Source organism: Paludisphaera soli, assembly GCF_011064595.1.
Classification (GTDB): domain Bacteria; phylum Planctomycetota; class Planctomycetia; order Isosphaerales; family Isosphaeraceae; genus Paludisphaera; species Paludisphaera soli.
Genome location: NZ_JAALJI010000016.1, coordinates 1 through 171,148, shown reverse-complemented (window position 1 = coordinate 171,148; position 171,148 = coordinate 1). Strand labels below are relative to the sequence as shown.

The following is a 171,148-nucleotide window of genomic DNA, read 5'->3' as shown; positions in this document are numbered from 1 at the left end:
CGACTTCATCATGACCGCCGAGGAGGTGCAGACGGTCTTGAGGGCCCTCCGCAAGTCGGGCATCCATATCGTGGCCTTGCACAACCACATGGTGGGCGAGAAGCCCGCCTTCTACTTCACGCATTTCTGGGGCAAAGGTTCAGCCAAGGAGCTGGCCCAGGGGGTCAAAGCCGCGTTGGACGCCCAGGCACAGGCGTCGAGGGGTGCGGAGGCGAGCCACCGTTAAGTCACGTCCCTTCGGGATTGAGGCGGACTGCCGTGACTCTCGCGGCGGTCCGTTCCTGCCGCTGGTTTTGTGCAGGATAACCCCCTTTCTTATGCACAACCGCTCGTCTCAAAAACGCTCGTTTTTGAGACGACACGACTCATCACCATAGAGACGACACGACTAATCAAGATATGTATACCTCAGTGGCGGGATCCTCTCGGCCGAGCAATCCGTAACTCGGAATGGAGGCGACCGACGTCGACCGCCCTCCGAGTGGAGGACGGGACGCCGGTCAACTTGGGGAGGTCAACAACGAATCACCGCGAGGGCCGTCCATCCCGGCCTCGCGTCACTGCTGCCTCAGCTTCAGCAGGTAGGAGTCGGACCACGAGGCATTGGACAGCTCGTAAGTCCCGACGGCATCCGGGTCGAAATCGACCGTGCTCCTATACGTCCCGACCACATAGACGGTGCCGGCCCCGTCCACGGCAATCCCGTTACTATCGTCGTCGCTCGTCCCGCCGAAAGCCGTCGCCCAAATCACGGAGCCGGTAGTGCTGAGCTTCGTGACGAAGACATCACTTCTGCCGTTGCTGTTCACCGACGGCAGGCCGAATCCCGGGACGAACGTCTGGGAGAACGAGCCGGTGAGGTACACGGACCCCGCCGCGTCGATGGTCAGGTCTCTGATGTACGCGCCCCCCAAAGCCGTGGCCCACTTCAGGGCACCGCCGGAGGACAGCTTGGTGACGAACCCGTCGCTGCCGGATGTCACGTTCGGCAGGCGGTAGTCGACCTTCGAGCTCGGGTTGAAGTCCACCTTGCCGGCGTACAAGCCCGTCACGATGACGTCGCCGGCGGCATCCACCTCGACATCATGACATTGGGCGGACGAATTCGGGTCATCGCCCGTCTTGGCCACGAACGGCACGGCCTAGGCGAACGCCCCGGCCGAGGTCAGCTTCTGGACGAAGCCGTTGGACGCGCCCGACGCGCCGGAGAGATAGGTGGCCCTGCGGGGGTTGGGGTCGAAGTCGACCGTGCCCTGGAAGCTGCCGACCACGTAGACGTTGCCGGCGGCGTCCGTCGTGACGCCGTTAGCACGGGCGGTGTCGTAGCGGACCGCCCGGGAGGCCGCCCCGGTCGCGCCGAACCGGTGCACCTCGGACCCGTTAGGGATGATGGAGCCGCTCCCGCTGGGGGGGACGAGGTTCGTCGCGCCGACCGACACGGCATTCCCGGCCGAGTCGATGGCCAGGTCCCGGGCGCTCTCGCGGGCGGTCCCGCCCCAGCGGTTCGCCCAGAGGAAGTTGCCCGAGGAGTCGAGCTTGGCCACGAAGGCGTCACTGTCGCCGGCGCTGGTCAGGCGGTAGGGCCCGAAGTCCGCCTGGCCGTGGAACCCGCCGGAGACATAGACATTCCCGGCCACGTCGAGCTTGACGCTCCGGCCCCAGTCATAGGAGTAGAGGCTGCTGGTGTCGAGGTCGCCGCCCATCTGTCGGGCCCAGAGGAGGGTGTTGTCGGGGGCGTACTTGGCGAGGAACGCATCCGTATTGCCTCGCGGTGTCAGGATGTCGGAGCCGTCGGGTCGGTCGACGGCCGGGTCGAGGTCCGTCGTGCCGTAGAGTATTCCGGTCACGTACGAGTTGCCGGCGGAGTCGACGGCGTTGTCCCAGGCGCCGAACGAGGCGGTGTCGCTGCCGACGCCGAGGACCGAGTCGAAGGCGACGGAGAGGACGACGCGGCCCTCCAGCGACTCCAGGCGGGGGCGGAGCGGGGTGCGGCGGCGCGGCTTCGGCGTCAATCGTGTCGGGGCCGTCAAGAGATTCCACATGGCGGGGCTCCTCAGGGGCTCGTGTTTCCGATGGTCATGCTCGACGCGCCCGACTCGCGTCGTCGGGGTGCGTGCTCGGAAGGCAATGCGAGAACCGCGGCCCGACCGGCTCACCGGGATCCCGAAATTGTTTCGGTTCGGCCCGTCCGGTGCCTCGCCGCCGACGGAGGAGTGGGCGTGCACGACGCTGAGGGCCGCCGACGAGCACCGTTGGCCCTGGGCTCCCCGGTCGAATCACCTGCGGATCGGTTTCGCTTCGGGAGGCGTCCCGAGCAGGAGGGAGGCGGCTTCGTCGCGGACCCTCCGCATGGCCGCAGGATCGGGGTCGTAGGTCATCGCAGGGCTCGCGGGCCGGGCGACCCGCCCTTCGAAATCCGCCAGCCCCCTGACGGCTCGCTCGTAATAGGTGTGGGCACGGGCCTGGTCGCCGAGGTGGAGGTAGGCCATGGCAAGGAAGAACCAGGCACCACAGTCGTCGCCCTCGTGCAACTCCGTCGCCTTCAATCCGCTCTCGACGCAGGCCGTCCAGTCGCCCGCGCGGTAATGGGCCCAGGCCAGCGACTGCCGGGCCGCCCCCGACTGCGGCAGGAGGTCCACCGACCTGCGGGCGTGCGTCATGGCCTTCGACGGGTCGCGGAGGCGCGGCTCGGGCGGCGAGGCGTAGTAGAATGCCAACCGATGATGCAAGCGGCCCAGGGAGTCGCGGAAGTGGGGGATGGCCGGCTGGTCGGCGACCAGCTTCTCGGACACCTCCGCCCAGCGGTGTGCGACCTCCTCGGCCTCCTCGAATCGCCCCGCTTCGACGAGGTCCTTGAAGAGATACTCCCGGCAGGCGGCGAGCGCCCATCGACGGTCGAGGACGCCGGACTCCTCCACCAGGCCACCGAGCAGCCCTTCGGCCTGCCGGAGGTCCTCGACCGCGCCCTTCGGGGCCCCCTCGATGATGGCGAGGTTGATCAGCGACTTGGCCAGCTGCTCGCGTGCCACCGGGTGGGTCGGGCTCTCGGCCAGGATCGCCCGCGACGGGACGATCGAGCGCCGCAGGGCGGCTTCGGCCTCCGGGAGGCGGCCGATGTGCATCAGCATCAGCCCGAGGGTCATCTCGACCCTGGCGAGTTCCAAGCGGCAGTTCGCCCCGTGCGGCCCCTCCGCGATGTGCCGCTCGAACTGGTCCCGGCTCCTTCGGAGGACGATCTCGGCTTCCGCATAACGTTTCTGTCTCTCGAAGAGGTTCCCCTGCCAGCCGAGGACCCTGGCAAGATTGCAGAGGTACTGCTGGTCCTTCGGGTGCTGTGCCACGACGGCTTCCATCACCGCGACGGATCGCTTCATCGAGGGCTCGGCCTCGGCGGCCTGGCCCCGGTCCGCCCGCAGCGCGGCGACGTCGCCCAGCTTCAGCGCGAGTTCCTGGCGGTAATCGGCCCGATCGGGGAACCGGTTGGCCAGGTCGTCGAGGTCGTCGACGGACCGGCGGATCAGGTCCTCGGACTGGTCGAGCTTGCCGAGCAGGCGCCGCATCACGCCCACCCGGCCGCGGGCCCGGACGGCCTCGAACTGCACGTCCGGGTCGTCGTGCCGCTCCTCGGCGAACGGCTCGTAGAAGGCCAGCGCCTTCTCCAGGAATTCGCGCTGGATCGGGGCGAGACCGCCGTTCTGGCCGAGCCAGCGCTCGGCGACCTGGGTGTACATGTCGTCGACCACGCGCCGGGCCTGTTCGAAGCGTGCCTCGGCCCGGCGCTCGGCCCGGGTCGCCTTGACGGCCTGCCAGGCGCTCACGGCGGAGCCCGTCGCGAGCGCCACGGCGACGACCGCCCCGGTCGCCAGCGCCGTGCGGTTGCGGCGCGCGTACTTCGTGAGGCGATACCGGGCCGACGGCGGGCACGCCTCCACCGGCCGGTCGGTGAGATAGCGCATCACGTCGGCGGCGAAGTCGTTGGCCGTCTCGTACCGCCGCCGGCGGTCCTTCTCCAGCGCCTTCATCGCGATCCAGTCCAGCTCCCCCCGCACCGCTCGGTTCAGACGCCGCGGGTCCGAGCCGCGCCTGGACGAGACGGTAGATAGCCTCTCCCCCAGCGAGCCTAGCCGCGTGCTCGGCGTCGGCGGCTCGTCCTCGCGGATCATCCGCCGCATCTCGTCGAACGCCGTTTTCGCGAAGGTCTCCCGGTCGAACGGCGTGCTCCCGGTCAGCAGCTCGTAGAGCAGGACGCCCAGGGCGTAGATGTCGCTGCGGGTGTCCACGTCGGCCGAGGACAGGTCCGCCTGCTCGGGGCTCATGTACAGCGGCGTGCCGATCAGCTGGTGGAAGCCGGTGAACAGCGACCGGTCGGTCAGGCTGGCGCCGGTGGCCTTGGCCACGCCGAAGTCGATGACCTTCGGCGTCGGCACGCCGTCGACGACGGTGACCAGGACATTCGAGGGCTTCAGGTCGCGGTGGATGACGCCCTTCTGGTGCGCGTGCTGCACCGCCCGGCACACCAGCACGAAGAGCTCCAGCCGCTCCGGGACGGTGAGCCCCTCGCGGTCGCAGTAGTCGGTGATCGGCAGGCCCCGGACCAGCTCCATGACGAAGTAGGGCCGTCCCGATCCGGTGGCGCCGCCGTCGTGGACCTTGGCGATGTTGGGGTGGTCCATCAGGGCCAGCGCCTGCCGCTCGGCCTCGAACCGCGCCACCACCTGCTTGCTGTCCATCCCCGGCTTGATGACCTTCAAGGCCACCCGGCGGCGGACCGGGCGCGTCTGCTCGGCCATGTAGACGACGCCCATGCCCCCCTCGCCGATCTCCTCCAGGAGCCGGTAGGGGCCGATGACGCCGCCCGGCCCGTCGTCAGTCGGACTCGCGTCGCGCGTGATCGTCGGCGTCGCGGCGGGGGATTCGAGGAAGCCGCCGGCCCGGGTGTGGGCATCCAGCAGCGACTCGACCTGGCGGCGCAGGGCCTGATCCCCGCCGCAGGCCCGGTCGAGGAAGGCGGCCCGCTCGGCCGGCCCGGCGATCTCCATCGCCTCGCCGAAGACGGTCTCCACACTCGGCAGCTTCGCCCCCATCGCGCATCCCCCGCGTCAGTGATCCGGTCGGCCCTCAGGGCAATGCGAGAACCGGGCGCCGACCGGCTCACGAGATCCGGGAGATTCCTCAGGGGGACATGGGCGGGTCAGCAGCCTCGACGGCGCGGAACAGCCACGCCCGCGCGTAAGCCCAGTATCGCTTGGCCGTCGCGGCGGAGATGCCGAGGGCCTGGGCGGCTTCCTCGATCGTCAGGCCGGCGAAGTAGCGGAGCTTGACCAGCTCGGCCTTCTGCGGGTCCTCGGCCGCCAGCCGGGCCAGGGCCTCGTCCAGGGCCAGCAGGTCGTCGGTTGGCTCTCCGGCGGCGATCTCCACCTCGTCGAGGTCGCGACGGCGATGGCCCCCGCCGTGCTTGGTGGTGCGCTTGCGGCGGGCGTTGTCGACGAGGATGCGGCGCATCGCCTCGGCCGCGGCGGCGAAGAAGTGGCCGCGGCTATCCCAGCCGGGGTCGTCGGCGCCGACGAGCCGCAGGTAGGCGTCGTGCACGAGGGCCGTGGCCTGGAGGGTCTGGCCCGGCTTCTCGTGGGCCAGCCGCCGGGCCGCCAGCTTGCGGAGCTCGTCATAGACCAGCGGCAGGAGCCTGTCGGCCGCATGCGGGTCGCCGTGCTCGATGGCCGAGAGGATGCGGGTGACGTCGTTCATCGGTTCCGGCGGCACGGCAAAGGACGACGCGGAGGGCAGCCCCGAACCCCCGGGGCTCACCAACCCATATTAGCCCCCATTCATGAGAGGGGATACGCCGTCCGCCTGGGGTCGGGACACCAGTCCGCGGTCGCCCCCGGCCGAGCAATGCGGCCGTCTCAAAAACGCTCGTTTTTGAGACACCCCACCCAACGCGACACGACCTAGCTCGGTAGGAGCAGGATCGTGTCCGATAAGCTCTATTTCATGTCGCTCGTCGCGACCTGGAGGCCGAGTGCGTTATCCGCCCCGTAAGCCGCATCTCGCGAAAGGTCCCGCCGGGACGCCCCATGGGGAGAGGGGCATCGTCCCGACGGGAGTCGCTTCACTTCGGGGCTTTCTCGGAGTCCGCCTCGGCCTCGCGGATCAACGTCTCCAGGGCCGCGTCGAGGGCCTCGGCCCCGGGGGCGCCCAGCCACTTGTGTCGAATCACTCCCCGGGCGTCGAGGACGTAGAGCGTCGGCGTGCTCGTCAGGTTCCAGCGGGCTGCGATGGCCCCCTGACCGGCGTCGCCCATGTCGGCGAACGTCCGCCAGGTCACGTCCTCCTTCGTCATCACGTCCTTGAGGTTCTTCGCGTTGCCCCCGACGTTCACGCCGATGAGGGCGAAAGGCCTGTCCTTCAGCGTCTGCACGAGCGACCGCTCGTGGGGCCATTGGGCCCGTCAGGTGAGTCAGACCTCGCTCCAGAAGTCGATCAGCACGACCTTGCCGCGATAGTCGCTGAGCTTGAACCTCACGCCGTCCTGGTCCTGCCCCTCGATGTCCGGGGCCGTCTTCCCGACGGCCAGGTGGCGGAGGCCGAAGAGCTCCGGCTCGGCCTTCTCGGCGACGGTCTCGCCGTCGGGCAGCTTCACGTCGCCGCCATAGTCCCGCATGGCGCGGACGAGGAGGGCCTCGGCTTCCTCCGCGGCCTTGACGCGGTCCTGGCGTCGCAGCCGTTCGAGGTACTCCTCGCCGTAGAGGTCCGCGAACTCCCGGGCCTGCTTCGGGTCTCCTAGGACCAGGTCGAGCTTCAGCGACCGGTTGCCGAGGAAATGGGCCAGGGCGAGGCAAGCCTGGGCCCGGACCTCCTTGTGGGGGTTCTTCTCCAGGACGTCTCGCAGGAAGGGCTCGTATTCGGCGCCGAATCCGTAGGAAATCCGCTCGCAGAGGGGGCCGAGCTTCTCGCTGCCGATATGGTCCCGCCTGAGGAGTTCGAACGCCTTTGGGCGCGCCGGGTCCCGCCCGACCATCTCGACCGGGTAGGGGGTGGTGTTCACCTGCCAGACCGCCTCGGTTAAGGCGTCCAGGGCGACCGGGTCCCGCGGATATCGCTCGGCGAGTCCCACGAGCTTCGGGGCCTGCTCGTACTTGGACCGGTAGGCGAGCCCGACCAGCGCCGTCCGCTCGTCGTCGGGCAGGACGCCGCCTTTCGGCACCGACTTGAACGCTTCCTTCTGGGCCGCGTCGTATCGCGACTGGGATTCCTTGACGAGTGCCTTGTACTGCTCGGCCGGCGTCGCCGGCCCGTCCTGTCCCCCGACCTCGGCCGACAGCAGCGACCAGCTGAGCGCCAAGATTACCGGGCCCGCGAAGACGCGTCTCATGCGAGGATTCCTCCTAGACGAGCCGGGAACACCGCGATCTCTCGTCATCGACCTTTCGTGCACGGCGATGCCGGATCGCGGTATAGCGTAAAGGATGGTCGCGAACGGGACCGCGCCATTTTTTGGACGTCGCCCCGTTCGCACGAGCGATCCGCACGGCGACCGATGCAGTCATGACCCGACATCGCCGCCGAATGCGCCTCGGGACACGCGGATGCCGCCGGCCCCCTCGGCCTCGATGCGACCGATCTCGGCGGAGGCGCGAGTCCCCGCCCGTCGGAGGTCACGCACCGCCTCGTCGGCGCGATCGGCGGGAAGGACTCCCAGGAGGCCGCCCGAGGTCTGGGCGTCGCAGAGCAGCAGCTGTTCCGCGTCGTCGACGTCCGGCCCGAAGCGCACGACGCCCGCCAGGGAGCGGCGGTTGGCATGGGTCCCCCCAGGGACGACGCCGACGCGGGCGTATTCCCGCGCCGCGGCCATGACGGGGACCCGATCGCTCCAGATCGTCGCCGAGACGTCGCTGGCGGCGACGATGTTCCGGAGGTGCCCGAGCAGGCCGAAACCCGTGACGTCGGTCAAGGCCCGGGCGCCCGCCCCGGCCAGGATTCGGGAGGCGTCCCGGTTGAGGGCCGACATCACCGTGATCGCCTCGTCGATGGCCCCCAGGTGGTCTTCTCCCCGTTTGGCCGCCGTCGTGATGATGCCCGACCCCAGCGGCTTCGTGAGCACCAGGGCGTCGCCCGGCCGGGCGCCCGCGTTGGTGAGGACCCCGTCGGGGTGCACGCGTCCGACCACCGCCAAGCCGAAGATCGGCTCCTCGGACTTGATCGTGTGCCCTCCGATGATCGAGACCCCCGCCTCGCCGGCCTTCGCGGCGGCGCCCTGCAAGATCTCCGCCAGGACCTCCGGCGTCAGGGTCGCGTCGGGAAAACCGACGATGCTCAGAGCGGCGAACGGCACGCCGTTCATCGCGTAGACGTCGCTGAGCGCGTTGGCGGCGGCGATGACGCCGAAGTCGTACGGCCGGTCGACGATCGGGGTGAAGAAGTCGGTCGTCATGACCAGGGCCAGGTCGTCGGACAGCTTGTAGACCGCCGCGTCGTCGGCCGTCGCGCTCCCGACGAGGACGTTCGGATCGGTGACGGCGGGCAGCCCGCCGAGGAGCGGCAGGAGGAAATCCTGAGGATGCTTGGCCGCGCAGCCCGCCCGCCTGGCGTATCGGGTCAGTCGCACGGGTTCCGGGGTGGACATGGGGGTCGGTCCTCGATCCAGGCGCGAGGTCTGGCAACCGGACGGGCCGGCCGAGAGCCATTGTATCGCGGAGGACCGCTCTCGGGAGGATCGGGCCGCTCCGGGTTGCGGGCTGACTCCCGCGCCGCCCTCTGGTAGTGTCGGCTCCTGGCGGGGTCCGACCCGTCGCTCGGGGGGGCGTGTCCGAGGCTGGTGCCCGGCCTGGTCTTCAAAACCAGAGAGCGGTCGCGAGAGCGATCGCTGGTGGGTTCGATTCCCATACGCTCCCGCCATCCCTCCGGTCGCGCCCCTTCGACTCGACTCCTACGCCGACGCGATCCGCCGCACGACGGCCTCGATCGCGTCGTCCTGCTCCGGGGTCACGGCCCGCAGGTCGAGCAGGACGGCACCGCCCCGCACACGGCCGACGACCGGGGGATCGGCCGCCCTGAGGGCGCGGGCGAAGGCGCCCTCGGACTCGATCCCCTTGGGGAAGGGCGGGCCGATGCGCACGGCCATCGACGCGATCGGCTCGAACGGCGTGCTGCCGCCGCCGAGGTAGGCCTTCTCCTCGACCGGGTCGGCCTCCAATCCGGCGTCGCGACGGAGCGACGAAGCGAGCCGCTCGGCCCGCTCGCGGAGCGCCTCCCGGGGGACGGTCAGGAAGGTCCAGAGCGGGATCCTGCGGGCCGCCCGCGCGGGGGCGAGCGCCAATCGGAGCGTGGCCCCGAGCGCGGCGAGCGTCATCTTGTCCACGCGCAGGGCCCGCATCAGCGGGTCGGAGGTCACGCGGCCGATCGCGGCCCGGCGACCGACCATGATCCCGCATTGCGGGCCGCCCAGGAGCTTGTCGCCCGAGAAGAGCACGACGTCGGCCCCCGCGGCCAAGGCCTCGGCGGCGGTCGGATCGTCGCCGTCGACCGGCGGTCGGCCCGGGCCCAGGGCTCCGGAGCCGATGTCGTCGATCGTCCACAGCCCGCGCGAACGGCCCAGCGCCGCCAGTTCGGCGATGCCGACCGATTCGCTGAACCCGACGATGCGGTAGTTGCTGGTGTGGATGCGCATCAGGGCGGCGGTGTCGGGGCCGATCGCCCGCTCGTAGTCGGACAGCCTGGTTCTGTTTGTCGTGCCGACCTCGCGGAGCCGCGCCCCCGAGGCCTCGGAAACGTCCGGAAGTCGGAAACTCCCGCCGATTTCGACCAGCTGCCCGCGAGAGACCACGACCTCCCGGCCCGCGGCCAACGCCCGCAGCGACAGGATCGTGGCGGCGGCGTTGTTGTTGACCACCGTCGCCGCCTCGGCTCCCGTCAGCCGGCGGAGCAGCCCTTCGACATCGTCGGTCCTCCGCCCCCGCTCGCCGGAATCGAGGTCGATTTCGAGGCTGCAGTATTGCCGCGCCACCGCGGCGACGGCCTCGATCGCCTCGTCCGCCAGCGGCGCCCGTCCCAGCCCGGTATGGATCAGGATCCCCGTCGCATTGATCACCGGACGCAACGTCGACCTGTCGGCCTCGAGCAGCTCCCTCGCCCGCCTGGCCAGGCGTCCGGGGTGCGGATCGACGGGATCGCCCCGCAGCCCCGCCGCGCGGGCCTCCTCGAGGGAGGCCCTGACGGCGGCCAGGACGGTCTCGCGGCCGAGATCGGACACCAATCCCGCCAGCCCCGCGTCGGCCAGGATGGCGTTCACGGGAGGCAGGCTGCGCAGCGGGTTGTCGTGCAAATTCGGAGATTCCCGATCGTGAAACGTCTAGGGACTAGGAATTCGCGTCGGCGCCTCCGCGGTCCCGCCGTCGCCGAAGGCCGAAGCCAGCCGGCGTGCATCGCCCTCGCGCCGCGTCAATCCGATGCGGTCGAGATGCTCGCCGTATGGGACGGCGTGCCTTCGGGTGACGCCGAGAAGGTCGCGGAATTCCGCCATGACGACGGACGATCCATCGGCGAGGCGTTCCGCGGTCCGGCGGCGCAGCTCCGCCTCGGCGTCGCGATCGAGATAGAGCCCGTGGCTCAGCTCGACCAAGCGTCCTTCGTCCACCAGCAAGGCGAGGAGTTCGGGCACGAGCGACGCCCGAGATCCGGCCCGCGAGGTCAGCTCGGCGACATCCGGCGGGGCCAACCATCCGGCCCGATAGGCCGCCGCGATCGTCTCTTTCAACTTGCCCTCGGCGTGGCTGAGGCGGGGCCTGAAGTCGCGTAGGGCGACGGCCAGGCCGTCGCCGACGAGCTCGCCCCGTGAGAGCAGACGGTCGATCACGGCCGCGATCAGGGCCTCGTTGCCGATGTCGGGGAGGGCGGACGCGATGTGGGGCCGGCGGACGGTCGACAGCCGCGGTCGCGCCTCGTGCAGCCGGCCCACGACGCGGAGGATCCGCGACTCCAGGTCGGCGACGCGCTCGACGGGGACCCGGGTCGAACGGCGGGGGCCGAGGGGCAATTCGACCAGGATGCCGCCGGCGGCGAGGCTCTCGATCGCCGCAGGGGCCTCGGACTCGTTCAACCCCGCCTCCCTGACCAGGTCCCTCGTCGTCCAGGGGTCCAGGCCCGTGGCCATCAGGGCGACTGCCGCCCGTCCCATCGGGCCGGGATCCCCCATCCTCCCGATGCGGGCGACCTCGGCCGCGTCGCGCCTGCGGACTCGCCGGGCCGTGGGCTGCAAGACCCGGCCGCCCCCGACCGTCGCCGGCGGGCTCTCCGCGCGGAGCACGAACGGCTCGCCGTAGACCGCCGCGACGGGCTCGGCCAGCGACAACTGCGCGAGGCCGACGCCCCCGGGTTCGATCGCCCCGGAGTCCAGCAGCGCGATCGTCGCCAGGACCTGGGCCGTCCCCAGGTGGAGTCGATGCCGGGATCGGCTCGCGAGCGGCCGGAGGGCGTCGGGCGAGACGCGGACCTCCGCCGACAGCCGCCGCGTCGGCCGGAGGTACCCGGGCGCTCCGAGTTCCTGCCCTCGATGCACCTCGGCGTGGTGGACCCCGACCAGATTGATCGCCGCTCGGGTCCCGCGGCCGAGGCGTTCGACCGACCGACCGTGCTGCTGCAACCCGCGGACGCGGACCGCACGCATCTCGGGTAGCCATTCCAGGTCGTCGCCGACCCGAACGATCCCCGAGGCGACCGTGCCGGTCACGACGGTGCCGTGGCCGGCGACGGTGAAAGCCCTGTCGATCGCCATCCGGAACGGCCCCGGATCGGGCCGTTCCGGGCTCGTCGCGGCCAGCGCGCCGAGCCGGGCCCTCAATTCCTCGATCCCCATGCCGGTCGCGGCCGAGGTGCGGACGATCGGAGATCCTTCGAGGAAGCTCCCGCGGGCGAGGTCGCGGATCTCGTCCTCGACCAGGGCGATCCATTCCGGCGCCGCCAGATCGCACTTGGTCAGGGCGACCAGGCCCCCCGAGAGCCCGAGCAGGCGCAGGATATCCAGGTGCTCGCGCGTCTGGGGCATCACCGAGTCGTCGGCCGCCACCACCAACATGGCCAGATCCAGACCGGTGGCCCCGGCGAGCATGTTCCGCACGAACCGCTCGTGGCCGGGTACGTCGATCAGGGCGAGATGGGTCCCGTCCACGTCCAGGAACGAGAAACCCAGGTCGATGGTGATCCTCCGCCGCTTCTCTTCGGGGAGCCGGTCCGCGTCGATCCCGGTGAGCGCACGCACCAAGGCGGTCTTGCCGTGGTCGATATGCCCGGCCGTCCCGAGCACTCGCTGTCGAGGCCGAGGCGGGGTCATGCGACGCGAGCCGTGGCGGCGTCGATCCCGTTCCGACCCGTCATGGAGAGGTGTGGAGCCATATTCGGACGGGAGACCCTGGACCAGCGATGATGGAGACACCGCAGCTCGACCAGCAGCCGAGCATATTCCACGCGACACCGACGGTCCACCCGGAAGAGGGCCGGTCGCCGAAGTCCTTGTACGACCTATGCGTATGTTTCCCGCCCCGGGCCGTCCGGGGCAGGCCGATTCGTCCCTGCCTCTCTACACCCCAGATAATCGCCTTGTCGTGCGGCCAATTGAGTGTCTCAAAAACGCCCGTTATTGGGACGCGTCCAGCTGATCGTGCCGAGGGTCTCGAACGCATGGCCGTATCCCGTCTCGGAATCAAAATCCCGGAACCGGCCGGCCACGTCGGGTTTCGGGACGCACGATCGCCGGGGCCGAATCGAAGAAGGCCGCCCCGACGCCGCGCCAAGCCGAATCCTGAGACAATCGAGGCCGTCTAAAATGGGAGCGGGTGTTGGGGGATCTGTTGAATCCGACAGATCCCAGCATCTCGGAACCTGACGCTCGACGCGCGGGGCAGGTCGAGTACAGCCGACGTGTAGGTTAAGGATTTTCGGGGCGGGACGATGCACTTCAAACGGATCGCCGGCCGGATGTACCTGTACGAGAGCGTGAGGCGCGGGGGCCGCGTGACCAGCCGCAGCCTGGGCCCGACGTCCGGGCCGCTCGCGGGGCACTTCCTCGCGGTCGCGCGCCTGATCGCCGAGGACCGGAAGGCGCTGGCGAGGGCGAGGGCCGAGGACCGCCGCAAGGCGAGGGAGGCGGCGAAGGCCGAGGAGGCCGCGTGGAGATCCGCCCGCGAGTCGATGCGGAGCCTGGAGGCCTTCGGGCGGGAGCTGGCCGGGTTCGGGGCGGAAGTCGACGCCGCGATCTCCGGGGCGCTCGAAGCGTTGGGGTATCGAAGGCACGACCGGGGCGGGTGGCGAAGGAGGCGGGACATGCCGGAGTTCAAGTCGGTCGAGGTCGTGGGAGCCGCCAGGTCGAAGGTCCGCGAGCTGGTCACGCTGGCCCGCCGGGGCGACGGGATCGCCCGGGAGAGGCTTTCGGCGTCCCTCCAGGAGGCGATCGAGAAGGGCGGGGCCGATCCCGAGGAGGTGGCCGAGAGCAACATCCTCGGGCTGCTGCTGGGCGCGGCCGGGTCGAAGCCGCACCGCGCCGCCGTCGAGGCGAGGATGGAGCAGATGCGGCGGCAGCTCGCCCCGCCCGGCTCCGGACCGGTGCTGGAGCTGCTGGCGTCGAGGGCGGCCCTGGATTGGCTGCACGTCGCCGTCTGGGAGCAGGCCCTGGCGATGACCTGGCAGGGGAGCGTCAGCCCGAAGACCTGGGCGGCCTACCAGCGGAACATGGACAAGGCGACGGCGCGTTACCAGCGGTCTCTCCTCGCGGTCGAGAAGGCCCGCCGGATGTCGCTCCCGGTCGTCGTCGGGTCGATCAACCTCGCCGTCGACAACCGACGCCAGGTGGTCCAGGTCGAGCCCCGCCGCGACGATCCTTCCTGACGCCGCATGGGAGACCCCGCGATGCCCACCTCGAGTCTCGAATCCCTGGAACGGCTCCTCGCGTTCGTCGACTGCCGCATGGGCGACCTCGTGGAGATCGGGCCCGGCGGCTCGGTCCGGGCCGATGCGGACCGCATCCGGGAGGCCGCGCGCCTCGGGTTCCTGAAGCGGGCCCGAGTCGGAAAGACGGACAGGTCCGACTTCGTGGACGTCGAGTCCTTCGACAAAGCCCCCGCGCTCGCCATCCTGCTCCGCTACTGCGTCGCCAGGGACGCCCGCCCGGCATACCTCGCCGATCGAGTCGCGGCCGACGCGCCGCCCCGCATCGAGATCCCTGCATCGCTGCAGAGGCCGGGAGCCCGAACCGGAGGCAGGAGCGGGCGACGAGATGCGGCGTGACCGACCCTGCCTCCGCCTGCGCGACGATCGCGACGCGAGGCTGCGACCCGCACCTCCAGGCCGCCCATGAGCTACCCGCCGCTTGCGACCCAAGCCGCGAACCTCGCCGGGGCCGCCGCCCGGTTCGTCCGGAGCGGCCTGGCCGTGGTGGACCGAGAGGAATACGACCGCCGCCGGGCCGTCTGCCGGGCGTGTCCGACCGGCCATTACGACGCCGATCGAGACCGCTGCCGGGCTTGCGGCTGCAGCCTGGCCGCGAAGCCGTGGGCCAGGGCCGAGGACCGCCCGCAAGGCCATTGGAGCCGACCAGGAAGCAAGTCAACACGTTCTGCGACCGCCGCCTGGACCCGATCCTCGCGGACGGCTCCGCCCTCACCGCCGAGGCCGGGAACCTGCGGAAGCGTCGCGGGCCCATCAGCATCGACTTGTATTCCGGCTGCACGGACGTATTCGTGAACTGGCTGGACGGCAACCCCAACGAGGCCCCGTCCGGCCTGGTGCCGACCGAGGACGCGGGAGCGATCGTCACGAGAACGGCCTAATCGAACCGACTTTGATTACGTGCGTTCCTGACCACACACTTGTATACGCAAAGGATCACATCCTATGATGGCCCTTCCGGCAGCGTGCGATGCCGCCCGGCGGGCCCGCGTCGGGCCGCGGCGAGCGGCGGTCGAGTCGCGCCGACAGGAGTCGTTCCATGCGCATGAAGACGATGCGTCTAGCCCTTGCGGCGGCGGCGATGATGCTCGCGACGGCCGGCCGCGGGGATATGATCCTCAGCACGCTCCCCCAGACGAACGACAGCGTCTCCTCCGCATTACTGGGCCCCCTGCGGATCAAGGCCCTCGCCTTCACCATGCCGGACCAGGATTACACCCTGGATTCGGTCGTCCTGCGCCTGCGGCTCGACACCTTCGGCCGCCCGCTGACGACTCCGATCCTCCAATTGCTCGACGACTCGGGCGGCCCCGACGTCCCGGGCTCCACCGTGCTGGCCACCTTCTCCACCCCGACGCTCGTGGGCGGGATCAACGATTTCACCTTCACGCCGACCAGCCCGTTCACCTTGTCAGCCGGCCGGAGATACTGGCTGGCCTTGAGCTCCGCGGCCGACTTCAACACATCGGGCCTGGACTGGTTGGCATCCAACCCTCCGGTCACCCCGACGGGCGTCGCGACGCTCAGCGGCAACCGCTTCACGCCCGACGGCGGCACGACCTGGAACGCATCGGCCGTCGTGAACTCGTTCACGATCAATGCGACGGCCGTCGCGGCCGTCCCCGAGCCGGCCTCGCTGGCGATGCTGGGCCTCGGGGCCCTCGGCGCGCTGGGCCTCGCCAGGCGGCGCACGGCCTGATCGATCGCGGAAGACGAGGCGGCCGGGCTCCCCGAGCGATCGGCGGTCCCGGCCTTCCTCATGCGCCGAAGCCTCTCGGCCGGACGGCGGCGGGACTAGAATCCTGGGGAATTCCCCCAGGGGCCGGGGGGAAAGTGCGTCCGATAATGGCGGTTATGTTCGATCATGTCGCCGTGTGACGGTTATGATGGAATTGCCGAGGCTCCTCAATCCGTCTTCGGCGGCCGGCGGGACGCCTCCGGTCACAAGTCGAGCCCGTCCTCGCCATGGCGGTGCCAAGGCCCGCGATGAGGGCGAAGACGCCCACGGCGAGGATCGCGGCCCAGGCCAGCCAGCGATAGGCCTCCCGGGCGAGGATGACGACGGCGATCGAGGCGACGACCGAGACGCCGAGGTGGACCAAGGCGATCCGATCCACTACGCGAGCCGCCCACGGACGAGGCTCCGAGAAAGTCGGAGGGCCTGCATGCTCTACAGCGTCCCCACCAAGGCGGTCACGACCGGGCAGGCCGCCAGCCTCAGCGACCAGAGCGCCCACGGGAGCCCTCGCCACGCACCTCCCCTGCGGCTCAACACCGCCGGTCGCATCCCTTGAAGAACGAGGATGCCGATCACGGCGGCCGACAACGCCGACGACAAGAGTAAGGGAAGGGACGCGAATGCGAGGCCGAGGGCCGCGGTCGCGATCATGACCTTGCTCATGGTCCGTGGCGGCGAAGGAGACGGTGACCTTGCGGTGTTCAGCATTCCTGGACTTCCGGGTCGACCCATGAACGATCGGCTTCATTCCCCCGGGCCCAGGGGGACCGCCGTCGTCAGGCCCATTCTCGTCGGGAACTCGCGCGAGATGAGGCGTGGAGAAAAGACTCCCAACTCGCTCGAACGTCGCAGTCGTGCAATCATGTGTCCAGGCCGACGGCGTTCCCGCGTGCTGACTCGCGTCGAAGGTCGAGGGATCCGGAATCACGAGGTCGCCTACATGAGCCAAGCCGACGCCCCGATCGCCGCGTCCTCGAGACACCCTCGTCGACGAGGCCGCAGCCGGATGCACGAGTTCGACCGGGTGTACTTCGACTACCTGGCCTCGGCCTACCGGGGCCTGCCGCCGGAGGTGGGCGAACCCGGGGCCCGGAGAATCGTCGAGGAGCTGCTGCACAACCCGCAGCATCACCGAGCCGACCTGTACCCCCTCGAGCTCGCGATCTCGCGGCTGCAGCCGATCGACCGGCTGCGCCGCGACGTCTGGGCCCATCGCGACCGGCTCCGCGACGTGGCCGGCCACGCGCGCTACGACGCCTACCTGGCGTCGACCCCCCCCGACCCCCAGGCCGCGTCCGAGGCCGAGGTGAGGGCCGACTTGGAGCACTTGATCGGCGAACTCCACTGGTACTACGGCCTGCAGCCGGTCCGCGAACGATTCCGCATCCGCTTCATCCGCTATGTCAGCACCCTGCTGTTCGTGCTCGCGACGGCCTTCATCGGCTACCTCGCGATCGTGCATCGGGAGCACAACCCGTCGCTGGTCCTGGTGCTCTTCACGGGCCTGGTCGGGGCCACGATGAGCGTCCTCCATCGGATGGAGCAGGTCCAGGGCGGCGGCGATCCGATCGCCTCCAGCCTGGCCTGGGAGCAGGCGCAGGGCAGCTTGTTCCTGGCCCCGTTCAGCGGCGCGATCTTCGCGGCGATCCTCTATCTGATCTTCGGTGCGGGCTTGGTCAAGGGGAGCGCGTTCCCGGAGATCGTGACGGCCGGCGCCGAGATGGCCGGCCGGGGGGGCTACCTGCCCTTCCCGGAATTCGTCCGCGCCACCGGCCCGGCCTCGGGGCTCGATTGGTTCAAGCTGCTGATCTGGTCCTTCGCGGCCGGCTTCGCCGAGCGGCTGGTCCCCGACTCGATCGACCGCATCGTCTCGCGCCGACGGCAGGGGGCCGACGCCGACGGGTCGGCCGGCGGCGCTTGAGAAATCAGCCCCCCGGCGGGGGCGACGTGGAACTTCACGAGAGATCGCCAGGGCCGAGAGGCGCGCAATGTGGGAAACCTTCACCAGGGAACTCGGCGGCCGCGGGACCGCCAGCCTCGTCGCCTTCATCCTGGGCTGGGCCACCGGCCGGCTCCTCGGCCGATGGCGGCGGATACGCCAGCGTCGCCTCATCCTCAGGGGCGACGCCCGCGACACGGTCGTCATCGAGCATCACATCGTCGAGGCCGTTTGCTCGCCCGATCCGGAGCGCCCCGGATGCACCAAGCCGATGCCCGGCGTCCTCCGCATCCGGGCGCTGGGCCAGGATGAACTCCGGCGCGTCATCCCCAACGGCCACCTCGCCGAGGAGTTCCTGGCTCGCGCATGGAAGGTCACGCCCGAGCGCACCCTGATCTCCATGGCCGGGGCCGAGGGCTCGTACCTGCTCGAGACGCTGACCGGCTTCGTGGGCGACCGAGCCGGCGGCGGCCTCTGTTTCGACCACGACCTCTACGTGATGGCCCCCTGTTGCGAGCCCAGCGAGCTGGCCCATCACCAGCCCATCACCGTGGTCCTGATCGCCGTGGACGACCTGGCCCTCTTCGACTCCTGGTCTTCCTGCCGGGGCGTGCGCGTCGAACACGGAGGCGACGGGACGCGGGTCCTGACCCTGATGGCGTTGGCCCGTCGCCGCCGCGAGGAACAGGCCCGGATCGACCTCCTGCGTCGCGAGGGCCGGCCGAGTCGTTACGCGGAGACGATGTACGTGCTCGATCTGGCCCTCGACCGCCGCACATGTCCCGTGCCCACGAGGACCGTCCCGTGGGAGCGGCACGCGGACGTCCTCCGGCGGATGGGTCTCGAGTCGATCGCGCAGATGACGTCGGAGTCGTGCGGAGCGATGGAAACGAAGACCGGATCGGCGATCGCCCCCACCGCCCCACCTGGGCCCTGAACCTCGAAGCCCCTTCCCGGACGCAGCCTCGAGAGTCCGACCTCGCGTCCTGCTCGAGGCTGTTCGACCACCCTGAAGACCATGCGGACGTCCTGCGGCAGATGTCGCGCGTCGATCGTCGCCGACGGGACAGTCTTGGAGGTCTCGGCCGGGGGCCTGCGCAGGCGACGCGGGCCGATCGCCCTGGACCTTTGCTCGCGGTCCTGCGACTCGTTGCTCTCGTGTCTCGACGGGGCCGCCCTGAACGCCCTGGTAGGGTTCGAACCGACCGAGGCTCGTGGGGACCCCGCGACCGTCCCCGCCTGAACGATCTTGGCGCCTCAGGGAGGCCCCGCCGTGAGGTTAGCCTATGATCCGCTCCGGGAGCGCGAGGCCCGCGCGTAGCCGAGGGCCAGCGTACCGGCGATGCCGCAGAGGGCCAGCGATGAGGGCTCGGGAACGGCCGCGACGCCGTAGGAATAGGAGAAACCGGCGTCGGTCACGAGCGCGGCGATGTCGTTGCTCGTGGTGACGTTGGTCAGGAGGAGGCTATTGCCGAGGACCATGGCGCCGAGCGAGGTCGCGGAGTTGATCTGCATCTCGAGGTCGAGCAGGATCTGGCTGGCGGTCAGGCCGCTCGTCAGAGTCGTAAAATCGCCGCCTCCGGGGCCGCCGATCGAAAGCGTTGCGGTCCCTCCGAAGCCCGGAGTCTCCACGCCTGCCAACTCGAGATCGTAAATGGGACGCAATCCCGCGGCCAACTGTTGGGGGTTCACCCGCAGGACTTCCCCCGATTTGCCGGGGTTGAAGATGATCCTGTCGAGTTGCCTCCCAGCTATCGCGGTCACGGTCACCACGCCTCCTGCGGCGACGGCGGTCTGATTGACGGACTGGGCGTTGATCTGGGCGGCGATGAAGGCGGCCTTGGCGGCGGCGTTGGCGACGTCCGCGGCCGCCGGCGTGAACTTGACTTGCTCGGTCGACGACCCCATGGGGGGGGCGACGACCGACGACCTGACCCTGATCGACTCTTCGATGCCGGCGACGCCCGTCGCGTCGACGACGATCTTCCCCGTCATGAATCCGGCGCGGGCCGGGGCCGCGAGCTGGGCGGCGACGCCGCAAAAGAAGACGAACCGAAACATTGCTCGTGACATGCGTTTGACCTTTGGCGAACCGAGGTGAAAACGATTCGAAGTCGCCTTCTCACTCTTTCGGTCAAGGTGCCGCGGCTCATGTTAGCTTGGTCGTATAGCCTAGTCAAGAATGTGTCGATCTGAGACACGAATTCGTGTCCATCTCCCGGCCGTGACCCGTGAACCTTGCGTATCTGAGGGCCGAGGTCGCTCGACGCTGGCCGATGACGAGGCTGCTCGGCGTTCTCGAAGAGACCGAGTTGCGTGTCGGAATCACCGAGGAATTTTCAGAGCCTATCGCCGTCCCGTCGGCCCGTCGCATCGAGAGCGAGGTCGCGCTGGTCCGCGGCGTGCTCGCCAGGCGAAACCCCGGCGATCCCGCGACCGACGACGTGGACCTGGACGACGATCACGCAGAAGCCCCTCGGCCGGAGACGACCGACGCGACCGTCTCGGTATGCCCTCGTCTGTCGCCGGAGGCGTTGGTCCGGTCGGTGCGCGTGGACTTGCCGTCCCTGCGCCCTTCGGCTCGCCAAGTGCGATCCGATCGCGAAGCGTCGAGGACGAGGCACGGCCTTGCTGCCGAGGATCTCGCCATGTCTCACGATGGCATCCGAACCCGAGGACGAGCAGGATCCCCCCGTCGAGGCGGGCGGCAAACACAGGATGGGGACGGAAGACTTGCGAGCGACACGCCCCGGGGACGAACGGACGAAGAGCCGGGCGGGTCACGGGCGAAGGACGAGGCGGCGCGGCCGGTCCGCGCCGGTCCTCATCCCGACGTCGTCCGGAATCAGTTCTCGTTGAGGAAATCGGCGTCCGGGGCGTGCGGGGGCAGGGCCGGTCGCTCGCCATCGCGTCCCGAGGGGCTGGGCGGCGGGGGCGGGGCGTTCTCCTTCTGGACCACGTCCGCCGCCTCGAGGACGACGCCCTCGTCGGCGGGCTCGGCCCGCATCCCGCTGGCCCCGGTCATGTGTTCGCGGTCGCTCTTATCGTCAGGGTTTACCATCGTGCTCGCTCCCGGATCAGATCCTCGGTGGAGATACCGGAGATCCAGCCTTGCGAGTCGCATGCCATGGGCATCCGGTCCGTAGACCGATCGCCCACCTCCCTACCTTCGGCGGCTTCATCCACGATCATTTCGCATCGGTCCAGTCGCAGAGACATCCCCACGCCGCATCATGAATTCACATCGATGTTGCGAGGGGAGTCGTCATGCGCGATGGAGCAGTCGGCCACTTTCGAGCGGGCGTGACTTCGGAACGTCAAAGGGGCCTCGCGAGGCGTGAGATGCTTTGGGTCGGTCGCTCCCGCGAGGCCTCTCTGGGTCATTGCCTCGATCGATGACGCCCCGGATCGGGCTCAGTCAACGATCACCGTATACGTATTCGAGAACTCGAAGACGCCTCCTGGGAAGAACTCGGGGAATTCCGCGATCGCCGCACCCGTGAACCGAGCGCGGATGGTCACCGTATGAGTCCCCTTCGAAAACGGGGTCAGTACGGCGGCGGCCACGGTGTAGTGGGTCGCCCCGGACGGTAGGCCCGGGACGTCCGCCCCGACCGAGTACTCGGGTTCGAGCGCCGTGGTGTTTCCGTCGACCTCGATCTCGATGAACTCGGCACCGAGCTGATCGGGGTTGAAGTAGTAGTCCGCGACAGCCTCCGGATCGTTGACGTCAGGGAAGTCCCCGAGGATCGGAGCCGAATCATCGGACCAGACGACGGGCACGTAGAGCATGGTACCCGGCCTCACCTCAAAGGTGCTCGACGGGTTGGCGTCGCTCGTATACAGGATCTGGAACGGCACTTCCGGCTCGTTCGCCTCGCTCCGTGCGGCGGGGCCGCTGGCGTTGAAGATCCCCGTCTCGCCGGCGAGATCGGCCAGCGAATGGCCTTTCGGTTTTGCCGTCGGCGGGAGGACGTTGCCGCCCCCCGCGAAGGCGGGCACCGAGGCGGTGACGGCGCAGGCGACCAAGGCCAACCCCGCGTAACGACCAGTTCGGCGGAACACCTTGAAAACCGGCATCGCATCATTCCTTTCGAGTTGTTGAACCTAATGAACCGACGGTGCATCATGAACGCGATGCACATGCGTTTCCGCCCCACCCGGTGGGCGACATGGGGGGTATTCGTCGCTCGGGCGAGCCAGGCGACGACTGCCGGCGACCTCGTCCCGGAGGCGGCCGGAGCGGAGGGCGCGGGATCGGACGGTCGGCGTCCCATCGTTCCTTCCCACATGTGAGAGACTGGTATACTGTGAAACCTTGCGGTTGCAAGCGTTTCGATTCAGGCGTTTTTCCGGTGGTTATCGGGCCGATAACCGGGGAGGGGTCGTGGAATTGCGACAGTTCCGGCATGTGCTGGCCCTGGCCGACTCCGCCAGCTTCCGGAAAGCTTCCGAGGCGCTGGGCATCTCTCAACCGGCGCTGACCAAGAGCCTCTTCCAGGTCGAACGTGACGTGGGCCATCGACTTTTCGACCGGCACGGCCAAACGATCTCGCCCACCGTGTTCGGCGCGATCGTCATCGACACGGCCCGCAGGCTCCTCGACACGGAGGAGGCGATGTTCCGGGCCGTCGGACAGGCCGCCGCCCTGGACGGGGGGGTGTTGGCCGTCGGCGCGGGCGCCTACGCCGCCGACATCTGGATCGGGCGAGTCTCCGGCCGATTGCTCGAGCGACATCCCCGGCTGCGTATGTCCATCCACGTCGCCCCCTGGGAGGACCTCCCGGACCTGCTGCTCCGAGGCCGCATCGACCTGTTCGTCGCGAGCATCGAGGAGATCCGTCGCCGCAAGGAATTCCGAATCATCGAATTTCCGGAGCAGCATGGCGTCTGGGTATGTCGTGCAGGTCATCCCCTCGCGTCGCAGGCATCGCCGTCACGTGAGGACCTCCGCCGTTACGTGATGATCAGCCCCCAGCTCCCACCCCGGATCCAGCGCTGGCTCGTCGCCGAGGAACGTCGCTCGCAGGTGGTTCGACGTCATGTGAACACGGCTTCGGTCACCATGATCAAGGCGATGGTCAGGCAGAGCGATGCGGTCACCCTCATCCATCCTGATGAGGTGCGGCTGGAACTCGAGCGGGGTGATTTCGTGCCGCTCGAGTTCGGCGCTCCGCCGCTGGCCTATTACACGGGGCTCGTCTGGCTCGCCGACCGCTCGCTCTCCCCGGCAGGCCTTGCTTTCGCCCGCGAATTGTTCGCGGAAGTCGGGGTCGACGCCGAGACTTCGCTCCGCGGAACGTCGATCCAAAACAAGGTGAGACCTTGATCGCGACTGCGATCCCCGAGGACGATCGGCCCGTAGGTCGAAGTGCGGGCGAGTCGGGCTCTCCGTGTCGCCCCCCCCTGGGGGCGGGTAGAATAGGATCCGCTCCTAGGGCGTGTTTGGACGCTGCCGGGACGAGTGCGGACGATCGGGGCGGTTGATGATTCGACTGGGACTCTGCTGCACGTTCCGGGACGAGCCGATCAAGTTCGGCGTCACCACGGCCGCGGTGGTCTCGCGGATGAACCGCGGCGACGCACTGGCGAAGCTGGCGGGCCTCTGCCTGGCGAATGCGGAGGCGCTCATGGCGGCGCTCCGGTTCTGCGACGCGAACGGGATCGGCTGCTTCCGGGTCAACAGCCAGGTGTTGCCCCTGAAGACCCACCCGCAGCAGGGCTACGAGATGGACGACCTTCCCGGGGGCGGGGCGATCGTGGACCGCTTCCGGTCGTGCGGGGACTTCGCGCGGGAGCGAGGCTTGCGGACGTGCTTCCACCCCGACCAGTTCGTGGTGCTCAACTCGCAGCGGGCCGAGGTGGTGGACGCCTCGCTCCGGGAGCTGGAGTACCAGGCCGAGGTGGCCGAGTGGATCGGGGCCGACGTGCTCAACGTTCACGGGGGCGGGGCGTTCGGCGACAAGGCCCGGGCCCTCGACGACTTCGCCCGGTCCCTCGATCGGCTCTCGCCCCGGGCTCGGGGCCGCCTGACGGTGGAGAACGACGACCGGACGTATACGCCGGCCGACCTGCTCCCGCTCTGCCGGGCGACCGGCGTGCCGCTGGTCTACGACTCCCATCACCACCGCTGCAAGCCCGACGGGCTCTCGGTGGAGGAGGCCACGGCGCTCGCCGCGGGGACGTGGGATCGGGAGCCCCTGTTCCACGTCTCCAGCCCGATCGCGGGGTGGGAGGGCACCCGTCCGGAACGCCATCACGACTTCATCGACCCGGCGGACTTCCCGGCCTGCTGGCTCGGCCTGGAGGCGACCGTCGAGGTCGAGGCGAAGGCCAAGGAGGTCGCCGTGATGAAGCTGAGGGACGACCTGGGGCCGGCCGTCAGAACGACAGCTGGAGCCGGGCCCAGTACAGGTCGCTCGTAAGGAAGAACTGCCCCGGGGCGAAGGCGACGGGGGCCCCGAAATCCGAATGCTGCCAGTCGAGGTAGACCTTGAGATACTGGTTGAGATACCAGTTCACGCCCAGGTCCGTGACCCCGACGCGGTTGGTCCAGAGGTTGGGGTCGGCCAGGCCCTGCGTGAAGACGTCGTCGCCGAGCCGGAGGCTGGCGTAGCGGGCCCCCAGCTCGATCGCGCCCAGGCCGAAATCCTTCCCTCGCTTCAGGTTCAGCGGCCGCTTGACCTCGATGGGCCCGCGCCGGGTGACGTGCTCGCCGGTCAGGAAGAAGCCGGCCTGGACGTAGAACGCGTCGACCAGGATCGGGACGCGCGGCTCCTCCGCGGAGGGCAGGTAGTTGATGCGGCTGTAGTCCCATTCGGCCAGGAGGGACAACCGCTTGTAGAAGAGCGCGGCGTGCAGGCTGTACTGGGCGCGCGGGCCGGACTCGCGGACCGTGTTGTTGAAGGCCAGGAAGCTCGGCGAGGCCGTCGAGCTGCCGGACCCCTGGCCCGCGTTGACCGAGGTTCGCAAGGGGAGCGGCGCGAGCCGATCGTCGCTGTTGCCGACGTCGACCGTCCCGCCCAGGTTGAGGAAGTTGAGGAACTCGAACCGGGTCGAGTGCCGGAACGGCCGAGCGTTGACGAAGCCGATGAAGTTGGGCTCGTCGTTGTTGTCCTCGTAAGAATTGCGAGGGCCGTTGAAGGCGCCGGCGGCGTAGTCGAGCCTGTCGTCGTAGAGGACGCCCCAGGCCGTCACGCCGATCTCGCGGTTGTTGCCGAAGTTGATCGCGTAGACCGAACGCTCGGGCGAGATGAGGTCCTGGTTGGAGATCGCGTAGAACTCGTACGTGTACGGGACGCGGTAGCGGCCCGCCTTGATCATGAACTTGTCCTGGTTGTACGGGCGGAAGTTCAGGAAGGCGTCGCGCAGTTCGAACGAGCCCAGGCCCCGCTGGAACGACGCCATGTACTCGACCGACTTCGTCAGCCGTCCGTTGAAAGCCCAGATCTGCCGGGGGATGAAGAACCCGCTCTGGGCGGACCCGGGCCCCGTGTGGTCGAAGAGTCGGTAGTCGACCTGGGTCTCGTTGTGGAACTGGAGCTGGAACTCCTCGTTGTCGCTGGTCAGCTCGAAACCCTGACCGAGCCAGGCGTTGAGCGACGTCCGCTTCCGCGTCCCTCGCGAGTTGGCCGCGGCGGCGGTCGGCCCGACCGGTCGAGCAGGGGCTCCCAGGTCCCGACTAATCGGGTCAGAGTCGGTGGAGGGCGAAGTCGCCCGCTCCTCGGGGGCCGGGACGGTCGGGCGTTCGGGGGCGGCTTCGGGGCCCCGGGTCTCGACGAAGGTCCGCATCTGCTCGCGCAGGGCGCGGTTCTCGTCCTCGAGCGCCTTGAGCCGACTTTCGAACTGTCGGAGGATCTCCGATGCCGGGGGCGCGGGCTCTTGGCCGGCCGCGAGCGACCAGGGGGTCAGCAGGAGGCCGAGGGTCGCCCACAAGATCAGTCGCACCGTGCGGGCTTCACGCATCATGGAATGTCGTCGTCCCAATCCGATCGGTCCTTCGGTCGCACCGAGTTCAAGGCTCGAACCATCGTCCGGCGATCGCCGCCCAGGCCGCCAGGGCGAGCCCCGCCGCGAGGCAGGCCGCCGCCAGGGTCCGCGCCGCGAACCCCGCTGCGCGACGGTGCCGCGGGCAGGCCGCGGCCCGGCGCTCCTTCCAGATCACCCCGAGGGCGACGGCCAGGAACGTCGCCGCGAGCAGGCCGAGGCGGAGCGAGGGCGGCATACTTCTCCTCCGGGGAAGATCAGGCGGCCCGGTCGTCCCGCGTCGCGAGCCGGTCGAGGGCCTCGCGGAGCGCCGCGACGAGCCGGGCGTCGTCCACCCCCTTGCGGTTCTCGACGGTGATCTTGCATCCGGCGGCCTTGAGGGTGCGAGCGGTCGAAACCTTGCCGGGGCGGCCGGCCCCCCTCCCCTTGCCGACGGTCGACGGCGCCTTGCGGGCGGCGGCTCGGACGGCCTCGACGGCCTCGGCCCGGCTCAGGCCTTCGGAGACGACCCGGTCGGCCAGCTCGCCCTGGATGCCGGCGTCCTGGATCTTGCCGATCTCGTAGGCGGTCCCGGGCGACAGGTCCCCCTGCTCCACCCACTCCTGGATCGGCGCGGGGAGGTCCAGCAGGGCCAGCGCCCGGACCACGGTCGGCTGGGCGACGCCGAGCGCCTTGGCGGCCTGGTTGCCCGACCAGCCGTTGCGCTCCATCAGCGCCTTGAAGGCCCGCGCCTGCTCGATGGGCCCCGGGTCTTCGCGCGGGCGTTCCTCGACCCATGGCAGGGCCCTCGACTCGCCCTCGCCGATTTCCAGCATGCGTGCTCTCCCCCCGAATCCAGGTCCTCACGAGCCTGTATCGGACGGGTTATACCCCGGGTATAAGCCTTTCCCGCGGACATCGGAGAGCCGGCGATTTTCGCCCAGATCCGGACTTCCCTCGTCGTCTGTAACTCGCGTAGAGCCCCCCGCTCCGCGCGGCGCGCCAACCCTGGTCGGGCCTCAGGACCGGCCGGCCTTTCGCCGAGTGGTTTCGTTCGCGTCGGCGGCCGCCAGGAGCGCCACGCCGTCGACGGCCGCGATCTGGGGCGAGGTCGGCGCGTCCACGATCGTCGGCGTCCCGTACTGGTGGTACAGGAACAGGACCTCGCCCAGGCCGGCGACCACGCGGACGACGGCGAATCGGGCGTCGCCCAGGTCGTCGATCCGGAGGACTTGCTGGTCGGCGTCGATCTCCAGGGTGTTGGTCCCCGGGCCGCCGTCGAGCCAGACCAGGCTGGCGGGGGCGACGCCGTCGGCCGACACGATGGCCCGGTCGTCGCCGTACTGCTGGAGGACGTTGACCCCCACGCCGGGCGGGAGGGCGTCCAGCCTCGCCACGTCGTTCGAGGCGAACGTCGACGGCGAGTCGTCGACGACGGACAGCCCGAGCAGGCCGGGGACGGCGGCGGGGCTCGCGTAGTCGATCGTGGTCGAGACCGGGGCGATCGACCACCGCCGGAGGACGGCGGCCCTGGCCTTGTCGTTGATCCGGGTCTCCGCCAGGAAGGCGTCGGGATTCCGCTCGGCGATCCGGAGCGAGGCGCGGCCGTCGATCGCCGCGCCGCCGGCGGTCAACGCCAGGTCGGAAGGCACGGCCGACGAGACGATCGAGCCGTCGGGGGCGCGGCGCAATCGGTAGTCGCTCGCCAGGGTCCCGTCCATGATCTCGTAGACGAAGCTGTAGGAGCCGACGGCCAGCGTGTCGTCGAACAGGGGGGCGCCGGAGTCGAGCTGATAGGCCACGCGTCGCGGTTGCGCCGGGCTGGGGGCTTCGGACAGCGCGATCAGGCCGCGGTACAGCGGCACGGCCGTGTGGACCTCGTAGGAGTATGGCGAGGCGTCGTCCCCGACGAAGCTGAGCGCGTAGGGCGAGCCCTGGTTCGTCGCCGACGCGCCGACGTAGGTCAGGCTCTGCAGGGGCAGGTTGGTCGCCCCGGTCGCGGGCGCGCCGTAGGGGACGGGGTTGCCGTTGCGGAAGTCGACCATCATGGACGCGCCTCGGTTCCCCCGGGCGTCGACGTTCAGGCTGTGGAGCGAGCCGGGCCGGAAGTAGATCCCCGAGGCCGCGGGGCCGTTCGCGTCGCGAAGCGCGGCGTAGGCGTTGTCGGGGCCGGTCACCGGGTCGTAGCCCATAAACCAATTCGCGTCGCCCTGGAACCTCGTCGGGTTCCAGAAGTTGCCGATGGAGACGTCGACCCGCCCCGTCTCGCCGGCCAAGACGACGAGATCCGCCCCCAGGCCGTAGCCCTCGCCGCGGACCCCTTCGACCCGGATCCACGCCCCCGGACCCTGGTATCGGTCCAGATACGTGACCTGCGAGGAGTTCGAAGCCAGCGAGATCACCGGCCGGACGTTCGAGCCGATCAGCAGGTCGCTCGACGGGTCGGCCGAGGTCCCCAGGACGGCGACGTGCGGAGCCGTGGACTCCGCGCCCCCGACGAAGCCGTCGGCCGAGATCGAGAGGTCGGCGTCGTCGGGCGTGTCGTAGACCAGGAACAGCGGCGAGGCCGCGGAGGACTGCCGGGTCCCCAGGAGGGTGACGTGCGGGACGCCCGAGTAGGTGATCCCGGCGAACCGAGCCTGGACGTCCGGGTCGTTCGCCCCGATCGCGTCGGCGGTGAGGACGTACTCCGGCGAGTGTACGGCGTCGTACGCGCCGGCGGCGTCGTCGACGATCAGGCGGCTGTCCGATGCGCCCGGGTCGGTCGAGACGGTGATCGGGCCTTCCAGCGCCTGGACCCCCCCGGCCCCTCCCAGCGTCAGGAACTGCTGGTGGGCCTGGAAGGCGACGTCGGCCGCCACGCCCGTGCTCTCGATCTGCACCCTCTGGGCGACGGCGGCCACCTCGATCCGCAGGCTGGCGGGGCCCGTCACCGTCACGGTCGGCGTCCCCGACCCGGTCACTGCCAGGCCCGGCGCGTTGCCTCCGACGTCGATCGCGATGTTCGCGGCGAAGGTGTAGACCTCGCCGACCCGGGAGATCTTCACCTCCGCCAGAGGCGACGGGCCCGACCGGTAGAGGAGCGAGCCGTCCGCCGCGACGTCGATCGAAGCGTTCAGGAGCGTCCGGCCCTCCAACCGCTCCAGGGCCCCCGTCCAGGCCCTGCGAGCCGCGCCCAGTCCCGATCGCCTGCGACCTTCGGAAGACTTCATGATTCGTCGATATCCATCAAGTGAACAGTCATTGTCTGGCGGCCGGCCGTCGTTCATTTCGGCAGCGGCGTCAGCACGATGTCGCGGAACTCGATGGGGGCGCCCTCGGACTGGAGGGCGATCGCGCCTCGGGTCGCGCTGCAGTTCGTCGCCTCGTTCACGAGGTCGCCGTTCACGGTCACGCGGATGACGTCGCCCCGGCAGGTGATCTCCATCTTGTTCCACTCGCCGGCCGGCTTCTCCGATCCGTCGGTCAAATTCTTGTGCCGACGGTCCTGCTTGCGGTTCGCCTCGTCGGGGACGTCGAGGTCGGTGCCGATGACCCAGAAATCGCCCGCGTTGTCCTGGGCGAGCTGGACCTCGATCGACTTCGGCCAGACCCCCAGGGCGCGGGGGGTGGACGCGTGCACGAGCACGCCGTTGTTCCCTCCCTGGCTCCCGGCCGGCCATCGCCATTGCAGGGTCAGAACGTAGTCGCCGAACTCCCGATCCGTCTTCAGGTATCCCACCGGCTTGCCCGTGCACTTCAAGAGGCCGTCGGCCGCGCTCCACGTCGCGGCCGGGTCGGGCCCTTCCTTGTCGAAGACGGCCGACCATCCGGCGAGGTCCTTGCCGTTGAAGAGACGGATCGGCCCTTCCTGGGCGTGCGCCAGGGCGGGGAGGGTGAGGGCCGCGAGCACGGCGGCGGAGGTCAGGGCGCGTCGCATGGCGTTCTCCTTTGGTGACGAGGCGTCGTCCGCGGATTATAGCCGCCCGCCGCGCCGAAAGCGGCCCTCGACCGCGCGGGAGTTCCGTTCACGGCTCGACGGATTTGGCGCGCGCTTTGCCGGATGGATAGGTCGCCGAGGGAGATGCGAATCGGAAGGGAATCCTTCATGGGTCCATGACACCAGGGGGACGAACACCATGGCTATGACGACGCACCGCACGACCATCGTCGGCGTTTTCGAGGATGGGCTTCACGCCGACCAGGCCGTCGCCGAGCTCCGCGGGGCCGGCTTCCGCGACGATCAGATCGGCGTGGCCCTGCGCCGGGCCGAAGGTACGGTTGAGGCCCAGGCGGCCGACGACGGCGGGACCTACGCGGAGGAAGGCGCGACGACCGGCGCGCTCGCCGGCCTGGGCCTGGGGGCCCTCGCCGGGCTGGGCGTCCTCTCCGGGGTGATCCCGGTCATCGGACCGGCCATCGCGGGCGGGACGCTGGGCGTCCTGCTCTCGAACGCGGCGGCCGGCGCCGCGGCGGCCGGCCTCGCCGGGGCCCTGATCGGCTCGGGCATCCCCGAGGAGGAGGCCCAGTACTACCACCGCGAGTTCGAGGCGGGCCGGACCATCATCACGGTCAACACCGCCGATCGCGGCGACGAGGCCGCCGCCATCCTCCGCCGCCACGGCGGCTACGACATGACCTCCCGCACCACCTGACGCGGGTGCGACTCGCCATCCGATCGACGCGCACGCCAGGGCCCCGGGGCGATCCCCCGGGGCCCTGTTCGTCGCCACTCCGACGTCCCTCCCCCGATCAGACCTCGGCGAGCGGCTCGGTCGAGTCGCCGAAGGCGTCGAGGCGCAGGCCCGCCTTGTCGAGCATCGACAGGTACAGGCTGCACATCTTGCGGTTCGGGGCGTTCAGGTAGTCGAGCACGCGACCGCCCTGGAGCTTGCCGCCCCCTCCGCCGACGAGGACGACGGGGAGCTGGGTGGCGTCGTGGGTGCCGCCGGAGAGCATGCTGGAGCAGAGCATGAGCATCGTGTTGTCGAGGGCCGTGCGTTCGCCTTCCTGGATCGCGTCGAGCTTGCGGGCGATGTAGGCGAGCTGGCCGGTGAAGAGCTGGTTGACTTTCAGCCAGTCGGGCGTGTCGGCGTGCGACAGCAGGTGGTGGATCATGTAGTCCACGCCGAGCTGGGGGAACCGCAGCGAGCTGTGGTCGTTGTTCAGCTTGAGCGTGGTGACCCGGGTGGCGTCGGTCTGGAAGCCCAGGACGAGGATGTCGCACATCAGCCGCATGTGCTCGCCGATGTCCTGGGGTACGCCGTCGGCCGGGCGCGGGACGTTCGGCCTGTCGAGGGTCGGCTTCCAGCCCTGCAGCTCGCCGCGCGTCCCGGCGCGCTCGATCCGCTGCTCGACCTCGCGGACCGACTCCAGGTACTCGTCGAGCTTGCGCCGATCGGCCAGGCTGACGTCGCGACGGAAGTCGTCGGCGTCGGCGAGCACGGCGTCGAGGACGCTCTGGTCGCCCCGGCGGGCCTCGTCCTTGAACAGGCGGTCGAACGCCAGCGCGGGGAACAGCTCCAGCGGCGTCGGGCTGGTGGGCGAGCTCCACGAGATGTGGGAGCTGTACAGCATCGAGTAATTCTTGTGCACCGACGGGTTCGCCTGCTCGCAGCCGAGGACCAGGCTGGGGACCTTGGTGGACCCGGCGTGGCTCTGCGCCAGGAGCTGGTCGAAGCTGGTGCCCGAGCGGATCTCGCCGCCCGAGGCCAGCGGCGCGCCCGACAGCAGGTTGCCGGTCTGCGAGCTGTGGATGTTCCCCTTCAGGGCCTCTTCGTTATAGAGGCCCTTGATGAAGACCAGCTTCTCGCGGAAGTCCTGGAGCGGGGCGAGCACCTGGCCAAGCTCCATGGCCTTGCCCCGCCCCTTGGCCCACCACTCCTTGCCGTGGAAGCCGTTGCCGGCGAACAGGACGCCGACCCGGACCGGGGCCTCGCTCGCCGGCCGGGCCGCCGACTCGACGCCCCAGACGTTGCGCGATTCGAGCCACGGCAGCGCCATCGTGACGCCCACGCCTCGCAGGAACAGGCGACGGGAAAGCTCGGGGGTCGGCATCGGTCACCTCGACGTTCGGGAAGGAGGATGAGGGAGGAAGGCCGCGGCGTCGCGGCCCGTCAGGGGGCCTCGGCGACGACCGTCGCGGCCCCGCGGATCTCGCGGAACTGCCGGCTGCGGACGATCGCGTCGACCGCGGCCGAGACCCGGTGGTTCTCCGATTCGAGGCGACGCCGCATCTCGTCGAGCAACGGCTCGTCCGAGAGCTGCACGCCCCTCCCCAGCGCGTAGCCGAGGAGCTTCTTGCAGAATTGACGCTCGATCGCGTCGCGGCGGCTGGAGAGCAGATACTCCCGAAGGCCGTCGCCGCCGGCGAACTCCGAACCGTCCAGGACCTTGGCGCGGACGTCGACCGGCTGGCCCGAGGCGTCGCGTTCGCGGAACCGGCCGATGGCGTCGTAGGCCTCCAGCGAGAACCCGTAGGGGTCCATCCTGGCGTGGCAGCCGGCGCAACGGACGTCGCGGGTGTGCCGCTCGACGAGCTGACGGACCGAGAGCCCGCCCCCCGCCTCCTCGTCGTCCGGCAGCAGCGGCACGTCTTTCGGCGGCTTCGGGGTCCGCTCGCCGAGCAGGACCTCCGTGACCCAGTTCCCGCGCAGGATCGGGCTGGTGCGGGACGCCCCCGACTGCTTCGCCAGGGTCGCCGACAGCCCGAGGATCCCGCCACGGCCGAACTTGCGGACCCCATCGACGCGCCGCCACTCGGGGCCGGTCACGCCCGGGATCTCGTAATGGGCCGCCAGTTGCTCATTCAAGAACGCGTGATCGGCGTCGTAGATCGACAGGACCGAGGCGTCGCTCCGGAACAGGTCGGCGAAGAAGAGGATCGCCTCCTCGTACATCGCCCCCTTGAGGGCGGCGAAGGTCGGGAAGTGGCGCTCGCTCTTCTCGTCCTGAGAGGCGAAATCGTAGATGTGCAGCCACTGGCAGGCGAACTCCTCGGCCAGCCGACGCGCGTCGGGCGACCGCAGCAGCCGTCTCGCCTGGGCCGCAAGGACGTCGGGGTCGCTCAGGCGGCCGGACGCGGCGGCCTCGCGAAGCTCGGCGTCGGGCGCCGACGATCGCAGGAAGTAGCTGAGCCGCGAGGCCAGCTCCCAGTCGGAGACCCGCGCCGAGGCCGTCCCCTCGGGGGCCTTCTCCAGGCGATAGAGGAAGTTCGGAGACACCAGGATACGGGCCAGGGTCAGGCGGAAGGCCTCGTCGTGCGGGATCTCCTCGGCGCGGAGGCGGGCGTAGAGGTCGCGAAGGTCGCGGACCTCCTGCTCGGTCGTCGGCCGGCGGTAGGCCTGCGAGGCGAAGGCGACCAGGGCGTCGAGCTGGCGGGGTTCGGCCTCGATCAACTGCTTGCGGAACGCCTCGGCGTGCTCGTGGATCGGCTTGCGGAAGGGCTCGAACAGCCGGGGGTCGCTGTCCTGGGTGGCGTACTCCATCAGCTGGGCGAACGCATCGACCTGCGTGAGCGCGTCCTGGCTGATGAAGTGCAGCTCCTCCCAGTATCGGTCGAGCCGCGCGGCCTCGGCCTCGTCGAGCATCAGTCGGCGGAGCGGCTCGTCCTCCCGGTGGAAGAGCGTCAGGGTGACGACCTCGTCGACCGGGACGAGCTTCTCGTAGCAGAGGGCGGGCGGGAACCAGCTGCGGAACTCCGCGAACGCGGACTTGAGCCGCGCCGCGGCGGCCTCGTCGGTCACGAGGACGGGGGCGTCGGGCCGCAGTCCGGCGGTCATCGCGGGGGCCTCGGTCGTGACGCGGAGCTGGACGAAATCGTCGCCCCCCTCCAGGGGACGGACGACCGCCGAGCCGACCAGTTCCGCGCCGGCGACCAGCTCGGAAGGGAGCTTCAGGGCGACGACCGAGGGGCTCCGCACCGCGAGGTCCTCGGCGGCGATCCCGCTCACCACGCCCGGCCCGAATCCGGCGGGGTCGAGCCCCCAGGGCGAGTCGTCGGGGACTGGGGCGTTACCCGGCCGAGCGGGGACGATCGGGCCTCCGAGAGAGGTCAGGTGATGATAGAGCACGACGTCGGCCGCCTCGGAGCCGGCGGGGCCCGCGGTCAGGAGCTGCTGGACCTTCTCGGCGATCGCCTTCTTCTCATCGGCCGACGAGGTCGCCAGCCAGCGGAAGAGGAGCGAGCCGGGCGGGAGGACCAGGCCTTGTGCATCATCGTCGGGCTCGCGGAAGGCGTGCCAGGCGCCGGCCGCGCCGAGGCCGTCGGCGTGCGGGTTGGCCGCGAAGGCGTCGCCGGCCAGGTCCTTCGCCAGGTCCCAGGTCCGCCCCCCCGCTCCGGCGTCGGAGACGGTCAGGTCGACGGAGGTCAGGTCGCAGGCGTGGTTGCCGTCGCGAGGGCCGATCACGAGCGCGACCAGGTCGCCGGCGCCCAGCGCCATCGGCCCGAACGGCCCGGCCTTGATCGGCGTCCGACCGGCCGTGACCCCCTCGGCGAGGACCAGCCGCGCGGCCCTTCGACGAAGCTCGACCCGCCAGGTCGTGCCGTTGCCGCACGCCGCGTGGACGTGCTGGACCTCGGCCTGGATGCGGTACTCGCCCCCGGTCGCGCAGAGCCAGGCCACGCCGGCCCGGAGCGTCGGCGAGGGATGCGCGGCCACGCCCCGGCCCTTCAGCTCGCCGGGGACGTTCACGGTCCGGTCCGAGCTGTTGGCGACGATTGACGGCGTCTCCGGCGATCCCCAGCCGCGCACGAACTCGAACCCGCCGACCCCTTCGAGCCGTTGGGTGAAGAGGTCCAGAGGCACCGTGGCGACCGAGCCGATCCCCAGGCAGTCCAGCCAGGCCCCCAGGATCTCGGGGTCGACCTGGTGCTTCCTCGCCAGCGCGTCGCGATCCACGGCCGTCGGGTCGGCCGAGGCTTCCGCCGCGGCCTCCAGGCACTTCGCGGCGGTGGCGACGACCTGTTCGCGACGCGCGGCCATCCCCTCGGCGACCGCGCGGACGTCGCGCAGGGCGACCTCGGGGCGGCCCGGCCGGGCGATCCGCAGGTTCTGCCAGACGACGGCGTTCGGCCGCGTCGGGCCCTCGGCGGCCAGATGGACCGTGACCTCGCGCGAGCCGGGCGCGTCGGGGAACTTGAACCGTACGTCCTGGCGGGAGACGACGGGGTCGATGGCGGCGACCCAGGACTTCATATGGCCGACCGCCTGGAACTTCGCGAGCGCCGGCTGCCAGGCGGCCACCTGGGCCGCGAGCGCGGGGGCTTCGCCGGGCTTCGCGGCCCGCCAACGCTCGCGGATCGGGTCGAGCACGGGCGAGGGCTCGCCCCCTTCCAGAAGCTTGACGAGGCTCGCGAGGTAGCGGGGGTTCAGGCCCCGAGGCTTCGCGACGGCCTCCCAGGTCTCCCGCCCTTCGGCGACGGCCCCGCGCCCGTCGAGGGCGGCGGCCAGGTACTTCTCCAGCGGCAGGCGGCCCTCGGCGTCGGCGTGGCGGGCGTAGAGGCCGCGGATGGAGGCCAGCAGTTCGTCCGTCCAGTCGCGGCGGGTCTCGCCGGGGGCGAACCGCATCCCGTCCGGCAGCAGGACGGCGTGGGCGGCGACCCGCTTGGCGGCGTCGAGGTACTTGCCCAGCATCGCCGGCGACATCACCAGGGCGTTGCCGGCGTTCGTGAACCCCTCACCCGCCGCGCCGTCGGCCGGGAACTCCCGGGCCGGCCGGAAGTCGAAGCCGGTCAGGTCGCGGAGCGTATAAGTATATTGCGCGTTGTTGAGGCGTCGGAGGACCACCGGCCCCGGGTCGCCGGCGTCGGCGTAGGCCTCGGCCTTGAGGTAGCGGCCGACCCAGCCGCGGATCGTCGCCCGCTCCTCGGCGGTCGGCTGGTCGGAATCCTTGGGGGGCATCTCGCCGCCGTCGAGCATCTCGACGACCTTCCCCCAGGCGCCCGGGGCCTTGCGCACGTCGTCAAGCTCGGCGAAGACCTCCAGGTCGAGGTCCCCCTCCTTGTCCTCCGTCGAGTGGCAGTCGAGGCAGAAGCGGCCGAGCAGCGGGCGGACCTCGCCCGCGTAGGCCTTCGCCAGGTCGTCGAACGAGTCCGGCTCGGCGGCCGACGTCGGCGTCGACGTCGCGATCAGCAAGGCGGCCCCGGCCGCGACGCATCGCAGCCGGCCGACGCGGGAGGGGGCTCTCACGGGGTCGTCTCCAGGAAGTTGCGGTGGTTCTCGATGTGGAGCCGCACCTCGCGATCGGCCTCCGCGACGTCGCCGGCCTTGAGGGCGTCGATGATGATCTGGTGGCCCCGGACGGCGGCGTCGACGTCCAGGTGCTCGCCGAATCGGCGGAAGAAGACCGCGAGCAGGTCGCCGAAGGCCATGAACGGGGTCAGCCCGCTGGCCGCGATCAGCTCGTGATGGAAGGTCCGGTCCAGCTCGATCGCCGCCGCGAGCCCCCGGGCGCGGCCGAGCTTGCGGTTGATGCCGTCGAGCGACTCGTACGCCGTCGCGTCGGCGGCCATCCGGCGGGCGACGTGGGGCAGCACGCCGGCCTCGAGCACGACCCGGGTGTCGATCAGCACCGTCGGCGGGACGTCCTGGAGCGCCGGGTGGAACCCGAGGTACTCCGTGACCCGGTCCATGTCGACCTGGCCGACGCTCAGCCCCCGGCCCGGCCGGGCCTCGACGATCCCCAGGAACTCCAGCGACTTGGTCGCCTCGCGCAGGCTCAGCCGACTCACGCCGAACCGCTTCGCCAGGTCGTTCTCCGTCGGCAGCCGGTCCCCCGGCTTGAGGTTCGCGTCGACGATGTACGACTTGAGCCGCCCCGCCACGACGTCCCTGAGCTTGGTCCTTCCCACGGCGTTGATCATGGCGTCTCCCCGGACTCCAGAGGGCGATTGCAGGTTGCGAGTTTATCAGATGATCAGACCCGTTCCAACAAGTTTTCAACCCTCGCTCGGCCGCTTGCGCGGCGCCCTCGGCCGGGCGGGCCTGGGCCGGGGCGGGGCCTCGGCCTCGCGTCCCGGCCGCGCCGGGGCGGGCGTCTCGTCGGCGGTCGGGGCCGGGCTGAGCACCAGCGCGAGCAAGGTCCCCACGTCGCGGTGAGACTCGATGGGGTGGCGGAGCGGCAATTCGGGATGGACCTCGTAGCGGTTGCGGCGGCCGGATCGGGCGCGTTCCAGGTACCGGCCGGCCTCCAGGTCGGCCACGATCCGCTGGACGGCCCGCTCGGTGATGCCCACCTTCTCGGCCACGTCGCGCAGGCGGATCTCCGACTCCCGGGCGATGCAGAGGAGCACATGGGCGTGATTGCTCAGGAACGTCCATTCCGAGGCCCGGCCCGGCGAAGTCTTCTCTTTGCCCATCCGCTTGACTCCCTGGCTTTCGCGCGATGTCGGACCGCGCGACGTAAACTTGGCGTGCCGTTCGTCGCCGGGCGAGGCCCTCGACGGCCTCGCGGGGCCGCCTCGGCCGAAGGGGGCGTCGAGGGGATGGCGCGTTCGGCCCGCCCCGCGGATCGGAACGTTCCGTTGCGGCCCCCGTGACAAGGCCGCAAAGCACCGCCGGGGCCCGCGAGTATAAGCTCTCGGCGGGGATCTTGGCACTGCCCGCGACGTCGCCGCGCAGGCCTGGACGCGGCACCGGCCGCCCGTTCGGGTCGCGTCGCCGCCGGGCCTCTCCGAGTTTCCGTCCTCGTTGCGGCGCCCTGCTTCGATGAGTCGGCGGTTGCGAATCTGGATGAAGTCGCCTCGGTCCCTCCTCGTCTCGGGCTCGCGGCGGCTCCGGTCGGGACGGAGGATCTCGTCACCGTGCAAACCTTCCGCGGATTTCGGGACGTCCGGTCTTGAGGGCCCTCCCATCAAGGCCCTGGATTCGGGCAGTTCCGCGGTAGGATCTTGCACGAGGGAATTGGGAGCACTACAACTGTCTCCGGCCGTTACGAGAGGGATCCCCCCCCGAACTCGGCGCCGGACCTCCCCCGGCGGATCCATTCGGACCTGGACGTTTCGTTCCGCGATCGACCTTTGGACGGAGGCGGCATGATCTGGACGCGACGCCTCATCGCGCTGCTCGTCCTCGCGTGGGCCGCGTCGACCGGGCTGGCCCAGGTGGCGGATGACGCCGAGGGCAAGGATCCGGACAAGGTCTCGAACGACGATCCCGGGCGTCCCCTGCAGATGCCGCCGGCCGCCACCGAGGTCAAGGAGGCGCTGGAGGATTTCGAGCGCTTTCGGAAGCGCGGGGCCTGGGAGCGGGCGTTGAAGGCGCTCTATACGATCGGCGACGACCAGTCCCTCCGGTTCGTCGACGGCGCCGACGGCTTCATCGTCCCGGTCGCCCGCAAGCGGCGCGAGGTCCTGACCGCGCTGCCCCCGGAGGGACAGTCGGCCTACCGCCTCTTCTACGACGCCGAGGCCAGGAAGCTGCTCGACCAGGCCGAGGGGGACGCCGAGCGGGCGAACCTGGAGCGGATCTACTCGTCCTATTTCACGACGACCGTGGGCGCCGCCGCGGCCGACCGGCTGGGCGACCTCGACTTCGAGCAGGGGCGGTTCGACCGCGCGGCCGACTGCTGGCTGACGATCCTCCGCGATCGGCCCGACTCCGACCTCTCGCCCGCGACCATCGCCGTCAAGGCGGCCGTCGCCCTGTCCCGGGCCGGCCGCCGCTCGGAATTCGACCAGATCCGGGCCGAGATCGAGGACCGTTACCGCGACGAGCCGACGACGCTCGGCGGCGAGACCGCGACCGCCCCCGAGTCGCTCCGTCGCCTCGTCGACGCCGCGGCCCCCGTCGCGCCGCCCTCGGACGGCCGGGGGGCCGACGCGTCGATCGGCCTGGCGGAGGCCGTCGCGCCCGACTGGCAGTTCCGCATCGCCGACTCGATCGAGGCCGGTATGGCCCCGGTCGAGCTGAACCAGTGGCGCTCCAACCCGCTCAGCTCGGCGCGTCCGGCCGCGGCGATCGACGGCGAGACGCTCTACGTGAACTACCTGGGCCGGCTGATGGCGCTCGACCTGGCGACGGGCCGGCTCCGGTGGCGGACCGAGTCCTTCCACAACCTGGAGCAGATCGCCACGCAGCCCGCCGCCCAGATGCTCGACCCCTCACGGTTCGCGCTCCTCGCCCGGGGCGAGCGGCTCTGGACGGTCACGCGCGACCTGAAGGACCAGAACTCCATGGGGCCGTTCCAGCTCGAATGCCGACGGGCGGAGGACGGCGAGGTCGTCTGGAAGATGGCGGACCTGCCGGAGTACGCCGGCTACGAGCCCTCGGGCCCGCCGATCCTGGCCGACGGCGTCCTCTACGTCCCGGCCAAGATCCAGCAGAACCAGCCGCTCCCCGAGCAGTGGGTCCTGGCGATGAGGCCGGAAGCCGGCCGCCCGATCTGGAAGACCCAGGTCGCCGTGTCCCGCCAGAGCCAGCAGAGGTATTACTACTCCGGCCGTCGCGAGCAGACGCCGCAGGTCCGGCTGATGTGGAACTCCGGCGCCCTCTACGTCGACACGCACGTCGGCCTGTTGGCCCGGCTCGACGCCGACACCGGGACGCTCGACTGGGGCTACGGCTACGAGACGGCCCCGCTGCAGACCGAGCGTTACTTCTACGGGAACATGCCCCAGGACCCCCAGCCGGCCGGCGAGCCCCCCCGGGAGCGCGGCGACGCGCTCGTGTTCAAGGGGGCGCAGTCGAGCCGGATCTACGCGATCGACCCGAACCGGATGACGGTCGCCTGGCGACGCCCGTTCGGCAAGGCGGCGCGGGTTGTGGGCTGCGACGACCGCTCGATCTATCTCGGCGGCGAGGAGCTGTCCGCGCTCGACGCGAAGACCCGGACCCTCTCGTGGGCCACGCGGCTCCCGGGCGGCAGCCTGGAGGCGACGGTCCTGATCCGGCCCGACGGCATCTGGCAGGCCACGCCTCGGGGCGTCTTCGAACTCGACCCGGCGGACGGCCGGGTGCGTCGGATCTTCCGGGGCGAGGACCTCGGGTCCGAGGCGGCCGACCTCGTCGCGGCCGGCGATCGCCTGCTGACCATCTCCAACCGCGCGATCACCGCCTATCCCGCCCGGTCGGCGCCCCCCCAGGAGGACCCCCCGCGATGAAGCCCCCCCGCTCGCCACGGCCGTGGACGATCGCCGCCCTCCGCCTGGCGGCCTGCCTCGGGATGGCCGCCGCCGTGATCGTCGCCGTCCCCCCGCCCGCCGCGGCCCAGGTCGCCGAGCCCTCGGGCGTCGAGGGGCTCACCGTCCAGGGCAAGGGCTCGGTCTCCGCCAGGCCGAGCCTCGCCGAGATCGACCTGGACGTCTCCGCCGCCGCCGAGCTGACCGGCGACGCGATCGTGAAGTTCCGCGACGCCAAGAAGCGCGTCCACGACGCCTTCGCCGCCCTCAAGCTCCCCGACGTGGCCGTCGAGGAGCGCGGGCTCCTCCTGGACCAGAAGGGGGCGGCGTTCAACCCCTACATGATGGACTACGGCGTCCAGACGAAGACCAAGAGCGAGGTCCAGCTCTCGCGCAAGCTGGTGGTCAAGGCGTCCGGCATCCAGGGCATGGACGAGGAGGCCGTGCTCCAGCTCGTCGGCCGCCTGCTGGACGTCGCCCAGGACGCCGGTGCCCGCGTCGGCCCGCCGGCCAACGCCGCGATGATGGCCTACCGCTACGGCAACATGCAGCCCACCAACCTCGTCCGGTTCGTCGTCGAGGATTACGACAAGCTGAAGGAGGAGGCCTACGCCAAGGCGGCCGCCGACGCCCGCGCCCGCGCCGAACGCCTCGCCCGCCTCAACGGCGTGAAGCTCGGCCCGGTGCTCTCCGTCCGCGAGGTCTCGTCGGACAACGCGACGCGGTACTACTACTCCGGCATGATGCTCAGCGACGCACCGACCCAGGAGGAAGACGACGGGGCCCGCGACCGGCTCACGACCCCGAAGTTCCAGGACGTGCCGATCCGCGTGGAGCTGCAGGTCCGCTACGCCATCACGCCCGCGGAGCCCAAGCGATGAGCGCGACCGTGGGCTTCCAGGACGCGAGCCGCCGGGCTTTCCTGCGTCGCTGCGCCGCGGCCGCCCCGGCGCTGGCGGCGGGCGGCGGCTGGCTCGCCGGGACCGTCGCCGGGCTTTCGGCCGAGGAGGTGCTCCCCAAGCACGTCACGCCCGAGACGATCCGGGCCGTGCTGAAGGGGCTGGACTACCTGGCCTCGCAGCAGGCCGACGACGGGTCGTGGATCACCGGCGGCGGCCAGATGTACCCGGTGGCGATGACCGGCCTGGCGGGCACCGCGCTGCTGGCGCACGGCGACACCCCCACGCGCGGCAAGTACTCGAAGTCGGTCCAGGGGGCCGTCGAGTACCTCGTCCGCTGCGCCACGCCCAGCGGCCTGATCACCGGGCCGGGCGAGGACGGCGGCATCCCGATGCACGGCCACGGCTTCGCCCTGATGTTCCTGGCGAGCGTCTACGGGATGATCACCAAGGAGGCCCTGCGCCAGCAGGTGCAGGCGGCCGTCCGCAAGGCGGTCGCGCTCACCAGCCAGGGCCAGAGCGGCGCCGGCGGCTGGACCTACACCCCCGGCGGCGGCGACGAAGGGTCCGTGACCGTCACCCAGGTCCAGGCCCTCCGCGCCGCGCAGAACGCGGGGTTCCTCGTGCCCGCGGCGGTGATCGAGGAGGCCGTGAGGTACCTGGACAAGTGCCGCACGCCCGAGGGGGGCATCCAGTACTCGCTGGCCAGCGGGGGCGGCCCCCGGCTGCCGATCTCGGCCGCCGCCGTCGCCACCCTGTACAACGCCGGCCGGTTCGACGGCCCCATCGCCACCGACTGCCTCAAGTACGTCTGGGACCAGTTCCGCAACAACGAGGGCTGGAGCAAGGGGGGCGCGCACGACTACTACGCCCACCTCTACGCCTCCCAGGGCTTCTACATGGCCGGCGACTCCTACTGGGACGAGTACTTCCCCAAGGCCCGCGACCAGCTCCTCGCCCAGCAGCAGCCCGACGGCTCCTGGAACGGCGACGGCATCGGCCAGGTCTTCGGGACCTCCGTCGCCGCGATCATCCTCCAGCTCCCGTTCAAATTCCTCCCGGTCTTCCAGCGCTAAGGGGACGCGACCTTGAGCCACGACGACGACGACCTCGACCTGTCCGAGCTGGACGGCCTGAAGACGATCCACGACGAGATCCGCCGCCAGATCGCCCAGCGCATCGTCGGCCAGGACGAGGTCGTCGAGCAGCTGCTCATGGCCGTCTTCGCCCGCGGCCACTGCATCCTGGAAGGGGTGCCCGGCCTCGCCAAGACCCTGATGGTCCACGCCCTGGCCGACTCGCTCTCGCTGGATTTCAACCGGATCCAGTTCACCCCCGACCTGATGCCCAGCGACATCACCGGGACCGAGGTGCTCCACGAGGACCGCCAGAGCGGCGCCCGCGAGCTGCGCTTCGTCCACGGGCCGATCTTCGCCAACCTGATCCTCGCCGACGAGATCAACCGCACCCCCCCCAAGACCCAGGCCGCGTTGCTGGAGGCGATGCAGGAGCGTCAGGTGACCGCCGGCGGCCGCCGCCACGTCCTCCCCGACCCGTTCTTCGTCCTGGCGACCCAGAACCCCATCGAGCAGGAAGGGACGTACCCCCTGCCCGAGGCCCAGCTCGACCGCTTCCTGTTCAAGGTCTTCATCGACTACCCGTCGCCCGACGAGGAGCGGCGGATCTACCGGATGACGACCGGCGTCCAGCACGACGAGATCAAGCCGGTCGTCGACGCGGCGCGGATCCGGGAGCTGCAGCGGCTCGTCCGCCGGGTGCCGATCTCGGACCACGGCATCGACTACGCGATGGACCTCGTCCGGGCCACGCGAGGCGTCAAGTACGGCGGCCCGGCGTTCGTCGACGAATACCTGGCCTGGGGCGCCGGCCCCCGCGCCGGGCAGTCGTTGATCCTCGCGGCCAAGGCCAAGGCCGCGCTGGCGGGCCGGCCGAGCGTGTCCGTCGAGGACCTCCGGTCGGTCGCCCCCCAGGTGCTCCGGCACCGCATCGTGGTCAATTACAACGCCCAGGCCGACGGCCAGACGAGCGACACGATCGTGCGCAAGCTGCTCGACGAGGTCCCCGTCCGGAAGGGAGCGCCCGATGCCGCCGCCTCGGCCATTTTCCGATCCTGACGCCCTCGGCCGGATCGCCGACCTGACGCTTCGGTCGCGGCGGCTGGTGGAAGGCGCGATCAGCGGCCTGCACAAGAGCCCGTTCCACGGCTTCAACGTCGAGTTCGCCGAGTACCGCGAGTACTCCCCCGGCGAGGACCTCCGCCGCCTCGACTGGCGGGTCTTCGCCCGGTCTGACCGGCACTACGTCAAGCAGTACGAGGAGGAGAGCAACGTCCGCGTGACGTTCCTCGTCGACGCCAGCGCCTCGATGAACTACAAGGGGGGGCGCGCGGCGCTGAGCAAGTTCGAGTACGCCTCGACCCTGGTCGTCGCCCTCTCGATGCTCCTCACCCGCCAGCAAGACCCGGTGGGCCTGGTCCTGTTCGACGAGAAGGCGGTGAAGAACATCCCCCCCCGCGCCACCCAGGCGCAGGTGCAGCTCGTCGCCGGGATGCTCCAGAACTGCACGCCGGCCCGGAAGACCGAGCTGGGGGGCCTCCTGCTGGCCCTCGGCGACCAGTTCCGCCGGCGGAACATGCTGGTGATCGTCTCGGACCTGCTCACCGACCTGGACGCGCTCTACGCCGGGCTCGACCGGCTCCGGTTCAGCGGCCACGAGGTCCTGGTCATGCAGGTGCTCGACCACGACGAGCTGGACCTGCCGTTCGACGGCCCGACCGTCTTCCGCGACCTGGAAGGGGACGAGGAGCTGTTCGCCGAGCCCCGGGGGTTCCAGAAGTCGTACCGGGCCGCGATGGACGAGTTCCTCCGGGGGGTTCGGAAGGCCTGCGGGACCCGCGGCTACGACCACGTCCGCTTCCTGACCGACGAGCCCCTGGCCGACGCCCTCAGCCGATTCCTCCACGCCCGCCTGGAAGCCGGCCGGGCCGACCGCCGAGGCCGATGACCCGAACCCAGGCGCGACTCGACCCCGACCCCGCGAGGGCCACCGCCGAGCCATGACGTTCCTGAGCCCGCTCCTGATCTGGGGGACCCTGCTGGGCGCGATCCCCATCGTCATCCACCTGCTGAACCGTCGTCGGTTCCGCCGCGTGGACTGGGCGCCCATGAAGTACCTGAAGCTGACCATCCAGCGCAACCGCCGCCGGATCCAGCTGGAGGAGCTGCTGCTCCTGCTCCTCCGCATCGCGCTCCCGGTCCTCCTCTTCTTCTTCCTGGCCCGGCCCATCCTCAACCCGACCGGGATGGAGAGCTGGATCGGCCGCGGCGGTCGTTCGAGCGAGGTCATGCTCGTCGACGACTCGCTGAGCATGGGCTACGCCGCCGGCGAGGGGACCGCCATCCAGAAGGCGCTCCAGGTCGCGGGCGCCCTGCTGGAGACCACGCCGCCGCAGGACCGCTGCAGCCTGGCCACCACCTCGGCCCCGACCGCGCCGGTGATCCACGACGTGGAGGCGAGCCGCCGCGAGGAGCTGGCCGCCGCCGTCTCGGGGCTCGCCGCCACGGCCACGCACGCCGCCTGGCCGTCGGTCCTCGCCGGGATCGACGACGTCCTCAAGTCCTGCACGTACCCCACGCGACGCCTCACGATCCTGACCGACCTGAGGCGCAGCGGCTGGGACGCGACCGTGGGCGAGATCGCCAAGCGGTGGGAGGAGGACGGCGTGGTCGTCCGCGTCGTCGACGTCGGCTCGGCCGAGACGGCGAACGTGGCGCTGGAGTCGCTCGTCCCCCTGGAGCGGACGATCCTGGCCGGCGCCCCCTCGGCCTGGGAGGCGGTGATCCGCAACGGCTCGCCCCGGGCGCTCGTCGGGGCCAAGGCGGTCCTCCGCGTGGACGACAAGCCGAGCGAGATCCCGCTCCCCGAGATCGCCCCCGGCGAGACGGTGCGCACGCCGCTCTCCGTCGCCTTCCCCGGCGCGGGGCCGCACGAGTTCTCGCTCCAGCTCCCGGACGACGAGCTGCCTGCCGACGGCCGCCGCTGGGCCGCCGCGCCGGTGAAGGATTCGCTCCTCATCCGGCTCGTAGACGGCGAACCCTCGACCGAGCCGTTCGGCTCCGAGGTCGACTACCTCGCCGCGCCTCTGTCCATCGGCGTCGGCTCGGCCGAGGCCTGGCGGATCGAGGTCGTCCCCGAGCAGGACTTCCTCTCCCCCCGGCTGGAGACCCCCGACGTCCTCGTCCTGGCGAACGTCGCCGCGCCGACGCCCGAGCAGGCCGACCGCATCCGCAAGCTCGTCCGCGAGGGGATGGGCCTGATGATCTTCGCCGGTGCCCGGATCGACCTGGGCCTCTACAACGACCTCTTCGACCGACCCGGAGAGCGCATCCTGCCGTTCCCGTTCAAGGCGACCTCCGACCAGCCGTTCCGGGGCCTGGTGATCGAGCTCGTCCGGCCGTCGCCCCTGGAGAAGCTGCTGGAGCTGAAAGCGTCGGCCTTCGAGCGCGTCCCGGTGCGCTGGATCGCGACCGTCGACGAATCGGCCGGCGGCGAAACCGAAGGCGGAGATCGGTACAAGGCCGACGAGAAGGACCGGGGCCAGGCGCGCGTCCTGGCCCGCTGGAACGACCCCGACCGCTCGGCGGCGGTGGCCGAGCGGGTGGTGGGCGAGGGCCGGGTCCTGCTCTGGACGACGACCGCCGACCGCGCCGGCAACGACTGGCCGGTGGAGCCCAGCTTCGTGCTGGCGATCCGCGAGGCGGCGAAGGGGGCGGCCCGCGCCACGACCACGGCCAACACCGTCACGGCCGGCGACCCGATCCGCCGCGTCGTCCATTCCAGCCACGAGGTCTCGAACGCCCGGCTAACGCCCCCCGAAGGGGCCGAGCCGGTCTCGCTCTCGGCCGTGCCCCTGCCGGAAGACCCGGCCGACGACCGCGGCCCGGCCGTGCGGATCGACGTCCCCGACACCCGCCGCGCGGGGGTGTATCGGCTCTCCTGGGAGGAGGGCCCGCTCGGCTCTCGCGAGGACGTCTTCGCGGCCGACCCCGACGTCCGCGAGAGCCGGTTGGAAAGGATCGAGGCCGAGGAGCTGAAGACCCTGATGCGGCCCCTGAACGTGGAGGTCGCCGTCCGCGGGGACGCCTCCTCGTTCGCGGCGACCGGCCGCGAGATCTGGCGCGACCTGGCGACGGCCCTTCTGGTGCTGCTCGTGGCCGAGGCGGCCTTCGCGGCCTGGGTCGGCCGTTCCCGTTGAGACGAAGGCGAGCGCGGCGAGGTGGGGCGTCCCCTGGAACGAGGATGGAACGCGGGATGAATCGACTCTGGCAATACCTCCTGGGGATCGAGGCGACGTCGCCCGGGATGACGCCCCCGGACGACGTGCGGCTCGAATTCGCGTCGCTGCCGCACGGCGCGCCGGCGGTCGGGCTGGCGCTGGGGGCGCTCGCGCTGGCGTTCCTGGTCTGGCGGTTGGCTCGCTGGGGCCGCCCGGACCTGAGCCTGTCGCGTCGCGTCCTCCTGGCGACGCTCCGGCTGACGACGATCGCCGCGCTCGGGGTCATGCTGATCGAACCCGTCCTGGTCTTCGTCCGCCGCGAGCAGGACCCGTCGCGACTGGCCCTGATCCTGGACGACTCGGAGAGCATGCGGTTCTCCGACCCGTACACCGACGACTCGCAGGCCGCCGCGATCGCCGCCAAGCTGGGCGTCGAGTCGAAGGACGGCAAGTCGCCCGTCGATCGGCTGCGGGAGTCGCCCCGGCTCGACCTGGTGCAGAAGGTCCTGGGGGCGAACGTCGAGGCCCTGGCGAAGGGCCGCGACCTGTTCGTCTACGACCTGGAGTCGGCCGCCCGCCCCGGCGGGGGGGACGCCGCGAGGGCGCGGAAGCTCGAAGACGTGCGGCCGAAGCTCTCCGTCTCGCCGCTGGGCGACGCCCTGCGCGGGGTGCTCGCGGCGCATCGCGGCCAGCCGGTCGCCGGCCTGGTGATCGCCACCGACGGCCGGTCCAACGCCGGCGAGGACCCGGCGCGGGTGGTCGAGGCCGCCGCCCGCCAGAAGATCCCCATCTTCGCGATCGCCGCCGGCGCCGACGAGGGGCCCAGGAACATCCGCCTGGCCGAGCTGCAGGTCGACCCCGTCGTCTTCGCCCGCGACCCGACGACGATATCGGTCGTCGTCGAGTCCCGAGGCCTGCGAGACGCCGACGCCTCGGTCGTCCTCGAACGCCGGGTCAACGAGGGGGCGTGGGAGCCCGTCGGCTCCCAGCGTGTCGTGCTGGGCGAGGACGGGGTCCTGAAGCGCGCGACGTTCCGCGTGGTCCCGGCCGTCGTCGGCCAGTACGAATACCGCGCGCGGGTCGAGGACGCCGGCCCCGAGCTGACCGAGGACGACAACGTCGCGACCGCCGCGTCGCGCGTGGTCCGGCGTCAGATCCGCGTGCTGCTGATCGCCGGCGGCCCCTCGCCCGAGGTCCAGTTCCTCCGCAACGCGCTGATGCGCGACCAGCAGGTGGAGTTCGCCGGCTGGCTCCAGCACGCCGACCCCGGCTTCCGCCAGCCCGGCGACCGCCCCATCACCCGGCTGCCGAACAACGACGAGGAGCTGGCCCGCTACGACGCCCTCCTCCTGGTCGACCCCGACATCAAGGCGATGGGCCCGCAGTGGCCCGAGATGATCCAGAAGTTCGTGGGCAAGGACGGCGGCGGCCTGATCTTCATCGCCGGCGAGCAGTTCTCGCAGCAGCTCTTCGAGGCGGTCGACCCCAAGTCGCCGGGGGGCGACTGGACCAGGATCCTCCCCGTGGTCCGCGACCCGGGCCTGTTCCGCAGCGACGCCGAGGTCCGGCTGACGACTCAGAACACGTACACGCTGGACCTCACCCCCGAAGGGCGGGGCGACCCGGTGTTCGAGTTCCACCCCGACCCGATCCGCAACCGCGCCGCGCTGACCAGCCTGCCCGGCATGTACTGGAGCTTCCCCGTCACCCGCGCCCGCCCCGGCGCGGTGGTGCTGGCCCGTCACGGCGACCCCCGGATGGCCAACCAGAACGGCCGCCACGTCCTGCTGGCCTCGCAGCTCTACGGGCCGGGCCGCACCGTGTTCATCGGCTTCGACAGCACCTACCGCTGGCGGTATCTCGGCGAGGACTACTTCGACGGCTTCTGGGCCCGGCTGGTCGACCGCGTGGGCCGCAACAAGGCGCTCGGCGGCCGGTTCCCGTTCCAGGTCCACCTGGACAAGAGCCTCTATCGCGTGGGTGACCGGGTCCACGCCTCGGTCCGCTACTCCGACCCCGCGGCGCTCGCCGAGGCGTCGGAGCTGGTCGCAGAGCTGGAGGCGGCCGGCCAGCCGCCGGAGCCGATCCGGTTCGAGAAGTCGCCCGAGGACCCCGGGCTGGCGACGGCCGAGTTCCCCGCCCAGCAGGCCGGCGCGTACTCGCTCCGCGTGGCCCCGGCGTCCGCGCCCGACCTGGGCGGCGGCGGCGACCTGGCGCGGGTCTCGACGACCGCCTTCCGGGTCGAGCCCCCACGCCGCGAGATCGATGAGCCGGCGCTCAACCGCCCGCTCCTGGCCGACCTGGCGCGGCTCAGCGGCGGTCGGGTGTTCGAGCTGTCCGAAGTCGACCAGCTCGACGCCGCCATCCCCATGCGCGAGGTGACCCGGACCATCGAGAACCGCGACGAGCTGTGGGACGCCCCCCTGCTCTTCGGCATCATCGTCGTCGGCCTCACCGCCGAATGGCTCCTCCGCAAGCGATACCGGCTGGTCTGAGCGGGACGCGGATCAACGAGGATAGGAAACCATCATCGTGCCGACCCTGAACGAAGCGACGACCACGGACGCCACGATCGCCGAGGCCCGAGGCCGGCTGAGGGCCGAACTCTCGCGGCTGCGACGTCGGCTGCGGTCGCAGCTCGCCCTGGAGGTCCTCGCCGAAGCCCTCGCGATCGCGGTCGCCGCCGGCGCGGCCCTCGTCCTGCTCGACTGGTCGCTCCGGCCGGGCCTCGCCGCGCGGCTGGCCCTACTGGCGACGGCCCTCGCGGCGGTCGCGGCCCTCGTCTACGTCCGGGCTTCGCGACGCCTCGCCCCGGCGCGGCTGGACGAGCTGTCGCTGGCCCTGACGCTCGACCGCCATCGGCCGGGCCTGGGACAGCAGGTCGCCGACGTCCTGCAGCTCCCCGGCCTGCTCGACGAGGAAGGGAGCGACGCGTCGCCGGCCATGATCCGCCTGGCCGTCCGTCGCGCGTCCGAAGCCCTGCGATCCTCGGACTGGACGCAGCTCTGGAACCCGGGCCGGACGATCGCCTACGCCGCGCTCGGGACGTTCGCCCTGATCGTCCCCGTCGCCTTCGCGACCATCGACCCCGACGCCGCGCGGCTCAGCTTCGCCCGCTGGCTGCGGGGCTCCGAGGAGCGTTGGCCGCAGGAGACCTACCTGACCGTCATGGGCCTGGACGCCCGCGGCCGGCTCATCGCCCCCCGCGACGAGCGGACGCTCGTGGAAGTGCGCAGCGACCTCCCCCTGATCGAGCCGACGGCCGATCGCTGGTCCGTCGGCGGCCGGGGCGAGCCCCCCCTTCTCCTCCGCTCGAAGCCGAAGACCTCCCGGGCGCCCGGGGCCGTGACCGTCCGCGAGCGCGCCCTGCAGGGCCCTTCAAGGTCGGCGACCATGACCGAGACGGCCCCGTCGCGCTACCAGTACGAGTTCCCGCCGTCCTCGGATTCGTCCACCTTCGAGCTGACCGGCGGCGACGACTGGCTCGGGCCGATCCCCATCGAGCGCGTCGACCGCCCCGCCCTGGCCCGCACCCGGATCCGCGTGAAGGAGCCCGGCACCGCCGACCCCGAGTCCCGCGAGGTGGACGACGCCCCCTCGCGACTCCTCTTCCTCCCCGACAGCGAGGTGGAGCTGACGCTGGAGGGGACCCAGGAACTCTCCGATGCGAAGATCATCGTGAACCCCGGCGCGGCACCCCCGCTCACCCGAACCGACGGCCGGACCTTCACGACCACCTGGACGCTCCGCGAGGCCGTCACGCTGGAAATTGTCCTCACCTCGTCGGAGACCGGGCTGACCTCGAAGCCGTCGTTCCTATCCGTCGGCCTTTTGCGAGACCGCGAGCCCCGCGTCACGCTGCGGGCGATGGGCGTCGGCGGTCGCGTGACGCCGGTCGCCACCATCCCCCTGACCCTCGCCGCGACCGACGACTTCGGCCTGGCCGCCCTCCGCATCCAGGCCGACCGCAGCGTGATCGCCGGCGAGGCCGACGCCGGCAAGCCCGAGGCCCAGACCAAGCGGTCGACGATCGCCATCCCGTTCGAGTCCGACCCCGCGCGGCCCACGCTGGACCATCAGGCGCGCCACGACGTGGCCCTCCAGTCCGACCCGCCGCCGGTGGGCGCCGTCCTGCGGTTCACCGCCGAGGCCGACGACCAGTGCGCCCGAGGAGTGCAGACCGGCCGATCGGGCGTCCTCGCCTTCTCGGTCGTCTCGCCCGACGAGCTGTTCTACGAGATCCTGATCCGCCAGCGCGCCGAGCGGGCCAAGTTCCTGGCGATCCTGGAGGCCACCGAGAAGCAGACCCCCGCGCTGGAAGGGGACCCGAAGGTCGAAGAGATCGTCGCCATGGCCCGCGCCGAGCAGGGCGCGGGCCGGCAGCTCGGCCAGATCGCCGGCCGCGTTGCCGACGCCCTCCAGGAGATGAAGCTCAACCAGGTCGGCTCGCCGAAGTCGCAGCGGCTGCTGCAGCACGGCGTGGTCGACCCGCTGCGGAACCTGGCCTCGGGGCCGATGGCCCAGCTCCAGGCGTCGCTCCAGGCCTTCGCCTCGGCCGCCGACCGCAACGGACCGGCCAAGGATGAAGCTCGACGCCGGCACGCCGAGGTTGTTACAACGATGAAGACCATCCTCGAACAAATGTCGCAGTGGGAGAGCTTCGTCGACGTCGTCAACCAGGTGGCCGAGGTCATCAAGATGGAACAGAAGGTCCTGCGCGAGACCGAGCAGGCCCGCGAGTCCCGCGCCCAGGAGGTCTTCGATGACGACAAGCCGTGATCGCCGCCGCCCCTCGCGGCTCCTCCTCCTCCTGGCGCCCCTGGCCCTCGCCTGGGCCGGGTCCGGGTCCGCCCGCGCCCAGGACGCCGGCGACGTCTTCGACGACGCCCCGGCCGAGAAGCCGGCCGCGAAGAAGGCCGAGCCCAAGCCCGCCGACAAGCCGGCCGCGAAGAAGGCCGAGGAGCCCAGGAAGGACCCGGGGGCCGACCCGAAGGTCTCCGACCGCGACGCGATCGGGTTCACGCAGGAGAACGTCGCGGCCCAGATGAACGAGCTGGAGGAGCGGATGTTCCGGCTCTCCGAGGCCCTGCGCAGCCTGGAGCCCGAGAACGCCTCGCGACTCAAGCTGGCGCTGAAGTTCTCGCGCGAGGAGCTGATCCTCCAGCAGATGAAGGACGCCCGCAAGCTCCTGAGCGACGCCCAGCTCGCCAAGGCCGAGACCGAGGTCCGCGAGATGCTCGCCAAGCTCGAGCACCTCCGCCGCCTGCTGCTGGCCGAGGACCTGGACTTCCAGATGAAGCTGGCCCGGCTCCGCCAGTTGCGCGAGACCCAGGCGCGGCTCGCCCGGATCGTCGCCGAGGAGCGCCGCGAGTTGGCCTGGTCGCGGGAGGCCGTCGAGGCCAAGGAGGCCAAGCCGAGCAAGGAGGAGTTCGCCAAGTTCGAGAAGGACCAAGCCCGCAACCGCGAGGCGGCCGACGCGCTGGGGGCGGCCTCGGCCCGGTTGGGGAACCAGGGCGTCGCGCTCCAGAAGGACCTGATTCGCGCCTCCGCCGCGATGGGCGAGGCCGAGGGCCAGCTCGGGAAGGAGGCCGCCGACCCCGCCGCCGTCAAGCAGGACGAGGCCCTCAAGCACCTCGTCAAGTCGAGCGGCGAGCTGGACAAGGCGACCGAGGCCCTGCTCGTCGAGCTGCGGACCGAGCTGCTCTCGCGGATCCTCGCCGAGCTGGCCGAGATGCACGAGATCCAGGTCTCCATCCGCGAGACCACCGAGAGCCAGGCCCCCCGCGTGGCCCAGAACTCGCGCACCGCCCTCCTCCTCGTCACCGGTCTCGCCCCCAAGGAGGACGAGCTGGCCGGTCGGATCGACCAGCTCCGCGCCCTGACCGAGGAGACCGAATTCGGCATCGCCCTGCCGACCGCCCTCCGCGTCATCAACCGCGAGATGGGGACCGTCCGGATCCTGCTCCAGAAGGGGGACCCGTCCGAGCCCACCGTCCGCATGGAGAGGCGCATCGAGGAGGACCTGCTCGCGCTCGCCGAGGCCCTCCGCCGCCTCCCCCCCTCGACGCCGCCCAAGCCCGGCACCCCGCTGCCGAAGGACCTTCGCCAGCGCGAGCGGGAGCTGAACCGCCTGATCGCCGAGCTGAAGATGATCCGGATGCTCCAGGCCCGACTGAACGACGACACCGTGAAGGTGGACCAGGGCCGCCCCGCCGAGGAAGTCCTTCCCCCCGCCCTCCGTCGCGAGATCGAGGAGCTGGAGTCCGGCCAGGGCGAGATCCTGAACACCCTGGCCCGCATCGCCGAGCGCGTCGAGGGCCCCGCGCCCCAGCCGGGGGCCGACGCCGAGCCCGCGAAGCCCGAATGACCCGACGTGGACCGTACCGACCCGACCCGAAACCGACCCGAAGGGATGACGCCATGAAGACGAGCCTACGCATCCTCGGAGCCGCGCTGACGACCCTCGGCGCGGCCGCCTCGGCGTCCGTCGCCGCCGCTCCGATCCCGGAGAAGAAGGCACCCCCCACGATGACGGCGATCGTCGGCCGGATGGACGTCGTCGTCGACTCGCTGGCCAAGACGGTCACCGGCGACCCGACCCAGAAGGGCCAGAAGGCCGTCCTCCGGGGCCTCGACGAGCTGATCGCCGAGCTGGAGAAGCAGTGCCAGGGCTGCCGCAACGGCATCGCCTCGAACCGCCCAACCCGGCCCGCGGCCGATTCGAACCCCCACGGCGGGACCGGCGGCATCGGCGACCTCGTCGACGCCGGCGCGAGCGACAAGGAGTGGGCCAAGCTCACCCCTCGCGAGCGCGACCGCATCCTCCAGTCCATGTCCGAGGGCTTCCCCCCCGAGTATCGCACGGTCCTGGAGCGGTACTACCGCCGCCTGGCCGAGGAGCAGTCGGCCGCCTCGACCGAGCCTTCGGCCGAAGCCCCGGCCGAGGCACCCAAGACTCCCTGACCCCGGTCCACCAGGCCGCCGCATCCCGACGCCTACTTCGAGGTCCGCAGTCATGCTTGCGACCCCACTGCTCGCGCTCGCCCTCGCGACGACGGCCGCCGCTCCCGGTTCCGTCGAATACGCCCGCGCGCTCGACGCCCGGAAGCTCGACCAGGCCGCGCTCGACGCGGAGGGGTACGGCGACAAGAAGGCCCTCAAGCGGGAAGGCGACGGCCTCCGCGTCGTCGTCGACCCGGGGGCCGCCGAGACCGGCTGGAAGACCCCCCAGGCCCTCCGATTCGGCGGCGACTTCACCATCGCCGCCGAGTTCGTCGCCAGGTCCCTCCCCAAGGCCGGGACCGAGGACGGCGTCGCCGTGGGGCTGGCGATCGCCTTCAGCTCGATCGACCAGCCCGACGCGACGTTCCTTCGCGTCGTCGAGCCCGGCGGGGCGTCGGTCTATCGCACAATCGAGAAGGCCGCCGCCGGCGGGATGGACCCGAATCAGCAGGCGATGATGATGATGCGCAATCGCGTGATCATCCAGAACGGCATGGGCATGGTGGTGATGGGCGGCGGCATGGTCATGGGCCAGCCCGGCGGCAAGCCCGCCGCCCCCCCGCGCCGGACCTTCCCCGCCGAGGGCGAGGCGTTCCGGCTGGAGCTGACCCGCGAGGGCCAGACCCTTCGCTTCCGGGTGGTCGACGCCAAGTCGGCCGAGCCCCGCTATCTCGGCCAGCTCACCGTCCAGCCGCAGGACGTGATGGCCGTGAAGCTGTTCGCGACCAACCGCAACGGCGCCGGGCCGATCGGCGTCGTCTTCAAGAACCTCTCCGTCCGCGCCGATCGGATCACCGGCCTGGGGACTGCCGTCCGCACCGTCTTCGACGAGGTCGTCTACGGCGAGCCCTCCGCCATCGAGGACGGCAAGCTCGTCGTCGGGTCCGCATCCGCCGCGACGCCCGGGGCCGCGTCCGCGACCCCCACCGCCGCCGCGATGCCGGCGGAGGCCCGGGCGCAGATGCTCGCCGCCCGGGCTCGGGCGCGGGCTCAAGCGATGCCCGCAGGCGTCGTCGTGCAGGCGCAGGGGGCGGTGGTCATCAACGCCCCCGCCCCGGTCGTCGGTGCCGTCACGGTCACGGAAACCCGCGTCGCGACCCCCGCCCAGCCCGCGACGTCTCCCGCCGCAGCGACCACATCGACGACCGCCGAGGGCGGGCTGCCGGCCGACGTCTTCGCGCCCGCCGCCCCCCCCGAGCCGAAGGCCCGGATCCCGATGGACGAGGTTGCGGGAATCCGCTTCGATCGCCAGCCGACCTTCGCCGCGCGGTTCCTCGGCCAGCCCAACCTGGACTTCACCCAGGGGGCGCCCTCCCCCGAAGAAGCCGCCGCCGAGGCCGCCAAGAAGCCCGAGGCGGGGAAGAAGCCCGAGCCCGGCGACGACGTGGCGGCCCCCCCGCCCGGGACCACGATCGTCAAGCCTCCCGTCAAGGTCGAGGCCAAGAAGAACGGCGTCCGCGACATCCAGATCGGCCTGTCCGGCCTCCGCGCGGCCAAGATCCAGAACGTCATGGTCAACTGCCAGACCGACAAGGGGGCGACGAGCTGGCAGCTCGAAGCGTCCGGAGGCGCGGGCTGGCCCTTGATCCTCCGCCGCACCGGGACCGACCCCACGGCCGACCTCTTCCTCGAACCGCCCCCCGGCGACTGCTTCCAGAAGAGCTTCTCGATCAACGTGAATTACGAGGACGGCCAGGCCGCCTCGGCGAACTTCCAGGCCGACGGCCACTCCGACCCCAAGCTCGCCGTCGACGAGAAGGCCGAGGTCGTCGAATCGCCCGACGCCTGGGTCCACCTGGAAGGCGACGAGAAGCTGTTCGGCAAGTTCGGCGGCGTGTCCGCCGACGCGCTCCGGCTGACGACGCCCTGGAAGGACGAACTGAAGATCCCGCTCTCGCGGATCGCCGGCGTGCAGCTGAGCCCGGCCGACCGCAAGGAGACCCCCGAATCGTTCGCCCGCCGCCTCAAGGCGAGGGGCTCGGAGGACCTGCTTTTGGCCCAGTCGAAGGCCGGCGAGGTCGTCCCGGTCGCGGGCGTGCTGGAGGCGGTCGAGGACGGCCGCCTCCGCTTCCTCTACCAGGGCAAGTCGCGGTCTCTGGCGGTCAAACAGGTGGAGGGCTTCGTCCTGGCCTCGCGGCCCTCCCCGGCGGTCGACGACCTGCGATCGACGTTCCTCCTCCCCGGCGGCGTGGCCGTCTCCGGGCGCTGGAAGTCGATCGACCCGGCCGTCTGGAAGGTCGAGGCCCCCTGGGGCGAGGAGCTGAAGCTCCCGGCGGCCGACGTCCAGGAGGTCCGGTTCCGGGGCGGCAAGATGACGTACCTGTCCGACCTGAATCCCAGCCGGGTCGAGGAGACGCCGTTCTTCGGCCGCAAATCCCCCTGGCGTCGCGACGTCGGCCTGACCGGCGGCAAGCTCAAGATGAACGGGCGGATCCACGAGCGCGGGGTGGCCGTTCACTCGCGCTGCATTTTGACCTACGACCTCGAAGGCCGGTACGACACCTTCGAGGCCCTGCTCGGCTTCGACGACGAGGCCCGGGGCAAGGGCCGGGTCGCCTGCCGGGTGCTCGCCGACGACCAGGAACTCTACGCCGAGCCCGACCTGCGGGCCGACGCCCCGCCGGTCCCGCTGAAGCTCCGCGTCGCGGGGGCCTCGCAGCTCAAGCTCGTCGTCGACTTCGGCGCCGGCCAGGACGCGGGCGACCGCGTGATCTGGGCCGACGCCCGACTCTTCCGCGCCGCCGGGCCCAGCACGGCCGCCACCGATCCGAGGGCCGACCGATGATGATGCGTTTGCGCCTGACCGTCGCGCTCCTCACGCTCTCGATCGTCTCCCCCGCCGCCGCCGAGGAGCCCGCTCCGAAGCCGCGAGACGACACCGAGGCGCAATCGCCGGTCGAGGTGGTCGACGTCTCGATCTGGGTCGGCAACCCGTCGCAGACCACGCTCAACGCCTCCAAGTTCTACCGCAACGCCCTGCCCGGCGTCGTGGGGACGAGCCGGCCGAAGCTCGACGACAAGGATCTGGAGGGACGCTTCCCCATCGCGCCGGTCGGCTTCGTCCAGTTCTTCGGCGACCCCTGCCGGGACCTGGACGTAGACCTGAAGATCAAGAAGGGGAGCTTCCTCGCCCACTGGCCGGCCGGCAAGGAGCACACCGGGCGGATCCGCTGGTTCGGCTCCGAGCTGACCGCCGAGCCCCCCGCCGGCATCCCCCCCAGCTACCTCCCCGACGACGGCGGCGTCCTGGCCGCGCTTCGGACGACCCCGTCGGCGCTCTACCTCCGGAACGAGTCGCGCTTCGAGCGGTTCCTCGCCTACGACGCCGAGCTGACCCTGCCGATCCCCGTGCGAGTCAAGGGCGGGCCCGATGAATACACGCTGCAAAACATGACCAACCGCCGCCTCGTCGACGTGGCCGTGATCGCGCCGTCCCAGGACGGATTCCGCGTCGGCTGGCTCGACGAACTCCCCAGCGCGGCCGCCGTCGACGCCGACGGCGGTAAGGCCGAGGCCGAGGGGAAGGCCGCCGAGAAGAAGGGCGAGGCCGCTGAGAAGCCCGACCCCGCGAAGCAGGCCGAGGAGCTGTTCAAGGACGCCGACAAGGCCGAGCCGAAGAAGCCCAAGGACGACGCCCCCGCCCCCCTGCCCGCCGAGGGAGACGCCGAGATCCGCGCCCGCGTCGACCAGTTCCTCAACCGGCCGATCAGCCTGGCCGTCGCGTCGGCCCCCCGTCGCGAGCTGCTGGGGATGGTCGCCCAGCAGGCCCGGCTCCGGTTGCAGTTCGACGACGAGACGCTCGCCAAGGAGAAGATCAAGGTCGACGAGCCGACGGAGTTGAAAGCGGCCGACGTCCCCGCGCGCGACGCCCTGGCCGACCTGCTGGGGGGCGTCGGCCTCAGTTACCGCGTCACCGAGGAGGGCCGGCTGTTCGTCACCACCGCCGCCCGCCTCGCCGAGGCGGCCGAGAAGACCGGCGGCCCCGTCGAGGGGCCCCCCGTCAAGCTCGGCATGTCGCAGCCCCTCAAGGGGCCCGACCCCTCGTACCGCGAGTTTACCCGCGACGCCCTGGCCCGCCGGCTGGAGGGCCAGGGTCTCCGCAAGGACCTCGTCGCCATGCTGCTGGAACGCTACGCCAAGGACCTGTTCGAGCCCGGCGAGCTGATCGTCCTGGCCCGGATCTCCCGCGAGGCGATCGACGAGGCCGTGCCCCTCGACGTCTTCCCGACCCCGAAGAAGCTCACGCGCGTCCCGCTGATCGTGATCCACGGCGTCGACCCGCGACTCCAGGACCGCGCCAAGGTGCTCGTCAAGCAGCTCGGCGACCCCGCCTGGAAGTCGCGCGAAGAGGCGGAGGCGCGACTCTTCACCCTCGGCCCCGCCGCCGTCCCCGCGCTGGAGGAGGCCCTCCGCGACAAGGACGTCGAGGTCGTCCATCGCGTCGAGCGGCTCCTGCTGAAGCTCGACCGCAACGTGCCCTGAAACGGCCCGTCGCGCGAGGCCATGCCCTGCGTGCAGAGCCCACCGCAGCCGATGAGCCGCGCCAGGCTCGCACCCCTCGCCGACGGCGCCTGGCAGATCCGGGTCATCGACGCGGCCGATCCCGGCGTTCGGGTCGAGAGCCCGGCCATGGCCACGAGGCGCGGCGTATTACTGGACACGCGTTCCGGAAACGGCCTCGCCCGGGACGGGGGCGACCTCGACGGGGGGGGCGATCGTTTTGGGGGCGAGGCAGGGATCGTCGCGTTTGAGGATGCGCGCCATCTGGACGGCGAGGGCGTGGAACTCCTTGGGGTTCGACGGGGCGGAGGCGAGTCGAACGTTCTCGTCGCAACGCGGGGCGGAGGGGTCGACGGGCATGCAGACCTGATGGTTGCGGATGTTGTGCACGCCGTAGAGGACCTCCACCTCCCACTTGCCGGTCCCCTCCACCTCCTGGCGGAGGCCGAAGGCGGCCTGGGCCGCGTTGATGCAGACGGCCGATTCGATCAGGGCCTCCCGATACCCCGGCGCGTCGGCCGCGTCGTGGCCCCAGACCTCCTTGAGGCCGTTCGCGGCCTCGCGGACGGCGACGAAGAGGCTCTGGGTGAGCGACCGCAGCATCGGCGTGACCGTCTTCGACCAGAACTTCAGCGGCCGGAGATAGGCGTCCACCGCCGCCGTCACCGCGCCGCAGCCGCTGTGGCCGAGGACCACCACCACCCGCACGCTCTCGCTCAGGTTCGCCAGCGCGAAATCGACGCTCGCCTGGCAGACGTCGCCCATCACGTTGCCGGCCACCCGGATCACGAACAGATCGTTGAAGCCCTGGCCGAAGAGCATCTCCGTCGGCACGCGGGCGTCGGAGCAGCCCACCACCACCGCGAACGGCGACTGCCGGGGCATCTCGCCGTAGGTCCGCGGCATGCCGACTTCCAGGCCGTTGCACGAGACGATGTAGCGCGGCTCGCCCCGCGACGGGGTGCGCGTCCGACAGCTCTCCATCCACTGCGAGAACAGCCGGTTGCCGTCCTCCAGGACCCGACGCGCCGCCTCCTCGTCGCGCGGCGGAGGCTTGGCCGAGGGCTTTTCGGGGTCGAAGCGGTAGATGTAGTCGATCGTGTTCATGAGCCGACCTCGCGAGGGAGGCCCCCCGGCGCGTGACGACGTTGGTGACCAACCGGAGGGGCTGCCCTTCCCGATTGACCATGAAGAATCATTCATCATCCTAAAGTCCGCACGGCTGGGGGTCGACCCCATGCAGGTCGGGGTATAGCTCTCGATCCCGGGGTTTCGTCGGCCCTCCGCTCGCACGGGACTTCCGGGGCCTCCCGTGGGGCGGCCGGCCCGGCCGCCCCGCCGTGATCCGGACCCGTGCGACCCTCCGTGGCCCGGGCGGCCCGCCCGGGCGTCGAGGCTCCCACGTCCGGGCGGGCCGCCCGGACCACGAGCGTACGGCGGCCCCCTCTCCGAAACTCCGGGATCGAGAGCTACACCCTGCAGGTCGGGTCCTGACGCGGCAGCAGGACCAGGGTCCGCGGGACGGGTCGCCCCTCCCCCCCTCCCCGAGTTCCGCCCGCGAGGCTCAGGGCCGCGAGGCAGGCAGGGCGAGGATCGAGGATTTTCAGAGCCCGAGGCGGGCCTCGTCCCACCTCGCCAACCAGTCCGCGTCCTCGGGCGTGCAAAACCATTCCTCATCGATCTCGATCCCGCCCCACCGCCCGAGCATGATCTCGATCACCCGCGAGGCCAGCTCCTGGGAGCCCTCGTTATGGCTGACGCCGATCTCCAGGACGCTCACGAGCTCGCTCGTCGCGTGATCCGCGATGATCGCCAGGTGCTCCGGCTCGCAAGGGAATCGGTCGATCGGATAGGGGGGATAAGGCCACACAAGCGCGCCGGCGTCATCGAGGACTCCCTGGCAGCACCCGCCTTCTCCGACGTGCCAACGGCCGCCCAGTTCACTGACGAGGTTCTTCAGCTCCTCGGCCGAGACCATCCGATAAAGCGCGAGTTCGCGGCCGATCATGACCAGACTCCATATGGACATCCGAAATCGGCGTGAGGAGAAGATCGAACCGCACGACCGACGCCGTATGAGGGTTCGCCGCGTGCGACCCACTTCGAACGTCTCGACGGCCCGCGATCAGCGCGGCGGGGAGGCGGCCAGGCCGAGGATGGACAACTCCAGCGGCCGGCCCTTGGCGTCGGGGCCGAGCGAGAGGACGACCTCCTTGATTCGCGCCAGGCCGGGCGTCGCCGGGAGCTGGATGCGGAGTTCGGCCTCGTCGCTGGACGGGGCCAGCTCGACGAACAGCTCGGTGGCGATCAGGCCGGCGGCGGAGTTGGTCTCGGTCTTGACCGGCTTGAGGGCGATCTTCGCGGGGGCGGCCGGGGATTTGAGGCGGTAGCGGAGGGAGAGGACGGTCCCCGAGAGATCCACGCCCGAGTCGGCCGGGGCGACGAAGGCGACGCCCGGCTCGGCGGCCTTCGGGCTGGCGACGTGGAAGCCTTGGTCGTCGCGACGAGAGGTGAGCGGGTTCGCGGGGGCGTCCCAGGCGAAGACCGCCGCCGGCTCGGCGAGCAGGTCGGCGCCCGCGCCGGGGCGGAAGATCCTCTCCAGGTTTTCGTGCAGACCCCTGGATTCGAGGTAGGCCTTCATGTTGTCGGACGCCGTCCCCAGGAGGCCCAGGATCAGCGAGAACGTGTGCGCCGAGGTCTGGAACAGGATCGGCCCGCGCTCGGTCGCGTGGTAGCCCTCCCAGGGGCCGTGGTCGGTCTGGAGGGTTTCGATCAGGGGCCACTGGGCGGCGAGGAACGCCTCGACCCTCGCGGGGGAGACGGCGTAGGCCGGGCCGATGGTGTAGAGCGAGGGGGCGTCGGTGATCCTCGGGTCGGGGGCGACGGTCACCTCGGGGATGCCGATGGAGCCGGTGTACTGCTCGCCCCGGCCGCTGTACGACTCGGAGAGGAAGCCGGGGAGGCCGTGGCGCGTGGAGTAGTCGACCTCGACGTCGACGAAGTCCTCCAGCAGGCGCCGCCAGCTCGGCCGCTCCAGCTCGGTCATCGTCAGCTCGAAGCCGAGCCCCTGGAACGCGGAGCCTTCCCACGGGGCGAGGACGTGGCGGGAGCGGCCGTCGGCGGCGCGGTAGGGCTTCATCTTGAAGCCCAGGTTGGCGATCGCGTCGGCCGGCATCCCGTAGCGCAGGACGATGAACGTGGCGGGGCCGCGGAACTCGTTGACGAGGTAGTCGACGTGGCCCGTCACCCACTTCCCCTCCAGGTCGTTCCAGCCGAAGAGGCGGTCGTGGGTCACGTCGCGGCCGAAGTAGAACTGGCCGGCGGCCGGGTCGTAGAGCCGGGCGTAGCCCTCGGCCTGGCGTTCCAGGAACGTCTCCAGGCTCTTGCGGATGGCGACGGCCTCCGGGTCTTCAGCGACCTCGGGTCGCAGCAGCGCGCCCAGGCAGCGGGCGACGGAGGACGACAGGTTGGCGTTGTCGACGAAGACGGTCATCACGACCCGCTCGTCGAGCACGTCCATGATCTTCTGCTTCGTGGCGTTGTCGGCGAAGGCCTCCAGCGGGCCGTTGAAATGCTCCCAGCCGAAGCCCGGCTTGCGATTCACGGCGGCCTCTCGGCCGTCCTTCCGGGGCGTGATCCAGCCCTTCGCTTCGAGCCCCCGCCAGGCCGCCTCGGCCTTGCCGGCGCCGATCGCCGCCGCGAGCTTGTCCCACGTCACGTCGGTCGTCAGCGGGCCGAGCCGCCGGCCCGTCGCCAGGTCCAAGAAGTTGCCGAGCAGCCCGTCGGCGCTCAAGCGAGGGTCGGACTGATCGACGAGAAGCGTCCGAGCCTGCCGGCCCAGCAGGGCCAGCGCCTCGCGACGCGACACGAAGGGCGCCTCGCAGACGCCGGCGGCCACGTTCGCCAGGATCTCCATGCCCTGCCCGATCGCCGTCAGCTGCGTGAACGAGCGGAGGTAGATCCCCCGCGCCGGGTCCTGGTTCCAGCCCTCGAACGGATAGCCGGACGCGGGGTCGAAGATGCGGTTCTCGGGCCCGATGTACTTCAGCGCGTTCGCCAGCAGCGCCCGGGCGTGCGGGTGCTCCTCGGGGACGGTCGGGAACCGGAAGCCGGGCTCGATCTCCGGTGGCGCGGCCGACGCCGTCGCGGGGACCAGCCCCATGGCCAGGGCCAGCCCGGCCAGCAGACGTCGCTCCGGGCGGCCGAAGAACTCCAACGCGTTCGCAACGATGCTCATGATTCGATCCTCGTCGCGGAACCCCGACCTACGCTTCGCGAAACCCGGACGTCGCCCAGCTCGTCGGCGGAGTCGACGGCCGAGAGGTCGGCCCCCCCCGCCGCGAGCTTCAGGCCCAGGACCGACTCGATCGCCTGGCGGAACATCCAGCCCGCCGCGCCGGTGTAGCCATTCCAGATCATACGGCCGGGGTCGAACGTCGTCACCATGTCGGCCGCCTGCTTGTTGGGCTGGCCGCCGTAGGTCTCGATCGTCTCCGGCGTCGCGTGGTACACGGCCGCGACCTTCTTCCAGAGCCGCAAAGCCGTCTCGACGTAGGCCGAGGCCGCCGCACCGTCCCCGCGCTCGCGCGCCTGATCGGCCAGAATCCGGGCGGCCCCGACGAGCCATTGCACGCCGTGGCAGTACATGCCGTTCTCGCGGACCCCCTCGGGATACCAGCTGCTGCGGCCCAGGTACGGGTGCGTGTCCTCGCGGAGCGGCGGCGTTCCAAGGAGGATCGTGTCGTCGCGCTCCAGTTCGGCGAGCGCCGTCTCGAAGACGATCCGCCCGCGTTCGGGGTCGATCCGCGCCATCACGGCCCAGGCGGCGGTGAGGGCGTCGATCTCCCAGACGCCGCTCCCCTTCACGCCGATCTCGGTGCCGTCGTCGTGGATCGCGCGAAGGTAGCGGTCGCCCCGCCAGGTCCGCTCGATCGCCGCGTTCAGGTCGGTCAGGCGGGAGGTGTAGTGATCGCCGAGCGCCCCGTCGCGGGCCGCGATCCTCGGGATGAACCGCTGGAGGATGTACGAGAGGAAGAAGCCGAGCCAGACGCTCTCGCCCCGCCCCTCGCTGCCGATCTCGTCGAGGCCGTCGTTCCAGTCGCCGGTGCCGATCAGCGGCAGGCCGTGGGCGCCCATGCGCCGATCCAGGACCAGGTCGATCGCCCGCAGGCAGTGCTCGTAGACCGTGTCCGACCGCGTCGAGCGGATCGGGTCGAAGCCCATCCCGTGCTTGCCCTTCGGCAGCGGCTCGAAGGGCTGCTCCGACTCCAGGTAGGGTGTGCGTTCGTCGAGGAGAGAGACGTCGCCGGTCGCGTCGAGGTAATCGACCACGGCCCAGGCCAGCCAGAGCAGGTTGTCCGAGGCGTGCGAGCGGCCGACGAACCCGGTGCGGCCGTCCTGCAGCCTGTGGAACCAGTGGACCACGTCGCCTTCCAAAAACTGCTGCGACGCGTGCAGCAGGATCTGTTTCCGCGTGATCGCCGGGTCGGCCCAGATCAGGTTGACGGAATCCTGGAGCTGGTCGCGGAAGCCGTAGGCGCCGCTCGCCTGGTAGAAACCCCGCCGCGACCAGATCCGCTCGGCGAGCGCCTGGTACTTGAGCCAGTCGAGGTAGGCGTCGAACTCGGGGCTTTCGGTCTCCACCCGGAGCGAGTCGCGGAAATCGTTCCACCAACGGCGGGTCGCTTCCAGCGACTCCTCGGCGTCGGCCACGTCCTGGAACCTGCGGACGACCGCCTCGGCAGCGCGACGGTCGTCGGCCTGGCCCAGCACGACCACCACCGTGTGCTCGCCCATCGCGGGGACGTCGAGCGTCGACAGCAATCCGGCGATCGGGCGATTGTCGATGACAGCGGTCGCGTCCGGCCCGCCGTGCTGCACGAAGTGCGGACGGTCGAGGGCCCGGAGCCGACCGAAGAACCGCCCGCGCGACGTCTCAATCTTCTCGACCTCGCCCGAGATCGCCGCGAACCCCGGGCCGGTGCGGAAGGTGTTTCGAGGGTTCGTGAAGAAGACCGCCCCCAGGGTCTCGTCGACCTTCGAGATGAGCCGACCGGAGTGCTCGGGCTGGCCGGCGAGGACCATCTGGAAGTAGACGCCCAGCCGCAGCCGGCGGGCGGATCGGGAACGGTTACGCACGGTCAGCAGGTAGACGCCGGTCGGCTCGTCGGGGGGGACGAAGGCGGTCAGCTCGGTCGCGATCGTCCCCTTCGTCATGCGGAAAACGGCCGTGCCATCGACTCCGAACTCCGATTCCGTCGCCGCCTCGGGATCATTCAGCGGGTGGTAGGTCGGCGAGAACCATTCGCCCGTCGCCGGGTCGAAGAGGTAGAAGGCCTCCGACGGGACCTCCTTCGTCACGACGTCCGACCAGTCGGGCGTGAGCCGGTTCTGCTGGGCGTTGACGCTCGCCGACGTGTGAAGCCCTCGATTGGTCACGACCAAAACGTGCCCCAGCACGTTCGACATCGTGTGGTCGAACGGCCGGGGCGTGAACGGCGTGCGGACGAGGAGCTTCGAGCCGTCCTCGGAAAACTCGGCGTAGGGCGAAGGCGTACCCGGCGGGACCTCGCCGTGGCCGATCCGGTGCCGCTCCTTGCGCGTCCGAGCGGTCGAGGCGGCGCGGGCCCCGGGCACGTCCAGATACTTCGCGATCAAGGCGATCGCCTGGGCCTTGTCGTCGGCCACACCGATCAAAAATCGGACTTCGGTATCCAAGGCGGGGGCGGTCACGTTCACGAGCAGGCTGGCGATCGGGTCGAGCGTAGGGTGGGACGCCTCGTCCTTCGCCTCCATGAACTCCAGCGTCTCCAGCGCGCGGGGGTTCGCCAGTCCCCGGCCCCGCCCTAAGAAGTCCATCCGCGACGACAGGAACGCCTCTGGCTTCCGATCGACGGCCAGGAATCCGACGGCCTTCGCATGCTTGTCGTAGGCCAGCACCGCGTTGAGCGCGTCCACGTACTCGATCTCGGCGAAGAGCCGGTTGTACTGGGTGTGGTTGCGGTCGGCCTCGGGTTTGTTTAGGACCCATTCGAGATACGGGACGACCTTGAACGAGTAATCGCGGAACTCCGCATTCAGCAGGCGCAACGTCCACTCTTCCACCGGCTCGTCGCCGGGGGGGATGCGGACCGACAGTCGCATCGGGACGTAGACGGGAGGCCGGTCGCCACCCTGAGGATCTTCCCAAACATGGAACGACTCCAGCGCGTCGCCGCCGGCGCCGGCCGGTCCCAAGGGCATTCCACGGGGAACCGACGAGCCCGGCGGATTGCCGGCCAGGAGCCGCGTCGCGCCGTCTTCGCCGATGACGAAGAAGGCCCGGCCGGCCGGGTCGAGCGTGTCGTAGGAACGTCGGCTGACGTCCTGATCTTTGGAGATGACCCGACCTACGATCGCTCCGTCCTCGCGAGCGATCAATTCATAGGCGTCGTTGCGGATCGCGTGCGTCGCGAGCGAACGCTCGCCGAACCGGCGCCGGAACAGCCGAACCGCCGCGACGAGCAGGCTCAGGGCGACGACCAGGAGCGCCAGCAGGCCGAGCCGTTCGCCGAGCGGCCGCGCCAGCAAGTCGGCCCATAAGCCGCCGCCCTGCGCGCTCAGAGTCTCGGCGGCGCTCCAGGCGCGATCCCAGTCGGCCCCGCGGGGGATGTAGAAGGGGAGGAGCAACGGAGCCCAGGTGGCGAACCGCTTGACGGCCTCGGGGATGCAGCGGGCCGTCGAGGACGGGGCCAGGTAGCGGGCCAGCTTGCGCTCGCCGGCGTCGACGCCGAGGAAGCTCAGGTTGACCAGCGTCGCCACTCGCAGCCCCATGTGGTCGATCCAGATGAGGACCCGAACGGCGTCGTAGGCCAGCAGATAGATGAACATCTGCAAGGACCACGCGCGGAAGGCGTCGGGCGAGGTCGTCAGCGACTGGAAGGTCGCCGCGACCGTCCGCAGGGCCCCGTCCTGGTTGTACCAGGTCGGCTCGCCCATCGGCCGCAGGAACGAGTTGATGATCGGCGACATCCAGAGGCCCCAGCGCGCCACCTGGATCGAGTTCTCGGCGAGTTGCCGCAGCCCGGCCGCCGAGAACATCCCCCGGATCGGCGCCGCCTGGCGCTCGAAGCCGGCGGCCATGAACGTCCGGTTGAGCGCGAACAGCCAGGCCGCCGTCGACCAGCTCAGCACCCCCGCGAGCGCCTCGGCGAAGAGGAGGTCGGCCCCCCCCTGCACCGTCCCCAGGTTCATGAAGCCCCACTTGCTCCCCAGCGGATAGATCCCGAACGGCTCGGGCGTCCGCCCCACCGACGTGTACCGCTGGAACTTGGCGACGACGATCGCGAGCTGCGACGCGTCCAGGTAGAAACCGATCGCCGCCCCGATCAGCCCGCCCAGCAACACACGCACGCCGTAGTAGCGCGGGGCCTGCAACGACCCCCGCCCCAGGGCCGACCGCAGCGCGTCGCGGGCCGCGTCCACCCCCGCGTAAGCCGCCGCGCCGACCAGGAAGCCGAACCCGGCGCGGGTCGCCAGGTCGCGCTCCGAGAGGGCGCCCGTCACCCCCATCGCCAGGCCGATCCCGACCATCGCGCCCCGCGTCGCGAGCCAGGGGTCGCGGTAGCTCCGCGTCAGCCGCTCCAGGAACGGCGGGCTGCCGTCGAACGACTCGAAAATGGTCTTCACCAGCGGCCAGGCCATCGCGCCCAGCGCCGCCGCGACGATCATCGGCTGGGCTTCGAGCAGCCCCCGGAACGCCGGCCAGTCCGCGAGCGAGGCGGCGACGTAGAGCCCGGCCAGGAACGTGCCGCTGTAGATCATCCCCTTCTTCACGCCCTGCCAGGGATGCGCGAGGACCGACGCCGCCGTCGGCGCCCGGCCGTTCACGGCGTCGATCGCCAGGCCCGTGCAGAGGTACGCCTCGGCCCAGAGCCCGGCCTGCGCGACCATCCCGCAGAGGACGACGACCGGAGCCCGCCAGGCCGGCGACCACGCCGCCAGCGCCGGGCCCGAGCCGAACGAGGCGATCCAGGGACCCGCCGCGACCGCCGCCGCCGCGGCCAGCATCGCCCCGAACGCCCGGGCCGACCGCAAGGGCCTCCCCCTCACCGCCCCCAGCCCCTCGGCGAGCAGCACGTTGAACAGGAAGACCACGAACGTCCGGCCGAGATAAGCCGGGAACGGCGACTCGCCCCCGAAGGCCCCGAGCGTCGCCCGGCCCCCCAGTGCGTCCATCAGCCCCCCGGCCTCCAGCAGCGTCAGCCCGCCGAGGACGTACGGAGCCCCCGCCAGCAAAGCCGCGCCCGCCGCGCCGATCCCCTTCCCCGCCGTCGCCAAACGCCCGACGTGCGCCAGCAGGTAGACTGCCAACGCCACCGCCGCGCCGGTTCGGCTAAGGAGGATCACCTGCCCCCAGTCGGCCGGCGGCTGCAACAGCGCCAGGCCGCTCGACGACGACGCGAGGATTCCGGCCGCCGCCGCATGTCGAAACGCCTCCCAGGCCGTCGGGCCTCGCCCCGAGAGGATGAGCGTCCACCAACCGCCGACGGCCGCCCCCCCGAGCGCCAGCCAGGCCGCCCCCCAGCCCACCGCCAGGGCGTCGCGCGTCCCGATCGCGTACACCCCCGCGACCAGCAGCGCGGTCGCCGCCCAGCCGGCGCCCAGGGCCAGGTCCCTCGCCACCTCGCGGAGCGGGCCGGGCCTCGGGGCGGTCCAGGCGGCTCGCCCCTCGGCGGGCCCCGACCGCCGGAGGAGGGCGACGCCCGCCGCCAGCAAGGCCGCGAAGACCGCCGCCAGCGCGACCGCCCCCAGCCGACCATAGGGATTGATGCCGAGGCCCCGTTGCAGGCCGACGGGGACGAACCGGACGTCGAAGCAGAGCCTTCCCGACGACTCCCCGGGGCCGCCCCGGCGATGGATCGCCAGCACCACCTCGGTCAGTTCGCCGATCGCTGACCAGTCCAGGAGCCGTTCCGTCGTCGTCCAACCGGGCGCCAGGTCGAGCGGCACGCGCTGGACGCCGGCCGGCCCCTTGATCTCCAGCGCGACTTCAAGGATCGTGAGGTCCGACGAATTTCGGGGATCCAGGCCGATTTCGACGAGCGTGGGGCGGCCCGGCGGGGGCGTTTCGCGAAATTCTTTCGCAAAGACCCCTACAGTCGCGTCGGAACTGATCGTATACTCAAAACACGACACATCGCCGCCGGTGGTCGGCTCGAACGTCCGAGTCACGGTCCCCCGGGCGAGCCCAACGTTGAACGTACCTTGCTGACCAGACTCCACGAGGGAAGTCGTCCGCGTGCCCGGTTCGTCCGCGGCACCGACTCGCACGGCCGCGACGGCGACGAGCGCCGAGGCCAGCGCGAGCGTGGCGACGACCGGTCGACGGCCCCGACGGCCGCCGCCGTCCCCCCCTCGATCGAACATGCTCACCCTCCCCGCCCGACGGCCCCGGCGACGGTCCCGACCCGCGCCCCGAGCCCCGCGATCCCGCATCGAAGCCGGAGCGTACCCCGGCGCGGCGGCCCCTGACAAGCGGCCGCCCCCCGGGCCTCCCAGGTTGCAGAGGGTTAGCTCATCGTATAGGTTGATTCCCTCAAATCGGTCACGACAGAACCCCTAAAGAGGACGAGACGAGCGATGCCCCAGGTCTTCCACCCGAGTGCCAACACGCTCTCGCGCGTGGTCATATTCAGCCTCGCGGCCGGGCCGGGAGCCCTGCTCGGACTGATGTATCTCTTGGTCCGTTCCCCGTACCAGACCCAGGTCGGCGTGATCCGCGAACAGCCCGTGCAGTTCTCGCACGAGCACCACGCCAAGGGGTTGGGGATCGACTGCCGCTTCTGCCACACCTCGGTGGAGACGGCGGCCTCGGCCGGGATGCCCGCGACCCACACGTGCATGACCTGTCATTCCCAGATCTGGACCGGCAGCCCGCTGCTGGAGCCGGTCCGGGCCAGCTTGCGGGAGCAGGATCCCCTGCAATGGACGCGGGTCCACGACCTGCCCGACTTCGTGTACTTCAACCACGGGGTGCACGTCCAGAAGGGCGTGGGCTGCACGGAATGCCACGGCCGCGTCGACCTGATGCCCCTGGCCTGGAAAGAGAAGCCGATGACGATGGAGTGGTGCCTGGACTGCCATCGCAACCCGGAGCCCCGGCTCCGACCCAAGGACCAGATCTTCAACATGGAATGGACCCCGCCCGAGGGGAGCGAGCTCGCCTCGACGGCCCACGCGGCCTCGGCGGCGGAGCCGAGCCCGGGCGCCCATCCGAACACGATGACCCCAGTGGAGGTCGGCCAGTTGACGAACTGCTCGATTTGTCACCGATGATGAAATCCCAGCCCGCCGACCTCGACACCCCGCTGACCCTCGCCGAGTTGATGCGCGACGCCGCGGCCCCCGACGCCGAGGCGACCGGCCCGCGGTACTGGCGCAGCCTCTCCGAGCTGGCCGACGACGGCGCGTTCACCGAGCAGGCCCGCAAGGCCGCCGCCCGCGCCCAGGCCGCGATCCACGGCCTGGACGACGCCAGCCGCCGCAAATTCCTGACCCTCATGGGCGCCTCTTTCGCCCTCGCCGGGGTCTCCGGCTGCGCCGTCCAGCCCGCCGAGAAGATCGTCCCGTACGTCGAGCAGCCCGAGCTGATCGTCCCCGGCAAGCCCCTCTTCTTCGCCACGGCGACCTCGCTCGGCGGCGACGCCCTCGGCCTCCTGGTCGAGAGCCACATGGGCCGGCCGACCAAGATCGAGGGGAACCCCAGCCACCCGGCGAGCCGGGGCGCGACCGACATCTTCTCGCAGGCGGAGGTCCTCAGCCTGTACGACCCCGACCGCTCGCAGGTCGTCGTCCGCAACGGCGGCGTCGAGACCTGGGAGCGCTTCCTCCGCTTCGCCGTCGACCTCCGCGAGCGCAAGCTGGCCGAGAAGGGCCGCGGCCTGCGGATCCTCACCCGATCGGTCTGCTCCCCCACGCTGATCGACCAGATCCGCCGCCTCCGCGAGCAGATGCCCGAGGCCAGGTGGCACAGCTACGAGCCCGTCAACCGCGACGCCGCCCGCAAGGGCGCCGAGCTGGCGCTGGGCTCCCCCTATGAAGCGGCCTACCACCTGGAGAAGGCCGACCTCGTCGTCGCCCTCGACGCCGAGCTGATCGGCGGCGGCCCCGTCGGCCTCCGCCACGCCCGGGCTTTCGCCGACCGCCGCGACCCCGAGGCCGAGTCGCCGCTGAAGCTCGTCGCCTTCGAGCCCACGCCGACCCTCACCGGCGCCGCCGCCGACCGCCGCACGCCGGTCGCCTCGGCCGACGTCCTCCTCGTCGCCGCGGCGCTCGCCAAGGCGCTCAAGGTGGAGGGCGCGCCCGACCTGGACGGCAAGCGGATCGAGCCCCACGCCGCCGCGATCGCCGCCCTGGCCGCCGAGCTGGAGGCGAAGAAGGGGAAGGCCCTCGTCGTCGTCGGCGACGCCCAGCCGGCCGAGGTCCACGCCCTGGGCCTCGCCATCAACGCGGCCCTCGGCGCGATCGGCGAGACCCTGACCCTCGCCCCCCCCGCCGACCGGGGCCCGGTCGACCAGACGGCGTCGCTCGTCGAGCTGGCCCGCGACATCCGGGCCGGCGCCGTCGACACCCTGCTGGTGCTCGGCGCCAACCCGGTCTACGAGGCCCCGTCCGACCTCAAGATGGCCGAGGTCCTCCAGAACGAGAAGCTCACCGCGCTGGTGCACCTGGGGCTCTACAACGACGAGACGGCGGCGATCAGCCACTGGCACGTCCCCGAGGCGCACTTCCTGGAATCCTGGGGCGACGTCCGCTCGTCGGACGGGACCTGCAGCCTCCAGCAGCCGCTCATCGAGCCGCTCTACCAGGGCCGAAGCGCGTCCGACGTGCTCGCCGCCCTGCTCGGCCAGGTCGGCGTCCCCGGCCAGCAAGTCGTCCGCGACTACTGGCGGACGAAGCTCCCGGCCGAGTCGTTCGAGCGGACCTGGCGCAAGGCCCTCCGCGACGGCGTCGTCGAGCTGCCCGCCCCCGCCGAGGGCGAGGCCCCGCCGGCGGCCGGCGCCCCCAAGCTCGACAAGGTCCAGTGGCCGGCCCCCGCCGCCCCCTCGGCCGACGAGCTGGAGATCGTCTTCCGGCCCGACCCGACCATCTGGGACGGCCGCTTCGCCAACAACGGCTGGCTCCAGGAGCTGCCCAAGCCCCTGACCACCCTGACCTGGGACAACGCGGCGCTCGTGAGCCCCAAGCTGGCCGAGCGGCTCGGGCTGGAGGACCAGCAGGTCGTCCTGCTGGAGTTCCGCAGCTCCAGCGTCGAGGCCCCGGTCCTGATCGCCCCCGGCCAGGCCGAGGACACGGTGACCGTGCACCTCGGCTACGGCCGCGGCCGCGCCGGCCGCGTCGGCACCGGGATCGGCTTCGACGCCAACAAGCTGCGGCGGTCCGACGCCCCCTGGTCGAGCCCCGGCCTGAAGGTCCTGCCGACCGACCGCCGGTTGCCTCTGGCCGTCACCCAGCACCACCACCGCACCGAGGGCCGCGAGCCGGTGAAGGTCTCGACCTTCGAGGCCGCCAAGCACCACGGCGAGGGGGACCACGGCCACCACCACCCCGACTTCAGCTTCTACCCGGAGCCGCCGGTCCCGCAGAGCGAGGACTACGCCTGGGCCATGGCGATCGACCTCAACCGCTGCATCGGCTGCGGGGCCTGCACGATCGCCTGCCAGGCCGAGAACAACATCCCGGTCGTCGGCAAGGACCAGGTGCTCAACTCGCGCGAGCTGCACTGGATCCGCGTCGACCGCTACTACGAGGGGACCGAGGCCGAGAAGGAGAACCCGGCCATCCACTTCCAGCCGGTTCCGTGCATGCACTGCGAAAAGGCCCCCTGCGAGGTGGTGTGCCCGGTCGAGGCGACCACGCACAGTCAGGAGGGGCTCAACGAGATGACCTACAACCGCTGCGTGGGGACGCGCTACTGCGGCAACAACTGCCCGTACAAGGTGCGTCGGTTCAACTTCCTGCACTACTCCGATCGATTCACCTCGGCGGCGACGACCCCGTCGCTCCAGCTCCTGAACAACCCGGACGTCACCGTCCGGAGCCGGGGCGTGATGGAGAAGTGCACCTACTGCGTGCAGCGGATCAACGAGGCCCGGCAGAACGCCAAGATCGAGGGCCGGAAGGTCGGCGGGGACGAGGTGGCGACCGCCTGCCAGGCCGCCTGCCCGACCCGCGCCATCGTCTTCGGCAACAAGCTGGACCCGGAGAGCGCGGTGTCCAAGCTCCGGAAGTCCGAACGGTCGTACGCCCTGCTCGAGGAGCTGGGGACGGTGCCGCGGACGACCTACCTGACCAAGCTGACCCACGGGGCCGCAACCCCGTCGCACGAGGAGCCGCGACATGGCTGAGACCCCGCACGACGACGGCCGGCGCGCCCCGCTGCCGCCCGTCCTGGCCCCGGGGCACACCTACGGCTCCGTCACCGCGACGATCAGCGACGTGGTCCTGGCCCGCGCGCTCGACTGGCGCTGGGCGGTGGGCATGGGGATCGCCAGCTCGCTGCTGATGCTCTTCGGCGGCGCGGTGGCCAACCTGCTGTTCCGCGGCACCGGCATCTGGGGCATCAACACCCCGGTCATGTGGGGCTGGGCGATCATCAACTTCGTCTGGTGGGTCGGCATCGGCCACGCCGGGACCCTGATCTCGGCCATCCTGCTGCTCCTGAAGCAGCAGTGGCGGACGTCGATCAACCGGTTCGCCGAGGCGATGACCCTGTTCGCCGTGGCCTGCGCCGGCATGTTCCCGCTGCTGCACATGGGCCGCCCCTGGAAGTTCTGGTGGATGATGCCCTACCCCAACACCATGGCGCTGCTGCCGCAGTGGCGGAGCCCGCTGGTGTGGGACGTGTTCGCGGTCTCGACTTACGCGACGGTCTCGGCGCTCTTCTGGTACGTGGGCCTGATCCCCGACCTGGCGACGCTCCGCGATCGCGCCAAGAACAAGTACATCGCGATGGCCTACGGCTCGCTGGCCCTGGGCTGGCGGGGCTCGGCGCGGCACTGGTCGCGGTACAAGAGCGCGTACATGCTGCTGGCGGCGATGTCGACCCCGCTGGTCGTCTCGGTGCACACGGTGGTGTCGTTCGACTTCGCGGTCTCGGTGATCCCGGGCTGGCACGCGACGATCTTCCCCCCCTACTTCGTGGCCGGGGCCATCTTCTCGGGCTTCGCGATGGTGGTGACCCTGATGGTCCCGCTGCGGTCCTGGTTCGGGCTGAAGGACTTCATCACCGACCGCCACCTGGACAACATGGCCAAGATCATCCTGGCGACGGGCATGATCGTGGGCTACGGCTACGCGATGGAGTTCTTCATCGCCTGGTACAGCGGCAACCCGTACGAGGAGTTCCTGCTCCTGAACGCGCGGCCGTTCGGCACCTACTCGAACGCCTACCGGATGATGGTCTTCTGCAACGTGATCATCCCCCAGCTGCTCTGGATCCCGGCGATTCGCCGGAACCCGATCGTGCTCTGGGTGATCTCGATCTTCGTGAACATCGGGATGTGGCTGGAGCGGTACGTGATCGTGATCACGAGCCTGAGCGAGGACTTCCTGCCCTCGTCGTGGGCGCCCTACAGCCCGACGATCTGGGACGTGGCGACCTTCCTCGGCACGCTCGGCCTGTTCACGTTCCTGCTGTTCGCGTTCATCCGGGTCCTGCCGTCGATCGCCATCGCCGAGATGCGGGAGCTGGTCCACGAGAAGCACCATGAGGCCCACGCGGCCCACGCCGGGCACGGCGTCGACGCGGCCGAGGCCCGGGAGGAGAATCGATGAGCGGCCCGCACGCCCACGGCCAGGAGGCCCCCGAGGTCTACGGCCTGATGGCCGAGTTCGACGACCCCGACCGGCTGGTCGAGGTGACCCGCGGCGCGTACGAGCGCGGGTTCCGGCAGATGGAGGCCTACACGCCGTTCCCGGTGGAGGGGCTGGACCACGCCCTGGGCTACTTCCGCAACAAGGTCCCTCGGACGACGTTCCTCGGGGCCGTGGCGGGGGGCCTGTCGGGGTTCCTGCTGCAGTGCTGGTCGGCGATCTACTACTACCCCCACGACATCGCCGGCAAGCCGCTGTACAGCTGGCCGGCCTTCATCCCCATCACCTTCGAGACGACGGTGCTGGGGGGGGCGTTCGCCGCGGTCTTCGGCATGCTCTACTTCAACGGCCTGCCCAAGCTGTACCACCCGGTCTTCAACGCCCCGTCGTTCGCGCTGGCGTCGGACGACCGCTTCTTCCTCTGCATCCAGTCCCGGGATCCGCTGTTCGACCCCGAGGAGACGTTGGCGTTCCTGGAGACCTGCGGGCCCCGCTCGGTCTCCGTCGTACCCTACTGAACCGAGCCGTCCGTCACATGGGATCAGACCCGCCCACGATGCGCCCTAACACCACCACCGCCCGCGTCCGGCCCGCGCCGGCCCGCCGGCGGCGGCCGGGGCGGCTCGCCGCCGCCGCCGTCGCCGCGCTGCTGGCCGTCGCCCCGGGCTGCACCGACATGTACGACCAGCCCCGGTACGAGGCGTTCGAGGCCAGCCCGCTGTTCGCGGACGGTGCCTCGTCCCGGCCCCTCGTGCTCGGCACGGTCCCGCGCGACGACGTGCGGGGCCTCCCGGCCGTCGAGGACCGCGACCTCCTCCTGACCGGGATGAAGGACGGCGCCCCGGCGACCGAGGCGCCGTTCGCCATCGACCGCGCCGCGCTGGAGCGCGGCCGCCAGCGCTACGACATCTACTGCACCCCGTGCCACGGCCAGCTCGGCGACGCCCGGGGCGTGATCGTCCAGCGGGGCTTCACCCCGCCGCCGAAGTACACCGACCAGCGCCTGGTCGACGCCCCGCTGGGGCACTTCTTCCAGGTCATCACCCACGGCCACGGGGCGATGTACTCGTTCGCCGCCCGCGTCACGCCGCAGGACCGCTGGAAGATCGCCGCCTACATCCGGGCCCTCCAGCTCAGCCAGGGGGCCGCGGCGTCCGAGCTGCCCGCCGAGGACCAGAAACAGCTCGAGGAGGCCGCGAAATGAGCTTCGGAACCGCTGACGCCCTCGCGGGCCCCGACCTGAACGCCCGGTTCGACGCGATCCGCTCCCGCGCGGTGCTGTTCGCGGCCGTCGGCCTGGGGGCCTGCCTGCTCGGGGCCCTGGTCTTCCCGGCCTCGTTCTTCCCGGCCTACCTGACCGCCTTCCTCTTCTGGACGGGGATCTCGGTCGCCTCGATCGGGCTCTGCTTCCTCCACCGGCTGGTGGGCGGCGGCTGGGGGCTGCCGCTCCGCCGGCCGTTCGAGGCCGCCGGGTCGATGATCGTGGTGCTGGCCGTGCTGTTCATCCCGATCCTGCTCGGGCTGCCGTACACCTACCCCTGGGCCGACCGCACCGTGGCCGAGGCCGACCCGCTCGTCGCGCAGAAGGTGAAGATCTTCCTCGAGCCGAGCTTCTTCGCGACCCGGGCCGCGATCTACTTCGTGATCTGGGCCCTGGGCGCCTTCCTGGTGGGCTCGTGGTCGCGCCAGCAGGACCGCCGCGAGGACCAGGCCCCGAGCCGCCGGCTGACGGCCCTCGCCGGCCCGGCGCTCGTGCTCACGTTCCTGTCGACGTCGTTCGCGGCGTTCGACTGGGCGATGTCCCGCGACCCCGACTGGTACTCGACGATCTACGGGGCCATGTTCGTCGTCGGCGCGATCCTGTCGACCCTGGCCTTCCTGACCGTGTTCACGATCCAGAACGCCGCCTACGAGCCGGTGAAGTCGGCCCTGACCGTGGGGCGGCTGAACGACATCGGCAACCTGCTGCTGGCGTTCACCATGCTCTGGGCCTACATGTCGTTCTCGCAGTTCATCATCATATGGATGGGGAACCTGCCGGAAGAGGTGATCTGGTACCTGCGGCGGACGCAGGGGGTGTGGGGCGCGGTCGCCCTCGCCCTGATCGCCTTCGGCTTCTTCGCCCCGTTCCTGGCCCTGCTCCAGCGCGAGCACAAGCGGAACGCGGGCTGGGTGCTGCCGATCGCGTCGTGGATCCTGGTCATGCGGGTCGTCGACCTGTCGTGGCTGATCCTCCCCGGCTACTCCAAGCCCGACGAGGCCGGCTTCCCCTGGGGGAGCCTGCCCTGGCTGCTGGCCGCGCTGGCGGGGATCGGCGGGGTCTGGATGATCGGGTTCGTCGGCCGGCTGCGGTCGGCCCCGCTGATCCCGCTCCGCGACCCGAGGATCCTCGACGCCCTGGCCCACGAGGCCGCCCACCAGCACAACGGAGGCGCCGTCCTGTGAGCGAACACATCGACCCGTCCAAGCTGGAGGGGGACATGATCCCCCAGGGCCGCTACAAGCCCGCCCGCGAGTTGAAGGAGCTGCACGAGAACACCGACCTGGACGTCAGGGGGGTCCTCTTCAACACCTTCGTCCTGGTCGCGCTCTGCCTCGTCACGTTCGTCGCGATCAAGTTCGTGATGGACTACTTCGTCGGGGTCGAGGCGACCATGAACGAGGCGAGGCTCACGCTGCGGTTCCCCGACGCCCCGCCGCCCCCCGCGCCGGTGCTCCAGGCCGATCCGGCCAAGGAGACGAAGGACGTGATCGTCGAGGCCCGCGAGCGACTCGACTCGTACGGCTGGGTCGACCGGGAGAAGAAGACCGCTCACATCCCGATCGAGCGGGCCATCGCCATCCTGGCCGAGAAGGGGCTCCCCAGGGGGGGGAAGATGGACGAGTTCCATCCCCAGCAAGGCTCGTCGAACCCGGTGAAGGTGGGCGAGCCGGCGAAGGCCGTCGAGCCCGCGAAGGAGAAGGGGGCGGAGCCGGAGAAGGCCGCCGAGCCGGCGAAGCCCGCCGCCGAGGGCGAGCCCGCTCCCGGCGCGGGGCCCCAGCCATGAGCCGCCCCTCGCCCCGCATCCGCTCGGCGCTGGCCCTCGCGGCCGCGTTCCTGGCCCTGACGACGTCCCCGGCGTCCGGCGACGAGCCGGTGCCGCTGGGGACGCCGCCGGCGACCGTCTCGGACACCTCGTTCAACGGCACGGCCTCGCGGGTCCGGTTCGAGCAGAAGCTCGGCTCGCAGGCGCCGCTGGCGGCGACGTTCGTGGACGAGCAGGGGAGCGAGAACCCGCTGGCCGCCTGCTTCGGCCGCCGGCCGGTGGTGCTGGCCCTGGTCTTCCACCGCTGCCCCCTGCTCTGCAACCAGGTGCTGGCGGGCCTCACCCGGAGCCTCAAGCCGCTGCCGCTGCAGGCCGGCGTGGACTTCGACGTGGTGGCCGTCAGCATCGACCCCGAGGACACCCCGGACTCGGCCGCCAAGAAGAAGGCCGGCTACCTGGAGCGCTACGACCGGCCCGGCTCGGAGGCGGGCTGGAAGTTCCTGACGGGGAAGAAGGAGGCGATCGACGCCCTCTGCGAGTCGGTCGGCTTCCAGTACGTCCAGAACCCGGCGACCAAGCAGTACGCGCACGCCGCCGGGATCGTGGTCCTGACGCCCGGTGGCCAGGCGGCCCAGTACTTCTTCGGCATCGACTACCCGCCCAAGGAGGTCGACGCCGCGATCCGCCGGGCGGCGGAGGGCCGGACGGGCTCGAAGATCGCCGCGATGCTCCTGCTCTGCTACGACTACGATTCGGCGACCGGCCAGTACACGCTCTCGATCGTCCGGCTGCTCCGCGTGTTCGGCACCCTCACCGCGCTGTCGCTGGGCCTCTATCTCTTCCTGATGTTCCGGCGCGAGCACCGCGGGCGCGTCGGCGACGCGGCGGCGGCGGCCGACGCCCCCGGGGCCTGAAACCAAGGTATCATTCCTATGTGGGACTTCCCCCTGTTCCCGAGCCAGGCGTCGACCAACGCCCCGAGGCTGGACGCGCTGATGCTCTTCGAGGTCGGCGTCCTCATCTTCTTCTCGCTGCTGATCGGCGTCCTGGTCGTGGGCTTCGGCATCCGGTTCCGCCGCGGCAACGCGGTCGACCGGAGCAACCCGCCGACCCACAGCCAATCGATGGAGGTCGTCTGGATCGTGATCCCGATGATCCTCTCGATCCTGATGTACGCCTGGTCGACGCAGCTCTTCTTCGACCTCTACGAGGCCCCGGCGGACGCCGCCCAGGTCGACGTGGTGGGCAAGCAGTGGATGTGGTACCTGCAGCACCCCCAGGGCCGCTCCGAGACCAACGAGCTGCACGTCCCGCTGGGCCGGCCCGTGAAGCTGAACATGACCTCGCAGGACGTGATCCACAGCTTCTTCATCCCGGCCTTCCGGATCAAGCAGGACGTGCTCCCGGGCCGTTACACGTCGCTCTGGTTCCAGCCGTCGAAGGTCGGCGTATACGACCTGTTCTGCACCGAGTACTGCGGCACCAACCATTCGAACATGATCGGCAAGGTCTACGTGATGGAGCCGGCCGACTACGAGGCCTGGCTCTCCGAGAAGGGGGTCGGCCCGTCGCAGGCCGAGGAGGGCGAGCGGCTGTTCGTCCAGCACCACTGCGCCGGCTGCCACCGCGGCAGCCAGACCGTCCACGCCCCCAAGCTCGAAGGGGTCTACGGCAAGCCGGTCCCGATCCAGGACGGCAAGGACGTCCGGTTCGTCACCGCCGACGACCGCTACATCCGCGACTCGATCCTGCTGCCCCAGGGCGAGGTGGTGGCCGGCTACGAGCCGATCATGCCGTCGTTCAAGGACCAGATCAACGAGCCCGACCTGCTGAAGATCATCGCGTACATCAAGTCCATCGCCAATCGGGAGACCAGCCAATGAGCGCCTCGGCGCACGCGCGCCGCGACGACGGGCGTCCGGCAGACTACCTGTCGGACACCTCGGTCGCTTCGTGGCTGCTGACCACCGACCACAAGCGGGTCGGCATCCTCTACATGCTCTCGGTCACCCTCTTCTTCTTCGTGGGAGGGGTGATCGCCGGCCTGATGCGCCTGGAGCTCATGACCCCGAGGGGGGACGTGATGTCCACCCCCGACGCATACAACCGCATGTTCACCATGCACGGCGTCATCATGATCTTCTTCTTCCTGGTGCCGGCGATCCCCGGCGTCCTGGGGAACTTCCTGCTCCCCTTGATGATCGGGGCCCGCGACCTGGCCTTCCCGAAGATCAACCTGCTGAGCTGGTACGTCTACATGATCGGCGGCGTGATGGGGGTCTGGATCCTCGTCTACGGCGGCGTCGACACCGGCTGGACGTTCTACACCCCGTTCAGCACCATGTACTCCAACACCTACGTGGTGACGGCCGCGGTCGCGGTGTTCATCACCGGCTTCTCGTCGATCCTCACCGGGCTCAACTTCATCGTGACCGTGCACACGATGCGGGCCCCGGGGATGACCTGGTTCCGGCTCCCCCTGTTCGTCTGGTCGCACTACGCCACGGCCTTGATCATGGTCCTGGGGACCCCGGTGCTGGCGATCTCGGTCGTGCTGATCGGGCTGGAGCGGCTCTTCCAATTCGGCATCTTCGACCCCAAGTTGGGCGGCGACCCGATCCTGTTCCAGCACCTCTTCTGGTTCTACTCGCACCCGGCCGTGTACATCATGGTGCTCCCCGGGTTCGCGGTGATCTCGGAGATCATCCCCTGCTTCAGCCGTCGGCCGATCTTCGGCTACCGGTTCATCGCCTTCGCCAGCGTCGCCATCGCGATCTTCGGCTTCCTGGTGTGGGGCCACCACATGTTCGTCTCCGGGCAGTCGATGTACGCCGGGGCCGTCTTCTCGATCCTCAGCTTCCTCGTCGCCATCCCGTCGGCCATCAAGGTGTTCAACTGGACCGCCACCCTGTACAAGGGCTCGCTCCGGTTCGACACGCCGATGCTCTACGCGATGGGCTTCATGGGCCTGTTCACCATCGGCGGCCTCACCGGGCTGATGCTGGCCTCGCTGGCGATCGACGTCCACGTCCACGACACCTACTTCGTCGTGGCCCACTTCCACTACATCATGGTGGGGGGGACGACGATGGCCTACCTGGGGGGCGTCCACTTCTGGTGGCCCAAGATCACCGGCCGGACCTACTCCGAGCTGTGGGGCAAGCTCTCCGCCCTGCTGGTCTTCGTCGGCTTCAACCTGACGTTCTTCCCGCAGTTCCTCCTGGGCTACCTGGGCATGCCCCGGCGCTACTTCGAGTACCGGCCGGAGTTCCAGGTCCTCAACGTCATGTCCACGGCCGGGGCCTCGATCCTGGCGGTCGGCTTCGTGCTGCCGCTGTTCTACCTGCTGCTCTCGCTGCGGAAGGCCCCCGACGCCGGGCCGAACCCCTGGGGCGCCACCGGCCTGGAATGGCAGGTCGAATCCCCGCCGACGACCCACAACTTCCACGAGCCGGTCCTCGTGACCTGCGGACCCTACATGTACTCGCCCGAGGAGGCGGAACGGGAATATGCAAGCCAGCACGTCCACACTGCCTGACGCGGGGACGGGGAGGCAGATCCTCCTCTCCCACTTCGACGACCTGGATCAGCAGCACCTGTCCTCGAACCTGGGCATGTGGTTCTTCCTGGTCAGCGAAGTCATGTTCTTCAGCGGCTTGATCGGCGCCTACGCCGTCTATCGGGCCCTCTCCCCCGTGGCGTTTGAGCGGGCCAGCGGGCACATGGACCTGTGGGTCGGCTTCTTCAACACGCTGGTCCTGCTGACCAGCAGCCTGACGATGGCCCTGGCCGTCCGCTGCTCGCAGATCGGCGACAACCGCGGCATCGTCCGCTACCTGATCGCCACCGCCGTCCTCGGCACCGTGTTCCTCGGCGTCAAGGGATTCGAGTGGAAGCAGGAGATCGACCATCACCTGCTTCCCGGCCCCCACTTCGTCGTCCCCGCCGAGGACGCCGAGGCGCTCAGGGCCGTCAGCGTCGGGACCGACGGCCAGTTCGACCCGGTGAAGTACGCCCGCAACCTCGGGCACTTCCAGATGATGTTCGTGCTCTACTTCTTCATGACCGGCGTGCACGCCTTCCACATGATCGTGGGCGTCGCCGCGGTCTTGATCTTCGCCGTGCTGGCCCAGATCCGATGGTTCTCCGGGTACGGCACCACCCAGATCGAGGTCCTCGGCCTCTACTGGCACTTCGTGGACGTCGTCTGGGTGTTCCTCTACCCCTTGCTCTATCTGATCGGCTGAGAGGCGGACCCGAACCATGCAGCATCATCACCAGTCGTCGCAACTGCACCAGTCGGCCGAGGCCCACGAGCAGTCGCACCACGTGATCGCCGTCAAGACGTACCTGATGATCTACCTCGCGCTCATGCTGCTGCTGGCGCTGACGGTGGGCGCGTACTTCCTGGACATGGGGAGCCACCAGATCAACCTGGCGGTCGCCATGACCATCGCCGTGGTCAAGGCGGTGCTGATCGTGCTGTTCTTCATGCACGTCTACTACAGCGCCCCGCTGACCTGGATCACCGCGGTAGGGTCGCTCCTGTGGGTCGGCCTGCTGTTGGCGTTCCTCCTGGCCGACTACTTCTCCCGAGGCTGGCTGGACATCCTCGGCAAGTGACGCCCCAGCCCCCGCAACGAAGAAACGCGGCGGGCGCCTCCCGATCCGGGAAGGCGGCCGCCGCGTTTTCCATTTCATCCAGCTCTCGTCCGGTTCGATCGGTTTCCGACCGGGCCGGACGTCAGACCCGGCCCGCCAGCGGGGGCGCGGGCTGCGTGCCGGGGATGGAGGGCATCTCCAGGTCCGGCGCGACCTGATCCTTGAGGTCCGACAGGGCCCCCTTCGCGACGTCGCCGAGCTGCTCCATCGAGAGCCCGACGGCCTCGCCGCCGAACTTCAGGGCGAGGTAGTCTTCGGCCATGCTGAGGACCGCGTCGTTCACGCCGAGGCCCCGGTTCAGGGCCAGGCGGGCGATGGGTGCGACGCCGGCCACGCCGGCGGCGACGACGGCCCCCATGATCGCCCCGGAGGAGTCCTCCACGCCGTCGCGCTTCAGGCTCTCGCGGGCCGCGTAGGCCCCGGCGATCGCGTGCGGGATCATCAGCATCGGCCGATACCGACGCCGGAACAGGCCGAGCTTGTCGACCGCCATCTCGCCGAGGGCGCCGAGCACCCATCCGCTCCGCCCGCCGCCGACGCGGCGTGAGGAATCCAGGAGCGCCGGGCCCATCGTCGCCCGCAGTCCGCTGACCGCCGCGAGCGTCATCGCGCGCTCGAGCGGCGTTTTCGTGTCCGCCATCTGTCACATCCCCCTTTGGCTTGGCTTGATTCGGTTCGTCGCGATCGCGAGGCCTCCCGGGCGCGGACGCTCGGAGCCCATGTTGTCGTTCATGATTCGCAACAATCGTGCCGACGCCGGGAACGGGCCGGTCCGGGATCAGGAGGAGGCGGAAGCGGCGGCGTGCTCGCGGGCCTCGTGGCGGGCGCAGGCGTCGCAGCAGTAGATGCCCCCCGATTCCTCGACGCCGTGGCCGATCACCCGGCAGCCGCAGTGGGCGCAAGCGGGTGCCAGGGCGTGGATTGCGCACTCGAAGCAGTCGAAGGTGTGGTCCTTGCCGTCCATGGTCACAGTAAAGGCCTTATCATACTCGTTGCCGCAGACTTCGCAGGTGCTCATGGCGAGGCTCCTCTCGGTCGGTCGGCCGGCGGGCCGGGCTCAGGTGAACGAGGTGGTGCCGGTGAAGCTCGGGGGGTCGCTGGCCGGGAACGACTCCTCGGAGCTTTCGTCGACCATGGCATCGGTCGTGTTCGGGAGTTCCTCCTCGGGGATGGGCTTGCGGACGCAAGCCTCCACCGCCTCGGGGCGGGCGAACATCCGGCAGTAGAGCCGCTTGACGGCTTCGATCCATCCGCCCGGGGCGGGGGTCGCGGCGTGGGTGTTCATGTCTGGAATTTCCTCGCGTGCAGAGATCGGGATGAGTCTCTCGACACCCCCTACTTTTGCAAACGCGATGCCGGTCCCCCGGGCTCAGGCGGCGACCTCGGGGGGCCGGTCGGGGATCCAGACCACGAACTCGCTCCCCGGTTCGCCGCCGCCGCTGTGCGCCTCCACCCGGCCGCCGTGGAGATGGACGAGCTGCCTGACCAGCCAGAGGCCGACGCCTAGCCCGCTGGCCACGCCGTCGTCGCCGGGCCGCTTGACCTGGGTGAAGATGTCGAAGACGGCTTCCAGCATGTCCTCGGGCACGCCCGGGCCGTCGTCGCGGACGCGGAACCGGACGCCGTCGCCGTCGCGGTCGACGTCCAGGCTGATCCGGCCCCCGGCCTGGGTGTACTTGGCCGCATTGTGCAGCAGGTTGTAGAGCACCTGGGCCATCCGCTCGGCGTCGACCTGGAGGCTCAGCGGGTCCTCCGGCATCGTGACCTGGAACTCGTGCCGGGACTTGGCCATGAAGGGACGGACGTTCTCCACGGCCGTCGCCACCACGCGGTCGGCCTGGCAGCATTCCATCTTCAACTTGATCATCCCGCGCGAGATCCGGGCGACGACCATCAGGTCGTCGATCAGCCGGACGAGGTGCTTGACCTGGCGCTCGATCATGGCGCGGGAGGACTCGACGACGGCCGGGTCGTTGCCGGCCAGGCGCATGATCTCGAGGGCGTTGCGGACGGGGACCAGGGGGTTGCGCAGCTCGTGGGCGAGGGTGGACAGGTATTCGTCCTTGCGGCGGTCGACCGAGCGGAGGGCCTGCTCGGCGCGGACCCGCTCGGCGACCTCGGCCTGGAGCGCGGCGTTGGCGCGGGCGAGTTCGGCGGTCCGCTCCTGGACGCGCCGCTCCAGCTCCTCGGCGTGCTGCTTCTCCTGGAGGCTGTAACGGATCGAGCGCTCCAGGAGGGTGGGGTTGAGCCGCCACTTCTCCAGGAAGTCGGCGGCGCCGGCGCGCATGGCGTCGAGGTCGATGGCGCGCTCGTCGAGGCCGGTCAGGAGGATCATCGGCGCGGCGGCGCCGCGGGCCACGGCCTCGCGGATGACGGTCAGGCCGTCGAGCCGGCCCAGGCTGTAGTCGATGAGGTAGAGGTCGCACGCGCCTTCGCAGATCACGTCCACGGCGCGGTCGGCGTCGGGGAGCCAGTCCAGCTCGAACTCGATGTCGGCGATCCCTTCGAGGAGGTCGCGCGTCAGGAGGTAGTCCTCCTCGTCGTCGTCCACCAGCATCAGGCGGATCGGCTTCTCAGACATCCCGACCTCCCGGTCGCCCGGCTCGCGGGTCGGCGCCGGCGGGGGCCTCGAGCCGCCGGGCATGCGAGGGGCGGCGGTCGTCGGCCGATTTCGTCGGGGGAGTCGCGTCGGCGTGGGGCATGGGCTCGGTCCCGGAGGTCGCGGGCGGGGTGGGGAGCGTGACCCGGAAGGTGGAGCCCTCGCCGGGCGCGCTCGACGCGGCGATTCTACCCGAATGCGCCTCGACGATCCCGAGGCAGATCGCCAGGCCCAGGCCGCTCCCCTCGAAGGCATCGCGACCGTGAAGGCGTTCAAAGGGGCGGAGGATGCGGCCGAGGTGGGCCTCGTCGAAGCCCACGCCGTCGTCGGCGACTTCCAGCAGGCAGGCCGGCGAGCCGTCCTCGCCGGGGACCGCCCGCGCCGAGACCCGGACCGACGGCGCGACGCCGGGGCGGTGGAACTTCAGGGCGTTGGCGATCAGGTTCTGGAGCAGCTGCCGCATCTGGGTCGGATCGGCCCGGATCGTCGGCAAGGGGCCGACCTCGACCCGGCCGCCGGTCCGGGCGACGAGGTCTTCCAGGTCGGACAGCACCCCCGCGGCGACGGCCGAGAGGTCCACCTCGACCCTGGGCCGGGCCCGACCCGAGGCCCTGGCGATCTCCAGCAGGCCGGCGATCAGCCCGCGCATCCGGTGGGCCGCCGCGATCATCCGGCCCAGGTCCTCGCGGCCCCGGGGGTCGAGCATCGGGCCGCAACGTTCGGCCAGTCGGCCGCCGAAGGCCGCGATCTTCCGCAGGGGTTCCTGGAGGTCGTGCGCCGCGATCGCCGCGAAGGGCTCGAGGACGTCGCGGTCGCGGCGGGGGGCGTCGCACCGGCGGGTCAGGACGACGACCCACTGCCCCACGGCCCCCGAGCCGTCCCGCACGGGGGCGATCCGGGCGCGCATCAGGAAGGTCGGGCCGCCGGCCCCGCGACGGAGTCGAACTTCCGTCGCGAACGGCCGCCCCCTCTCTCGGGCCTCGCGCCAGGCGCGGTCGAACGACTCGCGATCGTCGGGATGGAGGGCGTCCAGCCAGCCCCTTCCCAGGCCGGCGGCGGTCGACATCCCGACGGCGGCCTCCCAGCGGCCGTCGAAGCCGACGGCGGCGCCGGCGGCGTCGGCGGTCCAGATCAGCTCCTCGACGTCCTCGGAGGCCTCGCCGCCCCCGTCGCCGTGGCGCCCGGATCCTGAGTGGTCGTCGATCGTCATGTGCTTCCCGTCCATCTCCCGGCGAGCGGCCGACCCCGGCCCGTCCCACCGACTTCGCCGCGGACCGTTCATCCCGACGGATCAGCAAACCGCATTCCGTAGGACGGCCGCGCCCTGACGCTCCGCGCAGCCATCTGGTAAGATGACCCGGGCGCGACGGTCGATGGAGACGCCCCGCAGGTCCGGCGCGAGCCGCCGGGGCGATCGACGGGCCGGACGCCGACCGATCCGGGAGCGAAGCGGGTGACATCAGCCGTCGAGAGCACGCCGAGAGAACCAGGGCCTCGCGAGGACGCCGCCGCCGAGTCCGCGGCCGCCCCCCTCAGCGTCGAACCGGTCCGACGGATGCTCCTCGTCGAGGACGACGAGGACACCCGCAACTCGTTCCAGCAGCTCATCAACATGGCGCTGGGGATCGAGGTCGACCTGGCCGTCGACGGGTCCCAGGCCCTGGAGTTGCTGGGCCGCAAGCCGTACAGCATCGTCGTCACCGACCTCCGCATGCCCAAGGTCGACGGCCTGAAGCTCATGGCCGAGATCCAGGCCCGCCGCCTCCCGGTGACGGTCATCGTCACCACCGGCCACGGCAGCATCGACGACGCCGTCCACGCCATGCGCATGGGCGCCTACGACTTCCTGACCAAGCCTCCCGACCCCCAGCACCTCTGCCTGCTCATCGAGCGCGCCCTGCGCGAGCGCTCGCTCCAGGACGAGCTGTCCGCCCTCCGCACCCAGATCGGCGAGCGGCACCGCTTCCTCAACGTCCTCAGCAAGAGCCCGAAGATGTACGAGATCTTCGAGCTGATCAACAACATCGCCGACACCGCCACCACCGTCCTCATCGAGGGCGAGACCGGCACCGGCAAGGAGCAGCTCGCCCGCGCCATCCACCAGGCCTCGGGCGAATACCGCAAGGGGCCGTTCGTCCCCGTCCACTGCGCAGCCCTGTCCGAGGCCCTGCTGGAGAGCGAGCTGTTCGGCCACGAGAAGGGGTCGTTCACCGGCGCCGCCGGCCAGCGCAAGGGGCGGTTCGAGATCGCCCACGGCGGCACGCTCTTCCTCGACGAGGTGGCCGACATCCCGATGTCGATGCAGATCAAGCTCCTCCGCGTCCTCCAGGAGCGGAAGTTCGAGCGCGTCGGCGGCAACGCCCCCATCGAGGTCGACGTCCGGGTCATCGGCGCCACCAACCAGGGCCTGGAGACGGCGGTCAAGGAGGGGAGGTTCCGCGAGGACCTCTATTACCGCCTCAACGTGGTCAAGATCGACCTCCCCCCGCTCCGCCAGCGTCCCGAGGACATCCGTCTCCTGGCCACCTACTTCGCCCAGAAATACGCCCGGCCCGGCCAGAACGCCGTCGCCATCTCCAGCGCCGCCATGGACCGGCTCTACTCCTACGCCTGGCCCGGCAACATCCGCCAGCTCGAGAACGCCATGGAGCGGGCCTGCGTCACGGCGCGCGACGGCGAGATCAAGCCCGAGAACCTCCCCCGCGACATCGTCCCCAAGAAGGCCCGCAAGGGCTCGCTCGTCGTCGACCTCGCCCGCCCCCTCACCGACCAGCTCTCGGAGCTGACGTCGGCCTTCGAGGAGCGCTACCTCCGCAAGGCTCTGCGCAAGTGCCGCGGCCACGTCGGCCGCTGCGCCAAGATCAGCGGCCTGTCGCGCCGCAGCATCTCCGCCAAGATCGCCCACTACAAAATCGACACGGCCGCCTACAAGCCGAAGTGACCCCCTACGGCTCGGAGGCCGGTCGAAGCGGCCCCGATCGCCTGGGCAACCCCCTGCGCAGGGCCGGGAACCCCCGCGCCGGGCGCGAATCGAAGCGACCGGCGCGGAGATTGCTGGTGGGGAAGGAGATAAGCCGACGTCCGGCTCCGGGACCGTCCCGGATCGTCTCCCATCGCGCCCAAACCCGAGACTCGACCTCCATGAACCTCGACGTCGCCACGACGCGGCTGCTCCGCATGATCCTGATCGGCGGCACGATCATCATCGCGATGTCGCTCGCGGCCGAGGTCCTCAAGCCGGTGGCCCTGGCGATCCTGGTCACCTTCCTGCTGGCACCGGCCGTCACCCGGCTGGAGCGGCTGGGTCTTCCCCGCATCGCCAGCGTGGCCGCGGTCCTGATTTTCATGATCGTCGCGGTCGGCGGCGTCGGCTACGTGGTCGGCCAACAGTTCGCCGAGCTGTCCAAGGAAATCCCGGTCTACCAGAAGAACATCAAGGAGAAGCTCACCGGGCTGAAGCCCGGCGAGGAATCCTCGCTCGACCGCATGTTCGGGGCCGTGGCCGAGCTGGAGGAGTCTTTCGCCACCGATGAGGAGCGGACCGCCCAGCCGGTCCGGATCGTCGGCGGCAACGACCTCTGGCACGAGATCCACACCTATCTCGGGCCCTTCGAATCGATCATCGCCCTGGTGGGCATCGTGCTGCTCCTGGTCGTCTTCCTGCTGTTCGAGCGTGAGGACGTGGGGAACCGGATCCTCCAGCTCGTCGGCTCCGGACAGATCGGCGTCACCACCAAGACACTAGCCCAGATCGGCCAGGGCCTGAGCAGCTACCTGACCGCCCTGGCCCTGGTGAACGTCGGCTTCGGCACGGCGATCGGCCTGGGGGCCTGGGCCATCGGCCTCCCCTCGCCGGCCCTCTGGGGGTTCCTGTCGGCCCTCTTTCGGTTCGTCCCCTACGTCGGCACGATGATCTCGTTCGTCTTCCCGTTCACGATCGCGATCGCGAACTCGCCCGGCTGGGGCCAGCCGCTCATGGTCCTGGCGCTCTTCGCCGCGTGCGAGGTGGTGGTCAACAGCATCGAGCCCCTGCTCTACGGCAAGAGCACCGGCATCTCGCCGATCGGCCTGCTGGTCGCGGCCATGTTCTGGGCCTGGCTCTGGGGCCCGCTCGGCCTGCTGCTGGCCAACGCCCTGACGGTCTGCCTGGCGGTCGCCGGCAAGTCGATCCCCGGCCTGAGCTTCCTCGGCACCCTGCTCCGCCACGACGTCGAGGTCGCCGACGACATGCGCTGGTATCAGCGCGTCCTCAGCCACGACCTGGACGGCTCGCTGCAGCTGCTGGACGACGCCGTGAAGGACCGCTCGTTCGAGGAGGTCTGCGACCGGATCCTCATCCCGACCCTCTCGCGGGCCGAGCACGACCGCAACCACGACTTCGTCGACAACCGCGACGTGGCGTTCATCTGGAAGGTCGTCCGCGACTGGCTGGACGACGTCGCCGAGCGCGACGACGTGACCATGACCGCCGCGGCCCCGACGGCCACCGTCGCCGGCCCCGTGCCGATCCCGAACCCGGCCCCGTCGTCCACCCCGGAGAAGGCCCCTCGCTCCCCCCGGGCGCTGGCCCGCGAGGCCCGGCGGCGGCTCCTGGCGAAGTTCCGGCCCGTCGGCCAGCCGGCCGTCTCGGCCGCGCCGATCCTCGACGTCGACCCCCTCCCCTCGCTGGGCGCGCTCGACCTGACGGTCCGGCCGATCGTCGGCCTTGCGACCGGCGGCGGGGCGGACTCGCTGGTGCTGCGGATGCTCAACATGCTGCTGCAGCCCTCGGGCGTCCGGGTGCACATCCTGTCGGCCGGCGGCTCGTCGCTCCAGGTCACCGACAAGGTCGCCCAGCTCGACCCGGCCCTGATCCTGATCTCGCACCTCCCCCCCGTCGGCCTGACCCGCGCCCGCTACCTGACCAAGCGGATGCGCGCCCGCCACGCCGACACCCCGGTCGTCTTCGGCTACTGGGACGTGGAGGCCGAGACCCCCAAGGTCGTCGAGAGCCTGAAGCCGGCCTCCGCCAGCCGGGTCGTCCTCTCGCTGGCGTCGGCCCGCGCCCTGATCCTCAACCGGGCCCCGTCCCCGTCCGAGGCGGGCGCCCTGGCCGAGGTCGGCCGGAACTGACCCGCGAAACTCGGCACGGAATCTGCACTATAGTTTGAACCGACGAGCGATCCTCGCCCGCGACGCGGCGCGTGGAGATCGCCGAGTCCGCTTTCCTGGAGCCCGAACATGAGCGCCGGTTCGCCCGATCCGATCCCTGACGTCACCCCCGAGGATCTGACCGCGGCCGACGTGATGACCCCCGTCGTCCGATCGTGCTCCCCGTTCAGCTCGGTCACCGAGGCCGTGATGATCTTTCGGGAGAACGACAGCGACGTGGTCCCGGTGATCGACGCCGGCAAGCCCGTGGGCATCGTCATCGACCGCGACGTGGCCCTGGCCGTCGCCGACTCCCCCGACCTGGCCGACCGCCCCGTCTCCGAGGTCATGGCCACCGACTTCCCCACGGTGTCGGTCGCCGCCCACGTCGACGAGGTCCTCAACACGATGTCGGCCGCCGGCTCCCGACTGGCCCTGGCCGTGGACGAGGAGGGGAACCTGGCGGGCCTGATCTTCTGGGCCGACCTGGCCCGCCGACTGGCCCTCGACGAGGCGTGCGCCCCCGTCTCGCCGCCCTCGGGGCCGGATGATGACGCAACCGTCGAGGTGACCCAGCCGTGAGCGACGTCGACGAGATCCGCCGCCAGATGGCCCTGATCCGCCGCGAAATGCACACCAGCGTCTCCAACGTCGTCAGCGACGTCGAGGACGCGATGGACTGGCGGTCGGTCATCCGCAACCATCCTTACATCGCGCTGGGCGCCGGCCTGGCGGTGGGCTACCTCGTGGTCCCCCGCCGCAAGAAGTCGCGCCCGGTGCTGCAGGTCCCCGCCGGCTTCGCGGCGACGACGGCCGGCGCGTTCCCCGAGCCGCTCGCCTTCCAGGCCCCGGCCCCTCCCGCGAAGCCGGGCAAGTCGCTTGGCCGCCGCCTGCTTGGCTGGGGGGTCGGCATGCTCTGGCCGCTCGTGGGCCAGTCGGTCCAGGCCTACGCCGCGGTCTGGCTGGAAGACCAACTCAAGCAACACCTGAACCTCAAGCCTCCCGGCGATTTCGTGCCTCCCTCCTCCTCCGGGAGGCCGGGAGAGCCCTACGACGGCGAGGCCGCACGTCGCGCCGCCCGGCGCGCCTGAGCCGGCCCGCCCGCACCCTTTTTTGACGCGCAAAGGAGACTCCTCATGGCTTCCCAGATGTTCGGCGGATGGGCCGGCAGCGCCCGGCAACCGGTCGAGAACGCCCGCCAGGCCCTCGGCGAGGCCGGCGAGGCCGCCCGCCGCGGCTACGACGACGCCAGCCGCCAGGCCCGCCAGGCCTACGAGCAGGTGGAAGACGTCATCGAGCCTTATCGCCAGTCGCTCGAGGACGCGATCGTGTCCAATCCCGTCAAGGCCGTCGGCGTTTCCCTGGCCGTGGGAGTCCTCCTGGGATGGCTCATCAAGCGTTCATGAACGATCCGAGGAGGGCCCCGGCCCCCGCCGGCCGGTCGAACGGCACCGGCCTGATCGAGAACGTCAGCTCCTTCGGCAACGACGTGGCCTCGCTGGCCGCCTTGCAGGGCCAGCTCGCCGCGGCCGACGCGAGGGAGAGCTTCCGACGCGCCATCCCCTCGATCGCCGGCCTGGTCGTCGCCATCCTCCTGGCGATCGCCGGCGTCGGCGTCGTGGTCGCGGGCCTGGCCCTCTGGATCGCCGAGGAGGCCCAGATGAAGCCGGCCGTCGCGCTCATGCTCACCGGCCTCGGCGCGCTGGTGCTGGTGGCCCTGCTGGCGGCGATCTCGGTCCGGTTCCTGAAGTCCAGCTTCTCCACCTTCCGGCGATCCTCCGAGGAATTCGAACGCAACCTCGCCTGGGTCAAGACCACCCTCTCCTACAGCGGACGCTGATCACGGCCGCTGATCTTTGATAGATGCACCGCACAGCCACCCCCGACGCCGTCGGCCCGCACCATGGACCGGCGGCGTCGCTTCGCGCGCGGAGGGGGCTCGCCTCTCGGTCCGTCCGCAAGGGCCTCGGCTAGGCGGGCCTCCAGATATCGTGGAGAGCCGCAGGCCAACCCATCCGTCGGCGCCACGCCTTGAAGTACGTGCGGTCGAAGACGCCAGCCAGCTCCCGCGGTTCATCGAGCGATCGGATGACGACGGTCAGGGACTTGCACTCGGAACCGCGGACGAAGAAGAAGAGGCCGGAAATGGCTTCCACCATGATGTGGGCGACCACATCCGGCCGCCGCCACGAGAGGGGCGTCAGACCGATTTTCAACTCGCCTCGCCCGCGATTGCGGGTCCACACGCTGGCGAGTAGCAACTCCAGGTCGTTGCGGACCAGGTAGTACCGAATCCGCTTGTCCAGGGGGCCATTTGGAAGGCGTTCGCGATCCTTGGGCCTATATGGAAACGCGTACACATCCCGCCACGGCAGGTTTGTTCTCGTGTACTGGAACGGCTGTCGCGGGGGGTGCTTGATGAGATCCGATACCCGCCATAGTGCCGGGTCAGCCAGAGGATACTCCGGGCACCGCAGCCCTTTCGGCCGACCGATGACGAGCACGTCGCCGGATTCGTCCAGAATGTCGCCCTGATCCAGGTCGACGAGGAAACGTTCCGAACCGAAGGGCCGAAATCGCATCGACGACATCCCCCGCATCTCACGGCCTATCCCGGCGGACGATGCGCCGGACGACTTCAGGTCATCTCGAAACCACCGGCTCAGGCTCGACGACCTCGTCTCTCTCCTCATCGACAGTCCGACATGGATCATTGGTTCGGATGAGGGAAAATCGACCCCGCGAGAGGCCTGTCGCTCGATCCGGGATACATCGACGTCCCGACCGTCGGCACGATTCACGGCGGTGCCACCGCGCCCCCAAGGATCGGAGAGGTTCGACGAACCCAGCCGGGGAGATCGCACGATCATGAAGAAGGTCGGCAGGAACAACCCGTTCGGGGTCACGGACGGCCGCGCCAAGCCGGCGACCGAGGCGCAGGTCGCAAGACTGGAGAAGCGTTTGGGAGCGAGGCTACCGGAGGACTATCGCCGTTTCCTGATGACGATCAACGGCGGCCGCCGGCCGGGCGGCGGCTGGGAGGTCCCCGAGCATGATGTGTTCATCGATACGTTCTATGGGCTGCGGGGTGATTTCTACGACCTGGCCGACGCCGTCGCCCGCGTCCTTCGGCGAGAGCCGGGCACCACCCACCTGCCACCCAACGCGATCCCGATCGGATCCGAGCTGGGCGGCACCCGGATCCTGATGAAATATCGCGGGGAGGCCGTCGGTTCGATCTGGTGCAAGGCACGAAGAACCTCAGGAAGTCGAAACCGTCCAAGAGGCGTGACCAAGTCATCAAGATGCTGGAGGATCGCCTGGCGTCACCCATGAGCACGCCCGGCTCCGTGCGCAAGCTCAGGATTCGTCGGAAATGACCAGGCGGCCGTCTGGTCAGAGTGCTCCATCCCATCAAATGGTCTTCCCACGGCCTCCGATTCATCCTCGTTCGGGCGCGTCTTCTTGGGGCGGCGTGACGAGCCGCAGTCGATAACCCCGGGTCATCCAGGCACCGACCAGCGCGGGGAGGAGGAGCGGGGGCGTCATCGCGGCATAGACGATGAGGAGCGCCGGCCATCCGGTCCCGACGAGGCCGAAGCGGTGCAGCTCGATCTCGTACTGACGCGGGCCTCGATAGAAGCCCACCGTGAGGTCGAGATACTCATGGAGCATGGAAGGCGCCAGGGACGCGACGCCCAGCAGGAGCAGGATCGCCGCGCCGCCGACCAGGCCGAGCGTGACGAGGGCGAGGGAGACCTCCCCCCGATGCACCAGCCGAGCGATCGCGAGCGCCAGGCAGGCGGCGGCGAGGTTGGCCGTCGGCAGGGCGCCGAAGTAGGCGATCCGCACGCTCAAGCTCGGCTCCGTCCTCAGAGCCGCGAGCACGCCGAAGTCGACGGCGAGGAGCGCGACGATCAACATGAAGCCGGCGACCGTGAAATGGACGTTTCGGATCATGGTGTTTCCCGTCGGCGGCGTGGATCAGTTCAGGAACCCGGCGTTGGGTCGAAATCGCGCGTGCCCCCCAGCAAGCGGGACGGATCGGCATTAGACCCTCGACAACGCGGCGAGTCCAAGGAAAAATTCGGACTCGCGGCGTCGGGCGGGAAGGCCCCGACGCCGGGGAGCCTCCGATCCGGTGGGGATCCGTGGCGCCAGCAGGCTCTTGCGACCGGGTCGGAGGCGGGGACGAATCCAGGAGTCTTTTCGTGATCCCGTCCCCGGTAAAGTGGACGAACTGTTCGGATCGCTTCCCAGGCCAGGCGCGAGGAAGGCTCGATGCGGCGATGGAGATTCAGCACGCTGATCCTGCTGGTGGTCATCTTCGCGCTCGCTTTCGCCCTGGCCGCCCAGCAGCGACGCGAGGCCCGGCTGAGGATGGCCCTCGACGTCTACCGAGACCGCGGCCAGGAGAAGATCCTGGATCAACTCGACAGGCCGCTCGCCCTGGACTATCCCGAGGATACGCCGCTGGAAGTCGTGTTGAAGCAGATCAAGACCAGGACCGCCGGGGCCATCCGGCCCGGCGGTATGCCGATCTACGTCGACCCGATCGGGCTGTCGGAGGCGGACGCGACGATGCGGTCGCCCGTCAAGCGGCCGACGCCCGAGGACGAGCCGACCTTGGGCGAAGACTTGCGGAGGATCCTCGACCCCCTCGGGCTGGCCTGGAAGGCCGAGGGGGGATTTCTCATGATCACTTCCAAGGAATCGCTCGACCAGGAGAAGGCCGCCGACGACCCCTACCTGAAATATCGAGACGCGCTGAAATAAGCCCGTCGGCGTTCGGGCTCCCGCCCCACGTCGAGGCGGACGCGACCGTCGGGAGTCCGGGCCGGTCGACCCCGCGCCGCGTTGACCGCGCCACCGGCGGAAGGGACAATGGGCCGATGCGGCCCGCGCCGCCGGATCCCTATCGAGGAGGAATGATGCCGAAGATCGTGCTGCTGCGTCATGGCGAGAGCATCTGGAACAAAGAGAACCTGTTCACGGGCTGGTACGACGTCGACCTCTCGGACCAGGGGAAGGTCGAGGCCAAGAAGGCGGGCGAGCTGCTGAAGGCGGAGGGGTTCACGTTCGACGTGGCGTTCACCTCGGTCCTCAAGCGGGCCATCCGCACCCTCAACATGGCGCTCGACGAGCTGGACCTGCTCTGGATCCCCGTCGAGAAGTCCTGGAAGCTGAACGAGCGGCATTACGGCGCGCTTCAGGGGCTGAACAAGGCCCAGACCGCCGCCAAGTACGGCGACGAGCAGGTCCTCATCTGGCGTCGCAGCTACGACACGCCCCCGCCCGCCCTGGAGGAGTCCGACCCCCGCTACCCCGGGTCCGACCCCCGCTACGCCGACCTGACCTCGGCCGAGATCCCCAAGACCGAGTGCCTCAAGGACACCGTCGCCCGGGTCCTGCCGTACTGGAACGACACGATCGCCCCGGCCGTGAAGGCGGGCAAGAAGGTCGTCATCGCCGCCCACGGCAACAGCCTCCGGGCGCTGGTGAAGTACCTCGACGGGATCTCCGACGAGGACATCGTCGGCCTCAACATCCCCACCGGCATCCCGCTCGTCTACGAGCTGGACGACGACCTGAAGCCGATCAAGAGCTACTACCTGGGCGACCAGGCCGAGATCGCCGCCAAGGCCGCCGCCGTCGCCGCCCAGGGGAAGGCGAAGTAATCCGGCATGCCCATCAGGGGATGAGGGGAGCCGGCAGGTCGGACGCTCGGACGAAGCGACGGCAGGCCGGCCCGTCCCTCCGCGCGGCGTTCGTGCTCGTCTTCCCCCTCATCCGGCCCTTCGGGCCACCTTCCCCCGCGAGGGGGGAAGGGATTCATGATACGGTCGAGAGACTCCGCGCATGCCCGTCTACATCGCCCTATATCGCGGCCTGAACGTCGGCGGCAAGACGACGGTCAAGATGGAAGCCCTGCGCGCGATGCACGAGGGACTCGGGCATCGGGGCGTGAAGAACTACATCCAGAGCGGCAACATCGTCTTCGCCAGCGACGAGCCCGCCGAGGACCTGGCCAAGGCCTGCGCGGTGGGGTTCGCGCGGGCCTTCAATTTCTCGGCGCGGGTCATGCTCGTCGAGGCCTCGCGCTGGATCGAGATCGTGGACGGCAACCCCTACGCCGAGGCCGCCGAGGAAGACCCGAAGTCGGTCCACGTCGGCGTCTGCCTCGGCCAGCCGGACGCGAAAGGCCTGGCCGCCTTGCTGGCGAAGGCGAAAGGCCCGGAGGCGTTCGAGATCCGAGGGGACGTTGTCTACCTCCACGCCCCCGACGGCCTGGGCCGGTCGAAGTTCGCCGAGGGGATGGAAAAGGCGGGCGGCGTGCCGATGACCATGCGGAACTGGCGGACGATCGAGGCGCTCTGGGCGATGGCCGAGGAGACCGCCTGAGGGCTCGCGGTCACTCCGTGATCTCGCGGATCACCCGGCAAGGGTTGCCGGCGGCGAACACCCCCTCGGGCACGTCGCGGGTGACGACGCTGCCCGCGCCGATGACGGATCGCGAGCCGATCCTGACCCCGGGGCAGATCACCGCCGCGCCGCCGACCCAGACGTCGGCGCCGATCTCGATCGTCTTGGCGTACTCGTGCAGGCGACGCTCGGCGGCGTTCATCGGGTGCATGGCCGTGTAGATCTGCACCGAGGGGCCGAACAGCGTGAAGTCGCCGATCTTGACCTGGGCGACGTCGAGCACCACGCAGTTGAAGTTGAAGAAGACCCGCTCGCCCAGCAGGATGTTGGCCCCGTAGTCGCAGTAGAACGGCGGCTGCATCCAGACCGAATCGCCCCCCGCGCCGAACAGCTCGCGGAGGATCCGCCGGCGCTCGTCGACCTGGGCCTCGCGAGTGGCGTTGAGCGCCTGGCAAAGGTCGCGGGCGCGATCGCGCCCGGCGACCAGGTCGGCGTCGAAGGGGTCGTACATCGCGCCCGCCAGCATCTTCTCGCGTTCGGTCGGCATCTCGCCGTGCCTCCCCAGCCTTCGGTCAATCGCCGTAGCGTGACCCCAGCCCGTACCCTTCCAGAAAAACGCCCAGGGCCGAGCGCTCGGAGTCGTTCAGTTCGGCCGGTCCCCAGAGCAAATCCGGAGCCGTCAGGTACTCCTCGGGGCTCAGCAGAAGCAGGCCGCCGCAGGCCGGGCCGATCTCCAGAACTTGGTCTCTGTAAAGGACCATCTCGAGCTTGTGCTCTCGGTCCCAGGCGGGCTCCCAACCCAGCCCCACCGGGCAGAGCCCGCGCGACTCGACGGCGTGGATGGCGACGCCGTCGAACGAGACCTAGGGGCCCAGTTCCTCGGCCGTGCGGCCCTCGGGGTATTCCTCGCCCTCGAACCATACGGAGACCCTCGCGCGGGCGTGGCGGTAGTACCGCAGGAGGGCGTTGCAGGCGTTCCGGCAGACGACCTCCTCGCGGTCCACGAACCTTCGGTACGTCTCCGACTGAGCGGGGGAGGGTCCGGCCCCCTTCTCGACGTCGACGGCCACCGCGTAGACCCCCAGGGCCTGGAGGGCGCAATGGACGTCGCTATGGCGGCGGACGCGGGCCAGGGACGACCCGCACCGCTCCCAGTCCCGGACCCACCGCCGCTCGGGCTCGTCGAGGAGCGCGACGGCCGCGTCGGGGTCCGGATACCAGAAGGGCCGCAGGAAGGGGAACCGGCGGAACGTCACCAGCCCCGATCCGCCCGCGTCGCGATAGAGCCGCCCGAAGGGCGGGTGGTCGACGGCTTCGGACATCGGCTCCGCTCCGCCAAGGTCCTCAGAACAGCGTGTAGATGAACGGAGCGGCGGCCGTGGTGGAGAGGAAGATCAGGACGCCCAGCAGGAGCATCACGACCACGATCGGCAGCAGCCACCACTTCTTGTTCTGCTTGAGGAACGCCCAGAACTCGGCGACGAGGCTCTCGCCCTCGGGCTCGGCGGCGGCCTTCTCGAACTCGGTGCGGGGGGGGATCTCGCTCATGGCTGCCCTTCGAGTCTTATCAGAACTGCTTGAAGTAACGCCGAGGGTCGGTCGGGGTCGCCTTGGGGGCCCAGTAGGTGGCGGCTTCCGGGCGACGGCTCCGCTCCAGCGCGTCGCGGCCGATCAGCTTGAAGACCAGGGCGATCGGCGTGAACAGCCCGTAGTACATGAGCCCCAGCATCAGGAGCGAGATCGTCCAGCCGATCGGGAACGCCAGCACCATCCAGGCGACGTAGATCGGCTTCAGCGCCTTCGGTGCGGCCAACCCCAGCAAACCTCCGGCCAGGGCGACGCCGCCGAGGATCATCCCGGCGGTCTCGTGGCCGCGGTAGAGGCCCTGGTAGAGCGCGATCGCGCCGAAGAAGACCAGCCAGATCGCGGCGAACTGCCGCAGGGTCTTCGCGGTCGGGTCGAATTGGACGTCGGACCACTGCATGTGCGGGCGTCCTCGGGCGTCAGTCGAGCTGGAACTGGGAGAGGTAGCGTTCGCGGACGCTCGCGCCGGCCTCGCGCGCGGCGTCGTCCTTGAGGATCACGTAGTCCTCGAGGACCAGGGCGTCCATGTCGGTCGCCAGGAAGCAGCGGTAGGCGTCCTCGGGGGTGCAGACGATCGGCTCGCCCCGGACGTTGAAGCTGGTGTTCACCAGGATCGGGCAGCCGGTCTGGCGCTCGAAGGCCTCGATCAGCCGCGCGAACCGGGGGTTGCGCTCCTCGTCGACGGTCTGGAGCCGGGCGCTGTAGTCGACGTGGGTGACGGCCGGGACCTCGGAGCGGACGACGTTGACGCGGCGACGGAGGTCCGGGTCCTCCTGCATGGTCTTCAACAGCTCGGCGTCGACCGGCGTGCGCTTGTCCTCGCGGACGGGCGCGACGAGGAGCATGTACGGGCTCTCGTGCTTCGGGTCGATGTCGAACCAGTCGGACGCGCGGTCGCGGAGGACGGCCGGGGCGAACGGGCGGAAGCTCTCGCGGAACTTGATCTTGAGGTTCATCGTCGCCTGCATGGCCGGCGATCGGGGGTCGCCGATGATGCTCCGCCCCCCCAGCGAGCGGGGGCCGAACTCCATGCGGCCCTGGAACCAGCCGACGATCTTCCCCTCGGCCAGGATCGAGGCGACCTGCTCGTCCAGCTCGGCCTCGGTCTCGCAAGGCGAGGCGTCCACCCCCTTCCCCGCCAGGAACCGGCCGATCTCGTCGTTGGTGAAGCGAGGTCCGAGGAAGCTGCCGCGCTGGGAGTCCCGCCCCCGCGGGTCGCGGGGCTTCTCCAGGAGCTGGTGCCAGACGAAGAGAGCCGCGCCGAGGGCGCCGCCGGCGTCGCCGGCCGCGGGCTGGATCCAGACGTCGTCGAACGGCCCCTCGCGGAGCAGCCGGCCGTTGGCGACGCAGTTGAGCGCCACGCCGCCGGCCATGACGAGGTCCTTCGCGCCGGTCTTCCGCGCCGCCTCGCGGCCGATCCGCAGGACCACCTCCTCGGTCACCCACTGGATGCTCGCGGCCAGGTCCATGTGGCGCTGTTCGAGGTTCGATTCGGGGGGGCGAGGCGGCCCGCCGAACAGCTCGTGGAAGCGGTCGCCGGTCATCGTCAGGCCCTGGCAGTACTGGAAGTAGTCCATGTCCAGCCAGAACGAGCCGTCGGGCTTGAGGTCCATCAGCCGTTCGAGGATCGCATCCTTGTAGATCGGCCGGCCGTAGGGCGCCAGGCCCATCAACTTGTATTCGCCGCTGTTGACCCGGAAGCCGCAGTAATAGGTGAAGGCCGAGTAGAGCAGCCCCAGCGAGTGCGGGAAGGCGATGTGGTCGAGCAGCTCGATCCGCGAGCCCTCGCCCACCCCCAGGGTCGTGGTGCTCCACTCGCCGACGCCGTCGAGCGTGAGGATCGCGGCGCGGTCGAACGGGCTGGGGAAGAAGGCGCTGGCGGCGTGGCTCTCGTGGTGGTCGGTGAAGACCAGGCGGGCGCGGCTGCCGTCGCCCAGCTCCCGGCGGATCATCCGCCGCATGTGGAGCTTGTCCTTCAGCCAGAGCGGGATCGCCAGGCGGAAGCTCTGGAAGCCCGAGGGGGCGTAGGCCAGGTAGGTTTCCAGGAGGCGTTCGAACTTCGTGAGCGGCTTGTCGTAGAAGGCGACGTAGTCGACGTCGGCCGCGGTGAGGCCGGCCTCCTCCAGGCAGTAGGCGACCGCCCGCGAGGGGAACGCCGCGTCGTGCTTGACGCGCGTGAACCGCTCCTCCTGGGCGGCGGCCGCGATCCGGCCGTCCACCACCAGGGCGGCCGCGCTGTCGTGGTAGAACGCCGAGATACCCAGGATGGCCGTCATGCTCGTCCCCGTTGCGATCCCTCTTCGCGGGCCGAGGCGTGCCGAAGCCCCGACGAGCGCCAGGTTAACATGAGGGCCGCCCCGCGACCAGTTCGGCCGCCAGGGGGGATGGCGAGTGGACGCCGCCCCGTCGCGGACCTAGATGTTTTCTATAAACTTTCGCGACATTCCCGTCCATGCGGCCTTGATGGGCCGATTCCGGGCATGGCATAATCGCCAGAGGCGGTCGCGCCGGGCCGAATCGGTCCGCGCCGCGACCGTCGCCGGGCACCGAGGACCGCGTCCATGGAGAACGCCTTGATCGACCAGCCGGCCGCGACGCTCCCGGACGCCGAGACGCGACGCCCCACCCCGCCGACGCCCCGCCCCGCCGCGAAGTTCGACCTCCGCTGGGTCGTGATGATCGGTATCCTCCTGGGAGCCTCCGGCCTGATCCGCTACGGCCGCGACCTCCAGTTCCAGGCGATCGAGGACCAGAGCAAGATCGCGCCGTTCCCGCTCAAGGACCTTCCCACGGTCCTCGGCGGCTGGCGGATGGTCGAAGGGGCGGAGACCGTCCTGGACCCGCAGATCGCCCGGATCGCCGGGTCGAGCGATCACGTCGTGCGGACCTACGAGAATGCGGAGACGGGCGAGAAGGCCTCGGTCCTCGTCCTCTACGGCCTGGCACCGCTGGTCTGGGGCCATACGCCCGAGATCTGCTATCTAGCCACCGGCTACAAGACCGTGGCGGACCCGCGCGACATCTCCATCGCCCTCGCGGAGCCCGCCGCCGCCGTCCCCTTCCGGCAGGCCGTCTACGGCCTCTTCCAGGGCGGCGGCTCATCCTACCACGACGTGTATTACTCGTTCCGGAACGCCGGCGAATGGACCCCGGATATGGGCATGCACTGGAAGCGATTCCGCAGCCATCCGGGGATGTTCAAGATCCAGATCGAACGCCAGGTCAAGGATGCTCGGACGATCGACAAGAGCTGCCACGACCTCCTCGCCGCGCTGGTGACCGAGATCGAGACCCGGCTCAAGGCCGGCCCGTCGGCCGTCGCCCCCGCGGTCGCCTCGGCCGAGTAATCGCGTTCAGGGCGTTTGGAACTCTTCCGGAGAGCCGTTCGGATCCGGCCCCCCCTCCCAGCCGGCCGCGCGAGCGACCACCGTCGACAATCCGTAAGCCGCCGCCCCGACGCCGCCCACGACGAGCATGGCCGCCAGGGCCGGCAGCAGGGCGATCGCCAGGGCGATCTGGACCACACGAGCCGCCAGTTCGAGCCCGCGAGTGGGCTCCTCGACCGGCTCGCGATACGACTCGGGGGCGTTCGCACGCCTCGTCGCCAGAATCTGAGCGATCATGGCGTCGCTCCTTCCCAATTCTTGGGACCCGAGGGCCGCACGCCCCGCCGGGTCGAGTGGATCGCGTCGGACGTGAGCCGTGGCGGGTCGCCCTGTCGGTCGCCCCGCGCGACGAGCCTCCTAGGAGGTCGATCGGCCGGTTCACCGCAAATGTAGCCCGCAAATCCTCAATCGGGGCGAATCACCGCCGCAGAGGCCGAAAGATCGCGCGTTTCGCCCGCCGGTCGGCAGCCGTTCGTCGTTTCCCGGCAACGCCATGACACGCCAGGCCCTCATACCGTAATCATACGGGCCAGGCTTGGAAATTCCATCGCCCTGAGAACTTAGCCAGGTTGGGAAAGCTAGATTTTTGAAGAAATTCGCCAGCACGCATCCAGGCGGAGGCGTGTGCAATCGAACACCTGGATTTCGTTTGACGGCCTCGAACGCATTGGATTACAGTTTCACGATGGACGGTCCCAAGGCGCGGCGGATCGGCCGCAGGATCCGACGGCGGCCCTGAGCCCCTCGGGGACCACGTCGGTCGCCTCGACCGGCCGGGCGGAGCGACCACGTCGAGCGCGGCTTTCCGCGACCTCACCACCCTTGAGAACCACCAGATGGACACTTCCGACAGGCACGATTCGACATTGCCGGCTCGGTCGCCCTGGCCCGGGTTCGCGGCCCCCGCCCGCGTCGCGCCGAGCTTCGGGGGCGGCTCGCGCGAGCTGGCGACGGCGGGCGCGCCGACGATGCAGGTCAACCCGACCAGCATCCTCCGGGGCCTGCTCCGGAACTGGTGGAAGATCCTGGGCCTCTGGCTGCTGGCGTCCGCCCCCCTGGTGTACCTCATCTACACCCTAGTGAAGCCGACCTACGTCGCGTATAGCACGATCCGGGTAGACCCCACACAGCCGGAGCTATTCGGCAACGGGAGCAGCAACGCCTCATCGATCGAGCGGAACATCGAGACCGAAATCGCTTCGGTGAAAAGCGACCAGGTGCTGGACGACGCCCTTGGTGAAGTCTCCGAACTCCCCTTCGTGAAGGAATCGCAGTCGCCCCGCACGGATCTCAAAGAACGGTTGTCGGTGTTCAACCCGAGGAACACGTACTTCATCCAGGTCTCCCTGGAGTTGAACGAGGCCCAGTCCGCCGCCGCGATCGTCAGAGCCGTGGTCGCGGCTTACTTAGAATTTCAGGCCCGTCAGTCTACGTCCGGCGACAAAGACCTGCTCAAGAAGATGGAGGACTACCTGACGTTGCTGGACAACGAGCGGGAGAAGAAGACCGTCGAGCTGGCCAAGCTGATGGACCTGGGAACGGTCTCCGTCAAGGACCTGCAAGCACCGGTCGAGGCCGCGACGAAGGGGGTGGGCGTGACCGAGGAGGCGCTGAGGGACCTGAGCCTGAGCGACGTCTCGATCGAGCAGTACCGGAAATATAAGGACAAGCTGCTGGAAATCCGCGTCCAGCTCTTCGAGGCCAAGACCCTCCTGGAGCAGCGCACGGCCGACTTCCAGGAGGGCGGCGCGACCGAGGTCGCAGCTGGCGTCCCGGCCCTGTCCGAGGCCGAGCTGGCCGAGCGCATCAAGGCCGTGTTCCTCGCCGACCCGGGGGTGGCCGACCTCCGCGACGAGATTCTTTCGGTTCAGGACCGGCTCTCGCACGTCGAGAAGAACGCCCGCAAGGCGAACGATCCCTCGAAGCGGGCCCACGAGGCCCAGCTGAAGAAGCTCCAGGATCAGCACCACGAACTCTGGAAGAACCGGTACGCCTCGATCCGGGACGACATCCTCGCGATGGCCGACGGCCAAGCGCCGACGCCCGTGGGCGTCGAAGGCACTTCGCGGTCGATTCAAGAGCTACGCGCCGAGGTGGAATCGCTGGAAACCAAGCAGAAGAGCCTGGTCGACGTGCTGGCGCAGGCCGAGGGCGAGACCAAGAATTCGAATTCGGACACCTTCAAGGCGCAGCGTCTGCAGGCGCAGATCGACAGCTATACAGCGAACGAGCAGATTGTCCGACGCCGGCTCGAGGATTTGAAGTTCCGGACAGACCGTGGCATGGTCCGGGTGACCCTGGTGGACCCCGCGAAAGTACCCTCGGCGCCGTCGTCCAGCAAGCGGCTCAAGCTCATGGCGGCGGCCCCGATGGGGATCCTGGTGCTGGTGCTGGGGATTTTCTCGCTGCTGGAGGTCCGGGCCGAGCGGGTGGGGGATCCCGACTCGCTCTCGACCCGGGTCCAGTCCGAGGTCTACGCCCTGCCGCCGATCCCCATGAGTCGCTCTCAGCGGCGGCTGGGGGCGCCCGGCGACGACGACCAGATCGACCGCTTCATCCAGCGCCTGGACCACCTGCGGTTCGCCGTCTGCGGCGACCATCCCGAGGTCGGCCTGGGGCGTTGCGTGCTGATCAGCAGCGCCGTCGGCGGCGAGGGGAAGACGACGCTGGCGGCCCAACTCGCGGCCCGCTGCGGCCACTCTGGCCACTCGACCCTGCTGATCGACGCCGACCTCCGCCGCGGCGCCCTCAGCACGCTGCTCGACGTGGCCGACGGGCCCGGCCTGAGCGACTTGATGACCAACGAGGAGCTGAACGTCGAGGACCTGGCCATCCCGGTCCAGGGGGGGACGTTCCACCTTCTGAGCGCCGGGACCCCGACCTCGGACACCAGCCGGGTCTTCCAGGGGCGGGCCTTCGGGATGCTGATCGCCCGGCTCCGGCAGCTCTACGACCTGATCATCATCGACACCCCGCCGATCCTGCCGGTCCCCGACGCCCTGATCATGGGCCGCTGGACCGACGGCGTCGTCCTGGCTTCGCGGTACGACGTCAGCCGGGCGCCCCAGGTGGAGCGGGCCCGCCGCCAGCTCGACCTGGCCGGGATCCCCGTCTTGGGGACGGTGATCAACGGGATGCGGACCTCGGACTCGTACTACGGCCGCTACACCTACAGCCGGCCCGGGGGCGCCACGCCCGACCCGGCCTCCACCGGCTGATCGGACGCGACCTAGGATTTCCCCGAGGGGATCGCGGCCGACGCCCGCCGCCTTCCCGATTCGATTCCACCACCTTGAAGCCGCCCATCGAAGGGGACTCCTTTGTCCGAACTCCCCATGTACAACCCCCCGGCGGACCCCTCCCGCCCCGCCGGGCCGGCGTCGGGCCGGGACCTGCCCTGGCTGCCGGCGGCGCTGCTGGGCGCGGGCCTGCTGGCCTTCGCCTACGCCCCGAACGTGCTCTCGCTGGTCACGATCTGGAACAACGAGCCCAACTACTCGCACGGGTTCCTGGTCCTGCCGATCGCGGGTGTCATCCTCTGGCGGCGGCTCGTGGACCGCCCCTACGCATGGGCCCCCTACCACGCCTCCTGGGGGACCTGGGCGCTGCTGGGCCTCCTCCTCGCGGCCCGGGCGGCCGCGTACGAGCGGGGGATGAACTGGGTCGAGACGGCGACCCTGATCCCCGTCGCGGCCTGCGTGGTCTACGCCCTGGGGGGCCCCGCCCTGTTCTCGCGGGCCTGGCCGGCGATCGCCTTCCTCGTCTTCATGCTGCCGCTGCCGCCGTCGCTCAACATGACGGTCTCGCTGCCGCTGCAGCGGATCGCCACGGCAGGGAGCTGCTTCGTGCTCCAGCTCACCGGGCTCTGGGTGGTGCCCTCGGGCAACGTGATCAACCTGTCGACGCCGAGGGGCCCGCAGCAGCTCGAAGTCGCCATGGCCTGCAACGGCCTCTCCATGCTCATGACGCTGGCCGCCACCGTCACGGCGACGGTCATCCTGATCCCGATGCCCACATGGAAGCGGGTCGTCGTCCTCCTGAGCGCCCTGCCCATCGCGCTGGTCAGCAACATCGCGCGGATCGTCGCCACCGGCTGGTGCTACTACTACATGGAGGGCGAGCTGGCCCGGCAGCGGTCGCACGACTGGTCGGGCTTCTTGATGATGCCCCTGGCCCTCGTGCTCGTGGGCCTGGAGCTGTGGATCCTCTCCTGGCTGGTGGACGACGCCGAGGCCGAGGCCGCCTCGCGACCCATCGACCTGGTCGCCACCCGTCAGAGGCGTTCGTGAACGTGGACGTGGACCTGAAGCCCGAGGCGGGCCCCATCCCGGACGCGGCCGATGCCGTATGGGTCTGGGGCGTCCCCTTCGCCCCGGTGACGCTGGACGAATCGGTCGCGGCGATCGACGCTCTGATCGAGCGCGGCGAGCCCTCGTACTTCATCACTGCGAACCTCCACTACGTGATGCTCACTCACGAGCATCCCGATCTCGCCGCGATCAACCGCGGCGCCGCGTTCATCGTCGCCGACGGGGCGCCGATCGTCCGCGCGACGCGGAAGCGGCCGGCGGCCCTGCCCGAGCGCGTCGCCGGCGCGGACCTGATCTTCCACCTCTGCGAACTCGCGGCGCGGAAGGGGCGGCGGCTGTTCTTCCTGGGCGCCCCTCCGGGCGTCGCCGAGGAGGCCGCCGCCAGCCTGACCGCCCGCTACCCCGGCCTCCAAGTGTCCGGCACCGCCTGCCCCCCGTTCCGCAAGCTCTCGGACGAGGAGCACGAGGCCCTGCTGGCCCAGATCCGCGAGGCCCGGCCCGACATCCTGTTGGTCGCGTTCGGCCAGCCCAAGGGGGAGCGCTGGATCGCCGAGAACCACCGCCGGATCGGCGTGCCGGTGAGCGTCCAGGTGGGCGCCTCGCTGGAGTTCGCGGCCGGCCGGTTCGCCCGCGCGCCGAGATGGATGCAGCGCACGGGCCTGGAGTGGGTCTTCCGGATGCTCCAGGAGCCCCGCCGGCTGACCTCGCGGTACGCCCGGAACGCCGCGTTCCTCGGCCGGATGCGGCTCCGCGAGTCCCTCCGCATCACCGGCCGCCCCCCCGGCGAGGCCCCCGCCCGTGAGCGTTGAGCGACCCTCGCGGGAACTCCGCCCCGCCGTCTTCCTCGACCGGGACGATACGATCATCGTCGACGTCCCCTACCTGGCCGACCCGGCGGAGATCCGCCTGCTGCCCGGCGCGGCCGCGGCGATGGGCGTGCTGCGCCGGGCGGGGTTCGTCCTGGTTTTGGCGACCAACCAGTCGGCCGTCGGAAGGGGGATCATCACCGAGGCCCGCCTGGGCGCGATCCACGACGAGCTGGAGCGACTCCTCGCCGAGCAAGGCGCGGCGCTCGACGCGATCCGCTACAGCACCCACGCCCCCCCCCGAGGCGATCGCCTCTCGGTCGAGGATCCGGACCGCAAGCCGGCGCCCGGCATGCTCCTGGGCGCCGCCCGCGAGATGGGGCTCGATCTCGAGTCCTCCTGGATGGTGGGCGACAAGATCACCGACGTTTTGGCCGGGCTCAACGCCGGCTGCCGGAGCATCCTCGTCGGATCCAACGCGACGCTCGCCGAGCTGCCGACGGCGGCCGACCCCGGCCGGGTCTTCGCCGCCGCCGACCTCGCCGCCGCCGCCTCGCTGATCCTCCTGCATCGCGAAGCCCCCGCCGCCGCCGCCCCCTCGGAGGTCCCCTGAGAACGTGAATGAGCCCCAAGCGATCGAGGCCGACGCGCCCGCCGCCGCCCCCGACGCCGCGCCGCCGCGCGTCGCCTATCTCGTGAACACGTATCCGACCACCAGCGGCAGCTTCATCCGGCGCGAGATCCGCGGGCTCGAGGCCCAGGCCGGGCCCGTCTCGCGCTTCACGCTCCGGCGCTGGAGCACCCCCCTCGTCGACCCCGACGACCGGGACGAGGACCTCAAGACCCGGGCGGTCCTGGAACAAGGCGCCCTCGGCCTGGCGAAGGCGCTCGCCCGGTCGGCGTTCACGCGGCCGGGCCGGTTCGTGCGGGCCCTTCGGCAGGCGGCCGCGCTGGGTAGTCGCGGCCGAAGCTCGGGCCAGGGGACGCTCCGCCATCTCATCTATGTGGCCGAGGCCTGCGTGCTGGTCGACTGGCTGGACGAGGCGAGGGCCGATCACGTCCACGCGCATTTCGGGACCAACTCCACGACCGTCGCCCTGCTCTGCCGGACGTTAGGCGGCCCGCCGTACAGCTTCACGGCGCACGGGCCGGAGGAGTTCGACAAGCCCCACGCGCTGGCGCTCGACCTGAAGGTGAAGGGCTCGGCGTTCGCCGTGGCGGTCAGCGAGTTCGGCCGCAGCCAGCTCAGCCGATGGGTCGACTACGACCAGTGGCCTAAGCTCCAGATCGTCCACTGCGGGCTCGACCCGACGTTCCTGCACGCCGAGCCCACGCCGCCGCCGGCCGCGCGCCGGCTCATCTGCGTGGCTAGGCTCGCCGAGCAGAAGGGGCTGCCGATCCTCATCGAGGCGGCCGGGAGGCTCAAGGCTCAAGGAGTGGACTTCGAGCTGACAATCGTCGGCGACGGCCCCCTCCGGGGCGAGATCGAGGCCCTCATCGCCCGCCTCGGCCTCGGCGATGCGGTCCGCCTCCTCGGTTGGAAGGGGGGCCCCGAGGTGAAGGACCTGATCCAGAACCATCGGGCGATGGTCCTCCCCAGCTTCGCCGAGGGGCTCCCCGTCGTGATCATGGAGGCCCTGGCCCTGGGCCGGCCGGTCATCACGACCTGGGTCGCCGGCATCCCGGAATTGGTCCGCCCCGGCGAGAACGGCTGGCTCGTGCCGCCCTCGTCCGTCGACGCCCTCGCCGAAGCCATGCGCGAGGCGCTCGACGCCCCGGTGGAGACGCTCGGCGCCATGGGCCGTCGCGGCGCCGCCCGCATCCGCGAGCGTCACGACGCCATCACCGAATCCGCCAAGCTCCTGGATCGGATCCGCGCGAGCCTCGCCCGCGAACCTCGCCCCGACGGCGCGTGACTGCAACGCGGAAGCGTCGCAGCCCCCGCCCCGGCGAGGTGTCCCATGGCCAAGATCCGCCCCGACTTCTCGTTCGAGCGCGAAGGCCGGCCCCTGTCGGCCTGGATGCTCGACCTCGTCGCCGACGAGGCTTCGACCCGACTGAAGGCGGGCGAGGTGATCCAGGCCATGTCGCACGGCTTCCCCGACGTGCACGCCGACCTGAGCGATTTGGACTGGGAGGAGCACGGTCGGATCGACGCGCAGGATGAGCGGCTCCGGCAGGCCGTACGCGAGGCGGTCGACACCCCGGATTTCCCGAGAACCGAGTTCGTCCAGCGGGTGATCGCCCACCGGATCGTGGTCACCCACGACTGGCTCGATCGGTGCACCCGGGCGAGTGCGCAGCTCGACAAGGAGCCCGAGGAGCGGCTGAAACGGCTGGTCCTCCGCATGCAGGCCGCCGGCGACGACGAGGAGCGGGCCCAGGCGGGCCGCCGCTTCGCGCGCTGGCTCTGCGCGAGCATCGATCGGGACAGCAAGGCCCAGGAGGACATTTACGCCGGATCCGAGGCGATGAACTCCGCGGGGGTGTCGTCGGCCTTCGTCTTCGGTTCGCTGGGTTCCGCCCTGCTGGCCGACCGGGACGGCCTTCGGGCCATGCTGGAGGACGAGGCGACCGAACGCGAGGCGGTCGACGCCCTGGAGCGGATCGGCCCCGCGGCCGCGTCCTTCGCTTCGGAATTGCTCGCCCGGCTCGACGCGAAGGCCGACCGTCATGGTTTCGACGGCTCGCGGCCGCTGGGCTCGATCGGCCGCGAGGAACCGGGCGTGGTGGACGCCTTGCTGGAGCGGCTCCGGTCGGGCTCCAGGTCGGTCCGCGTTGGCGCGGCCGAGTGCATGGCCTGGGCGGGGCCCCCCCTCGCGGGCCGGCTCGACGCGGCGATCGGCCTACTCAGGGAGGCGACGCAGGAGCCCGACGTGAACCTGGCCGCGATCGAGGCACTCGCGTCGCTCGGCCGCGACCGCGAGGACGTCCTGAACCAGATCCTCGAACTCGCCGCCCCGCGACCGCCGCGATGGATCGACTCGGAGGACGCCTTCGGGGGTCGCTACGACGCCGTCCAGTACGAGCGCGGCGTCGCCCTCGACGCCCTGCGGCATTTCCGCGGCTTCGCAAGTCGCGTCGTCCCGGCGCTGGTCGCCGCGCTCGATTCGTTTGATGAGTACGACCCGGATCGCGGCTATCGCGGCGAGCACAGCCGAATCTGCGAGGCGCTCGCCGCCTTCGGCCCGGAGGCCGCCCCGGCGCTCCCCCGCCTGCTGGGCTTCCTGGAAGCCTGCCTGCGCGCGCCGGTCGAGGACCGCACGCCGCCGAGCGACGTCTTCGAGGTCCTGGCGGCGATCGGCCCCGCCGCCGCCGAGACCCTCCCGATGCTGGAAACGCTCCGCAGAGAAGGCTACGACGACGAGGAGCCAAGACCCTTCGACCGCAACGACCCGCTGGACGCGGCGATCCTCACGCTGCGCGGCGAGTCCGAAACCGAATCGCGATCACCCGGCGAGGCGAACTGATGGCGAAGCTCCGCCCCGACTTCTCGTTCGAACGCGAAGGCCGCCCCCTGTCGGCCTGGCTGATGGACCTCGTCGCCGACGACCCGAGGAGCCGGCTCAGGGCCGGCGACGTCCTCTATGGCATGTGGTTCGGCGTCCCGTACGCCCATACGGATCTCGCCGACCTGGACTGGGATGAGTACGGCCGGAACCCTGGCCAGAACGAGCGATTCGGCCGGGCCGTGCGGGAGGCCGTCGCCGGACGCGACTTTCCCCTGGCGGGCTTCGCACGCAGGCTGATCATCGCCGACCTGGCGAAGCAGCACGAATGGCGTCGCTTCCGGCGCAAGTCGCGCGAGCGGGCCGCCGCGGAGCGCGACGAGGTCGCCGAAGCGATCGTCCGCCGCCTGGCCGACGCCGGCGACGCGCCGGATCGGCGGGCCGAGAACCGCCGCCTCGCCGTCGCGCTCTGCCCAAGCCTGGACGGCCGCGACGACGTCGAGGCGATCCACCAGGCGGACTTCGCCGTGCACCTGGTGGTGGGGGCCGTGGACGCGGCCCTGCTGGTCGATCGGCCGGCCCTCCGCGCTTGGCGGAACCTGGACGTGCTGCGTCGCATCGGCCCCCCGGCGATCGAGTTCGCCCCCTCGCTGATCGACGATCTGGACGCCTGCGGCGAATCCCACGGTTTCAAGGGGGCCGCGGCCCTGGGATCGATCGGCCGGGACGACCCGGCGGTGGTCGCCGCGCTCCTGGGCCGGCTCCGGTCGGGGACCGCCCCCTTGCAATTCCATGTGGCCGCGTGCCTGTACCACGCCGGCCCCGCGCTCGCCGGCCGCCTCGACGAGGCCGTGGAACTCCTCATCGAGCTGACCCGTTCGGACGAGGGACCGAGCTACCACGTCACCGAGGCCCTCGGGTCGGTCGGCCGCGGCCGCGAGGACGCCCTGGGACGCCTCCTCGAAATGGCCTCGTGCAAGCCACCTCGATGGATCGCCGACCCATCCGGCCCGGACGGACGGAGCGATGGGACCATGTACGAGCGTGGGCAGGGCCTCACGGCCCTCCGCTTCTTCCCGCGCTTCGCCTCACACGTCGTCCCGGTCCTGATCGAGGCGATGGACTCGTTCGAGGAATACGACCCCGACTGGACGTACAACGGCGCCTATGGACGGATCTGCCACACGCTCGCCGCGCTCGGGCCCGAGGGGGCGGCGGCCGTCCCTCGCCTGGTCGCCTATCTCGAAGGCTACCTGCGACAGCTTCAGAACGGGAGGGAGGATAACGACGACTGGCCCAAGGCCGTGTTCCGGGCTCTGGCCGGAATCGGGCCCACAGCCGCAGCCGCCCTCCCCGTCCTGGAAGCACTGCGTTGCGATCGCGAGGCCGAGAACGGATCGGGCGAGCCGTCGCCGCTCGATCGGAGCGACGACCTCGACGGGGCGATCCTGGCGATTCGCGGGTGATCGCCCCGCCGAAGTTCGAAGTGTGGGGGGTCAGCTCTGGCGGGCGGCCAGGTAGAACTCGGCCATGGAGTCCCAGGCGGCGGACTCGTCCCAGCCGAGGGCGTCGTGGTCGAGGACGTCGACGTTGATCCGGACGCGGGGCTCGGGGAAGTCGACCTGCTTGAGGAGGTCGACCTCGCAGGGGAGATTCAGGCGCTTGCGCATCTCCTCGGCGAGGCGGAGGGTGAAGGTCCCCTGGCTCTCGGCGTAACCCACCGGGCCGAGCTTCGCGAAGCCCGGGGCCTCGGGCAGGTTGGAGACGAACGAGGCGTACGCCTTGGCCAGCAAGGAGACCGGGATGTTGTCGCGGACGTAGGACGGGCTGGAGCACGCGGCCTTCTTGCCGGCCAGCCAGTTCTTCATGAGGTAGCCGGTGAACCGGGGCTCCTCATAGGCGCCGAACGGGTTGGGGATGACGAACTTCCCCAGCGAGAGGCCGTCGCGGCGGCAGTAGAACTTGAAGGCCTCGGCCGTGAGCCGCTTGGACAGGCCGTAGGGGGAGAAGTCGGGGAGGCCGTCCGAGCCGGCCCCTTCGCCGCCCTCGAAGACGGAGCCGGTGAGGACGACGCGACGCCCGCCCGCCTGCTTGAAGGCCGCGAGCACGGCCGGCAGGTTGTGGGCGTTGTTGGCGGCGGCGCCCACGGCGTCGAAGTCCGGGCTCTTGTAGTTGGTGACGTCGGCCGCGTGGTGGCAGAGGGCGTCGAAGCCCCCCTCGCGCAGGAGGTTGAGGAACGCGTCGTCGCCGAACGACGGCCCGAAGGTCGGCGTGCAGGCGGCGAGCGCCAGGCGGACGCGCTCGCGGCGGGACTCGTCCGGGTAATCCTCGGGCTTCTTGCGGAGGACGGCCGTGACGGCGTGGCCCGCCGCCGCCAGCTCGCGGACGAACCAGTAGCCGGTGAACGAGCTGGCGCCGGTGAACAGGATCTTCATGGGGTGATGACTCGTCGTCGGCTCGGATTAGACCGTGAGGTGCCAGGCGGGGTCGAAGTCGCGCTGGTTGGCGTCCTTGTCGGACAGCACGACCGGGGCGATCGGCCATTCGATGGCGAACTTGGGGTCGTTCCAGCGGACGCCGCGCTCGTGGGCCGGCGAGTAGAACTCGTCGACGAAGTAGAACGCCTCGGTGTCGTCGGCCAGGGTGATGAAGCCGTGGCCGAAGCCCTTGGGGACGTACATCATCCGCCGGTTCTCGGCCGACAGCTCGGCGCCGTAGCTCTTGCCGAAGGTCGGCGAGTCCTGGCGCAGGTCCAGGATCACGTCGAAGAGCGAGCCCCGGATGCAGCGCACGACCTTGGTCTCGGCCGCGGGGGCGAGCTGGTAGTGCATGCCCCGGAGCGTCCCCTTCTGGGCGCTCAGCGAGTTGTTGATCTGGACGAAGCGGTCGACCAGCCCGGCCTTGGCGAACTCCTTCTCGCAGAAGGCCCGGGCGAAGAACCCGCGGTCGTCGCCGCGCTTCTCGAGGTCGATCAGGAACGCGCCCGGGATGGGCGTCTCGGTGAAGATCATGGGGGGCTTTGCTCTCGGGGTGGTCGTGGTCGCGTCGCGGGGTCGGATCGGGGTCAGGCCAGGCGGTCCATGCGGCCCTTCAGGGTGCGGAGGCGGACGAACTGGTCGCCTTCGAAATCGGCCTTGGAGAAGCCGTGCTCGACCATCTTGCGGTGGAGCTCCTCCATGCCGCTGGCGAGGTTGTACTCCAGCTTGAAGTCGGGCAGGAGCGAGTAGAGCAGGTCGAAGTTGACGCGGTAGTTGCGCGGGTCGTGGCCGACCTCGCCGGTGTACGCGACCTTGGCGTCGGGGACGAGCCGCTGCACCTGGTCGCCGACGTCCTTGACCTGGTAGTTCTCGCTGTTGGCGCCGACGTTGATCGCCTTGTTGTGGACGACTTCCTTGGGGGCGTTCGCCAGGGCGACGAAGGCGTGGGCGATGTCGCGGCAGTGGATCAAAGGGCGCCAGGGGGAGCCGTCCGACTGGATCCGGATCTCGCCGTAGGAGAGGGCCGAGCCGAGGAGGTTGTTGACCACCAGGTCGATCCGCAGGACGGGCGAGTGGCCGTAGGCGGTGGAGTTGCGGAGGTAGACCGGGGTGAAGGAGTCGTCGGCGAGCTTGGAGACCTCCTGCTCGGTCTCGATCTTGGACTTGGCGTAGGCGGTCAGGGGGTTGAGCGGGTCCCCCTCGTCGAGGTCGAGCTTCTCGCCCTGGCCGTAGACCGAGCAGCTGCCGGCGAAGAGGTAGCGGGGGACGCCGGCCTCCTTGGCGATCTGGGCGAGGCGGATGGAGGCGTCGCGGTTGACGTCGTAGGTGAGCTGGGCGTTCAGCTCGCCCATGGGGTCGTTGGAGATGGCTGCGAGGTGCATGACCGCGTCGCAACCCTTCAGGTCGGAGTGCTCGACCTTGCGGACGTCCTTGACGAGGTCGACGTCGGCCGGGACGATCGGCTCCCACTCGCAGCCCTCGAACAGGCGGACGTCGCAGCCGACGACGGTGTGGCCCTCCTGCTTGAGCAGGTCGACCAGGTGGGATCCGATGAAGCCGCGATGCCCCGTGACGAAGACTTTCATGATGCTTTGCTGATTCTCGATGGGATGGGGTGGAGTCGGGTCGGTTCGGGGGGATGGGATGCGGCGGGGGCGTCGGGATTCAGACGGCCCAGGGGGCCTCGCCCGAGGCCCAGAGCTTGTTGAGCTGCTCCAGGTCGCGCTGGGTGTCCATGCAGGCCCAGTAGCCGCGGTGCCGGTACATGTCGAGCTTGCCGTCCTGGGCGAGCCTGATGAGGGGCTCGCGCTCCAGGATGCAGGACTCGTCCTCGCTGAGGTAGGGGAGGAACTCGCGCTCGAAGAAGAAGTAGCCGCCGTTGATCCAGCTGTCGACGAACTCGGGCTTCTCGCTGAACTCCTCGACGCGGTCGCCGTCGAGCTTCAGCTCGCCGAACCGCGAGGGGGGATTGACCCCCAGCACGGTGCCGACCTTGCCCCCCTTCAGGTGGAAGGCGAACTCGTCGGCGAGGTTGGCGTCGGTCACGCCGTCGCCGTAGGTGACGGCGAAGCGGGGGGCGTCGCCCAGGTACTTGGCCGCGGCGCGGGCGACCCGGGCGCCGGTCATGGTCAGCTCGCCGGTGAACGCCAGCGTGACCTCCCAGTCCTGGTCGTGGTCGACCGAGTGGACGTGGACGTTGTTGCTCTTCAGCTCCACCGTGAAGTCGCTGTTCATCGACGAATAGTTGAGGAAGTACGACTTCACGACTTCCGACTTGTATCCCAGGCAGAGGATGAACCGCCGGAACCCGTGGTGGGCGTAGGTCCGCATGATGTGCCAGACGATCGGCCGCGAGCCGACCGGGACCATCGGCTTGGGCCGCAGCTCGGTCTCCTCCCGGAGCCGGGTCCCCAGGCCGCCGCAGAGCACGAACACGGGCACGTCCGCCAGTCGATCTTTCACCGATTCCCCCCGCGAGACGGGGCCCGGGGCGCGCCGGCCGATTCCCCGAGGCCGCTCTTGTCATGGCGCGGCGCGGAGGATTCAATGGAATCCCCCCTTCGGCCCACGCCGCCGTCCGGCTTAACCTAACCTACACGGGCCGCCGGGGATCGCTCGACGATCCGGTCGCCGCGGCCGCGTACCACCATACAAGACGAGCGGCCGGTCCGACAATTCCCCTTTAGGCGCGTTCCATGAAACTGCTCGTGGTGATCCTCTGCTACAAGGTCCCCGACCTGACGATCGACTGCCTGCGCTCGCTGGAGCCGGAGATCGCCCGGATCCCCGACTCCCGGGTCGGCGTCTGCGAGAACGGGACCGGGCCCGAGGCCGCCGAGCAGCTCCGCCGCGCGATCGACGAGAACGGCTGGGGCTCCTGGGTCGACCTCACGGTGATCGAGGTCAACAGGGGGTTCTGCGGCGGCAACAACCTGGTGATCCGCGAGGCCCTCGCCTCCGACGACCCGCCTGAGTACGTCCTCCTGCTCAACGCCGACACGATCGTCGAGCCGAACGCGATGGCGTCGCTGGTCGCCTTCCTGGACGCCCATCCCAGGGCCGGCATCGCCGGCAGCCAGCTCCTCTCCCCCGAGGGGGAGATCCAGGCCTCCCCCTTCCTGTTCACCGGGATCGGCTCCGAGCTGGACCGCGGCCTGCGCCTGGGCGCGCTCTCCCGGCTGCTCTGCGGCAGGCTCGAAATCGACCACGCGAAGCCCGGCCGTGCCGAATGGCTCGCCGGCGCCAGCCTGATCCTGCGGTCGTCGATGCTCGCCGAGATCGGGCTCCTGGACGAGGGCCTCTACACCTACTTCGACGACATCGACATCTGCCTGCGCGCCGAGCGGGCCGGCTGGGAGGTCTGGTACGTCCCCGAGAGCAAGGTGGTCCACCTCGAGGGGGCGTCCACCGGCATCAAGGGGGCTTCCACGACCAAGGTCAAGCGACGCCCCGCCTACTGGTTCCAGGCCCGCCGCCGGTTCTTCCTGAAGAACCACGGCAAGCTCTACACGGCCCTGGCGGACGCGGCGTTCCTCGCGGGCTTCGCCGCCTGGCGGCTCCGCCGTCGGCTCCAGGACAAGCCCGACCTCGACCCCGAGCACTTCCTCGCCGATTCGTTCCGCCACAGCGTCTTCCGCACCGGGTTCGCGGTCCGAGAGGTCGAGAACCCCGCCATGGTCGCGCGCGACCTGGCGGCGTCCCGCAACGCCTGAGGTCCCAACCCGTCCCGACCATCGAATCGAGAGGCCCGCGATCCCATGACGGCCCGCCCCGCGCCCGCCGAAGGCCGAGCCCCGGCCTCGGTCGAAGACCTCCCCCCGCTCGAGCGGGGGGATCGCAACCTCAACCCGCCGGGCATCGGGTTCCTGGCCCTGCTGCGCGAGGACCTGCGCACCCACGACGGCTCCCCGTTCGAGCCCGGGTTCTGGGCGGTCGCCGTGCACCGCTTCGGCAACTGGCGGATGGGCGTCCGCCCGAAGATCGTCCGGGCCCCGTTCAGCCTGCTCTACCGCTTCCTCGCGGCCTGGGTCGAACTGATCGGCGGGATCCACCTGCCGTACACCGTGCGGGTCGGCCGACGGCTGCGGATCTGGCACCACGGCGGGATCGTCCTGCACGCGCGGTCGATCGGCGACGACGTGCACATCCGCCACTGCACGACCTTCGGGGTCGCCAGCAGGGACCGGCTCCGCGCCATCCCGATCATCGGCGATCGCGTGGACATCGGCTGCGGCGCGTGCATCCTAGGCGACGTCACGGTGCATCACGACAGCCGGATCGGGGCCAACGCCGTGGTGATCGCCGACGTCCCCCCCTACTCGACCGCCGTGGGGATCCCCGCGCGGGTGGTCAGGAGGGCCGTGCCGGAGGGTGCCGACGGGTCATGAGCCGGCGGCCGCCGGCCCCCGGTAGTCCATGACGCGGCTCCGCCTGCCGGAGAGCCGGCCCAGCCAGTAGCGAAGCACCCCCTGGGCCGCCGGGAACTTGCTCAGGACCACGAAGAAGGCCGCTGCCCGCGCGTGGGACGGCTCCCACCCCCGGCTGCCGCGATAATAGCGATACACCTTGGCCCCGAGCAGGGCGTAGACCGCGGCCAGGGCCGCCAGGCTCAGGCCGCGGGTCGGCCAGGCGAGCGCCAGGGCGACGAGGGGCGCGGCGAGCCCCCAAACGACGCTGCTCCGGGTCTCGCGGACCCAGTGCCGCTCGGGAGGGCGGCCGTGCAGGGCGGCGCCCTCGGCGAAGGCGTGGCCGGCCCGCGCCGAGCGCCTCCACCACTGGCCGAACCGCGTCATCGCCATGTCGTGCAGCGTCATCTCGGCGTCGAGGCGGTGGATCGTCCAGCCCTGGCGGCGGAGCCGGACGCACAGCTCGGGCTCCTCGCCGGCGATCAGCCGGGGGTCGTAGCCGCCGACCTCCCGGAGTGCTGCGACCCGCATCATGGCGTCGCCCCCGCACGCCTTGACCTCGCCGATCGGCGTGTCCCACTCCAGGTCGGCCAGCCGATTGTAGATCGAGTCGTCGGGCCGGCGCTCGCGGCGACGGCCGCAGGCGGCGGCCGCGCGGGGGCGGGCGTCCAGCTCGCCGCGGGCGGTCGCGATCCAGCCCTCGGCCAGCTCGCAGTCGCCGTCGACGAACTGCACGTAACGCGCGCCGGGGGCGAGCTGGAGCAGCCGGTCGAGCCCGGCGTTCCGGGCCCGGGCGGCCGTGAAAGGCTCGGCCAAGTCGAGCGCGACCACCTCCGCCCCCAGCTCGCGGGCCAGCTCGACGCTGCCGTCGGTCGACCCGGAGTCGACGTAGACCAGGACCAGCCCGAGCCCCCCCGCCGAGGCCAGGCAGCGGCGCAGCCGATCCCCCTCGTTGCGACCGATCGCGACCAGGCCGACGTCTTCCATCATGATGCGCGGTCCACCCCCCGGACTGGCGAAACGTCCGCGGGCGGCTCCGAAGCCGGGCCCGGGGCCCCGGTCGTGGCTTTTACTTTAGCAGACCGCGCACGCCCCGATCAACGCCCCGCCGCGACCGGCGACACGTCCCCAGGCCGGGCCCGTACAGAGAGAGCCTCTGGCGGCGAAACCCGCCCCGGAGCCCCGATGATTCGATGCAAAGCCTCTCCAGAAAATACATTCAGACCGTCTTCGCCGTCCGCTTCGGCGGCTTCGAGCGGCCCGCCGCGTGACGATCCGCGAGATTTCTCGACGGCACGTCGCCGGAATTCGACGGCCCGCGGCGCGGGCCGGCCCGAAGGTCAAGTCGTCTTTCTTTTGGGGCGTCCGGCCTGTATTCTGCTGTATCTCGGCCATCATGCCGGGCCCGAACCGCCTCCCTCGAACTCGGACCCCGGCAAAACGATCCGCCTCCTCCGCCGCTCACGCACCCGACGCGAATCGCTCGGAACTCGATCGACTCGCCAGGCGACCCAGGCCAGCCTCAAGACACGCGACGGACGATCAAGACGCCGGGGCCGCCGCCCCACGGCCCCGTCGCCTTCTCACCACCCATGGAACAACCGCCCGTCATGATCGAGACCGAACCGACGTCCCCCCCGCATCGGCCCCGCGAACAGGCCCCGGCCGGCTCCCCCCCGCTCGCCGGCGAGGCCGCGCCCCACGAGATCGTGATCCGCCCCTCCTCGGGCTGGCGGGCCGTCAACTGGGGCGAGATGTACGACTACCGCGAGCTGCTGGCGTTCCTCATCTGGCGCGACGTCTCGGCCCGCTACAAGCAGACGATCCTCGGCGGCGCCTGGGCGATCCTCCAGCCCCTGATCACGATGCTGATCTTCTCGTTCATCTCGCGGATCATGAAGATCCCGATGCCGGCGGGGATCCCGACCCCGGTGTTCGTCTTCGCGGCGTTGATCCCCTGGACGATCTTCTCGCAGGGGATGCCGGCGGCGGCCAACAGCCTGATCGCCTCGCTCAACATGGTGACCAAGGTCTACTTCCCCAGGCTCTTCCTGCCGATCACCGCCGCCTCGGTCTTCGTGGTCGACGGCCTGCTCTCGATCGTGGTCTACGGCCTGATGCTGCTCTTCTACGGGGTGACGCCGGCCTGGACGATCGTCTTCTTCCCCGCCTTCTTCCTGCTGACGCTGGTGGCCAGCCTGAGCATCGGGGTCATGATGGCGGGGCTGACCTTGTTCTACCGCGACTTCAGGTATATCGTGCCGTTCCTCGTGCAGATCCTGCTGTACCTGACGCCGATCTTCTACATGATCGACCCCACGGTGCCCCCCCAGTACCGCCGGCTGCTCTCGCTCAACCCGATGTTCGGGATCGCCGACGCCTTCCGGGCCTCGGTGCTCGGCCTGCCGATCCAGTGGGACTGCTTCCTGATCTCGACCGGCGTGGCAGTCGGCCTGTTCCTGTTCGCGATCCACTACTTCCGGCGGACCGAACGGATGTTCGCGGACTACGTCTGAGGCCGGGCGTCGTCGACCGACCCGGAGACCCACCTCGAACCGACATCCTTCTGGCGAACCCTGAAACATGACCCGACCGATCATCAGCGTCGATAAGATCAGCAAGCGATACGTCCTGCGCCACGGGATCGACGCGGGCGGGACCCGCGGCATGGCCCACTTCTCGATCCGCAACGCCCTGTCCGAGGCGGCCGCCTCGGCGTTCAACTCCCTGAGGCGCAACCCCCAGGCCGTGCGGCGGAAGACCTCCGACTTCTGGGCCCTGCGCGACGCCGAGTTCGAGGTCGAGCGCGGCAAGGTCGTCGGCCTGATCGGCCGCAACGGCGCCGGCAAGTCGACCCTGCTCAAGATCATGAGCCGGATCGTCGACCCGACCTCGGGCTCGATCCACATGCGAGGCCGCCTGGCCTCGCTCCTGGAGGTCGGCACGGGGTTCCACCTGGACCTCTCGGGCCGCGAGAACATCTACCTCAACGGCGCCATCCTGGGGATGAAGCGGGCCGAGATCGCCCGCAAGTTCGACGAGATCGTCGCCTTCTCCGAGGTCGAGAAGTTCCTCGACACGCCGGTGAAGCGCTACTCCTCGGGCATGTTCGTGCGCCTGGCCTTCGCGGTGGCGGCCCACCTGGAGCCCGAGATCCTCATCATCGACGAGGTCCTCGCCGTCGGCGACTACGCGTTCCAGAAGAAGTGCCTCGGCAAGATGCGCGAGGTCGCCACCGGCGAGGGCCGCACGGTCCTCTTCGTCAGCCACAACATGGGCGCGCTGGCGCAGCTCTGCGACGACGGCGTCCTGCTCCAGGACGGCCGGGTCACGGAGATCGGCCCCGTCCAGGACGTCATCAAGTCGTACATGAACGCCTCGTCGGACCACGGGGCGGCCAACGCCGAGTTCGCCGACGACCCCGCGAAGCCCGGCCAGTTCCGCAAGGTGGAGGTCCTCCACGCCGACGGCGGCCGCGCCGCCGACTTCACCTGCGACGAGCCGATCGTCCTCCGCATGACCTACGAGGTCCGTCGGCCGATCGCCCAGACCTACCTCACGTTCTACGTCCAGAACATGGAGGGGACGCGGGTCCTCCACTCCGACATGCGGGACCTCACGCCGGAGCACATCGAGGCCCTGGAGCCCGGCGTCCACGTCTTCGAGGCCGTCATCCCCCCCCGGCTCCTGGGCGCCACCAGCTACCTGGTGACCGTCGGCAGCTCCGGCTCGTTCCACGGCGTCATCGACCACCACTACGACTGCTGCGAGTTCACCCTCCGCGACCTCAACAGCCGCAGCCAGTCCCGCCCCGGCGTCCTGGGGATCCAGATCCCCTGGAGTCGCGACTCCACCCCCGCCGCGGCCGTCGAGGCCGGGGCCGGCCGCTGAGAAACTGGGCTGGCCGGCCCCGCCCGGCCGGGTAGAATCACCGGCCCGGGCGGCCCCGCGGGATCGAAAAGCGGCGGAGGCCGCGCCACGCAAGGCAAGGAGGCCTTCGATGTTCGACAACCGCGTCCTGGTGGTCGGCGACGTCATGCTCGACCGCCACGTCCACGGCCACGTCCGCCGGATCTCCCCCGAGGCCCCGGTCCCGGTCGTGGGCCTCCTCGGCGAGGTCTGCACCCCCGGCGGCGCCGGCAACGTGGCCGCCGGCCTCGCCGGCCTGGGCTGCGACGTCGCCCTCGCCGGGCTCGTCGGCGCCGACGACGAGGGTGCCCGCCTGCGGGAATCCCTCGCCTCCAAGGGGGTCGCCCGCCTCGAGCTGGTGGAGCGCCCCGAGCTGGCCACCGTCAGCAAGACGCGGATCCTCTCCGAGGCCCACCAGCAGCTCCTCCGACTCGACCGCGACGGCGACCGCGACCGCTTCGCCGGCTTCGAGGACCAGCTCCTCGCCCGGGTGCTCCCCCTGATCGCCGACCAGACCGCCGTCGTCCTCGCCGACTACGAGAAGGGGGCGATCACCCCCAAGGTCGCCCGGTCGATCATCGCCGCCTGCCGGAGCCGCGGCGTCCCCTGCGTCGTCGACCCCAAGAAGACCGACTTCGGGCCCTACTCCGGGGCCACCATCGTCACCCCCAACCAGCTGGAGGCCGAGCGCACCGTCGGCCGCCCCCTGGCCGACGACGACGAGGCCGGCCGCGCCGCCGAGCAGCTCCGCCAGGCCCTCCGCACCGACGCCATGCTGATCACCCGGGGCCCCCAGGGGATGACCCTGGCCCTCCCGGGCGCGGTCCACCACATCGCCTCGCGGACCCGCGACGTCTCCGACGTGACCGGCGCCGGCGACACCGTCGTCGCCGTGCTGGCGGCCTGCCTCGGCGACCGCTGGCCGATCGCCGACGCCTGCCGGATCGCCAACACGGCCGCCGGCATCGCCGTCGGCCGGCCGGGGACGTACGTCGTCCAGGCCGGCGAGCTGCAAGCCGCCTGGGGGGGCCTCTCGCCCAAGATCCTCGACCGCGAGGCCGCCGCCCGCGTGCTCGCCGAGGCCCGCCGCCGCGGCCGCCGCCTCGTCTTCACCAACGGCTGCTTCGACATCCTCCACGCCGGCCACCTCGCCTGCCTGGAAGGCGCCAAGCGGCTCGGCGACCTCCTCGTCGTCGGCCTCAACTCCGACTCCTCGGTGCGCGGGCTCAAGGGCCCCAGCCGCCCCGTCATCAACCAGGAGAACCGCGCCGGGCTGCTCGCCGGACTGGGCTGCGTGGACCTCGTCGTGATCTTCGACGAGCCCACCCCCGTCGCCCTCATCGAGCTGTTCGAGCCCGACGTCCTGGTCAAGGGGGGGGACTACACGATCGACCAGATCGCCGGGGCCGACCTGGTGCTCGAACGCGGCGGCCGCGTCGTCGCCCTCCCCATGGTCCCCGGCCTCAGCACCACCGCGATCCTCGACCGCAAGGCCGGCTGACCCCGCGCTCGCCTTCCCCATCGCCATGGCGTCGAGTCACGATCGGCACCGGTCGGCGTAGCTGTTCGACTGGTTGCCCCGCCCCGGGGATCCACCCTCCCGCGGAGGGTTCCCGATGGATCGCAGCCCATCGCATCAGGCTGTCCCGGACGTCAGGCGCAGGATTTGCTGATAAAATGGGCCTCTCCCGCCGCGTCGAACCCTGGAGGACCGGGGCCGGCGTCCGTCACGCAAACCTCGGCCCCCGGTTCGGAACCAAGCAGGGGCCGCACGCCTCCCGTGATGAATCTTTTCAACCCGAACGCACCATTGATTCTCGCGAGCTACGTCCCCCCGCACGATGATTGACGATTCGGAGAGCGGTCGCTAGACTACGACTGTTTCGCCGGATGGTCGATGTGCGGTTTCCCTTGTTAGGTGCATCCGAAAACTTCTGCGCCGTTCTGTCACTTGGTGACGACCGGGTCCTAGGATTGGCAAGTCGGAGCGTCACTAATCTTCGGAGAGCCCGCAACGATGAACGCCATTTCGTCGTCATCGCCGTCGTCTCTTCCCTCGGAGCCCTACGAAACGCCGATGATCCCTCAACAGGATGAGCTTCAACTGACCGCCCCGATCGCCATTCCCGACCCGTGGTCGGCCCTGGCCGAGTCCTTCCGCACGTCCGTGAAGCGGGGGATCGACTTCAGCGGGGCCCTCGTCGGCCTGCTGCTGCTGATGCCCGTGATGCTGGCCGTGGCGGTGTTGATCCGCCTGGACTCCCCCGGCCCGATCTTCTTCCGACAGCTCCGGCGGGGCTATCGGGGTCGGCTGTTCTGGGTCCTCAAGTTTCGCACCATGGTCGTCGACGCCGAGAAGAAGCTCGATGAACTCGAGCAGAAGAACGAGTCGGCCGGCGGCGTCCTGTTCAAGATGCGGAACGACCCCCGGGTGACCCCCCTGGGCCGGTTCCTGAGGAAGTCCAGCCTCGACGAGCTGCCGCAGCTGATCAACATCCTCCGGGGTGAGATGAGCGTCGTCGGCCCCCGGCCGCTCCAGCTCCGCGACAGCGAGATGCTGCAGTCCCTGGACCCCGAAGGCTACCGTCGTCGCCTCCAGGTTATGCCCGGCCTCACCGGCCCGTGGCAGGTCGGCGGTCGCAGCGGCGTCGACTACGCCAAGATGGTCGAGCTGGACGTCCGCTACGCCAACACGTGGACGATCCTCGGCGACCTCATGATCATCGCCCGCACCTTCGTTGCCGTCGTCGTGGGCCGCGGTGCCTGCTGATCAGGCACGACCTCTTTCCGGCATCCACTCCCGGCTGGCAATTTTCGGCTTTCGGGTCCTCGGACTCGGAAGCCGATTCGCTTTCGAAAGCGAGCGAGGCGTCGCCGCCCCACACCTTCTTTTCCCCCCGTCCCGGTCCCTCGACCGGCTCGTCGTCAGGACGAGCCGGGGAGGAGCTTGAGGATCTTCTGCCACCGGGATTCGCGCTCCTCCTGGAGCGTCGCGATCCGCTGGTTGAGCCAGAGCAGGACGTCGGCGTCGGCCCCTTCGGCGGGCTGGGCCGGGCGTTCCCGGCGCGGTCGAGCCTGGGTCCGGGCCGAACCCGTCCCCGGTCCAGGGATTGGTCCCGGGATCGGTCTCGGTTCCGCTTCCGGGGCCGGGGACGGGGGCGAGGGCGGGGCGACGGGGACGGGCGTTTCGGGCGCGGTCGGAGTCGCCGGGGTCGCCGCGGCGGCGGGCTCGGTCGGGGGGACGGGTGCCGACGCGACGGCGTCGGCGGCGGCCTCGCGTTCGCGGGTGTAGGCCGCCAGCTCGGACTTGAGATCCTGGAACTCGCGGGTGACCTCGCGGAGCTGGTCGAGTTCCTGGCGGATCAGGTCCATCTGCTCGCGCTGGAGCGTGCCGAACATGTCGACGAGCATGCCCATAGCGTTCTGGAACTGATCCATCATCTGCTGCTGCATCATGCCGAACTGGTTCATGAGGGGCACCAGGACGGCGGCGGTCTCGCCCAGGTTGCGGGACTCGATCTCGGCGGGCAGGACGGTCACCGGCTGGAGGGAGCGGCCGCGCTCGGCCCCCTGCCCTTCGGCTTGCGGCGGGATCGCCGCCGGCAACGCGACGCTCCGCGAGACCGCGAGCGTCCGGACGGGATGTTCGGCCGAGCTCCCGGGGTCGTCGTCGGCCGTGGTCTCGTCGCCTCGGGAACGGCTGCGGATGCGGATCCGATAGCGGCCGACGGCCAGCTCGTCCCCCTCGACGAGGGGGGCGTGGCGGACGGCCGCGTTGTTGACCTCGACGCCCCCGCCCCCCAGCAGGTCGACGACCCAGAGCCCGGCGTGGGTGCGGACGAGGCTGCAGTGGAAGGGGGAGACGCTGGGGTCGGCCAGGCGGAACTTGCATCCGGCGGCGGAGCCGACCAGCGAGATGACCCGGTTCATGGGCCAGACCGCCGCCCGCGAGGGGCCATTGAGGAACTCGAGGCCGACCTCGGGCCAGGGTTCGCCGCCGTAGCCGCGGGCCATCAGGGGGATCGGCTCGGGGGGGCGTTCGTCGTCGGCGGGGCCGCGGGCGCCGATCGGCCGTCGGAGCTCGTAGGGGCCGATCCGCAGGGACTCCTCGCGGGTCAGCCAGCCGTACTTGCGGGACCGGCCGCCGCCGAGCGTGCCGAGGCGGCTCTCCAGGTCGATCCAGAAGGCGTGGCCCTCGACGACCTGGAGGTAGGCGTGGCGGCGGCTCACCAGGCGGTGTTCGAGCGGGACGTCGGCGCGCTGGTCGCGGCCGATGAGGGCGAACGGCTGGTGCAGGAGGCGGACGCCGACGTCGGGCTCGCCGACGGCTTCGACGACGAGCTGCAGGGGCTCGGCCAGGCGACAGGCGTCCAAGAACGATTTCATAGGTCCGGGTGGTCCTGACGCGACGCGAGGGATGGGCGGGGGCTTCGAGGGGCTTCGTCGGCCCCGGCCGGCGCGATTCGGGCCCGGGATCGCAGCTTCGCGGGGGCCGGGCCCGCGCCGGGGCTCCGCCATGGATGGCGTCCGATCGTCCGTCCGTCCAGTGTACCGCCGGGGGGCCGGCGCGACAAACGGGCCGGCGGGCCGGGCCGGCGGGCCGACGGTCGGCCTTTGAGTTCCGGGGGCCGAGTGGTTAGTCTACCGGGGGATCGTCGCCCGGGCCCGTCCGCCCGACGCGGCGACGTCGCCGCCGCCGGGACGTGGCGCCGGGGCTCACCGCCGAAGCAGCAAAGGATCTCCAGGATATGAGTCGCAAGGGAATCATCCTCGCGGGGGGGGCCGGGACGCGCCTCTATCCGATCACGCGGGCCGTCAGCAAGCAGCTCCTGCCGATCTACGACAAGCCGATGATCTACTATCCGCTGTCGACCCTGATGATGGCGGGGATCCGCGAGATCCTGCTCATCTCCACGCCCGACGACATCGGCGGCTTCCAGCGGGTTCTGGGCGACGGCTCGCAGGTCGGCCTGTCGATCGAGTACGCCGTCCAGCCCCACCCCGGCGGGCTGGCCCAGGCGTTCCTGATCGGCCGCGAGTTCATCGGCGACGGCGACGCGGCGCTCATCCTGGGGGACAACATCTTCCACGGCCAGGGCTTCCAGGGCATGCTCAAGCGCGCGGGGGCCGCCCAGGGGGGTGCGACGGTCTTCGCCTACCCGGTGAAGGACCCCGAGCGGTACGGCGTCGTCGAGTTCGACGCTCATGGCAGGGCCCTCTCGATCGAGGAGAAGCCGGCGCGGCCGAAGTCGCACTTCGCGGTCACCGGCCTGTACTTCTACGATAATCGCGTGCTCGACATCGCGGCGGAGCTGGAGCCGTCGCCCCGGGGCGAGCTGGAGATCACCGACGTGAACCGGATCTACCTGGAGCGGGGCGAGCTGCGGGTCGAGCTGTTCAGCCGGGGTTTCGCCTGGCTGGACACCGGCACGATCGAGTCGCTGATCCAGGCGGCGAACTACGTCGAGACGATCGAGGCCCGGCAGGGGTTCAAGATCGCCTGCATCGAGGAGGTGGCGTTCCGCCAGGGCTTCATCGACGCCGCCCAGGTCGAGCGGATCGCCGCGAAGCTCCCCAACGACTACGGCCAGTACCTCCGCGAGTTGCTCGCCGACGCCCCGGGGTCGCCGGGGCGGGGCTGACGCCGGTCGGGGCCGGGGCCGCAGGGGGCCGGCCCCGGCCCGTCCGCCGGGTCATTTCAGGGCCTTCTCGACCTGGGACAGGGCGGAGCGTTCGAGCGGGTGGATGTCGTCGTCGCCGAGGCCCCGGTCGCGGGCCTTGGCGAGGCTGCGCTTGGCGGCCTCGACGTCGCCGGCCTCCAGGTAGGCCCGCGCCAGGTGGAAATAGCGGCCGGCGGAGGGGTCGATGGCGACGGCGTTCTCCAGGTCCTCGATGGCGCGTCGGCTCTCGCCCTTGTTCAGGTAGACGACGCCTCGGGTGTCGAGGAACTCGGGGATCGGACCCCGCAGGGCGATCGCCTTGTTGATCATCTCCAGCGGGGCCGCCCCCTTCTCGCCCTGGAGGCTGAGCAGCCAGGCCAGGTTGTTCAGCGGGATGACCTCGCCGCCCCGCAGCTCCACGGCCTTGCGGTAGAGGGCGACGGCCTCGTCGTAGCGCTGCTGGCGGTCGCGGAGGGTGGCCAGGGCGATCGTCAGCAGGGGCGACTTGGGGTTCTGCTGCAGGCCGCGCTCGATCCAGCCGGAGACCCGGCCGATCTGCTCGGCGTCGTTGTAGGTGCGCGAGGAGAGCAGGACGGCGATGACGGTGGGGGCGATCGGCTCGGGGTTGGGGGTGGCCTTCCAGAGCGGCTCGCAGACGTCGAGCGCCTCCTTGACCCGGCCGCGGCGGCCGAGATAGGCGGCGTAGTCGAGCTGGTCCTCCAGGCGGGCCGTCGCGGTGGCGTTCCGCTTGAACAGGCCCTCGGCCAGGTCGTGCAGGCCCAGGCTCTCGGCCAGGTCGGCGGCGACGCGGGCGAGCCTCGGGTCCAGTTCGGGGCGGTCGGCGATCTCCTGGATGCGGGCCTTGGCCGCGTCGGCCTTGCCGGTGGCCGCGTCGAGCCGGCACTGGAGGGCCAGGACGTTGAAGCCGTCGGGCTGGATCTTCCGCACGCGGTCGATCAGCTGCTGGGCCTCCTTGGCGTCGGCCGAGTCGGGACCGCCCCCCCCCGACTTGACGCGGGCGATCAGCTGCATGGCGAAGTGGACGATGCGGACCACCTGCTGGTTGAGGGCCTGGGACGACCTCGGATCGGCGGCGTCGCGCACCAGCTGCTGATAGGTGCGATGCGCCTCGTCCCAGCGGCCGTCGGCCGCGTACAGCCGGCCCAGGAGGAAGCGGTCGTCGTCGCTGGCCTGGTTCTCGGCCTTGAGCTTCTCCAGGATGGCGATGGCCTTCATCCGGTAGGGGATGATCTTCTGGGCCTCGAACACCCGCGCCAGGACCCGGAGGTCCTGCGGCTCCTTGGCGGCCGCCTCGGCCTCGGGCTTGTCCGGCGGCGCGTAGAGGTAGAGGGCCTTGAGGGCCTGCTGGTAGTCCCCGCCCAGCTCGGAGCGGGCGACGTGCGTCAGGGCCAGGGTGCGCTTGGCCCAGGCCAGGTCCTCGGCCGAGACGGCGGGGGCGGCCTTGGCGTCGGCCGGGGGCTTGACGATGGCCGTCAGCTCCTTCTCGACGTCGTCGACGAGCTGGCTGCGGAGCAGGAACTCGACGTAGCCCCGGCGGAGGCTGAAGTCGTCGGGCTTGGCGGCCAGCGCCCGGCCGTAGGCGGCCTTGGCCGTCGCCAGCCACTTGGCCCGGGGGGCGTCCTGGGCGGCCGCCTGGTAGCCCTGGGCGATCAGGTCGGCGCAGGCGGCCAGCGTCAGCGGGGCCCTCGTCCGCTCCACGTTCTTCTCGACCTGGCCGGCGACCTCCTGGGCCTTGTCGACGCCGCCGGTCACGACCAGGAACTGGACGAGGTAGATGTAGCGGTTGGGGTCGGTCGGCTCGTCGGCCAGGGCCTTGCGCAGCTCGGCCTCGGCCTCGTCGGGGCGCTTCTGCAGCAGCAGGAGCTGCGCCAGCTGGATGCGCTCCGAGTAGTCCTGGGGACGGGCGGCGATCCGCTGCCGGACCACCTCCTCGGCCTTGTCGTACTCCTTGTCGCCGATCGACTTCTCCAGCAGCGAACGCTCCAGGACGCTGGACGACGCCGATCCCTCGCTGAGCATCGGGACCTTGCTCCAGAGCGGGCCGACCTCGGAGGTCCGGCCTGCGGCCATAAGCAGCTCGGTCGCGCGCTTGACGGTCCCGAGGTTGCGCTGGCCCATCTCGACCGCCTGGCGGTAGAGGTCGGCCGCGCGGCCGATGCGACGCTCCTTGTCCTGCTCGTCCTTGGCCATGTCGAGGTCCTGCTCCTCGATCTTGGCGGCGATCAGCGGGACGACCGACCAGTCGGGGCGTCGCGAGCGCAGCTCGGCAAGTAGGCCGCGGGCCTCGCTGCGAAGCCGGGCCTTCTCGGTCGCGTCGGTGGCGCGGGCGGCCTGCCAGAGCAGGTATTCGAGCTCGCCGTAGCGGCCCATGTAGCCCTCGCTCCCCTCGACGCGGCGCACTTCCGCCAGGGCGTCCTCGATGGCTTTCCGGCCCTTGGCGACCTCCTCGGGGGTGGGGTCGGCCTTGATCGGGAGGGCCAGGGACAGCAACTGGAGCCGGGGCCTCAGGTCTTTGGGGGCCAGCTCGGCCCGGCGGGTCCAGACGGCGACGGCCTCGTCGCGGGCGTCGAGCCGCGTCAGCTCCTCGCCGATCGTCTCCAGCAGGAGGCCGCGGGATTCCGCCGGCACCGAGCCGACGTCGTCGGCCAGGGCGACCAGCTCGGCGGCGGTCCCGGGCCCTCCCCGAGCGGCCACGACCCGGACGCGGGCCAGGCGGAACTCCGGCGCGTCTCCCAGGGCGGCGCGGCCCTCGTCGAGGGTCCGCAGCGCGGCGGGGTAGTCCTTCTTCTGCAACTGGATTTCGGCCAGGGCGACCCAGAGGAGCTTGGCGTCGGGGTCGCGCGGATTCTTGGAGCGGGCGGCCTCCAGCAACGCCACCGCCTCGTCGCGGCGGCCCTGGCCGAGCAGCACCTGGGCCTGCATGGCCGTCGGCCGCGACGACGTCGGCTCGTCCTTCGCGAGCTGCGCCACCAGCCGTTCGACCTCGGCCCAGTCGCGCTGGGCGGCGGGGATGCGGCGGTTCTGGGCGATCAGGAGCTGGATCAGGGGCAGGCGGGCCGTCGGGGCGGACTCGGCCAGCGAGCGGTACTCGTCGATCGCCTGATTCACCTGGCCCTGGGCCGCCAGGTCGGCCGCCCAGGTCAGCTTGGCCTGGACGTTCTTGGGGTCGTCGCGGATGGCGCTGGCCAGGGCCGTGCGCTGCCGCTCGACGTCCCCCAGCCCGGCGTAGCAGCGGGCCAGCAGGTTGTTGACCTTGGCGCGGACGTCGGGGCTCCCCGAGAGGTCCAGCGACGCCACCTCGTCGAGCAGCAGCTTCCGGGCCGCGGCCCAGTCCCGCGCGTTCACCAGCGAATACGCCGTGAAGTAGTCGGCGTAGAATTTCAGGCCGATCCGCCTCAGCTCCTGGACCTGGTCGCGGAGCTCGATCGTCGCGCCGCGCTGGGCGAGCAGGTCCGCCAGCGTGAGCCTGAGCTCGATGTCGTCGGGGAGGGCCTCAAGGCCCTTCTGAAGGGTCCGGATGCAGGCCGACGAGTCGCCCGAGCGCAGGGACAGCAGGGCCGAGGCCAGGTAGAGCCGGCCCGCCTTGGGGTCGGCCTCCAGGCCTTGCTGGAGCACCCGCGCCGCCTCGGCCGCGTCGGGCGGGACCTGCCGCAGGGCGGCCTGGGAAAGCTCCAGGTACACCTCCGCCTGCTTGGGCGCCAGCTTCAGGGCCTCGCGGAAGTCGGCCAGGGCGGGGCCCGCGTCCTCGCCGGCCTTGAGGTTCCGGCTGCGATAGCGGCCCCGTTCCAGGTAGACGCGGTAGTCGCCGGGGTCGGCCTGGACCATCTCGTCGATGAGCTTGTCGGCGTCCGTCGGGTTGTTCTGGCGGTCGCGGAGGATCGACGCCGCCCGCTGGCGGGCGTCGAACCGGTCCTTGGCCTTGCGCTCGTAAGCCAGCCGGAACGACTCCACCGCCTCGGCGTCGTCGCCGGCGGCTTGCTCGCAGCGGCCCCTCATGTAGATCAGGTCGCCGTCATCGGGCGACTTCCTCAGCAGGACGCCGATCTGGCTCCGCGCGTCCCGGAGGTTCTCCGGCCCCCCCACCTCCATCAGCAGCTCGGCCATCGACCGGCGGACGTCGTCCCGGCCCGGGTCGCGGCCCAGGACGTCCCGATAGATCTGGATCGCCTGGCCCATCCGCGCCGGGGTCTTCGACCGCGCCAGCAGGACTCCGGCGTACCTGACCTGGGCGTCCTGGTCCTGGGGGAAGACCATGACGTGCTGAAGGTAGGCCTCCTCGGCCTTCGCCAGGTCGCCGGCCTTCTCGGCCGCCTCGGCCGCGGCGAGGTTGCTCCGCCCCAGCCGGGACACCTGATATCGCTGGAGCAGGACGACGGAAACGACGCCCAAGACGAGGACGACGGCCGCGATGGCCGTGCGCCTCAAGGTCTTCGGTCCCATGGAGCGGCCTCTTCAAGTGGTGCGGTGCGCGGGGGCACGATTCCCGAGTTCGGATGAGCGGGGCTTCGCGGCGGCCTCGCCGCCGCCGTCCGAATCGGCCTCTCCAGTCTAACGAGTCGCCCCGTCAAACACCAACGACGCCGAGCAAGCCCCAAGTCCACCCTAGTCCATACGACGGCCTCGGCGAAAAGAGACGGCCCATTTTCGCAATCTTCCATGCAAGCGAGGCGACTCCCGCCGTCGCCTCGTCTCATCGCGATGCACCCACGATTAACCGGACATGCTTTGCACCGCCGTCGAGCCGACTCGACCTACCCCAGGTCCCCCGGATCCGCCCGACCCGTCGGGCGAGGCACGATTAACCGGACATACTTCCGCCGGGCCGACGTCCTTCGCAGTCGGTCCAGTCCAGGCGTTCACACCGATTAACCGAGCATACTCGTCGGCCCTCGCGATTCCGGCTCCCTGGAGCCTCCCAGGCCCCGATCCGGGATCATCGAGCCTGACGGCCGCCCCCTTCCCCGCGCCGCCTCGCGAGGGTCGTCGAGGTCTCCTTCTCGGGACGATTCGTCGTGTCCAGGAGAACACGCCGATTCATGGCGCATACTTCGGGGAAGCCCCCGATCTGGCGCATCCGAACACTAACGATGTTCGAACCGCAGTGGACATCGGGCCACACCGATAAACCGAGCATGGATCGAGGCCGTTTTAGCGATTACCGGGACATACTTCCCACGATAGCCCGGACATACTTGGGGCCTGCACTCACGATCAACCGGACATACCACTACCGATTAACCGGACATAGTTAGCCCTTGTAAGTTCTTGATTGACAAGGCCTTGCGATGCAGAGAATTTGTTTCTAGACTCTTGTAGAGACTAAAAGACAAACAGCGGGGGGCCGCCCCCTGATGTTGTCATTCTCGATTTCTCGACCGGGAAGAGCAGGACGACGGGGAACGGGACGGATCTCGATGCCACAGCCTCCGAGCCGAACGACGGGAGCATCGGGATGGACGATCGGGAACTCATGTTCGAGGACGCGACGCTGGCCGAGCCGCCGGCCGAGGAGACGTCGACGTCGAGCGACGCCGGCTGGAAGGACGAGCTGAACCTCGCCGAGTTCCCGATCGCCGCCCTGACGGATCGGGTGCCGGACGGCCAGACGACCCTGGTCTTCGAGGATCGCCTGGAGTTGCGCGACAGCCCGCCGATCATCCGCCGGCTGACGATCATGGGGACCCACAAGCACGGCCTGCCGACGTCGCTCGACGACGAGGTCCTGGTCGGCCTGATCCAGCTCACCAAGCGCCGGAGCAACTTCACCGACGCCCGGGTCCCGTTCTCGCGGTACGAGCTGATCGAGCTCCTCGGCTGGCCCCAGAGCGGCCAGAGCTACCGCCGCATCGAGGAGGCGCTGCACCGCTGGGTGGGCGTGGTCCTGATGTACGAGAACGCCTGGTGGGACAACACGGCCAAGAGCTGGGTCGACGAGCAGTTCCACGTCCTGGACAACGTGACGCTCTACGACCGCGAACGCTGGCGGAAGTCCTCGGCGCGGTCGAAGGCCGGCAAGGGGACGGCGGCGAAGGCGGACAAGCCCCCCCTGCCCCTCTCCAGCTTCAAGTGGAACGACGTGATGTTCCAGAGCTTCCAGAGCGGCAACCTCAAGCAGCTCGACCTGGAGCTGTACCTGAAGCTCCGGCTGCCGACGACCAAGCGGATGTACCGGTTCCTGGACAAGCGGTTCTACCGCCGGATGCGGCTCGACTTCGACCTGCGGACGCTGGCGTGCGAGCACATCGGCCTGAGCCGGTCCTACGCGCCGACCGAGCTGAAGCGTCGGCTCAAGCCGGCCCTGGAGGAGCTGGAGCAGCTCGGCTTCCTGGAGGTCCTCTCGCCCGACGAGCGGTACTCGTACGTCAAGCGCGGGACCTGGCGGATCATCCTGATCCGGGGCCGTCGCGGCGGCGCGACGGGGGTGGAGGGATCGGACGAGGAGCCCTCCGAGCTGGTCGCCGCGCTCCGGTCCCGGGGCGTGACCGCCAAGGCCGCGCAGGAGCTGGTGGCCGAGCACCCGGCGGGGCGGATCCTGACCAAGGTCGAGGTGTTCGACTGGCTGATCCGCAACGAGGACAAGCGGGTCGGCAAGAACCCCGCGGGCTACCTCGTGGCGTCGATCCGCTCGGACTACCAGGAGCCGAACGACTTCAAGTCCGCGGCCGGGGCCGAGGCCGCGAAGAAGGCCGCCCGGGCGACCCGCGAGGACGCCGAGCGGAAGGCCGCCGCGACGAAGGCCGAGGCCGAGGTCGTCGCCCGCGGCGAGGTCGACCGCGAGGCCCGCCTGAAGGCCGCCTGGGAGAAGCTCCCGACCGATCAACGCGACTCCATCCTGGCGACCGTCAAGGCCGAGAACCCCGGCCTCGGCCGCTGGAAGAAGATGCTGGAGCCCCTCTGCCTCGCCGCCCTGGAGGCCCGCCTCCGCGACGGCAAGCTCGGCCCGAGCCAGCCCTCGCTCTTCCCCGAGGACGTCGCTTCTTAAGCGGCCTCCTCCGGGGTCCATCCACCGGCCGGACGGCATGCCTCGCCACCCGACGAGCGCCGCCGCTCGTCCGCGCGCCTCAAGGGACAGGCCGACCGGGCGAAGGTTCTGCCCCCCCCCTGCCCCGCCGAGGTCTCGGCGGTCGGGACGGGCCGCGCGCGGTTCGGATCCGATCCGACGGATGAGCCGGTTCGTCCGGGCGGCGGCGGGCGTGTCGGTCGCGACGGCCGGGCGGGTCGTAACCACGCCGGCTCGATCGGCTCGCGACGAGGTCAGGCGGCGTCGCCTTCCATCTCGCGGTCGGCGGGGGCCTCGGCGTTGCGGCCCGAGCGGCGGTCGCGGGAGTCGTACAGGACCATCGACGCGACCAGCGGCCGCAGGAGGTCGTTGACGACCTCCGAGCGGTCCTTGCCCATGTGGATCGCGTATAGCCAGAGCTTCTTGTCGACGTCCTCCTCGATGGCGAACATCCGCTGCACCCGCCGGGGCTTGGCGGGCTTCGCCCGGCTGGCGCGGGAGCGCGACGACGAGGACGACGGGGCCGAACGCCCCGCCGGCTCCTGGTCGGCGGCCGGCTCCGCGTCCATCGGCTCGGCGGCCGTCGCCGAACTCGCGGGGGGGTCCCCCCCCGCGTTGGCCGGGGCGTTGATCCGGCGCTCGAACTCGGCCTCGGTCATGCTCGGCCTGGTCAGGCCCGTCCGGTTCTCCGGCCCGGGGATGCCGCCGCGTCGTGTCGCGCTGCTCATGGTCCACCTCCCTTCCCCGTCGGGTCCGTCGATCGCCGGGGTCGCCTGGTATCGGTCGCGAGCCCGCGTCGGGGACGCGGGCAACTAGGGTCCAAACATCGGTACCGGCCGCGCGCGGCGGCCGGCGCTCAGGAGGCTTCCCGGTAGCGCGAGTCGGGCTCGCCGAGGTCTCCCGGCCCCTCGTCGTCGTCGCCCGCCGCGACCGGCGCCGGTTGGGCGGAGCGTCGGCCTTCGAGGAACGCGGAGGCCGCCGCGCGGTAGGCCGAGGCCGCCGCGCCCAGTCGGTCGTAGTGGATCAGGGGGACCCCCCGCGCGTAGGCCTCGCGGAACTTCACCGAGGCCGGCACGACCAGGTCGTGGACGATCGGCCCGAAGTAGTTGCGGACCTCGGCCTCGATCTGCTTCGAGACCAGCGTGCGGTCGACCCGCGTGATCAGCACGCCGCTGATCGCCAGCGGCCCGGCGTCGGTGAACTCCAGCCGGAACTCGCTCACCGTCCGCACCAGGTCCTCCAGCGCCCGGACGCCGGCGAGGGCCGCGACGCAGGGGTCGATGGGGATCAAAATTTCGGAGACGGCGTAGAGGATCGCCACGTTCAACGGGGTGAGCACCGGGCTGGTGTCGAAGATCACCACGTCGTATCCGGTCAGCCCCTTGAGCAGCCGGCGGATGCGGAACTCGCGCCCCTGCCCCAGCCCCTGGACGCCGCCCATCTGATCCGAGCAGTTGCCCAGCCGGTCGCCCGGGGGGACCACGTCGAGACCGGGGTACTCGGTGGCGACCGCGACGTCGGCCAGGCCCGATCCTTCGAGCATGGCGTCGGCCAGGCCGACCGGCGGCGCGCCTCGGGGGAAGTAACCGAGGGCCGCGTTCCCGGACGGGTCGGCGTCGACCAGCAGGACGCGGCGGTCGAACTCGACCAGCGCCGCGGCCAGGTTGATCGCGGTCGTGCTCTTGCCGACCCCCCCCTTGGCGTTGGTGACCGCCACGCTCCTCATCGATCCCCCCTCCCCCGCCGACCTGGACGGTCGAGCATCTCGTCTCAAACGTCTGCGGCGACGGGTCTTGAAGACGACGCCTTGATCGCTCGGTATCTCGTTCGCTGGGTGCCCATGTTCCTCGACGCCTTGAAGCCTCGATCCCTCGATGAATCGAAGCCTTGGCGACTCGATACACTGGTTAATCGGCCGCAAGGGACGTCGACTTCTTGTTTCCTCGGAAACTCGACCTCTTGTTCCCGACTTGGCGACTTGCCGAGGCGCCCTGCCCCCGTGGTTCCCAGTCGCCATGCCGTCTGGGCGACCTTGGCGGACAGGCTCCAAGCCGTCGAGTTCGCAAGGTTTTCTCGCGATCAAGGCCGCTTGGAACCAAGGCGCCTCGGTTGACATGATCCCTGGTCCGTCTCGGTCCATCGATGCGACGGTCCCATGGGACATCGACGACCTTGGTTCCCGGGCGTCTCGTCATCGAGTTGGCTTGAGGCCTGGTCCGCCATGCCGCCTGGGAAGCCAGCCGACTCGTCGAAACAGGTCCCCAGTTCCCTGGCGACCTCGATCGACTTGGTCTCCAGGTTTCTCGTTGTATCGGCGCCAAGGCGCCTGCGCGACCAAACCACTTTCTGGACCCTGGCGAGTTCAACGCATTGAGATCAAGTCGAGTTGGCGAACAGGTTCCTGCTTCTGCCTTGGCGGCGAGGTCGGCTTGAGACGTAGAGATCAAGCCGACCTAGGGCGACGTGGTTCCGAGGGGCCATGGTATCGAGTCGCCTGCGGCACCTTGAGAACAGGGCCGATTGCCAGCTTGGCGAATCGAACGCCTTGGCAACTTGGTCGCTTGGATCCTGGGCGGTCCGCGGTCGGGATTGATCGGGCTCCGGGCACCCGGAGACCCGTCTCGACGGGGCGGTCGAACGGAGGGGAGAGACAGGCCGTCGGCTCGGCTTGGAGCCAAGGTCTCAAGGCGCCAGGGCAGCGATTCGCCTTGGTTCCAATTCAGCGATTTATCCAGGCGTCAAAGATTCATCGCCAATGGGCGTCAAGCTGATGAGAGATCAAGGCGGCTTGGCGACTGGCCCGCCAGGCGACCAGTCGGCTTGATCATTTGGCGTCTTGAAGCCTTGGTCGCCAGGGCGGGTGGATCCCTTGGAGCCTTGGTCCCAAGGCGACTTGGCACGTGGACGACTGGGTGAGTCGGTGCGCGTCGTGACTTGCCGCCAGGCCCCATGGACCGACTGGCGACCTGGGGTCCGCGCTCGCTTGCGATCAAGGCGCTCCAGGCAAATCGGCGTCTTGTAGGCCTTGGCAGCTTGAAACCAAGTCGCACCCGCGACCAAGATCAGCGAGGGTTCATGCTTTCAAGCCGCCTGTGCGAGCTGGGACGCAGGCCGGTGCCGTCGCGTCGGGGGTCCGGCCGGCGACTCGGGAAGAGCCCGATCGGCGTCGAGGCCGGCGGTGCCGGGCGGGCCGCGAGGGAGGCGTCCGGGGCGGGGCAGGGGGGGGCCGGAAGAAAAATCGATGCGGCCCCTTGACACGGTCGTTACGCAGGTTGGATGATATCACGCATGTCTTGATCGAGGTCGAGGCGGGTGGGGTCAGGGGGGCTGGGCGGGATACGTGCGGCATGGGAAGTAAAAGGTGTTGGACGGGGATTTGACAGTTGTGAGTTGAGCCTGCATGTTTTCTCGATTCATCCCAGATTCGCTCCATGAGCCATTCCGCAAGAGCCGGTTGAGCCGGGCAATCCCAGTCATCGCCATAGCCGACGCCGCGCGAAGGGCGAATCCTCAACGTTGAGATTTTGGAGACTTGGTCATGCGCACGGGTGCTTCGGACGTCGCCTCTCGTGGTCTTCGCGGCCTTCGCCTGGGAGCCCGGCTCAAGAAGGCCCGTCAGGCGCATCTCCGCCGCGGGGTCCTCGAGTGGCTGGAGCCCCGGACGCTCATGGCCGTGTTGCCGGCCCCCCAGGTCGCCGGCGCAATCGCCGGGATCTCGACGACGGGGGGCAACGTGAGCAGCCCCCAGGTGGTGGTGGACCGGTACAACCCGTTCCACCTGGTCTCGGTTTGGACCCGGAACGACCCCGACCTCGCGCCCGGCAATCAGACGGTGGTGCAGGGGGCCTATTCCAACGACGGCGGGCAGAGCTGGACGAACTTCAGCGCCGCCGGCGCGCTGCGGACCGACGCCGGGGTCGCCCCTTCGGCGGCGAACCCCAACCCCACCTACACCCAGACCAGCAACCCGCAGGTGGCGTTCGACAACGCGGGCAACTTCTACGTCCTGACCCAGCAGAGCAACGGCGGGAACACCTCCGGGGCGCTGGTCCTGAAGAAGTTCGCGTTCCTCGACCCCACCCCGGGCCAGACGCCGATCACGCCGACCACCGTCTTCGACCGGGTGGTCCGGCAGTACGTCACGGACGCCGTCTTCAACCCGACCCTGACGGTCGACGACAACCAGTTCGAGTTCACCGACCCGCTGACCGGGGCCCTCCAGCGCGACCCGTTCGCGGGGAACGTCTGGATCGCCTGGAGCACCAACGAGGCCGCGCCGACGGGGGACTACTTCGTCCGCCCGGGCTCGACTTGGAATCCGAACTCGATCCAGGCGATCAGCTCGTCGGACGGCGGCCAGACCTTCAGCGGGGCTTTCCTGCTCAACGGCAACAACAACCTGGGATCCGCCTGGGGCCGGTACACGTCGTCGAACGGGACGTTCGCCAACGCGACGCCGAAGATCGCCGTCGGCCAGGGCCAGACGATCCGCGACGTGAACGGCAACATCGTCTCGACCACGCTCGGCGGGGCGGCCACGGTGGTCTGGGACAACTTCGGCCTGGCCAACTCCGAGGTCGACCTCATCCAGTCGAACCGGGTAAGCGGCGGCCTCACGCAGTCGGTCGTCGGGGCCGGGGGGAGCATCACCCAGGCGATCAACCCCGGGTCGGGGCCGTTCACGCCGCAGCAGACGAACTTCAACGTCAGCGTGAACATCAGCGACCCCCGGTTCACCACCCTGTCGAAACTGAACGTCGGCATGACGGTGCAGCAGCCCGACATGGAGTGGCTGTCGGCCGTCCTGATCGCGCCGTTCAACGACCCGGCGACCGGCCAGCCGATGCGGATCCTCCTCTTCTCGAACGCCGAAAACTCCGAAGGCCAGGTCCCGCAGGGGCAGATCCGGGGCGTCTCGGGGGCGAACCTGGGCATCGTGGGGGTGTCGAACGACTTCGGCGCCTACGGCATCATCGGGGCGACGTTCGACGACTCGGCCGCCCGCGGCATCAACGACCGCAGCGGCGCCGCCGCCGGCTACACGAGCACCTACCGGACCGAGGCCATCGACATCCCGGCCTCGGGCTTCCGAAGCCTGAACTACCTGCAGTCGCTGGGCCTGACCGCGGCGCAGCTCAACGGCACGTGGACCTTGCAGGTCACGGCGTATCGCCGCAACGGCGACACCGACCCGGCCCCGCAGCTCCGCGACTGGGGCCTGGACTTCACGTCGGACATGGTCGCCTCGGGCGTCAACAACGTGGCCGCGACGCGGGTCCGGGGCTCCCAGAGCGGGACCTACGGCCGGGCCTCGGCCGCGGCCGGGCCCCAGGGCATCGGCCCCGGCGTCGACGTCGCCCAGGACAACACGCTGGGCTCCTTCAGCCAGAACCAGGGGCGGATCTACGTCACCTACGTCGGCCACGTGAATTATGACACCGGCACCTACGTCAACCCGGCCGACAACACCGACATCTACCTGGCGACGTCGGACGACGGCGGCCTCACCTGGACCCCGCGCGGGATCGTCAACGACGACCGGGGCGCCACCGACGGCTTCAGCGGCGCCAACAATGGGACCGACCCGGGCCAGATCGCCGGCCGCGCCCAGTTCCTGCCGCAGGTCGCCGTCGACCAGACGACGGGCACGCTGGTGATGTCGTGGCGCGACGGCCGCGACGACTCGGCCCGCGCCCGGTCGTCGGTCTACGTCGGCGTGAGCATCGACGGCGGGCTCTCGTTCAGCGAGCAGTCCTACGCCAACCCGCCGCAGATCTCGACCGACGCCATCACCGGCCGCCAGGTGGCCCTGAGCCCGCTCGGGGACAACTTCAGCGCGGTGAACCCGGCGGCCTCGGCCTTCGGGTTCGGCTTCCAGATGGGACTGGCCGTGGGCTCGGGCCAGATGTACGTCGCCTGGGCGGGCAACCAGAACCAGTCGTACCTGGAGAACAACACCACCGTCCGGGGCTTCACGTTCCAGACCTACGTCCAGCGGATGACCATCGCCGCCGGGCCCCGGGTCGTCACCAGCACGATGGGCGTCGTCGGCCAGCCGGGCGACTCGGTCAACACCTCGCGGGCGGCCGACGGTGGGCCGATCGCCAACGCCTTCGAGGTCACGTTCGACCGCCCCATCGACCCCCAGTTCCTGATCCAGCAGGGCCTGGCCACCTTCACGACCGCCGACGTCCTGGTCTACTACAAGGGGACGGCCAACACCGACGCCTACGTGCCGCTGAAGATCCTGTCGGTCCAGCCGGTCCCCGGCAGCGCCGTCGGGCAGCTCGGCTACACCCGGTTCCGGATCGTCTTCGACCCCCGGTTCCGGCCGGACGACTCGTCCTCCGGGCTGACGAACAACTTCGTCGGCACCTACAGCTACATCCTCAGGCCGGAGATCACCGACCAGGTGCGCATCGTCACCGGCGGCGGCCCGCGCTGGGGCAACGAGGTCGACCAGAACGCCGACGGCGTCGCCGGCCAGGACCCCCTGACCTCGGTCTACGTCGGCCTGACGCCCGGCGACGCCTACGTCGCCCCGGCGCCCTCGCGGGCCGTGCCGACCGCGTTCGGCCCCAACCCGACCTCGCTCCTGGCCGCGCCGTTCAGCTCGAAGACGCTCCCGCTGATCGTCCCGGGCGCCCACGTCGCCGACACCTGGGCGACCGGCTCGACCGGGCCGGACAACCTCCTCTACAACGGCTCGACCAGCTCGCTGTACGTGCGGTTCGACCGCCGGATGAACGCGGCCAGCTTCACGCCGGCCGACGTCCTCCGGATCATGGGCCCGACCGGCTCGCTGCTGGGGCCGCAGTACTTCGGCTCGAACGCCGTCGGCCAGACGATCCCCCCGCCGTCGTCGGCGACGACGCCCGGGGTCCTGAACTCGAAGCTCACCGTGCCCAGCTACAACGGCACGTTCCTGGCCTCCAACGTGACGGTCACGCTCAACATCGGCATGCCGATCGACTCGGGCCTGACCGTCGACCTGATCGCCCCCGACGGCACGACCCTCCAGCTCTTCTCGGCGGTCGGCGGCTTCGGATCGGACTTCACCAACACGACGTTCAGCGACTCGGCGGCGACCTCGATCAACGCCGGGTCCGCGCCCTTCACCGGCACGTTCCGGCCCTCGGGGGCGGCGGGCCTGGCGGTCTTCAACGGCAAGTCGATCGACGGCGACTGGACGCTCCGCGTGGCGAACTCGCGGGCCGGCGTGGTCGGCGTGCTCAACAGCTGGTCGCTCAACGTGACGCCGACGATCGCCGTGCGGCCGATCGCCCCGGTCTCCGGATCGACCGACACGTTCGCGATCGACTTCCCGCTCCAGACCCTGAGCGGGACCTACACGGTCCAGCTGGCGTCGAGCGTCTTCGACACCCACGGCCTGCCGCTCGACAGCAACCTCAACGCCGGCGTCGAGGTCCTGCGGGGCGAGGGGGCGGCGGTCCCGACGACCACGGTCACTTACGGCAGCGGCTCCGTGAACCAGGGGCTGGTCAACAACCAGATCAGCTCGACGATCAACGTCCTGGAGGACTTCCCGATCCAGGGCGTGACCGCCTCCGGCCGGACCGGCCTGCGGCTCCGGCTGAGCCTGGCGACCCCCAACGTCGCGCCGCTGACGGCCAGCCTGGTCTACCACCCCGGCACGCCGGGCGCCCGCTCGGTGACCCTGTTCAGCTCCCTGGTCCAGGGCCCCAACACCGGCGGCTTCGTGGACGCGATCTTCGACGACGGGGCGAGCACGCCCATCGGCCAGAGCGCCCCGCCGTTCTTCGGCGGGCCGTACAACCCGCAGTCGCCGCTCCTGAACGCGGCCGGCTTCCTCGACCTCTCCTCCGGGGGGACCTGGCAGCTTTTGATCCAGAGCGCCGGCGGGACGACGGCGACGCTCAACAGCTGGGCCCTGCTGTTCGAGAAGCCGCTGCCGACCTCGGGCCTGGGCGAGCCGGTGGCCGACCAGGCGAGCACGAGCTTCCGGATCTTCCAGGTCTCGCCGTCGAACCCCCTCTCGCGGAACACCTGGACTTCGGTCGGGCCGGCCGCGGTCTTCAACGAGTCGTCGGGCCGCATCGGCGCCATGACTCAGGACCCGTCCGACCCGACCGGCAACACGTTCTTCGTCGGCGGGGCCAGCGGCGGCATCTGGAAGACCACCAACTTCCTCACCGCCGACCCCAACGGTCCGACCTACATCCCGCTGACCGACTTCGGCCCGACCAACGGCCTGAACATCGGCGGGATCGCCGTCTTCCCCCGCAACAACGACCCCAACCAGTCGATCGTCATCGCCTCGACCGGCGAGGGGGACACCGGCAGCCCCGGCGTCGGCTTCCTGATCTCGAAGGACGGCGGGGCCACCTGGCGGCTCTATGACAGCACGGTCAACGTCGACGCCTCCGGCAACCCGCTGCCGATCGCGTCGACGGCCCGGGACCGGGCGTTCGTCGGCTCCACCTCCTTCAGGGTGATCGTCGACCCCCGGGCCTCGCTCCAGGGCGAGACGGTGATCTACGCCGCGATCAGCGGGGCCCGCGGCGGCCTCTGGCGGAGCGACGACACCGGCGACACCTGGCAGCTCATGAAGGCCGGCCAGGCCACCGACGTCGTCCTCGACCCCGGCAGCGCCTCGGCCGGCGGGACCGACCCGAACCTCCAGATCATCTACGCGGCGTTCCGGGGCGAGGGGGTCTTCATCAGCCCCAACCGCGGCCAGGTCTGGAACCTGATGGCCGGCGGCGTGGGCAGGCCGCTGCTCGTCGACACCTTCGACGACATCAACGTGGCCGTCGCCAACGGCGCCACCAACCCGAACGGGTCCGGCGGCCGGATCGTCCTGGCGAAGCCCGCCCTGACCGCCAGCCCGGTCGCCAACCAGATCTACGCCGGCTGGCTCTACGCGGCGGTCTCCAACGCCGACGGCGGCTTCGGCGGCCTGTACATGACCAAGGACTACGGCCAGAACTGGGTGCTGGTCCGGATCCCGACCGAGCCCCCCGACCAGGGCTACCGCCCGGCGATCCCGAGCAACGCCGTCGCCCTGGCCGACTACGCGCTAACCGCCGGATCGGGCAACTACGCCATCACCCTGGCCGTCGATCCGACCAACCCGAACGTGGTCTACGTCGGCGGCTCGCGGCCGCCGGCGACCGGCACGGGCATGATCCGGGTGGACGCCACCAAGGTCTGGGACGCCTACAACCTGACCCTCTTCTCGGCGGTCGCGGCCGACGGCGGCATCGAGTACAACTCGACCGGCCCGGTCTCGGTCGGCGCGCTCTCGAACGGCTGGTTCACCCAGGGCGACTACCTGAACTACATCCGGAACCCCGGCAGCCCGTTCGACAGCGACGCCACGCTGTTCGTCTCGAACCTGAACCAGTTCACGAACAACGGCTTCGGGGCCGAGTGGATCCCCTTCGACGCCCCGATCACCTCCGGGACCACCCCGACCTATCACCGCCTGGTGACGATGGTCGACCCGACGACGGGCCTCCCCCGGCTCGTCTACGGGACCAACCGGGGCGTCTACTCGGTGCTCGACGACCAGGGCGTGCGGGTCGACGGGACCAACGTGGGGACCACCCCGGCGCCCGGCGGCAACCGCAACGGCAACCTGCAGATCACCCAGTTCTACTACGGGGCCGTGCAGCCGAACGCCGCGGGCATCGCCGCCAGCGTCGACCAGGCCCTGTTCTACGGCAGCAGCAACGTGGGCGCCCCGTCCTCCCGCTCGAACGTCCTCACCCAGGGCGACATCGAGTGGTTCCAGACCGGCGAAGGGGCGAACGCCGGCGGCGTCGCCGTCGACCCGACGGGCTACGGCACCCGCTACCAGGCCTTCCAGCCCGGCTCCATGCCGCTCAACCTGGGGACCACCTTCTTCCGCATCAACCACGTCGGCCAAACGTCCGGGCTGCTCCAGCAGAGCGGCGACTCGGACGTCCCCGACCCGCAGTGGGCCCCCGGCCCCGGGGCGACCTTCGCCGTCAACCCGCTGAGCGGCCAGCAGCTCATGATCAGTTCGGCGACCGGCCGGATCTTCACGACGTCCAACCAGGGCCGGAACTGGTTCCCCGTCGGCGAGCCGGCGGTCTTCGGCAGCCCCACGGGCTACAGCCGGGCCCTGGCCTACGGCTCTCCCGAGCCCGGCAGCACGGGGAGCCTCGGCAACTTCCTCTACGTCGGCACCACCGGCGGCCGGATCTTCTACTCCCGGACCGGCGGCGGCGGCGTGGGCAACTCCTGGCTCGAGGTCTCCAACGGCCTCGACGGGGCGGCGATCGAGCGGATCGTCCCCAGCCCGATCTACGGGAACCGCTCGGCCTACGCCCTGACCACGACCGGCGTCTTCTACATCGCCGACTCGACCGCGGCCGGGGCGACCTGGGTCAACGTCACCGGCGACCTGCGGAACCTGTCGTACACCATCTTCGGCGAGAGCTACAACCAGAACACCGACCCCAACGGCGTCAAGCTGTCGCAGTCGCTGTCGCTCTCGGCCCTGGCCGTCGACTGGCGGTACTCGATCCCCAACGCGTCGAACGACCCGGCCGGCGCGGGCCGGCACCCGGTCCTCTACGCCTCGGGCGACACCGGCGTCTTCCGGTCGATCGACAACGGCCTGAGCTGGAGCCCGTTCCCGAACCAGTCGCTCGACGGCTCGTACGCCCAGGCCGGGGGCATGCCCCGGGCCGAGGTGACCGACCTCGACCTCTCGCTCGGCATCATCAACCCCGCCACGGGCATGCCCAACCTGATGGGCCCGCTCGACCCGTACCTCCGCCCGCAGGATCCGATCCCGCCGGCCGACCCCGACCTGCTGCTGGCCTCCACCTGGGGCCGGGGCATGTTCGCCATCAAGATGGCCCCGCTGACCATGCCCGGCACCGTGGCGGTCAACCCGGCCGACCTGGGCGGCAACGCCCCCGACGGCACGCCCCTGGTCACGACCTCGCAGTTCCGGGTCCAGGGCCTGAGCATGACGTCCGGGTTCAACAACGCGACCCGGATCACGATCTTCGACGTCACCGACAACAAGATCATCGGCGGCTTCAACCCGGCCAACGTCCCGGGGACGAACGTCCCGGCCAACTGGACCGACAGCTTCGGCAACTTCTCGATCCGGGTCAACGCCGGGGCGATCCCGAGCAACGGTGTGAAGGTGCTGAGGATCTACGCCACCGACGACGCCGGGGCGGTCGGCAACGAGATCACCCTGACGATCACCCTCGACGCCGACGACCTGGGCAGCTCCACCGTGCCGGCCGACCCGTCGCTGGGCCTCTTCGCGGAGGACAACACGGGCCTGGTCCCCTCGCAGAACTGGACCAACAAGCCGAACCCGCGGTTCACGGGCCAGACCTCGCCCGGGGCGACCGTCGAGCTGTTCTATCAGAACGGCGGCGGGACGTTCGTGCCGTTCTCGCCGCGGGTCCTGGCCACGGCCGGGCCGACCGGCGCGTTCACCCTCACGATGCCGACGGTCGGGCAGGGGACCTTCGTCGTCCGGGCCTCGGCGTTCAACGACGCCGGCTCCTCGGTGAACCCCAGCCCGGCGGTCACGGTCCGGATCAAGACCCAGGGCCCCACCGCGCCGCCGACCCTGGTGCTCAACCCCCAGTACGACTCGGGGATCGTCGGCGACGAGATCACCAACGTCCGCAAGCCGTTCTTCACCGGGACGGTGGGGGCGGTCAACGCCGGCTCGGTGATCCGGGTCTACCGGTCGGTCGGCGGCCAGCCCGCGGGGGCGGTCCTCGGCCAGACCACGGCCGACGGCTCGGGGAACTTCTCGGTCCAGCTGCCGCTCTCCCTGAGCGACGGCCTGATCAGCCTGACGGCCACCGCCGTGGACCCGGCCGGCAACGTGGCGCCGGGGAGCAGCCCGGTCCTGCCCCTGACGATCGTGACCACGCCGATGGACTACAGCGGCAACGGGATCGACCTGGGGGCGTCGTCCAGCCGGTCGCAGTCGCAGAGCGTCCTCTACCTGCGGAACGGGGGCACCGGCTTCGGCCAGTGGTACACCCAGTACACGCCGCCGACCTACGTCCCCGCCTGGTTCCCCAACGGGGCCGCGCTGGGGGCCGCGGGCGACGTCCCGCTCGCCGGCGACTTCGACGGCGACGGCAAGAACGACCTGGCCACCTTCCGCACGGCCGACGCCTCGTGGGTCGTCTGGCGGTCGAGCCAGGGGGGCCTGAGGTTCCAGTTCGGCACGCCCGGGGCCAGCGTCCCGATCGTCGGCAACTTCGACGGCCCGGGCGTCACCCAGTACGGGGTGTACGAGCTGGCCGGCACGACCGGCGTCTGGAGCCTGACCTCGCCGTCGGGCCAGGTCCGATCGTTCGGCTTCGGGACCGTCGGCGACGTGCCGCTGGTGGGCGACTTCAAGGGCCTGGGCTACGACCAGGCGGCCCTCTACCGGCCGAGCACCGGCCAGTTCCTGGTCTACGACCGGGACCTGGGGACGTTCGACGTCGTCGCCACCCTGCCGGCGAACCAGATCCCGGTCCCGGGCATGTACGACAACCTGACGTTCTTCCAGAACGGCCAGCCCTACCGGATGATCCCGGCGGTCTTCGACGCCCAGCGCGGCGTCTTCACGATCGCCCGCACGGCCGGCTCGCCGTACCCAACGCAGGTCGTCTTCTTCGGCGGCGACGTCCCGGTGCCGGCCGACTACGCCGGCGTGGGCTGGGACCTGCCGGCGGTGTACCGCCCGTCCACCGGCCAGTTCCTGGTCAAGCAGGTCCAGACCCTGCCGAACGGGGCCGACGCGGTGATGACCAGCTACCCCGGCGCCGTGGGGGCCCCGGTCATCCCGGTGGCCGCCCCTCTGTCGTACCGGCTGATGACCTCCTCCAGCATCCTGGCGGGGGCCCGGCCGTCCCCGCAGGTCGTCGCCGGCCGGGGCTCGGCCTCGGCGGCGGCGACCGTCGCGTACGGCCCCTCGGCCGTCGTGACGACCCAGGACGCGACCCCGGCCGCCGCGCCGGCGCCGAAGGCTTCGCCGGCCCCGGCCGCCCCGCAGGCCCCGGCCGCGACGACGATCCTGCCGTCGCTCGCCGTCGCCGCCGCCAACGCCCCCGGGGCCGTGCAGCCCTGGTTCGACGGGTCCGCCGCGCCGGGGACCGTGGTCGACCTCTACCTGTCCGGGACGGGCGTCCTGGGGGCCAAGAAGGTCGGCACGGTCGCGGTCGACGCGACCGGCCGCTACGCCTTCCAGCTCCCCGCCGGCGCCCGCCGGGGGAGCTACACCCTGACCGCCCAGGCGGTCGACGGCGACTCGGCCACGCCGATCGCCGCCGCGACGTTCCAGGTCGCCCCCGCCGCCCGGCTGCGGACCCCGGTCCTCGGCCGATTCGCCCGGGCGAACGTCCCGCCGGCCCTCCGTAGGGCGACCCCCGCGACGGCCGCCGCCGAGGCGGCCCAGCAGGCGGGCGTCCGGGCGGTGGTCGTGGCCGCGGCCGCCCCGCTCGTCCCGCCGGTCACGGACGCCTTCAGCCAGGCGATCCAGTCGATCGACGACGGCAAGGCCTCGACCGTCCGTCGCAAGCGGGTCTGACGACCGCTTCGCCGGCCGCCCGCTGATCCTCCAGGCCCGAGGGGCGCATCCCGCGTCCCCTCGGGCCTGTTCCTTTGGCCCCCTCGTCGCCGGTCGGGGCCACGACCCGCAGCGCCGGGGCCGGGGCGGATTGGGTTCGTTCGCGCGCCGGGGTTTCGGCCGCAAGGTCCTCATTCATCGAGACTTGAACCGGATCCAGATTGGCTTCGTTCGGCGCGGTCTGCATGGGTTCGGCGGCCGGACCGGTCCGGGTCCTGGGCTCGGGGCGGGCGGACTCCTTGCGGAGCCGGCCCAGGGTCTCGACGGCCTTGATCAGCTCGCGGGTGCGGGCGGTCTGGAACCGTCGCAGCCGCTCGCAGGCGTCGCCGGCCGAGAACGAGGCCCGCTCGGCCAGCTCGCGCGCGTCGTCCCCCTCGATCGCGTCGAGGTCCGCCAGCAGCTCCTCCAGCCGGGCCGCCTCGCGATCGGCGATGGAACGGAGCAGGGCGACGGCCGCCCCGGCGTCGGCCGGGCGGGCGACGATCTCGCGCCAGATCCGCCAGGCGCTGAAGGCGGGGTCCTCGTACGGGGTGGACTCCTTCACCTTCTCCCAGAAGCGCACGCCCCAGCCGGACTCGACGGCCTCCCAGGCGAGGAAGATCCCGTTCAGCTCGGGGTCGTCGATCGCGTCGAACGGCTGCTTGCCCAGCAGCCGGACGAACTTGTACTGGTCGAGATAGGTCCACATCTGGTTCGAGTCGATCAGGAGCCGCAGCTCGGTCCAGCGGTCCAGCAGCCAGCGCGCGCCTTCGGTCGACTCCTCCAGGCCGGCGACGAACGCGGACGGGTCGTCCTGCCAGTCCGGTCCCGAGCCGGGGAGGAGCCGCTTGCCGGCCAGGGCCAGCAGCTTGCGGCCGAGGTCGCAGGCGCGGGCGGTGAGCCTGGCCTTCCTGCGGCCCATGGCCATGCGGACGCGGCGGGAGAGCAGGGCGGCCTCGTGCCGCTCGGCCCGGTCGAGGGCCCAGGAGATCCGCGCCGCGCGCGTGACCAGCTCGCGCTCGATGGCGTTGGCGGGCTGATGATCGTCGACCCACTCGCGGATCCGGGCCTCCAGTTCGGCCGGGTCCTCCTGGGGGAGGACGGCCGGGGCGTCCTGCGCGCGCACGCCGTGCTTGAGCGCGTTGAGCCGCGCCCGCGCGCGGCCGACCGCCGTGCGCGGGCCGGTCGATTTCAGGGCGTTGGCGCGGTTGGCCTGGATCTGGGCCTCGGTGGCCATGGCGGGGTCTCCTCGTCTCGTCTTGGCGGTGGGCGTCGATGATGCCTCTTACCGAGAGGATGGACCCGATTGGACGAATAGGGAGAGGCGATGCGCCGGACCGCCGGCCGAGGTGGGCAAGCCCCGGCGGGGTACGAACGGGTCTTGCCGGGATCCCGCGGAGGCGCAATGATGACTAGACGCTCTGGCCAGAAACGAGGCGCCCCATGACCTGGAACCTCGCCGAGGCCAAGAATCGAATCTCCGAGGTGGTGGATCGCGCCCTGAGCGAAGGGCCGCAGACCATCACCCGGCGCAACGACAAGGTGGTCGTCATCTCGGCGGCCCGGTTCGAGGAGCCGACCGGCAAGAAACTCGACTTCAAGGAGTATCTCCTCCAGGGGATCGGCCTGGATGAACTCGACCTGACGCGCGATGCGAGTCCCGGTCGGGACGTCGAGTCGTCCGGGTCTTGCTCGACACGAACATCCTCGCCGAGCTGGTCGAAGCATTTCGAGGCGAGCGGCGCCCTCGTCCTCGATCCGTGGCATTGAATCTCGACGAGGTTCGGGAGGACGTGATGTCCGAATCCCAGGCGAATGACGACCGGCCCGACCCCGACCGTCCCGGAATCGCCAGACGCGAAGTCGCCGATTGGGAGTACCGGACGGCCTACGTCAACTTCTTCCAGGTGCGCCTCCCCGAGAGGCTGCTCGCCGACCTGCGTCGCCGGGGCGAGCGAGAACAGAAGCCGTCGGAGGCCCTCCTCGTCGAGATCCTGGAGCGGGCGGTCGCGGCAAGGTCGGGGACCCGGGACGACGCGCCGAAGGCCGACGACGCGTAGCCGGGTCGACAAGTCGTCCGCCCCCCGGTTTTGGCGGAAGTCCTCCCGGCAGACTCCACCGACGGACCGGGGCGACGATTGGGGAGGACAAGGGGGGTTGTCCTGCGCAAAGCGTGCCGGAAAGGGGCGTTTTTGAGACCGGCCCGAGTTATCATCCCTGGACCTGGTGCGACTAGGGAAAGGCAAATCTCCCGGGCTTATAGCCCCATCGCGTCGGCTTCCCATTCGTGGCCCACCCCCAATATTCTAGGGCCTCCGAGCAGCTTCTGTGGGTGGCCACGACCGGCTTTGCTCAGACGGTAGGGAAGCGAGAAGGGACCCGGTCCATGCAACGCTATATCGCCCTCCTCGGCGGCATCAACGTCGGGGGCCGTCGAATCAAGATGGGCGACCTCGCCCGCTCGTTCGAGGCCCTGGGCCTCGTCGAGGTCCAGACCTTCATCGCCAGCGGCAATGTCGCTTTCGAGACGCCGACCGCCGACCCGGTCGCCCTGGAGCGTACCATCGAGGGCCACCTCGCCGGGGCCCTCGGATACGCGGTCCCGACCTTCCTCCGCACCCCGGACGAGCTGGCGGCGGCCGCGACCCGCCGTCCGTTCGCCTCCGAGGGGCCCGAGGCGGCGGGCTTCACGGTCAGCGTCTGCTTCCTGCGGCGGAGCCTGACGCCCGAGGAGGTCGAGGGCCTGCTGTCGTACCGGACGGCGATGGACGACTTCGAGGTGGTGGGCCGGGAGATGTACTGGCTGTGCCGGGGGAAGGTGACCGAATCGTTGGTCCCGTGGCACCAGGTGGCGAAGTCGGTGATGGTCCCCTCGACGGTGAGGAACGTGACCACGGTGCGAAAGCTCGCTGCCAAGTATCCTCCGGCATGACACGGTCAATAACCCGCAAGAAACATAAAACGATTTCGTAGCGGTGTTTCAAAAACGAACGTTTTTGAGACAGGGCGAGGGCTTGCACCGCCGGTCGTCTCGGAGCAGTGTTGGCCCTATGGAGAAGTGGAACCTCTCAACGCTCCTCGCGGCGATTCTCGGCGGCTGGTGCCGCCTCTGGCCGCTCGGGTGGCTCTGCTCGTGGCCGACCTGGTGGGCGTGGTCGGCCGTGGGGTTCTTCCTCCTCTTCAGCCGGGACTTCCTCTGCGTCGAGCGTCCAGAATCGGACAGATAGACAGATAGCCGGAGGCACAGGGAATTATCTCCGGCATAAGAGTGTCGAGTTCCTCGCTGGCTCGACTCACGAAGCGGAGTTCAGGGAGCAATCGCCCCGGCCGAGAGGAGCGAGAGGAGGGCGTCGTAGTCGAGCGGCTTGAGGAGGTGGTGGTCCATGCCCGCCTCCTTTGACCGGCGACGGTCCTCGTCTTGGCCGTAGCCCGAGACGGCGACGATGACAGCGTGCCGGCCGCACTCCTCTCGCCTGAGGCGCGAGGCCACCTCGTAGCCGTCCATGCCGGGGAGGCCGATATCCAGGAGCACGAAGTCGGGCCAATGCCTCCTCGCCGCCTCGATGCCCTCGGGGCCGTCGTGGGCCACCGCCACCTCGTGGCCGAGAAGCTTCAGGAGCCGGGCCATGCCCCGGGCCGTGTCCACGTTGTCATCGACGACGAGGATGCGAGACGACTTCGCCTCGCCTGCGGCCGTGGGCCCCTGCTTCGGTGTCAGGGCTACCGGCCTCGCGGCCCTCGGCAGCCGAATCGTGAACGCGCTGCCCTTGCCCAGGCCCTCGCTGAAGGCTTCCACCTTCCCGGCGTGCATCTCGACGAGCTTCTTGACCACCGTCAGGCCGATGCCGAGGCCACCCTCGCTCCGGGCGAGCGAGCGGTCCCCCTGGGCGAACAGCTCGAACATCTGCGGCAACGTCTCGGGCGGGATGCCGATGCCCCGGTCGCTGACGGAGATGACGACCTCACTGCCCTCGTACCGCCCCCGGAGCGAAATCGTCCCGCCGTTCTCGCTGTACTTGGCCGCGTTGCTCAGCAGGTTCACCACCACCTGCTCGACGCGGGTCGGGTCCACGTTGGACCATAGGCCCCCTCGGTCCAACGCGAGGTCGATCGTGTGGCTCCGCTCCTCGATGAAAGGCTTCGCCGTGGCGACGGCGCCTTCGATGACGGAGGTCAGGTCGAGCACCTGTCGCCTGAGCTCGATCTTGCCGCGACTGATGCGGGAGACGTCCAGGAGGTCGTCGATGAGCCGCGTCAGGTGCTTCATCTGCCGGGCGATGACCCCCATCGACCAGTCGATGTGCTCCTGGAGGCCGCTCATGGTCGACAGGCTGACCGCGTTGCCGATGGCCGAGAGCGGGTTCCTCAGTTCGTGGGCGAGCATGGCGAGGAACTCGTCCTTCCTGCGGTCGTTCTCCTTGAGTTGCTCGGCCTGCTCGCGTATCGCCTGCTCGGCTTCCTTCCGTATGGTCACGTCGCTCGCCATGCCGAACCACTCGACGATGTCGCCGTTCGCGTCGAGCATGGGGATGGCCCGCGAGTACGTCCACGCTATCGAGCGGTCGGGGCGGTAGATCCGGTGCTCCAGCTCGAACATCCGCTTCTCGGCTATGGCCCGTCGTATCTCCTCCTGAATGAGGTCGTGCTCGGACGGCGGGAGGTTCTGCCGCATCCAGTCGCGGAGCGGCGTGGTGTTGCTGGCCACCAGGTCGTGCCCGTCGATGGGCAGCATCGCGGACCAGTCGGAGGTCATGGTGTAGACGACGTCCGAGGACGCGCTGACCAGGGCCCGGAGCCGCTCCTCGCTGCGGGTGACCGCCTCCTCGGACCGCCGCTTCTCGGTCCCGTCGCGGAAGACGAGGACGACCCCGGTGATTCGCCCGTCGTCGCCCAGGATGGGAGCGGCGCTGTCCTCGATGATTCGCTCGGACCCGTGCTTGGCGACGAGCACGGTGTGCTTGGCGAGCCCCTGGACCTTGCCCGTGGCGCGGACCGTCTCGACCGGGCTGGGGACGGGGGCGCGGGTCGCTTCGTTGAGGATGACGAACACCGAGCCGAGCGGCAGGCCGCTCGCCTGGGACATCGTCCAGCCGGTCAACTGCTCGGCGACGGCGTTCATGAAGATGACCCGGCCCGCGAAGTCGGTCGCGATGACCGCGTCGCCGATGCTGTTGAGGGTCGTGGAGAACCACTCGCCGGATTGCCTGAGGGCCGCCTCCACGAGCTTCTGCTCGAAGCTCTCCCTCCGCAGGCGGACGACCTCGGTGACGTCCTCGACGTGGTGGAGGATGTGGGCGACCTCGCCCTCGGGCGTGAGGACCGGCGTGTTGAGGGGCCTCCAGTGCCGCTCCTCGAAGCCGCCGGGCACGGAGATGTCGTACCTCTGGATGGGCATGCGGTCCGGTGCCCGCGTCGCCAGGACCCGCATGAGGGAGGCTCGGAGGTTCCGCACGCCGGTCGCCCCGGGGTCGTCGGGGTTGTCGGGGAAGGCGTCGAAGAGCCCCCGGCCGATGAGACCCTCCCGCGTAGTGAGCGTCGCCCGGAGGTAGGAATCGCTCACGCCGACGATAGTGAACCGTCCGTCGGGCCGGAGCACGAGGAACGGGGTCGGGACGGATTCGAAGAGGGCGCGGAAGTCCGGGGATAGGCCCGTAGTTTCGCTCATGAGCGTGGTTCTCGCATCAGTTGTTCCACATGCGAAGTCGCCTCGTCATGGTCGTCGTCCGCGGGTCATTATAGGCGGTGCCAAACCTTTCCCGAAGACAGGCTTCGGGATTGTGGATGTTCACTCGGGATTGTGGATGTTCATGGATCAGCCCCCGGGTTCGTCGGTCCGAGTTCGCTGGTCACCAATCCCCCCTGTCGAGTGGCTGGGCCGGGATTCGACGTCTCGGGCCGACGGATCCATAAAGGGCTTTCCACGACCCTTCCCCAGTGGCCGAGAGAGGCGAACGCGAATTATCTCCGGCGAACGAGCGTCCCGAAACCCGATACGGTCGTCCAGTTTCGGGATCTTGAATTCGGGACGAATTTCGAGACAGAGTTCGCGGCCTTCAGCCTGGTCGTCCAATCAAGTCCCAGAAACGGGCGTTTTTGAGACGGACGCATTGCTCGGCCGGGGGCGACCGCGGACTAATGTCGCGACCCCGGGCGGACGGCGTATTCCCTCTCATGAATGGGGGCTAATATGGGTGGGTGGGCCCCGGGGGTTCGGGGCTGCCCTCCGCGTCGTCCTTTGCCGTGCCGCCGGAACCGATGAACGACGTCACCCGCATCCTCTCGGCCATCGAGCACGGCGAGCCGCAAGCCGCCGACCGGCTCCTGCCGCTGGTCTATGACGAGCTCCGCAAGCTGGCGGCCCGGCGGCTGGCCCACGAGAAGCCGGGTCAGACGCTCCAGGCCACGGCCCTCGTGCACGACGCCTACCTGCGGCTCGTCGGCGCCGACGACCCCGGCTGGGATTCGCGCGGCCACTTCTTCGCCGCCGCCGCCGAGGCGATGCGGCGCATCCTCGTCGAGAACGCCCGCCGCAAGGCCGCGCTCAAGGCCGGCGGGGGCCGCGAGCGGGTCGACCTGGCCGACGCCGAGCCGGCGATGGCGGGCCCCGACCTCGACCTGCTGGCGCTGGACGAGGCCCTCGCCGAGCTAGAGGCCAAGGACAGGCGGAAGGCCGAGCTGATCAAGCTCCGCTTCTTCGCCGGCCTGACGATCGAGCAGGCCGCCAAGGCGCTCGGCATCGCCACCTCAACCGCCGACAGCGAGTGGGCTTACGCCCGGAGCTGGCTGCGGGTCGCCATGCTCGGCGACGAGCCCGACGGGCCTGACGGCTGATTCCCCCGAGATTCTCGCCGGCCGGATCGGGTGAACCGCACCCGGATTGCGCATTGGACTATAAAGGGCGACGTGCGAGCCAGCCGGGAGGCGGTCGATGAATACGGTGCAGCTCGACGAGGAGGCGATCTTCGACGTCGCTCGAAAGATCGCGGACCGCGAGGCCCGGGCGGCCTATCTCGCGCAGGTCTGCGGGGGCGACGCCGCGCTGGCCCGCCGGGTGGAGCGGCTGGTCCGCGTCGGCGAGCAGGAGGCGGACTTCCTCGTCGCGCCGGCCTGCGACGTGACCGTGGACATGCCCGCCGAGGCCGAGCGGCCCGGCGTGATGGTCGGCCCCTACAAGCTGCTGGAGCCCATCGGCGAGGGCGGCATGGGCTCGGTCTACATGGCCGAGCAGACGGAGCCCGTGCGCCGCAAGGTGGCCCTGAAGGTCATCAAGCCCGGCATGGACTCGAAGCAGGTCGTGGCCCGGTTCGAGTCCGAGCGCCAGGCGCTGGCGTTGATGGACCACCCCAACATCGCCCGGGTCCTCGACGCCGGGGCCACCGGCTCGGGCCGCCCCTACTTCGTGATGGAGCTGGTCCGGGGCGTTTCGATCACCGAGTACTGCGACCGCGAGCAGTTGCCCGTCGCCGCGCGGCTGGAGCTGTTCGTGCTGGTGTGCCGGGCCGTGCAGCACGCCCACCAGAAGGGCGTCATCCACCGCGACCTCAAGCCGTCGAACATCCTGGTCACGATGCACGACGGCGTACCGGTCCCGAAGGTCATCGACTTCGGCATCGCCAAGGCGACCGGCCAGAGCCTCACGGAGAAGACCCTTTTCACCGGGTTTGCGCAGCTGGTGGGCACGCCGCTGTACATGAGCCCCGAGCAGGCCGAGATGAGCGGGCTGGACGTCGACACCCGCTCGGACATCTACAGCCTGGGCGTCCTGCTCTACGAACTGCTGACCGGCACGACGCCCTTCGACTCCGAGACGCTCCGCAAGGCGGCGTTCGACGAGATGCGTCGGATCATCCGCGAGGAGGACCCGCCGCGGCCGAGCACGCGCCTGAGCGCCCTCGGCCAGACGCTCACGACGGTCTCGGCGATGCGGGGCTCGGACCCCCGGCGACTGAACCGCTCGGTGCGGGGCGAGCTGGACTGGATCGCGATGAAGGCCCTGGATAAGGACCGTCGCCGGCGCTACGAGACGGCGGGGGACTTCGCCGCCGACGTGCTGAACTACCTGGCCGACCGGCCGGTCGAGGCCTGCCCGCCGTCGGCGGGATACCGTCTGAAGAAATCCGCCCGCAAGCACCGCCGCCTGCTCGCCGCGACGGCGTCCTTCCTGGCCCTGCTGGTGGCGGGGACGGCCGTCAGCGCCTGGCAGGCGGTGCGGGCGACGACCGCCGCGACGGCCGAGCGGCGGGCCAACCAGACGGCGAATCGGAGGCTGGCGCAGCTCGAGAGCGCCAACGGCATCCTGGCCTCGATCTTCAAGGACCTGGACCCCGAGTCCGAGGAGAAGGAGGGCAAGCCGCTGCGCGCGCTGCTGGGGGAGCGGCTGGACCGGGCCACGCGGGACCTGCAGGGCGCGGCCGTGGGCGACCCCCTGGCCGTGGCGAAGCTGCAGCTCACGCTGGGCAACTCGCAGCTCGGCCTGGGCTACAAGGACAAGGCCGGCGACCTGTTCACCAAGGCGCACGCCACGTTCCTCGCCGAGGCGGGGCCTGGGGATCCCGATGCGATCGCGTGCGTGGCGGGCCTGTTCCGGGCGTATTCGCACACGGGCAAGCTCCGCGCGGCGGTCCCCTGGTTCGAGGGGACGGTCACGCAGGCGAGGACCGCGCTGGGGCGTGAGCACCCGGCCACGCTCGCCTACATGGACAACCTCGCCTGGGCCTATCACTACACCGTACAGATCGACCGCAGCATCGCCCTGTTCGAGGAGACGCTGCGGCTGCGGACGGCCGCCCTCGGGCGGGGGCATCGCGACACGCTGGACACCATGTACGGCCTCGCCACCGCGTACCGCAGTGCCCGCAAGCTCTCGCAGGCCGTAGCACTCTTTGAGGAGACGATCCGGCTCCGGGAGGCCGCGCTCGGGCCCGGCCACCCCGACACGCTCGCCGCGATGCACCACCTCGCCTGGTCGCTGATGAATAGCAGCACCATCGACCGGGCGGTGCGGCTGTTCGAGGAGGAGCTGAGGCGGCACACGGCCGCCTCGGGGCCGCGGCACCCGCGCACCCTCGGCTGCATGAACGACCTGGCCACCGCCCACACCTGGTCCGGCCGGCCGGACCAGGGCCTGCGCATGTACGAGGAGGTCTACCGGGGGCGCAAGGCCACGCTGGGTGCCGAGCACCCGGCCACCCTCGGCAGCATGAGCAACCTCGCCTCGGCGTACTTCGAGGCCGGCAAGGTCGAGGAGGGGTTGCGGATGAAGGAGGAGGCGCTGGGCGTCGCGCGGGCCAAGTGGGGCGACAGGCACCACATGACCCTGACGCTCATGCACCAACTGGGGTCAGCGTACCGGCATGCCGGGAAGGTCGACCGGGCGATCGCCCAGCTCGAGGAGGCCCTCCGGCAGTACAAGGCGGAGAAGGGCGCGGAAGACGCCGGCGCGGTCGAGATCATGGTCGACCTCGCGGCGGCCTATCGGGAGGTCGGGCGGCCCGACGACGCCGTCGCCATGCTGGAGGCCGTGCTCGGGGCGTACACGGCGACGGACCCCGGCGACCGCCAGGGCCTCTATTGGTCCTACGCGAGCGAGCTCGCGTCGGCCTACCGGGAGGCCGGCAGGCCGGAGCGGGCCGTGACGCTGCGCCGGGAGGCGCTCGAGCGGGCGCGGGCCGAGCTCGGGCCGGAGCACGATAAGACGCTCTCCGCGATGTCCGACCTCGCCCGCGAGTATCAACTCAGCGGGGAGCCGGGCCGGGGCGACCCGCTCGTCGAGGAGGCGTTCCGGGTGACGAAGGACAAGTTGGGCCCGGACGCCACCAAGACGCTCGGGTTCATGAGCGGCGTCGCATTGCACTACCAGAAATCCGGCAGGCTCGACAAGGCGCTGCCCCTCTTCGAGGAGGCGCTGCGCCTGGCCAAGGCCAGGTCGACGCCGGATGACCTCTTCACCTTCGACCGCCTGGACCAGCTCGCCGAGGCCTACATCGAGGCCCGCCGGGACGACGACGCCTTGCAGCTCACGCGGGAGATGCTCGCGGTCGCTCGCCGCCGGCTGCCGGCGGGCGACCGGATGCTGCCGGGGGTCCTGAGCCGGATCGCCCGGCGCCTGTCGCGGCTGGGCCACGCCGCCGAGGCCGAGCCGCTGCTCCGCGAGGGCCTGGCGATCCTGCAGAAGTCGTCGGCGCTCGAATGGCAGACGCCCGACGCGCAGTCGATGCTTGGGGGCGCCCTGCTCGATCAGGGCAAGCATGCGGAGGCCGAGCCGCTCCTGCTGCAGGGGTACGAGGGCCTGGAGCGAAAGAAGGCCGGGATCACGGCGTTCGAGCGCCGGCCCCTGGCCGAGGCGGCCGAACGCCTCGTCCGGCTCTACGAGGCGACCGGCCGGCCGGAGGAGGCCGCGAAGTGGCGCGAGCAGGCGAGAGCTGAGCCCGGCCCCGACGCGACCGGCCCCCCGGAGTGAGCCGGGGCGTCCATCGTCACGGTTCCGCCGCGGCCGGACCCGTGCTCGCGTCGACCGCCCGGGGTGTCTGCCGCCCGGGAGACGGCCCCGCCCCGATGTGGCCGGCCCGCACCTCCGGCCCAACCGGGGTGTTTGATAGAGTTTACGCCGCCCATGGGGCCGCGTTCGGCCCCGCCTTGTGGGGGGCTTAACCTCCGAGCCCGAGAAATCCCCGAAAATCCGCCCGTGCCGTCGGGGAGTCCCCGCGCCGATTGCGCATTGACCTACGGAGGACGACGGATGGGCCGGTCGGGGCGCGAGCCGATGACCTTCACCCGCTCGACGCGAGACCTCACCTCCCGCCGGCCCGGAGCGGACGGCGCGTGTCCCGAATCCCCCTTTCGACGAGGAACCCTCCCATGCGACGAAGCCTCCTCCTGCTGGCCCTGGCCGCCGCCACCCTTCCGGCCTCGGCCTTCGCCCAGAAGGCCCCCCGGTACACCTTCACCAGCTTCGATGTCCCGGGCTCGACGTCCACGCGAGGCTTCGACGTAAACAACGCGGGGATGATCGTCGGGGACTTCGTCGATGTCGCAGGCGTGACTCACGGCTACTTCCGCAGCGGTGGCTCATTCACGCAGGTCGATGTCCCGGGCTCGGTTGGTACGGGCTTCTGGGGGGTCAACGACTTCGGGGTCGGGGTGGGCCGGTACGACATCAACCCGAACTTCGCGGAGGCCCACGGCTTCGTGTACGACGGGACGACCTTCACCTCGGTCGACGCCCCCGGGGCAACCTGGACGGTAGCCCGGGGCATTAACAACGCCGGGACCGTCGTGGGTTGCTACATCGATGTCGCCGGCAGGAACCACGGCTTCCTGCTGAGCGGCGGGCAGTTCACGGCGATCGATTACCCGAATGCGAGCTTCACGCAGTGCTCAGGTATCAATAACAACGGCCAGGTCGTCGGCGAATACCGGGATGCCGCCGGGAAGTACCACGGGTTCCTGCTGAGCGGGGGTCGGTTCACCTCGATCGACTTCCCGAAGGCGATCGACACGCGGGCCTACAAGATCAACCTGAGCGGCCAGGTCGTGGGGCACTACCAGCTGGCGAACGGGGTGTATCACGGGTTCCTGCTGAGCGGTGGCACCTACACGACGGTCGACTATCCCAACGCGACCTATAGCTCGGCCAACGGCATCTCCGACGCCGGCGAGATTGTGGGTCGTCGTGACGACGCGACGGGCAAGACGCACGGGTTTTACGCCGCCAAGTGATGACCATGGTCCGAGCTAGGCCGTCCGACTTGAAGATTGCTTCACCACCGGGCGCAACATTAAAGACGGCCCATCGAAACGACCCCGCTCTCACCGAGCGGGGTCGTTTCGCTTCGGGCAGGTGTCTCAAAAACGAGCGTTTTTGAGACTCGACCGCGGGCGAACATCAAGGGGCATATCGGTCGGGGGGCCCGGACCCGGCGACATCGCTCAATCGCCCGCGACCCGGCCCTTCGGGCGGGTCGGGGCGCGGCGAGGATGGGTCAGTCCCTCGGGGCGAGGTAGTAGAAGTTCAGCGGGTCGTGGGGGGACTCGCGGACGGTGACGCGGTCGAAGCCGGCGGCGCGGAGCATGGATTCGGCCTGGGGGCGGCCCCACATGGCGCCGAGGCCGGGGCCGCCGTTGGCGAGCGAGACGGACATGCAGTGCATGCAGGAGACGGCGTAGAGGAACGGGCCGAACGGGTGGGCGGCGTCCTGGAGGTGGCAGCCGGCGCCGGAGATGTCCTGCATCAGGAACAGGCCGCCGGGGCGGAGGGACTCGAACACGACCCGGAGGACGTCGGCCGGGCGGGCCTGGTCGTGGATCGCGTCGAACGCCAGGACCAGGTCGTAGGCCTCCGGCTCGTCCGGTCGGGCCACGTCTCGGGCTTCGAAGCGGACGTTGGCCAGCTCGCGGCGGGCGGCCTCGGCGCGGGCCAGGGCGACGGCCTCCTCGGACAGGTCGACGCCGACGAACCGGCTCGCGGGGAAGACCTCGGCCATCAGCATCAGGGCGCGGCCGGCGCCGCAGCCGACGTCGAGCACGTCGACCCCCGCCTCCAGCCTCCCCGCCAGGCCGGGGGCCATGGGCAGGATGTGCTCGATCAGGGCGTCGACCACCGACGCCTGGCTCTCCTCGGCCATCACCTCGTGGAACCGGGGGTAGGCGGAGTAGGGGACCCCGCCGCCGTGGCGGAACGCGTCGACGACCAGCGTCTCGACGCTCCCCAGCAGGCCGATCCACTGGGCCGAGCCCGCCATGTTCGCCAACATCGTCGACCGCGTCAGCCAGGCCGCGTGCTCCTCGGGGAGGCGGTAGAGGCCGGACGCCGGGTCGTGCTCGACCACGCCGCCGGCGACCATCGCGCCCAGCCACTCGCGGACGTACCGCTCGTTCAGCCCGGCCGCCTTCGCGACCCCCTCCGCGCCCGTCACCGGCAGGTCGGCCATCGCGTCGAACAGGCCCGTGCGGTGGCCGATCGAGACCATCAGCGCCAGGGCCGCGTGATTCAAAACCTCGGTCATCGTCCGGCCGAACTTCTCCGTCGCCGTCGTCTCGTCGGTGCAGGGGGTCGGGTTCATTCCTGACTCCGATCGTCTTCTCGGGGTTTTCGAGGGGGGAGGGGAGGGGCCGCCCCGGCGACGGCCCCTCGGGACGGCGTCACTGGATCTCGATGTCGTCGCCGGGGCCGCCGTCGAGGACGTCGAGGCCGAGGCCGCCGATGAGGACGTCGTCATCCTCGCCGCCGGTCAGCACGTCGTTGCCGTCGCCGCCGACGAGGACGTCGTCCCCGACGCCGCCGTCGGCCGCGAGCTTGATCGCGTTCGCGGCCAGGCCGCTGGCCTCCACCACGTCGTCGCCCGCGAGGGCGTTGATGCGGAGCGTGTCGAGGGCGGCCTCGGCGCCGATGATGTTCACAACCGCCGCCAGGCCGAGGACCGAGGTCCCCGAGGCGTCGCCGACGGCGAGGATCACGTCGTCGCCGTTCGTGCCGTTGACGACCACCGTATCGGCCTGGGCGTCGCCGGCCCCGCCGGCCGCCGCGAGGTTGAGGTTCACCTCCGTGACGTCGGTCCCGGAGAGGTCGCCGACCGTGATCACGTCGGCCCCGCCGAGGGCGTTGAAGGTGATCGCCTCGGTGTCGTTCAGGTCCATGACGACGCTCGCGACGTTGCGAAAGAACAGGACCCGGCCGCCGTTGGCGGAGACGTCGATCAGCTCGGCGGCGTTGGCGCCGTTGAACAGCATCGTGTCGAAGCCGTCCTGGCCCTCGATCACGTCGTTGTCGTCGCCGGGGTTCCAGACGAACACGTCGTCGCCGGCGCCCATCAGGGCGGTGTCGTCGCCGTCGCCGCCGTTGATGAGGTCGTCCCCCTCGCTCCCGATCAGGAGGTCGTCGCCGAGGCCGCCGTTAATCGCGAGACGGATGCCGTCGGCCTCCAGGGAGGTCGCGTTGACCACGTCGTCGCCGCCGAGGGCGTTGAGCGTCAGCCGGTCGTTCGCCGCCTCCTGGTGGAAGATGTTGACGGCCGTGTGGAGGCCGAACACCGCGACCCCGCCGGCGTCGCCCGCCGCGCCGAAGACGTCGGCGCCGTTGGTGCCGTTGACGGTGATCGAGTCGGCCGCGCCGTCGCCGCCCCCGGCCGGGCCGCGGAGGTCGAGGTCGATCCGGGTCGCGTCGGTGCCCGAGAGGTCGCCGATCACGACGTTGTCGGCGCCGCCCAGGGCCCGGAACTCGATCCGCTCGACGTCGTCGAGGTCCATCGTGATGTTGGCCACGTCGCGGAGGAACAGGACCCGGCCGCCGTTGGCGAGGACGTTGATGTTCTCGCTCGCGTTCGAGCCGAAGAAGAGCATGAGGTCGGCGCCGCCCTGGCCCTCGACCACGTCGCTGCCGTCGCCGGGGTCCCACTGGAAGACGTCGGTTCCGGCGCCGAGGAACGCCACGTCGTCGCCCTGGTTGCCGTCGACGAAGTCGGCGTCGTTCCCGCCGAGCAGGACGTCGGCGCCGCGGCTGCCCAGGATCGTGTCGTTCCCGGTGCCGCCGTCGAGCGTCAGCTTGACGATCCCCGCGACCAGCGTGGAGGCCGTCAGCCCGTCGTTGCCGCCCAGGCCGTTGACCACGAGCGCATCGTTGGCCCCTTCCGAGTTGGCCACGTTCACCAGGACGGGCAGGCCGATGACGGCCAGGGAGGTCCCGGCGCCGAACACGTCGACGACATTGTTCCCGTTCGTGCCGTTGACGATCACGGTGTCAGCCTGGGCGTCGCCCGCCGTGCCGCCGATCGTGCCGGCCAGGTCGACGTCCACGCGGATCAGGTCCGTCCCGCTCAGGTCGTTGACGGTGACGGCGTCGGTCCCGCCGAGCGTGTTCAGGTCGATCGCCTCGACATCGTTCAGATCCATGACGATGTTGCCGAGGTTGCGCGTGAACCGCACGCGGCCGCCGACGGCCGCGACGTCGAAGATCTCGTTCCCCGCGCTACCGTTGAAGAGCATCGTATCCGTGCCGGCCTGGCCCTCGACCACGTCGCTGCCGTCGCCGGGGTCCCACTGGAAGACGTCGTCGCCGGCGCCGAGGAGCGCCACGTCATTCCCCTGCTGGCCGTCGATGAAGTCGTTTCCGTCGCCGCCCAGGAGGAGGTCGACCCCGTTGCTGCCGAGGAGGGTGTCGTTCCCGGTCCCGCCGTCGACGGTGATCTTGATGAGGGCCGCGAGGTTTCCGGTCGCCGAGAACGCGTCGTCGCCGCCGTTGGCGTTGACCACGAGGTTCTCGGACGTGCCGACGTCGATCGAGAACGGCGCCGGGTTGAGGCGGTCGAACCGCACTCGGGCGCCGTTGGCGGTGACGGTGAACGTCTCGGCGCCGTTGCCTCCGTTGACCTCGACCGTGTCGATCCCGGCCCCGCCTTCGTTCAGGTCGGTGTCGTCGCCCGGGTTCCAGATCATGCGGTCGTCGCCCGACTCGCCGAAGACCTGGTCGTCGGCGTCGCCGCCGGTGAGCGTGTCGTTCTCCGAACCCCCGAAGAGGAAGTCGGCCCCCCCCTTGCCCAGCAGGGTGTCGTTGCCCGCCTGGCCGAAGAGCATGTCGGCGCCCGAGCCGCCGGTGAGCGTGTCGTTGCCGGCGCCGCCGAAGAGGTTGGCCTTCGGCAGCGCGCCGTTGGCCTCGTTGAGCGTGATGACGTCGTTCCCGCCCAGGCCGAAGACGGCGATCGAGGCGGTGTTGGCGACGGTCGGCGTCCCCCCCACGACGGCGACGGCCCCGCCGTTGACCAGGATCCCGCCGGCGGCGTTGCGGCTGACGGTGATGTTGTTGGAGAGCGAGTCGCCGAAGATGCTGAGGGCCCCGGCCGCGGGGCTGAAGACGGCGGAGACGGCGGGCGCGATCCGGTCGTCCAGCAGCTCGATCGCGGGACGTCGGGAAGGACGGCGGGGCCGCTGGCGGCGGCTGCGAAGCAGGGCTTCGAGGCGACGGGCGATCATGATGCGTCTCCTGGCTGGGAGCGTAGGTCGGTTCGTTCCGGGGGGCGTCGGCGGTCGTCGCCGCAGCGCCCCACGGGAAGACCACCTGCGCGCGGGGTCGGCCGGGAGACAAAGTTTTTCGGGACTTCTCGGAATGCGAATGCACGCGCTCAGGGCGACGGGGCGGTGGGGGCGTCGGCGTCCCAGAGCTTGACCGTGGCGTCGCGGCCGGCGGAGGCCAGCAGGCGGCCGTCGGCGGAGAAGGCCAGGTCGTAGATGCGGTCGGCGTGCGCGGGGAGGGTGAGGACCTCGTGGCCGGTCGCGACGTCCCAGAAGGTCAGGCGGCCGATGTTGTCCGCGGCCACCACGCGCTCGCCGTCGGGCGTGAAGGCGACCGCCCAGACCAGCAGGCCCCGGCTCGCGGACGAGTGCCGGCGCCCGCCGGTCGTCGCGTCCCAGACGGCGACGGTCTGGTCCCATCCGGCGGTTGCGAGCGAGAGCCCGTCGGGGCTCCAGGCGACGTCGGCGACACCCCTGGCGTGGCCGGTGAGCGTCAGGGGCCGGGCGGCCGCCTCCAGGTCCCAGATCGTCACCGTCCCGGGCAGGTGGATGCGCTTCTGGTCGCCCGTCGACGCGGCCAGGCGGCGGCCGTCCGGGCTGAAGGCCAGGGCCGTGATCGGCCCCGTCGCGACGAGCCTCGGCCCGGGGAGGGGGGAGCCCGTCGCCGCGTCCCAGAGCCTCACCGAGCCGTCGAGGGCCCCGGCGGCCAGGGTGCGGCCGTCGGGGCGGAAGGCGACGGCCGAGACGGCGGCCGGCCCGGCGTCGAGCGCGTGCAGGCGGGCGCCGGTCGACGGGTCCCAGACCTCGACCAGGCCCGGCGCCCCCCGCGACCCGGCCGCGAGCCGATCCCCGCCGGGGGCGAACGCGGCCGAGCCGTGGGCCCGGGCCGTGGAGTCGAGCGTCGGGCCGTCGGCGGCGTTCGACGGGTCCCGGAGCCGGATCGGGCCGGACTCGGAGGCGGCGGCGAGCCAACGGCCGGCCGGGTCCATCGCCAGGCGGGTGACGGCCCCGCCGAATCCCGAGAGCGTGCGAGCCTCCTGGCCTCGGCCGGCGTCCCAGATCCGGACCAGACCGTCGTAGCCGGCCGAGCCCAGCATCCGGCCGTCGGGCGAGTAGGCCGCGCCGAGGGCCTCGCGGTCGTGGCCGCGGTAGGTCTCCGCCTTGAACCCGGTCTCGGCGTCCCAGACGGTGAGCGACCAGCTCCGGCCGGCGGCGGCGATCCGGCGGCCGTCGGGGCTCCAGGCGACGGCCAGGAACCGCTCCCCCGGCTCGCGGAAGGTGGCGACCGCCGCCCCGGTCCGGGGGTCCCAGAGCCGCAGCGTGCCGTCCAGCCCGGCGGAGACGAGCCGGCGGCCGTCGGGCGCGTAGGCGACCCCCATCACGACCCCCTCGTGTCCCGAGAGGTCGCGCAGGAGTCCGCCCGTCGCGGGGTCCCAGATCTTCACCAGGCCGTCGCCGCCGGCCGACGCCAGCTGCGTCCCGTCGGGCGCGAAGGCCGCCTGGTGGACCGACCCGGCGTGGCCCCTCAGGTCGCGCAGCGGCCGGCCCGAGGCGGCGTCCCAGAGGGTCAGGCTCCCCTCCTCGTCGGCCCGCTCGACCGTCTCCCAGAAGACCCCGGCGCAGGCGGCGAGCGTGCCGCCGTCGGGGCTGTAGGCGACGCCCAGGGCCTCGCGGCCGCGGGGCAGGGGGATCGACAGGAGCTCGCGACCCGTCGCGACCTCGTGCACCCGCACCGTGCGCTGGCCGGCGGCCGAGGCGATCGCGGAGCCTTCCGGGCTGAAGGCCAGGCCGGAGACCGCCTCGGGCGGCCCGTGGATCACGCGACGACGGCGGCCCGACGGCACGTCCCAGATCAGGAGGTCGCCGTGCGCGCCGGAGGTCGCCGCGGTCCCGCCGTCGGGGGCGAACGCCAGCGTGTTGGGCTGCTCGCCGCCGTTCGCCCTCAGGGTCGCCAGGGCGGCGTGGCACCGCCGCTTCAGGTGCCGCCACTCCCAGCTCCGGAAGGCCGGGGCCGCCTCGTCCAGCAGGGCTTCGGCGCGGCCGACGTCGTTGCCGGACCACGCCCGCTCGGCCAGGGCGATCCGCTGGAAGTACTCCAGCCGCTGCGAGTCGTGCAACGTCCGCGAGACCTGGATATAGCCCGCCGCCAGGATCGTCACCGCCGCCAGCGCCGCCAGGGCCGCCGACGCCGCCAGGGCGGCCACGGCCGGGTTCCGCCGCGCCCACTTCGCCAGCCGCTCCGGGGCCGGGCTGCGGCGGGCGCGGATCGGCTCGTGGCGCAGCCATCGCCTCAGGTCCTCGGCCAGCGCCGAGGCCGTCGCATAGCGCTCGTCGGGGTCGGGGGCGATCGCCGTGTGGACGATCGTCGCCAGGTCGCGCGGCAGGGTCGGGGCCAGCCGGCGGATCGGCTCCGGCTGCTCCTGGGTGATCTGGTGGATCAGCCGATGGCGGTCACCGGCGTCGAAGGCCGGCCGCAGCGCCAGCATCTCGTAGAGGGTCAGGCCCAGCGAATAGACGTCGGAACGGGCGTCGCAACGGCCCCGGAACCGCTCGGGGGCCATGTAGCGGAGCGTCCCCACGAGATCGTCGGTCCCGGTCAGGTCCTCGCCGTCGGCCGCCTTCACCAGCCCGAAGTCGGTCACCCAGACCTTGCCCCCCTCGTCCAGCAGCAGGTTCGAGGGCTTGATGTCGCGGTGGAGCATCCCCCGGTCGTGGGCGTGCTGGAGCGCCTCGGCGACCTTCAAGACGATCTCGGCCACCGAACGTCGATAGGGCGTCTCGGGCGCGTCCGAGGGGGTGACGTCCCCCCGGCCCGGCGTGGCCGAGCGGGAGGGCTCGCCGTGGATCACGGTCGACCCGATCGAATCCCCGCGCCCGCCCGCGACGGAATCGGGGGCGACGCGGGTGACGCCGTCGGCCGACGGGTCGGCCGGGGCGGGGCTCCGGAGCCGTCGGACGTCGTCGAGCACCTGGTCCAGACCCTGGCCGGGGATGAACTGCATGGCGTAGAAGTGCCGCCCCTCGTGCTCGCCCACGCCGAAGATCGGCACGATGTCCGGGTGGTGCAGCTGGGCCGCCGACCGCGCCTCGCGCAGGAACCGCTGGAGCTGACGGCCGCCCGGCCGGAGCCAGGGGGCCAGGACCTTCAGCGCCACCCGGCGGCCGAGCGACTCCTGCTCGGCCTCGTAGACGATCCCCATGCCCCCCCGGCCGACCTCGCGGAGGATCCGGTAGTCCCCCAGCCGGTCGAGGACCTCCCCCCCGTCGTCGCCGAGCGTCGGCCGGCCGCCCTCGTCCTCGGCGAATTCGGCCTTGAAGTCCTCGACCGCGACCAGGGCCGAGAGCAGGTCGCGAAGCTCCCCGCGACGGCCCTCCGGGATGCGGCCGAGGTAGGCGTCCACCCGCGGCGACTCGCCCCGCCGCAGTCGGTCCAGGAACTCGTCGGCCAGCTCGCCGAGCGGGTCGCCGGCCTCGCTGGTTTCGGCCACGGGGACACCCCTCTTCCCACCTCGGTCGTCGGCCGTCGGCCGTCGTCCCGCTTCAGCCCGCCCCGCCGTCGACCGTGTCGACGAGCCCCGGGGTCTTCTCCAGGGCCGACTTGAGCCTCAGCATCGCGCGGACGTGGCGCTTGCTCGCGGCGGCCTTGGACACCCCCAGTACGGCCGCCGCCTCCTCGTTGGACAGCTCTTCGAAGTGCCGGAGCACGATCACCTCGCGATCGTCCGGGCCCATGGCGTCGAGCGCCTCCTCCAGCCGCTGGCGGCGCTCGGCGAGGACGGCCGCCCGGCTCGCGGTCGTGAACCGCCCCAGGAGCTGCGCCGCGATCGACGCCGAGTCGGCGCGCGGCCCGGCCGGCCCCGGCGCGACCTCGCGTCCCGCGTCCCGCGCCGCCGCGTCGAGGTGGGCCCGATGGACCCGGATCAGCCGCTCCACCACCACCAGGCGGACCCAGAGGAAGAACGGCATCGCCGGCTTGCTCGCGTAGGCCGGCAGCTTCCTGGCCAGGTCCAGGTACGCCTCCTGGAGCACGTCGGACGGGTCCACCCGGCTCCGGAGCCTGCGGTCGAGCCGCAGCGCGACCAGTCGCTTCAGCCGCTCGCGATGCGCCCCGAACAGCTCCCCGAGGGCCGCCTCGTCCCCCTCCCCGACGCGCCGGATCAACTCGTCGGCGCCCGTGGACGCGTCGCCCATGAAACCCCTCCGATCGCCCCCGCGAACAGGAAATCGCCCCTTGGCGCGTTCATGGTAATCCCGCGTCGCCGGCCGCGTCCAGGATCGTCGCGGCCGAATCGCGGCCCGCGCCGGCTTGCGTGGATGCCCTCCTTTCGGCGTCGGGCACGGCTGTTGCGTATTCCGATGAGCGTGGATGTGAGGGACGTATGGCCTTCACGGGTTCTCGATGTCTCGCCCGGGAGTTGCCGGACGAGCGGGGATGGGCGGGCGAGTCCCGTCCAAGAAGGAAGTCACCATGACGAACACTTGGAAACTCACCGCGCTCGCCGCCCTGATCGTAGCTCCCGCGAGCCTCGGCCAGGACGCCCGCGCCCAGACCTATCGGCCCGATCAGGGCGGCTGGACCTACGACCGAGGCTACCGGGGATACGACGCGACGCAACGCCCGCGCGTCGACCCGCTCTCCGACCTCCGACGGCCGGACTGGCGGTTCGACTACGATGCGGACTACGGACGTCCCCCCCGCGCCCCGGGCGATCGTCACGTCGGCCCGCCGCCGCGGACCTACCGCGAGGCGTACCGTCCGAGCTACGACGCCTACCGCCCCGCGCCGGTGTATGGGCCGTCGCGCCGGGTGATGAGGCTGGCCGACGACCTGCAAGGACAGGTGAACTCGTTCCTCCAGGACTTCACGCGCACCGCGCACGTCGTCCCCGAGGGGGCGCAGTTCCTGGCCGAGGCGCGCGTCCTGGGCGCCTCGGCCGACCGGTTCCGCCAGGTCGCCGCCGCCGGCACCGACCCGGCGACGCTGTCGGCCGAGCTGCGGACCCTGGAGGACGCCTGGGGACGGCTCGCGACCCGCACCGAGCGGGTGTCGCAGGGGCGCACCGGCCCGAACATCGAGCGCACCTACGCGATGGGCGACACCCTCGGCCAGCTCCGCCAGGCCCTCCCCTGACCGACCGGCCGACGACGCTTCGCGAGCTTCACCAAAAGGCGGGCGCGGCCCCTTTCGCCGGGGGCCGCGCCCGCCTCATCCTGCGCGAAGGGCACCCGACGCGTCGGATTGCCCAGCAGCCCCTTCCCGCCCCGCCCTGCGCCGGTTAAGATCCGTTCCGAATCACGGGCTACTCACCCCATGCCTGGCGGAACGATGCTCGTCCCACCCGCTCGCCCCTCCATCGAGACGGAGCTTTTTCTCAAGCTCTTCATCACCAACGGCGGCGGCTGGTAGCACCCCCGCCGGGCGGCTCCGCGTCCCCGACGCGCGTCCCCGGACCTCGATGTCGGCGGGCGACGATCGTCCTCGCTCCCGTCGCGTCGCGCGGGCCTTCGCCCTCGACGACGAAGGCTGGCGGCGGCACGCCAACCCCTGGAGCGTCTGGACGCGGGTGGCGACCCTGCCGCTGATCGTCCTGGCCGTATAGAGCCGCGCCTGGCTCGGCTGGTGGTCGCTCGTCCCGATCGCGGCGGTCGCGGCCTGGACATGGATCAACCCCCGCCTCTTACCCGCGTCGCCGTCGACCGACAGTTGGTCGTCGCGGGGGGTCATGGGGGAACGCGTCTGGTTGAACCGCGATCGCGTCCCCGTGCCGGCCCGTCACCCGCTGGCGGCGAAACTCCTCACGGGCGTCGCCGCGATCGGGGGCGTCCTCCTGATCTGGGCCTGGTCCGGCTGGAGCCCTGGCCGACCCTGACCGGGACGGCCGTCGCCTGCCTGGGGAAGCTCTGGTTCGTGGACCGCATGGCCCGGCTGTATGAAGACATGAAGGACGCGACGCCCGAGTACCGGAGCTGGGCCGGGCCCGCTCCGCCGTCGGACCAACATCACACGACAGGACACTCGAGGAATCGACGACATAACCACATCGATCGGGCTGGTGATCCTGGGGATCGTCTTGCTGGTGGCGGGCGGCGCGCTGCTGTTGCGGGGGGCGGTCGCGCTGGCGACGCTCGCCCGGGTGACGCGGGCGGTCATCGGCCTGACGGTCGTGGCGGCGGGGACCTCTGTGCCTGAGCTGGCCGTGAGCCTGCCGGCGGCCCTGAAGGGGAGCGAGGCCGTCGCGGTCGGCAACATCGTCGGGTCGAACATCTTCAACCTGACGTTCATCCTCGGCCTGGCGGCCCTGATCCGGCCGCTCGCCATCGGCGGCAACACCATCCGCATCGAATATCTCGTCCTGGCTCTGGTGACGCTCCTTTGCGTGGTGGTCTGCCGCGACGGCCGGATCGGCCGGCTCGACGGCGTCCGCTTCCTGGGGATCTACGTCGCCTTCACGGCGTTCCTGGTGACCCTGGTCCGCCGGCAGATGAACGAGCAGGAGGTCCGCGAGTTCCAGGTCGAGGTCGACGAGCTGACCCGGGCCGTCCCCCCGGCCGGCAAGACGGCCGGGTGGGCGAGCGTCGTCCTGGTGGGGGTCGGCGTGCTGTTGCTCGTCGGCGGTGCCCACGCCACGGTCACGGGCGCGATCGACCTGGGGAGGCACTGGGGCCTCTCAGAGCGGGTCATCGGCCTGACCATCGTCGCGGGGGGGACAGGACTCCCCGAGGTCGTCACCTCGCTCGTGTCGAGTATCCGCGGCCGCGACGACATCGCGATCGGCAACGTCATCGGCTCGAACCTCTTCAACATCCTGGGCACCCTCGGGATCAGCGGCCTGGTCAGGCCGGTCGCGGTGCCCGAGGGGATCCTCGCCGGCGACAACTACTGGATGCTCGGCCTCACCCTGCTCCTCTTCCCGGTCATGCTCACCGGCATGCGGATCGGCCGTCGCGAAGGCGCGTCCCTCCTGGCCGCCTACGGGGTCTACCTGGCCGTCCTCCTCGGCCGCCCCGAGGCGTCGTGACGCGTTGAGGCGAGGGGAGGGGGGGCGTTGCGTCGCCGCCGGCCGCTGGGTGGATTTGCGGGCGGCGGCGGCACTCGATTTGCATTCTTATAATCTCATGAATACTACAACCTCTCCCGTCGTCGGCGTCTTCGAAGACCGCCGCCAAGCCAACCAGGCCGTCACCGAGCTGCATGCGGCCGGATTCACGGACAAGCACATCGGCGTCGCCTCCCAGTACGCCGATGGCGCGGGCGACGCGGCGTCGACCGCGGACGACACGGACGCCGGGTCCGGCGCGGTCACCGGGGCCCTGACGGGGCTCGGGCTGGGCGCTCTGGCGGGCCTGGGCGTCCTCTCGGGGGTCATCCCGGTCGTCGGCCCGGCCATCATGGCGGGCACCCTGGGCGTGGTCCTGTCCAACGCCGCCGCCGGGGCCGGCATCGCCGGGCTCGTGGGCGCGCTCGTGGGCGCGGGCATGCCCGAGGAAGAAGCCACCTACTACCAGGGCGAGTTCGAGGCCGGCCGCACGATCGTGACCGTCGACGCCGGCGCCCGCGCCGCCGAGGCCTCGGCCATCATTCGCAACGCCGGCGGCTACGACCGCACCAGCCGCACCGTCTGAATCCGGACCTCCGACGCCGGTCGGTCGACATCGACATCGCCGCGGAACGGGCGGGCGCATCACGCGCCCGCTCGTTCGCGTTTCGAATCTACGCTCTGGGGCCGGGTGGAGGTCAGGCGAAGATCCGACGCGGTCCGCGACGAAGATTCGGGGCGCTGTCCCGGTCGATCCTCGAGAAGCCGCCGGAGTCCCGATCCCAGTGGCGGGTGTCGCCGAAGTCGATGTGGAGCCGCACGTCGGGCGCGACGCTAGCGTTCTCGGCCAGCCAGGAACTCGCCGAGACAGCCGTCCCGAAAGTCGTCCAGCAGGACGGCGGGCGACCGCGCCGCACCGGGTCCGTTCCGTAATCGCGACGCCCCGGCTGGAGAGGCCGTGGGCCTGGACCGGCTCGGGGCGGGCGGGTCGCACCCTCTCGTCCATGTCCCCGCCGGGCGTGCGGCCGGCGGGGACGCGGCGTTAGGCCCGGGAAGAGCCGGAGCCGGACTGGTCGTCCGCGATGCCGACCTGGAATGCGTTGAACTCCTCGAGCTGCTCCCAGCCGTAGAAGTCGGTGTAGCGCCAGACCCCGAAGTTGAGGAAACCCGCGGCCACGCCGCTGGACGAGACGGCGATGGTGAACGGGTTGGCGGGGGTCAGCTCATCCCAGCCGTAGGCGTCGTGGTATCGCCAGAGCCCGAACGCGCCGTAGTCGGCCGCGACGGTGCCGTCGCTCGCCATGGCGATCTCCTCGGGGTCGGCGTCGCTCAACGGCTCCCAGCCGAAAGCGTCGCCGTACCGCCAGAGGCCATAGGGCCCGTAGTCGGCGGAAATGTCGTCGAGACCCCCGATCGCCACCTGTTCGGGGTCGGCCTCGTTCAGTTGCTCCCAGCCGAAGACGTTGCTGAACTGCCAGAGACCGTAAGGGCCGTAATCGACCGCGATCGCTCCGTCGTAGGCCATCGCGAGGCCCTGAGGGTCGGCCCCGCTGAGCTGCTCCCAGCCGAAGGAGTCGCTGTAGCGCCAGAGGCCGTAGGGGCCGTAATCGACCGCGATCGCGCCGCCGCTCGACACGGCCACGCCCTGAGGGTCGGCCTCGTTCAACTGCTCCCATCCGTAAAAATCGCTGTATCGCCAGAGGCCGAAGGTCCCGTAGTCGACCGCGATCGTTCCGTCGCCCGCGACGGCGATCGCCTGAGGGTCGGCCTCGCTGAGCTGCTCCCAGCCTGTAGAATCCGCGTATCGCCAGAGGCCGGACGAGTCGAAATCGGCGACGACCGTCGAGAGGACCTGCTTACGCTCCAGCGTTTCCAGCCCCGGGGAGAATCGGCTTTTCCCGCGTACCATGCTCAGCACCCTTAAGAGAGGCGGTTGCTCAGATCGAGGATCATGCCGACCTCGATGAGGAAGCAGGGGCCATGCCATCGAGCGGGGAAAACGCGCGCCGTTGATGCGGGACGTACGCGATGCCAGGCGTCGCGAGGCCGCGAGCCGACCCGGACGGGTGCGGTCGGGGGTGAACGGCACGTCCCGCATCGATCGGGCGCTGCGTCCGAGAGTGGGCGTCGTGTCCGATCATCCTTTCACGCGATCCTCCTGGGTCGAACTCCGCGTGGAGCGGTTCGTCGCCGTCATAGAGGACGCCGGCGCCCGCGTCGCCGGGGAATGGGATCGCCCCGGCCGCGGCGACGCGGACCCCGCGGGGGCGGCCTTCATGGCTTCGACGCGGCATCGCCCGCGCCGGCCAGCTTCGCCCTCCACTCGTCGGCCTTCTCCGGCCGTCCCCACGATTCGTAGAGCCGGACGATCCGTTCGCAGGCCTCCGCCGCGACACGGCCTTCGGTCGGCGGGATGCGGTCGCCCTGGGCCCGGAGCCCC

The 171,148-nt window shown here is 70.5% G+C and carries 126 protein-coding genes, 1 tRNA gene and 2 pseudogenes; 74 read left to right on the top strand and 55 right to left on the bottom strand.

Features of this window, described 5'->3' with window-relative positions:
• A partial coding sequence (locus G6O68_RS19865) for a DUF1259 domain-containing protein (protein ID WP_165250380.1) occupies window positions 1-226 on the top strand: 226 nt, incomplete at its 5' end.
• Window positions 227-557: 331 nt separating this feature from the next.
• On the opposite strand, the gene G6O68_RS19860 is transcribed toward G6O68_RS19865, so the two are convergent.
• From G6O68_RS19860 to selD, 7 genes are all read right to left on the bottom strand, one after another.
• Window positions 558-1,052 carry a hypothetical protein gene (locus G6O68_RS19860; protein ID WP_165250379.1) on the bottom strand — a complete coding sequence of 165 codons (495 nt, stop codon included), beginning with the start codon at window positions 1,050-1,052 and terminating at the stop codon, window positions 558-560.
• Between the two features lie 90 nt (window positions 1,053-1,142).
• Window positions 1,143-2,042, bottom strand: a complete 900-nt coding sequence (locus tag G6O68_RS19855; RefSeq protein ID WP_165250378.1) for a hypothetical protein — start codon at window positions 2,040-2,042, stop codon at window positions 1,143-1,145.
• A gap of 234 nt (window positions 2,043-2,276) precedes the next feature.
• On the bottom strand, window positions 2,277-5,084 hold the full coding sequence (locus G6O68_RS19850; RefSeq protein ID WP_165250377.1) for a serine/threonine-protein kinase: 2,808 nt from the start codon (window positions 5,082-5,084) through the stop codon (window positions 2,277-2,279).
• 88 nt (window positions 5,085-5,172) lie between these two features.
• Complete coding sequence (locus tag G6O68_RS19845) at window positions 5,173-5,745, bottom strand: ECF-type sigma factor (protein ID WP_165250376.1); 573 nt, start codon at window positions 5,743-5,745, stop codon at window positions 5,173-5,175.
• 364 nt (window positions 5,746-6,109) lie between these two features.
• Window positions 6,110-6,418, bottom strand: a complete 309-nt coding sequence (locus G6O68_RS19840) for a TlpA family protein disulfide reductase (RefSeq protein WP_165250375.1) — start codon at window positions 6,416-6,418, stop codon at window positions 6,110-6,112.
• Between the two features lie 39 nt (window positions 6,419-6,457).
• Window positions 6,458-7,372, bottom strand: coding sequence for a peroxiredoxin family protein (locus G6O68_RS32425; protein ID WP_206108154.1), 915 nt, complete (start codon window positions 7,370-7,372; stop codon window positions 6,458-6,460).
• A gap of 171 nt (window positions 7,373-7,543) precedes the next feature.
• The gene (gene selD / locus G6O68_RS19830; RefSeq protein ID WP_165250374.1) at window positions 7,544-8,623 is read right to left on the bottom strand and encodes a selenide, water dikinase SelD; all 1,080 of its coding nucleotides are present in this window, start codon (window positions 8,621-8,623) and stop codon (window positions 7,544-7,546) included.
• A gap of 173 nt (window positions 8,624-8,796) precedes the next feature.
• Here selD and G6O68_RS19825 point away from each other — a divergent pair.
• Window positions 8,797-8,895, top strand: a tRNA-Sec gene (locus G6O68_RS19825).
• Window positions 8,896-8,926: 31 nt separating this feature from the next.
• On the opposite strand, the gene selA is transcribed toward G6O68_RS19825, so the two are convergent.
• Complete coding sequence (gene selA, locus G6O68_RS19820) at window positions 8,927-10,321, bottom strand: L-seryl-tRNA(Sec) selenium transferase (RefSeq protein WP_165250373.1); 1,395 nt, start codon at window positions 10,319-10,321, stop codon at window positions 8,927-8,929.
• Window positions 10,322-10,348: 27 nt separating this feature from the next.
• Window positions 10,349-12,325: a selenocysteine-specific translation elongation factor gene (selB, locus tag G6O68_RS19815; protein WP_165250372.1), complete on the bottom strand. Its 1,977-nt coding sequence runs from the start codon at window positions 12,323-12,325 to the stop codon at window positions 10,349-10,351.
• Between the two features lie 617 nt (window positions 12,326-12,942).
• Between selB and G6O68_RS19810 the strand changes: the two genes are divergently transcribed.
• The 7 genes from G6O68_RS19810 (at window position 12,943) to G6O68_RS19785 (ending at window position 18,549) form a co-directional block, all read left to right on the top strand.
• Entirely contained in the window at window positions 12,943-13,875 is a 933-nt protein-coding gene (locus tag G6O68_RS19810; RefSeq protein ID WP_165250371.1) for a hypothetical protein, read from the top strand.
• A 21-nt stretch (window positions 13,876-13,896) separates the two neighbouring features.
• Window positions 13,897-14,274 carry a hypothetical protein gene (locus G6O68_RS19805; RefSeq protein ID WP_165250370.1) on the top strand — a complete coding sequence of 126 codons (378 nt, stop codon included), beginning with the start codon at window positions 13,897-13,899 and terminating at the stop codon, window positions 14,272-14,274.
• A gap of 296 nt (window positions 14,275-14,570) precedes the next feature.
• Window positions 14,571-14,816 (top strand): hypothetical protein, encoded by a 246-nt coding sequence (locus tag G6O68_RS19800; protein ID WP_165250369.1) that lies wholly within the window; start codon window positions 14,571-14,573, stop codon window positions 14,814-14,816.
• Window positions 14,817-14,974: 158 nt separating this feature from the next.
• Window positions 14,975-15,634 carry a choice-of-anchor R domain-containing protein gene (locus tag G6O68_RS19795; RefSeq protein ID WP_206108153.1) on the top strand — a complete coding sequence of 220 codons (660 nt, stop codon included), beginning with the start codon at window positions 14,975-14,977 and terminating at the stop codon, window positions 15,632-15,634.
• A gap of 466 nt (window positions 15,635-16,100) precedes the next feature.
• Window positions 16,101-16,229 (top strand): hypothetical protein, encoded by a 129-nt coding sequence (locus G6O68_RS33330; protein WP_261345607.1) that lies wholly within the window; start codon window positions 16,101-16,103, stop codon window positions 16,227-16,229.
• 450 nt (window positions 16,230-16,679) lie between these two features.
• Entirely contained in the window at window positions 16,680-17,594 is a 915-nt protein-coding gene (locus G6O68_RS19790) for a hypothetical protein (protein WP_165250367.1), read from the top strand.
• 67 nt (window positions 17,595-17,661) lie between these two features.
• Window positions 17,662-18,549 (top strand): hypothetical protein, encoded by an 888-nt coding sequence (locus G6O68_RS19785; protein ID WP_165250366.1) that lies wholly within the window; start codon window positions 17,662-17,664, stop codon window positions 18,547-18,549.
• 347 nt (window positions 18,550-18,896) lie between these two features.
• Here the strand turns inward: G6O68_RS19785 and G6O68_RS19780 are convergent, their stop codons facing one another.
• From G6O68_RS19780 to G6O68_RS19770, 3 genes are all read right to left on the bottom strand, one after another.
• On the bottom strand, window positions 18,897-19,685 hold the full coding sequence (locus tag G6O68_RS19780; protein WP_165250365.1) for a hypothetical protein: 789 nt from the start codon (window positions 19,683-19,685) through the stop codon (window positions 18,897-18,899).
• Between the two features lie 772 nt (window positions 19,686-20,457).
• The gene (locus tag G6O68_RS19775) at window positions 20,458-20,673 is read right to left on the bottom strand and encodes a hypothetical protein (protein ID WP_165250364.1); all 216 of its coding nucleotides are present in this window, start codon (window positions 20,671-20,673) and stop codon (window positions 20,458-20,460) included.
• Between the two features lie 353 nt (window positions 20,674-21,026).
• Window positions 21,027-21,614 carry a hypothetical protein gene (locus G6O68_RS19770; RefSeq protein ID WP_165250363.1) on the bottom strand — a complete coding sequence of 196 codons (588 nt, stop codon included), beginning with the start codon at window positions 21,612-21,614 and terminating at the stop codon, window positions 21,027-21,029.
• A gap of 322 nt (window positions 21,615-21,936) precedes the next feature.
• Between G6O68_RS19770 and G6O68_RS19765 the strand changes: the two genes are divergently transcribed.
• Both G6O68_RS19765 and uvsE read left to right on the top strand, forming a co-directional pair.
• Entirely contained in the window at window positions 21,937-22,941 is a 1,005-nt protein-coding gene (locus G6O68_RS19765; RefSeq protein WP_165250362.1) for a LysR family transcriptional regulator, read from the top strand.
• A 157-nt stretch (window positions 22,942-23,098) separates the two neighbouring features.
• Window positions 23,099-24,037 (top strand): UV DNA damage repair endonuclease UvsE, encoded by a 939-nt coding sequence (gene uvsE / locus G6O68_RS19760; protein WP_165250361.1) that lies wholly within the window; start codon window positions 23,099-23,101, stop codon window positions 24,035-24,037.
• Here uvsE and G6O68_RS19755 read toward each other — a convergent pair.
• The 5 genes from G6O68_RS19755 to G6O68_RS19735 form a co-directional block, all read right to left on the bottom strand.
• A complete protein-coding gene (locus G6O68_RS19755; RefSeq protein ID WP_165250360.1) occupies window positions 23,994-25,580 on the bottom strand; it encodes an OprO/OprP family phosphate-selective porin in 1,587 nt (528 codons plus the stop codon). The genes uvsE and G6O68_RS19755 overlap by 44 nt on opposite strands.
• A gap of 46 nt (window positions 25,581-25,626) precedes the next feature.
• Window positions 25,627-25,836, bottom strand: a complete 210-nt coding sequence (locus tag G6O68_RS19750) for a hypothetical protein (protein ID WP_165250359.1) — start codon at window positions 25,834-25,836, stop codon at window positions 25,627-25,629.
• A 19-nt stretch (window positions 25,837-25,855) separates the two neighbouring features.
• Window positions 25,856-26,413 carry a ParB/RepB/Spo0J family partition protein gene (locus tag G6O68_RS19745; RefSeq protein ID WP_165250358.1) on the bottom strand — a complete coding sequence of 186 codons (558 nt, stop codon included), beginning with the start codon at window positions 26,411-26,413 and terminating at the stop codon, window positions 25,856-25,858.
• Between the two features lie 183 nt (window positions 26,414-26,596).
• Window positions 26,597-28,789 (bottom strand): hypothetical protein, encoded by a 2,193-nt coding sequence (locus tag G6O68_RS19740; protein ID WP_165250357.1) that lies wholly within the window; start codon window positions 28,787-28,789, stop codon window positions 26,597-26,599.
• A 53-nt stretch (window positions 28,790-28,842) separates the two neighbouring features.
• Entirely contained in the window at window positions 28,843-29,496 is a 654-nt protein-coding gene (locus tag G6O68_RS19735; protein WP_165250356.1) for a 3-keto-disaccharide hydrolase, read from the bottom strand.
• A gap of 199 nt (window positions 29,497-29,695) precedes the next feature.
• Between G6O68_RS19735 and G6O68_RS19730 the strand changes: the two genes are divergently transcribed.
• Complete coding sequence (locus tag G6O68_RS19730; RefSeq protein WP_165250355.1) at window positions 29,696-30,211, top strand: hypothetical protein; 516 nt, start codon at window positions 29,696-29,698, stop codon at window positions 30,209-30,211.
• A 97-nt stretch (window positions 30,212-30,308) separates the two neighbouring features.
• Here G6O68_RS19730 and G6O68_RS19725 read toward each other — a convergent pair whose 3' ends face one another.
• From G6O68_RS19725 to G6O68_RS19710, 4 genes are all read right to left on the bottom strand, one after another.
• Window positions 30,309-31,613: a DUF1552 domain-containing protein gene (locus tag G6O68_RS19725; RefSeq protein WP_206108152.1), complete on the bottom strand. Its 1,305-nt coding sequence runs from the start codon at window positions 31,611-31,613 to the stop codon at window positions 30,309-30,311.
• A gap of 59 nt (window positions 31,614-31,672) precedes the next feature.
• Window positions 31,673-35,746, bottom strand: a complete 4,074-nt coding sequence (locus tag G6O68_RS19720; protein WP_165250354.1) for a DUF1592 domain-containing protein — start codon at window positions 35,744-35,746, stop codon at window positions 31,673-31,675.
• Complete coding sequence (locus G6O68_RS19715) at window positions 35,743-36,420, bottom strand: FadR/GntR family transcriptional regulator (RefSeq protein ID WP_165250353.1); 678 nt, start codon at window positions 36,418-36,420, stop codon at window positions 35,743-35,745. Before G6O68_RS19715 ends, G6O68_RS19720 begins: the two co-directional genes overlap by 4 nt.
• 75 nt (window positions 36,421-36,495) lie before the next feature.
• The gene (locus G6O68_RS19710) at window positions 36,496-36,915 is read right to left on the bottom strand and encodes a helix-turn-helix transcriptional regulator (RefSeq protein WP_240911396.1); all 420 of its coding nucleotides are present in this window, start codon (window positions 36,913-36,915) and stop codon (window positions 36,496-36,498) included.
• A 675-nt stretch (window positions 36,916-37,590) separates the two neighbouring features.
• On the opposite strand from G6O68_RS19710, the gene G6O68_RS19705 reads away from it, so the two are divergent.
• From G6O68_RS19705 to G6O68_RS19650, 12 genes are read left to right on the top strand one after another with little or no spacing between them, the layout of a single operon-like run.
• On the top strand, window positions 37,591-39,657 hold the full coding sequence (locus tag G6O68_RS19705; protein WP_165250352.1) for a PQQ-binding-like beta-propeller repeat protein: 2,067 nt from the start codon (window positions 37,591-37,593) through the stop codon (window positions 39,655-39,657).
• Window positions 39,654-40,556, top strand: a complete 903-nt coding sequence (locus G6O68_RS19700) for an SIMPL domain-containing protein (protein WP_240911395.1) — start codon at window positions 39,654-39,656, stop codon at window positions 40,554-40,556. Before G6O68_RS19705 ends, G6O68_RS19700 begins: the two co-directional genes overlap by 4 nt.
• A complete protein-coding gene (locus G6O68_RS19695) occupies window positions 40,553-41,650 on the top strand; it encodes a prenyltransferase/squalene oxidase repeat-containing protein (RefSeq protein ID WP_165250351.1) in 1,098 nt (365 codons plus the stop codon). The genes G6O68_RS19700 and G6O68_RS19695 overlap by 4 nt, the downstream gene beginning before the upstream one ends.
• A 12-nt stretch (window positions 41,651-41,662) precedes the next feature.
• Complete coding sequence (locus G6O68_RS19690; protein ID WP_165250350.1) at window positions 41,663-42,709, top strand: AAA family ATPase; 1,047 nt, start codon at window positions 41,663-41,665, stop codon at window positions 42,707-42,709.
• A complete protein-coding gene (locus G6O68_RS19685; protein ID WP_165250349.1) occupies window positions 42,678-43,598 on the top strand; it encodes a DUF58 domain-containing protein in 921 nt (306 codons plus the stop codon). The genes G6O68_RS19690 and G6O68_RS19685 overlap by 32 nt, the downstream gene beginning before the upstream one ends.
• A gap of 52 nt (window positions 43,599-43,650) precedes the next feature.
• On the top strand, window positions 43,651-45,849 hold the full coding sequence (locus G6O68_RS19680) for a BatA domain-containing protein (RefSeq protein ID WP_165250348.1): 2,199 nt from the start codon (window positions 43,651-43,653) through the stop codon (window positions 45,847-45,849).
• A 56-nt stretch (window positions 45,850-45,905) separates the two neighbouring features.
• Window positions 45,906-48,365 carry a vWA domain-containing protein gene (locus G6O68_RS19675; RefSeq protein WP_165250347.1) on the top strand — a complete coding sequence of 820 codons (2,460 nt, stop codon included), beginning with the start codon at window positions 45,906-45,908 and terminating at the stop codon, window positions 48,363-48,365.
• Window positions 48,366-48,402: 37 nt separating this feature from the next.
• Complete coding sequence (locus G6O68_RS19670; RefSeq protein ID WP_165250346.1) at window positions 48,403-50,649, top strand: hypothetical protein; 2,247 nt, start codon at window positions 48,403-48,405, stop codon at window positions 50,647-50,649.
• Complete coding sequence (locus tag G6O68_RS19665) at window positions 50,633-52,237, top strand: hypothetical protein (RefSeq protein ID WP_165250345.1); 1,605 nt, start codon at window positions 50,633-50,635, stop codon at window positions 52,235-52,237. Before G6O68_RS19670 ends, G6O68_RS19665 begins: the two co-directional genes overlap by 17 nt.
• Window positions 52,238-52,290: 53 nt before the next feature.
• A complete protein-coding gene (locus G6O68_RS19660) occupies window positions 52,291-52,833 on the top strand; it encodes a hypothetical protein (RefSeq protein ID WP_165250344.1) in 543 nt (180 codons plus the stop codon).
• Between the two features lie 52 nt (window positions 52,834-52,885).
• On the top strand, window positions 52,886-55,657 hold the full coding sequence (locus G6O68_RS19655; protein ID WP_165250343.1) for an NPCBM/NEW2 domain-containing protein: 2,772 nt from the start codon (window positions 52,886-52,888) through the stop codon (window positions 55,655-55,657).
• A complete protein-coding gene (locus tag G6O68_RS19650) occupies window positions 55,654-57,354 on the top strand; it encodes a hypothetical protein (protein WP_165250342.1) in 1,701 nt (566 codons plus the stop codon). Before G6O68_RS19655 ends, G6O68_RS19650 begins: the two co-directional genes overlap by 4 nt.
• Window positions 57,355-57,522: 168 nt before the next feature.
• On the opposite strand, the gene G6O68_RS19645 is transcribed toward G6O68_RS19650, so the two are convergent.
• The 4 genes from G6O68_RS19645 to G6O68_RS33325 all read right to left on the bottom strand — a co-directional run bounded on the left by G6O68_RS19645 (window position 57,523) and on the right by G6O68_RS33325 (window position 67,779).
• Window positions 57,523-58,479, bottom strand: coding sequence for a carbonic anhydrase (locus G6O68_RS19645; protein ID WP_165250341.1), 957 nt, complete (start codon window positions 58,477-58,479; stop codon window positions 57,523-57,525).
• Between the two features lie 496 nt (window positions 58,480-58,975).
• The gene (locus G6O68_RS19640) at window positions 58,976-59,380 is read right to left on the bottom strand and encodes a hypothetical protein (protein WP_165250340.1); all 405 of its coding nucleotides are present in this window, start codon (window positions 59,378-59,380) and stop codon (window positions 58,976-58,978) included.
• 117 nt (window positions 59,381-59,497) lie between these two features.
• Complete coding sequence (locus tag G6O68_RS19635) at window positions 59,498-61,609, bottom strand: hypothetical protein (protein WP_165250339.1); 2,112 nt, start codon at window positions 61,607-61,609, stop codon at window positions 59,498-59,500.
• On the bottom strand, window positions 61,606-67,779 hold the full coding sequence (locus G6O68_RS33325; protein WP_165250338.1) for a GH36-type glycosyl hydrolase domain-containing protein: 6,174 nt from the start codon (window positions 67,777-67,779) through the stop codon (window positions 61,606-61,608). Before G6O68_RS33325 ends, G6O68_RS19635 begins: the two co-directional genes overlap by 4 nt.
• 213 nt (window positions 67,780-67,992) lie before the next feature.
• Here G6O68_RS33325 and G6O68_RS19625 point away from each other — a divergent pair, with 213 nt between their 5' ends.
• Genes G6O68_RS19625 through G6O68_RS19570 form a run of 12 tightly spaced genes read left to right on the top strand, consistent with a single transcriptional unit; the run spans window position 67,993 to window position 80,876 of the window.
• Entirely contained in the window at window positions 67,993-68,688 is a 696-nt protein-coding gene (locus G6O68_RS19625) for a cytochrome c3 family protein (RefSeq protein WP_165250337.1), read from the top strand.
• Complete coding sequence (locus G6O68_RS19620; RefSeq protein ID WP_206108151.1) at window positions 68,685-71,759, top strand: TAT-variant-translocated molybdopterin oxidoreductase; 3,075 nt, start codon at window positions 68,685-68,687, stop codon at window positions 71,757-71,759. The genes G6O68_RS19625 and G6O68_RS19620 overlap by 4 nt, the downstream gene beginning before the upstream one ends.
• The gene (nrfD, locus tag G6O68_RS19615; RefSeq protein ID WP_165250336.1) at window positions 71,752-73,188 is read left to right on the top strand and encodes an NrfD/PsrC family molybdoenzyme membrane anchor subunit; all 1,437 of its coding nucleotides are present in this window, start codon (window positions 71,752-71,754) and stop codon (window positions 73,186-73,188) included. Before G6O68_RS19620 ends, nrfD begins: the two co-directional genes overlap by 8 nt.
• Window positions 73,185-73,745 carry a DUF3341 domain-containing protein gene (locus G6O68_RS19610; protein WP_165250335.1) on the top strand — a complete coding sequence of 187 codons (561 nt, stop codon included), beginning with the start codon at window positions 73,185-73,187 and terminating at the stop codon, window positions 73,743-73,745. The genes nrfD and G6O68_RS19610 overlap by 4 nt, the downstream gene beginning before the upstream one ends.
• 38 nt (window positions 73,746-73,783) lie before the next feature.
• Window positions 73,784-74,431, top strand: coding sequence for a c-type cytochrome (locus tag G6O68_RS19605; RefSeq protein ID WP_165250334.1), 648 nt, complete (start codon window positions 73,784-73,786; stop codon window positions 74,429-74,431).
• A complete protein-coding gene (locus tag G6O68_RS19600; RefSeq protein WP_165250333.1) occupies window positions 74,428-75,672 on the top strand; it encodes a hypothetical protein in 1,245 nt (414 codons plus the stop codon). The genes G6O68_RS19605 and G6O68_RS19600 overlap by 4 nt, the downstream gene beginning before the upstream one ends.
• The gene (locus tag G6O68_RS19595; protein WP_165250332.1) at window positions 75,669-76,274 is read left to right on the top strand and encodes a hypothetical protein; all 606 of its coding nucleotides are present in this window, start codon (window positions 75,669-75,671) and stop codon (window positions 76,272-76,274) included. The genes G6O68_RS19600 and G6O68_RS19595 overlap by 4 nt, the downstream gene beginning before the upstream one ends.
• On the top strand, window positions 76,271-77,167 hold the full coding sequence (locus tag G6O68_RS19590; RefSeq protein WP_165250331.1) for an SCO family protein: 897 nt from the start codon (window positions 76,271-76,273) through the stop codon (window positions 77,165-77,167). Before G6O68_RS19595 ends, G6O68_RS19590 begins: the two co-directional genes overlap by 4 nt.
• Before the next feature lie 18 nt (window positions 77,168-77,185).
• A complete protein-coding gene (gene coxB, locus G6O68_RS19585; protein ID WP_165250330.1) occupies window positions 77,186-78,136 on the top strand; it encodes a cytochrome c oxidase subunit II in 951 nt (316 codons plus the stop codon).
• Window positions 78,133-79,791, top strand: coding sequence for a cytochrome c oxidase subunit I (gene ctaD, locus G6O68_RS19580; RefSeq protein WP_165250329.1), 1,659 nt, complete (start codon window positions 78,133-78,135; stop codon window positions 79,789-79,791). Before coxB ends, ctaD begins: the two co-directional genes overlap by 4 nt.
• Window positions 79,763-80,500, top strand: coding sequence for a cytochrome c oxidase subunit 3 (locus G6O68_RS19575; RefSeq protein WP_165250328.1), 738 nt, complete (start codon window positions 79,763-79,765; stop codon window positions 80,498-80,500). The genes ctaD and G6O68_RS19575 overlap by 29 nt, the downstream gene beginning before the upstream one ends.
• 16 nt (window positions 80,501-80,516) lie before the next feature.
• Entirely contained in the window at window positions 80,517-80,876 is a 360-nt protein-coding gene (locus tag G6O68_RS19570) for a cytochrome C oxidase subunit IV family protein (RefSeq protein ID WP_165250327.1), read from the top strand.
• Between the two features lie 121 nt (window positions 80,877-80,997).
• Here G6O68_RS19570 and G6O68_RS19565 read toward each other — a convergent pair whose 3' ends face one another.
• The 5 genes from G6O68_RS19565 to G6O68_RS19545 all read right to left on the bottom strand — a co-directional run bounded on the left by G6O68_RS19565 (window position 80,998) and on the right by G6O68_RS19545 (window position 84,724).
• Window positions 80,998-81,555, bottom strand: a complete 558-nt coding sequence (locus tag G6O68_RS19565; RefSeq protein WP_165250326.1) for a hypothetical protein — start codon at window positions 81,553-81,555, stop codon at window positions 80,998-81,000.
• Window positions 81,556-81,693: 138 nt separating this feature from the next.
• On the bottom strand, window positions 81,694-81,933 hold the full coding sequence (locus tag G6O68_RS19560) for a hypothetical protein (RefSeq protein WP_165250325.1): 240 nt from the start codon (window positions 81,931-81,933) through the stop codon (window positions 81,694-81,696).
• A gap of 39 nt (window positions 81,934-81,972) precedes the next feature.
• Window positions 81,973-82,200, bottom strand: a complete 228-nt coding sequence (locus tag G6O68_RS19555; protein ID WP_165250264.1) for a hypothetical protein — start codon at window positions 82,198-82,200, stop codon at window positions 81,973-81,975.
• An 84-nt stretch (window positions 82,201-82,284) separates the two neighbouring features.
• Window positions 82,285-83,496 (bottom strand): hybrid sensor histidine kinase/response regulator, encoded by a 1,212-nt coding sequence (locus G6O68_RS19550; protein WP_165250324.1) that lies wholly within the window; start codon window positions 83,494-83,496, stop codon window positions 82,285-82,287.
• Window positions 83,489-84,724, bottom strand: a complete 1,236-nt coding sequence (locus tag G6O68_RS19545) for a sensor histidine kinase (protein WP_165250323.1) — start codon at window positions 84,722-84,724, stop codon at window positions 83,489-83,491. Before G6O68_RS19545 ends, G6O68_RS19550 begins: the two co-directional genes overlap by 8 nt.
• 243 nt (window positions 84,725-84,967) lie before the next feature.
• Here G6O68_RS19545 and G6O68_RS19540 point away from each other — a divergent pair, with 243 nt between their 5' ends.
• The 6 genes from G6O68_RS19540 to G6O68_RS19515 all read left to right on the top strand — a co-directional run bounded on the left by G6O68_RS19540 (window position 84,968) and on the right by G6O68_RS19515 (window position 90,484).
• Window positions 84,968-86,455, top strand: coding sequence for a sigma-54-dependent transcriptional regulator (locus G6O68_RS19540; protein WP_206108150.1), 1,488 nt, complete (start codon window positions 84,968-84,970; stop codon window positions 86,453-86,455).
• Between the two features lie 200 nt (window positions 86,456-86,655).
• The gene (locus tag G6O68_RS19535) at window positions 86,656-88,626 is read left to right on the top strand and encodes an AI-2E family transporter (RefSeq protein ID WP_165250322.1); all 1,971 of its coding nucleotides are present in this window, start codon (window positions 86,656-86,658) and stop codon (window positions 88,624-88,626) included.
• A gap of 108 nt (window positions 88,627-88,734) precedes the next feature.
• Window positions 88,735-89,226, top strand: a complete 492-nt coding sequence (locus G6O68_RS19530) for a CBS domain-containing protein (RefSeq protein ID WP_165250321.1) — start codon at window positions 88,735-88,737, stop codon at window positions 89,224-89,226.
• A complete protein-coding gene (locus G6O68_RS19525; RefSeq protein ID WP_165250320.1) occupies window positions 89,223-89,735 on the top strand; it encodes a hypothetical protein in 513 nt (170 codons plus the stop codon). Before G6O68_RS19530 ends, G6O68_RS19525 begins: the two co-directional genes overlap by 4 nt.
• Window positions 89,736-89,780: 45 nt before the next feature.
• The gene (locus G6O68_RS19520; protein WP_165250319.1) at window positions 89,781-90,050 is read left to right on the top strand and encodes a DUF883 family protein; all 270 of its coding nucleotides are present in this window, start codon (window positions 89,781-89,783) and stop codon (window positions 90,048-90,050) included.
• On the top strand, window positions 90,029-90,484 hold the full coding sequence (locus tag G6O68_RS19515; protein ID WP_165250318.1) for a phage holin family protein: 456 nt from the start codon (window positions 90,029-90,031) through the stop codon (window positions 90,482-90,484). Before G6O68_RS19520 ends, G6O68_RS19515 begins: the two co-directional genes overlap by 22 nt.
• A 130-nt stretch (window positions 90,485-90,614) precedes the next feature.
• On the opposite strand, the gene G6O68_RS19510 is transcribed toward G6O68_RS19515, so the two are convergent.
• Window positions 90,615-91,514, bottom strand: a complete 900-nt coding sequence (locus G6O68_RS19510; RefSeq protein WP_206108149.1) for a hypothetical protein — start codon at window positions 91,512-91,514, stop codon at window positions 90,615-90,617.
• Here G6O68_RS19510 and G6O68_RS19505 point away from each other — a divergent pair.
• On the top strand, window positions 91,513-91,980 hold the full coding sequence (locus tag G6O68_RS19505; RefSeq protein WP_165250316.1) for an SMI1/KNR4 family protein: 468 nt from the start codon (window positions 91,513-91,515) through the stop codon (window positions 91,978-91,980). The genes G6O68_RS19510 and G6O68_RS19505 overlap by 2 nt on opposite strands.
• A 105-nt stretch (window positions 91,981-92,085) precedes the next feature.
• Here the strand turns inward: G6O68_RS19505 and G6O68_RS19500 are convergent, their stop codons facing one another.
• On the bottom strand, window positions 92,086-92,604 hold the full coding sequence (locus G6O68_RS19500; RefSeq protein ID WP_165250315.1) for a hypothetical protein: 519 nt from the start codon (window positions 92,602-92,604) through the stop codon (window positions 92,086-92,088).
• Window positions 92,605-92,925: 321 nt separating this feature from the next.
• Here G6O68_RS19500 and G6O68_RS19495 point away from each other — a divergent pair, with 321 nt between their 5' ends.
• The 3 genes from G6O68_RS19495 to G6O68_RS19485 all read left to right on the top strand — a co-directional run bounded on the left by G6O68_RS19495 (window position 92,926) and on the right by G6O68_RS19485 (window position 95,046).
• Window positions 92,926-93,420 (top strand): hypothetical protein, encoded by a 495-nt coding sequence (locus G6O68_RS19495; RefSeq protein WP_165250314.1) that lies wholly within the window; start codon window positions 92,926-92,928, stop codon window positions 93,418-93,420.
• A gap of 155 nt (window positions 93,421-93,575) precedes the next feature.
• Window positions 93,576-94,322, top strand: coding sequence for a 2,3-diphosphoglycerate-dependent phosphoglycerate mutase (gene gpmA, locus G6O68_RS19490; protein WP_165250384.1), 747 nt, complete (start codon window positions 93,576-93,578; stop codon window positions 94,320-94,322).
• 181 nt (window positions 94,323-94,503) lie between these two features.
• Window positions 94,504-95,046: a DUF1697 domain-containing protein gene (locus G6O68_RS19485; RefSeq protein ID WP_165250313.1), complete on the top strand. Its 543-nt coding sequence runs from the start codon at window positions 94,504-94,506 to the stop codon at window positions 95,044-95,046.
• A 10-nt stretch (window positions 95,047-95,056) separates the two neighbouring features.
• Here G6O68_RS19485 and G6O68_RS19480 read toward each other — a convergent pair whose 3' ends face one another.
• The 6 genes and pseudogenes from G6O68_RS19480 to G6O68_RS19455 all read right to left on the bottom strand — a co-directional run bounded on the left by G6O68_RS19480 (window position 95,057) and on the right by G6O68_RS19455 (window position 98,927).
• Window positions 95,057-95,614 (bottom strand): sugar O-acetyltransferase, encoded by a 558-nt coding sequence (locus tag G6O68_RS19480; protein ID WP_165250312.1) that lies wholly within the window; start codon window positions 95,612-95,614, stop codon window positions 95,057-95,059.
• A 25-nt stretch (window positions 95,615-95,639) separates the two neighbouring features.
• Window positions 95,640-95,918 (bottom strand): annotated as a pseudogene (locus G6O68_RS19475) (hypothetical protein); the annotation flags it as partial.
• A gap of 12 nt (window positions 95,919-95,930) precedes the next feature.
• Window positions 95,931-96,389 (bottom strand): hypothetical protein, encoded by a 459-nt coding sequence (locus G6O68_RS19470; RefSeq protein ID WP_165250310.1) that lies wholly within the window; start codon window positions 96,387-96,389, stop codon window positions 95,931-95,933.
• A 22-nt stretch (window positions 96,390-96,411) separates the two neighbouring features.
• Window positions 96,412-96,615, bottom strand: a complete 204-nt coding sequence (locus tag G6O68_RS19465) for a DUF5989 family protein (protein ID WP_165250309.1) — start codon at window positions 96,613-96,615, stop codon at window positions 96,412-96,414.
• A 19-nt stretch (window positions 96,616-96,634) separates the two neighbouring features.
• On the bottom strand, window positions 96,635-97,051 hold the full coding sequence (locus G6O68_RS19460; RefSeq protein ID WP_165250308.1) for an SxtJ family membrane protein: 417 nt from the start codon (window positions 97,049-97,051) through the stop codon (window positions 96,635-96,637).
• Window positions 97,052-97,070: 19 nt separating this feature from the next.
• Window positions 97,071-98,927, bottom strand: a complete 1,857-nt coding sequence (locus G6O68_RS19455; RefSeq protein ID WP_165250307.1) for a carbamoyltransferase family protein — start codon at window positions 98,925-98,927, stop codon at window positions 97,071-97,073.
• A 285-nt stretch (window positions 98,928-99,212) separates the two neighbouring features.
• On the opposite strand from G6O68_RS19455, the gene G6O68_RS19450 reads away from it, so the two are divergent.
• On the top strand, window positions 99,213-99,998 hold the full coding sequence (locus G6O68_RS19450; protein WP_165250306.1) for an exosortase-associated EpsI family protein: 786 nt from the start codon (window positions 99,213-99,215) through the stop codon (window positions 99,996-99,998).
• A 6-nt stretch (window positions 99,999-100,004) separates the two neighbouring features.
• On the opposite strand, the gene G6O68_RS19445 is transcribed toward G6O68_RS19450, so the two are convergent.
• Window positions 100,005-100,274, bottom strand: coding sequence for a hypothetical protein (locus tag G6O68_RS19445; protein ID WP_165250305.1), 270 nt, complete (start codon window positions 100,272-100,274; stop codon window positions 100,005-100,007).
• Between the two features lie 599 nt (window positions 100,275-100,873).
• Here G6O68_RS19445 and G6O68_RS19440 point away from each other — a divergent pair.
• From G6O68_RS19440 to G6O68_RS19410, 7 genes are all read left to right on the top strand, one after another.
• A complete protein-coding gene (locus G6O68_RS19440) occupies window positions 100,874-103,255 on the top strand; it encodes an exopolysaccharide transport family protein (protein ID WP_165250304.1) in 2,382 nt (793 codons plus the stop codon).
• 102 nt (window positions 103,256-103,357) lie between these two features.
• A complete protein-coding gene (locus tag G6O68_RS19435; RefSeq protein WP_165250303.1) occupies window positions 103,358-104,326 on the top strand; it encodes an exosortase/archaeosortase family protein in 969 nt (322 codons plus the stop codon).
• Window positions 104,323-105,156: a WecB/TagA/CpsF family glycosyltransferase gene (locus tag G6O68_RS19430; protein ID WP_206108147.1), complete on the top strand. Its 834-nt coding sequence runs from the start codon at window positions 104,323-104,325 to the stop codon at window positions 105,154-105,156. Before G6O68_RS19435 ends, G6O68_RS19430 begins: the two co-directional genes overlap by 4 nt.
• Window positions 105,146-105,766, top strand: a complete 621-nt coding sequence (locus tag G6O68_RS19425) for a D-glycero-alpha-D-manno-heptose-1,7-bisphosphate 7-phosphatase (RefSeq protein ID WP_165250302.1) — start codon at window positions 105,146-105,148, stop codon at window positions 105,764-105,766. Before G6O68_RS19430 ends, G6O68_RS19425 begins: the two co-directional genes overlap by 11 nt.
• A 22-nt stretch (window positions 105,767-105,788) precedes the next feature.
• Complete coding sequence (locus tag G6O68_RS19420; RefSeq protein ID WP_165250382.1) at window positions 105,789-107,069, top strand: glycosyltransferase family 4 protein; 1,281 nt, start codon at window positions 105,789-105,791, stop codon at window positions 107,067-107,069.
• 45 nt (window positions 107,070-107,114) lie between these two features.
• Entirely contained in the window at window positions 107,115-108,623 is a 1,509-nt protein-coding gene (locus G6O68_RS19415) for a hypothetical protein (protein WP_165250301.1), read from the top strand.
• Complete coding sequence (locus tag G6O68_RS19410) at window positions 108,623-110,068, top strand: hypothetical protein (RefSeq protein WP_165250300.1); 1,446 nt, start codon at window positions 108,623-108,625, stop codon at window positions 110,066-110,068. Before G6O68_RS19415 ends, G6O68_RS19410 begins: the two co-directional genes overlap by 1 nt.
• A 30-nt stretch (window positions 110,069-110,098) precedes the next feature.
• On the opposite strand, the gene G6O68_RS19405 is transcribed toward G6O68_RS19410, so the two are convergent.
• The 4 genes from G6O68_RS19405 to rfbF all read right to left on the bottom strand — a co-directional run bounded on the left by G6O68_RS19405 (window position 110,099) and on the right by rfbF (window position 113,542).
• Complete coding sequence (locus G6O68_RS19405) at window positions 110,099-111,037, bottom strand: NAD-dependent epimerase/dehydratase family protein (protein ID WP_165250299.1); 939 nt, start codon at window positions 111,035-111,037, stop codon at window positions 110,099-110,101.
• 27 nt (window positions 111,038-111,064) lie between these two features.
• Entirely contained in the window at window positions 111,065-111,613 is a 549-nt protein-coding gene (gene rfbC, locus G6O68_RS19400) for a dTDP-4-dehydrorhamnose 3,5-epimerase (RefSeq protein WP_165250298.1), read from the bottom strand.
• Between the two features lie 53 nt (window positions 111,614-111,666).
• Window positions 111,667-112,665: an NAD-dependent epimerase/dehydratase family protein gene (locus G6O68_RS19395; RefSeq protein WP_165250297.1), complete on the bottom strand. Its 999-nt coding sequence runs from the start codon at window positions 112,663-112,665 to the stop codon at window positions 111,667-111,669.
• Window positions 112,666-112,744: 79 nt separating this feature from the next.
• Window positions 112,745-113,542 carry a glucose-1-phosphate cytidylyltransferase gene (rfbF, locus tag G6O68_RS19390; protein ID WP_165250296.1) on the bottom strand — a complete coding sequence of 266 codons (798 nt, stop codon included), beginning with the start codon at window positions 113,540-113,542 and terminating at the stop codon, window positions 112,745-112,747.
• Between the two features lie 233 nt (window positions 113,543-113,775).
• On the opposite strand from rfbF, the gene G6O68_RS19385 reads away from it, so the two are divergent.
• Window positions 113,776-114,792, top strand: coding sequence for a glycosyltransferase (locus G6O68_RS19385; RefSeq protein ID WP_165250295.1), 1,017 nt, complete (start codon window positions 113,776-113,778; stop codon window positions 114,790-114,792).
• A 45-nt stretch (window positions 114,793-114,837) separates the two neighbouring features.
• Entirely contained in the window at window positions 114,838-115,467 is a 630-nt protein-coding gene (locus tag G6O68_RS19380; protein ID WP_165250294.1) for a serine O-acetyltransferase, read from the top strand.
• Here the strand turns inward: G6O68_RS19380 and G6O68_RS19375 are convergent.
• Complete coding sequence (locus G6O68_RS19375; protein ID WP_206108145.1) at window positions 115,462-116,475, bottom strand: glycosyltransferase family 2 protein; 1,014 nt, start codon at window positions 116,473-116,475, stop codon at window positions 115,462-115,464. The genes G6O68_RS19380 and G6O68_RS19375 overlap by 6 nt on opposite strands.
• A gap of 620 nt (window positions 116,476-117,095) precedes the next feature.
• Here G6O68_RS19375 and G6O68_RS19370 point away from each other — a divergent pair.
• The 4 genes from G6O68_RS19370 to G6O68_RS19355 all read left to right on the top strand — a co-directional run bounded on the left by G6O68_RS19370 (window position 117,096) and on the right by G6O68_RS19355 (window position 122,164).
• Window positions 117,096-118,001: an ABC transporter permease gene (locus tag G6O68_RS19370; protein WP_165250293.1), complete on the top strand. Its 906-nt coding sequence runs from the start codon at window positions 117,096-117,098 to the stop codon at window positions 117,999-118,001.
• Window positions 118,002-118,068: 67 nt separating this feature from the next.
• Window positions 118,069-119,376 carry an ABC transporter ATP-binding protein gene (locus G6O68_RS19365; protein ID WP_165250292.1) on the top strand — a complete coding sequence of 436 codons (1,308 nt, stop codon included), beginning with the start codon at window positions 118,069-118,071 and terminating at the stop codon, window positions 119,374-119,376.
• A 109-nt stretch (window positions 119,377-119,485) separates the two neighbouring features.
• Complete coding sequence (gene rfaE2, locus G6O68_RS19360) at window positions 119,486-120,895, top strand: D-glycero-beta-D-manno-heptose 1-phosphate adenylyltransferase (RefSeq protein ID WP_165250291.1); 1,410 nt, start codon at window positions 119,486-119,488, stop codon at window positions 120,893-120,895.
• Between the two features lie 576 nt (window positions 120,896-121,471).
• The gene (locus G6O68_RS19355) at window positions 121,472-122,164 is read left to right on the top strand and encodes a sugar transferase (RefSeq protein WP_165250290.1); all 693 of its coding nucleotides are present in this window, start codon (window positions 121,472-121,474) and stop codon (window positions 122,162-122,164) included.
• Between the two features lie 155 nt (window positions 122,165-122,319).
• Here the strand turns inward: G6O68_RS19355 and G6O68_RS33320 are convergent, their stop codons facing one another.
• Entirely contained in the window at window positions 122,320-123,780 is a 1,461-nt protein-coding gene (locus G6O68_RS33320) for an FHA domain-containing protein (RefSeq protein ID WP_165250289.1), read from the bottom strand.
• Between the two features lie 362 nt (window positions 123,781-124,142).
• Between G6O68_RS33320 and rfbA the strand changes: the two genes are divergently transcribed.
• Window positions 124,143-125,036, top strand: coding sequence for a glucose-1-phosphate thymidylyltransferase RfbA (gene rfbA, locus G6O68_RS19345; RefSeq protein ID WP_165250288.1), 894 nt, complete (start codon window positions 124,143-124,145; stop codon window positions 125,034-125,036).
• Between the two features lie 51 nt (window positions 125,037-125,087).
• Here the strand turns inward: rfbA and G6O68_RS19340 are convergent, their stop codons facing one another.
• Entirely contained in the window at window positions 125,088-129,515 is a 4,428-nt protein-coding gene (locus G6O68_RS19340; RefSeq protein WP_165250287.1) for a tetratricopeptide repeat protein, read from the bottom strand.
• 1,012 nt (window positions 129,516-130,527) lie between these two features.
• On the opposite strand from G6O68_RS19340, the gene G6O68_RS19335 reads away from it, so the two are divergent.
• On the top strand, window positions 130,528-132,057 hold the full coding sequence (locus tag G6O68_RS19335; RefSeq protein WP_165250286.1) for a replication initiator protein A: 1,530 nt from the start codon (window positions 130,528-130,530) through the stop codon (window positions 132,055-132,057).
• Window positions 132,058-132,329: 272 nt separating this feature from the next.
• Here G6O68_RS19335 and G6O68_RS19330 read toward each other — a convergent pair whose 3' ends face one another.
• Both G6O68_RS19330 and G6O68_RS19325 read right to left on the bottom strand, forming a co-directional pair.
• A complete protein-coding gene (locus G6O68_RS19330; protein WP_165250285.1) occupies window positions 132,330-132,803 on the bottom strand; it encodes a hypothetical protein in 474 nt (157 codons plus the stop codon).
• Window positions 132,804-132,931: 128 nt separating this feature from the next.
• Window positions 132,932-133,801, bottom strand: coding sequence for a ParA family protein (locus G6O68_RS19325; protein ID WP_165250284.1), 870 nt, complete (start codon window positions 133,799-133,801; stop codon window positions 132,932-132,934).
• Between the two features lie 1,812 nt (window positions 133,802-135,613).
• Between G6O68_RS19325 and G6O68_RS19320 the strand changes: the two genes are divergently transcribed.
• Window positions 135,614-145,651 (top strand): Ig-like domain-containing protein, encoded by a 10,038-nt coding sequence (locus G6O68_RS19320; RefSeq protein ID WP_165250283.1) that lies wholly within the window; start codon window positions 135,614-135,616, stop codon window positions 145,649-145,651.
• On the opposite strand, the gene G6O68_RS19315 is transcribed toward G6O68_RS19320, so the two are convergent.
• On the bottom strand, window positions 145,587-146,906 hold the full coding sequence (locus G6O68_RS19315) for a hypothetical protein (protein WP_165250282.1): 1,320 nt from the start codon (window positions 146,904-146,906) through the stop codon (window positions 145,587-145,589). The two genes, G6O68_RS19320 and G6O68_RS19315, sit on opposite strands and share 65 nt — an antisense overlap.
• Window positions 146,907-147,112: 206 nt before the next feature.
• Between G6O68_RS19315 and G6O68_RS19310 the strand changes: the two genes are divergently transcribed.
• From G6O68_RS19310 to G6O68_RS19295, 4 genes are all read left to right on the top strand, one after another.
• Window positions 147,113-147,439, top strand: coding sequence for a type II toxin-antitoxin system Phd/YefM family antitoxin (locus G6O68_RS19310; RefSeq protein ID WP_165250281.1), 327 nt, complete (start codon window positions 147,113-147,115; stop codon window positions 147,437-147,439).
• Window positions 147,440-147,465: 26 nt separating this feature from the next.
• A complete protein-coding gene (locus G6O68_RS19305) occupies window positions 147,466-147,729 on the top strand; it encodes a hypothetical protein (RefSeq protein ID WP_165250280.1) in 264 nt (87 codons plus the stop codon).
• Between the two features lie 326 nt (window positions 147,730-148,055).
• Entirely contained in the window at window positions 148,056-148,601 is a 546-nt protein-coding gene (locus tag G6O68_RS19300; protein WP_165250279.1) for a DUF1697 domain-containing protein, read from the top strand.
• A gap of 118 nt (window positions 148,602-148,719) precedes the next feature.
• Window positions 148,720-148,896: a hypothetical protein gene (locus G6O68_RS19295; protein WP_165250278.1), complete on the top strand. Its 177-nt coding sequence runs from the start codon at window positions 148,720-148,722 to the stop codon at window positions 148,894-148,896.
• Between the two features lie 80 nt (window positions 148,897-148,976).
• Here G6O68_RS19295 and G6O68_RS19290 read toward each other — a convergent pair whose 3' ends face one another.
• Window positions 148,977-151,334, bottom strand: coding sequence for a hybrid sensor histidine kinase/response regulator (locus G6O68_RS19290; RefSeq protein ID WP_165250277.1), 2,358 nt, complete (start codon window positions 151,332-151,334; stop codon window positions 148,977-148,979).
• 590 nt (window positions 151,335-151,924) lie between these two features.
• Here G6O68_RS19290 and G6O68_RS19285 point away from each other — a divergent pair.
• From G6O68_RS19285 to G6O68_RS19275, 3 genes are all read left to right on the top strand, one after another.
• Window positions 151,925-152,500, top strand: coding sequence for an ECF-type sigma factor (locus G6O68_RS19285; protein WP_165250276.1), 576 nt, complete (start codon window positions 151,925-151,927; stop codon window positions 152,498-152,500).
• A 97-nt stretch (window positions 152,501-152,597) separates the two neighbouring features.
• Complete coding sequence (locus tag G6O68_RS19280; RefSeq protein ID WP_165250275.1) at window positions 152,598-156,128, top strand: serine/threonine-protein kinase; 3,531 nt, start codon at window positions 152,598-152,600, stop codon at window positions 156,126-156,128.
• A gap of 398 nt (window positions 156,129-156,526) precedes the next feature.
• Window positions 156,527-157,387, top strand: coding sequence for a hypothetical protein (locus G6O68_RS19275; RefSeq protein ID WP_165250274.1), 861 nt, complete (start codon window positions 156,527-156,529; stop codon window positions 157,385-157,387).
• Between the two features lie 263 nt (window positions 157,388-157,650).
• Here the strand turns inward: G6O68_RS19275 and G6O68_RS19270 are convergent, their stop codons facing one another.
• The 4 genes from G6O68_RS19270 to G6O68_RS19255 form a co-directional block, all read right to left on the bottom strand.
• Window positions 157,651-158,730 (bottom strand): class I SAM-dependent methyltransferase, encoded by a 1,080-nt coding sequence (locus G6O68_RS19270; protein WP_165250273.1) that lies wholly within the window; start codon window positions 158,728-158,730, stop codon window positions 157,651-157,653.
• A gap of 79 nt (window positions 158,731-158,809) precedes the next feature.
• Complete coding sequence (locus G6O68_RS19265) at window positions 158,810-161,632, bottom strand: beta strand repeat-containing protein (RefSeq protein ID WP_165250272.1); 2,823 nt, start codon at window positions 161,630-161,632, stop codon at window positions 158,810-158,812.
• Between the two features lie 149 nt (window positions 161,633-161,781).
• Entirely contained in the window at window positions 161,782-165,159 is a 3,378-nt protein-coding gene (locus G6O68_RS19260) for a WD40 repeat domain-containing serine/threonine protein kinase (protein WP_165250271.1), read from the bottom strand.
• A 52-nt stretch (window positions 165,160-165,211) separates the two neighbouring features.
• On the bottom strand, window positions 165,212-165,862 hold the full coding sequence (locus G6O68_RS19255) for a sigma-70 family RNA polymerase sigma factor (protein WP_165250270.1): 651 nt from the start codon (window positions 165,860-165,862) through the stop codon (window positions 165,212-165,214).
• Between the two features lie 277 nt (window positions 165,863-166,139).
• Here G6O68_RS19255 and G6O68_RS19250 point away from each other — a divergent pair, with 277 nt between their 5' ends.
• The 4 genes and pseudogenes from G6O68_RS19250 to G6O68_RS19235 all read left to right on the top strand — a co-directional run bounded on the left by G6O68_RS19250 (window position 166,140) and on the right by G6O68_RS19235 (window position 169,294).
• Complete coding sequence (locus tag G6O68_RS19250) at window positions 166,140-166,802, top strand: hypothetical protein (protein WP_165250269.1); 663 nt, start codon at window positions 166,140-166,142, stop codon at window positions 166,800-166,802.
• 325 nt (window positions 166,803-167,127) lie between these two features.
• A pseudogene (locus G6O68_RS33445) lies at window positions 167,128-167,585 on the top strand (DUF6653 family protein); the annotation flags it as partial.
• 139 nt (window positions 167,586-167,724) lie between these two features.
• Window positions 167,725-168,690, top strand: a complete 966-nt coding sequence (locus tag G6O68_RS19240; protein ID WP_165250268.1) for a calcium/sodium antiporter — start codon at window positions 167,725-167,727, stop codon at window positions 168,688-168,690.
• A gap of 97 nt (window positions 168,691-168,787) precedes the next feature.
• A complete protein-coding gene (locus tag G6O68_RS19235; RefSeq protein WP_165250267.1) occupies window positions 168,788-169,294 on the top strand; it encodes a general stress protein in 507 nt (168 codons plus the stop codon).
• A gap of 456 nt (window positions 169,295-169,750) precedes the next feature.
• Here G6O68_RS19235 and G6O68_RS19230 read toward each other — a convergent pair whose 3' ends face one another.
• Window positions 169,751-170,617 (bottom strand): hypothetical protein, encoded by an 867-nt coding sequence (locus G6O68_RS19230; RefSeq protein ID WP_165250266.1) that lies wholly within the window; start codon window positions 170,615-170,617, stop codon window positions 169,751-169,753.
• Between the last annotated feature and the right edge of the window lie 531 nt (window positions 170,618-171,148).

Bases quoted from the DNA above. Each gene is read 5' to 3' on its own strand.
- uvsE (WP_165250361.1), top strand. From the start codon at position 23,099: ATGATTCGACTGGGACTCTGCTGCACGTTCCGGGACGAGCCGATCAAG.
- G6O68_RS19330 (WP_165250285.1), bottom strand. From the start codon at position 132,803: ATGAGCAGCGCGACACGACGCGGCGGCATCCCCGGGCCGGAGAACCGG.
- G6O68_RS19440 (WP_165250304.1), top strand. From the start codon at position 100,874: ATGGACACTTCCGACAGGCACGATTCGACATTGCCGGCTCGGTCGCCC.
- G6O68_RS19790 (WP_165250367.1), top strand. From the start codon at position 16,680: ATGCACGAGTTCGACCGGGTGTACTTCGACTACCTGGCCTCGGCCTAC.
- G6O68_RS19255 (WP_165250270.1), bottom strand. From the start codon at position 165,862: ATGGGCGACGCGTCCACGGGCGCCGACGAGTTGATCCGGCGCGTCGGG.
- G6O68_RS19850 (WP_165250377.1), bottom strand. From the start codon at position 5,084: ATGGGGGCGAAGCTGCCGAGTGTGGAGACCGTCTTCGGCGAGGCGATG.
- G6O68_RS19375 (WP_206108145.1), bottom strand. From the start codon at position 116,475: ATGATGGAAGACGTCGGCCTGGTCGCGATCGGTCGCAACGAGGGGGAT.
- G6O68_RS19625 (WP_165250337.1), top strand. From the start codon at position 67,993: ATGCCCCAGGTCTTCCACCCGAGTGCCAACACGCTCTCGCGCGTGGTC.
- G6O68_RS33325 (WP_165250338.1), bottom strand. From the start codon at position 67,779: ATGTTCGATCGAGGGGGGGACGGCGGCGGCCGTCGGGGCCGTCGACCG.
- G6O68_RS19590 (WP_165250331.1), top strand. From the start codon at position 76,271: ATGAGCCGCCCCTCGCCCCGCATCCGCTCGGCGCTGGCCCTCGCGGCC.
- rfaE2 (WP_165250291.1), top strand. From the start codon at position 119,486: ATGTTCGACAACCGCGTCCTGGTGGTCGGCGACGTCATGCTCGACCGC.
- G6O68_RS19465 (WP_165250309.1), bottom strand. From the start codon at position 96,615: ATGAGCGAGATCCCCCCCCGCACCGAGTTCGAGAAGGCCGCCGCCGAG.
- G6O68_RS19735 (WP_165250356.1), bottom strand. From the start codon at position 29,496: ATGCGACGCGCCCTGACCTCCGCCGCCGTGCTCGCGGCCCTCACCCTC.
- G6O68_RS19325 (WP_165250284.1), bottom strand. From the start codon at position 133,801: ATGAGGAGCGTGGCGGTCACCAACGCCAAGGGGGGGGTCGGCAAGAGC.
- G6O68_RS19725 (WP_206108152.1), bottom strand. From the start codon at position 31,613: ATGCCGACCCCCGAGCTTTCCCGTCGCCTGTTCCTGCGAGGCGTGGGC.
- rfbA (WP_165250288.1), top strand. From the start codon at position 124,143: ATGAGTCGCAAGGGAATCATCCTCGCGGGGGGGGCCGGGACGCGCCTC.
- G6O68_RS19380 (WP_165250294.1), top strand. From the start codon at position 114,838: ATGACGGCCCGCCCCGCGCCCGCCGAAGGCCGAGCCCCGGCCTCGGTC.
- G6O68_RS19665 (WP_165250345.1), top strand. From the start codon at position 50,633: ATGACGACAAGCCGTGATCGCCGCCGCCCCTCGCGGCTCCTCCTCCTC.
- G6O68_RS19295 (WP_165250278.1), top strand. From the start codon at position 148,720: ATGGAGAAGTGGAACCTCTCAACGCTCCTCGCGGCGATTCTCGGCGGC.
- G6O68_RS19235 (WP_165250267.1), top strand. From the start codon at position 168,788: ATGAATACTACAACCTCTCCCGTCGTCGGCGTCTTCGAAGACCGCCGC.
- G6O68_RS19320 (WP_165250283.1), top strand. From the start codon at position 135,614: ATGCGCACGGGTGCTTCGGACGTCGCCTCTCGTGGTCTTCGCGGCCTT.
- G6O68_RS19365 (WP_165250292.1), top strand. From the start codon at position 118,069: ATGACCCGACCGATCATCAGCGTCGATAAGATCAGCAAGCGATACGTC.
- G6O68_RS19605 (WP_165250334.1), top strand. From the start codon at position 73,784: ATGCGCCCTAACACCACCACCGCCCGCGTCCGGCCCGCGCCGGCCCGC.
- G6O68_RS19505 (WP_165250316.1), top strand. From the start codon at position 91,513: ATGAAGAAGGTCGGCAGGAACAACCCGTTCGGGGTCACGGACGGCCGC.
- G6O68_RS19640 (WP_165250340.1), bottom strand. From the start codon at position 59,380: ATGATCGGCCGCGAACTCGCGCTTTATCGGATGGTCTCGGCCGAGGAG.
- G6O68_RS19695 (WP_165250351.1), top strand. From the start codon at position 40,553: ATGAGCGCGACCGTGGGCTTCCAGGACGCGAGCCGCCGGGCTTTCCTG.
- G6O68_RS19680 (WP_165250348.1), top strand. From the start codon at position 43,651: ATGACGTTCCTGAGCCCGCTCCTGATCTGGGGGACCCTGCTGGGCGCG.
- G6O68_RS19485 (WP_165250313.1), top strand. From the start codon at position 94,504: ATGCCCGTCTACATCGCCCTATATCGCGGCCTGAACGTCGGCGGCAAG.
- G6O68_RS19500 (WP_165250315.1), bottom strand. From the start codon at position 92,604: ATGATCCGAAACGTCCATTTCACGGTCGCCGGCTTCATGTTGATCGTC.
- G6O68_RS19405 (WP_165250299.1), bottom strand. From the start codon at position 111,037: ATGAAGATCCTGTTCACCGGCGCCAGCTCGTTCACCGGCTACTGGTTC.
- G6O68_RS19650 (WP_165250342.1), top strand. From the start codon at position 55,654: ATGATGATGCGTTTGCGCCTGACCGTCGCGCTCCTCACGCTCTCGATC.
- G6O68_RS19755 (WP_165250360.1), bottom strand. From the start codon at position 25,580: ATGATGCGTGAAGCCCGCACGGTGCGACTGATCTTGTGGGCGACCCTC.
- G6O68_RS19810 (WP_165250371.1), top strand. From the start codon at position 12,943: ATGCACTTCAAACGGATCGCCGGCCGGATGTACCTGTACGAGAGCGTG.
- G6O68_RS19385 (WP_165250295.1), top strand. From the start codon at position 113,776: ATGAAACTGCTCGTGGTGATCCTCTGCTACAAGGTCCCCGACCTGACG.
- G6O68_RS33330 (WP_261345607.1), top strand. From the start codon at position 16,101: ATGCTCTACAGCGTCCCCACCAAGGCGGTCACGACCGGGCAGGCCGCC.
- G6O68_RS19495 (WP_165250314.1), top strand. From the start codon at position 92,926: ATGCGGCGATGGAGATTCAGCACGCTGATCCTGCTGGTGGTCATCTTC.
- G6O68_RS19795 (WP_206108153.1), top strand. From the start codon at position 14,975: ATGCGCATGAAGACGATGCGTCTAGCCCTTGCGGCGGCGGCGATGATG.
- G6O68_RS19715 (WP_165250353.1), bottom strand. From the start codon at position 36,420: ATGATCAACGCCGTGGGAAGGACCAAGCTCAGGGACGTCGTGGCGGGG.
- G6O68_RS19450 (WP_165250306.1), top strand. From the start codon at position 99,213: ATGGAGAACGCCTTGATCGACCAGCCGGCCGCGACGCTCCCGGACGCC.
- G6O68_RS19560 (WP_165250325.1), bottom strand. From the start codon at position 81,933: ATGAGCACCTGCGAAGTCTGCGGCAACGAGTATGATAAGGCCTTTACT.
- G6O68_RS19610 (WP_165250335.1), top strand. From the start codon at position 73,185: ATGAGCGGCCCGCACGCCCACGGCCAGGAGGCCCCCGAGGTCTACGGC.
- G6O68_RS19340 (WP_165250287.1), bottom strand. From the start codon at position 129,515: ATGGGACCGAAGACCTTGAGGCGCACGGCCATCGCGGCCGTCGTCCTC.
- G6O68_RS19740 (WP_165250357.1), bottom strand. From the start codon at position 28,789: ATGAAGTCTTCCGAAGGTCGCAGGCGATCGGGACTGGGCGCGGCTCGC.
- G6O68_RS19600 (WP_165250333.1), top strand. From the start codon at position 74,428: ATGAGCTTCGGAACCGCTGACGCCCTCGCGGGCCCCGACCTGAACGCC.
- G6O68_RS19730 (WP_165250355.1), top strand. From the start codon at position 29,696: ATGGCTATGACGACGCACCGCACGACCATCGTCGGCGTTTTCGAGGAT.
- G6O68_RS19710 (WP_240911396.1), bottom strand. From the start codon at position 36,915: ATGGGCAAAGAGAAGACTTCGCCGGGCCGGGCCTCGGAATGGACGTTC.
- G6O68_RS19780 (WP_165250365.1), bottom strand. From the start codon at position 19,685: ATGTCACGAGCAATGTTTCGGTTCGTCTTCTTTTGCGGCGTCGCCGCC.
- G6O68_RS19775 (WP_165250364.1), bottom strand. From the start codon at position 20,673: ATGGTAAACCCTGACGATAAGAGCGACCGCGAACACATGACCGGGGCC.
- G6O68_RS19535 (WP_165250322.1), top strand. From the start codon at position 86,656: ATGAACCTCGACGTCGCCACGACGCGGCTGCTCCGCATGATCCTGATC.
- G6O68_RS19515 (WP_165250318.1), top strand. From the start codon at position 90,029: ATGGCTCATCAAGCGTTCATGAACGATCCGAGGAGGGCCCCGGCCCCC.
- G6O68_RS19445 (WP_165250305.1), bottom strand. From the start codon at position 100,274: ATGATCGCTCAGATTCTGGCGACGAGGCGTGCGAACGCCCCCGAGTCG.
- G6O68_RS19570 (WP_165250327.1), top strand. From the start codon at position 80,517: ATGCAGCATCATCACCAGTCGTCGCAACTGCACCAGTCGGCCGAGGCC.
- G6O68_RS19415 (WP_165250301.1), top strand. From the start codon at position 107,115: ATGGCCAAGATCCGCCCCGACTTCTCGTTCGAGCGCGAAGGCCGGCCC.
- G6O68_RS19285 (WP_165250276.1), top strand. From the start codon at position 151,925: ATGAACGACGTCACCCGCATCCTCTCGGCCATCGAGCACGGCGAGCCG.
- G6O68_RS19635 (WP_165250339.1), bottom strand. From the start codon at position 61,609: ATGAGCATCGTTGCGAACGCGTTGGAGTTCTTCGGCCGCCCGGAGCGA.
- G6O68_RS19250 (WP_165250269.1), top strand. From the start codon at position 166,140: ATGACGAACACTTGGAAACTCACCGCGCTCGCCGCCCTGATCGTAGCT.
- G6O68_RS19355 (WP_165250290.1), top strand. From the start codon at position 121,472: ATGATCCCTCAACAGGATGAGCTTCAACTGACCGCCCCGATCGCCATT.
- G6O68_RS19745 (WP_165250358.1), bottom strand. From the start codon at position 26,413: ATGCTGGAAATCGGCGAGGGCGAGTCGAGGGCCCTGCCATGGGTCGAG.
- G6O68_RS19845 (WP_165250376.1), bottom strand. From the start codon at position 5,745: ATGAACGACGTCACCCGCATCCTCTCGGCCATCGAGCACGGCGACCCG.
- G6O68_RS19280 (WP_165250275.1), top strand. From the start codon at position 152,598: ATGAATACGGTGCAGCTCGACGAGGAGGCGATCTTCGACGTCGCTCGA.
- ctaD (WP_165250329.1), top strand. From the start codon at position 78,133: ATGAGCGCCTCGGCGCACGCGCGCCGCGACGACGGGCGTCCGGCAGAC.
- G6O68_RS19265 (WP_165250272.1), bottom strand. From the start codon at position 161,632: ATGATCGCCCGTCGCCTCGAAGCCCTGCTTCGCAGCCGCCGCCAGCGG.
- selB (WP_165250372.1), bottom strand. From the start codon at position 12,325: ATGACCCCGCCTCGGCCTCGACAGCGAGTGCTCGGGACGGCCGGGCAT.
- G6O68_RS19395 (WP_165250297.1), bottom strand. From the start codon at position 112,665: ATGAAAGTCTTCGTCACGGGGCATCGCGGCTTCATCGGATCCCACCTG.
- G6O68_RS19575 (WP_165250328.1), top strand. From the start codon at position 79,763: ATGCAAGCCAGCACGTCCACACTGCCTGACGCGGGGACGGGGAGGCAG.
- G6O68_RS19520 (WP_165250319.1), top strand. From the start codon at position 89,781: ATGGCTTCCCAGATGTTCGGCGGATGGGCCGGCAGCGCCCGGCAACCG.
- G6O68_RS19645 (WP_165250341.1), bottom strand. From the start codon at position 58,479: ATGAACACGATCGACTACATCTACCGCTTCGACCCCGAAAAGCCCTCG.
- G6O68_RS19675 (WP_165250347.1), top strand. From the start codon at position 45,906: ATGAATCGACTCTGGCAATACCTCCTGGGGATCGAGGCGACGTCGCCC.
- gpmA (WP_165250384.1), top strand. From the start codon at position 93,576: ATGCCGAAGATCGTGCTGCTGCGTCATGGCGAGAGCATCTGGAACAAA.
- G6O68_RS19785 (WP_165250366.1), top strand. From the start codon at position 17,662: ATGTGGGAAACCTTCACCAGGGAACTCGGCGGCCGCGGGACCGCCAGC.
- G6O68_RS19705 (WP_165250352.1), top strand. From the start codon at position 37,591: ATGATCTGGACGCGACGCCTCATCGCGCTGCTCGTCCTCGCGTGGGCC.
- G6O68_RS19335 (WP_165250286.1), top strand. From the start codon at position 130,528: ATGGACGATCGGGAACTCATGTTCGAGGACGCGACGCTGGCCGAGCCG.
- G6O68_RS19455 (WP_165250307.1), bottom strand. From the start codon at position 98,927: ATGACGGCCATCCTGGGTATCTCGGCGTTCTACCACGACAGCGCGGCC.
- rfbC (WP_165250298.1), bottom strand. From the start codon at position 111,613: ATGATCTTCACCGAGACGCCCATCCCGGGCGCGTTCCTGATCGACCTC.
- G6O68_RS19510 (WP_206108149.1), bottom strand. From the start codon at position 91,514: ATGATCGTGCGATCTCCCCGGCTGGGTTCGTCGAACCTCTCCGATCCT.
- G6O68_RS19530 (WP_165250321.1), top strand. From the start codon at position 88,735: ATGAGCGCCGGTTCGCCCGATCCGATCCCTGACGTCACCCCCGAGGAT.
- G6O68_RS19855 (WP_165250378.1), bottom strand. From the start codon at position 2,042: ATGTGGAATCTCTTGACGGCCCCGACACGATTGACGCCGAAGCCGCGC.
- G6O68_RS33320 (WP_165250289.1), bottom strand. From the start codon at position 123,780: ATGAAATCGTTCTTGGACGCCTGTCGCCTGGCCGAGCCCCTGCAGCTC.
- G6O68_RS32425 (WP_206108154.1), bottom strand. From the start codon at position 7,372: ATGAGACGCGTCTTCGCGGGCCCGGTAATCTTGGCGCTCAGCTGGTCG.
- nrfD (WP_165250336.1), top strand. From the start codon at position 71,752: ATGGCTGAGACCCCGCACGACGACGGCCGGCGCGCCCCGCTGCCGCCC.
- G6O68_RS19410 (WP_165250300.1), top strand. From the start codon at position 108,623: ATGGCGAAGCTCCGCCCCGACTTCTCGTTCGAACGCGAAGGCCGCCCC.
- G6O68_RS19315 (WP_165250282.1), bottom strand. From the start codon at position 146,906: ATGGCCACCGAGGCCCAGATCCAGGCCAACCGCGCCAACGCCCTGAAA.
- G6O68_RS19565 (WP_165250326.1), bottom strand. From the start codon at position 81,555: ATGGCGGACACGAAAACGCCGCTCGAGCGCGCGATGACGCTCGCGGCG.
- G6O68_RS19470 (WP_165250310.1), bottom strand. From the start codon at position 96,389: ATGTCCGAAGCCGTCGACCACCCGCCCTTCGGGCGGCTCTATCGCGAC.
- G6O68_RS19700 (WP_240911395.1), top strand. From the start codon at position 39,654: ATGAAGCCCCCCCGCTCGCCACGGCCGTGGACGATCGCCGCCCTCCGC.
- G6O68_RS19305 (WP_165250280.1), top strand. From the start codon at position 147,466: ATGTCCGAATCCCAGGCGAATGACGACCGGCCCGACCCCGACCGTCCC.
- G6O68_RS19270 (WP_165250273.1), bottom strand. From the start codon at position 158,730: ATGAACCCGACCCCCTGCACCGACGAGACGACGGCGACGGAGAAGTTC.
- G6O68_RS19660 (WP_165250344.1), top strand. From the start codon at position 52,291: ATGAAGACGAGCCTACGCATCCTCGGAGCCGCGCTGACGACCCTCGGC.
- G6O68_RS19310 (WP_165250281.1), top strand. From the start codon at position 147,113: ATGACCTGGAACCTCGCCGAGGCCAAGAATCGAATCTCCGAGGTGGTG.
- G6O68_RS19370 (WP_165250293.1), top strand. From the start codon at position 117,096: ATGATCGAGACCGAACCGACGTCCCCCCCGCATCGGCCCCGCGAACAG.
- G6O68_RS19620 (WP_206108151.1), top strand. From the start codon at position 68,685: ATGATGAAATCCCAGCCCGCCGACCTCGACACCCCGCTGACCCTCGCC.
- G6O68_RS19550 (WP_165250324.1), bottom strand. From the start codon at position 83,496: ATGTCTGAGAAGCCGATCCGCCTGATGCTGGTGGACGACGACGAGGAG.
- G6O68_RS19555 (WP_165250264.1), bottom strand. From the start codon at position 82,200: ATGAACACCCACGCCGCGACCCCCGCCCCGGGCGGATGGATCGAAGCC.
- G6O68_RS19750 (WP_165250359.1), bottom strand. From the start codon at position 25,836: ATGCCGCCCTCGCTCCGCCTCGGCCTGCTCGCGGCGACGTTCCTGGCC.
- G6O68_RS19805 (WP_165250370.1), top strand. From the start codon at position 13,897: ATGCCCACCTCGAGTCTCGAATCCCTGGAACGGCTCCTCGCGTTCGTC.
- G6O68_RS19480 (WP_165250312.1), bottom strand. From the start codon at position 95,614: ATGCCGACCGAACGCGAGAAGATGCTGGCGGGCGCGATGTACGACCCC.
- coxB (WP_165250330.1), top strand. From the start codon at position 77,186: ATGTGGGACTTCCCCCTGTTCCCGAGCCAGGCGTCGACCAACGCCCCG.
- G6O68_RS19460 (WP_165250308.1), bottom strand. From the start codon at position 97,051: ATGCAGTGGTCCGACGTCCAATTCGACCCGACCGCGAAGACCCTGCGG.
- G6O68_RS19290 (WP_165250277.1), bottom strand. From the start codon at position 151,334: ATGAGCGAAACTACGGGCCTATCCCCGGACTTCCGCGCCCTCTTCGAA.
- G6O68_RS19685 (WP_165250349.1), top strand. From the start codon at position 42,678: ATGCCGCCGCCTCGGCCATTTTCCGATCCTGACGCCCTCGGCCGGATC.
- selD (WP_165250374.1), bottom strand. From the start codon at position 8,623: ATGTCCACCCCGGAACCCGTGCGACTGACCCGATACGCCAGGCGGGCG.
- G6O68_RS19275 (WP_165250274.1), top strand. From the start codon at position 156,527: ATGCGACGAAGCCTCCTCCTGCTGGCCCTGGCCGCCGCCACCCTTCCG.
- G6O68_RS19230 (WP_165250266.1), bottom strand. From the start codon at position 170,617: ATGGTACGCGGGAAAAGCCGATTCTCCCCGGGGCTGGAAACGCTGGAG.
- G6O68_RS19300 (WP_165250279.1), top strand. From the start codon at position 148,056: ATGCAACGCTATATCGCCCTCCTCGGCGGCATCAACGTCGGGGGCCGT.
- G6O68_RS19655 (WP_165250343.1), top strand. From the start codon at position 52,886: ATGCTTGCGACCCCACTGCTCGCGCTCGCCCTCGCGACGACGGCCGCC.
- G6O68_RS19545 (WP_165250323.1), bottom strand. From the start codon at position 84,724: ATGACGATCGACGACCACTCAGGATCCGGGCGCCACGGCGACGGGGGC.